General features: G+C 52.8%; 209 protein-coding genes and 2 tRNA genes (1 of these 211 running past the window's edge). 105 read left to right on the plus strand and 106 right to left on the minus strand.

What is annotated here, in order from left to right:
• Positions 1-463, plus strand: a 463-nt coding sequence (locus tag AMM03_RS09105; protein ID WP_194942843.1) for an integrase core domain-containing protein, incomplete at its 5' end; no start/stop codon positions are given.
• 417 nt (positions 464-880) lie between these two features.
• Here AMM03_RS09105 and AMM03_RS09110 read toward each other — a convergent pair.
• From AMM03_RS09110 to ureA, 8 genes are all read right to left on the minus strand, one after another.
• Positions 881-968: transfer RNA gene (locus AMM03_RS09110), tRNA-Ser, on the minus strand.
• Positions 969-1,053: 85 nt separating this feature from the next.
• A complete protein-coding gene (gene ureG, locus AMM03_RS09115; protein ID WP_090131523.1) occupies positions 1,054-1,710 on the minus strand; it encodes an urease accessory protein UreG in 657 nt (218 codons plus the stop codon).
• Complete coding sequence (locus AMM03_RS09120; protein ID WP_090130847.1) at positions 1,704-2,378, minus strand: urease accessory protein UreF; 675 nt, start codon at positions 2,376-2,378, stop codon at positions 1,704-1,706. The genes ureG and AMM03_RS09120 overlap by 7 nt, the downstream gene beginning before the upstream one ends.
• Positions 2,368-2,934, minus strand: coding sequence for an urease accessory protein UreE (gene ureE, locus AMM03_RS09125; RefSeq protein WP_090130849.1), 567 nt, complete (start codon positions 2,932-2,934; stop codon positions 2,368-2,370). Before ureE ends, AMM03_RS09120 begins: the two co-directional genes overlap by 11 nt.
• Before the next feature lie 8 nt (positions 2,935-2,942).
• A complete protein-coding gene (gene ureC, locus AMM03_RS09130) occupies positions 2,943-4,661 on the minus strand; it encodes an urease subunit alpha (RefSeq protein WP_090130851.1) in 1,719 nt (572 codons plus the stop codon).
• Between the two features lies 1 nt (position 4,662).
• A complete protein-coding gene (locus AMM03_RS09135; RefSeq protein ID WP_090130852.1) occupies positions 4,663-4,992 on the minus strand; it encodes an urease subunit beta in 330 nt (109 codons plus the stop codon).
• Positions 4,993-5,002: 10 nt separating this feature from the next.
• Positions 5,003-5,299 carry a HupE/UreJ family protein gene (locus tag AMM03_RS09140; RefSeq protein WP_090130854.1) on the minus strand — a complete coding sequence of 99 codons (297 nt, stop codon included), beginning with the start codon at positions 5,297-5,299 and terminating at the stop codon, positions 5,003-5,005.
• 26 nt (positions 5,300-5,325) lie between these two features.
• The gene (ureA, locus tag AMM03_RS09145; RefSeq protein ID WP_090130856.1) at positions 5,326-5,628 is read right to left on the minus strand and encodes an urease subunit gamma; all 303 of its coding nucleotides are present in this window, start codon (positions 5,626-5,628) and stop codon (positions 5,326-5,328) included.
• Between the two features lie 336 nt (positions 5,629-5,964).
• Here ureA and urtA point away from each other — a divergent pair, with 336 nt between their 5' ends.
• The 5 genes from urtA to urtE all read left to right on the plus strand — a co-directional run bounded on the left by urtA (position 5,965) and on the right by urtE (position 11,635).
• Complete coding sequence (urtA, locus tag AMM03_RS09155) at positions 5,965-7,236, plus strand: urea ABC transporter substrate-binding protein (RefSeq protein WP_090131525.1); 1,272 nt, start codon at positions 5,965-5,967, stop codon at positions 7,234-7,236.
• A gap of 128 nt (positions 7,237-7,364) precedes the next feature.
• Positions 7,365-8,921, plus strand: a complete 1,557-nt coding sequence (gene urtB, locus AMM03_RS09160) for an urea ABC transporter permease subunit UrtB (protein WP_369793689.1) — start codon at positions 7,365-7,367, stop codon at positions 8,919-8,921.
• A 1-nt stretch (position 8,922) separates the two neighbouring features.
• The gene (urtC, locus tag AMM03_RS09165) at positions 8,923-10,041 is read left to right on the plus strand and encodes an urea ABC transporter permease subunit UrtC (protein ID WP_194942844.1); all 1,119 of its coding nucleotides are present in this window, start codon (positions 8,923-8,925) and stop codon (positions 10,039-10,041) included.
• Positions 10,038-10,916, plus strand: coding sequence for an urea ABC transporter ATP-binding protein UrtD (gene urtD / locus AMM03_RS09170; RefSeq protein ID WP_090130862.1), 879 nt, complete (start codon positions 10,038-10,040; stop codon positions 10,914-10,916). The genes urtC and urtD overlap by 4 nt, the downstream gene beginning before the upstream one ends.
• Positions 10,917-10,927: 11 nt before the next feature.
• Positions 10,928-11,635, plus strand: a complete 708-nt coding sequence (urtE, locus tag AMM03_RS09175; RefSeq protein ID WP_090130864.1) for an urea ABC transporter ATP-binding subunit UrtE — start codon at positions 10,928-10,930, stop codon at positions 11,633-11,635.
• Here urtE and AMM03_RS09180 read toward each other — a convergent pair.
• The 10 genes from AMM03_RS09180 to AMM03_RS09225 all read right to left on the minus strand — a co-directional run bounded on the left by AMM03_RS09180 (position 11,632) and on the right by AMM03_RS09225 (position 22,316).
• Complete coding sequence (locus AMM03_RS09180) at positions 11,632-12,462, minus strand: urease accessory protein UreD (RefSeq protein WP_090130866.1); 831 nt, start codon at positions 12,460-12,462, stop codon at positions 11,632-11,634. The genes urtE and AMM03_RS09180 overlap by 4 nt on opposite strands.
• A gap of 5 nt (positions 12,463-12,467) precedes the next feature.
• Positions 12,468-14,099: an ion transporter gene (locus AMM03_RS09185; RefSeq protein WP_090130868.1), complete on the minus strand. Its 1,632-nt coding sequence runs from the start codon at positions 14,097-14,099 to the stop codon at positions 12,468-12,470.
• Positions 14,100-14,111: 12 nt separating this feature from the next.
• On the minus strand, positions 14,112-14,681 hold the full coding sequence (locus AMM03_RS09190) for a hypothetical protein (RefSeq protein ID WP_090130870.1): 570 nt from the start codon (positions 14,679-14,681) through the stop codon (positions 14,112-14,114).
• A gap of 135 nt (positions 14,682-14,816) precedes the next feature.
• Entirely contained in the window at positions 14,817-15,584 is a 768-nt protein-coding gene (locus AMM03_RS09195) for an ABC transporter permease (RefSeq protein ID WP_090130872.1), read from the minus strand.
• Between the two features lie 12 nt (positions 15,585-15,596).
• Positions 15,597-16,415: an ABC transporter ATP-binding protein gene (locus AMM03_RS09200; RefSeq protein ID WP_090130874.1), complete on the minus strand. Its 819-nt coding sequence runs from the start codon at positions 16,413-16,415 to the stop codon at positions 15,597-15,599.
• 26 nt (positions 16,416-16,441) lie between these two features.
• Entirely contained in the window at positions 16,442-17,476 is a 1,035-nt protein-coding gene (locus AMM03_RS09205) for an ABC transporter substrate-binding protein (RefSeq protein WP_090130876.1), read from the minus strand.
• Positions 17,477-17,647: 171 nt separating this feature from the next.
• On the minus strand, positions 17,648-18,916 hold the full coding sequence (locus AMM03_RS09210) for a M20 family metallopeptidase (RefSeq protein WP_090130877.1): 1,269 nt from the start codon (positions 18,914-18,916) through the stop codon (positions 17,648-17,650).
• 9 nt (positions 18,917-18,925) lie between these two features.
• The gene (uraD, locus tag AMM03_RS09215; protein ID WP_090130879.1) at positions 18,926-20,701 is read right to left on the minus strand and encodes a 2-oxo-4-hydroxy-4-carboxy-5-ureidoimidazoline decarboxylase; all 1,776 of its coding nucleotides are present in this window, start codon (positions 20,699-20,701) and stop codon (positions 18,926-18,928) included.
• Positions 20,698-21,654 carry an allantoinase PuuE gene (gene puuE, locus AMM03_RS09220; RefSeq protein ID WP_090130881.1) on the minus strand — a complete coding sequence of 319 codons (957 nt, stop codon included), beginning with the start codon at positions 21,652-21,654 and terminating at the stop codon, positions 20,698-20,700. Before puuE ends, uraD begins: the two co-directional genes overlap by 4 nt.
• The gene (locus AMM03_RS09225; RefSeq protein ID WP_090130882.1) at positions 21,651-22,316 is read right to left on the minus strand and encodes a GntR family transcriptional regulator; all 666 of its coding nucleotides are present in this window, start codon (positions 22,314-22,316) and stop codon (positions 21,651-21,653) included. The genes puuE and AMM03_RS09225 overlap by 4 nt, the downstream gene beginning before the upstream one ends.
• A 71-nt stretch (positions 22,317-22,387) precedes the next feature.
• On the opposite strand from AMM03_RS09225, the gene uraH reads away from it, so the two are divergent.
• From uraH to xdhB, 3 genes are all read left to right on the plus strand, one after another.
• Complete coding sequence (uraH, locus tag AMM03_RS09230; RefSeq protein ID WP_090130884.1) at positions 22,388-22,741, plus strand: hydroxyisourate hydrolase; 354 nt, start codon at positions 22,388-22,390, stop codon at positions 22,739-22,741.
• 94 nt (positions 22,742-22,835) lie between these two features.
• A complete protein-coding gene (xdhA, locus tag AMM03_RS09235; RefSeq protein WP_090130886.1) occupies positions 22,836-24,320 on the plus strand; it encodes a xanthine dehydrogenase small subunit in 1,485 nt (494 codons plus the stop codon).
• Positions 24,321-26,675: a xanthine dehydrogenase molybdopterin binding subunit gene (gene xdhB, locus AMM03_RS09240; RefSeq protein WP_090130888.1), complete on the plus strand. Its 2,355-nt coding sequence runs from the start codon at positions 24,321-24,323 to the stop codon at positions 26,673-26,675.
• Between the two features lie 18 nt (positions 26,676-26,693).
• Here the strand turns inward: xdhB and AMM03_RS09245 are convergent, their stop codons facing one another.
• A complete protein-coding gene (locus AMM03_RS09245; RefSeq protein WP_228764641.1) occupies positions 26,694-27,239 on the minus strand; it encodes a YajG family lipoprotein in 546 nt (181 codons plus the stop codon).
• Between the two features lie 83 nt (positions 27,240-27,322).
• Between AMM03_RS09245 and xdhC the strand changes: the two genes are divergently transcribed.
• Together xdhC and AMM03_RS09255 are read left to right on the plus strand one after the other, a co-directional pair.
• Positions 27,323-28,141, plus strand: a complete 819-nt coding sequence (gene xdhC, locus AMM03_RS09250) for a xanthine dehydrogenase accessory protein XdhC (RefSeq protein WP_090130890.1) — start codon at positions 27,323-27,325, stop codon at positions 28,139-28,141.
• 39 nt (positions 28,142-28,180) lie between these two features.
• A complete protein-coding gene (locus AMM03_RS09255; RefSeq protein ID WP_090130892.1) occupies positions 28,181-29,407 on the plus strand; it encodes a urate hydroxylase PuuD in 1,227 nt (408 codons plus the stop codon).
• A 13-nt stretch (positions 29,408-29,420) separates the two neighbouring features.
• Here the strand turns inward: AMM03_RS09255 and AMM03_RS09260 are convergent, their stop codons facing one another.
• On the minus strand, positions 29,421-30,836 hold the full coding sequence (locus AMM03_RS09260; protein ID WP_090131531.1) for an 8-oxoguanine deaminase: 1,416 nt from the start codon (positions 30,834-30,836) through the stop codon (positions 29,421-29,423).
• Positions 30,837-30,896: 60 nt separating this feature from the next.
• On the opposite strand from AMM03_RS09260, the gene AMM03_RS09265 reads away from it, so the two are divergent.
• From AMM03_RS09265 to AMM03_RS09290, 6 genes are all read left to right on the plus strand, one after another.
• Positions 30,897-32,240 carry a glycerate kinase type-2 family protein gene (locus AMM03_RS09265; RefSeq protein WP_090130895.1) on the plus strand — a complete coding sequence of 448 codons (1,344 nt, stop codon included), beginning with the start codon at positions 30,897-30,899 and terminating at the stop codon, positions 32,238-32,240.
• 56 nt (positions 32,241-32,296) lie between these two features.
• On the plus strand, positions 32,297-32,923 hold the full coding sequence (locus AMM03_RS09270; protein ID WP_090130897.1) for a Crp/Fnr family transcriptional regulator: 627 nt from the start codon (positions 32,297-32,299) through the stop codon (positions 32,921-32,923).
• 71 nt (positions 32,924-32,994) lie between these two features.
• Positions 32,995-34,515 (plus strand): ABC transporter ATP-binding protein, encoded by a 1,521-nt coding sequence (locus AMM03_RS09275; protein WP_090130900.1) that lies wholly within the window; start codon positions 32,995-32,997, stop codon positions 34,513-34,515.
• Entirely contained in the window at positions 34,502-35,566 is a 1,065-nt protein-coding gene (locus AMM03_RS09280; protein ID WP_090130901.1) for an ABC transporter permease, read from the plus strand. The genes AMM03_RS09275 and AMM03_RS09280 overlap by 14 nt, the downstream gene beginning before the upstream one ends.
• A complete protein-coding gene (locus AMM03_RS09285; RefSeq protein WP_090130903.1) occupies positions 35,566-36,486 on the plus strand; it encodes an ABC transporter permease in 921 nt (306 codons plus the stop codon). Before AMM03_RS09280 ends, AMM03_RS09285 begins: the two co-directional genes overlap by 1 nt.
• Positions 36,487-36,529: 43 nt before the next feature.
• Positions 36,530-37,654, plus strand: coding sequence for a BMP family ABC transporter substrate-binding protein (locus AMM03_RS09290; protein WP_090130904.1), 1,125 nt, complete (start codon positions 36,530-36,532; stop codon positions 37,652-37,654).
• A 65-nt stretch (positions 37,655-37,719) separates the two neighbouring features.
• Here the strand turns inward: AMM03_RS09290 and AMM03_RS09295 are convergent, their stop codons facing one another.
• Positions 37,720-40,488, minus strand: coding sequence for a M16 family metallopeptidase (locus AMM03_RS09295; RefSeq protein WP_194942845.1), 2,769 nt, complete (start codon positions 40,486-40,488; stop codon positions 37,720-37,722).
• 118 nt (positions 40,489-40,606) lie between these two features.
• Here AMM03_RS09295 and AMM03_RS09300 point away from each other — a divergent pair, with 118 nt between their 5' ends.
• From AMM03_RS09300 to AMM03_RS09320, 5 genes are all read left to right on the plus strand, one after another.
• On the plus strand, positions 40,607-41,707 hold the full coding sequence (locus AMM03_RS09300; RefSeq protein ID WP_090130908.1) for a BMP family ABC transporter substrate-binding protein: 1,101 nt from the start codon (positions 40,607-40,609) through the stop codon (positions 41,705-41,707).
• Positions 41,708-41,761: 54 nt separating this feature from the next.
• Positions 41,762-42,331 (plus strand): dCTP deaminase, encoded by a 570-nt coding sequence (dcd, locus tag AMM03_RS09305; RefSeq protein WP_090130910.1) that lies wholly within the window; start codon positions 41,762-41,764, stop codon positions 42,329-42,331.
• A gap of 20 nt (positions 42,332-42,351) precedes the next feature.
• Positions 42,352-43,809, plus strand: a complete 1,458-nt coding sequence (locus AMM03_RS09310; protein ID WP_090130912.1) for a DEAD/DEAH box helicase — start codon at positions 42,352-42,354, stop codon at positions 43,807-43,809.
• A 111-nt stretch (positions 43,810-43,920) separates the two neighbouring features.
• On the plus strand, positions 43,921-46,131 hold the full coding sequence (locus AMM03_RS09315; protein ID WP_228764642.1) for a TonB-dependent receptor plug domain-containing protein: 2,211 nt from the start codon (positions 43,921-43,923) through the stop codon (positions 46,129-46,131).
• 12 nt (positions 46,132-46,143) lie between these two features.
• Positions 46,144-47,016: an alpha/beta hydrolase gene (locus AMM03_RS09320; protein ID WP_090130916.1), complete on the plus strand. Its 873-nt coding sequence runs from the start codon at positions 46,144-46,146 to the stop codon at positions 47,014-47,016.
• On the opposite strand, the gene AMM03_RS09325 is transcribed toward AMM03_RS09320, so the two are convergent.
• Positions 46,997-47,968 (minus strand): Bug family tripartite tricarboxylate transporter substrate binding protein, encoded by a 972-nt coding sequence (locus tag AMM03_RS09325; protein ID WP_090130918.1) that lies wholly within the window; start codon positions 47,966-47,968, stop codon positions 46,997-46,999. The genes AMM03_RS09320 and AMM03_RS09325 overlap by 20 nt on opposite strands.
• 52 nt (positions 47,969-48,020) lie before the next feature.
• On the minus strand, positions 48,021-48,998 hold the full coding sequence (locus tag AMM03_RS09330; RefSeq protein WP_090130920.1) for a GMP reductase: 978 nt from the start codon (positions 48,996-48,998) through the stop codon (positions 48,021-48,023).
• A 179-nt stretch (positions 48,999-49,177) separates the two neighbouring features.
• Between AMM03_RS09330 and AMM03_RS09335 the strand changes: the two genes are divergently transcribed.
• Positions 49,178-51,475 carry a UvrD-helicase domain-containing protein gene (locus tag AMM03_RS09335; protein ID WP_090130922.1) on the plus strand — a complete coding sequence of 766 codons (2,298 nt, stop codon included), beginning with the start codon at positions 49,178-49,180 and terminating at the stop codon, positions 51,473-51,475.
• Positions 51,476-51,535: 60 nt separating this feature from the next.
• The gene (locus AMM03_RS09340; RefSeq protein ID WP_090130924.1) at positions 51,536-52,012 is read left to right on the plus strand and encodes an FKBP-type peptidyl-prolyl cis-trans isomerase; all 477 of its coding nucleotides are present in this window, start codon (positions 51,536-51,538) and stop codon (positions 52,010-52,012) included.
• Between the two features lie 42 nt (positions 52,013-52,054).
• On the opposite strand, the gene AMM03_RS09345 is transcribed toward AMM03_RS09340, so the two are convergent.
• Both AMM03_RS09345 and AMM03_RS09350 read right to left on the minus strand, forming a co-directional pair.
• Entirely contained in the window at positions 52,055-52,843 is a 789-nt protein-coding gene (locus AMM03_RS09345) for a BPSS1780 family membrane protein (RefSeq protein WP_090130926.1), read from the minus strand.
• A complete protein-coding gene (locus AMM03_RS09350) occupies positions 52,840-53,796 on the minus strand; it encodes a homoserine kinase (RefSeq protein WP_090130928.1) in 957 nt (318 codons plus the stop codon). Before AMM03_RS09350 ends, AMM03_RS09345 begins: the two co-directional genes overlap by 4 nt.
• Before the next feature lie 139 nt (positions 53,797-53,935).
• Between AMM03_RS09350 and polA the strand changes: the two genes are divergently transcribed.
• The 3 genes from polA (at position 53,936) to AMM03_RS09365 (ending at position 58,389) form a co-directional block, all read left to right on the plus strand.
• Positions 53,936-56,722 carry a DNA polymerase I gene (polA, locus tag AMM03_RS09355; RefSeq protein ID WP_090130930.1) on the plus strand — a complete coding sequence of 929 codons (2,787 nt, stop codon included), beginning with the start codon at positions 53,936-53,938 and terminating at the stop codon, positions 56,720-56,722.
• Positions 56,723-56,751: 29 nt separating this feature from the next.
• Positions 56,752-57,483, plus strand: a complete 732-nt coding sequence (locus AMM03_RS09360) for a sulfite exporter TauE/SafE family protein (RefSeq protein ID WP_090130931.1) — start codon at positions 56,752-56,754, stop codon at positions 57,481-57,483.
• A 90-nt stretch (positions 57,484-57,573) separates the two neighbouring features.
• Positions 57,574-58,389 carry a ZIP family metal transporter gene (locus tag AMM03_RS09365; protein ID WP_090131533.1) on the plus strand — a complete coding sequence of 272 codons (816 nt, stop codon included), beginning with the start codon at positions 57,574-57,576 and terminating at the stop codon, positions 58,387-58,389.
• Between the two features lie 24 nt (positions 58,390-58,413).
• Here AMM03_RS09365 and AMM03_RS09370 read toward each other — a convergent pair whose 3' ends face one another.
• The 3 genes from AMM03_RS09370 to AMM03_RS09380 are packed head-to-tail and all read right to left on the minus strand — an operon-like array spanning position 58,414 to position 61,317.
• Complete coding sequence (locus AMM03_RS09370) at positions 58,414-59,283, minus strand: sulfurtransferase (protein WP_090130933.1); 870 nt, start codon at positions 59,281-59,283, stop codon at positions 58,414-58,416.
• A 19-nt stretch (positions 59,284-59,302) separates the two neighbouring features.
• Complete coding sequence (locus tag AMM03_RS09375; protein ID WP_090130934.1) at positions 59,303-60,190, minus strand: DMT family transporter; 888 nt, start codon at positions 60,188-60,190, stop codon at positions 59,303-59,305.
• A 5-nt stretch (positions 60,191-60,195) separates the two neighbouring features.
• On the minus strand, positions 60,196-61,317 hold the full coding sequence (locus AMM03_RS09380) for an aromatic ring-hydroxylating oxygenase subunit alpha (RefSeq protein WP_090130936.1): 1,122 nt from the start codon (positions 61,315-61,317) through the stop codon (positions 60,196-60,198).
• A gap of 176 nt (positions 61,318-61,493) precedes the next feature.
• Between AMM03_RS09380 and xseB the strand changes: the two genes are divergently transcribed.
• The 5 genes from xseB to AMM03_RS09405 all read left to right on the plus strand — a co-directional run bounded on the left by xseB (position 61,494) and on the right by AMM03_RS09405 (position 66,975).
• Entirely contained in the window at positions 61,494-61,757 is a 264-nt protein-coding gene (xseB, locus tag AMM03_RS09385) for an exodeoxyribonuclease VII small subunit (RefSeq protein WP_090130937.1), read from the plus strand.
• The gene (locus AMM03_RS09390) at positions 61,754-62,701 is read left to right on the plus strand and encodes a polyprenyl synthetase family protein (RefSeq protein ID WP_090130939.1); all 948 of its coding nucleotides are present in this window, start codon (positions 61,754-61,756) and stop codon (positions 62,699-62,701) included. Before xseB ends, AMM03_RS09390 begins: the two co-directional genes overlap by 4 nt.
• Before the next feature lie 2 nt (positions 62,702-62,703).
• A complete protein-coding gene (gene dxs, locus AMM03_RS09395; protein ID WP_090130941.1) occupies positions 62,704-64,557 on the plus strand; it encodes a 1-deoxy-D-xylulose-5-phosphate synthase in 1,854 nt (617 codons plus the stop codon).
• Positions 64,558-64,639: 82 nt separating this feature from the next.
• Positions 64,640-65,257, plus strand: coding sequence for a TRAP transporter small permease subunit (locus AMM03_RS09400; protein ID WP_090130943.1), 618 nt, complete (start codon positions 64,640-64,642; stop codon positions 65,255-65,257).
• A complete protein-coding gene (locus AMM03_RS09405) occupies positions 65,254-66,975 on the plus strand; it encodes a TRAP transporter large permease (protein WP_090130945.1) in 1,722 nt (573 codons plus the stop codon). The genes AMM03_RS09400 and AMM03_RS09405 overlap by 4 nt, the downstream gene beginning before the upstream one ends.
• A gap of 88 nt (positions 66,976-67,063) precedes the next feature.
• Here AMM03_RS09405 and AMM03_RS09410 read toward each other — a convergent pair whose 3' ends face one another.
• Together AMM03_RS09410 and AMM03_RS09415 are read right to left on the minus strand one after the other, a co-directional pair.
• Positions 67,064-68,146, minus strand: a complete 1,083-nt coding sequence (locus AMM03_RS09410) for a TRAP transporter substrate-binding protein (RefSeq protein ID WP_090130947.1) — start codon at positions 68,144-68,146, stop codon at positions 67,064-67,066.
• Positions 68,147-68,275: 129 nt separating this feature from the next.
• Complete coding sequence (locus AMM03_RS09415; protein WP_369793690.1) at positions 68,276-69,427, minus strand: substrate-binding domain-containing protein; 1,152 nt, start codon at positions 69,425-69,427, stop codon at positions 68,276-68,278.
• 134 nt (positions 69,428-69,561) lie between these two features.
• Here AMM03_RS09415 and AMM03_RS09420 point away from each other — a divergent pair, with 134 nt between their 5' ends.
• From AMM03_RS09420 to AMM03_RS09430, 3 genes are read left to right on the plus strand one after another with little or no spacing between them, the layout of a single operon-like run.
• Positions 69,562-70,299 carry an ABC transporter permease gene (locus AMM03_RS09420; protein ID WP_090130949.1) on the plus strand — a complete coding sequence of 246 codons (738 nt, stop codon included), beginning with the start codon at positions 69,562-69,564 and terminating at the stop codon, positions 70,297-70,299.
• Positions 70,296-71,018 carry an ATP-binding cassette domain-containing protein gene (locus tag AMM03_RS09425; protein WP_090131537.1) on the plus strand — a complete coding sequence of 241 codons (723 nt, stop codon included), beginning with the start codon at positions 70,296-70,298 and terminating at the stop codon, positions 71,016-71,018. Before AMM03_RS09420 ends, AMM03_RS09425 begins: the two co-directional genes overlap by 4 nt.
• 23 nt (positions 71,019-71,041) lie before the next feature.
• Positions 71,042-71,848, plus strand: a complete 807-nt coding sequence (locus tag AMM03_RS09430; RefSeq protein ID WP_369793699.1) for an ABC transporter substrate-binding protein — start codon at positions 71,042-71,044, stop codon at positions 71,846-71,848.
• 48 nt (positions 71,849-71,896) lie between these two features.
• On the opposite strand, the gene AMM03_RS09435 is transcribed toward AMM03_RS09430, so the two are convergent.
• The 9 genes from AMM03_RS09435 to AMM03_RS09475 form a co-directional block, all read right to left on the minus strand.
• Positions 71,897-72,937 (minus strand): XdhC family protein, encoded by a 1,041-nt coding sequence (locus AMM03_RS09435; RefSeq protein ID WP_090130953.1) that lies wholly within the window; start codon positions 72,935-72,937, stop codon positions 71,897-71,899.
• Between the two features lie 45 nt (positions 72,938-72,982).
• Positions 72,983-73,558 carry a CoxG family protein gene (locus tag AMM03_RS09440; protein ID WP_090130955.1) on the minus strand — a complete coding sequence of 192 codons (576 nt, stop codon included), beginning with the start codon at positions 73,556-73,558 and terminating at the stop codon, positions 72,983-72,985.
• Positions 73,559-73,580: 22 nt separating this feature from the next.
• Positions 73,581-74,759, minus strand: a complete 1,179-nt coding sequence (locus tag AMM03_RS09445) for a vWA domain-containing protein (RefSeq protein WP_090130957.1) — start codon at positions 74,757-74,759, stop codon at positions 73,581-73,583.
• 12 nt (positions 74,760-74,771) lie between these two features.
• Entirely contained in the window at positions 74,772-75,689 is a 918-nt protein-coding gene (locus AMM03_RS09450) for an AAA family ATPase (protein WP_090130959.1), read from the minus strand.
• Positions 75,686-76,477 carry an FAD binding domain-containing protein gene (locus AMM03_RS09455; protein ID WP_090130961.1) on the minus strand — a complete coding sequence of 264 codons (792 nt, stop codon included), beginning with the start codon at positions 76,475-76,477 and terminating at the stop codon, positions 75,686-75,688. The genes AMM03_RS09450 and AMM03_RS09455 overlap by 4 nt, the downstream gene beginning before the upstream one ends.
• A gap of 22 nt (positions 76,478-76,499) precedes the next feature.
• Entirely contained in the window at positions 76,500-78,875 is a 2,376-nt protein-coding gene (locus AMM03_RS09460) for a xanthine dehydrogenase family protein molybdopterin-binding subunit (protein ID WP_090130963.1), read from the minus strand.
• A gap of 10 nt (positions 78,876-78,885) precedes the next feature.
• Positions 78,886-79,353, minus strand: coding sequence for a (2Fe-2S)-binding protein (locus AMM03_RS09465; RefSeq protein WP_090130965.1), 468 nt, complete (start codon positions 79,351-79,353; stop codon positions 78,886-78,888).
• A 121-nt stretch (positions 79,354-79,474) separates the two neighbouring features.
• The gene (gene crcB / locus AMM03_RS09470) at positions 79,475-79,867 is read right to left on the minus strand and encodes a fluoride efflux transporter CrcB (RefSeq protein ID WP_090130967.1); all 393 of its coding nucleotides are present in this window, start codon (positions 79,865-79,867) and stop codon (positions 79,475-79,477) included.
• A 15-nt stretch (positions 79,868-79,882) separates the two neighbouring features.
• Positions 79,883-80,824 carry a recombination-associated protein RdgC gene (locus AMM03_RS09475; RefSeq protein ID WP_090130969.1) on the minus strand — a complete coding sequence of 314 codons (942 nt, stop codon included), beginning with the start codon at positions 80,822-80,824 and terminating at the stop codon, positions 79,883-79,885.
• A gap of 109 nt (positions 80,825-80,933) precedes the next feature.
• Here AMM03_RS09475 and AMM03_RS09480 point away from each other — a divergent pair, with 109 nt between their 5' ends.
• Positions 80,934-81,638 (plus strand): aspartate/glutamate racemase family protein, encoded by a 705-nt coding sequence (locus AMM03_RS09480; protein WP_228764643.1) that lies wholly within the window; start codon positions 80,934-80,936, stop codon positions 81,636-81,638.
• Here AMM03_RS09480 and AMM03_RS09485 read toward each other — a convergent pair.
• From AMM03_RS09485 to AMM03_RS09495, 3 genes are read right to left on the minus strand one after another with little or no spacing between them, the layout of a single operon-like run.
• A complete protein-coding gene (locus tag AMM03_RS09485) occupies positions 81,607-82,908 on the minus strand; it encodes a TRAP transporter large permease (protein ID WP_090130971.1) in 1,302 nt (433 codons plus the stop codon). The two genes, AMM03_RS09480 and AMM03_RS09485, sit on opposite strands and share 32 nt — an antisense overlap.
• A 2-nt stretch (positions 82,909-82,910) precedes the next feature.
• Positions 82,911-83,420 carry a TRAP transporter small permease gene (locus AMM03_RS09490; RefSeq protein ID WP_090130973.1) on the minus strand — a complete coding sequence of 170 codons (510 nt, stop codon included), beginning with the start codon at positions 83,418-83,420 and terminating at the stop codon, positions 82,911-82,913.
• A gap of 6 nt (positions 83,421-83,426) precedes the next feature.
• Entirely contained in the window at positions 83,427-84,410 is a 984-nt protein-coding gene (locus AMM03_RS09495) for a TRAP transporter substrate-binding protein (protein WP_090130975.1), read from the minus strand.
• Between the two features lie 197 nt (positions 84,411-84,607).
• On the opposite strand from AMM03_RS09495, the gene AMM03_RS09500 reads away from it, so the two are divergent.
• Entirely contained in the window at positions 84,608-88,243 is a 3,636-nt protein-coding gene (locus AMM03_RS09500) for a hydantoinase B/oxoprolinase family protein (RefSeq protein WP_090130977.1), read from the plus strand.
• Positions 88,244-88,253: 10 nt separating this feature from the next.
• Here AMM03_RS09500 and AMM03_RS09505 read toward each other — a convergent pair whose 3' ends face one another.
• The 10 genes from AMM03_RS09505 to gyrA all read right to left on the minus strand — a co-directional run bounded on the left by AMM03_RS09505 (position 88,254) and on the right by gyrA (position 100,445).
• Positions 88,254-88,643, minus strand: a complete 390-nt coding sequence (locus AMM03_RS09505) for a ComEA family DNA-binding protein (RefSeq protein WP_090130979.1) — start codon at positions 88,641-88,643, stop codon at positions 88,254-88,256.
• 119 nt (positions 88,644-88,762) lie between these two features.
• A complete protein-coding gene (lapB, locus tag AMM03_RS09510; protein WP_090130981.1) occupies positions 88,763-89,920 on the minus strand; it encodes a lipopolysaccharide assembly protein LapB in 1,158 nt (385 codons plus the stop codon).
• A complete protein-coding gene (locus AMM03_RS09515; RefSeq protein ID WP_090130983.1) occupies positions 89,910-90,239 on the minus strand; it encodes a LapA family protein in 330 nt (109 codons plus the stop codon). Before AMM03_RS09515 ends, lapB begins: the two co-directional genes overlap by 11 nt.
• A 101-nt stretch (positions 90,240-90,340) precedes the next feature.
• A complete protein-coding gene (locus AMM03_RS09520) occupies positions 90,341-90,652 on the minus strand; it encodes an integration host factor subunit beta (protein ID WP_090130985.1) in 312 nt (103 codons plus the stop codon).
• 83 nt (positions 90,653-90,735) lie between these two features.
• Positions 90,736-92,427: a 30S ribosomal protein S1 gene (rpsA, locus tag AMM03_RS09525; RefSeq protein ID WP_090130986.1), complete on the minus strand. Its 1,692-nt coding sequence runs from the start codon at positions 92,425-92,427 to the stop codon at positions 90,736-90,738.
• A 183-nt stretch (positions 92,428-92,610) separates the two neighbouring features.
• Positions 92,611-94,638: a bifunctional 3-phosphoshikimate 1-carboxyvinyltransferase/cytidylate kinase gene (locus tag AMM03_RS09530; RefSeq protein ID WP_090131542.1), complete on the minus strand. Its 2,028-nt coding sequence runs from the start codon at positions 94,636-94,638 to the stop codon at positions 92,611-92,613.
• A 10-nt stretch (positions 94,639-94,648) separates the two neighbouring features.
• Positions 94,649-95,533: a prephenate dehydrogenase gene (locus tag AMM03_RS09535; RefSeq protein WP_090130988.1), complete on the minus strand. Its 885-nt coding sequence runs from the start codon at positions 95,531-95,533 to the stop codon at positions 94,649-94,651.
• Complete coding sequence (pheA, locus tag AMM03_RS09540; protein ID WP_090130991.1) at positions 95,530-96,627, minus strand: prephenate dehydratase; 1,098 nt, start codon at positions 96,625-96,627, stop codon at positions 95,530-95,532. The genes AMM03_RS09535 and pheA overlap by 4 nt, the downstream gene beginning before the upstream one ends.
• Positions 96,628-96,669: 42 nt before the next feature.
• On the minus strand, positions 96,670-97,776 hold the full coding sequence (serC, locus tag AMM03_RS09545; RefSeq protein ID WP_090130993.1) for a 3-phosphoserine/phosphohydroxythreonine transaminase: 1,107 nt from the start codon (positions 97,774-97,776) through the stop codon (positions 96,670-96,672).
• Positions 97,773-100,445, minus strand: coding sequence for a DNA gyrase subunit A (gene gyrA / locus AMM03_RS09550; protein ID WP_090130996.1), 2,673 nt, complete (start codon positions 100,443-100,445; stop codon positions 97,773-97,775). Before gyrA ends, serC begins: the two co-directional genes overlap by 4 nt.
• Before the next feature lie 228 nt (positions 100,446-100,673).
• Between gyrA and ompA the strand changes: the two genes are divergently transcribed.
• The 4 genes from ompA (at position 100,674) to AMM03_RS09570 (ending at position 104,006) form a co-directional block, all read left to right on the plus strand.
• A complete protein-coding gene (gene ompA, locus AMM03_RS09555; RefSeq protein WP_090131002.1) occupies positions 100,674-101,327 on the plus strand; it encodes an outer membrane protein OmpA in 654 nt (217 codons plus the stop codon).
• An 89-nt stretch (positions 101,328-101,416) separates the two neighbouring features.
• On the plus strand, positions 101,417-102,157 hold the full coding sequence (ubiG, locus tag AMM03_RS09560) for a bifunctional 2-polyprenyl-6-hydroxyphenol methylase/3-demethylubiquinol 3-O-methyltransferase UbiG (RefSeq protein ID WP_090131004.1): 741 nt from the start codon (positions 101,417-101,419) through the stop codon (positions 102,155-102,157).
• Between the two features lie 39 nt (positions 102,158-102,196).
• Positions 102,197-102,862 (plus strand): HAD-IA family hydrolase, encoded by a 666-nt coding sequence (locus AMM03_RS09565; RefSeq protein ID WP_090131007.1) that lies wholly within the window; start codon positions 102,197-102,199, stop codon positions 102,860-102,862.
• 31 nt (positions 102,863-102,893) lie between these two features.
• Positions 102,894-104,006: an RNA methyltransferase gene (locus tag AMM03_RS09570; protein WP_090131009.1), complete on the plus strand. Its 1,113-nt coding sequence runs from the start codon at positions 102,894-102,896 to the stop codon at positions 104,004-104,006.
• On the opposite strand, the gene AMM03_RS09575 is transcribed toward AMM03_RS09570, so the two are convergent.
• Positions 103,898-104,812 carry a DMT family transporter gene (locus AMM03_RS09575; protein WP_090131011.1) on the minus strand — a complete coding sequence of 305 codons (915 nt, stop codon included), beginning with the start codon at positions 104,810-104,812 and terminating at the stop codon, positions 103,898-103,900. The two genes, AMM03_RS09570 and AMM03_RS09575, sit on opposite strands and share 109 nt — an antisense overlap.
• On the minus strand, positions 104,809-105,363 hold the full coding sequence (locus AMM03_RS09580; protein ID WP_090131013.1) for a methylated-DNA--[protein]-cysteine S-methyltransferase: 555 nt from the start codon (positions 105,361-105,363) through the stop codon (positions 104,809-104,811). The genes AMM03_RS09575 and AMM03_RS09580 overlap by 4 nt, the downstream gene beginning before the upstream one ends.
• 114 nt (positions 105,364-105,477) lie before the next feature.
• Here AMM03_RS09580 and AMM03_RS09585 point away from each other — a divergent pair, with 114 nt between their 5' ends.
• On the plus strand, positions 105,478-106,881 hold the full coding sequence (locus AMM03_RS09585) for a phosphomannomutase/phosphoglucomutase (RefSeq protein ID WP_090131015.1): 1,404 nt from the start codon (positions 105,478-105,480) through the stop codon (positions 106,879-106,881).
• Positions 106,882-106,931: 50 nt separating this feature from the next.
• Here AMM03_RS09585 and AMM03_RS09590 read toward each other — a convergent pair whose 3' ends face one another.
• From AMM03_RS09590 to AMM03_RS09620, 7 genes are all read right to left on the minus strand, one after another.
• A complete protein-coding gene (locus AMM03_RS09590) occupies positions 106,932-108,248 on the minus strand; it encodes a TolC family outer membrane protein (RefSeq protein ID WP_194942846.1) in 1,317 nt (438 codons plus the stop codon).
• A gap of 37 nt (positions 108,249-108,285) precedes the next feature.
• The gene (locus tag AMM03_RS09595; protein ID WP_090131019.1) at positions 108,286-108,624 is read right to left on the minus strand and encodes a rhodanese-like domain-containing protein; all 339 of its coding nucleotides are present in this window, start codon (positions 108,622-108,624) and stop codon (positions 108,286-108,288) included.
• A gap of 44 nt (positions 108,625-108,668) precedes the next feature.
• Positions 108,669-109,334 carry a protein-L-isoaspartate O-methyltransferase family protein gene (locus tag AMM03_RS09600; protein ID WP_090131021.1) on the minus strand — a complete coding sequence of 222 codons (666 nt, stop codon included), beginning with the start codon at positions 109,332-109,334 and terminating at the stop codon, positions 108,669-108,671.
• A gap of 56 nt (positions 109,335-109,390) precedes the next feature.
• Positions 109,391-112,579, minus strand: a complete 3,189-nt coding sequence (locus AMM03_RS09605) for an efflux RND transporter permease subunit (RefSeq protein ID WP_090131023.1) — start codon at positions 112,577-112,579, stop codon at positions 109,391-109,393.
• A 17-nt stretch (positions 112,580-112,596) separates the two neighbouring features.
• Positions 112,597-113,724 (minus strand): efflux RND transporter periplasmic adaptor subunit, encoded by a 1,128-nt coding sequence (locus AMM03_RS09610; RefSeq protein ID WP_090131025.1) that lies wholly within the window; start codon positions 113,722-113,724, stop codon positions 112,597-112,599.
• Entirely contained in the window at positions 113,725-114,366 is a 642-nt protein-coding gene (locus AMM03_RS09615) for a TetR/AcrR family transcriptional regulator (protein ID WP_090131027.1), read from the minus strand.
• Between the two features lie 134 nt (positions 114,367-114,500).
• Entirely contained in the window at positions 114,501-115,688 is a 1,188-nt protein-coding gene (locus AMM03_RS09620) for an acyl-CoA dehydrogenase (RefSeq protein WP_090131029.1), read from the minus strand.
• A gap of 159 nt (positions 115,689-115,847) precedes the next feature.
• Between AMM03_RS09620 and msrA the strand changes: the two genes are divergently transcribed.
• The 3 genes from msrA to AMM03_RS09640 all read left to right on the plus strand — a co-directional run bounded on the left by msrA (position 115,848) and on the right by AMM03_RS09640 (position 119,885).
• Positions 115,848-116,399: a peptide-methionine (S)-S-oxide reductase MsrA gene (gene msrA, locus AMM03_RS09625; protein ID WP_090131031.1), complete on the plus strand. Its 552-nt coding sequence runs from the start codon at positions 115,848-115,850 to the stop codon at positions 116,397-116,399.
• Between the two features lie 427 nt (positions 116,400-116,826).
• Entirely contained in the window at positions 116,827-118,878 is a 2,052-nt protein-coding gene (locus AMM03_RS09635; protein WP_090131035.1) for a TonB-dependent receptor, read from the plus strand.
• Between the two features lie 50 nt (positions 118,879-118,928).
• A complete protein-coding gene (locus tag AMM03_RS09640; protein WP_090131037.1) occupies positions 118,929-119,885 on the plus strand; it encodes an AEC family transporter in 957 nt (318 codons plus the stop codon).
• An 11-nt stretch (positions 119,886-119,896) separates the two neighbouring features.
• Here the strand turns inward: AMM03_RS09640 and pdxH are convergent, their stop codons facing one another.
• Together pdxH and AMM03_RS09650 are read right to left on the minus strand one after the other, a co-directional pair.
• Complete coding sequence (gene pdxH, locus AMM03_RS09645) at positions 119,897-120,529, minus strand: pyridoxamine 5'-phosphate oxidase (protein WP_090131039.1); 633 nt, start codon at positions 120,527-120,529, stop codon at positions 119,897-119,899.
• Positions 120,530-120,531: 2 nt separating this feature from the next.
• Positions 120,532-121,110, minus strand: coding sequence for a gamma-glutamylcyclotransferase (locus AMM03_RS09650; RefSeq protein WP_090131041.1), 579 nt, complete (start codon positions 121,108-121,110; stop codon positions 120,532-120,534).
• A gap of 204 nt (positions 121,111-121,314) precedes the next feature.
• Here AMM03_RS09650 and edd point away from each other — a divergent pair, with 204 nt between their 5' ends.
• Entirely contained in the window at positions 121,315-123,162 is a 1,848-nt protein-coding gene (gene edd / locus AMM03_RS09660) for a phosphogluconate dehydratase (RefSeq protein WP_090131045.1), read from the plus strand.
• On the plus strand, positions 123,153-123,809 hold the full coding sequence (gene eda / locus AMM03_RS09665) for a bifunctional 4-hydroxy-2-oxoglutarate aldolase/2-dehydro-3-deoxy-phosphogluconate aldolase (RefSeq protein WP_228764644.1): 657 nt from the start codon (positions 123,153-123,155) through the stop codon (positions 123,807-123,809). The genes edd and eda overlap by 10 nt, the downstream gene beginning before the upstream one ends.
• Here eda and gloA read toward each other — a convergent pair.
• From gloA to AMM03_RS09690, 5 genes are read right to left on the minus strand one after another with little or no spacing between them, the layout of a single operon-like run.
• The gene (gloA, locus tag AMM03_RS09670) at positions 123,791-124,180 is read right to left on the minus strand and encodes a lactoylglutathione lyase (protein WP_090131047.1); all 390 of its coding nucleotides are present in this window, start codon (positions 124,178-124,180) and stop codon (positions 123,791-123,793) included. The two genes, eda and gloA, sit on opposite strands and share 19 nt — an antisense overlap.
• 44 nt (positions 124,181-124,224) lie before the next feature.
• Positions 124,225-124,860, minus strand: a complete 636-nt coding sequence (locus AMM03_RS09675) for a 2-dehydro-3-deoxy-6-phosphogalactonate aldolase (protein ID WP_090131049.1) — start codon at positions 124,858-124,860, stop codon at positions 124,225-124,227.
• 4 nt (positions 124,861-124,864) lie between these two features.
• Complete coding sequence (locus AMM03_RS09680) at positions 124,865-125,776, minus strand: 2-dehydro-3-deoxygalactonokinase (protein ID WP_090131051.1); 912 nt, start codon at positions 125,774-125,776, stop codon at positions 124,865-124,867.
• Between the two features lie 2 nt (positions 125,777-125,778).
• On the minus strand, positions 125,779-126,783 hold the full coding sequence (gene denD, locus AMM03_RS09685) for a D-erythronate dehydrogenase (protein ID WP_090131052.1): 1,005 nt from the start codon (positions 126,781-126,783) through the stop codon (positions 125,779-125,781).
• 25 nt (positions 126,784-126,808) lie between these two features.
• Positions 126,809-128,545 (minus strand): IlvD/Edd family dehydratase, encoded by a 1,737-nt coding sequence (locus tag AMM03_RS09690; protein WP_090131054.1) that lies wholly within the window; start codon positions 128,543-128,545, stop codon positions 126,809-126,811.
• A 164-nt stretch (positions 128,546-128,709) separates the two neighbouring features.
• Between AMM03_RS09690 and AMM03_RS09695 the strand changes: the two genes are divergently transcribed.
• From AMM03_RS09695 to AMM03_RS09705, 3 genes are read left to right on the plus strand one after another with little or no spacing between them, the layout of a single operon-like run.
• Positions 128,710-129,654 carry a 2-hydroxyacid dehydrogenase gene (locus tag AMM03_RS09695; RefSeq protein WP_090131056.1) on the plus strand — a complete coding sequence of 315 codons (945 nt, stop codon included), beginning with the start codon at positions 128,710-128,712 and terminating at the stop codon, positions 129,652-129,654.
• Complete coding sequence (locus AMM03_RS09700) at positions 129,651-130,394, plus strand: FadR/GntR family transcriptional regulator (RefSeq protein ID WP_090131057.1); 744 nt, start codon at positions 129,651-129,653, stop codon at positions 130,392-130,394. Before AMM03_RS09695 ends, AMM03_RS09700 begins: the two co-directional genes overlap by 4 nt.
• A gap of 28 nt (positions 130,395-130,422) precedes the next feature.
• A complete protein-coding gene (locus AMM03_RS09705; protein WP_090131059.1) occupies positions 130,423-130,806 on the plus strand; it encodes a cupin domain-containing protein in 384 nt (127 codons plus the stop codon).
• A gap of 25 nt (positions 130,807-130,831) precedes the next feature.
• On the opposite strand, the gene AMM03_RS09710 is transcribed toward AMM03_RS09705, so the two are convergent.
• Genes AMM03_RS09710 through AMM03_RS09720 form a run of 3 tightly spaced genes read right to left on the minus strand, consistent with a single transcriptional unit; the run spans position 130,832 to position 133,160 of the window.
• The gene (locus tag AMM03_RS09710; RefSeq protein ID WP_090131061.1) at positions 130,832-131,443 is read right to left on the minus strand and encodes a flavin reductase family protein; all 612 of its coding nucleotides are present in this window, start codon (positions 131,441-131,443) and stop codon (positions 130,832-130,834) included.
• A gap of 9 nt (positions 131,444-131,452) precedes the next feature.
• Positions 131,453-132,991: a cryptochrome/photolyase family protein gene (locus tag AMM03_RS09715; protein ID WP_090131063.1), complete on the minus strand. Its 1,539-nt coding sequence runs from the start codon at positions 132,989-132,991 to the stop codon at positions 131,453-131,455.
• The gene (locus AMM03_RS09720) at positions 132,984-133,160 is read right to left on the minus strand and encodes a DUF2256 domain-containing protein (protein WP_194942847.1); all 177 of its coding nucleotides are present in this window, start codon (positions 133,158-133,160) and stop codon (positions 132,984-132,986) included. Before AMM03_RS09720 ends, AMM03_RS09715 begins: the two co-directional genes overlap by 8 nt.
• A 102-nt stretch (positions 133,161-133,262) precedes the next feature.
• On the opposite strand from AMM03_RS09720, the gene AMM03_RS09725 reads away from it, so the two are divergent.
• Positions 133,263-133,547 carry a TIGR03643 family protein gene (locus AMM03_RS09725; RefSeq protein ID WP_090131067.1) on the plus strand — a complete coding sequence of 95 codons (285 nt, stop codon included), beginning with the start codon at positions 133,263-133,265 and terminating at the stop codon, positions 133,545-133,547.
• Positions 133,548-133,569: 22 nt separating this feature from the next.
• Here the strand turns inward: AMM03_RS09725 and AMM03_RS09730 are convergent, their stop codons facing one another.
• Positions 133,570-135,387 carry a DEAD/DEAH box helicase gene (locus AMM03_RS09730; RefSeq protein ID WP_090131546.1) on the minus strand — a complete coding sequence of 606 codons (1,818 nt, stop codon included), beginning with the start codon at positions 135,385-135,387 and terminating at the stop codon, positions 133,570-133,572.
• A 287-nt stretch (positions 135,388-135,674) separates the two neighbouring features.
• Between AMM03_RS09730 and AMM03_RS09735 the strand changes: the two genes are divergently transcribed.
• From AMM03_RS09735 to AMM03_RS09770, 8 genes are all read left to right on the plus strand, one after another.
• Positions 135,675-136,520 (plus strand): ABC transporter substrate-binding protein, encoded by an 846-nt coding sequence (locus tag AMM03_RS09735; RefSeq protein WP_228764645.1) that lies wholly within the window; start codon positions 135,675-135,677, stop codon positions 136,518-136,520.
• A gap of 24 nt (positions 136,521-136,544) precedes the next feature.
• Complete coding sequence (locus tag AMM03_RS09740) at positions 136,545-139,139, plus strand: ATP-binding protein (protein ID WP_090131069.1); 2,595 nt, start codon at positions 136,545-136,547, stop codon at positions 139,137-139,139.
• A gap of 75 nt (positions 139,140-139,214) precedes the next feature.
• Positions 139,215-142,598, plus strand: coding sequence for an exodeoxyribonuclease V subunit gamma (gene recC, locus AMM03_RS09745; protein ID WP_090131071.1), 3,384 nt, complete (start codon positions 139,215-139,217; stop codon positions 142,596-142,598).
• The gene (gene recB, locus AMM03_RS09750) at positions 142,595-146,227 is read left to right on the plus strand and encodes an exodeoxyribonuclease V subunit beta (RefSeq protein WP_090131072.1); all 3,633 of its coding nucleotides are present in this window, start codon (positions 142,595-142,597) and stop codon (positions 146,225-146,227) included. The genes recC and recB overlap by 4 nt, the downstream gene beginning before the upstream one ends.
• Positions 146,224-148,206 carry an exodeoxyribonuclease V subunit alpha gene (gene recD / locus AMM03_RS09755; RefSeq protein WP_090131073.1) on the plus strand — a complete coding sequence of 661 codons (1,983 nt, stop codon included), beginning with the start codon at positions 146,224-146,226 and terminating at the stop codon, positions 148,204-148,206. Before recB ends, recD begins: the two co-directional genes overlap by 4 nt.
• 28 nt (positions 148,207-148,234) lie before the next feature.
• Positions 148,235-149,149 carry a 3'-5' exonuclease gene (locus tag AMM03_RS09760; protein WP_090131075.1) on the plus strand — a complete coding sequence of 305 codons (915 nt, stop codon included), beginning with the start codon at positions 148,235-148,237 and terminating at the stop codon, positions 149,147-149,149.
• A 129-nt stretch (positions 149,150-149,278) separates the two neighbouring features.
• Complete coding sequence (gene ettA / locus AMM03_RS09765; protein WP_090131077.1) at positions 149,279-150,940, plus strand: energy-dependent translational throttle protein EttA; 1,662 nt, start codon at positions 149,279-149,281, stop codon at positions 150,938-150,940.
• A gap of 45 nt (positions 150,941-150,985) precedes the next feature.
• Positions 150,986-151,711, plus strand: coding sequence for a pseudouridine synthase (locus AMM03_RS09770; protein WP_090131549.1), 726 nt, complete (start codon positions 150,986-150,988; stop codon positions 151,709-151,711).
• Here the strand turns inward: AMM03_RS09770 and AMM03_RS09775 are convergent.
• Positions 151,660-152,463: an alpha/beta fold hydrolase gene (locus AMM03_RS09775; protein WP_090131079.1), complete on the minus strand. Its 804-nt coding sequence runs from the start codon at positions 152,461-152,463 to the stop codon at positions 151,660-151,662. The two genes, AMM03_RS09770 and AMM03_RS09775, sit on opposite strands and share 52 nt — an antisense overlap.
• A 150-nt stretch (positions 152,464-152,613) precedes the next feature.
• Here AMM03_RS09775 and AMM03_RS09780 point away from each other — a divergent pair, with 150 nt between their 5' ends.
• From AMM03_RS09780 to AMM03_RS09825, 10 genes are all read left to right on the plus strand, one after another.
• Positions 152,614-153,570 (plus strand): YVTN family beta-propeller repeat protein, encoded by a 957-nt coding sequence (locus tag AMM03_RS09780; protein WP_228764662.1) that lies wholly within the window; start codon positions 152,614-152,616, stop codon positions 153,568-153,570.
• Positions 153,554-154,414 (plus strand): polysaccharide deacetylase family protein, encoded by an 861-nt coding sequence (locus AMM03_RS09785; protein WP_090131084.1) that lies wholly within the window; start codon positions 153,554-153,556, stop codon positions 154,412-154,414. The genes AMM03_RS09780 and AMM03_RS09785 overlap by 17 nt, the downstream gene beginning before the upstream one ends.
• Positions 154,415-154,422: 8 nt before the next feature.
• Positions 154,423-155,403, plus strand: a complete 981-nt coding sequence (locus AMM03_RS09790; protein WP_090131086.1) for a sterol desaturase family protein — start codon at positions 154,423-154,425, stop codon at positions 155,401-155,403.
• Positions 155,400-156,203: an EI24 domain-containing protein gene (locus AMM03_RS09795; protein ID WP_090131088.1), complete on the plus strand. Its 804-nt coding sequence runs from the start codon at positions 155,400-155,402 to the stop codon at positions 156,201-156,203. Before AMM03_RS09790 ends, AMM03_RS09795 begins: the two co-directional genes overlap by 4 nt.
• Positions 156,200-157,036, plus strand: coding sequence for a competence/damage-inducible protein A (locus AMM03_RS09800; protein ID WP_090131090.1), 837 nt, complete (start codon positions 156,200-156,202; stop codon positions 157,034-157,036). Before AMM03_RS09795 ends, AMM03_RS09800 begins: the two co-directional genes overlap by 4 nt.
• Positions 157,037-157,237: 201 nt before the next feature.
• Complete coding sequence (gene glnA, locus AMM03_RS09805) at positions 157,238-158,653, plus strand: type I glutamate--ammonia ligase (protein WP_090131092.1); 1,416 nt, start codon at positions 157,238-157,240, stop codon at positions 158,651-158,653.
• A gap of 104 nt (positions 158,654-158,757) precedes the next feature.
• The gene (locus AMM03_RS09810; RefSeq protein ID WP_194942848.1) at positions 158,758-159,282 is read left to right on the plus strand and encodes a hypothetical protein; all 525 of its coding nucleotides are present in this window, start codon (positions 158,758-158,760) and stop codon (positions 159,280-159,282) included.
• 17 nt (positions 159,283-159,299) lie between these two features.
• Positions 159,300-160,394: a nitrogen regulation protein NR(II) gene (glnL, locus tag AMM03_RS09815; protein WP_090131551.1), complete on the plus strand. Its 1,095-nt coding sequence runs from the start codon at positions 159,300-159,302 to the stop codon at positions 160,392-160,394.
• Positions 160,395-160,438: 44 nt separating this feature from the next.
• The gene (gene ntrC, locus AMM03_RS09820) at positions 160,439-161,938 is read left to right on the plus strand and encodes a nitrogen regulation protein NR(I) (RefSeq protein ID WP_090131096.1); all 1,500 of its coding nucleotides are present in this window, start codon (positions 160,439-160,441) and stop codon (positions 161,936-161,938) included.
• Positions 161,939-161,988: 50 nt separating this feature from the next.
• Entirely contained in the window at positions 161,989-162,369 is a 381-nt protein-coding gene (locus AMM03_RS09825; RefSeq protein WP_090131098.1) for an MAPEG family protein, read from the plus strand.
• Position 162,370: 1 nt separating this feature from the next.
• Here the strand turns inward: AMM03_RS09825 and AMM03_RS09830 are convergent, their stop codons facing one another.
• The gene (locus AMM03_RS09830; protein WP_090131100.1) at positions 162,371-164,206 is read right to left on the minus strand and encodes a glutamine--tRNA ligase/YqeY domain fusion protein; all 1,836 of its coding nucleotides are present in this window, start codon (positions 164,204-164,206) and stop codon (positions 162,371-162,373) included.
• Between the two features lie 56 nt (positions 164,207-164,262).
• Between AMM03_RS09830 and AMM03_RS09835 the strand changes: the two genes are divergently transcribed.
• Positions 164,263-165,087, plus strand: coding sequence for an undecaprenyl-diphosphate phosphatase (locus AMM03_RS09835; RefSeq protein WP_090131102.1), 825 nt, complete (start codon positions 164,263-164,265; stop codon positions 165,085-165,087).
• A 7-nt stretch (positions 165,088-165,094) separates the two neighbouring features.
• Here the strand turns inward: AMM03_RS09835 and AMM03_RS09840 are convergent, their stop codons facing one another.
• The 4 genes from AMM03_RS09840 to AMM03_RS09855 are packed head-to-tail and all read right to left on the minus strand — an operon-like array spanning position 165,095 to position 170,316.
• Positions 165,095-165,907 carry an alpha/beta fold hydrolase gene (locus tag AMM03_RS09840; RefSeq protein ID WP_090131104.1) on the minus strand — a complete coding sequence of 271 codons (813 nt, stop codon included), beginning with the start codon at positions 165,905-165,907 and terminating at the stop codon, positions 165,095-165,097.
• Complete coding sequence (locus AMM03_RS09845) at positions 165,907-166,731, minus strand: proteasome-type protease (RefSeq protein WP_090131106.1); 825 nt, start codon at positions 166,729-166,731, stop codon at positions 165,907-165,909. The genes AMM03_RS09840 and AMM03_RS09845 overlap by 1 nt, the downstream gene beginning before the upstream one ends.
• 21 nt (positions 166,732-166,752) lie before the next feature.
• Positions 166,753-169,413 (minus strand): DNA mismatch repair protein MutS, encoded by a 2,661-nt coding sequence (gene mutS / locus AMM03_RS09850; RefSeq protein ID WP_090131108.1) that lies wholly within the window; start codon positions 169,411-169,413, stop codon positions 166,753-166,755.
• 3 nt (positions 169,414-169,416) lie between these two features.
• The gene (locus AMM03_RS09855) at positions 169,417-170,316 is read right to left on the minus strand and encodes an inositol monophosphatase family protein (RefSeq protein WP_090131110.1); all 900 of its coding nucleotides are present in this window, start codon (positions 170,314-170,316) and stop codon (positions 169,417-169,419) included.
• A gap of 142 nt (positions 170,317-170,458) precedes the next feature.
• Here AMM03_RS09855 and AMM03_RS09860 point away from each other — a divergent pair, with 142 nt between their 5' ends.
• The gene (locus AMM03_RS09860; protein WP_090131553.1) at positions 170,459-171,226 is read left to right on the plus strand and encodes an RNA methyltransferase; all 768 of its coding nucleotides are present in this window, start codon (positions 170,459-170,461) and stop codon (positions 171,224-171,226) included.
• A gap of 23 nt (positions 171,227-171,249) precedes the next feature.
• On the plus strand, positions 171,250-172,029 hold the full coding sequence (gene cysE, locus AMM03_RS09865; protein WP_090131112.1) for a serine O-acetyltransferase: 780 nt from the start codon (positions 171,250-171,252) through the stop codon (positions 172,027-172,029).
• 27 nt (positions 172,030-172,056) lie between these two features.
• Here cysE and mog read toward each other — a convergent pair whose 3' ends face one another.
• Entirely contained in the window at positions 172,057-172,653 is a 597-nt protein-coding gene (mog, locus tag AMM03_RS09870) for a molybdopterin adenylyltransferase (protein WP_090131114.1), read from the minus strand.
• Between the two features lie 30 nt (positions 172,654-172,683).
• Positions 172,684-173,364: a ribosome biogenesis factor YjgA gene (gene yjgA, locus AMM03_RS09875; RefSeq protein ID WP_090131555.1), complete on the minus strand. Its 681-nt coding sequence runs from the start codon at positions 173,362-173,364 to the stop codon at positions 172,684-172,686.
• A 91-nt stretch (positions 173,365-173,455) separates the two neighbouring features.
• Here yjgA and pmbA point away from each other — a divergent pair, with 91 nt between their 5' ends.
• Positions 173,456-174,859, plus strand: a complete 1,404-nt coding sequence (pmbA, locus tag AMM03_RS09880; protein ID WP_090131116.1) for a metalloprotease PmbA — start codon at positions 173,456-173,458, stop codon at positions 174,857-174,859.
• 172 nt (positions 174,860-175,031) lie between these two features.
• Here the strand turns inward: pmbA and AMM03_RS09885 are convergent, their stop codons facing one another.
• From AMM03_RS09885 to ybiB, 5 genes are all read right to left on the minus strand, one after another.
• Positions 175,032-175,478: a GatB/YqeY domain-containing protein gene (locus AMM03_RS09885; protein WP_090131556.1), complete on the minus strand. Its 447-nt coding sequence runs from the start codon at positions 175,476-175,478 to the stop codon at positions 175,032-175,034.
• Positions 175,479-175,631: 153 nt separating this feature from the next.
• Positions 175,632-175,844: a 30S ribosomal protein S21 gene (gene rpsU / locus AMM03_RS09890; RefSeq protein WP_053175654.1), complete on the minus strand. Its 213-nt coding sequence runs from the start codon at positions 175,842-175,844 to the stop codon at positions 175,632-175,634.
• A 164-nt stretch (positions 175,845-176,008) separates the two neighbouring features.
• On the minus strand, positions 176,009-177,232 hold the full coding sequence (locus AMM03_RS09895; RefSeq protein WP_090131118.1) for a BaiN/RdsA family NAD(P)/FAD-dependent oxidoreductase: 1,224 nt from the start codon (positions 177,230-177,232) through the stop codon (positions 176,009-176,011).
• On the minus strand, positions 177,219-178,052 hold the full coding sequence (gene cobA / locus AMM03_RS09900; RefSeq protein ID WP_090131120.1) for a uroporphyrinogen-III C-methyltransferase: 834 nt from the start codon (positions 178,050-178,052) through the stop codon (positions 177,219-177,221). Before cobA ends, AMM03_RS09895 begins: the two co-directional genes overlap by 14 nt.
• Positions 178,049-178,951 (minus strand): DNA-binding protein YbiB, encoded by a 903-nt coding sequence (gene ybiB, locus AMM03_RS09905; RefSeq protein ID WP_090131122.1) that lies wholly within the window; start codon positions 178,949-178,951, stop codon positions 178,049-178,051. The genes cobA and ybiB overlap by 4 nt, the downstream gene beginning before the upstream one ends.
• 72 nt (positions 178,952-179,023) lie before the next feature.
• Here ybiB and tsaD point away from each other — a divergent pair, with 72 nt between their 5' ends.
• The gene (tsaD, locus tag AMM03_RS09910) at positions 179,024-180,079 is read left to right on the plus strand and encodes a tRNA (adenosine(37)-N6)-threonylcarbamoyltransferase complex transferase subunit TsaD (RefSeq protein ID WP_090131124.1); all 1,056 of its coding nucleotides are present in this window, start codon (positions 179,024-179,026) and stop codon (positions 180,077-180,079) included.
• A gap of 44 nt (positions 180,080-180,123) precedes the next feature.
• Positions 180,124-181,371: a branched-chain amino acid ABC transporter substrate-binding protein gene (locus AMM03_RS09915; protein ID WP_090131126.1), complete on the plus strand. Its 1,248-nt coding sequence runs from the start codon at positions 180,124-180,126 to the stop codon at positions 181,369-181,371.
• 58 nt (positions 181,372-181,429) lie between these two features.
• Here the strand turns inward: AMM03_RS09915 and AMM03_RS09920 are convergent, their stop codons facing one another.
• The 3 genes from AMM03_RS09920 to AMM03_RS09930 form a co-directional block, all read right to left on the minus strand.
• Positions 181,430-182,407: a Bug family tripartite tricarboxylate transporter substrate binding protein gene (locus AMM03_RS09920; RefSeq protein WP_090131128.1), complete on the minus strand. Its 978-nt coding sequence runs from the start codon at positions 182,405-182,407 to the stop codon at positions 181,430-181,432.
• Positions 182,408-182,438: 31 nt separating this feature from the next.
• Positions 182,439-183,368 (minus strand): tripartite tricarboxylate transporter substrate binding protein, encoded by a 930-nt coding sequence (locus tag AMM03_RS09925; RefSeq protein WP_090131558.1) that lies wholly within the window; start codon positions 183,366-183,368, stop codon positions 182,439-182,441.
• A gap of 189 nt (positions 183,369-183,557) precedes the next feature.
• A complete protein-coding gene (locus AMM03_RS09930) occupies positions 183,558-183,977 on the minus strand; it encodes an RNA-binding S4 domain-containing protein (protein WP_090131132.1) in 420 nt (139 codons plus the stop codon).
• 264 nt (positions 183,978-184,241) lie between these two features.
• On the opposite strand from AMM03_RS09930, the gene rpsO reads away from it, so the two are divergent.
• The 21 genes from rpsO to AMM03_RS10040 all read left to right on the plus strand — a co-directional run bounded on the left by rpsO (position 184,242) and on the right by AMM03_RS10040 (position 203,924).
• Complete coding sequence (rpsO, locus tag AMM03_RS09940) at positions 184,242-184,508, plus strand: 30S ribosomal protein S15 (RefSeq protein WP_055360330.1); 267 nt, start codon at positions 184,242-184,244, stop codon at positions 184,506-184,508.
• Positions 184,509-184,732: 224 nt separating this feature from the next.
• Complete coding sequence (pnp, locus tag AMM03_RS09945; protein WP_090131136.1) at positions 184,733-186,850, plus strand: polyribonucleotide nucleotidyltransferase; 2,118 nt, start codon at positions 184,733-184,735, stop codon at positions 186,848-186,850.
• A gap of 28 nt (positions 186,851-186,878) precedes the next feature.
• Positions 186,879-187,634, plus strand: a complete 756-nt coding sequence (tpiA, locus tag AMM03_RS09950; protein WP_090131138.1) for a triose-phosphate isomerase — start codon at positions 186,879-186,881, stop codon at positions 187,632-187,634.
• Positions 187,635-187,677: 43 nt separating this feature from the next.
• A complete protein-coding gene (gene secG / locus AMM03_RS09955) occupies positions 187,678-188,049 on the plus strand; it encodes a preprotein translocase subunit SecG (RefSeq protein WP_090131140.1) in 372 nt (123 codons plus the stop codon).
• 146 nt (positions 188,050-188,195) lie between these two features.
• A tRNA-Leu gene (locus AMM03_RS09960) sits at positions 188,196-188,280 on the plus strand.
• A 58-nt stretch (positions 188,281-188,338) separates the two neighbouring features.
• Positions 188,339-188,698: an NADH-quinone oxidoreductase subunit A gene (locus tag AMM03_RS09965; RefSeq protein ID WP_090131560.1), complete on the plus strand. Its 360-nt coding sequence runs from the start codon at positions 188,339-188,341 to the stop codon at positions 188,696-188,698.
• A gap of 47 nt (positions 188,699-188,745) precedes the next feature.
• Positions 188,746-189,225: a NuoB/complex I 20 kDa subunit family protein gene (locus tag AMM03_RS09970; RefSeq protein WP_090131142.1), complete on the plus strand. Its 480-nt coding sequence runs from the start codon at positions 188,746-188,748 to the stop codon at positions 189,223-189,225.
• Positions 189,226-189,235: 10 nt separating this feature from the next.
• On the plus strand, positions 189,236-189,841 hold the full coding sequence (locus AMM03_RS09975; protein WP_090131144.1) for an NADH-quinone oxidoreductase subunit C: 606 nt from the start codon (positions 189,236-189,238) through the stop codon (positions 189,839-189,841).
• Positions 189,842-189,867: 26 nt separating this feature from the next.
• Positions 189,868-191,121 (plus strand): NADH-quinone oxidoreductase subunit D, encoded by a 1,254-nt coding sequence (locus AMM03_RS09980; protein WP_090131146.1) that lies wholly within the window; start codon positions 189,868-189,870, stop codon positions 191,119-191,121.
• Positions 191,118-191,609, plus strand: a complete 492-nt coding sequence (gene nuoE, locus AMM03_RS09985) for an NADH-quinone oxidoreductase subunit NuoE (RefSeq protein ID WP_090131148.1) — start codon at positions 191,118-191,120, stop codon at positions 191,607-191,609. Before AMM03_RS09980 ends, nuoE begins: the two co-directional genes overlap by 4 nt.
• Positions 191,606-192,964 (plus strand): NADH-quinone oxidoreductase subunit NuoF, encoded by a 1,359-nt coding sequence (gene nuoF, locus AMM03_RS09990; protein ID WP_090131150.1) that lies wholly within the window; start codon positions 191,606-191,608, stop codon positions 192,962-192,964. The genes nuoE and nuoF overlap by 4 nt, the downstream gene beginning before the upstream one ends.
• 14 nt (positions 192,965-192,978) lie before the next feature.
• Positions 192,979-195,105, plus strand: coding sequence for an NADH-quinone oxidoreductase subunit NuoG (nuoG, locus tag AMM03_RS09995; protein ID WP_090131152.1), 2,127 nt, complete (start codon positions 192,979-192,981; stop codon positions 195,103-195,105).
• Positions 195,102-196,184, plus strand: coding sequence for an NADH-quinone oxidoreductase subunit NuoH (gene nuoH / locus AMM03_RS10000; RefSeq protein WP_090131154.1), 1,083 nt, complete (start codon positions 195,102-195,104; stop codon positions 196,182-196,184). Before nuoG ends, nuoH begins: the two co-directional genes overlap by 4 nt.
• A gap of 12 nt (positions 196,185-196,196) precedes the next feature.
• Positions 196,197-196,706: an NADH-quinone oxidoreductase subunit NuoI gene (gene nuoI, locus AMM03_RS10005; protein ID WP_090131156.1), complete on the plus strand. Its 510-nt coding sequence runs from the start codon at positions 196,197-196,199 to the stop codon at positions 196,704-196,706.
• Positions 196,707-196,742: 36 nt separating this feature from the next.
• Entirely contained in the window at positions 196,743-197,420 is a 678-nt protein-coding gene (locus AMM03_RS10010; RefSeq protein WP_090131157.1) for an NADH-quinone oxidoreductase subunit J, read from the plus strand.
• Positions 197,420-197,728, plus strand: coding sequence for an NADH-quinone oxidoreductase subunit NuoK (gene nuoK / locus AMM03_RS10015; protein ID WP_090131159.1), 309 nt, complete (start codon positions 197,420-197,422; stop codon positions 197,726-197,728). The genes AMM03_RS10010 and nuoK overlap by 1 nt, the downstream gene beginning before the upstream one ends.
• Before the next feature lie 14 nt (positions 197,729-197,742).
• Positions 197,743-199,770 carry an NADH-quinone oxidoreductase subunit L gene (nuoL, locus tag AMM03_RS10020; protein WP_090131161.1) on the plus strand — a complete coding sequence of 676 codons (2,028 nt, stop codon included), beginning with the start codon at positions 197,743-197,745 and terminating at the stop codon, positions 199,768-199,770.
• Positions 199,771-199,782: 12 nt separating this feature from the next.
• Positions 199,783-201,258 (plus strand): NADH-quinone oxidoreductase subunit M, encoded by a 1,476-nt coding sequence (locus AMM03_RS10025; RefSeq protein ID WP_090131163.1) that lies wholly within the window; start codon positions 199,783-199,785, stop codon positions 201,256-201,258.
• 43 nt (positions 201,259-201,301) lie between these two features.
• Positions 201,302-202,789: an NADH-quinone oxidoreductase subunit NuoN gene (gene nuoN, locus AMM03_RS10030; RefSeq protein WP_090131165.1), complete on the plus strand. Its 1,488-nt coding sequence runs from the start codon at positions 201,302-201,304 to the stop codon at positions 202,787-202,789.
• 2 nt (positions 202,790-202,791) lie between these two features.
• Positions 202,792-203,388: an NUDIX domain-containing protein gene (locus AMM03_RS10035; protein ID WP_090131167.1), complete on the plus strand. Its 597-nt coding sequence runs from the start codon at positions 202,792-202,794 to the stop codon at positions 203,386-203,388.
• Positions 203,385-203,924 (plus strand): DUF1178 family protein, encoded by a 540-nt coding sequence (locus AMM03_RS10040; RefSeq protein WP_090131169.1) that lies wholly within the window; start codon positions 203,385-203,387, stop codon positions 203,922-203,924. Before AMM03_RS10035 ends, AMM03_RS10040 begins: the two co-directional genes overlap by 4 nt.
• 67 nt (positions 203,925-203,991) lie before the next feature.
• Here the strand turns inward: AMM03_RS10040 and AMM03_RS10045 are convergent, their stop codons facing one another.
• Positions 203,992-205,179: a pyridoxal phosphate-dependent aminotransferase gene (locus AMM03_RS10045; RefSeq protein WP_090131171.1), complete on the minus strand. Its 1,188-nt coding sequence runs from the start codon at positions 205,177-205,179 to the stop codon at positions 203,992-203,994.
• A gap of 163 nt (positions 205,180-205,342) precedes the next feature.
• On the opposite strand from AMM03_RS10045, the gene AMM03_RS10050 reads away from it, so the two are divergent.
• On the plus strand, positions 205,343-206,389 hold the full coding sequence (locus AMM03_RS10050) for an Ldh family oxidoreductase (RefSeq protein ID WP_090131173.1): 1,047 nt from the start codon (positions 205,343-205,345) through the stop codon (positions 206,387-206,389).
• Here the strand turns inward: AMM03_RS10050 and AMM03_RS10055 are convergent.
• From AMM03_RS10055 to AMM03_RS10065, 3 genes are read right to left on the minus strand one after another with little or no spacing between them, the layout of a single operon-like run.
• Entirely contained in the window at positions 206,377-207,876 is a 1,500-nt protein-coding gene (locus tag AMM03_RS10055; protein WP_090131175.1) for a tripartite tricarboxylate transporter permease, read from the minus strand. The genes AMM03_RS10050 and AMM03_RS10055 overlap by 13 nt on opposite strands.
• 50 nt (positions 207,877-207,926) lie before the next feature.
• Positions 207,927-208,400 (minus strand): tripartite tricarboxylate transporter TctB family protein, encoded by a 474-nt coding sequence (locus AMM03_RS10060; protein ID WP_090131177.1) that lies wholly within the window; start codon positions 208,398-208,400, stop codon positions 207,927-207,929.
• A gap of 4 nt (positions 208,401-208,404) precedes the next feature.
• On the minus strand, positions 208,405-209,388 hold the full coding sequence (locus AMM03_RS10065; protein WP_090131179.1) for a tripartite tricarboxylate transporter substrate binding protein: 984 nt from the start codon (positions 209,386-209,388) through the stop codon (positions 208,405-208,407).
• A gap of 150 nt (positions 209,389-209,538) precedes the next feature.
• Here AMM03_RS10065 and AMM03_RS10070 point away from each other — a divergent pair, with 150 nt between their 5' ends.
• Positions 209,539-210,180, plus strand: coding sequence for a trimeric intracellular cation channel family protein (locus AMM03_RS10070; RefSeq protein ID WP_090131181.1), 642 nt, complete (start codon positions 209,539-209,541; stop codon positions 210,178-210,180).
• A 57-nt stretch (positions 210,181-210,237) separates the two neighbouring features.
• Here AMM03_RS10070 and AMM03_RS10075 read toward each other — a convergent pair whose 3' ends face one another.
• From AMM03_RS10075 to mutL, 5 genes are all read right to left on the minus strand, one after another.
• Positions 210,238-211,266, minus strand: coding sequence for a DUF6352 family protein (locus AMM03_RS10075; protein WP_228764646.1), 1,029 nt, complete (start codon positions 211,264-211,266; stop codon positions 210,238-210,240).
• Between the two features lie 20 nt (positions 211,267-211,286).
• Positions 211,287-211,430, minus strand: coding sequence for a hypothetical protein (locus tag AMM03_RS14175; RefSeq protein ID WP_194942849.1), 144 nt, complete (start codon positions 211,428-211,430; stop codon positions 211,287-211,289).
• A gap of 153 nt (positions 211,431-211,583) precedes the next feature.
• Positions 211,584-212,558, minus strand: a complete 975-nt coding sequence (gene miaA / locus AMM03_RS10080; RefSeq protein ID WP_090131182.1) for a tRNA (adenosine(37)-N6)-dimethylallyltransferase MiaA — start codon at positions 212,556-212,558, stop codon at positions 211,584-211,586.
• Positions 212,555-213,829, minus strand: coding sequence for a Bcr/CflA family efflux MFS transporter (locus AMM03_RS10085; protein WP_090131184.1), 1,275 nt, complete (start codon positions 213,827-213,829; stop codon positions 212,555-212,557). Before AMM03_RS10085 ends, miaA begins: the two co-directional genes overlap by 4 nt.
• Complete coding sequence (gene mutL, locus AMM03_RS10090) at positions 213,829-215,757, minus strand: DNA mismatch repair endonuclease MutL (protein ID WP_090131186.1); 1,929 nt, start codon at positions 215,755-215,757, stop codon at positions 213,829-213,831. The genes AMM03_RS10085 and mutL overlap by 1 nt, the downstream gene beginning before the upstream one ends.
• A gap of 42 nt (positions 215,758-215,799) precedes the next feature.
• Here mutL and AMM03_RS10095 point away from each other — a divergent pair, with 42 nt between their 5' ends.
• On the plus strand, positions 215,800-216,435 hold the full coding sequence (locus AMM03_RS10095) for a DedA family protein (protein WP_090131187.1): 636 nt from the start codon (positions 215,800-215,802) through the stop codon (positions 216,433-216,435).
• Positions 216,436-216,444: 9 nt separating this feature from the next.
• On the plus strand, positions 216,445-217,479 hold the full coding sequence (locus tag AMM03_RS10100; RefSeq protein WP_090131189.1) for a PfkB family carbohydrate kinase: 1,035 nt from the start codon (positions 216,445-216,447) through the stop codon (positions 217,477-217,479).
• A gap of 33 nt (positions 217,480-217,512) precedes the next feature.
• Here the strand turns inward: AMM03_RS10100 and AMM03_RS10105 are convergent, their stop codons facing one another.
• Together AMM03_RS10105 and tsaE are read right to left on the minus strand one after the other, a co-directional pair.
• A complete protein-coding gene (locus tag AMM03_RS10105) occupies positions 217,513-218,868 on the minus strand; it encodes an N-acetylmuramoyl-L-alanine amidase (protein WP_090131191.1) in 1,356 nt (451 codons plus the stop codon).
• Positions 218,849-219,418: a tRNA (adenosine(37)-N6)-threonylcarbamoyltransferase complex ATPase subunit type 1 TsaE gene (tsaE, locus tag AMM03_RS10110; protein ID WP_090131192.1), complete on the minus strand. Its 570-nt coding sequence runs from the start codon at positions 219,416-219,418 to the stop codon at positions 218,849-218,851. The genes AMM03_RS10105 and tsaE overlap by 20 nt, the downstream gene beginning before the upstream one ends.
• Before the next feature lie 66 nt (positions 219,419-219,484).
• Between tsaE and queG the strand changes: the two genes are divergently transcribed.
• The gene (gene queG, locus AMM03_RS10115; protein WP_228764664.1) at positions 219,485-220,537 is read left to right on the plus strand and encodes a tRNA epoxyqueuosine(34) reductase QueG; all 1,053 of its coding nucleotides are present in this window, start codon (positions 219,485-219,487) and stop codon (positions 220,535-220,537) included.
• On the opposite strand, the gene AMM03_RS10120 is transcribed toward queG, so the two are convergent.
• Complete coding sequence (locus tag AMM03_RS10120; RefSeq protein ID WP_090131197.1) at positions 220,534-221,451, minus strand: AEC family transporter; 918 nt, start codon at positions 221,449-221,451, stop codon at positions 220,534-220,536. The genes queG and AMM03_RS10120 overlap by 4 nt on opposite strands.
• A gap of 92 nt (positions 221,452-221,543) precedes the next feature.
• Between AMM03_RS10120 and AMM03_RS10125 the strand changes: the two genes are divergently transcribed.
• Together AMM03_RS10125 and xerD are read left to right on the plus strand one after the other, a co-directional pair.
• A complete protein-coding gene (locus AMM03_RS10125; RefSeq protein ID WP_090131199.1) occupies positions 221,544-222,518 on the plus strand; it encodes a tripartite tricarboxylate transporter substrate binding protein BugE in 975 nt (324 codons plus the stop codon).
• The gene (gene xerD, locus AMM03_RS10130) at positions 222,518-223,426 is read left to right on the plus strand and encodes a site-specific tyrosine recombinase XerD (RefSeq protein WP_090131201.1); all 909 of its coding nucleotides are present in this window, start codon (positions 222,518-222,520) and stop codon (positions 223,424-223,426) included. Before AMM03_RS10125 ends, xerD begins: the two co-directional genes overlap by 1 nt.
• A 12-nt stretch (positions 223,427-223,438) precedes the next feature.
• Here xerD and AMM03_RS10135 read toward each other — a convergent pair whose 3' ends face one another.
• On the minus strand, positions 223,439-224,707 hold the full coding sequence (locus AMM03_RS10135) for an amino acid deaminase (RefSeq protein ID WP_090131203.1): 1,269 nt from the start codon (positions 224,705-224,707) through the stop codon (positions 223,439-223,441).
• An 8-nt stretch (positions 224,708-224,715) separates the two neighbouring features.
• Complete coding sequence (locus tag AMM03_RS10140) at positions 224,716-225,531, minus strand: ferritin-like domain-containing protein (RefSeq protein ID WP_228764647.1); 816 nt, start codon at positions 225,529-225,531, stop codon at positions 224,716-224,718.
• 58 nt (positions 225,532-225,589) lie between these two features.
• Here AMM03_RS10140 and AMM03_RS10145 point away from each other — a divergent pair, with 58 nt between their 5' ends.
• Positions 225,590-226,114 (plus strand): gamma carbonic anhydrase family protein, encoded by a 525-nt coding sequence (locus tag AMM03_RS10145; RefSeq protein ID WP_090131205.1) that lies wholly within the window; start codon positions 225,590-225,592, stop codon positions 226,112-226,114.
• Positions 226,107-227,096 (plus strand): Hsp33 family molecular chaperone HslO, encoded by a 990-nt coding sequence (locus AMM03_RS10150; protein ID WP_090131207.1) that lies wholly within the window; start codon positions 226,107-226,109, stop codon positions 227,094-227,096. Before AMM03_RS10145 ends, AMM03_RS10150 begins: the two co-directional genes overlap by 8 nt.
• On the opposite strand, the gene AMM03_RS10155 is transcribed toward AMM03_RS10150, so the two are convergent.
• The 4 genes in view from AMM03_RS10155 to eno are tightly spaced (at most 28 nt apart) and all read right to left on the minus strand, a layout consistent with a single transcriptional unit that may run on beyond the window.
• Complete coding sequence (locus tag AMM03_RS10155; protein ID WP_090131209.1) at positions 227,090-227,809, minus strand: AAA family ATPase; 720 nt, start codon at positions 227,807-227,809, stop codon at positions 227,090-227,092. The genes AMM03_RS10150 and AMM03_RS10155 overlap by 7 nt on opposite strands.
• A complete protein-coding gene (gene pnuC / locus AMM03_RS10160; protein ID WP_090131211.1) occupies positions 227,799-228,386 on the minus strand; it encodes a nicotinamide riboside transporter PnuC in 588 nt (195 codons plus the stop codon). The genes AMM03_RS10155 and pnuC overlap by 11 nt, the downstream gene beginning before the upstream one ends.
• Positions 228,383-228,658 carry a septum formation initiator family protein gene (locus AMM03_RS10165; protein ID WP_090131566.1) on the minus strand — a complete coding sequence of 92 codons (276 nt, stop codon included), beginning with the start codon at positions 228,656-228,658 and terminating at the stop codon, positions 228,383-228,385. The genes pnuC and AMM03_RS10165 overlap by 4 nt, the downstream gene beginning before the upstream one ends.
• A 28-nt stretch (positions 228,659-228,686) precedes the next feature.
• Positions 228,687-228,965, minus strand: the final stretch of a protein-coding gene (gene eno / locus AMM03_RS10170) for a phosphopyruvate hydratase (RefSeq protein ID WP_090131213.1). 1,005 nt of this gene lie beyond the right edge of the window; the window shows 279 of its 1,284 coding nt (coding positions 1,006-1,284); its start codon lies off the right edge, out of view — the gene reads right to left on this strand; it ends in the stop codon at positions 228,687-228,689.

The following is a 228,965-nucleotide window of genomic DNA, read 5'->3' on the forward strand; positions in this document are numbered from 1 at the left end:
CAACGGAGAACGAGTTAGGGTGGCATTCGCATTGGACTGCTGCGATAGAGAAGTCATGAGTTGGGTTGCCACTACCAAAGGTATTGATGCCGGACTAGTTGGCGATTTGATGATGCAGGCTGTGGAGAAACGTTTTGGATCAAACGGTAAGCCGCCCAAAACGATTGAGTGGCTGACGGACAACGGCAGTTGCTACACAGCAGCAGAAACAAGAAGCTTTGCCAAAGAACTTGGCTTAAAGCCAGTGACAACACCTGTGACAAGCCCTCAAAGTAACGGCATGGCCGAGAGCTTTGTGAAGACACTGAAACGGGACTACGCCAAGTTGGCTAACCGGCCAGATTCAAAAACAGTAATGGCCCAACTGAAAGGTTGGTTCGATGACTACAATTCGTATCACCCGCACAGTGCACTTGGATACTTGCCACCAACGCTGTTCAGGGAGAAACGATCGGTAACTTAAACATACCGGCGGTACTGGAATACAGGGTCAAGGCCATTCTTCAACAAGCCTGTGTCACGCATCAGTCGTCTAAATGTGCCGTCAAGGCCTGGTGGTTGGTAGCCATCACTGAAGCGTAACAAAATGTCGGTCACACGCTGGGAAACTAGGACAAGAAGTATTTTTGAATACGGCTATGGAGGCAAGTCACACTCTGTGATCCTTTGAAAAGGGTTTGAGATACACCCTGCGCCAGGCGTGTCAACGACATGACGAGATAAGTTGTGTGGAGTTGGAAGCGTTGTGGCCCAGCGACATTGTCCAGATATGTCGCGGTGAGACGGGTGAAGTCCAGCACATTAGTGTGACTTGGAGTGTGACTCAGCGAAAGCGAAAAATAAAAAACCCTAAGTAAATCAATTACTTAGGGTTGTATACTGGCGGAAGCGGTGAGATTCGAACTCACGGACCCTTTCGAGCCGCCGGTTTTCAAGACCGGTGCAATCGACCACTCTGCCACACTTCCTGTGGGTCAAATTGTAACCTCGTTCTAAGGCCAAAAAAGGGCTAGCAGGGGCAGACTTGGAAAATTAATGTTGATCTGACCCCAATTAAACGAGCATGCCTTGGGTTTCGATGTAGGCGATGACGTCGGCCAGGCCGCTTTGGGTTTTGAGGTTGGTCATGACGAAGGGTTTGAGGCCCTTGGCGGTGGTGCGCATGCGGGTGGTGTCGGCGTGCATCACTTCCAGATCGGCGCCGACGTAGGGAGCGAGGTCGGTTTTGTTGATGACGAAGAGGTCACTTTTGGTAATGCCGGGGCCGCCTTTGCGTGGGATTTTTTCGCCGGCGGCCACGTCAATCACGTAGATGGTGAGGTCGGACAGTTCGGGGCTGAAGGTGGCGGCCAGGTTGTCGCCGCCGCTTTCGACAAAGACCACGTCGGCATTGGGAAACTTTTCTAGCATGCGGTCGATGGCTTCTAAGTTGATGGAGGCATCTTCGCGAATGGCGGTGTGAGGGCAACCACCGGTTTCAACGCCCATGATGCGGTCTGCATCGAGTGCGCCACTGACGGTGAGCAAGCGTTGGTCTTCTTTGGTGTAGATGTCGTTGGTGATGGCCACCAAGTCCCATTTTTGTTTCATGCTTTTGCAGAGCATTTCCAAGAGAGTGGTTTTGCCGGAACCCACGGGGCCGCCGATGCCCACGCGAAGGGGGGGCAGTTTTTTGGTGCGATTGGGAATGTGGTGCAAAGCGGTCATGATCTGAACAGTCTGGAGTATTGGATTTCGTGGCGGGCAGATAGCACGGCCAGCATGGGGCAAAAAGCTTGTCGTTCGTCATCGCTCAAGGCAATGGCGTGTTGCACCGCTTCGGGAATTTCTTGGGCCAATCGAGCCAATATTTTTTGACCTGACACTTGGCCTAAGGGCACTGCTTTCAGTGCGGCCTGCGTCATGTTTTCGGCCCAACCAAAGGCGTAGGCTTGAAGGGCCTGGTCCAGCGGAGCATGGGCCAGCGACAAGGCCAAAGACATGGCCATAGGGTAGGTGGGGCGCATGTCGCTGCAGAGCTTTAGAGCGACCTCTGTGGCTTTATTTTGAATGCGCAGCCAGTCCAGTAACGATCGGCCCATTTGTTCTGTTTGTAAACGCATCTCATGCGTTTCGCGGGTGGTATGAGCCCACTGGCTTAAATCTTTCAATCGATCGGTGTTCATGGCTTGCCAAGCGGGAATGGCCTGCGCCATGAGGGCCATGTCGCCTCGGGCCTGCGACAGATGCAGTTGATCGGCCAGCCAGTCTGCGCATGAAGCTTCGTCATGGACGTGCTCGTGATCGATGGCTGCTTCTAGGGCTTCAGAATAGGAAAAGCCACCCACTGGTAAAGCAGGTGAGGCCAACCAAATGAGTTGAAGGAGTTCAGTGGCCATGACCGTGATCGTGGTCGTGGTCGTGGCCTGAATGATCGTGGCCGTGGTGGCCATGTGAATGCCCATGGTCATCCCCATGACTGTGCCCCGAGCCCCCATGATGCGAACCGTATGCCCCACCTTCGGGCTCGAAGGCTTCTTCCACAGTGTTCACGATGAGGTGCATCGACCTCAACATCTCAGCCAACACAGAATCGGGTTCAATTTTGAGGTGATCAGGTTTGAGCTCAATGGGCACATGTCGATTGCCCAAGTGATAAGCCGCACGTGTCAGGTCAAACGGCGAACCATGCGCAGTACATGCCGTAATGCGCAGCAAGGTTTGCGGCGCGGCCTCTACTTTGATCAGGCTGCCATCGTCTGCCACCAACACATCACCGCCGCGCACCACATGGCCGCGCTGCAAAAATACAGACAACACACGACCACTGGAATCTTCGGTTTGGAATCGACTCTTTTGTCGAACATCCCAATCTAAGGATACCGTGGGTGCGCGCTTAATCAGCGCCTGCGCCAGGCCTTGACCGCCTGAAATTAATTTAGAGCAAGTGAGCATTCAATCGATCAGAACAAGAAGTAACGTTGTGTCATGGGCAAACTCACAGCTGGCTCGCACGTCAACAATAAGCCGTCCGCACGCACCGCATAAGTTTGTGCGTCCACTTCCATCTGAGGCGCGTAGTCGTTGTGAATCATGTGGCGTTTGCCCACGCCGCGAATACCTTTAACAGCGGCCAAGGTTTTCTGCAAACCATACTTCTGACCAATGCCAGCCGCCAAACCTGCTTGTGAGGTGAATGTGAGCGAGCCGCGCGCCAAAGCGCCACCGTAGCTGCCAAACATGGGGCGGTAGTGAACAGGCTGTGGAGTGGGAATAGACGCATTGGGGTCGCCCATAGCAGCCATGGCAATGAAGCCACCTTTCATGACGATGGCAGGTTTGACGCCAAAGAACGCGGGCTTCCAAAGCACCAAGTCGGCCCACTTGCCAGCTTCAATGCTGCCCACTTCGTGGCTAATGCCGTGCGCAATGGCTGGGTTGATGCTCAGCTTGGCAATGTAGCGCTTCACGCGGGCGTTGTCGTTGCGTTCTGTGTCGCCAGGCAACTTGCCGCGTTGCACTTTCATTTTGTGTGCGGTTTGCCAGCAGCGCAAAATGACTTCGCCCACACGGCCCATGGCTTGGCTGTCCGAGCTGAACATGCTGATGGCGCCTAGGTCATGCAAGATGTCTTCAGCGGCAATGGTTTCTTTTCGGATGCGGCTTTCGGCAAAGGCCAAGTCTTCTGGAATAGACGGGTCGAGGTGGTGGCAGACCATCAACATGTCGACGTGCTCATCTAGGGTGTTGATGGTGAACGGACGGGTTGGGTTGGTGGAGGAGGGCAGCACGTTGGCTTCGCCCACCACCTTCAAAATGTCGGGGGCATGACCACCGCCCGCCCCTTCGGTATGGAAGGTGTGAATGGTGCGGCCTTTAAAGGCGGCCACAGTGTCTTCTACAAAACCCGATTCATTGAGGGTGTCGGAGTGGATGGCCACTTGCACGTCGGTTTCTTCAGCCACGTTCAAACAGTTGTCGATGGCTGCAGGGGTGGTGCCCCAATCTTCGTGCAGCTTAAGGCCAATAGCACCCGCGTTCACTTGTTCACGCAATGCGTCAGGCAGGGCCGCATTGCCTTTGCCCAAGAAACCTAAGTTCATGGGGAAGGCATCGGCCGCTTGCATCATTCGCTCTATGTTGTGCGGGCCAGGGGTGCAAGTGGTGGCAAAGGTGCCAGTAGCCGGGCCGGTACCGCCACCCAGCATGGTGGTCACACCACTGGCCAAAGCTTCTTCAATTTGCTGAGGTGCAATGAAGTGGATGTGCGTGTCGATGCCGCCCGCTGTGACGATCATGCCTTCGCAGCTGATGATTTCGGTACCAGGGCCAATGATGATGTCGACGCCGGGTTGTGTGTCGGGGTTGCCGGCTTTGCCGATGGCCGCAATGCGATTGCCTTTGAGACCAATGTCGGCCTTGACAATGCCCCAGTGGTCAATGATGAGGGCGTTGGTGAGCACGCAATCCATAGCACCTTCTGCATTGGTGCGTTGCGATTGCGACATGCCGTCGCGAATGGTTTTGCCACCGCCAAATTTAACTTCTTCGCCATAGCCACCGGCTTGTAGTGTGAAGTCTTTTTCAACTTCAATGATGAGCTCGGTGTCGGCCAAGCGAACACGGTCGCCCACGGTGGGGCCAAACATTTCGGCGTAAGCGCGTTTGTTGATGTGGGCCATGTTAGGCAGCTTTCTTGGAAGAGGCGTCAAGCGGGCCGTTGGTCAAAGCTCTGAAGCCAAAGATGATGCGATCACCTGAATAGTCAACCAATTCAATGGTGCGTTGCTGGCCAGGTTCAAACCTAACTGCGGTGCCAGACGCTATGTTCAAGCGCATGCCGTGTGCTGCTGTACGGTCAAAGCTTAAGCCAGCATTGGTCTCGGCAAAGTGATAGTGCGATCCCACTTGAATGGGTCGGTCGCTGGTGTTTTGAACCACCAAGGTGCAGGTTCTGCGGCCAATATTCAGGGCATGTTGGCCCTCGTCTATAAAAAGTTCACCTGGTGTCATGGCTTGGCTTTCAAACTTGAGTGAACCAATAAATAAAGACAAGGACACAGGCCGTGCAGAGTGAACCCAAGATCAGTGCACGCGCTTGGCTCAAATTGCCCTTGATGTATTGGGCAATACCCATCCCGCCAAAATTGACGAATGCCGTGGCAGCGATAAAGCCAATGACGTAGCTCATGAAGTCAGAGGCGTGGGCATCTGTTCCATGTGGCTCGCCATGGCCGGCGTGGGCAAACGCTAAGCGTGTGCCCAAAAATACGAGGCTCAATGCAAGCAATTTGAAGAAGCGGTTTGTTTGGTTCAACATGAGGGTCTCCTAGTTAGGCAAGTGTTTTAAACGATGGGTTGATGCACGGTCACCAGTTTGGTGCCGTCGGGGAAGGTGGCTTCCACTTGAATGTCGGGAATCATTTCTGCAATGCCATCCATGACATCGGCGCGGGTGAGCAGGGTGCGGCCATCACTCATGAGTTGCGCCACTGTCTTGCCATCTCTGGCGCCTTCCATCACGGCGGCACTGATAAAGGCCACAGCTTCGGGGTAATTGAGTTTGAGACCGCGCGCTTTTCTGCGTTCGGCCAAGAGGCCGGCGGTGAAGATTAGCAATTTGTCTTTTTCGCGAGGTGTGAGTTCCATGGTGCACTCTGAAGGAAATGAGATTCAAGCTTACCTCAAGCAACTAGCATGCCCCAAAAAATTTAGGCAATCTAAGGCGCACCGCAACAGTGCAGATCGATTTTGGTGCCAAAAATATTGCCGTGCACAAAAGTGGTTCATGACGAGTTGGGTCTCGTGCATTGAATGTGAAAGCTAGGTGTCAGTTAATTTGCAAAGACGTCCACTGGACATTGATCTTCACTCTGAAACCTAGGGAAAACCAAAAGGTTGGCACAGCCCTTGCAGAGGCTTGTGCAGCGTTGCAGTTCTTCGCTTGTTTACCAACCTTCCTTAATCGATTGGAGTGCTCTTATGTTGAATCGTCGTGGCAATCTCAAAGCCTTGGCCCTTGCATCTGCCTTAGTGGCAGGCGGCTTGTCTTTCTCTGTACAAGCGCAAACCTCAAACACCATCAAAGTGGGTATCTTGCACAGCTTGTCTGGCACCATGGCCATTTCTGAAACTGTGTTGAAAGACACCGTGTTGATGACCATCGATGAAATCAACGCCAAAGGCGGTGTGTTGGGTAAAAAGCTGGAACCCGTGGTGGTTGACCCTGCTTCCAATTGGCCTTTGTTTGCAGAAAAAACAAAGCAACTCTTGGGTCAAGACAAAGTGTCCGTGATCTTCGGTTGCTGGACTTCTGTGTCACGTAAATCTGTGTTGCCCGTGGTTGAAGAAATGAACGGCTTGCTGTTCTACCCCGTGCAGTACGAAGGTGAAGAGCTGTCCAAAAACGTGTTCTACACAGGCGCTGCACCCAACCAACAAGCCATTCCAGCGGTTGACTATTTGATGAGCAAAGACGGTGGTTCTGCCAAGCGTTGGGTCTTGCTGGGTACCGACTATGTGTACCCCCGCACCACCAACAAAATTTTGCGCGCTTACCTCAAGAGCAAAGGCGTGAAAGACACAGACATCGATGAAAAATACACACCGTTTGGTCATTCAGATTATCAAACCATTGTGGCTGATATCAAGAAGTTTTCTGCCGGCGGCAAAACAGCCGTGGTGTCCACCATCAACGGTGACTCCAATGTGCCTTTCTATAAAGAATTGGGCAACGCTGGTTTGAAAGCCAAAGACGTGCCTGTGGTGGCCTTCTCTGTGGGTGAAGAAGAGTTGCGCGGCGTGGACACCAAGCCTTTGGTTGGTCACTTGGCTGCATGGAACTATTTCATGAGCATCAAGAACCCCGCCAATGACGAGTTCACTAAAAAGTGGGCTGCATACGCCAAGGCCAAGAACATTGCAGGTCACAAAGACAAGCCTTTGACCAACGACCCGATGGAAGCCACTTACATTGGTATCAACATGTGGAAGCAAGCGGTTGAAAAAGCCAAAACAACCGATGTGGACAAAGTGATTGCTGCCATGGCCGGCCAAACTTTCACAGCACCGAGTGGCATCACATCCAAAATGGATGAGAAAAACCACCACTTGCACAAGTCTGTGTTCATCGGCGAAATCAAGGCTGACGGCCAATTCAACGTGGTTTGGAAAACACCAGGCCCTGTCAAAGCCAAGCCATGGAGCCCTTACATCCCTGGCAACGACAAGAAGCCTGACGAACCTGCTAAGAAGTAATTTTTTGTAGAGCGTCCTAGAGGAAGGACGGTGTCGTCCTTCCTCTTTTTTATTGAATGTCGCAAAGACGAAACATGATTCGATTTAGAACTTGGCCAGTGGTATTTATCCTGGTTACATCCTTGGCGATGGCATTGATGGCTAGCCCTGCAAAAGCCATGAGCTTGGCAGAGATAAAGGGATTGGTTGACGGCGAGACCGATCAAAGAATTGAGACCCTGAACAAAGTGGTGGCGCAGGGCGATGAAAATACTTTGGTGTTTCTGCAAGCCTTGGCAGACGATGCTGTCAAAGTTGCAGGCGACAAAATTTGGATTGTGCGTGACAGCTTGGGCGCTGGTAAAGCACTCGATCCGCTCACCGGACAAAAGCAAGATTTGCCAGCCGATGCGCAAGATGTGGTGAGCAACAACCGCTTCCGTGGAGAAATTGAAACGGCACTGGCTGCATTGAAATTGTTCAGTGCCGATAGCGGTCTGCGCAAGCAAGCCATCAAGGCTTTGCTGAAAGAACACGATGCCAGCAAGTTGCCTTTATTGAACAAAGCGCTTGCGCAAGAACAAGACGCAAGTCTTAAAAATTTACTTCAATTGGCAAAAGCTGCTGCGCAATTAGGCGATACCGATGCGGGTGTGCGTTTGTCTTCAGCGCAACGTTTGGCAGAAAGCCAAACACCCGAAACACAGCTACTTTTGAATCAACGCTTGTCCGAAGAGACTGACGCACAAGTGAAGGCGCAGCTTCGCAAATCTTTGACGGCCATTGAAGGCGCCTTAAAAACAGGTGAACGTTTAGGCGCCTTGTTCACAGGTGCCAGCTTGGGTTCTATCTTGTTGTTGGTGGCCTTGGGCCTTGCCATTACCTATGGCTTGATGGGTGTGATCAACATGGCGCACGGCGAACTCATGATGATTGGCGCTTACGCCACCTACGTGGTGCAAATGCTCTTCCGTCAATATTTACCAGGTTACTTCGATGCTTACCTTTTGCTGGCTGTGCCGTTGTCCTTCTTAGCTTCTGCACTGGTGGGTGCCTTCATGGAACGCACGGTCTTGCGCCATTTGTACGGCCGACCTTTGGAATCTTTGCTGGCCACATGGGGTATCAGCTTAATCTTGATGCAAGCGGTCCGCTCCTTGTTTGGCGCCCAAAACGTAGGCGTTGAAAACCCTGCTTGGATGAGTGGTGGCATACAAGTTTTGTCCAATTTGACGCTGCCTTACAACCGATTGGTGATCATTGCCTTTGCAGCTGCTGTACTCATTGGTATGTCATTGGTGATTACCAAAACGCGTTTGGGTTTGTTTGTACGCGGCGTCACACAAAATCGACCTATGGCTTCGTGCATGGGGGTGAATACGGCGCGCATTGACACCTATGCTTTTGCCTTGGGTTCCGGCATTGCCGGCTTGGCGGGGTGCGCCTTAAGTCAGGTAGGCAATGTGGGTCCAGACTTAGGTCAGAACTACATCGTCGATGCCTTCATGGTGGTGGTGCTCGGCGGCGTGGGTCAATTGGCTGGCACCGTCTATGCTGCCCTGGGTTTGGGTTTGGCCAACAAACTATTGGAAGGCGTCACTGGCGCTGTCCTCGCCAAGATTTGTGTTTTAGTGTTCATCATCATCTTCATTCAAAAACGACCTCAAGGTATTTTTGCCATGAAGGGTCGGAGCGCGGAGGCTTGAGATGACAAACTTAACGATTCCTAAAATTGAATTGCCAGGCCGCGAGCCTTTGTTTACGCGCAAAGGCTGGACAGCATTTCTGGTTGCCCTAATCTTGGTGTGCCTTTGTGTACCCGTTATGAACTTGGTCGTGCCGCAAGGCCATTGGTTGCACTTTAGCGACTACGCCGTCAGCCTTGTTGGCAAAATCATGTGCTATGCCATTTGCGCCTTGGCCATGGATTTGATTTGGGGCTACACCGGCATCTTGTCCTTGGGGCATGGCTTGTTCTTTGCCATTGGCGGTTATGCCATGGGCATGTACCTTATGCGCCAAATTGGTACCGATGGCAACTACAAAAGCAACTTACCCGACTTCATGGTGTTCCTCGATTGGAAAGAGTTGCCTTGGCACTGGACTTTTTCTGATAGTTTTGTAGCCACCTTGTTTTTGATTGTGTTGGTGCCTGCTGTGGTGTCGGGCGTATTTGGCTACTTTGCCTTTCGCTCACGCATCAAAGGCGTGTACTTCTCCATCATTACCCAAGCGATGACCTTCGCTGCCATGCTCTTGTTCTTTCGCAACGAAACAGGCTTTGGTGGCAACAATGGCTTTACCGATTTCAAACGTATTATGGATTTGCCATTGGCCACGCCCAATATGCGCATGATTTTGTTTGTCTTGACGGGCCTGACTTTGCTCGGATTTTTCTTGATGGCCCGTTGGCTCATTCGCAGCAAATTTGGTCGCGTGTTGCAGGCCATCCGTGATGCAGAGTCTCGCGTCATGTTCTCTGGCTATTCGCCACTGCCTTACAAACTCAGCATCTGGGTCATCTCGGCTGTCATGTGCGGCGTCGCCGGTGCCTTGTATGTGCCGCAAGTGGGCATCATCAATCCGGGCGAAATGAGCCCTGCCAACTCCATTGAAATAGCCGTATGGGCTGCAGTAGGTGGCCGTGGAAGTTTGATTGGCCCAGTGGTGGGAGCCTTCTTAGTGAATGGCGCCAAGAGTTGGCTAACGGTCACAGCGCCAGAATTTTGGTTGTACTTCTTGGGTGCCTTGTTCATTGCGGTCACCTTGTTCTTGCCGCAAGGTGTGGTGGGCTTGGTACAGCGCATCAAAGGAGGCCGATCATGACCCCTGACCTCATGAAACAAGGTGCGCAGCGAGTGGCTGCACATGCACCTGAAAAGTACCAATCTAGTGCAACTGAATCGGGCGGTCGTGATGCCAGCTATGGCCGCATTCACACCCCCGGTGAAGTGGATGTGTCACACGGTCGAATTTTGTATTTGGAAGATGTGAGCGTCAGCTTTGACGGCTTCAAGGCCATCAACAAACTGTCATTGGACATTGCTCCCGGCGAATTGCGTTGCATCATTGGCCCCAATGGCGCAGGCAAAACCACCATGATGGACATCATCACGGGCAAAACACGGCCCGATGAAGGTCAAGTGTTTTTTGGCAGCACCATCGATTTACTGCGTCACAACGAACCCGAAATTGCGCAACTGGGCATTGGGCGTAAATTCCAAAAGCCCACAGTCTTTGAACAACTCACAGTGTTTGAAAATTTGGAACTTGCGCTTAAAACACCTAAGGGTGTGAAGGCATCCATGTTCTTCAAGTTGGACTCTGCGCAGTCCGATCGTTTGGCGGAAGTCCTTCACACCATTCACTTGGCCGACAGCGTGCGGACACAAGCCGGCAATTTAAGCCATGGCCAAAAGCAGTGGCTAGAGATTGGCATGCTGCTCATGCAAGACCCTAAGCTTTTGTTGCTAGACGAACCCGTGGCCGGTATGACCGATCACGAAACCGAAAGAACCGCAGAGTTGTTTTTGACCTTGAAGGGCAAGCATTCATTGATGGTGGTGGAGCACGACATGGGCTTTATCAAAACAATCTCTGACATCGTGACGGTGCTGTGTGATGGATCTGTGCTGGCGCAAGGCACGCTAGATCAAGTGCAGTCTGACGAGCGCGTGATTGAAGTTTATTTGGGCCGCTAAGGCGAAGCGATATGAATTTAACGGTCAAAAACATTCAGCAGTATTACGGCGGCTCTCACATCTTGCGTGACGTGAGTTTGGAAGCCAAGCAGGGCGAAGTGACGGTATTGCTGGGCCGCAATGGTGTGGGCAAAACCACTCTCTTGAAATCTCTGATGGGTGTGGTGCCTATCAAAAGTGGCTCGGTTGTTTTGGGTGAGCACGATCTCACTAAAGCAACGCCCTATGAGCGTGCGCGTGCCGGCGTGGGTTATGTACCGCAAGGCCGCGAAATTTTTGCGCGTCTAACAGTGGAAGAGAACCTGCTGATGGGCTTGGCTACACAGCCCGGCGGTACGCCTATTCCTGCCGAATTGTTTGAGTTGTTTCCAGTGCTTAAACAAATGCTGCACCGCCGCGGTGGCGATCTCTCAGGCGGTCAGCAACAGCAGTTGGCCATTGCCCGGGCCTTGGCGGCCAAACCCAAGCTACTCATTTTGGACGAGCCCACCGAAGGCATTCAGCCCAGCATCATCAAAGACATTGGCCGGGTCATTCGCAAGCTGGCCGATGAGGGCATGCAAGGCCAACGCATGGCGGTTTTGCTCTGTGAGCAGTACTACGACTTTGCCGAAGAGCTGGCCGACGCTTACATGGTGATGGAGCGCGGCGAAGTGATTGCCAAAGGCCCCGGCCACGAAATGCAAGCCAAGGGCATTCGGCAGTTGGTGGCCATTTAAACGCTCCAAATTCTGGGTGGTTCGCTGGGCAATTGCCAGAGGGTGTGTCGCCAACAAGCCCAGACTTGCTTGAGCAAGTCCATGCTGGGCTCTACCAAGGGCGACATGACCCGCATCACAATCACCTGTGGATGCGCGCAAGTGATGCCGGCTTGTAGTTTGAGGGGGTTGGCCTCTATGAGGCTTCTTGCGGCCTCTAGGGCTCTCTCTACGCGTTCAGGCGCGATAGGCGAACCGCAGGCAAACACCAAGCTGGCAAAACACTTTTGGCCCGCCAATCCCAAAGGACTGTTGAGCCAACGTGCGTCATTGCCTTGAATGTTGCCTCGCTCCAGCCAGACACCTGGAATTTCTAGGTGCTGCTGAAAGTGGCCCTGCTTAAAAGATTGGTCCGAGGAGGGGAGGCCCAACGCAGTCACATCCCAAGTGATCAATTCAGCATTCGGTGCCAAATGGAAAACAGCACGGTTGGTGGCTTCGCAGTCGTTGTAGGCAATGGCCTCAAGCGGCAGCCATTCAAGTCGGGCTTGATCGGACACATGGGCAACCACTTGCTGCAAAGCAGGGTGGCCGCCAGATTTGTAAAAGCGCGTGGCGCCTGGCGTACTCACCAAACCATGCGCACCTGTTGCGACAGACACTTGAATGTCAATGGTGTCACCGCCAACCAATCCACCTGGCGGGTGAACTAGGACGTTGTGACAGATTGAATCGCCTTCGGGGTAAAGGCTCTTTAAAATGCGCAGCGGCCCCTGGTGAGAATGCCTGGCAACGGTACGCTGAGACTCCGAGGTGTAATCAAGCTTGAGTTCAGCGTGCCATGCCATGGAGATCAGCGCTCGTTAGAAGCTGATTGCTGAAGGGCAATCAAGGTCCAGAGCTTCTTGTCTGTTTCAGTTAAACGTTCTGAGCTATCAACTGCAGCGTGGAACTTGTCTTGATCGGTCAGCAAGCTGAGCTGTCTGACTTGGCCCAGCAAGTGTTTGAAATGTTCAATGGTGTGGTCTGTATTGCTTGCTATTTTATGCAATGGCAAGACTGACACATCGTCCATCAATTCACGCTCTCGCTTTGCTTTTTCAATGAGGACTCTAACTTCCTCATCACTCAAGTGCAGGCGTTTGGCTTCATGTTTGATGTATTCGGCTTCCGACTCGTCAATGTTGCCATCCGCAAGCATTTCATATAGCTTGTTGACCAAGGCTTCTCGGTCCATTTTGAGTTGATCGCTGAAGGCAGAAGACAAAAGGGCAGCCGGAATTGCAAAAATACCAATTCCGATCAGCGCCAAAACAATGGTCATAGCCCGTCCTGCTGGTGTGACGGGAGATATATCGCCGTAGCCCACGGATGCCAGGGTAATGACAGCCCAGTAAATGGATTGTGGAATGTTTTCAAATTTTTCTGGTTGTGCTTCGTGCTCAAACAGATAGCCCAAACTGGCTGTCATCACTACCAGCAACAACATAATGAAAGCCGAGGCCGCCATGACAGGCCATTCACGGGCAACCACCTTGGACAGCGACTGCGTGGCACCGGTGTATCGAGTTAACTTGAGTAACCGCAGCAAGCGGAAGACTCGCATGAATCGCAAGTCAAACAAGTGATGCAAGAACACTTCAAGGAAGAAGGGTGCAATGGCCAACAAGTCAATGATGGAAGATGTTGACTTGGCCAATTTGAGGCGTCCTGCTACAGCCCTTTGATAACCTGGCTCTTCGACGCAGCAATAGAGCCGCAAGCAATACTCGACGGTAAAAATACTCACCGCAATGGCATCCAGTATGAGGAACTCTAAGTTCAGCAAGTAATGGATGCTGTGAACGGATTCAAAGATCACAGCAAGCACTGAGATGATGACCCAAATCACAATGAATGTGTCGAACATGTGATGGAGCTCACCACCATATTCACTTGGGAATACCAAGGCGTGCATTTTTTGACGGAATGTTCGGCCCTTGTTGGCTTGGACAAATTCTTTGTAAGCAGGAATCAAGACCCTGAACAACTTCAAGATTCGAAGCAATCGCAGGAATCGCAAGAATCGCAAATCAATCGAAATGAAGGCTTGCAGGAAGAAAGGCAAAATGGCCACTAAGTCGATGATTGCAAAGGGACTGGTGGCATAGCGTGCGCGAGCAAAACGATGCTTCTTAAATTCTTCGTCCTCTGGTGCTAGATAAAACCGAACTGCATATTCAATTGTGAAGATGAGGACGGATATCACATCAAAATAGTGAAACCAAACTTGATTGGGCTCAAAGATGGCTGGCACATGTTCAAAGACCAGTGCGAACAAGTTGGCGACAATCAATAATCCAATCCAATGATCGATTGATTTTTGATGATTGCCTTCTATGTGCGGATCTAGCAGCCATGCATACAGCCATTTTCTGAATGGCAAATCGCTGGAAATTTCGACTTCGTGCGAAAGAAGCTGGGATTCAATGCTCTGATTGGACATGGTGACCCCTGTTTAAAATTCGAACTCATCGACTTTGATGGGGTAGCCACCTTTGTTGCAGACAGTTAGTTTGAGGGCAAGCTTGGTATCAATGGCATCCATTTCTACCAATTGTGATGCGACCGCGGGTACCGCTGATCCTGGTGGTGTTGGCACAATTTTCTCTAAAACTATGCTGCCAACTGTGCTTCTGTCTTTGGGGTCGCACTTGGCAATGAACGCAACGGGTTCACCTGTAAAAGCGTTTTTAAGCCCATTGAGTTCTTTGACACTTTCCATGATCTCATTGAAGCAATCTCCCCAGCGCCTTCTTTCCATGGCACTGGCAGCGCAACTTTCGATGGCAAAGTCTTCTTGAATACGTGGCTCGCTATTGTCTTTGAGCCACTTCACCCAAGCTTCACCATTTTGTTTGGTGACTTCGTTTTTATTGCCTTCTTCGTGTGACAAAACGCCAACCCATGCAACGCAAACTAAGGTGCATGCTAAAAAAATCAGGAACAAGATGTCCCAAACGTTCGGATTGCCAGATACCACGGCTGTGGGTTTTGCATCCGCATTGGACTGTGCTGACTCGGTCATGGAACTTGCTCCCTATAGCGATGCAATTTCTCAAAATGCCGAACTGGCATTTCGATTTACTGGTGCATCGTAAGGAATCGGCTCTAAAGGTCAAGCCTTTAGAGCCGGTCTGGAAATAAACCTAGAGGGAATGGTTTATTCGTTGTTGGTGCCGCGGTGGGCCCAAGCTGTGGTGTGCTTTTCGATGTAGCTAAAAAGTTCGTACATCACCATGGCCATGGCACCCACCACCATCAATCCAGAAAAAGCCAGGCCCATTTGCATGGCCGAACCCGCGGAAATCAAGAGGTAACCAATGCCTTCATTGGCCGCTGTCATTTCAGACACTGTGGTGCCCACAAAGGCCAAGGTAATTGCCACCTTGAGGGAGCCATAGAAGTAGGGCATGGAGCGGGGCAAACCCACCTTGACCAACACGTCCCAGCGTTTTGCTCCCAGCACACGCAACACGTCTTCAAGTTCGGGCTCGAGAGTGGCCAAGCCCGTGGCAATGTTCACCATGATGGGGAAGAAGCTGATTAAGAAAGCTGTGAGGATGGCGGGGCCAATGCCGATGCCGAACCACACCACCAAGATCGGCACGAAGGCCGCTTTGGGCAATGCGTTGAAGGCGGTCATGAGGGGGTAAACCGCGGCATAGGCTAAGCGTGAGCTACCAATGACAAAGCCAAGCAAGACGCCCACCACAATGGCAATGCCAAAGCCCGCCATGGTGACCCAGTAGGTGCGCCATGCGTGTGCGGCTATGACGCCACTGAATTCAACCGTTTGCTGTGCAATGCGCAGCGGGCTGGGGAAAATAAATTCAGAAACATTGAAGATGCTGCACACCGCCTGCCAAATGGCAATGGTGATGATGAGCAAAAACCAAGGTGCTGTTTGTTCGAGTGTTTTTTTGTTCACAACATCACCTGCTTATTGATTGATAACGGCGCCGGCTTGGCGAATGGCACCAATGTGGCCACGCAACTCGTGAACGATGTTGGTGAACTCAGGCGTGTAAGTGACTTCCAAGTCGCGGGGACGCGGCAAGTCGATTTCTTTCTTGACCACGAAACGTCCTGGGCTTTTGCTCATGACATAAACCGTGTCGGCCAAGAAAACTGATTCGCGCAAATCGTGCGTGACCAAAATAACGTTGAACTTTTGTTCGGTCCAGAGGTCGCGCAAGATGCACCACAACTCTTCGCGGGTGAATGCATCGAGCGCACCAAAGGGTTCGTCAAGCAGCAGCATTTTGGGCTCGTGAATGAGCGCGCGGCAAATGCTGGCGCGTTGTTGCATGCCGCCAGAGAGTTGCCAAGGGAACTTGTTTTCGTAACCGCCCAAGCCCACTGTCTTTAACAGTTTGATGGCGCGCTCTGCAAACTCGGCTTTGCGTTGTTTGAACTGAGAGCGGAAGGGCTCGACAATTTCAAGCGGGAGCAAGACATTGTCGAGCGTGGTGCGCCAAGGCAACAAAGACGGCGCCTGGAATGCCATGCCACTGATTTTCAAGGGACCTGTCACGGGTTGGCCATCGACAAAAATTTGACCTTTGCTGGGACGCTTTAGTCCCGTGGTCAGCTTCATGAAGGTGGACTTGCCGCAGCCCGAGGGGCCGACAATGGCAATGAACTCGCCCTGTTTGACTTGCAAGTTGATGTCCTCAACTGCGAAGTGATTTTGGGCCAACAACTCATCGTTGTAGGCCAACCAAACATTTTGAAAATCAACGAAATTTGCAGTGGTCAAAACAGGCCGCCTTGTTCAATCAGTCATTACTTCTTTGGTTTTGGCAAGATGTCGAGTTCTTTGGCGCTAGGCAAGAAAGAACCGTTCCAAATGTCATCTGCCTTGACGCGTGTCTTGGTGTTGAACGCATCAGAAACTTGTGAAGCCATCAAAGACAAACGGGGACCTTTGATTTGGCCAAAGCCTTCTTCGCGGGCGGAGGGGCTGTTAATGACCGTGTCGATGGCCAACTGCAAGCGACGTGTTTCGAGTTCAACGTTGATGATGCCGTCACGTGCTTTGACATCGGCAATGGCTGCGGCAGGGTTGGCCATCACGTCTTTAGCGCCTTTGGTGAAGGCAGACAAGAAAGCTTTCAATGCAGCTGGGTTTTCTTTGATGATCTTGGGTGATGCAATGATGGCATTGCCGTACAGCTTCACACCAAAGTCAGGGTACTGCATGACCACCACGTCGTCGGCTTTCACGCCGCGAGCTTCAATGTTCAAGAGGGATGTGAAGGTGAAGCCAGTGATGGCATCGACATCGCCGCGAACCAACATGGTTTCACGCAATGGAGGATCCATGGCCGTCCAAGCTACGTTGCCAATGCTGTTGGCTTTTTGGAAGATGGGGAAAGCGCGGCGACCTGCGTCAAACACAGGCGCACCCAATTTCTTGCCAGCCAAATCGGCAGGCGTTTTGATGCCTGATTTTTTGAGGGCCATGACAGAAGCTGGCGTGTTGTTGTAGACCATCATGATGGCCACAGGCTTGTTGGGGGCGTCGGGGTTGTTGGCGTGGAATTCCATCAGGGCTGCCAGGTCGGCAAAACCAACGTCGTAGCTGCCAGAAGCAACACGCGTAACGGCACCACCAGAACCGTTGCCAGCGTCAACAGTGACGTCCAGCTTGGCGTCTTTGAAATAACCTTTTGCTGCTGGTGTCAGAAAAAATGCTGATAGACCTTCAAAGCGCCAATCCAGTTGGAACTTCAAGGGTGTATTTTGAGCATTGGCCATGCCAAAAGAGCAGGCGGCCAGCAGGGCGGCTGTGGTTTTAAGCAAGAAACGTTTTTTCATAAGAACTCCAAATGGGTGATGGACGGATTTGAGATTAATGGCAGTCAAACAACTAGCAAAATCGATGCCATTATGAATCCCATCAACTGGCCTCTTGTTTTACAAAGTGTATACAGTTTTGGGCCGTTTGGGATCAGTAAAACCCCGAGTAAGCCCTGTTTTGGGTTGAATTTATTTCAGCAGATCCAAAATGGTGCGAGAGATCACTTTGGTGGCCTTCCGCAAATCTTCTAAATTGAGCCGTTCATCCGCCCGTTTGGCATGAGATTCCAACACGGTGCGAGGGCCTGCACCATAAATAACCCCTGGAATGCCTTTTTCAACATAGAGCCTGACGTCCGTGTACAAAGGCGTGCCCATAGCAGGTATGGGTTCGCCAAAGACAGTTTGGCCGTGTTGTTGGATGGCATTGACCAGCGGTGCATTGCCCGCCAGAGGTTTCATGGCGTGGGCCATGAGCATTCGTTTGATGTCAATGTGAATTTGGACATCGGCTGCACGCCCTTGATTAAATTCTGCCGCAGCCTGCGCAATCACTTCCCGAATGTTGGCTTCAACTTGTTCTGGGTTTTCTTCGGGAATCATGCGCCGATCGAGTTTGAAACTGACCGTGCCAGGAACCACGTTGGTATTGGTGCCACCTTCAATGCGGCCCACATTCAGGTAAGGGTGATTGATGCCCTCTACCTTGGATTGAACTTTCTTATAGAGTTTGTTTTGGGCGTAAAGGTGATTCAAAATGTGCACCGCGCCTTGCAAAGCATCCACGCCCGTATCTGGAATGGCAGCGTGGGCCATTTTGCCGTGCACGGTGACTTCCATTTGCAAACAACCGTTGTGGGCAGTCACCACTTGGTAGCTAAAGCCCGCTGCAATCATGAGGTCTGGCTTGGTCAAGCCTTTGTCCAAAAGCCAGCCAGGACCTTTCTCGCCACCAAATTCTTCGTCGTATGTGAAGTGCAATTCGACATTGCCTTTGAGGGCTAATTGCTGTTTGGATTGCAAAGCTTCCACTGCTCGCAATGCAAATGTGAATGTTGAAAAATCACATTTACTCACTGCGGTGGCGCGGCCGTACATGTGGCCATTTTCAATGACGCCACCGTAGGGTGGGTGGGTCCAGCCTTCACCTGGGGGCACCACATCGCCATGGGCATTCAGGGCGATGGTTTTGCCGCCGTCGCCAAAGTGCCTGCGCACAATCAAATTGGTCAGAGAGGTCAGGCCATAGGCTTTGACTTCCTCTTCGGGGACAGGAAACTGTTCGGCCTCATAGCCCATGCTTTTGAGAAGCTCCGTGGTTCTGGCAGCATGAGGCGCATTGTTGCCAGGTGGCGTGTCGGTCGGAACCTGCACCAGGGCTTGAAGAAATTTCACTTGTTCGTCAAAGTGAGCGTCGATCCACTGATCAAGTTGTTCGTAGTTAGGTGTGGAGTTCATGGTGAGTTTTTAAGAATTTTCTTCGGCAAGTTGTTTCAGCACATGGTTGAACGCATCCACGCAAAGTTGAATGTCATCGCTGGTGCTGGATTCCAAGGGGTTGTGGCTGATGCCGCTGTTTTCGCCGCGCACAAACAGCATGGCTTGGGGCATGAGCTCATGCAGTTTCATGGCATCGTGGCCAGCGCCACTGGGCATGATGTAAAGAGGAACGCCCAAGCTGTTCAGGGCATTCTCCCAGCGCTTTTGCCATGCGGGTGCGCTGGGTGCAGCAGGCGCTCTGAGCGTTACTTCGCGCTGGCAGACCAGTCCGCGCCGTTCGCAAATTTCGTCCATGGCTTTCAAGATGTCTTGTTCTAAAGCGTCGCGTTGCCGGTCAGTGGGAGCACGCATGTCCATTGAGAAAAGGCAGCGTCCTGGAACCACATTGATAGAGCCATTGGGCACTTGAAGCTGGCCCATGGTGGCCACAGAATCGCCATCGGCCGCTGCGCGTTTTTCCATGAAGAGGGCCAACTCTGCTACAGCAAGGGCGGCATCGCGCCTGCGATTCATGGGCGTGGTACCAGCGTGACTGGCCACACCTTCCATGGTGCACAAGTAGCGCACGCTGCCATTGATAGAGCTGACCACACCCAGTGGCAAATTCATTTCGTTCAGCACAGGGCCTTGCTCAATGTGGACTTCGATGAAGCCTAAATAATCGGCGGGATTTCTTTGAATTTGAGGAATTTCGTTTTCGTTGAGGCCCGCTTTTTTCATGGCTTCGCGCATTGAAATGCCATCGGCGTCCAGTTGCGTCAGCCACTCAGAATTGAACTGGCCTACCAACGCGCCTGAGCCCAAGAAAGTGGCTTTGTAACGTTGGCCTTCTTCTTCTGCAAACGCCACAACTTCAAGGCCAAAGGGCAGGCGTTGCTTTTGTTGTGACAGTTGCTGAACGCAAGCAATCGGCACATAAATACCTAGCCTGCCATCGTATTTGCCGCCATTTCGCACGGTGTCAAAATGGCTGCCTGTCATGAGATAAGGTGCGCCTGATTTGGAAGGCTGATATCGGCCCACCACGTTGCCCACCGCGTCGACAAACACTTCGTCAAATCCGGCAGATTTCATGGTCTGTTGAATGCTGGCGCTACAAGCCATGTGAGCTTCTGTGAGGTAGGTCACAGTCAGTTGGCCATTTTCTTTGAAGCCCGGATCGCTGAACTGTGCAAGTTCCTCTTGCCAGTCCCAAACCTGGTGGCCCTGTGTGGGTTCACATGCCGCTTTGTCGTTCAACCGAATTTCAACGATGCGATGAATATTGCGCAAACATTCTTGCAATTCAAAATCAGGGTGTCCGTTGAGTCGACGTTCAAAAGTGGCAATGATTTGATGTTTATTGAGACCTTTGCCGCGCGGTCCGCGCACCGCCAAAATAAAGGGCCAGCCAAATTTTTGGTTGTAGGCTGCGTTGAGCGTTTGAATTTTTTCAAATTCTTCGGGTGTGCACTCCGTTAAGCCAGCCTTGCTCTGCTCGTTGGTAGATTCTGCAGTTAATTCTTTGCGCACCATGGCTTTGCCAGCCAACTCGGGGTGGGCCCGAATCAGGCCAATCTGTGCATCGCGACCTGCGTCTTGCAGAACTTGCGTCATGCAATGTTTCAGGTGCGCCCAAGAAGCAAAGGGCCGTTGTGCCAAGGCCCGTTCTGCAATCCAAGGCGAGTGCTCATAAAGGCCATCGAGCAGTTGCGTGGCCTCGGCGACAGTGGCCGTGTTGAGTTGTGTCAGAGTCAGTGTCATGTTGCGTAGGGGTGTGTGGCTTTCCAGTGGCGCGCAACATCTAATCTGCGACAGACCCACACTTGGTCATGGGCTTGGATGTGGTCCAAAAATCTTTGCAAGGCAGTAATGCGACCAGGCCTGCCCAAGAGTCGGCAGTGCATGCCAATGCTCATCATCTTGGGGCGGTTCAAACCTTGCGGATCGCCTTCTTTGTAGAGTGCGTCGAAGGTGTCTTTCATGTACTGGAAAAACGGGTCGGCATGCGAGTAGCCTTGAGGCAGTGCAAAGCGCATGTCGTTGCAATCTAAGGTGTAGGGCACGATGAGTTGGGGGGCCAATTGACCATCGCTCTTTTGTACTTTCATCCAAAAGGGCAGGTCGTCACCGTAGTAGTCGCTGTCGTATTCGAAGCCGCCAAAATCGGCCACCAAGCGGCGTGTGCGAGGGCTGTCGCGGCCTGTGTACCAACCCAAGGGTCGCTCGCCCATGAGGTCTTTCATGATGGCCATGGCTTCTGCCATGTGCGCACGCTCGGTGGCTTCGTCAATGTTTTGATAGTGAATCCACTTCAAACCATGGCATGCAATGTCGTAGCCCAATTCTTGGCATGCGGCCAAGACATCTGTGTGTTTTTGCAGGGCCGTGGCCACCCCAAACACTGTCAAGGGCAATTGGCGTTTTTCAAATTCACGCAAAATGCGCCAGACGCCTGCACGGGAGCCATATTCGTAAATGCCTTCCATGCTGATATGGCGTTCGGGATAGGCGGCAGGGCTGAACATTTCAGACAAGAACTGCTCAGAGCCTGCATCGCCATGCAGCACAGAATTTTCACCACCTTCTTCGTAGTTCAAAACAAACTGAACGGCAACGCGAGCTTGCCCAGGCCATTGGGCGTGGGGCACGTCACGGCCATAGCCTTGGAGGTCGCGTGGGTAGGGGGCTGTGGTGTCGTAGGGGGCGTGGTTCATGACAAGGCCAATGCAATATCGTAGGTCGGGATTTTTTTGTTGAAGCTCAAACTTTGCTCCACAAAATTCAAATGCGACTCCATGAGCTGCGCCGCTAAATCGGCATTCTTCTGCGCCATGGCGTCGACAATTTCATCATGCTCTTCAGCAGAATGCTGTGCGGCATTTTGTGATTGGTACATCAGAGTAATGAGGGCACAGCGCGAAATAAGCTCGCCCAATATTTGCGCCAATACCGGATTGCCCATGAGCTCTGCAATGCGCACATGGAAATCGCCCAACAATTCGGTGCGCCCCCTCACGTCTTCGTGCGAAATGGCTTCTTTTTCTTGTTTGATGTGGGCCTTCAAGGCGCGCACTTTGGCGGGGGTGATGTCTCGAACAAATTCCCGCGTCATTTGCACTTCCAACATGCGCCTGACCGCAAAAACTTGTTTGGCTTCGTCGGCGGAGGGCGCGGCCACAAAAGCGCCGCGCGCGGGCTCCATTCGGATGAGCTTGTTTTGGGAGAGCTGAAAAAGGGCCTGCCTGACCAGAGTTCTGGAAACACCAAAGTGGGTGGCTAACTTTTGCTCAGCCAATTTGGAGCCCGGCATGAGCCGGTGCTCGACAATGGCTTTGGTCAAAGCACTGACAATAGCGTGGGTTGATGAGGTTTCCATGCGAAATCATGATAGCTTCAAAAGCCAAAAGTGTATACACTTTCAGTCGACAAATTTAAGGAAAATTGAAAATGGGTTTGAGTACACACGTTTTGGACACCATGCATGGTTGTCCCGCTGCTGGCATGCAGGTCAGCCTCTACACCACCGAAGGTCAATTTGCCACCTTGGTCAAAACCTTCCAATTGAATACAGATGGCCGCAATCCAGAGGGCCCTTTGTACGACAACGCCAGTTTGCTGAAGGGCACTTACCGGCTTGTTTTTGATGTGGCTGGGTATTTCAAAGCCAAGGGGGTTGCCTTGCCAGAACCCTCCTTTTTGAACCAAGTCGCCCTCGATTTTGGGGTCGCCGACATCACGCAGCACTATCACGTGCCGCTATTGGTCAGCCCTTGGAGTTACTCGACCTACCGAGGCTCCTGAATTTAGATTTATTTCTGCGCCATTTCGCCCCGACATAGGGCGAAATCAATAAAATCGACCTTTGTTCGAATTAAACCCAAAGCAATTCCCCATCATGAGCCAAGTGACCAATACAGTCCGTTTTGTGCTTGACGGCCAAATCGTCGAAGCCCAAGGCGTACGCCGCACCACCACCGTTTTAGATTACCTGCGCGAGAAATTGCACCGTACAGGCACCAAGGAGGGATGTGCGGAAGGTGATTGCGGCGCCTGTGTGGTCATGGTGGGCGATTTGAATGCCAACGGCCAAGGCGTCGATTACAAAGCAGTCAATAGCTGTATTCAATTGTTGCCTTCGCTCGATGGCAAGTCGATCAAGACAGTCGAGAGCTTGAAAAAAGCCGATGGTACTTTGCACCCTGTGCAAAAAGCCATGGTCGATTGCCACGGCTCGCAGTGCGGTTTCTGTACGCCAGGCATTGTCATGAGCTTGGTCAATTTGGTTCAAGTCAACCCTAGCCCCAAGCGCCAAGAAGTGAGTGATGCACTCAGTGGCAACCTTTGCCGTTGCACAGGTTATGCGCCTATTTTGGATGCGGCTTCTCAGGCTTGTGGCAACAAAGCTGCTCTGAAGTTGGACGATTCAGCCGACGTGCCTTTGCTCAAAGAAATTCAACGCGCCTCTACGCCCACGGTCAACTTAGAAGGCGACATCATTGTTCAGCCCGTGGTTCGCACGCGCAAAGGCAACGAGTTTGTATCACCTGCTACCTTGGCCGAAGTGGCCGACTATTTGGTCAAGCACCCTACATCCACTTTGCTGGCGGGTAGCACCGAAGTGGGCTTGCAGGTCAACAAACAATTCTCACGCCCCGATCACATTGTTTATTTGGGCAACGTGACCGAACTCAAACAAGTCAAAGACACACCGCAAGCTTGGCACATTGGTGCCGTGGTGTCGCTCACAGAAGTGGAAGGCTTGGTGGCCAAGGCTTATCCAGACTTTGCCGAAGTGCTTCGCCGTTTTGGCTCCCCCCCCATTCGTTCTACCGCCACTTTGGCCGGCAACATTGCCAATGGTTCCCCCATCGGCGACTCGATGCCTTGCCTCATGGCCCTGGGCACCACACTCACTTTGCGCCGTGGCGACAAAACACGTACGGTGTCTTTGGATCAGTTCTACACAGGTCAAAAACAAACTGTGTTGCAAGCGGGCGAATTCATTGAAGCCGTGGTCTTGCCCAAGCCTCAAGCGGGCCAAGTGTTCCGCGCGCACAAAGTCAGCAAGCGTTTTGAACAAGATATTTCTGCCACGTGTGCGGCTATCACATACACCTTGAAGGGCGGCAAGCTCAGCAACGTCAAGTTGGCCTACAACGGCTTGGCACCATCACCTTGCCGCGCTCCCAAATTGGAAGCGGTGTTGGAAGGCAAAGCGCCAGCAGATGTCAAAGAATCAGACTTGGATGCCGCCATTGCCGCCAGCTTTGTGGCACGCGATGGTTTGCGCGCCACTTGGGCCTACCGCTCTTTGGTGGCTCGCAACTTGGTGATCGATTTCATTGAACAACAAACTCAAACAACTGCGGAGGTGGCTTAAATGAACGCGCCTATTTCTTTGCACAATTTATTGCCTGCAACCGGTTTGCAACAAGGCACCGATGTCATTCATGAATCTGCGCACTTGCATGTCACAGGTGGCGCAACATTTACAGATGACATGCCCGAGTTGGCAGGCACCTTGTATGCCGCCATCATCAAGTCACCGGTGGCCCATGGCGAACTGATTGGCGACGGTATTGACCGCGACGCCATTTTGAATGCACATGGCGTGGTGGCTGTTTACACCGCCAAAGATATTCCTGGCGAAAACAATTGCGGCCCTATCGTTCACGACGATCCTTTCTTGGCCGTTGGCAAAGTTGAGTTTTTGGGTCAAGCCGTGGCCGTGGTGGTGGCGCGCGAAATGTTGTATGCCCGCGAAGCTGCGCACAACGCCAAAGTGTTGGTCAAAGAGCTCAAGCCTATTTTGACCATTGACGAAGCCATGGCAGCGCAAAGTTTTGTCATGCCTGCCAAAGGCATTACACGTGGCAATGCTTCAGAAGCCATTGCCAAAGCGCCTCGCAAAGTGAAGGGCAGCACCGAAACGGGTCAGCAAGAACAGTTTTACATGGAAGGCCAAATTACTTACGCCGTGCCGCGTGAAGATGGCCAACTCACTTTGTATTGTTCTACGCAGCACCCTGATGGCAACCAGCGTGAAGCCGCTTCCGCATTGAACCTCAGCACCAATGACGTGGAAGTGATTTGCCGCCGCATGGGCGGTGGCTTTGGCGGCAAAGAAGGCAACGCCAGCATTTTCAGTCAGAGCGCCGCACTGGCCGCTTTCAAATTACAACGCCCCGTCAAGCTGCGCGTCAACCGCGACGACGACATGATGATCACGGGCAAGCGTCACGACTTCCGCATCGATTACGAAGTGGGTTACGACGACGAAGGCCGTATCTTGGGTGCCGACATCACGCTGATGTCGCGCTGCGGTTACAGCATCGACTATTCAGGTCCGGTGAATGACCGTGCTTGTTTGCACATCGACAACTGCTACTACATTCCTAACCTCAAACTCATCAGCCACCGCTGCAAAACCAATACGCAAAGCGCTACCGCGTTCCGTGGCTTTGGCGGCCCGCAGGGTATGTTTGGCATCGAAACCGTCATTGAAGAAATTGCCAATGACATCGGCAAAGATCCTTTGGATGTGCGCTTGCTCAACATCTACAAAGACCCAGCAGTCTCTGGCAACCCTGCCACCATGGTGACGCAATATGGTCAAACCATTGCCGACTGGGTAGGCGACAAGGTCATTGACCAAGTGGCATCCGAAGCCAAGTACCGTGAACGCCGCGACAGCGTCAATGCGTTCAATAAAGTCAATAAGCGCCGCAAGCGTGGCTTGGCTTTGGTGCCTTTGAAGTTTGGTATCAGCTTTACAGCCACCATGTTGAACCAGGGCGGTGCGTTGCTCAACATTTACATGGACGGCTCAGTCAGTTGTAACCATGGCGGTACCGAAATGGGCCAGGGCCTCAACACCAAGATGGCTCAGGTGTGTGCCGATGGTTTGGGTATTGACATCAAATACGTTCGCGTGACGGGCACTGACACACAGAAGGTGCCTAACGCTTCTGCGACATCAGCTTCTAGCGGTGCCGACATTAACGGTGCAGCCATCATGAATGCCACGGCGCAAATGCGTGCACGCTTGGCGCCTGTTGCGGCCAATATGTTGGGTTGCAAAGACACCGAAGTGAGCTTTGCCAACAACATGGCGCATGGCGGCGGCAAGTCTGTTGAATGGACCGCTGTGGCCAAGCAAGCTTGGATGGACCGCGTGGGTTTGTCTGTCACAGGCTTCTACATGACGCCCGAAATTAAGTACGACTTTGCCACTCTGACGGGTCATGCTTTCTATTACTACTGCTACGGCGCATCCGTGAGTGAAGTTGAAATTGACACGCGCACAGGTGAGTATTGGATCAAGGCCGTCGACATCGTTCACGACGCAGGTAAGAGCATCAACCCCGCCATCGACAAAGGCCAAATTGAAGGCGGCTACGTGCAAGGCATGGGCTGGCTCACCATGGAAGAGTGCATTTGGGACAAGAAGGGCAAGTTCCTGACACATGGCCCCAGCACTTACAAAATTCCAGTGGCGGGCGACATTCCAGAGCACTTCAATGTGACGCTGTTTGATGGCAGCAACTTGAAGCCCACACCCTTTAACTCCAAAGCTGTGGGCGAGCCACCTTTGATGTTGGCCTTGTCAACCTTCTTTGCCTTGCGTGATGCCGTCAGTGCCAGTGCCGACCACAAAACGGTGGTTCACATGAGCGCCCCTGCCACGCCAGAAAAGATTTTGATGACTTGCGAAAAGGCAAAAGCCGCTGTCTAAGCGCGCTTGATGGCGGTTTTAGTCTTGACCTTCTGTGAGGGTATCGAGCTGAAACCTGCCACTGCTGTGCCAGAGCCATACGTCTGAATAAACGACTTTGTTCATGCGAGCAGGAACGGGGTACGGCGCGGCCTTTCGCACGGTATTTTCAATTTCCTTCATCACCTCGGGTGCGTGGCCTGGCGCTCTGACCCAATAAGTCCGAGTGACTTGTCCTTGCCTGTCGACCTCCACATCCAACACGCCCACAGCGTAGAGCATGGGCGGTAAGCGACCTTTGAAAATACGTTCGCCGTTGAGTTTGTAAAGATGCTTGGCTGCATCGACTCTGTATTCTTGGGGTGTCCGTGCGTTGGATGTGGGTAGCTGGGGTTTGGGTGTTTCCACAGGCTTGGCCAAGGGTACGGGGGCTTTAACAGGGGCGGGCTGAACTGGTGGCGAAGCCGGCGGCGTGCTGCAACCTGAGAGCCACAGTGCGGAGAGGCAAGCCACTAAGCTGAAGAGCCTCCCTGTTTGGGCTAGCGCAATGCGATTGACAGGGTGTTGCTTGTCAAAGGGGGTCATTTTTTAAAAACCTTCCAAACCATGGGTGGCATTTTGGCACTGTACAGTGTGGTTTGAACAGATATCGATTGAAAGCTAAATAAGTGCATTGGAAGATTCCATTTGTTGATCAATTAGCCAAAGGCCCTGCCATTTGGATCACGGTTTTGCAAGCTCATGGTTCCGTACCCAGAGGTGCTGGCACAGTCATGGCTGTCTTTGAAGGTACTTTTTTTGGCACCATCGGTGGTGGGCATTTGGAGTTTGAAGCCATCGCCGAGGCTCGCAAGTGTTTGAAATCTGCGCCAGATTTAGCAGGCCTGCCCAAAGAAAAACGATTTGCATTGGGCCCCAGTTTGGGCCAATGTTGTGGCGGGGCTTTGGTTTTGCAATTTGAAGCGGTCTCCTCAGCAGATTCAAATCGCCTCCTTGAAATTCTTGATGCGCAAACGGCTGAGCGGTTCATGCCACTGGCGTTGTTTGGCGGTGGCCATGTGGGCAAGGCCCTCATCAATGTCCTAGCGCCTCTGCCGTTTCAAGTCAGATGGATTGACAGTCGCGATGAGATTTTTCCAACTTCTGTGCCTGCGCAAGTGGTTTGTGAGCACTCCAACCCCGTGCAAGCCGCCGTGGCAGATTTGGCCCCCAACAGCCGGGTGCTCATCATGAGTTTCAGTCACGCAGAAGATTTGGACATCGTGGCGGCTTGTCTATTGCGCAATCGTCAGCGCCAAGATTTACCTTTTGTCGGCTTGATTGGCAGCGCCACCAAATGGGCGACTTTTAAGCGGCGATTGGCAGAGAGAGGCTTCTCGGAGGCCGAATGCCAACAAGTGACTTGCCCCATCGGCGTACCCGGTATTTCGGGCAAAGAGCCTGAAGTGATTGCAGTGGCTGTTGCGGCGCAGCTGTTGCAAGCTTAAAATTGTATACACTTCGGTAAACAATTTTGGAAATGTGACATGGAATCTTATTTGCTGGATTGGGCTAACTTGCTGTTGCGGTGGGTCCATGTGATTACCGTGATTGCTTGGATTGGTTCGTCTTTTTACTTCGTGTTCTTAGACAACAATTTGCTCAAGCCCAACTCGCCTGACTTGCTCGAGAAGGGTGTTGATGGTGCCATGTGGGCGGTCCACGGCGGTGGTTTTTACAACCCGCAAAAGTACATGGTGGCGCCCAAGAAAATTCACACCAAGTTGCATTGGTTTTATTGGGAGAGCTACTCGTCGTGGCTCACAGGCTTTGCGCTTTTCACGGTTTCGTATTTGTGGAACGCCGGCACCTACCTCATCGACAAATCGCTGATGGATTGGTCGCCCGCGGCAGCCATTTCTGCTGCCTTGGGTTTCTTGGTGGCTTTTTGGTTTATTTACGACGCCGTTTGTCGGGTGTTTGGATTCCGCAAAAACGGTGAACTCATCGTGGCCGCACTGATGCTGTGTGTCGTGGCATTTGCCTCTTGGTTGGCATGCCAGTTGTTTGCCGGCAGAGCAGCGTTTCTATTGGTGGGCGCCATGATTGCCACCGCCATGAGTGCCAACGTGTTTATGTGGATCATTCCGGGTCAACGCAAAGTGGTGGCGGCCATGACCTCCGGCGAAAAATACGATGCCATGTCCTTGGCCATTCATGGCAAACGCGGCAAGCAAAGAAGCGTGCACAACACGTACTTCACCTTGCCCGTGATCTTTGCCATGCTGAGCAACCACTACAGCTTTTTGTACACACATCCACAGCGTTGGCTGATCTTGTTTGTCATGATGTTTGCGGGTGCTTTGATTCGTCAGTTCTTTGTGCAACGCCATGGTTATCACTTGGGGCGTGCCGCCAATCCTTGGCCTTTTGCTGCTGTGGGTGTGGTCCTTATTGTGGGAGCCATCTTGGCCATGGCGCCTTGGGGCTCTGGTACAAGCAAGGTGCCCACCAACGTGGCAAGCACTCAGCCTGTTGCGTTTTCAGAAGTGAAGGCTGTCATTGATCAACGCTGCCTAAGTTGCCATGGTGAACAAGTCCAAATGAAAAATGTTCGACTTGATCAAAAAGAAGGCATACAGATACATGCGCAAAACATTTACCAGCAGGTGAGTGTGACCAGGCAGATGCCCATGAACAACGCAACCGGCATTACCGAAGAAGAGCGCAATCTGATTACACGCTGGTACCAAACGGGCGCCAAATTAGATTGAACGCCTGGTCGGTTCAGTGACCCATGGCCAGTTGCAGCGCAAACTGGTTGTGACGTTCAATCACGCGGCCTAAATCGAGTGTGGCCAATTGGCCTTCGCTAACCACCACACGGCCATTCACAACGGTGTAACTGGCCGGCGCGCTAGAACACAACATGAGACTGCCAATGGCGTCATGCACTGCGCCGCCTGCAAAGCTCAAGCTGCGTAAGTCAAACAAGGCCATGTCGGCACAATAGCCCACGCTCAGTTGGCCGATATCTTTTCGGCCCAGTACTTCTGCACCGCCGCGTGTTGCCAAGCGCAAAGCGTCTCGGGCTGTCATCTCCATCGGCGCAGTGTCGCAGCCAAAAACAGTGCGACCCTCCGCCGTGACTTGCGGTCCTTCCAGTGATTTGCGCAGCCGTGCCAACAGCATGGCTTGACGTGCTTCATTGACCATGTGGGCAGCGTCGTTGCTGGCGCTGCCATCGACGCCAAGGCCAACCGGCACACCCGCCTCAATCATTTTTCGAATGGGCGCAATGCCGCTGGCCAAACGCATGTTGCTGCAAGGGCAGTGCGCAATGCCTGTGCGTGTGGCGGCAAACAAGGAGATGCCTTCGTCGTCTAATTTGACGCAGTGCGCGTGCCACACATCGTCACCCAGCCAGCCTAAATCTTCGGCATATTGCGTGGGGGTGCGCTTGAATTTTTCGAGGCTGTAGGCAATGTCATGGTCGTTTTCTGCAAGATGCGTGTGCAATCGCACGCCATAGTGACGCGCCATTTCAGCCGAGAGGCGCATCAAGTCTTGGCTGACACTGAAGGGCGAGCAGGGGGCCACTGCCACTTGCGTCATGGCGCCATGGGATGCATCGTGAAACTGCGTAATCAGACGCTGTGTGTCTTTCAAAATAGCGTCTTCTTGCTCGACCACGCGATCGGGTGGCAAACCGCCTTTGGATTGACCAACGCTCATGCTGCCGCGTGTGGCCACAAAGCGCATGCCAATTTCGCGCGCGGCATGAATGCAATCGTCTAACTTAACGCCATTGGGGTAGATGTACAAATGGTCGCTGCTGGTGGTACACCCGGACAACAACAATTCGGCCATGGCCGTTTGGGTACTGGCATAGACCATGTCGGGCTGTAGGTCCGCCCAGATGGGATACAAGCCTTTGAGCCAGCTAAAAAGTTCGGCGTTTTGAACCCCTGGAATGGCGCGCGTCAAACTTTGCGACATGTGATGGTGGGTGTTGACCATGCCCGGAATGACCACGTGGTGCTGAGCGTTGATGACGCGGTCGGCTGTGCTTGGCAAAGTATGCGCAGGGCCAATGGCCTCTATGCAGTTGTTGCGCACAAAAATGGAGGCGTTTTTGAGTTCATCACCCGCATCGTTCAGTGTGGCAATGGTGTGAGCGTTTTGAATTAACAGGGTCGTCATGGGCATGATTTTGCATGAAGAATTTGATTGTGCGCAGGCCAGACACTACACTCTGACCCCATGACGACCTCTAGCCATTTGCATTCCGATATTCAAAACAACCCGCGCATTTTTTTGAGGCAATTGTTTGATGCTGCCGTCAAGCGGGCCTTGCCCATCGACAACACCGCTGCTTTTTTACCCGCTGTGCCAAAGGGTCGCACTTTGGTTCTGGGCGCTGGCAAGGCCGCTGGTGCCATGGCGCATGCCGTTGAAGCACTCTGGCCCAAGGAAGCGCCTTTGTCTGGCATGGTGGTGACGCGTTATGGACATACCCCCGAACGGCCGGCGGGTGTGCCTGAGCGATTGAAAGTGGTCGAGGCTTCTCATCCTGTGCCCGACGCTGCGGGTCTGGCTGCCGCCGAAGAAATTCTCCATCTCACGCAAGGCTTAAAGGCCGATGATTTGGTCCTGTGCCTGATCTCTGGGGGCGGCTCCGCGCTACTGACCCTGCCAGCAGAAGGCTTGAGCCTGGCTGAAAAACAAGCCATCAACCAAGCCTTGCTCAAAAGCGGCGCCAATATCAGTGAAATGAATTGCGTGCGCAAGCATTTGTCGCGCATCAAAGGAGGCCGTTTGGCAGCGGCTTGCGCACCTGCGCGGGTGGTTACTTTAACCATCAGCGATGTGCCTGGCGACGACCCATCCATCATTGCAAGTGGCCCCACCGTGCCCGATCCCACAACGTGTGCGGACGCTATGGATATTCTGCAACGCTACAAGATCGAGGTTTCTCAGAAGGTTTTAGAAGCTTTACAGCAAGCGACTTTTGAAACCCCCAAGCCGGGCCACGCTCTTTTTAGCAACAACGAAGTGCACTTGATTGCCACGCCCACGCAATCCTTGCAAGCCGCTGCGGCATTGGCAGAGTCCAAAGGTTTGCGTGCTTATATCTTGAGTGATGAGCTAGAGGGCGAGTCCAGAGAGGTCGGTAAAGTTCATGCCGCCTTGGCCCGCGCCAGCGCCAAAGGGATGGGGCCTTTTGTCAAACCTTGCGTCATTTTGAGTGGCGGTGAGACCACCGTCACGGTTCAGTCTAGCAAGTCAAAGTCGGGCGCTCAATCTAGAGAAGGTCGTGGCGGCCGAGCCGGCGAATTCTGCATGGGGTTGGCGCTTGCCTTACAAGGGCAAGACAGCGTCTGGGCTTTGGCGGCTGATACCGATGGCATCGATGGCATGGAAGACAACGCGGGGGCCTTGGTAACGCCCGACACCTTGCAAAGGGGCCGCACGGCCGGGCTCAGCTTGGATGAACACTTGGCATGCAACGATGCCTATGGCTATTTTCAAGCTTTGAATGATTTGGTTTTCTCCGGCCCAACGCATACCAATGTGAACGATTTCCGCGCTATTTTGGTGTTGTGACAAATCATTGATTTGCGTCAACGCCGAACAGGCCAGCCTCTGGCAAATTTGGGGGCATGCTGAATCGTGTCCTTTCAAATGCGTCATCCGCTTCCGAGCAAGTGCCCTATGGCACCGTATTGCTTCGGCGTGGACAAATTGCCAACAAAGCCATCCACCTCCTGAGTGGACGTGTCGCTTTTGGGGTGATTGAGGAGGGCATTTTGGTCCACCAGCTGGGCGTGGTTGAGGGCCCTTTTTGGTTGGAAACAGCGGCCGCCATGTTGGGCTTGCCGCACGCAGTCGATGCCATGGCCGAAACTGAAGTCACTTTGCGGGCCATGCCTTTGGCCCAATTTAAAAGTCAGCTTAAAAACTTGCCAGAGCCAGTTCATACCTTGATGCTGGACTTGGCCAAGGCTCAAAGGCAACAAATTGAAGTGGCGGTCAGCCGCTTGGCCAAAGATGCCGATGCGCGGTTTGCCGAGTGGTTGCTTCGGCACGCCGAGCCCGCCGACGCGCAGGGCAGCCTGGCCGTGATCTTGCGCGATAGAAAAAGGCTGATTGCAGCCCAATTGGGCATTGCCCCAGAAACTTTCTCTAGGGTTCTTAAGCACTTGCGAGATCGCAAACTCATCAGCGGCGGGGGCCGGGTTTTAAACTTGCTCGATTTGACGGGCCTGCAATCCTTGGCAGGAATTTAAGCTGAATTAATTCAAATGGGTGGGGCGAGGGTCTGAAAGCTCGATAGAATTTATCGAACTCAAAAATTTCCATGCACCCCCAAGAGCCTGCCAGACTCCAACTCTCTCAAATCACCAAGCGTTACCCCGGTGTGGTGGCCAATCGCTCGGTGTCGCTGACAGTTCGTCCTGGCGAAGCGCACGCCATTTTGGGCGAGAACGGTGCTGGCAAATCCACCCTGATGAAAATCATTTATGGCGCCGTCAAGCCAGATGAGGGTGATATTCATTTCAACGGACAACCCGTCCAAATTCGAAACCCTCAGCAAGCCCGAGCCCTCGGCATCAGCATGGTGTTTCAGCACTTCAGCTTGTTTGACACCTTAAGCGTTGCCGAAAATGTTTGGCTAGGCTTGGACAAGTCACTGCAGCTCAGTGAAGTGACGAAACGCATTCAACGCAAAGCCACCGAGTACGGTTTGGACATTGATCCTTCTCGGCCAGTCCACACCCTCAGTGTGGGTGAAATGCAGCGCGTCGAAATTATTCGCGCCTTGCTCTCTGAGCCCAAATTGCTCATCTTGGACGAGCCCACCTCTGTGTTGACCCCCCAAGCGGTTGAAAAACTTTTTGTCGTCTTGAAACAGCTGGTCAGTGAAGGTTGCAGTTTGCTGTACATCAGCCACAAACTGCATGAAATCAGAGAGCTTTGCACAGCCTGTACAGTGCTTCGTGGCGGTGAAGTGACGGGTGTATGCGATCCTCGTGAAGAATCCAATGCATCGCTCAGTCGATTGATGATTGGCGCAGAGCCGCCAGCCTTGCGACATCAAGAAAGAACACCTGGCGAAGTTTTGTTTGAGGCTGTGGGTTTAACACTGGCCAAAGAAGATCAATTTGGCGTCGACCTTCAAGACATTCATTTGCAAGTGCGTGCGGGTGAAGTGGTGGGCATTGCGGGTGTTTCTGGCAATGGCCAACGTGAGCTGCTTTATGCGCTGTCGGGTGAAGATATTCGTGCACCTTCAAAAGCCATTCAACTCTTGCAACAAGACGTTGGCCAATGGGATGCCAGAGACAGACGTGATGCAGGTTTGCATTTTGTGCCCGAAGAAAGACTGGGTCGCGGTGCTGTGCCCTCCTTAAGTTTGGCGCAAAACATGTTGTTAACGCGGTCAGAAGCCATTGCAACCAATGGTTGGATTGAGACAAAGGTTTTGCAAGTTCAAGCTCAAAAAGTCATTGATCAATTCAAAGTCAAAGCCAATGGCGTCAATGCCGCAGCCCAATCTTTGTCCGGTGGCAATTTGCAAAAATTCATTGTTGGCCGTGAGATAGACGCTCAACCCAAAGTCTTGTTGGTGTCGCAACCCACTTGGGGTGTTGATGTGGGCGCAGCGGCCCAAATTAGAGGTGAGTTGCTGGCCTTGCGTGATGCGGGTTGTGCGGTGTTGGTCGTCAGCGAAGAGCTCGACGAGTTGTTTGAAATTTGTGATCGCATGTACGTCATGGCCAACGGCAAGTTGTCGCCTTCCATCGATAGAAAAGATGCCACAGTGGCTCAAATTGGCGAGTGGATGAGTGGGCTTTGGGAATCACATGCTCAAGCTTGAACTGCGCCCACAACCCTCTGAAGTTTGGCGATACGCATCGCCTCTCTTGGCTTTGGCCATCACGGTTTTCTTGGGCATTGGACTCTTTGTTTTGCTAGGCAAAGATCCAATGCGTGGCTTGCAAATGTTTTTTTGGGAACCCCTGAAGTCTGCCTATGCGTTGGGCGAACTCATGGTCAAGGCCACGCCATTGTTGATCATCGCGCTGGGTTTGGCTGTGGCCTACCGCTCCAATGTTTGGAACATTGGCGCCGAGGGGCAGTTTGTCATGGGTGCAGTTGCCGCCACGGGGGTGGCTTTGATGGCCGACAAAGACACTGGTCGTTGGATTGTGGTGGCCGTTGTGTTGGCGGGTATCTTGGGTGGCATGTGTTGGGCCGGTTTGGTGGCATGGCTCAAAGACAGATTTCATGCCAACGAAATTTTGGTCAGCTTGATGTTGGTCTATGTGGCTGACATGGTGCTGGGCTATTTGGTTTACGGCCCCTGGAAAGACCCAGCAGGCTACAACTTTCCTCAATCCAAAACATTTGAAGCCGTGGCGCAAATTCCCCGATTGATGAGCGGCTCACGCGTCAGCGCTGGCTTGATATTGGCCTTGTTGGGTGTGGTCGCTGTTTGGATTTTCTTGTTCCGAACCCGCGCGGGTTTTGCACAGCAGGTGGGGGGGCTGGCGCCTGCTGCTGCCAGATACGCTGGTTTCTCATCGCGCAAGGCTTTGTGGACTGCGCTCATGGTGTCTGGCGGCGCTGCTGGACTGGCCGGCGCATTGGAAGTGGCGGGCCCCTTGGGTCAGTTGACGCCTTATGTACCGGCAGGGTATGGTTTTGCCGCCATCATCGTGGCCTATGTTGGCCGATTGCACCCCGTCGGCATGCTGTTCTCTGCCGTGCTAATGAGCATGTTTTACATTGGCGGTGAATTGGCGCAATCGCGCATGGGCTTGCCCAAATCCATCACGGGCGTGTTTCAGGGCTTGCTGCTGTTTTCCTTGTTGGCTTGCGACACCTTGGTGGCCTATCGTTTGCGCTGGCAGGGCAGGAGAGTCTGATGGAATCTTACGCACTACTCATTGCTGCCACCCTCAACGCAGGCACGGTGCTGGCCATTGCGGCCATGGGTTTGCTCATCAATGAAAAGGCCGGCATCGTTAACTTGGGCGCCGAGGGCATGATGCTGTGTGCAGCCATTGCTGGCTTTTCGGCTGTGGTGCATACGGGCAGTGACGCCTTGGGCTTTTTGGCTGGCATGGCAGCGGGCGCCGTATTGGCTGCAATATTTGGCGTTTTGGTCATCTACCTCAGCACCAATCAGTACGCCACCGGTTTGGCCCTGAGTTTGTTTGGCGTTGGATTTTCTGCCTTTGTGGGCATTGGCTATGTCCAAGAAAAGCTCCCCCCTAGACCGTCTTTTGAAATTCCATTTTTCGCTGACATTCCTTTGATGGGCCCCGCCTTGTTCAAACAGCATCCGCTGGTGTACGGCGTGATTGCTTTTGTGTTTGCCTTAATTTGGTTCCTTTACAAAACGCGCAGCGGCTTGGTGCTGAGGTCGGTGGGTGAATCCCCAGAATCGGCGCATGCACTGGGCTACCCTGTCCGCCGAATCCGGCTTTATGCGGTCATTGCTGGTGGCGCTTTGTGTGGCCTTGCCGGTGCCTATATATCTGTGTCCTACACGCCGCTATGGGTTGAAGGCATGGTGGCGGGCAAGGGCTGGATTGCGCTGGCACTGACCACCTTTGCAACTTGGCGGCCAGCGCGCATATTGCTCGGGGCCTATTTGTTTGGTGGGGTCACCATGCTGCAATTCCATTTACAAGGCTTGGGTGTTCAAGTGCCCAGCCAGTTGCTTTCGGCAATGCCTTATATCGCGACCATTGTGGTTTTGGCTTTAATCTCGCGAAATCCTGTTTGGATCAAGGTCAACATGCCTGCGTCGCTTGGCAAACCTTTTCATCCCAGTTCATAATGTTTTTTTTCGTGCAATCCTGTTCATCCATAAAGGAATTTTCATGACAGTTCTGAACAAGCGATCGGTTCTCAAAGTCGCCGCCATTTCATTGGTTGCTGCAGCCGCCCTGGTGGCCTGTGGCAAGAAAGAAGAAGCCAAGCCAGCAGCTGCTGCACCCAAGGCCGAGCCCCTCAAGGTGGCTTTTGCTTATGTGGGCCCCGTCGGTGATGGTGGTTGGACATTTGCACATGACAACGCTCGCAAGGCCGTTGAGCAAGAGTTTGGCGACAAGATCGTCACCAGCTTTGTCGAGAAGGTGCCAGAAAGCGCCGACGCAGAACGCGTGTTTCGTGACTTTGCCAGCCAAGGCAACAAACTTATTTTTGGAACCACCTTTGGCTACATGGACCCCATGTTGAAGGTGGCTGCCGACAACAAAGAAATCAAATTCGAGCATGCAACGGGTTACAAAACAGCCGACAACATGCGCACTTACGACAGCCGCACCTATGAAGGCGCTTACATGGCCGGCGTGATCGCAGGCAAGATGACCAAGTCCAACACATTGGGCGTGGTGGCCTCCATACCAATTCCAGAAGTGATTCGCAACATCAACACCTTCACTTTGGGTGCTCAGTCTGTCAATCCCAAAATCAAAACCAAAGTGGTTTGGGTCAACGAGTGGTTCAATCCACCGAAAGAGACAGAAGCAGCGACAGCTTTGATCAATGGTGGTGCCGACGTCTTGATGCAAAACACAGACTCTTCTGCCGTTTTGCAAACAGCCGAAAAAATGGGCAAGCGCGCTTTTGGTTGGGACTCCGACATGACAGCCTACGGCCCCAAGGCGCACTTGGGTTCTGCCATCATCAACTGGGCACCGTACTACAAAAAAGCAGTGGGTGAAGCGCTCGAAGGCAAGTGGTCAACTGGCCAAAGCTGGTGGGGCGTCAAAGAAGGTGCCATTGACATGGTGTCTGTCGCTGCCGATGTGCCAGAAGACACCAAGAAAAAGGTAGACGAAATCAAAGCCGGCCTGAAAGACGGTAGCTTTGTGATTTGGAAAGGTCCTATCGTTGGACAAGATGGCAAAGAAATCTTGGCCAAAGATGCTGTCGCTGACGACAAGTTCTTGGGTGGTATCAAGTTCTATGTGAAGGGCGTTGAAGGCAAAGTGCCTAACTGATCTTCGAGCATCAGAAAGTCAAAAGCCGGGCTTCGAAAGAAGCCCGGCTTTTTTGTGGCCTTCAATTATTTTTTGGCAGCGGCCACAAAGTCGCCTGCATAGACATACAGAAACTTGGCAGGATCTAATGCTTTGCGAATGGCCGCATTCACTTCTGCAAGGGAAGTGGCCTCAATCTGCGCATCCATTTTTTCGGTGTAGGCCATGGTGCGATTGGTAAGGGCCTGCGCTACAAGGCCTGCAGCCAACTCGTTGTCTTGGGCCCGGCCAATTTTGCGCTCTTCAAGGATTGACTTTTTGGCGTCGGCCAGTTCTTCTGCGCTCAGGCCTTCTTTGACAAATTGAGTCAATTCTTCTTGAATGCTTGCCTTGAGTTTGCCTAGGTTTTGGGGCGCATAGATGGCATACAACACCCACATGCCCGAGGGATCAAACGGGCTGGCGCTGAGTTGGCTACCTGCACCATAGCTGATGCCGTCTTTTTGACGCAAACGATCAAATAAACGTGACTTGACGCCGCCGCCCAAGACCCGATTGGCCAGCATCAAGGGAATGTAGTCAGGCTGCGTGTCTTGCAAGGCCAAGGGCAGTCCAGCCAAGAAGAAGGCATTGGCTTTGTCGGGTGCTTCAAGCTGAACGACTTTGGCATTGATTTTTTTCGTCTCAGCTTTTAGGCGTGTGTAATTTTTTTGACTTTTCCAATCACCAAACAATTGGGTGATTTGCGTCTTGATGGCTTCCCTGTCGAATTCGCCCACCAATGCAAATTCACTGTGGTTGGCGCCGTAGAAGTTGCTGTGGAATTGTTTGACCTGATCGATCTTGGTGGCTTTGAGGGCTGCAATGGACTCATCCAAACTGCGTGCAGCGCGAATGTCGCCTTTTTTGTAAACATCGAGGGCCAAGGACATGGCTTGCGATCCCATGGCATTGGGCTCACTTCTCTGGCTTTCAAGTGCCGCTGTGCTTTCTTGAACCAGCAATTCAAATTCTTTGGCAGCCAAGGCGGGTTTGCGCAAGATGTCGCTGATTAAGTTGAGAACTTCGGGTAAATTTTTTCTCAAGGTGTCGAAACGCACTGTCACGGTTTGTCCACCACCCATGACTTCAATGCGGGTTTTCAGTTCGTCTAACTTGGCCGAAATTTCTGACCGCTGCAAGTTGCCTGCGCCGCGCATCAACAAGCTGGCCGTCAGGTTGGCGGTGGCGGCTTGGTTTAACAAAGATGACTCGTCGCCAAATCGCAAAGTGAAATTGCCACTGACGGTTTCGCCACGTGTTTTCTTGGGCGTCAATATGAGCTTCATGCCGCTGGCAAGGGCCAAACGTTGCGTGCGTTTTTCAATGTTGGCCGGTGAAGTGTCAAATACTTCGCCTTCGCTGGCAGCCGCTTTGCCTTTGTAATCTGCCACCAGTTTGGCAACATCAATGGCTTCGGGTAATTTGCTTCGATCGGGTGTGGGGGTTGGAATAAATTGACCCAAGGTGCGATTGCTTTCCTTGAAATAATTCAAACCCACGTTTTGCAGATCCGACACCTTCAAGTTTTCGATGCGATCGCGGTGCAAGAAAAACAAACGCCAATCGCCATTGGCAATGGACTCTGACAATTGAACCGCCAATTTCTGTGGGTTGTTGATGGTTTTGTCTATCTCGCTCAACAGGCTGGCTTTGGCGCGCTTCAATTCAGCTTCGGTTACTGGGCTCTTTTGCAGACCTTCAATTTCTTCTAGCAATACTTTGCGAGCTTCTGCCAAACTTTGTGTTTTATTCAATTCGGCCATCACGACCAAGTAGCCTCGCTCGGCCAAGTCAAATCCCCAAGGGTTGACGTTGATCGCTAATTTGTTCTCGACCAATTTTTTGTGAAGTCGACCGTTGGGCGTACCAGCCAATACATCGCTCAAGGCGGCCATGGCTGCAGCATCGGGGTGGCTGCCTGCAGCAGTGTGATACAGAACGGCAGTCAGTTGGGTGTCGCCCGATCTTCTGACGGTGACTTCGCGGGTGCCATCCTGAGCAGGGTCCTGGGTGTAGGTGGGCTGCAAGACGCGTGCAGGTTTGGGAATGGCACCAAAAACTTTTTGAATCAAAGCCAAGGTAGTGGCTGGATCAAATTTGCCAGCGACCAACAGCACAGCGTTGTCGGGCTGGTAGTACTTGCGATAGAAGTTTTGAAGGTTTTCAATCTTGACATTCTCAACATCGGTTCTGGCGCCAATGGTGCTCTTGCCGTAGTTGTGCCAATCGAATGCCGTTGAGGCCATGCGTTGCCACAAGGCCATGAAGGGGTTGTTTTCGCCACTCTCCATTTCATTGCGCACCACAGAAAACTCGGTGTCTAAATCATTGCGAGCAATGAAGCTGTTGATCATTCGATCGGCTTCCATTTCCAGGGCCCACTGAAGATTTTCTGGATTGGCTGGAAAAGTTTCGTAGTAATTGGTTCTGTCGTAAAAAGTGGTGCCATTGAAATCCATGCCCCGCTTACCCAACTCCTGCATGATGTTGCCGCGGGCTGGCGTGCCTTTGAAAACCAAGTGTTCAAGCAAATGTGCCATGCCAGTTTCACCATAATTTTCGTGGCGACTGCCGACCAAATAAGTGATGTTGACGGTGGTTGTGGGCTTGGAGGCGTCTGGCGCCAACAAAACACGCAAGCCATTGGGCAAGCGAAACTCTGAAATCCCTTCAACGGTGGTCAGAGCTTGCATGCCTGCAAGTCTGATGGCCGTGTTGTTTGAATTGGCAGTGTTGACCACGGCAGTTTGGGTTTGACCCCAAGTTGGCATCAACAAAGCCAAGCAGATGAACGGAATTCGAATTGGACGCATGACAAACATCTTTGACTGAAAAAATATCTTTATACACCTGCTTTAGAATACAACCCATACATCTGCGTACCGGCGGATGTTTAAATTTCACAATTCCGGTGCCATGTAGAGGACTACCATGTATAAAAACCTCGCTGCTACGCTTGTGGCCGCTTGTTTATTTTCTTCCGTTGTAGCGCAGCCAGTCGAGCCTTCTAAGCCCGCTGCACCTGCCAAAACTCCCACCAAAGCTGCTTTTGTTTATGTCACCCCTGTTTTCGACATGGGATGGACGCATCAGCACGACCAGGGCCGCAAAGCTGTTGAAAAGTCTTTGGGTGCGCAAGTCAAAACCACCGTCGTTGAAAACGTGGCTGAAGGTGCAGACGCTGAGCGTGTGGTACGTGATTTGGCGCAGCAAGGGCACGACATCATTTTCACAACCAGTTTTGGCTACATGGAGCCCACGCTCAAAGTAGCCAAAGAATTTCCCAAGGTGAAGTTCGAATCCATCACGGGCTACAAAACGGATGTCAATGTTTCTGTGGCCAATGCGCGCTATTACGAAGGCCGGTATTTGGCCGGCATTGCCGCTGGCAGAATGACCCAAACCAATGTGGCAGGCTATGTGGCGGGCTTTCCCATTCCCGAAGTTCTGCAAGGTCTGAATGCCTTTACCTTGGGTATGCGTTCCGTCAACCCCAAAGCACAAGTCAAAGTGATTTGGCTGAACGCTTGGTTTGACCCCGCCAAAGAGCGCGATTCAGCCATGACGCTGTTTAACCAAGACGCTGATGTCATTACCTTTCACTCGGCAACCAATGCTGTCATGGTGGCTGCCCAAGAGCGCGGCAAGATGGCCATTGCCTATCACTCCGATATGCGCCAGGTGGCACCGGATGCCCAATTGATGGCCATTACCCACAACTGGGGCGATTACTACACGCAGCGTGTGAGAGCCCTTCAAAAGGGGCAGTGGCAAACCTCTACAGTTTGGGGCGGCTTGAAGGAGGGCATGATCAAGGTGGGTGACTTTGGCCCCAAACTCTTGCCCTCAGTGCGCACAGAAATGATGCAAATTCAAAAAGACATGGTGGCCGGCAAGCGCCATCCATTTCAAGGCCCTATCGAAGATAACGAAGGCAAGCCGGTTTTACCGGCGGGTCAAAGACTGAGCGATGTTCAAATTTTGAACATGAACTTTGCTGCAGCAGGCGTGGTGGGCAAAGTCAAACCCTGAATCCAGCCTCTACAATGAGCGCTTGAATTCAAAGACTGTTGGAGAAACTGAGCGATGAGCATCAAAAGCGACAAATGGATTCGCCGTATGGCTGAAGAGCACGGCATGATTGAGCCTTTCGAGCCAGGCCAAGTGCGTCAAAACGCCGCAGGCGAGAAGATTGTCAGCTATGGCACCAGCAGTTATGGCTATGACATCCGATGTGCGCCCGAGTTCAAAGTCTTTACCAACATCTACAGCACGGTGGTCGACCCCAAGAATTTTGACGAAAAGAGCTTTGTCGATATTCAATCGGATGTTTGCGTCATTCCGCCCAACAGTTTTGCCTTGGCGCGCACAATGGAATACTTTCGTATTCCTCGCAATGTCCTGACCATTTGCTTGGGCAAAAGCACCTATGCCCGGTGCGGCATTATTGTGAACGTCACCCCCTTCGAGCCCGAGTGGGAAGGCTACGTCACCCTTGAATTTAGCAACACCACCCCTCTGCCAGCCAAGATTTATGCAGGGGAGGGCTGTGCCCAGGTTTTGTTCTTTGAAAGCGACGAAGTTTGCGAGACCAGCTACAAAGATCGGGGCGGAAAATACCAAGGTCAAGTGGGTGTCACATTGCCCAAGACTTAAAGTGCGACAATAGCGGGTTAATGACCGCCTCTTTTTCAAATCTATCGCTGGCTGAACCGCTGGCACGAGCCGTAGCCGAAATGGGCTACGAATCCATGACACCCATCCAAGCCCAGGCCATCCCTGTGGTTTTGACGGGCAAAGACGTGATGGGCGCTGCCCAAACAGGCACGGGCAAAACCGCTGCCTTCTCACTCCCTTTGCTGCAGCGCTTGCTCAAGCACGAAAACACCTCCACTTCGCCTGCGCGCCATCCTGTGCGGGCCTTGGTGCTTTTGCCCACCCGCGAGTTGGCCGATCAGGTGGCGCAGCAAATTAAGTTGTACGCCAAGTACACCCAAATGCGCAGCGCTGTGGTGTTTGGCGGCATGGACATGAAGCCGCAAACCATTGAGCTCAAAAAAGGTGTTGAGATTTTGGTGGCCACACCAGGCCGTTTGCTCGATCACATCGAAGCCAAAAATGCGGTGCTGAATCAAGTGGAATATGTGGTGCTGGACGAAGCCGACCGCATGCTCGACATTGGCTTCTTGCCAGACCTGCAGCGCATCTTGAGCTTCTTGCCCAAGCAGCGCACCACCTTGTTGTTCTCGGCCACTTTCTCGCCCGAAATCAAGCGTTTGGCCGGCAGCTACTTGCAAGACCCCATCACCATTGAAGTAGCGCGCCCCAACGAAACAGCGTCTACCGTGGAGCAACGTTTTTACGCTGCCCAAGACGATGACAAGCGCCGTGTGGTCAAAGCCGTCCTCAACCAACGTGGCATCAAGCAGGCCTTCATTTTTGTGAACAGCAAATTGGGCTGTGGCCGTTTGGCCCGATCCCTCGAGCGAGAAGGTCTTAAAACAGCCGCCTTGCACGGTGACAAATCTCAAGACGAGCGCCTGAAAGCACTCGAGGCCTTCAAGCAAGGCGAAGTCGATTTATTGGTTTGTACCGATGTGGCAGCGCGCGGCCTGGACATCAAAGATGTGCCTGCGGTGTTTAACTTTGATGTGCCCTTCAATGCCGAAGACTATGTGCACCGCATTGGCCGCACAGGCCGTGCTGGGGCCTCTGGTTTGGCCGTCACTTTGGTGTCGCCTTCCGACATGCGCTTGGTGGGTGACATTGAGAAGCTCATCAAAAACAAACTCCAAGTGGAAGTTTTCCCCTTGGAAGACGATCGCTCACGCGAGCAAAGCAATGATGGCCGACGCGACGAACGCCGCGAGCCTCGTCGCGAAGAAAGACGGCCCGAGCGTGGTTTTGAGCGTCGCCGTGATGAAGATGATTCACGCGATCGCAGAAGCAGTTTCCGCCCGGCGCAGGTTTCAAGAGATCCGTTCTTTGAAAAGCCTTATGAGGCGCCCACGGCAGAGCAAGCTAACGCGGCTTCGTGGGAGGCCAGCGCCAGAACGGTGTCTTCTAGACCAGGCCTGTCTGCCAATATCAAGCCCAAACGCAAAGTAGCTGCGCTTTTCAAGTCGGGCGAATAAGCCCTGCGCTGAACATTTCGCTGAACCTTTGGCTAAACCCGACCAATTGTTGGGTGAGTTGGCGCAGTTCACCAAAGCTTGACATTCCCCTGTCAAAATGAGGGGATGAACATGAAGCCATCCATTCTTTGGGCATCTGTCTCTCTGATCTCGCCATTGGCATGGTCACAGACTGCGCCCGCTCCAACGGCACCCCCTGCTACAACGGCCCCAGTGCAAGACATGGGGCGCGTCGAAATCAAAAGCAACAGAGACAACGACACTGAGGTACGTCGCCAATCGACAGCGGCCAAAATTGTGATTGGCCGTGAAGAACTCGATAAGCAAGGTGACAGCACTTTGGGAGAGGTTCTCAAACGTTTGCCTGGTGTCACCATTGGGGGCGCGCCAGGCAGAGGGGGCGCCATTCGGATGCGCGGTTTGGGCGGCGGTTACACCCAAATCTTGATGGATGGCCAACGCGTCCCGCCAGGATTTTCCATTGAGTCCATCACGCCCGAGATGGTCGAAAAAGTAGAAATTCTGCGTGCGCCCACGGCAGAAACCGGTGCACGCGCCATCGCCGGCACCATCAACATTGTGCTCAGAGAAGGCATTCGCGCCAACCCAGACGATTTGAAAGTGGGCAGTTCATTTGAGCATGGTCACCGTTCTGATTCAGTCAATTGGGTGCACAACCTCAAGTCAGAACCTTTGAATGGCACACTGACTGTGTCGGCCATGAACGCATGGCGCCCTGAAGACAATACTGCCGAGGTAGATACCGAAGTTGACGCCATGGGGCAAACGCCGGCATGGGTGTCTCATCGCATCAGAAACACGGTCAATTTAGGGCGCCGAGAAGGCCTGAATGCCAACGCCAGATTGATGTGGCGGGGCGAAGAGGGCAGGACCATGATCTTGATGCCTTTCATGGTTTATTCTGAATTCAGCAGTTTGGGTCAGATTGACATGACGGAGTCAAAAACTGTCAATGGCGTGTCTCAAGCTTTGAACTCCGACTCGGCCATCACCAACAACAACAGCCGGTTTGTCATGACGCGCTTGAATGGTCAGTGGAACCAGCGCTTCTCGGCAGATTCACGTTTTGAATTTAAATTTGGATTGGGTCAATCTGAATACAACTACAGATTCTCGCAATTAGCCGCCGCCAACACGGGTTTGCTGAACACCCTTCAAGAGTCTCAGAGTTTCAGAGACTTGTCGCAATCTTGGAATGGCAAGTTGTCGCAAGTTTTAGGCAGTGGCCATCAACTTGTGAGTGGTGTCGAACTGGAAGGTGTGCGCCGGACAGAATTGGCCAACGCCGAAGTGGTGGACGATGTGGGTAACATGAGCGCACGCACACAACGCTGGGCAGCCTATACCCAAGATGAGTGGCGCATCAATCCCAATTGGAGTGCCCATGCGGGCATTCGATACGAAAGTATCTTGACCGAAGGCAACAACGAGGAAGGGCAGAGGAGCAACAAGAGCGCTGTACTCACCCCCTTGCTGCATGCCGTTTGGAAGCCTATTCCAGAAGGCCGTGATCAGGTTCGCATGAGCTTGACCAAAAGTTACAAAACCCCCACCTTGTTCGATTTGGTTGGCAAATCGGCACTGTCGCGAGAGGCCAATAGCCCAACCCGCACAGACCGCATCAGCAATCCTGGCTTGAAGCCTGAATTGGCGGTGGGCATCGATTTGGCTGTCGAAAGATATTTGGCAGGTGGTGGCGTTCTCAGTGCGAATGTGTTTCGCCGCAACATCAGCGACTTGATTCGCTATGTCACTACAGAGCGCTACGATACTTTGTGGGCACCTGGCCAACGGCGTTTTGTTTCAAGTCCAACCAACGTAGGTGATGCCATTACGCAGGGTTTGGAGTTGGAAGCTAAGTTTGCATTGAATCAGGTGTGGTCTGAAGCCTTGCCTGTCGATGTGCGCAGCAATCTCAGTTTTTTCAATTCGAAGGTGCTGGATGTTTTGGGGCCCAATAATCGCTTGGATCAACAACCTAAAATGACGGCCAACTTGGGTGCCGATTACCGCATCAGAGCTGTGCCATTGACAGTCGGTGGCAATATGAACATCAATCCAGACTACACCACCCGACGAAGCTTGCAACAATGGAATTACCAAGGCGCAAAACGCGTGTTGGACGTTTATGGTGTTTGGAAATTTAGCCCTGCCACCTCGTTGCGATTAACAATCAGCAACTTGGTCCCTCGTGATTATTTAACGGGCACGACGTATATTGGCAATGGCATTTCAGAAGCAAGCAATAACACAGCGCGCAATTGGCAGAATGTTCAGTTGCGTTTGGAAATGAAAATCTAAAAAAGGAAAATCATGGCGACAAAAAATTCTGCTTGGTATGACAGCATGTACAACAACCGTGCATTGGTGCCTAATTTTGCCGATCACTTTTCAAATTGGATCGAGGGCTCTAAAGCAGCGCGGGCCCACTTGACCTGTCAGCTAGACATTGCCTATGGCGATGGTCCCAATGAAACCTTGGATATTTTCCCTGCGACCAAAGCCAATGCGCCTGTGGTGGTGTTCATTCATGGCGGCTACTGGCGCAGCCTTGATAAATCAGACCATTCTTTTGTGGCGCCTCCGTTGCATGACATGGGTGCTTGTGTGGTGGTGGTTAACTATGCCTTGTGTCCAGGTACACCCAATGAGCCCGTCAGCATTCCCGACATTGCCATGCAAATGACCCACGCATTGGCTTGGGTTTGGCAAAACATTGCCAAATTTGGCGGCAATCCCAAAGACGTGGTGGTTGCCGGTCATTCAGCCGGTGGCCATTTGGCTGCCATGCTTTTGGCCTGTGATTGGAAGGCCGTCGACAAAACGATACCAGCCCAATGGATTCAAAAAGCATTGTCTATTTCAGGTTTGTATGACCTTACGCCTTTGCGCAAAACACCCTTCCTTCAAGAGTCTTTGAAGCTCACAGCCAACCATGCGCGCATTGCTAGCCCGGCCATGTGGCCACGGCCCAAGAAAGGTGTCTTGTACACCGTGGCGGGTGGTGATGAGAGCGCCGAATTTTTAAGGCACAACCGCTTGATTCATCAAACTTGGGGGCCCAAGACGGTGCCGGTGTGTGAAGCTTTGCCGGGTCTGAATCACTTCAATATCGTGACGGATTTATCACGCAAGGGTACTCGCTTGAATACCCTGATGAAGCAACTCATTCAGGTTCAATCTTAGCGTCTCGAACCACTTTGCCCCAGCGAGGTGCTTCTGCCTTAATCAAAGTGGCAAACAGTTCGGGCGTACCGCCGCCCATCTCGTTTCCTTGGCTCAAGATCTTTTCTTTCACCTCAGGGTCTTGCAAGGCTTTGTTCAAGGCCGCATTCAAGGTCTTCAACAGTTCAGGTGAGATGCCCTTGGGTGCCACCAAGCCTTGCCAGTTTTGAACCTCGACAGCAGGAAAGCCTTGTTCTGCCATGGTGGGCAGATCAGGTAGCAAAGGTGAGCGGGTTTTGCTGGTGATGGCCAAAGCGCGCAAACGGCCGCCTTTGATGGCTGGCATGGCCGAATACATTTGTTCAAACATCATTTGAACTTGTCCCCCCATTAAATCAGTAGCACCTGCGGCGCCGCTTTTGTAGGGCGCATGAATCAAATCAATGCCGGCGGTATTTTCAAGAAGTGCACCGCTCAAATGGTGAGAGCCACCAATGCCACCGGAGGCATAACTTAATTTGCCTGGGGCAGCCTTAGCCGCTGCAACGATGTCTTTGACCGACTTGTAGGGAGAGTCGTTGCGCACCATCAAAATGAGGGGACCTTTTTCAATCAAGCCGATGGGGACAATGTCGTTAGCCGGATCAAAGTTCAGCTTTTTGAACAAGGCATGATTGACAGCCAAAGGGGCAAAGTTACCCATGCCAATGGTGTAGCCATCGGGCTTGGCGCGCGCAATCACTTCGGTGCCGATGTTGCCGCCAGCGCCTGCTTTGTTGTCGATGATGATGGGTTGACCCAAAATGGCACTCATGGCCTTGGCCACCTGGCGAGAGCGTGAGTCTGCGTTGCCGCCAGCAGCATAGGGGCAGACCCACGTAATGGGTTTGCTGGGGTATTTGTCTTGTGCCTGGACAAGGCTAGGCAAAAGTGCAGCGCTGACTGCTGACTGAATGAGTTGGCGACGTTTCATGTGAGGCCCTGCGATAAATATGCAAGGCCTCATTGTGCCAGTGCCTATTGCTTCACATCAACAGGTGTTCACCTGCGTTGTCGCCGCCCAAAATCACGTAGTTCACTTTGCGAATGTCCATGAGCTTGGTGCCGCCTGAGTAGCTGATGGAACTTTGGGTGTCTTGTTCCATTTCAATCAGGGTGTTGGCCAACTTGCCCTTGATGGGCTCCAAAATGCGCTTGCCTTCCACGTGCTTGTACTCGCCCTTGTTGAAGTCGGAAGCCGAGCCGTAGTACTCTTTGTACAGCTTGCCGTCCACTTCCACGGAGGCGCCAGGCGACTCTTCGTGGCCTGCCAACATCGAGCCAATCATGATCATGGTGGCGCCAAAGCGAATGCTCTTGGCAATGTCACCGTGCTCACGAATGCCGCCGTCGGCAATGATGGGCTTGGTGGCCACGCGAGCACACCATTTGAGGGCAGACAACTGCCAACCGCCGGTGCCAAAACCTGTTTTGAGCTTGGTGATGCAAACTTTGCCTGGGCCAATGCCCACTTTGGTGGCATCCGCGCCCCAGTTTTCTAAATCGATGATGGCTTCGGGCGTACCCACGTTACCAGCAATGATGAAAGACTTAGGCAGCTTTTCTTTGAGCGTGTGAATCATTTTTTGCACGCTGTCGGCATGGCCGTGTGCAATGTCGATGGTGATGTACTCGGGCGTGAGGCCCTCGGCCACCAATTGTTTTACGGTGTCGTAGTCGGGTGCTTTCACGCCCAAAGAAATGGACGCATAAAGGCCTTTGGCATGCATGTCTCGGACAAATTTGACATTGTCCAAGTCAAAGCGGTGCATGACATAGAAGTAACCATTTTGTGCCATCCAGACACAGATTTCTTCGTTCACTACCGTCTTCATGTTGGCCGGTACCACCGGCAGACGGAATTTGCGGCCACCCAGCTCTACGCCAGCGTCACACTCTGAACGGCTTTCCACGCGGCATTTGCGGGGAAGCAACAAGATATTGTCGTAATCAAAAATTTCCATTTAACCAAGCTCCAAAAGGATCGTTGAAAGAACGAGTGAGCGCTTGGCTTGGCCGGTTTGGTCTGTCCGATTTTTGGGCAAAAAAAACCGGGCGCAAGAATCTTGGGCCCGGTGGCTGATTCTACCCGTTTTGTTTTGCAAATTGCCAACAAGGGGTCAGGAGTTTCTACAATTGGGGGATGTATGACCAAACGCCCCTGCTAGACAACCTCAACCCCGAGCAATTGCGGGCCGTGACGCTTCCCTCTGAGTCAGCCCTCATTTTGGCGGGGGCAGGGTCGGGTAAAACTCGGGTATTAACCACCCGAATTGCTTGGTTATTGCAGACCTCCCAAGTGGGGTCGGGCGGCATTTTGGCGGTGACCTTTACCAATAAGGCAGCCAAAGAGATGATGCTCAGGCTGCAAGCCATGCTGCCCGTCAATGTGCGGGGCATGTGGATTGGCACATTCCACGGCCTGTGCAACCGGTTTTTGCGGGCCCATTACAAAATGGCCAATCTGCCCCAAACCTTCCAAATTTTGGACACGCAGGACCAGTTGTCGGCCATCAAGCGCTTGTGCAAACAGCACGGCGTGGACGATGAACGCTTTCCGCCTAAGCAATTGCAATGGTTCGTAGCGGGTTGCAAAGAGGATGGTCTGCGGCCCAAAGATGTCGATGTGCGTGACGATGAAACCCGCCGCAAAGTCGATGTGTACCAACTCTACGAAGACCAGTGCCAGCGGGAAGGCGTGGTGGACTTTGGCGAGTTGATGCTGCGATCTTTTGAATTGCTGCGCGACAACGATGCCATTCGTTTGCATTACCGCGCGCGTTTTAAACACGTGCTGATTGACGAGTTTCAAGACACCAATAAATTGCAATATGCCTGGATCAAAATGATTGCAGGCTTGCCCGCCGAGCATGGCAGTGCCGTATTGGCCGTGGGCGATGACGACCAAAGTATTTATGCTTTCCGCGGTGCGCGTGTGGGTAACATGGCCGACTTTGTGCGCGAGTTTGGTGTGCAGCATCAAATTAAGCTGGAACAAAACTACCGCAGCTACAGCAATATTTTGGATTCGGCCAACGCGCTCATTGGCAACAACAAAAATCGCTTGGGCAAAAACCTGCGCACCGATCAAGGTGCCGGTGAGCCTGTGCGTGTGTACGAGTCCACCAGCGACTTTGCCGAGGCGCAGTGGTTGGTCGATGAAATCAGGCAACTGGTCAAAGGCGATGGCTTTACGCGCAAAGAAGTGGCGGTGTTGTATCGCAGCAATGCGCAAAGCCGTGTGATGGAAACCGCACTGTTCAATGCCGGTGTGCCCTACAAAGTGTATGGCGGTCTGCGCTTCTTTGAACGCGCCGAGATCAAGCACGCTTTGGCTTACTTGCGCATTTTGGAAAACCCCAACGACGACACCAGCTTCTTGCGCATTGTCAATTTCCCGCCGCGCGGCATTGGTGCACGCAGTGTGGAGCAATTGCAAGATGCTGCCAAAGGTTTGGGCTGCTCTTTGCACGATGCGGTCAGCACCACCGCGGGTAAAGCGGGCGCCAAGTTGGCGGGCTTTGTGGCCATGATCGACGTGATGCGCGAGCAAACGCCAGGCATGACGCTGCGCGAGATCATCGAATTGGTGCTCGAAAAAACAGGCTTGATCGAACACTACAAAACAGAAAAAGAAGGCGCTGATCGCGTCGAAAACTTGGAAGAATTGGTCAACGCTGCAGAAAGCTTTGTGACTCAAGAAGGCTTTGGTCGCGATGCCGAAGCCACCGCGCAAGAGATGGCCCCCATTGCCGAAGACGGCGAAGTGATGTCACCCCTGGCGGCCTTCCTAACGCATGCCGCGCTAGAGGCCGGTGACAACCAAGCGCAAGCAGGCGAAGACGCCATTCAGCTCATGACGGTGCATGCCAGCAAAGGTTTGGAATTTGATGCCGTGTTCATCAGCGGCTTGGAGGAGGGTTTGTTCCCTCACGAAAATTCCATGAACGATTACGACGGGCTAGAAGAAGAGCGCCGACTGATGTACGTGGCCATTACGCGCGCGCGCAAACGTCTGTACCTCAGTCACTCGCAAACGCGCATGCTGCACGGTCAAACGCGCTACAACCTTAAGAGCCGCTTCTTGGATGAACTGCCCGAAGAGTGTTTGAAGTGGATCACGCCTAAGAACCCTGGCTTTGCCACAGGCTTGGGCGGCGGCTGGACCTCGCCTGCGCAGGCCTTCCAGGCCAAGCCGGCTTGGGGGCACAGCAGTTTGGGTTCAGCGGAGACTTACAAAAGCCCGCCCGTGCCTGTGCAAAAATCGGAGCCTTCGCATGGCATCAAAGCCGGTATGAAGGTGTTTCACACCAAGTTTGGTGAAGGTAAAGTCTTGGCTGTTGAGGGTGCTGGCGCCGATGCGCGAGCACAAGTGAATTTCCCAAGGCATGGCGTGAAGTGGTTGGCCTTGTCAGTGGCCAAGTTGACGCCTGTCGAATGAACCACTGCACAGAGATGAAGTATTTGCAAATTTTTGAGAGAAAGTTTTAGGAAAAGAACTATGAAAATTGAAAAAGACACCGTTGTCACTTTGAAATACAAAGTGTCCGATGCCCAAGGTAAATTGTTGGAGGCCGCTGCAGAACCCATGGCGTATTTGCATGGCGGCTACGAAAACACCTTGCCCAAAATTGAAGAGGCTTTGGATGGCAAAGAGACGGGCTATCAAACCACTTTGGTTTTGTCTGCTGAAGACTCTTTCGGTGAGCGCGACGAAAGCCTGCTGCAAACCATGCCCAAAAAAGACTTTCCACCTGGCGTTAAAGTGGGCGGTCAATTGCGGGGCCGTACCCCGGATGGTCGTGAAGCCATTTTCAATGTAGTCAAAATCAAGGGCGATACCGTCATGTTGGATGGCAACCATCCTTGGGCCGGTCAAACTTTGCGTTTTCAATTGAATGTGATCGACGTGCGCGCGGCCATTCAAGAAGAAATTGAACACCGCCATGTGCACGGTGCGCATGGGCACCATCATTGATTTGCGCAACACCCAGAAAAAAGCCTGCATTCGCAGGCTTTTTTACGCTTGCGTTTCGCTGCCCGGCAAGGGCAATTCAAAGCAGTCTTTCACGGTGAAATAAACAGAAGTGAAAAACATGGCGCTCATGAGCAGTGCGCCAGGCATTAAAACAGCCGCGGTCAATTCACTGCCACCGATGGCGCTGCTGATGGCGAGTATGACGGTTGCGCCCGCTACAAAAACGCCGGCCCATGCCAACAAGTAAACAGCAAAAGCCCCCAGATTGCGCCAACAAGCAACAGCACTGAAGAACATGCTCTTGACGGGGGGAACGCCATACCAGTGGACCAAGGCTGGCGCATGCCAAAACATCATGGACATGGGAATGTAGAGCGCCGTACTAAGCCAAATGGCCATTTGAAAATCGGAGGCCTCTACAAGCTCGGGCGTCATGGGGGCGTTGCCCAAATAAACTTTGGCAAAGCTGCCGCCATCGATCAGGGTTGTGAGGGCCATCACGGCTAAAAAGCTGACCGCGTACAAAGCACCCAAAACCAGCATGGCTTTTAAGCGTTGTTGGCCTGCGCGAAAAGCGACCATCAACACCGTGGGCATGGGGAACTTACCCCCTGAAGCTTGCTCACTGGCCACCATAAGTCCTAAAGTGGCTGCCGGCAAAATAAGCAAGGCCATGACAGCTCCTAAAACTGGCACCATGGACAAGAGGGAGACCCAAGCCATGAACAAGAAAAAAAGCCCGGTGAATGCCAGGGGCTGTCGCCAAAAGGTTTTGATGCCCAATTTGACCCAAACCAGACCTTGTTTGGCGGGAACGATGTTCAGTTTCATGCCCAGAGCTTAAGTTGGCAGGTCTGTCGCATGCGCAATACCCGTTCAAAGTGAGTGGGATCGTGCGGTACCAACATGGCGGCATCGCGCGGCAAATGGAAGTCCCAGAGTCTGGAAATCCAAAAACGCAAAGCGCCCGCGCGCAACATGGCTGGCAACAATTGTCGCTCAGCGGAACGTAATGGCCTGACAGCCTGATAAGCCTCTAGCAGAGCGATAGCCCGCTCTGAGTCGTGTTGTCCGGTTGGTAAGTCGATGCACCAATCGTTCAAACACACGGCCAAATCAAAGAGCCATGTGTCTACGCCCGCAAAATAAAAATCAAAAAAACCTGTGAGCGTTTCGCCCTCAAACATGACATTGTCTCTAAACAAATCGGCATGAACCGGTCCTTTGGGAAGACCTTGGTAAGCAGCGCTTTGAGCAATGTGATTTTGATAAGCCAATTCGGATTGCAACAAAGCCGCTTGGGCTTCATCCAAATACGGCATGACCACGGGCGCTGTCTCATTCCACCAAGGCAGACTGCGCAAGTTGGGCTGGCTGCGGTTGTAGTCTTGTCCCGCCAAATGCATGCGGGCCAGCATGGTGCCCACTTGAGAGCAATGGACGGCCTCAGGGCTTAGCTGGCTTTTGCCATTCAATCGATTGACCACCGCCGCAGGCTTGCCGGCCACGGCGTGCAAAATATCGCCGTCGGGGTTGGCTGCAGGATTGGGAACTGGAATGCCTTTGTCTGCCAAATGTTTCATCAGAAACAAATAGAAGGGCAGTTGTTCGTGATTGAGTCGCTCAAACAAGGTGAGCACGTAGGCGCCTTGATCGGTGGTGGCGAAATAGTTGGTGTTTTCAATGCCGCCTTCAATGCCCTTTAATTCGGTCAATTGACCCAAATTGAGTTCATTCAGGAGGGAAGCCGCAAGCTCCTCGGAAACGGGCGTAAAAACAGCCATGGTTTAGAGGGCGATTAAGGGGTTGTAACAGATGCTTGGAGGCATGGCGGAATTCATGCCTCGATTGTAGTGGGTGTTGATGACACTTTTGCTGAGACAAGTCTGCCCAAAACGCCGTTTGGGGAGGCACAATTGGGGCATGAGCGACAAGAAAACCCTGCTGTTGGTCGATGGCTCCAGCTATCTGTACCGTGCCTTTCATGCCATGCCCGATTTGCGGGCGGTACCCGGCGACCCTGCCAGTCCTGCCACGGGCGCCATCAGAGGCATGATCAACATGATGGAGCGATTGCGCAAAGACATTCCCGCTGAGTATGCGGTGTGTGTGTTTGACGCCAAGGGCCCCACCTTCCGCGACGAAATTTACCCCGAGTACAAACAAAATCGCAGCCCCATGCCCGACGATTTGCGCTCGCAAATTGAACCCATCCATGAGTTGGTGCGTTTGATGGGCTGGAAGGTATTGGATGTGCCTGGTGTTGAAGCCGATGACGTGATTGGCACTTTGGCTGCGGTGGGCTCTTCGCATGGCATTGAAGTGATTGTGTCCAGCGGCGACAAAGACTTGGCCCAGTTGGTGAATGAACACATCACCATCATTGACACCATGAACGGCAAACGCCGCGACCTGGCGGGCGTGCAAGAAGAATTTGGCGTGCCTGCCAGTCTGATGCTGGATTACCAAATTTTGGTGGGTGACACCGTAGACAACGTGCCGGGTGTGCAAAAGGTGGGTCCTAAAACCGCCGCCAAATTGTTGCTGGAATATGGTTCGCTCGACAACTTGATGGCGCATGCCGATGAAGTGAAGGGCGTGGTGGGTGAAAACCTGCGAAAAGCCGTTGATTGGTTGCCCACAGGCAGACAGCTTTTAAAAATTCGCACCGATTGCGATTTGAATGGCTACGTGCCCGAGTTGCCTTCGCTTGAAACCATTCGCTTGGGACAACCGAACGATGCCGATTTGTTGGCCTTCTACGAAAAGTATGGCTTTAAAGGTTTGGTCAGAAGCCGTGGGGCCAGTGGATCAGATGCTTCTGGTTCTGGTAAAGCTGCCAAGCCTGCATTTGTGCCCCAAGACGATTTGTTTGCAGAGCCCGAGCCGGTGGTTACTGTCACGGGCGACAAACACTACGAAACCATTTTGACATGGGATCAATTCGATGCTTGGCTGCCTAAGTTGGAAGCCGCCGAGTGTGTGGCCATCGATACCGAAACCACGTCGCTCGATGCCATGCGTGCCGACTTGGTAGGTATCAGTTGGAGTGTGAAACCTGGCGAGGCAGCTTACTTACCCTTGCGTCATGACGGCCCTGATGCGCCTGTGCAGTTGCCCATGAATGAGGTGTTGGCCAAACTCAAACCATGGCTTGAAAACCCACTCAAACTCAAAGTGGGGCAGCACATCAAATACGACCGCCATGTGTTTGCCAATGTGGGCATTGAAGTCAAGGGCTATGCGCACGACACCATGCTTCAAAGCTATGTGCTCGAAGTGCACAAGCCCCACAGCTTGACCAGCTTGGCTTTGCGCCATGTGGGTCGCACAGGTATCACTTACGAAGATTTGTGCGGCAAAGGTGCGCATCAAATTTCGTTTGCCCAAGTCGATGTAGAAAAAGCTTCTGAGTATTCTTGCGAAGACGCCGATCAATGCCTGGATGTGCATGGTGTGTTGTGGCCTCGCATTCAAGCCGATGCCAAGCTGCGCGCCATCTACGACATTGAAATTGCCACCAGCGAAGCTTTGTTTCGAATTGAACGCAATGGCGTGTTGATTGATGGCCCAACCCTGGCTGCGCAAAGCCAAGCCTTGGGTCAACGCATTTTGCAATTGGAAACCGAAGCCTATGAAATTGCTGGGCAGCCTTTCAACTTGAGCAGCCCCAAGCAACTGGGTGAAATCTTTTTTGACAAGCTGGGTTTGCCGGTCATCAAAAAAACCGCTACGGGTGCGCGCAGTACCGATGAAGAAGTGCTTGAAAAGCTGGCAGAGGACTATCCTTTGCCTGCCCGTATTTTGGAACACCGCAGCTTGTCCAAACTCAAAGGCACTTACACCGACAAGCTGGCGCAAATGGCTTTGCCTAGAACGGGCAGGGTGCACACGCACTACGCGCAAGCGGTAGCCGTCACAGGCCGTTTGTCTAGCAACGACCCTAACTTGCAAAATATTCCGATTCGAACCGCCGAAGGTCGCAAAGTGCGCGAAGCTTTTGTGGCGCCAGCTGGCAGTTTGATTGCCAGTGCCGATTATTCGCAAATTGAATTGCGCATCATGGCACACCTTAGCAACGACGAAGCTTTGTTGCGCGCTTTCCATCAAGGTTTGGATGTGCACAAAGCCACAGCGGCTGAAGTGTTTGGCTTAACGCCAGACCAAGTGTCGAGTGAGCAGCGTCGCTATGCCAAAACCATTAACTTCGGTTTGATTTACGGCATGAGTGCTTTTGGCTTGGCCAAAGCTTTAGGCATTGACAACGGCGCTGCCAAAAATTACATCGAGCGCTACTTCCAGCGTTTTGCCGGCGTGAAACGCTACATGGACGAAACCCGCGAGCAAGCCAAATCGCAAGGCTATGTCGAAACCGTTTTCGGTCGGCGTCTGTATTTGCCAGAAATCAATTCACCCAACGGACCAAGGCGTGCTGGCGCAGAACGTGCCGCCATCAATGCGCCCATGCAAGGCACTGCAGCCGACTTGATCAAGCTGTCGATGATTGCGGTGCAAGCTGGCATTGACCGCGAGCAACGCAAAACCAAAGTGATCATGCAGGTGCATGATGAATTGGTTTTTGAGGTGCCCGAAGACGAGGTGGAATGGCTCAAAGTAGCGGTTCCCAAATGGATGGCCGATGTGGCGGCACTCAAGGTGCCCTTGCTGGCCGAAGTGGGGGTGGGCATCAATTGGGATCAAGCGCATTGATTTGAGACTGAACTAATGAGCGCACATTAATGGATCTTGGCCTTCTTCAGTGTGGCATTGTCTTCTTGGGATTCTTTATTCTGGGAATTGCAGGCTTTGGTTCAGCACTCATCATCGTTCCGCTTTTGGCTTGGAGTTGGCCACTGAGTGTGGTCGTGCCATTGGCTTTGCTCATGGATGTGCCCGCGGCCCTGTTGCATACGGGTTTGAATTTTCGGCAAGTCGTTTGGAAAGAATTGCCGCCCTTGCTACCTTCAATTGTGATCGGATCAATAGCAGGCGTGGCTTTTGCTGCCCTGAGTCCAGGTAATTGGCCGCTGGTTCTGCTGGGTCTGTATGTGCTGTGGGTTGGGGTTCAGGGCCTTCGTGCCAAATCAATTGCCATGCCCAATCCCACCAAGGCGCGGCATTTCTTCGGATTCATGATGGGCTGGGTTGAAACCATGTTTGGTACTGCGGGCCCGGTTGTCTTGGCATGGCTCAGTGTCCGGCTGGCTGACCCCTATTTGGTCAGAGCGACCATGCCGATGGCCTTGGTGGGCATTTCTTCCATTGCGCTGTTCATGTTGCTCATCTCGGGCAATTTGAGCGATTCAGCTTTGTGGCAGTCGCTGCTTTATTTATTGCCAATTGCGCTATCAGGTGTTTGGCTGGGCCATCAATTGGCGATGAAATTGAAAAGTGAAATTTTCAAGCCGGTGATTTATTGTTTTTTGTGCATCAGCGGTCTTGTATTGTGCGCTCGGCCCTTGTTGGCTTAGAAGGTTTGGCTTGGTTTTAACGAGTCTCTATTTAGGATAGGCATAATTGAGTATCTGCCCATTGAATCAATGGGCTGCATTGGACACGGCATGACCCTTCTCGCAATTTTATTAGGCACACTGGCTTCGGGCATCGGCAGTGTTTGGCTGGCCGCTTGGCTTAGCTTTGGACTCTTTAGCCGTTACACACAACACATGCTCAGTCTTGCGGCTGGTGCTTTGTTGGCCACTGCATTTTTACATTTGCTGCCTGAGGCCTTTGAAGGTGGCATCGAGCCACACAACCTGTTTGTGACCCTGTTGGTGGGCTTGTTGTTTTTCTTCTTGCTAGACAAGGCCGAACTTTGGCACCATGGCCATGAGCATCATCATGGTGAACACCACCATCACGATCATCAAGACCACGGCCACAACCACCATGCCCATTCGCACTCTCACCATGAAAAAAACTCGGGTGGCTGGGCCATCTTGGCAGGCGACAGTGTTCACTGTTTTGGCGATGGTGTTCTGATTGCCTCTGCTTTTTTAGTAGATCTGCGATTGGGCATCGTTGCAGCTTTGGCTGTGTTAGCTCATGAGGTGCCGCATCACATGGGTGATTTGGTGGTGCTGCGCGAAAGTTCTGGCAACCGACAAGCTGCTGTTTTGAAAGTGTCTATGGCAGGCGCAGTCACTGCTTTAGGTGGGCTCGCGGGTTACTTGTTGTTAGAACAACTGAGTGGCATCTTGCCCTACATGCTAACCATCGCCAGCAGCAGCTTTATTTATGTGGCGCTGGCCGACCTGATTCCACAACTCCAAAAGCGACTCAGCTCCCGCGAAACAGCTGCGCAAATTGTGTGGCTGGTTTCAGGCATTGCCTTGGTCAGTGCCGTGAGCTATTTGGCGCACGGCGGCTTGCACTGAAAACCGCCACCCACCCAGAAACTATTAGCCCTTGGCGATGGCCATCCCAGGGGTATTGCACCACTCGCTCCAGCTGCCTGGATAAAGCTTGGTAACACCCAACCCAGCCAACTCCATGGCCACAATGTTGGGCACCGTGCTCACACCACTGCCGCAATGATGAACTACGGTTTGTGGATCTCGTCCTGCCAATAGTTTGTCAAATTCTTCGCGCAACAATTCAGGTGATTTGAAAAAACCATCTGCATTCAGATTTTCTGTGAAAGGCCGGTTCAAAGCGCCAGGAATATGGCCGGCCACAGAGTCAATAGGTTCGACTTCGCCGCGATAACGTGCCGCACCCCGTGCATCGATCAAGGTCAGAGATGTGTGGCCAACTTGGGGGGCCAACTGCGCTGTACTGACCCATTCCCTGAGTGCGGGTTTGAGCTGAAACTTCGATTCAACTTGGACAGAGCCACTGGGTGTAGCGGCATTGCCAGATTCAACAGCACCGCCCGAGGCTTCCCAAGCTTGAAGTCCACCGTCCAAAATGGCCACGGCATCATGGCCTAACCACTTCAGCATCCACCACAGCCTGCCGCAATAGTTGGCGCCTTGGCGGTCATACACCACCGCTTGCATGGTGTTGGTGAAGCCGAAAGTTTGAAGCCAAGCAGCCAAACTCTCTCGTGGGGGGAGGGGGTGTCTTCCGCCATTGACGGCCGTGGCATCGTGGGTGCTCAGATGACGGTCAAGGTGCGCTTGCTGTGCGCCTTGCATGTGTTTTTCTGCAAACATCAGATCTGCCATTTCTGGCTTCATGAGGTCATAACTGCAGTCAAACACCATGAGGGCTTGGTTAGAGGCTTGCAATGCCTTCAGTTGGGTAACGGAAATGAGGGTGGTGTACATGGCGATTCCCTTTTTAAATTCAATGTTCTTCGGCGGGTACTTTGTTCAAACTGCGATCTCTGAGGGCTGTTGCTGCAATGCCGCTGAGCACGATCAGACTCATGCCTGCCCATCCGATGAGTGGTATTTGATCGCCAAACAAAAAGAGACCAAACAAGGCAGAGAAAACAATACCAGCATATTGCAAATTGGCAACCACCATGGTGGCGCCATCGGTGTAAGCCTGGGTCATGCACCATTGTCCTAGCGCCGCCAAGATACCAATGGGAAGCAGCCACAAAGCGGATGGCCATTGCCATTCGTTGACGCCAAAGAAAAGCATGCTGATCCCACCTGAAACAGCCGCGCCCAATGAAAAATAAAACACGGTGCGCTCAACGGGCTCACCAACTCTGCCCAAAGCGGCAACTTGCAAATAGGCCATCGCGGCAATCATGCCCGAGGCCACGCCAACCAGACCAGCCAGTATTTGGTTTTGTTCAAAGCTTGGCCGCAAGGTCATCACTACACCTGCAAAGCCAATGATGACCGTCAGTACCACTGGCAATTGACGTGTGGCATTTTTAAATGTGCCGACCCAGAGCGTGCTGCCCACCAAAAACGCAGCCACCCAAACGCCGCTCATGTAGTTGAGCGTCATGGCCGTTGCAAGGGGTAGTTTGGCAATGGCGTAGAACCAAGCTGTCAGCGAAATGACGCCCACAATGGAGCGATAGATGTGCATTTTGGGAACCGGCGTTTTGAGCGAGATGCCTTTTCTGTGGCACAAGGCCGCCATGATGAGCGTGCCGATGGCGCCCCGGTAGGTGACCAGCTCAAACGTGTTGAAGTGGGTGGCTGCAAATTTCACGCACACGCTCATGGATGAAAAAAACAGCGACGCTAAAACCATCCAGAGTGCTTGCATTCAGCTCAGAGGTCCATCTTGCTTCGGTACCACTCGTGAAAGTGTTGCATGCCGTCTTCCATGGGGCTTTGGTAGGGCCCCACTTCGTTGTCGCCGCGTTGCATCAAGGCTTTGCGCCCTGCGTCCATACGCTCGGCAATTTCGTCGTCTTCGATGCAGGTTTCCATGTAGGCAGCTTTTTGCGCCTCTACAAATTCTCGCTCGAAGGCCACGATTTCTTCGGGGTAATAAAACTCCACCATGTTCAGCGTTTTTTCTGGGCTGATGGGATGCAAAGTAGAGACAGTGAGCACATGCGGATACCACTCCACCATGATGTGGGGATAGTAAGTCAGCCAAATGGCGCCGTACTCAGGGACCGCGCCTTGGCGGTATTGCATTAGTTGTTCTTGCCAACGCTTGTAGACAGGGCTGCCGGCTTTGCCCAACTTGTTGGCAATGCCCACGGTTTGAACGGAATACTCTTTTTTGAATTCCCAGTTCAAATCGTCGCAGGTGACAAAGTTGCCAAGGCCCGGGTGGAAGGGCTCAACGTGGTAATCCTCTAGATAAACTTCAATGAAGGTTTTCCAGTTGTAGTTGCACTCGTGCAACTCGACGTGATCGAGTTTGAAGCCCGTAAAGTCAAGCGCTGCTCTGGGGCCCATGCCGGCTAAGTCGGCAGCAATGTCTCGACCATTGTCTTCAAACAGCAAGCCATTCCACTCTTGGAGGGGATAGTTTTTGAGGTTGAGACAGGGGTCTTGGGCAAAGTGCGGGGCGCCCAAAAGCTGGCCTTCGGGTGCGTAAGTCCAGCGGTGCAGGGGGCAGACAATGTTGCCGCCGGCGCTGCCCTTTTGCTGGGTGTTAAGAGACCCCCGACCTTGCAACATGACCGCTTGGCGGTGCCTGCAAATGTTGGAAATAAGCTCAATGCCCTTGCTAGAGCGCACCAAAGCGCGCCCGCCTGCTTCTTGGGGCAGGGCGTGATAGTCCCCGATTTCGGGAACGGACAATTGATGGCCCACATACTTGGGGCCTTGCTGAAAAATGCTTTTCAGCTCACGCTGAAACAGCGCTTCATCAAAGTAGCTTGAAACTGGTAGTTGGCTTGCGGCCTGCTGCAGTTGAAGACTTAAATCAGACATGGGTGACCTGACCTAGAGACTCCCCCTATGAAGGGGCAGGGACAATGCGGGGGCCCGGAGGCTCTCTCGCGAAAAAAGCGAACCTAAGTCCGCCGATGAAGGGGCATTGTAGCCTCAGGTCAGCAATTTTTGGGTGAACTCGACCTAAAATGCCTCTCTTTAGATCCTATTTAGCCATGCCCAAAGCCAATTCCACTCTAGCCCCAGCCACGGCCGAAAAGGCCGGACAGGCCCTCCCTTCGAGCTACGAAGAGGCCGTTCAGGAGCTGGAGCAGTTGCTGGCCAAATTGGAATCAGGGCAGTTGCCCCTTGATCAATTGCTGACACACTACCAAAGAGGCGCTAGCCTCTTGACGTATTGCCGCGAACGTTTGGCAGCCATTGAAAACCAAATCAGTGTGCTTGACGAGGGCGCCTTAAAACCCTGGGATGGCGTATGACAGCGCAGTTTTCAAACGCATTTGATTTCAAAGATTGGTCGGACGAGCGTTTGGCTCAGGTTGAGCAAGCGCTCAAGCACGGTATCGATGCGCATGCGCCCGCTCAATTGGGCGAAGCAATGCGATACGCCGTACTCGATGGCGGCAAACGACTCAGGCCCTTGTTGGTCTTGGCAGCGGCTCAAGCTGTGGGCGTTGATTTGGATGCGGCTACAGTATCGGACCAAGCCAGTTCCTTGGCAGCTCTCAAGGCTGCTTGCGCAGTTGAGTTGATCCATGCTTACTCTTTGGTTCACGACGACATGCCCTGCATGGACAACGATGTCTTGCGCCGTGGCAAGCCAACGGTTCACGTGAAATACGGAGAAGCCCAAGCGCTGTTGGCAGGCGACGCATTGCAGGCCCTGGCCTTCGAATATTTAACGCCGCAAGACGGCAGCACCGAGTTGTCTGTGCAGGCAATTCAGGTGGGTCTACTGGCACGTGCCTCCGGCTATGAAGGCATGGCCGGCGGACAAGCCATCGATTTGGCCAGTGTGGGTTTGCCACTGACGGAAGCGCAGTTGCGTCAGATGCACAAACTCAAAACGGGCGCCTTATTGCTTTGCAGCGTTCAACTGGGTGCGGTCTGCGCTGGCAAACCATCAAGTACGGTTTTTGAGGCCTTCACAAAGTATGCCGAAGCCTTGGGCTTGGCCTTTCAAGTGGTGGATGACATTCTGGATGTCACTTCGGACTCTGCCACTTTGGGCAAAACTGCAGGCAAAGATGCAGCGGCAGACAAGCCCACTTATGTTTCCTTGTTGGGCCTTGAACAAGCGCAACAATTGGCAGAAAAACTCTATGCAGATTCGTTGGCAGCTTTGGATGCCAGCGGCTTGAACACCACAGCCACCGCGGCTTTGCGCGCATTGGCCAGCCTTGTGGTGCAACGGAAAAATTAAACATGCTTGAATCGATTCACTCTCCCGCTGATTTAAGAAAATTGCAGCGCGGCGATCTTCCACGATTGGCCGCCGATGTGCGCCAGTGCGTGCTCGACAATGTGTCGCAAACCGGTGGCCATTTGAGCTCCAATTTGGGAACCGTCGAGCTAACAGTGGCACTTCACTACGTCTTCAACACCCCTGAAGATCGCATTGTTTGGGACGTGGGTCACCAAACTTATCCGCACAAAATTTTGACAGGGCGTCGTGAGCGCATGCCCACGCTTCGTCAACTGGGCGGTTTGTCTGGTTTTCCAAGACGAGACGAAAGTGAATACGACACCTTCGGCACAGCGCACTCTTCCACCAGTATTTCTGCGGCTTTGGGCATGGCCATTGCGGCGCGTCAAAAGGGCGAATCACGTCACGCCATTGCGGTAATTGGTGATGGCGCTATGACTGCGGGTATGGCCTTCGAGGCCATGAACAACGCTGGCATTGAAGACTGCAAATTATTGGTCATCTTGAACGACAACGACATGTCGATCAGCCCGCCGGTGGGCGCGTTGAACCGCTACTTGGCACAACTCATGAGCGGCAGTTTTTACTCCACCGCCAAGAACATGGGCAAAAATGTTTTGAAAGGTGCACCGCCGCTGTTTGAGCTGGCCAAGCGCTTTGAACAACATGCCAAAGGCATGGTGGTGCCCGCCACCATGTTTGAGCAATTTGGCTTCAACTACATTGGCCCCATCGATGGCCATGATTTGGACTCACTGATTCCCACGCTTGAAAACATCAAGCATTTGAAGGGACCGCAGTTTCTGCATGTCATTACCAAGAAAGGGCAGGGTTACAAGCTGGCTGAAGACGATCCAGTCAACTACCACGGCCCTGGCAAGTTTGACCCTAAGGTGGGCTTGGTGCCTGCCGCCACGCCGCCCAAACCTTCGTTCATGCACATCTTTGGTCGCTGGTTGTGCGACATGGCAGCTGCTGACCAACGCCTGGTTGGCATCACGCCCGCCATGCGTGAGGGATCTGGCATGGTGGAGTTTCACAAGCGCTTTCCAGATCGTTATTACGATGTGGGCATTGCTGAGCAACACGCGGTCACTTTTGCAGCGGGCCTGGCTTGTGAAGGTCTCAAACCTGTCGTTGCCATTTATTCCACGTTTTTACAACGTGGCTACGATCAATTGATTCACGATGTGGCTTTGCAAAATTTGCCCGTGGTGTTTGCTTTGGATCGCGCAGGTTTGGTGGGAGCAGATGGTGCCACGCATGCTGGCGCCTACGACATTGCTTATTTGCGATGCATTCCCAATGTGTCTGTGGCTTGCCCCAGCGATGAACGTGAATGTCGTTTGTTGCTCAGCACAGCGTACGCTCAGAACCATCCGGTGGCGGTGCGCTATCCCCGCGGAGCAGGGGTGGGCGTCGATGCGGGCACAGACCTTGAAACGGTGCCGTTTGGCAAGGCTGAAGTTCGCCGCCAAGGTCAAGGCCTGTGCATCTTGGCCTTTGGCACCTTGCTTTACCCGGCATTGACCGTGGCTGAAAAACTCAATGCCACTGTGGTCAATATGCGTTGGGCCAAGCCTTTGGATACCGAAATGCTGCTGCAAATGGCTGCCGGCCACGAGCGCTTTGTCACCTTGGAAGATGCTTGTGTCATGGGAGGGGCTGGCAGTGCCGTAGGGGAGTTCATGCAAAAGGCAGACATCTTGAAGCCCTTGCTATCATTGGGCCTTCCCGATGAGTTTGTCGAACATGGTGATCCTGCCAAATTGATGGCCTTGCATGGCTTGGATGCACCCGGCATTGAGCGGTCAATTCTTCAAAAATGGCCTTCATCGATTTCCAAAGCCTAATCTCCCCAGAAGGGTAAACCCCTTTCAAGGTGATCTTGTTTTTTCCTACAATCAGTGGTTGTAATTTTTTCCTGGAGTCAATATGGATTCTTTGTTAGCGCTGTCCAAAAGGATAGACCAATTCAGTGAATGGGTTGGCAAGTGGGTGGCTTGGCTTGTCCTGTTGTCAGTACTGATCAGTGCTGGCAATGCTGTTTCACGCAAGGCGTTCAACCTTAGTTCCAACGCTTTTCTAGAAGTTCAGTGGTACATGTTTGCAGCCGTTTTCATGCTGGCTGCTGGCTACACCCTGTTGCGTCAAGAGCACGTCAAAATTGACGTCGTATCGGGTCGTTTTTCCAAGCGCACACAAATTTGGATTGACATCGCTGGTATTTGCTTATTTTTAATTCCATTTGCAATTTACATTGCCATGTTGGCCATGCCCTTGGTTACGAATGCTTTTGTCACCAAAGAAATGTCATCCAACGCTGGCGGCTTGATGCGTTGGCCTGTGTTTGCGATGTTGCCGTTGGGCATGTTGTTGTTGGTCATTCAGGGCGTGTCTGAAGTCATCAAGCGTTTTGCATTCTTGCAAGGCATGATCCCAGATCCTTCTAAAAAGCAGGGCGTGAAAACGCCAGAGGAAGAGTTCGCAGAATTCTTGTTGCAAAAAGAAGTGGCTGCCCGTGAAGCAGCCCAAATGGGAGCTCAAAAATGACTGAATTTCTGATCGCCAATATGGCGCCCATCATGTTCGTGTCACTGATCATCTTTTTGATGTTTGGTTATGCGGTTGCATTTTCGTTGGCAGCTTGCGGCTTGTTCTTTGGTTTTGTGGCCATTGAGTTGGGCGTTATTCAAGCGACTTTCCTGCAAAGTTTGCCTTTGCGCATGTTTGGCATCATGCAAAACGACACCTTGTTGGCCATCCCTTTCTTCACCTTCATGGGCTTGATTCTTGAACGCTCAGGCATGGCTGAAGACTTGCTGGATACCATTGGGCAGTTGTTTGGCCCCATTCGAGGCGGTTTGGCTTATGCCGTGATTTTTGTGGGTGCCATGTTGGCGGCTACAACCGGCGTGGTGGCTGCCTCCGTTATTTCTATGGGCCTCATTTCTCTGCCCATCATGTTGCGCTATGGTTATGACCGTCGCATTGCCGGGGGTGTGATTGCGGCTTCAGGTACGCTGGCTCAAATCATCCCACCTTCTTTGGTGTTGATTGTGTTGGCTGACCAACTGGGTAAAAGTGTGGGTGACCTCTACAAGGGTGCCTTCATTCCAGGCTTTGTTCTGACAGGCTTGTATGTTGGCTACATATTGCTTATCAGCTTCATCAGGCCCCAATGGGTGCCCGCACTGCCCTTAGAGGCTCGCACCATCAAGGAGGCCGATGGCACATCGGGCCTTAGGTCGCTGAGCATTTTGTCGATTATTTCTTTGGCAATTGCAATTGCCTTTGCCAAATGGCTCCCTGATACAACGCCTACTGACGAAACCATTGTGGTCTCGATGTGTGTGGGCGTGGGCGTAGCCTTCTTTGCCGCCATCATCAACAAAGTGACCAAGATGGGTTTGTTGTCCAACATGGCCGAGCGCGTCACCTTTGTGCTCATTCCGCCTTTGGCCCTTATTTTCTTGGTACTGGGTACTATTTTCTTGGGTATTGCAACGCCCACTGAAGGTGGTGCGATGGGGGCTGTTGGCGCCTTGGTCATGGCCCTTGCCCGCAATCGCATTGACATGAAACTCATGCGTCAAGCCATGGACTCCACCATGAAGCTTTCTTGCTTTGTGCTGTTCATTCTGATTGGTGCCACAGTTTTTAGCTTGGCATTCCAAGCTGTTGATGGCCATATTTGGGTTGAGCATTTGCTGTCTGGCCTGCCAGGCGGTCAATTGGGCTTCTTGATTGTGGTCAACATCTTGGTGTTCATCTTGGCCTTCTTCTTGGATTTCTTCGAGCTGGCCTTCATCATCGTGCCACTCATTGGGCCAGTGGCTGACAAGTTGGGTATCGACTTGGTGTGGTTTGGTGTGTTGTTGGCTGTCAATATGCAGACTTCGTTCATGCACCCACCCTTCGGCTTTGCACTGTTCTACTTGCGCAGTGTGGCCCCAAGCGAAGACTACATCGACAGAGTCACTAAAAAGCCCATCAAGAAGATCACCATTGAGCAGATCTATTGGGGTGCAGTGCCCTTCGTGATCATTCAATTGATCATGGTTGCAATGATCATTGCATTCCCAGGCTTGGTTTCTACTGGCGGTAGCAAAGAACCTGTGGTGGATGCTGAAGCCGTGATGATGCAAATGCGTCAGGAATCAGACGCTCTAGCAACTGAATCTGAAAAAACAGAGAATCAAGGCGAAGAGGTCGATCCAGTCAAGGCGCTCATGGAGTCGATGAAGGATGACCAAGGCAAAAAGCCTTGATCACCTGAACACAGACAACAAAAAACCCGCCTAGGCGGGTTTTTTGTTGGGCTGATTGAAAGCTGCTTTTGAGAGCAGCTTTATTTAATTACAGCTTCTGGCGTTCCATGAAGTTGTTCATGCTGGACTCAGCCAAGCTGAACCACTGGTTGGCTTCACGACGGAAGTTGGAGTAGTCAGCGTAGATTTTCTTCCACTCTGGGTTGGTGTTGCTCAAGTTTGAGTAGACTTCTTGTGAAGACTTGAATGCAGCGTCCATCACGTCTTTGGGGAAGGCGCGCAATTTGGCACCTTGACCGATGAGGGTCTTCAATGCAGCTGGGTTTTTGTAGTCATACTTGGCTTGCATGTCGGTGTGTGCATACGTAGATGCGCACTCGATGATGGCCTTGTACTCGCTGGACAAACCTTCGTAAGCCTTTTGGTTGACGTACAAAGCCAACTGAGGGCCCACTTCCCAGAAACCAGGGAAGTAGTAGTTAGGTGCCACTTTGTTCAGACCCAATTTTTGGTCGTCATAAGGGCCAACCCACTCGGCTGCGTCGATGGTGCCTTTTTCCAGTGCTTGATAAATCTCACCGCCAGGAATGTTTTGGGGCACTACGCCCAGGGGTTCCAAAACTTTACCGCCGAAACCGCCCACGCGGAATTTCAGGCCCTTCATGTCTTTCAAAGATTTGATTTCTTTGCGATACCAGCCGCCCATTTGAACGCCTGTGTTGCCCATTGGGAAGTTAACGATACCCACTTTGGCGTAGAACTCACGGAACAGCTTCAAGCCATTGCCTTCGTACATCCAAGCAGTCATTTGACGGCTGTTGAGACCGAAAGGAATGGCGCAGTCCAGAGCGTAAGTTGGGTCTTTGCCGAAGAAGTAGTAAGGCGCTGTGTTGGCCATTTCGACGGTGCCATTGGACACGCCGTCGAGCACGCCAAATGCGGGCATCAATTCGCCAGCAGCGTGAGTGGTGATGGTGAACTTGCCGCCAGACAATTCGCCAACTTTCTTGGCAAACACGTCGCAAACACCAAACAATGTGTCGAGTGATTTGGGGAAGCTCGAAGCAATGCGCCAGCGCAATGTAGTTTGAGCATGGATAACCGCTGGGGCTACGCCTGCGGCCAGGACGCCAGCAATACCGGCATTTTTAATAAGGGAACGACGATCCATGGGGTTAACTCCGGAAGTCTAGGTTAATGAATTCAGGACGCTATCGCGACACTGAAGACTGCTTACAGTCATGGTCGCTATTGTAGGAAATTTAAATCGCACTTTTGCGCGGGTTTTCCCTGCGCTAGATCAATGTTTGGCAGAGGTTTTTTGCAGCTTTGTGCGGGGTTTGAGGTTCCACCACGGCAGTTCTTGGCGAAGAGAGTGAACATTGCCAGATTGATTGGCTTCATAGCCAGACATCTCTTCAAGCTTAAGTTGCCAATTGGCCGAGGCCAAGTGCTCTCTGAGCACGAAAACCGGAGGGGAATCCAAAGCACTTTTGAGGCAAGCCAACCAATAGTTTTCAGTCACCAAGGGAATGAAGTCAAGGCCGGCAGCCAATGCGGCACTTTCAATGGCAAGGCCTGCATCGGCTTGACCTGAAGCAATGCATGTGGCCACAGCACTGTGCGACAGCTCTTGTCGGTCGTAGCCCAAAAGTTGCTCTGGCTTGATGCGTTGATTGATCAGCAGTTCATCCAACAAAAGCCGTGTCCCTGTGCCCAGTCCGCGGTTGACATAACGAAACCGCCCATTGACCACATCTTGCAGGGACTGCACATTCAAAGGGTTGCCAGCCTTGACCAGCAAGCCTTGAGTGCGTTTGGCAAAGCCAATCAGTTTGTGCAGTCCTGGCTTGAGTAGGGGTTTGTAAGTTTCTGCAGAGAGACTTTTTTCATTGGGTTGCGACAGGGTGTGAAATCCGGCTATTTCACAGCGACCTTCGTTCAAGGCGCGAATGGCGTCGACGCTGCCGCAAAAACGGATGTCGAGGTGGAGGGACTTTTGTGATGCGGACTCGCGCAGACGCACCAAAGCATCGTCATGGCTTGCGTACAGGGTCAGTAAGTGGGCTTGGGGGTCAAAGGCGACGGCAAAGGTTCGCTCAATTTCTGCCATGAGCGATTCAATGGGGGCCGCCAAACGGGCCTGCGCTTGGCGTTCGGCCCACAGCAACTTGCTGGCAAATTCGGACAGTTCTGCCGGCATGCCTTTTTCCCAAACGATCAGGTTTTGGTTCAACCGAAGCTCCCATTTCTTCAGCTCACCCCAAACGTGTCGATAGGAGAGGCCCAGAGATCTGGCGGCTGCAGCTATCGAGCCATGTTCCCGGACCGCCTGCAAGAGGTCCATGAGTGGGTTGCGCAACAAAGCCTGCGGCCTTTGTTTCAAGCCGTCAGCGGTTGGTGGGGGAGAGTTCTCTGGCCCCCAGTTGTAGGAAAGTTCAATTTTTGGCACGGCCTAAGTGTGCCTCATTTGGAATGGGCTTAGATGCCACCCGCACCAGGGCTTATGCACAAAAATTCATAGCGGAACACCCGCGTAGTTCAGGTTATTCAAAAAGGCTAGCATCGGCGCAAGTTTTAATCCTTATGAATACCTTTTCAGACAGCGCTGCCACAGCGTTTCAACTCATTAGCTCTCTTGATCCTGGCCTTTGGACCATTGCGGGCAGGTCGCTTGGCGTTAGTGCCACGGCATGCTTGATTGGCTGTTTGATTGGGATCTCATTGGGGGCGTATTTGGGAGTGTCGCGCTTTACTGGCAGGGCGATGGTGCTCACAGTCCTCAACACGTTTTTGGCTTTGCCATCCGTGGTGGTGGGCTTGGTCATTTATTTGTTGCTGTCTAGGACAGGGCCGCTTGGATTTTTAGGTTGGTTGTTCAGTTTCAAAGCCATGGTGCTGGCCCAAGTGGTGCTGGTGGTGCCTGTGGCAGCAGCCCTCAGCCGACAAGTGGTTGAAGATGTCGAGGCAGCGCATGGTGAGCAGTGGCGATCTTTAGGGGCCGGCAATTTGGTGCGCTGTGTGTTGCTGGCTTGGAACGAGCGCTTTGCCTTGCTCACCGTCGTGGTGGCTTGTTTTGGACGTGCTATCTCTGAGGTGGGTGCTGTCATGATTGTGGGTGGCAACATCGAAGGCTTTACGCGTGTGATGACCACGGCCATTGCGCTTGAAACCAGCAAAGGCGATTTGCCATTGGCCTTGGCGCTTGGCATTGTGCTGCTGGCCATTGTGGGTTGTTTGAATGTGTTGTTGGCGCTGTTTAGGCATTGGCAAGATCGCCATCAGCAATCTAAGCCCAGCAGCTTGCGGGGATGGGTGACATGACAGCTCTCATTTCACTCCAACATGTGAGCTTGAAGTTGGGTCATGTGCAAGCGCTGAGCGATGTTTCTTTGACGGTTCAGGCCGGCGAGCATGTGGCGCTGATTGGCGCCAATGGCTCTGGCAAAAGTACCTTGCTGCGAGTCTTGAATGGACTTCATCCTGTGTCTGAGGGACGCTTGCAATTGGCAACTTGCAGGCAAGCCATGTTGTTTCAAAGGCCCCACATGTTAAGAAGCAGCAGTTGGAACAACGTGGCACTTGGCTTGTGGCTAGACCGCAGCTTGGGCTTGCGGTGGTACCAAGCCAAAGCACGGGCCTTAGAGGCTTTGTCGGTGGTGGGTTTGTCGGGCGTGAAGCTGCAAAACGCAGCCACCCTGTCGGGCGGTCAGCAGCAGCGCTTGGCCTTGGCCAGAGCTTGGGCCAAAGAACCCGAGTTGCTTTTTTTGGATGAGCCCACAGCCAGTTTGGATCCACCCGCCAAACGAGAGATTGAAACACTGGTGCAAGAAATGATTGCACCCAAAGAGAAGCCTACCCCCATGACTTTGATTTTTGCAAGTCACAACTTGGGCCAAGTCAAGCGCTGGGCCAGCCGGGTCATTTACATCGAGCAAGGGCGCATCTTGGCGGACTTGCCTACAGTAGATTTTTTTAACGCTGAATGTTTGAAACAACATAGCCAGCAAGCTTTTTTATTTCTACAAGGAGAAACCTCATGAACGCAATGAATCAATTCAAACCTATGGTGCGCTTATTGCAGAGCACCGCACTAGGCCTTGTCTTTGCAGGTTTCAGTGCCCATGCCATGGCGCAGTCCATTGTGATGTCTTCCACTACCTCCACTGAGCAATCCGGTCTGTTTGGCCATCTGTTGCCAGCGTTTAAACAGGCCTCTGGCATTGACATCAAGGTGGTGGCCTTGGGCACAGGTCAAGCTTTGGACATGGCGCGTCGCGGTGATACCGATGTGGTGTTTGTGCACGACCAAGTGGCCGAAGAAAAGTTTGTAGCGGACGGCTTTGGCGTAAAGCGTTTTCCAGTGATGTACAACGACTTTGTGGTGGTGGGGCCTCAAGCCGATCCAGCCAATGCCAAAGGCAATGACATTGTGGCCGCACTAAAAAAAATCGCAGCCAGCAACGCCGCATTTGTTTCTCGGGGTGACAAGAGTGGCACGCACGCTGCTGAATTGCGCTTCTGGAATCAAGCCGCATTGGCCTCACAAAAAGGAACGGGCTACAAAGAATGTGGTTGCGGCATGGGGCCTGCACTGAACATCGGTGCCTCTACCGGCGCCTATGTCTTAACCGATCGCGGTACTTGGTTGAACTTTAAAAATCGCGCTGACTTAAAAGTGCTGGTAGAAGGCGATGCCAAGTTGTTCAATCAATATGGTGTGATGGTGGTCAACCCCGCCAAGCATGCGCACGTGAAACAAGCCGATGCACAAAAGTTTGTGGACTGGGTTATTTCAGCCAACGGCCAAGCTGCTATTGCTGCCTACAAAATTGGTGGTGAATCTGTGTTCTTCCCCAACGCCAACAAATAAGTTGGGCTTGCTAATGCTTAGATCGGCTTAGATCAGCGTTGATCAAAATTAGCGGCTTGTGAAGCAAACAGGCGCCGAAGGATCGATGGCGGGTCCTTCGTGTGTGTTCTTGGCGTGTGCCACATCCATGTCGCGCGGCAAGGGCACACCATTTTTAACCGCCAACACTTCGGCCATGATGCTCACCGCTATTTCTGCAGGTGTTTTGCTACCGATGTAGATGCCGATGGGCCCACGCAGCCGGGCCAGTGATTCTTCGGTTTGATCGAAGTGCTCCATCATGCGTTGCTGGCGCAGTAAGTTGTTGCGACGTGAACCAATGGCACCGATGTAAAACGCATCGGTTTCTAACGCAGCCAACAAAGCCAAATCGTCTAGCTTGGGGTCGTGGGTGAGCGCAATTACACAGCTGCGTCTGTCTGGGTGAAAACTGACCACCAGATCGTCCGGCATGTCGTGCTTCACGGTCACGCCCGCCACCGACCACGCACCGCGATATTCTTCACGCGGATCGCACACCGTGACGGCAAAGCCATTGAACAAAGCCATGGTGGCCAAGTACTCGGTCATTTGACCGGCACCAATCAGCAGCATTCGATATTCAGGCCCAAAGGTGTTGATGAGTTGTTGCTCATCGATGTGCAAATCGCTAGGGGCATCGCTGGCAGTCAGGGTCACAGCCCCAGTGCTGAGGAGGGTGCAGCGCTGAGTGAGTTGACCTTTTTCGAGCATGGCAATCAACTCGGCCAAGCTGGCTGCATCGGGGTTGAATTCCAGAAGCAGCTCTAATGTGCCGCCACAGGGGAGGCCAAAGCGATGCGCCTCGTCGGCACTGATGCCGTATTTCAAACGCACGGGCGCGCTGTCTGTGATGGCATTGGCTTTGCTGTACTGCGCAATCAGATCGTCTTCAATGCAACCGCCCGATACGGAGCCCACAACAGCCCCTGTTTCGCACAAAGCCATGATGGAGCCTACTGGGCGAGGGGAAGATCCCCAGGTTCTGACCACCGTGGTGAGCAGGGCTCGCTGGCCAGCTTCACGCCAAGCTTTGAGCGTGCGCAACACCACAATGTCTAAGTTTTCCATGATGTCGTGAATGGCTATGAAGCTAATTTAACGGACTTAAAAGACTTAACGGACCATGGCCCAAACAGCGCCGGCACCCACCACCAAAGCAAGCCAAACCCATGAGGGCACACCGCCAGAACTGGCTGCAGGCTGTTCAGCAACGGCAGCGACTGGCGCTGCGCCTTCAGCGGCTGGGTACTTGGCTTGCAGGGCTTCATCAAAGCGTTTGAAAAAGTCTTCGGCCAAAGATTTGGCGGCACCGTCAATCAGGCGTTGTCCGAGTTGGGCCAACTTGCCACCCACAGTGGAGTGAACGGTGTATTGCAATTCGCAACCTTCAGCATGCGGGTGCAAAGAAACTTTGGATTCACCTTTGCCAAAACCTGCCACGCCGCCTTGTGCTTCAAAATTCAATGAATAGGAGTTAGGCACTTGAATGTCAGACAGCGTCACTTTGCCCGTGAACTTGGCAGACACAGGGCCAATTTTGATGGCCACACCGACGTTGTAAACATTGGCTTCTGTCAGCTCAAACTTGTCGCAGCCTGGAATACATGATTTCAAAATGCTGGGGTCATTCAATGCGTCCCAAGCTTGGGCTTGTGTCACGTGAAGTACGCGTTGTCCTTGCATGTCCATGAGGTGTCTCTCCTAAAGTTTCTTAATGCGATTTCAAGAGCTTAGACAAGGCACTGGCCAATTCTTCTAAGCGCGATAAATTGTGGATGGCCAACATGCCGTTGACATGCTTGTTCAAGACGCTCGCACCCATTGCGATAGGAGCATAGCCCTCAAAACGCAGCAAAGGATTGAGCCAAAGCAAAGAACGAGTATGCCGTTTAAGCCAAACAAGTTCCGAGTCTAGCGTCTCTGCAGTGCCTGTATCCAAGCCATCGCTGATTAACAACACCACGGTGCGTCGGCCTGTGAGTTTTTTGGCATGTTGCGCGCGAAATTGCGCCAACGATTGGCCCAACTGGGTGCCGCCCGCAAAGTCTTGAATTTGTCGACTGGACAAGGCCAGCATGTCATCGGTGTCTCTCAGCTTGAAGGCCGGATTGAGGTTGGTCAAGCCTGTGCCAAATGCAAACACTTGTCGCGGTGTGCCACGGGTGGCTTGGTGCAAAAAAGCCAAGAGCAAGCGGGCATAACGCTCCATGGAGCCACTGATGTCAACCAAGATGAGTAGGGGCAGGGCTTGAGGCTTGCGTTGCATGCGCGGCAAGCGCAACACATCGCCATCTTGGCGGGCTGCTTGCTGCATGGTTTTGGCCCAGTGCATGCGTTCACCGCGGCCACCTGCGCGGGTTCTACGGCCTTGTATTTGGGGTAGGGGCAACTTGACGCGACGGGCTAATTTTTCGACCAAATTGAACTCGCTGGCACTCAGGCTTTGAAAGTCTGCTTGCTGCAAGCGCTCGCGGTCGCTGGCGCTCATGGCCGCGTCAAACTTCAGTTCAACCTCTTTGGGTTTGACAGGGTCATTGTTTTTGTTTTTAGCGGCCAATGCTTCTTGGACGCGTGATTTGCGCGGCACGCCTGGCGTGGCTGTGGGCGCTTTGGGAAGCAATTGCGACAGTAGCTGACGTGTCAGTTCAGGGTCTCTGAAGAAGGCCGAAAACATTTGGTCAAACACCACCAAGTCTTCTTGTCGGCTGACCAAGCAGGCTTGAAGGGCGGCAGACAAATCGCCTTTGCGTTCAATGCCAACCAGCTGCGTCGATTCAATGGCCAAGCTAATTCGCGACGCATCGATGGGCAAGCCCGCTCTGCGCAAGGCTCTTGCAAACCCCGTGATATTGTCACTGAGTTTGCCAGTGCGTGCGTCGCCCAACAGCATGTTGAAAAACTCTTAAATAACGGTAGGGGCAGGGGCCAACAAATCGTCAAGCAAAGGCGTGATGGCTGCGATGTCTTCGCGCTGCTTGAACAAGATACCCACGGTGTCTTGCACCACTTCAGGGTCGAGTGTGAGGGTGTTCAAGGCCACCAAGGCTTTGGCCCATTCCACGCTTTCTGCAATGCCGGGTGCGCGCTGAAAGGCGCTGGCAAACGGTTGGCTGCGCAGACGGCCTACAAATTCGGCCACTTGCTCGGTAAGTTGGGCGCTGGCTTGCGGTACCTGTGAGCGCACCACGGCCAATTCGCGCTCGCGATCGGGGTAGTCCATCCATTGGTACAAGCAGCGACGTTTCACGGCATCGTTCAAATCGCGCGTGCGGTTGCTGGTGAGAATGGTGACGGGGGCTACTTCGGCTTTGATGGTGCCCAGTTCTGGAATGCTGACTTGGTACTCGCCCAAATACTCCAGCAAGAAGGCTTCGAAGGGTTCGTCAGTGCGGTCGACTTCATCGATCAGCAGCAGCGCACCTGGGGCTTTGGTTTGAAGCGCTTCTAGCAACGGACGTTTGACCAAGAAGCGTTTTTGATAGACCTCGCGCTCAATCTCTTGAGGCGATGCGCCAGTGCCAGATTGAGAGGCTGCTCGCATGTGCAACAGTTGCGCTGCGTGGTTCCATTCGTAAAGCGCTTCACGCTGTTCCATGCCGTCATAGCACTGAAGCCGAATGAGAGGGCGCCCCAAAACCTTGGCCAAAGCTTTGGCCAGTTCTGTTTTGCCCACGCCAGGCTCTCCCTCCAACAGAAGAGGTCGCTCCAATTTGAGGCTCAAAAAAACGGCGGTGATGAGCCGCCGTTCCGCGAAATAGCCCACGCCTTGAAGGGCCTGGGCAAGTTCGTCGATGCTTTTGAAAGTGTCTTTTGCGGTCATCCGTTCGCCTGTTTCACCGCCCTTTGAGTTTGCACGGTGATCAGGTGAGCGCGATAGGCCTTTGAAGCGTGCAGGTCGGCATTGAGATCCGTAGAGTCTACCGCGACTCCGGCTACGGCTTCAGGGGTAAAGCTCTTTGTCAAAGCGGCTTCCATGCCAGCATGACGGAATACGCCATTGCCTGCGCCTGTAATGGCCACGCGAGCGCCGCCAGCCGTTTGGGCCACAAACACACCAACCAACGCAAAGCGTGAGGCGGGTTGGTTGAACTTGGCGTAAGCCGCTTTGGTAGGAATAGGGAAGCTCACAGAAGTGATGATTTCGCCCGCTTCCAACGCGGTGGTGTACAGACCTTGGAAAAAGTCGTCGGCTTTGATGGAGCGCTTGTCGGTATTCACCGTGGCGCCCAAAGCCAGCAACGCGCTGGGGTAGCAAGCGGCAGGGTCGTTGTTGGCCACAGAGCCACCAATGGTGCCCATGGAACGAACTTGCTTGTCGCCAATGTTGTTGGCCAAAGCGGCCAAGCCTGGAATGTTCTTTTGAACATCGGCGTTGTCGGCCACATCTTGATGGCGCGTCATGGCGCCAATGACGATGTTGTTGCCGTCTTTTTTGACGCCAGCCAAACCGCTGATGGCGGCCAAATCAACCAAGGTTTCGGGTTGTTGCAGGCGCTGTTTCATGGCAGCGATCATGGTTTGACCACCTGCCAATACTTGACCACCAGCTTGTGCCAGTTTTTGGGCGTCTGCCAAAGCGGTGGGGCGTTCGTAGTTGAATGCGTACATGGTAAATACTCCGAATTTTGAATTAGGCCTTGGCGGCTTGAATGGCTTCCCACACGCGGTGCGGTGTGGCAGGCATGTCAAAGTCTTTGACGCCCAAAGGAGCCAAAGCGTCCAGTACAGCGTTGATCACTGCAGGTGGTGAGCCAATGGCGCCAGCCTCACCGCAACCTTTGGTGCCCAAAGGATTGGTGGTGCAGGGGGTGCACTCGTGGCCGATGGCGAAATCGGGGAAGTCGTCGGCACGGGGCATGGTGTAGTCCATGAAAGAGCCGGTCAAGAGTTGACCTGTTTCTTTGTCATACACACAGTTTTCCATGAGCGCTTGACCAATGCCTTGAACCAAACCGCCGTGCACTTGGCCTTCCACAATCATGGGGTTGATGATGGTGCCGAAGTCGTCCACTGCCGTGAACTTGTCGATTTTGGTCACGCCTGTTTGCGGGTCAATTTCCACTTCGCAGATGTAAGTACCTGCGGGGAACGTGAAGTTGGTGGGGTCGTAGAACGCAGTTTCGTTCAGGCCTGGCTCCAACTTGTCGAGGGGGTAGTTGTGCGGCACATAAGCCGTGAGTGCCACCGTGCCAAATGGAATCTTTTTGTCGGTGCCCTTGACACTGAATTCGCCATTGGCAAAGTCAATGTCGGCATCGCCGGCTTCCATGAGGTGGGCTGCAATTTTCTTGGCCTTGGCTTCAATTTTGTCGAGGGCGCGCATCAGAGCGGCACCGCCCACAGAAATGGAGCGTGAGCCGTAAGTGCCCATGCCGAAAGGCACGCGGCCGGTATCGCCGTGAACAATGTCGACGTTTTCAACTGGGATGCCCAAGCGCGCTGCCACCACCTGTGCAAAGGTGGTTTCGTGACCTTGGCCATGGCTGTGTGAGCCGGTGAACACCGTGACGCTTCCTGTGGGGTGCACGCGCACTTCGCCGCACTCAAACAAACCAGCGCGCGCGCCCAGAGCGCCAGCCACGTTACTTGGGGCCAAGCCGCAAGCTTCGATGTAGCTGGAGTAACCAATGCCGCGCAACATGCCTTTGGCAGCACTGGCGGCTTTGCGGGCTGGGAAGCCTGCCAAGTCGCCCAGTTTGTTGGCGTGGTTCATAAGGGCGTGGAAATCGCCGGTGTCGTACTGCAAAGCCACTGGCGTTTGGTACGGGAACTGTGTGATGAAGTTCTTGCTGCGAATGGCGTCTTGGGTCATGCCCAATTCGAAGGCGGCGCGCGACACAATACGCTCGAGCAAGTAAGTGGCTTCTGGGCGTCCCGCGCCGCGATATGCGTCAACTGGTGCGGTGTTAGTGAACCAAGCGTCTACCTCCACATACACCTGAGGTGTAGCGTATTGGCCGGCCAACAAAGTGGCGTACAAAATGGTGGGAACCGCTGTGGAAAACGTAGACAGGTACGCACCCAAGTTGGCATCGGTGTGCACGCGCAAAGCCAAGAATTTGCCGTCTTTGTCGATGGCCAATTCGGCGTGGCTGGAATGGTCACGTCCGTGGGCATCACTTAAGAAAGCTTCTGAACGGTCGCAATTCCATTTGATGTTGCGGTTGAGCTTTTTGGAAGCCCAAGTGAGGCACACATCTTCAGCGTACAAATAAATTTTGGCGCCAAAACCACCACCCACATCGGGAGCAATGACGCGCACTTTGTGCTCGGGCAAGCCCAGCACAAACGCCGTCATGAGCAAGCGCTCGACGTGCGGATTTTGGTTGGACACATACAGCGTGTACTCGTCGCTGGCGCGGTTGTAGCTGCCGATGGCGGCGCGAGGCTCCATGGGGTTAGGGGCCAAGCGGTTGTTGATGAGGTCGAGCTTGGTGACGTGAGCAGCACCTGCAAATGCAGCGTCTACAGCGGCTTTGTCGCCAATGGCCCAGTTGTAGCAATGGTTGTTAGGGGCTTCGGCGTGCAATGCTGTGGCAGATTTGGCTTGACGCACATCGACCACGGCGGGCAAGACGTCGTATTCCACTTCGACCAATTCGGCTGCGTTTTTGGCTTGTTCCAAAGTTTCGGCCACCACCATGGCCACGTGGTCGCCCACGTAACGTACCTTGCCATTGGCAAGGATGGGGTGAGGCGGCTCATTCATGGGCTTGCCGCTGGTATCGGTAATGAGCCAGCCGCAAGGCAAGCCATTGATCTTGGCATCGACCACATCGGGGCCGTCGAGCACTGCAACCACACCAGGCGCTGCCAAAGCTGCAGCTTTGTTGATGCTCTTGATGTTGGCATGTGCGTGAGGTGAACGCACGAACACCGCGTGCGTCATGTTATCTAGGCGGATGTCGTCGGTGTAGTTGCCAGCGCCTGTGAGAAAGCGATAGTCTTCCTTGCGACGCAAGGCTTCACCAATGTGAGGAAGTTTGGAAAAATCTGATGCACCCATGATGAACTCCTTAAGCTTTCATGGCAGCAGAACCTTGCTGCACGGCCTTGACGATATTTTGGTAACCGGTGCAACGGCACAAATTGCCTTCGAGCAATTCGCGAATTTCGAGTTCGCTGGCGTTGGGGTGGCGCTTGGCGATGTCGACGGCGCTCATAACCATGCCAGGTGTGCAGAAACCGCACTGCAAGCCGTGACATTCTTTGAACGCAGCTTGCATGGGGTGCATGGTGCCATCGGGCTGGGCCATGCCTTCAATGGTGGTGACTTCGGCGCCTTGGGCTTGTGCGGTGAGCATGTTGCAAGACTTGACGGCGCGGCCGTTGACGTGAACCGTGCACGCGCCACATTGGGCGGTGTCGCAACCCACGTGGGTGCCAGTCAGTTTGAGGTGCTCGCGCAAAGCGTTAACGAGCAATGTGTTGGGGGCTGCGTCGACGGACACTGATTTGCCGTTGACCTTCATTTGAACCTGCATGCGGGACTCCTCGGGTTGAATTCGCCCTCCAGTAGATCACGGTCATACAGCTAGGCTTTTAAGGACTTTCCCTTATGAAAAAATGCACTTGACTTGGGTCAAGCCAGTTGTCACCAAAGTTTCAAAAATTGCTGCCAGTTAATCGGACAGTCATTAACCCCAGATAGGTCAGCAGCAATGAGCCCAACAGGTGCAAGGAAGCCGTTGCAAGTGCCAAGAAAAGGCGGCCTTGTTGGAGCATGCCGACGACTTCGACCGAAAAGGTCGAAAAAGTAGTTAGCGCGCCTAAAAAACCTGTGACCAGCAACAAACGCCATGCGGGGTCAATTTGGGGAAAGTTTTGAAACAGACCCACGCAAACACCAATGAGGTAGCCGCCAATGAGGTTGGCGGCCAAGGTGCCCCAAGGGAAAATGTTCTCGGAATGGGGGGGTGGGTTGAGCCAAAGCCCCAATTGCCAGCGGCTTAAGGCGCCGACACATGCACCGATGCAAATGGCAATGACTGAGGACATGCGGCGGACTCCCGATTAAAAAGGTGGCCCTTCGGCTTCAGTGGCTGGCTCGGCAAAGATGTTTTCGCCACCCAAAGCTTCCAAGATGTCTTTGATCAAGGGGCTGAGCATGCCCGTGCTCAAAACCACATTGGCGTCAAATTTGTCATCGCCCTGAGTATTGAGGCTGTCGGGTTCGGTGCCGTCTAGGAAGCTCAATTTTTTGAACTGAAGGTTGTCGGTTAAAACAAAACTGGCTTTGCCTTCCCAGCTGAGGGCCAATTGGGTGGGTAGCTTGCCCTCGCGCACATGCTTTCTGACTTCTTCGGTGCTCAAAATATGGCGGGTGTACTTCACCATGGGCTGATCTTCGGCACCAGACTTTAAGACGCATTCTTTTTCAATGCTGATAGAGGCTGGCAATTCGTCTGAGTCCGTTGCTAGCAACCACGATGCCATGGCTGTCTGAGGGGATGTGGCGGTTTGCAGTAAATTTAAATCAAGGCTGGGAAGGGCACGCACCAATTGGGTGATCACCTCATCGGCTTTGCCTGAGCTGGCTGCATCGATGGCCAAGAGTCGATCTTGGGGATTGATCCAAACGGTGACAGCGCCTTGTTTGGCAAAGGCTTGGGGCAAGAGGCTGTGCAAGATGTCTTCGCACATTTCACGTTTTTCTTTTTTGCCCGGCTTGCGGCCTGTTTTTGATTCAATTTCTTGAATTTGTATCTCTGCCTTGCGTTTGACGACAGAGGAGGGCACCGCTTTGGTTTCGATCATCAGTTTGGCAATCCATTGGCCACCGATGTTTTCAAGCAATGGGCCGTGGGCAATGCCGCGAGGTTCTATCCATCCAACTGATTTGTCTTGGCCAGGCGAGCACTCGGTAAATCTGGCCGTTGCCAGCGCTGTTTCAATTTCGGAAGCAGTCGCTACCCAATTTGGCCCAATGCGGTAGGCCGTCACATTTTTAAACACTAAATTCCTTTGGGTATTCTTTGACCTGATGTCAAATGGGTCGACATGAGCGAGGGTCAATTTTGAATCAAAATCAGTCCCAGTTTGCAGTGGATGGACGAATTCTTTAATGTCTACAAAAAATGATTTGAATCCTTGGGGCGTTCTGATGCTGGACACCCAGTTTCCTCGATACCCAGGAGATATCGGCTGTCCTTTGGGTTGGCCCGTAGCGTTGATGTATCAAAAAGTGTCTGGTATGTTTCCGCAAGAAATTGTGAGAACGCCAGAAAGTTTGAAACAACACCAAGTGTTGCCAGCGTTCGTTAAGGCAGGACGCCAACTGGTTGACCAAGGTGCCAAGGCCCTGACCACCAGCTGTGGATTTTTGGTTTTGCAGCAGCGAGAGTTGCAGGATGCTCTGCCAGTTCCAGTACGGACTTCCAGTTTATTGTTGCTCCCTAAATTGTTAGCCATGTACCAAACTGTTGGTGTTTTGACGATGGATGAATCTGCTTTAAGTGAAGCACACTTTTGGGCGGCCGGCGTGATGCCTCAAGACATGTCTCGGCTGAGGGTGCAAGGGGTCGATCGACAAAGCGTATTTGCCCATGCCATCATGGGAAATTGTGCTCAAATGGATTTTGAAGCTGCCCAACAAAGCGTGCTGTCCGCAGCCATGCGCTTAAAACAAAAAGCCCCCGATCTGAAACATGTGGTTTTGGAATGCACCAACATGCCGCCGTATGCGGGGGCCATTGAACTAGAAACAGGCTGGCAATTGCACAGCCTGCACCAACTGCTTACAACTTCATCTGCTGAGGCATCCAAGTAACGATGGCCGGAAAGAAGTAAATCAACAAGACCGCCACGACCATCAAGAAAAACATCGGCAAGGTGGCTTTGGCGATCCAGAGCAAATCTTTGCCTGTCATGCCTTGAAGCACAAACAAATTGAAACCTACGGGTGGGGTAATTTGGGCCATCTCAACCACCAGCACAATGAAGATGCCAAACCACAAGGGGTCAATGCCAGCTTTTTGAACTGTAGGCATGATGACGCCCATCGTTAGTACCACCATGGAGATGCCGTCTAAGAAGCAACCCAAGATCACGTAAAAGACTGTCAGTGCCAAGATCAGTTCAAACTGACTCAGGCCTAAAGTGGCAATCCATTCTGCCAAGTGACGTGGCAAACCGATGTAACCCATGGACAGCGTCAAGAAAGAAGCGCCGGCCAAAATCAGGGCAATCATGCAGTACAGCCTGGTTGCGCCCATCAGGGCTTCTTTGAAGCTAGACCAGTTCAATGAACCTTGTACGCCCGACAAAACCATTGCGCCTACAACGCCAACCGCAGCTGCCTCTGTGGCTGTGGCAATGCCAGCGTAGATAGAACCGAGCACAGACGCAATTAGCAAGACGACAGGAATGAGACTGCCTGACTCACGGATTTTTTCCATGAAGGTGTAATGGCGATCATTGACTGGCACTTGTTCCGGATGCCGCAAGGCCCAGTAAATGATGTAACCCGAAAACAAACATGCCAGCATGAGTCCGGGCAAGATGCCGGCAATGAACAACTTGGCGATAGAAACGTCTGCTGTCACGCCATAGACGATCATGATGATAGACGGTGGAATGAGCAAGCCCAAGGTGCCCGCGCCTGCAAGTGTCCCAACGACCATGTTATCTGGGTAGCCTCGCTTTGCCAGTTCAGGTAAGGTCATTTTGCCAATGGTGGCGCAAGTGGCTGCAGAGGATCCGGAGACTGCTGCAAAGATGGTGCAACCCGCAACATTGGTGTGAAGCAAACGGCCAGGCAAAGCTTGCAGCCAAGGCGCCAAGCCTTTGAACATGTCTTGACTAAGGCGCGTTCTGAACAGAATTTCACCCATCCAGATGAACAGAGGCAAAGCGGTGAGGGTCCAACTGGAAGAGGACCCCCAAATGGTGACGGCCATGGCGTCGCCAGCAGGACGGCTGCTGAACAATTGCATGCCCACCCAGGCCACGCCTGACAAAGACAAGCCAATCCAGACGCCACTGCCCAAAATGAGAAACAGCGTTGCAACCAGTAGCGCTGTGATCAGTAAATCATTCATAGTTACTCGTTGTGTAACGCTTCATCTGAATTCAAGGCCACTCGTTTGCCCAGAATTTCTAAAATCAATTCGTCGATGAAAGCGATCGCCAAAACCACGGTGCCAAGCGCCATGGAAATTTGAGGAATCCACAAGGGTGTTGCATCGTTGCTGGTGGAAATGTCGTGGAAGGTGTAAGACTGCCAAGACAAACGTATGCTGTAGTACGCCAAGAGGCATGCCAGAAAAGAGGCCATGCCCAATGCCCACAATTCGAGGCCTTTGAGCCAACGGCCTTTGAATCGGCTGATGAGAACTGTGACACGAATGTGCTCACCTTTTTTCAAGGTGTGTGCCAAAGCCAGGAAGCCGCTGGCGGCCATGCAATAACCTGCATAGGCGTCTGTCCCTCTGATGTGAAAGTTGAATTCACGGCCAATGATGGACATCAAAACCATCAAAAGCATGGCACACATGAAAAGCGCCGCCAAAGCGGCGGCGCTGTCATAAATGCGATTTAACAAACTGCGCATTGCTGATCAAGGCTTTTTGTAGGCGTCAACCAATGCTTTTCCTTCAGGGCCCGCTTTTTCAAGCCATTCCTTCAACATCACATCGCCCACTTTTTTCATATCGGCTTTGAGTTGGGCTGATGGTGTGACGATGTTCATGCCATTCTTTTTGAGCAAGTCAATGTACTCGCCATTTTTGGCTTGAGACACTTTCCAGCCGCGTGCGTCGGCATCAGCGCCTGCTTTTAAGACGGCTTGTTTGGTGCCTGCATCGAGGGCATCAAACGCGGCTTTGTTCATGATGACCGCGTTTTTGGGCAACCAAGCTTGGGTGTCGTACCAGTACTTGATGTGCTCGTAGGTTTTGGTGTCGTAGCCGGTGGAGCCAGATGACATGTAGCTTTCAACCACGCCAGTGGCCATGGCTTGAGAGAGTTCTGCGGCTTGAACCGTGACAGGCTGTGCGCCCACCAATTCAGCAATACGTGCGGTAGAGGGGCTGTAGGCGCGCCATTTCACACCCTTCAAATCTGCGGCAGAGTTGATGGGCTTTTTCACATAGATGCCTTGTGGAGGCCATGCCACTGCGTATAGCAACATCATGCCTTGCTCGCCCAATTTCTTCTCTAGGAAGGGGCGCTGTACTTTGTAAAGTTTGAAGGATTCGTCGTAGCTATCTGCCAAGAACGGCAGGCCATCGGCACCAAAAAGTTGCCATTCATTTTGAAAGTTAGCCAATAAGATTTCACCAATTTGTGCTTGGCCACCTTGGACGGCACGCTTGATTTCGGGTGCTTTGAACAAAGAGGCATTGGCATGAACCGTGATTTTCAACTTGCCGCCAGAGGCTTTTTCAACATCGTTGGCAAATTGCACCAAGTTTTCGGTGTGGAAATTGTTGGCGGGGTAGGCCGCGGGCAAGTCCCACTTGGTTTGGGCTTGAGCTGAGGCGATGCCACCCAAAGCGAACAAGGTGGTGATCAGGGCTTGAGAAAGAAGACGTCTTTTCATGTGAACTCCGTTGAATGAAAAAAATCGGAAAGCCTTGCAAGAATAGCACCGACTGCAAATGCAAAATACAGGCCCGTCTTGGTAGAAACGCGAAGTTCGCCTTAAAGATTAGTCTGAAAGGTTTAACATCGCTTTCGATAAGCGTTGAAATCAGACCGCCTATAAGTCGAGTCGCGCTGTAGTTTTAAGGAAATTCAATGACGAGCTTACCGTCCAGTCCGCTGTGGCAATTCTGGATTGACAGAGGGGGTACTTTCACCGACATCGTTGGCAAAAGGCCTGATGGCCAGTTGGTCACCCACAAACTGTTGTCTGAAAACCCCGATCAGTACAAAGACGCGGCGGTGGCAGGTATTCGTCATTTGCTGGGATTGAAATCCAATGAGACCGTCAGCCCCAAATTGGTGAGTTGCGTCAAGATGGGCACCACGGTGGCCACCAATGCACTGTTAGAGCGAAAAGGTGAGCGCACCTTGTTGGTCACCACGCAAGGTTTTCGAGACGCTTTGCGCATTGCCTATCAAAACAGACCGCGTTTGTTTGACCGCAACATCGTATTGCCTGAACTGCTTTACAGCGAAGTCATTGAAGCCCAAGAGCGAATGTCGGCACAAGGCGATTTCATTGAAGCCTTGAACACAGGGGCATTGCGCGTTCAACTACAGGTGCAGTTTGATGCCGGTATTCGCAGCGTGGCCATTGTGTTCATGCACGCTTATCGCTACCAACAACATGAAGCCATGGCTGCACAATTAGCGCGTGAGATTGGCTTCACACAAATCAGCACCTCGCATCAAACCAGCCCCTTGATGAAGTTTGTCAGCCGTGGCGACACCACGGTGGTGGACGCTTATCTGTCGCCCATTTTGCGTCGCTATGTTGACCAAGTGGCCAGTGAAATGCCAGGCGTTAAGCTGATGTTCATGCAGTCCTCGGGCGGCCTGACCGACGCCCATGCCTTTGCGGGTAAAGACGCTATCTTGAGTGGCCCTGCGGGCGGTATTGTGGGCATGGCGCGAACAGCCGAAGGAGCTGGTCACGACAAAGTGATTGGCTTTGACATGGGCGGTACGTCTACCGATGTGTCGCATTACGCAGGTCAATTTGAGCGTGAGTTTGAAACGCAAGTGGCCGGCATTCGCATGCGTGCGCCCATGATGAGCATTCACACGGTGGCTGCAGGTGGCGGTTCTTTGCTGCAGTTTGATGGGGCACGTTTGCGTGTGGGGCCTCAAAGCGCGGGCGCCAATCCTGGGCCTGCCAGTTACAGGCGTGGTGGCCCTTTGGCGGTGACCGATGCCAACGTGTTGGTGGGCAAAGTGCAGCCCGATTTTTTCCCCGCTGTGTTTGGCCCTGAAGGCAATCAGCGTTTGGACAAGCAGGCCGTGGCTGAACGCTTTGCTGCGTTGTCATCTCAAATGAACCGAACTGCAGAAGCCATTGCAGATGGTTTCTTGCGCATCGCTGTGCAGCAGATGGCCAACGCCATCAAGAAAATTTCTGTGGCACGCGGCTATGACGTGACACGCTACACCTTGCAATGTTTTGGTGGCGCCGGAGGCCAGCACGCGTGCTTGGTGGCCGATGCGCTGGGCATGCAGCAAGTTTATGTTCACCCCCTGGCTGGTGTACTGTCAGCCTATGGCATGGGCTTGGCCGATCAAAGTTTGATTCGCGAGCAAGCCGTTGAGTTGCGCCTCACACCCGAGGCCATGCCGTCTTTGGCAGCGCCGCTTCAAAGCTTGGGCGATACTGCGCGTGCTGCGTTGGCCAAGCAAGCTTTGGGCGATGCCATTGAATTGCACGAGCGCGTGCATGTTCGCTATGAAGGTAGCGATTCTGCGCTGGTGGTCAGCATGGGCAGCTTGGCAGAAATCACCGCGCGTTTTGAACAGGCTTACCGTCAACGATTTGCATTTTTGATGATAGGCAAAGCACTCATGGTAGAGGCTGTTTCTGTTGAAGCGATTATCAAAGGTGATGCGTCTGTTGAAGTGCCTCATGCGCTAAATGCGTTACGCGATGTGCCCAAACGAGCTACGGTCAAAATGTATTCTGCTGGTTCTGATGGCGAGTCACGTTGGTGGGATGCAGGTTTGTTTGTACGTGAAGATTTGCGCATTGGCGATGTGATTGCTGGCCCGGCCATCATTGCCGAGAAGAACGCCACCACGGTGGTAGAGCCTGGGTGGCAAGCACAAGTAACCGCCCTAGACCACTTGTTGCTGAATCGCCTTGAAGTTCGTCAAGCCAAACATGCTGCCGGTACTACAGTCGACCCAGTGCTGCTTGAAGTGTTCAACAACCTCTTCATGAACATTGCCGAGCAAATGGGTTTGCAATTGCAAAACACCGCTTACTCCGTCAACATCAAAGAGCGCCTTGATTTTTCTTGTGCTTTGTTCAGCGCAGAAGGCCACCTCATTGCCAACGCGCCGCACATGCCTGTGCATCTTGGCAGCATGGGGGAGAGCATCAAAACAGTGATACGCGAAAACGCTGGCAAGATGCAGCGCGGTGATGTGTTTGTTTTGAATGACCCTTATCACGGTGGGACGCACTTGCCCGATGTCACCGTCATCACGCCTGTGTTTTTAGAAGGTGCAAGTCAACCTGAGTTTTATGTGGGCTCGCGTGGTCATCATGCTGATATTGGCGGCACCACGCCAGGCTCTATGCCACCTTTTTCCACCACCATTCAAGAAGAAGGTGTGCAAATCAACAACGTCAAGTTGGTGTCTGCAGGTGTGTTGCAAGAGCAAAACATGCTTGCTTTGTTGGCCAGTGGCCAATTCCCCAGTCGCAATCCACAACAAAACATGGCCGACTTGCGAGCGCAGTTGGCAGCCAACGAAAAGGGCGTGCAAGAGCTTCGAAAAATGGTGGCCGAGTTTGGGTTGGATGTGGTTCAAGCCTACATGCGTCACGTTCAAGACAATGCCGAAGAGTCAGTACGCCGTGTCATCACTCGATTGAGGGATGGTGCATTCACATTGCCTTTAGACAATGGCGCTCAAATTCAGGTGGCTGTGCGCGTAGATGCCAAAAACCGAAGTGCAGAAATTGATTTCACGGGTACCAGTCCTCAGCAGACCAACAATTTCAACGCACCTACGGCAGTTTGTATGGCTGCTGTGTTGTATGTGTTCAGAAGTTTAGTGAATGATGACATTCCTTTGAATGCTGGTTGCTTGAAGCCTTTGAATGTAATCATTCCAGAAGGCTGCATGCTTAATCCCAATTTCCCGGCCTCAGTGGTGGCGGGCAATGTGGAAACTTCCAGCTGCATCACCAACGCTTTGTTCGGCGCTCTGGGTGTGATGGCGGGCAGTCAGCCCACCATGAACAACTTCACGTTTGGCAACGCCAAGTACCAGTATTACGAGACCATTTCGGGTGGCAGTGGTGCAGGTGTTGAATTGAACGATTCAGGAGCGGTGCTTTCTGGCTTCAATGGCACCTCTGTGGTTCAAACCAACATGACCAATTCGCGTTTGACCGATCCTGAAATATTGGAGTTCAGATTTCCTGTTCGTTTGGAAAGTTATTCGCTTCGACAGGGCTCTGGCGGTTTGGGAAAGTGGCAAGGCGGTATGGGCGGTGTTCGGTGCATCCGTTTTTTAGAGCCCATGACGGCCGGCATTTTGTCCAATGGCCGCGTCTTTCCGGCGTTTGGTGCAGCAGGCGGTCAGCCCGGTGCGCTGGGTCTCAACCGGGTGAGGCGCTTGAATGGGGAGGTAGAAGACTTGCAACACATTGCTCAAGTTGAAATGGCCCCAGGCGATGTGTTTGAGATACATACACCTGGGGGTGGCGGGTTTGGTGTGGGTTAAGGGCTGCGCTTTAAGACTTGGCTGATTTGGATTTGTCGCTGTTTTTGTCGGCAGTCTTGTCAGCAGACTTATCTGATGATTTATCTGAAGACTTTTCATTGGGTTTGACATTGGCCGTTTGGCCAGCACCACTTCCTTTGTAGTCTGCTCCGTTGACAGTCAGTCCCTGGGCAGACAGTTTGGCTGAATTTTTTTCGCCCATGCCACTGACGCGGTGCATCAAGTCGGGCCAATCTTTGAATTGACCTTTGTTGCGCTCTTTCAAAATTTTGCCTGACAACGAGGGGCCAATGCCTTTGATGCCATCGAGATCGGCGGCATTGGCTTTGTTGACATCGACTGCAGCAAAACTGGACAGAGAGAACAGCAAGGCTGAGACGGCTAAGATTTTTTTCAACATGTTGAATTCCTAAAATTGGCACCAACCCCATTGGTGGTGCAAATTCAATTCAACCGCGATTGGGTTGTGTTGTGTGCAGTTTGCAACCCAAGGACAGGGCTTGCAAATGACTGAAAGATTTAGAGCTCTTCCACACGTCTTGGCGGATAGCTGTCCCAAGCTTGGCAACCAGGGCAGTGCCAAAAATGTTCTTTGGCTTCAAAACCACAGGCTGCGCATCGGTACCTGGCCAAAGGCCTTGAGGCTTGTTCGAGGGCTTTTTGCACAGGTGCACGGGTGGTCTCGTTGCCAAGATCTGCACCTGCTAGCCAGCGTGAAGCGGCCAACAAAGAGGGCTGTTTTTGGAGGTGTTCGATGTAGCGTTGCCGTGCTTGTTCGTCGCTGGCATGGTTGGCTTTTTCTAGGGCCACGATGGCATCCATCACATCAATGCAGGGCGATTGCGCATAGTGTGTTTGAAGCAGTTGAAGCGTTTGTGGCACCCGCTGTGCAGACAGCGCTGCTCTAACCAAGCTGCTGCTGGCCAGGGGGGCCGCAACAGAGCCTTTATCAAACAATTGCCCCAAGGTTTCGCAAGCTTGAACCGCCAGACCCATGTTCAGCTGAAGCTGGCCCAGCAGCAGACGAGGCCGCGGTGCATCGGGTGCCTCAGTCATGGCGGTCTCTAACAATTTGGCCGCGCCTGCAGCATCGCCTTGTGCATTCAACTCCCTTGCTTGCTCGCAAAGGTAATGGGCTTTCCGAACCGAGAAGCTCACTTCGCCCGACAGTTCGAGTTGCTCAGCCACTTCTCTGGCTTGAGGCCATTCACGAGAGCGTTCATAAATGGCCAAACGTGCCAAGCGAGCTTGGCCTTCAAACGATGTGCCTTCTAGTTTTTTGAGAGCATCTTCAGCGCGGTCAAGCAGACCTGCTTTGACGTAATCTTTGGCCAATGCATTTTGCGCACGCTGACGATCGGCGGTGCTTAAGTCGCCCCTTGAAAGTAGATGTTCGTGAACTCGAACAGCGCGCTCATATTCACCGCGTCTTCTGAAGAGGTTGCCTAAGGCAAAGTGCAACTCAGATGTGTCGGGGTCGTTTTGAACCGCTTCAATGAAGGCGTCAATGGCTTTGTCTTGCTGCTCGTTGAGCAAGAAGTTGAGGCCTTTGAAATAAGCCCTTGGGGCTTGCCGGTTGTCGATGCGCAATTGACGCAAGTCTAGGCGCGAAGCCAGCCAGCCCAAGCCAAATGCCAGGGGCAATCCAATCAGGATCCAAATGAGGTCAAGTTCCATGACTTGCCTCGGATGCGTTGGGCGCTGCGCCGAGATTTTGCGGTTGATTTTGTGTGTTGGGGGTTTGCGACGCTTGTGCCGCTTGTGCCGTATTGGCAGCTTGCTTTTGACGCCACCAACGGGGCACCATGCCCAAGACGCCCACAATCATGCCCATTGCAAAGGCGATTAAAACAATCAGGACCATGGGCGAACGCCATTGCGTTCCAAAGAAAAAGTAAACCTTGGCTTCGTGCTGGTTGTTCAGCGCGAAAGCAAATAAGGTAAAAAAGACAGCGGCATTCAGTGTCCACTGAAGCAGCTTGAGAAATTGTTTCATGAATGGCCTCAGACAGCCCTGCCATTCTAAAGCGATGACAAGCACAGATGCAAAAAAGGCCCTTCTAGGGCCCAATTTATTCTTCAGCGCAAGAATGCAGCTTATTCAGATTTGCCGTGCAAAACGTCTAAAGAGCCTTGATCGACGGCTTCGCGCAGTGCTTTGCCAGGCTTAAAGTGAGGAACGCGCTTCTCAGGTATTTGAACGCTTTCGCCAGACCGTGGATTGCGTCCCACGCGAGGAGGGCGACGGTTGATGGTGAAGCTGCCAAAGCCGCGAATTTCAATGCGGTGGCCTTTGACCAAAGCTTCGCTCATGGCATCTAACACCGTTTTGACGGCGAATTCGGCGTCACGGTGAGTCAGTTGCTCAAAGCGCGCGGCCAAGGCTTCAACGAGGTCGGAGCGGGTCATAGGGAGAAATGTGCGAGAGGCATAGAAAAAGCCTCTGCCCAACCCCTAGAGGGGCCAGGCAAGAGGCTTTAGTCTTCAGCAGATCATTCAGCTGAATCGTTGTTGTCCAACTTGGCACGCAACAAAGCGCCCAAGCTGGTGGTGCCAGCGTTTTCACGTGAAGACTGTTGGCTTAATGAAGCCATGGCTTCATTTTGGTCAGCAGCATCTTTGGCCTTGATGGACAACTGGATGTTGCGTGTCTTGCGATCGACGTTGACGACCACTGCTGTGACTTCGTCGCCTTCTTTCAACAAGCTGCGAGCGTCTTCCACGCGATCGCGTGAAATTTCGCTGGCGCGCAAGTAACCAATGATGTCGTCGCCCAAGTCGATTTCAGCGCCGCGAGCGTCAACAGTTTTGACTTTACCAGTCACTGTTTGGCCCTTGTCGTTCACTGTCACGAATGTGGTGAAGGGGTCGCCGTCGAGTTGTTTGATGCCCAAGCTGATGCGCTCGCGCTCAACGTCGACTGCCAACACGATGGCTTCAACGTCTTGACCCTTCTTGTAGTTACGAACAGCGGCTTCGCCAGTTTCGTTCCATGACAAGTCGGACAAGTGAACCAAACCGTCGATGCCAGCAGCCAAGCCCACGAACACACCGAAGTCGGTGATGGACTTGATCGGGCCTTTGACGCGGTCGCCACGCTTGGTGTTTTGAGCAAACTCTTGCCATGGGTTAGCACGGCACTGTTTCATACCCAAGCTGATGCGGCGCTTGTCTTCGTCGATTTCCAAAACCATGACTTCGACTTCGTCGCCCAATGACACGATCTTGGAAGGTGCCACGTTCTTGTTGGTCCAGTCCATTTCAGAGACGTGCACCAAGCCTTCGATGCCTGGCTCGAGTTCCACAAATGCGCCGTAGTCGGCGATGTTGGTGATCTTGCCGAACATGCGGGTGCTTTGTGGGTAGCGGCGGTTGACGCCCATCCAAGGATCGTCGCCCATTTGCTTGAGACCCAAGGACACGCGGTTTTTCTCGGTGTCGAACTTGAGGATCTTGGCGGTAATTTCTTGACCGGCTTGCACCACTTCGGAAGGGTGACGAACACGGCGCCATGCCATGTCGGTGATGTGCAGCAAACCATCGATGCCGCCCAAGTCAACGAATGCACCGTATTCGGTGATGTTCTTGACCACACCATGAACGACGGAACCTTCGCGGAGGTTTTCCATCAGTTTGGCGCGCTCTTCGCCCATCGAAGCTTCGACCACAGCACGGCGTGACAACACAACGTTGTTGCGCTTGCGGTCCAACTTGATGACCTTGAATTCCATGGTCTTGTTTTCGTACGGTGACAGGTCTTTGGTAGGACGTGTGTCAACCAATGAACCTGGCAAGAAAGCACGAATGCCGTTGACCAAAACGGTGAGGCCGCCTTTGACTTTGCCGCTGGTGGTGCCGGTGACGAATTCGCCGGATTCCAAGGCTTTTTCCAAGGACAACCATGATGCCAAACGCTTGGCAGTGTCACGGCTCAAAATGGTGTCGCCGTAGCCGTTCTCGATGGAACCGATGGCCACAGACACGAAGTCGCCCACTTGGACTTCGATTTCGCCCAGATCTGATTTGAATTCTTCCAGGGGCACGTAGGCTTCAGATTTGAGGCCGGCGTTAACAACCACGAAGTTGTGTTCGATGCGAACAACTTCAGCGGTGATCACTTCGCCTGGGCGCATTTCCGTGCGCTTCAGTGATTCTTCAAATAGGGCTGCAAAAGATTCTGACATTCAAGTTCCTAATCCGCAAAAAGGTCTGACGACTGCAGGATTGCGTCGTTAACAAGGCTAGATGCGGCGGTTGTTTGCGTTTTCACGCGGGTTAAGTTGATGAACCACAAGACAAATGCGCAAGCAGCGCGGAGGGTGCCTTGTGGACCTCTTCAAAACTTCTTTGTTTTTAAAATAACGTTTTTAAACTGGGAAGTTTTGTTTGCTCTGCCACCAGTCAAGGACCTGGGTCACCGATTGATCGATGCTCAAATCTGAGTTGTCTAGCAGCATTGCGTCTCGCGCTGGCTTTAAGGGTGCCACGCTGCGAGATGTGTCTCGTGCGTCGCGAGCCTCTAAGTCAGCCCGAAGATCGGCGATTTTAGCCTGAAAACCTTTAGAAATCAATTGCTTATAGCGACGATCGGCTCTTTTTGCGGCGCTGGCGGTCAAAAACACCTTCAAAGGCGCGCCAGGAAAGATGACGGTGCCCATGTCGCGGCCATCGGCAAGGAGGCCCGGCAGGCGCTGGAAACTGTGCTGAAGGGCCACCAAAGCCACTCGAACGGCGGGCAAGGTCGACACCTTGGACGCGTTCATTCCACCTTCTTCGCTGCGGATCGCGTCGGTCACGTCTTGGTCATTGAGCAAGACTCGGTCGCCTTCAAAACGCACGGGAAGCTTTTCGGCCATGGCGGCAATGGCGGACTCGTTGGCCGTCTCTAGACTCAAACCGGCCTGCAAAGCAGCATAGGCGGTCACCCGGTAAAGGGCGCCGGAGTCTAAGTAGTGATAGCCCAAACGCTCGGCCACCAAACTAGACAAAGTGCCTTTGCCTGAGGCGGTGGGTCCATCGATGCAAATCACGGGAATGCGGTCTGCCGGTGTTTGCGTCAAAGAGAACAGCGCCTCAAAATAATCGGGGAAGGTTTTGGCCACACACTTGGGATCTTCAATGCGCACAGCTTGTTGGTCGGCGTTGAAGGCTGCCAAAGAGAAACACATGGCCACGCGGTGATCGTCGTAGGTGTGAATGCTGGCGGCTTGCCACTGGCCTGCGGGTAAGGGATGAATGCGCAACCAATCTGGGCCTTCTTCCACTTGTGCACCCAACTTGCGCGATTCTTTGGCCATGGCCGCAATGCGATCGGTTTCCTTCACTCGCCAGCTGGCAATGTTGCGCAGGGTGGTGGGGCCGTCGGCATAAAGGGCCATGACGGCCAAGGTCATGGCGGCATCAGGAATGTGATTGCAGTCCAAGTCGATGGCTTTGAGGGGCCATGCACCGCGTTTGATTTCTAGCCAATTGGGACCACTCTCAATGTGAGCACCCATTTGGGCTGCGGCTTCCATGAAGCGAATGTCACCTTGAATGGAGGATGCGCCCACGCCTTGAATGCGAACCGCTTGGTCGGTGGCGGCCAATGCACCTAAAGCGATGAAGTAGCTGGCCGATGACGCATCGGCTTCAACGTGAATTTCGCCTGGTGAGGTGTAGTGGCTACCAGCGGGGATGGTGAAACGTTGCCAAGCATCGCGCTTCACGTTGATGCCGTAACGCGCCAACAAGTTCAAGGTTATTTCGATGTACGGCTTGGAAATGAGTTCGCCCACCACTTCGATCACAATGTCTTTTTGTGCGGCCAATGGCAGCGACATTAAGAGTGCCGTGAGGAACTGGCTGGACACATCGCCGCGAACTTGAATGGGCTTGTCGAGTTGCAGTTGAGGCGACAAAACGCGCAAGGGTGGGTAGCCCTCGTTGCCCAAATAATCAATGTGGCAACCCAAGAGAAGAAGGGCATCGACCAAATCGCCAATGGGGCGTTCGTGCATGCGCGGCACACCTTTGAGGGTGAAGTCGCCGCCCATCACAGCCAAGGCTGCTGTCAGAGGTCGCATGGCCGTGCCGGCGTTGCCCATGAAAAATTCGATGGCTTCGGTGGGTTTTTTCAATCCAGCTGAGAGGCCATTCGAAGTGCTTTGTCCTAAGCCCGTAATGCAAACACTGTTGGTGCCCGCCTTGGGTTCAACGCCGCATCCGAGTTGGCGCAATGCGGCCAACATCACGCGGGTGTCGTCTGAATCTAAAAGGTCGTGCACCCAAGTGCTACCAGTGCAAAGTGCGGACAACAACAAGACGCGATTAGAAATACTTTTGGAGCCTGGCAGCGTGACAGTGCCGCCTGCTTGTTGCAGGGAAGGAAGATCGAGAAACGCTGTTGCAAACATGTTGGCTGATTTATTTTTCTGAATTTTGGCTGGCACCCATGCGCCAATTGAAACGCAAATCACTGGCTTGGCGAATCATGTCTTCAAGCGCTTGAGGCTCGTTGTCTTGAATGGCTTTTTCAAAGTCGCTCAGGGCGTCTTTGAAGTGTCTGATTTGCAACAAGACTTGGTCCCGATTGGTGGTCAAGATGTCGCGCCATACCACCGGATCGCTGGCAGCAATGCGCGAGAAATCTCTGAAACCAGGGCCGCCCAGGGCAATCAAGTCAGGGCCGTTGTGCTGTTGAAAGATGCCTCGAATGATGGCGTAGGACAACACATGCGGCAGGTGGCTCACCGCAGCAAAAGCCGCATCGTGGGCGGCTGGCGTGAGTTCTGTGATGTAGCTGCCTAAGCTTTTCCAGACTTGCTTGGCCAACTGAACTTGTGTGGCACCTGAGCTGGCCATGGGCGTGACGATCAATGCACGATCTTTGTACAGATCAGCATCTGAATGCTCTACACCTGCCACCTCTTTGCCTGCAATGGGATGCACTGGGACAAAGCACCCAAGTTTGTCGCCCAAAGTGTTGAGCGCTGCTGCAACGATGTCTGACTTGGTGGAGCCAACGTCCATCAAAAGCGCTTCTGATTTCAAGGCGGGTGCAATGACTTTAAAGCAAGCTTCTGTCGCCTTCACCGGCACGGCCAATAAAACCAAGTCAGCACCTTGTACGGCTTGTTCAATGTTGTTCACCGCCAAGTCAATCACGCCCATGCCGAGCGCTTTTTGACGCGATGATTCAGAGGCGCTGTAGCCCACGATGAAAGGTGCCCAGCCAGCTCTTTTTGCAGCCAAGGCAAACGAGCCGCCCATCAGACCGCAGCCAATGAGAGCGACTTTTTCGAACTTCATTCCGGAATGGGGTAAGAACCCAAAACCTTGTAAAAGGCGCACAGGCCTTGCAGTTCTTGCAAGGCAGCCGCCACATGCGGTTGTGAAATGTGGCCTTGAATGTCGATGTAGAAATAGTATTCCCACTGGCCCGATTTGGCAGGTCGAGATTCAAAGCGCGTCATCGACACGCCATTGTTCTTGAGCGGCATGAGCAAGTCATGCACAGCGCCTGGCTTGTTGGGCACGGAGACCACCAAGCTGGTGCAGTCTTTGCCAGACACGGGCGGTGTGGCCAAAGTTTGGGGCAAGCAAATCACAGCAAAACGCGTGCGGTTGGTGGCTTCGTCTTGAATGGCGTGTGCCACGATGTGCAAACCAAATTGGGACGCTGCGCGTTCGCTGGCCAAACCAGCCCAAGCTGGGTTGGTAGCAGCCAATCTGGCACCTTCAGCGTTGCTAGATACCGCACGACGCTCGGCGTTTGGCAAATTTTGTGTGAGCCACGTCTGGCACTGGGCCAATGCTTGTGGGTGGGCTAACACCACTTCAATGTCTTTGAGGTTGTCAGTTTGACGCAGCAAATTGTGTCGAACCAACAAGCTTACTTCGCCAATCACATGAACGGGTGAGCGCAAGAACAAATCAAGTGACCGTGCGACGACGCCTTCTGTGGAGTTCTCCATGCCAACCACGCCAAACTGTGCGGTGCCTGCGGCCGTGGCATGAAACACTTCGTCGAAGTTGTTGCAGTAAATTAGGTTGGCTGCACTGCCAAAAAATTCAATGGCTGCTTGTTCGCAGAAAGTTCCTTGTGGGCCCAGAACTGCAACGCGCTGTGGCGCTTCAAGGGCCAAACAGGCCGACATGATTTCGCGCCAAATGGAAGCCACGTGCGCGTTCAGCAAGGGGCCTTGATTGGCCTTTTCAATTTTGGCAATGACTTGCGCCACGCGATCAGGGCGGAAGAAGGGCGAGCCTTCTGCGCGTTTGATCTCTCCTACTTTTTCAGCCACCATGGCGCGCTGGTTCAGCAGGCTCAAGAGCTGCTGATCGAGCGAGTCGATTTGAATGCGCAGTTCGCCCAAGGCGTCTGATTGAATAGGTTGCGTCATAGTGAGTTCGGTGGTGAAAGTCAAACGGTTGAACGGTTCCGCTCAAGCCTGCTTTGTTTCGAAATCTTTAAGGTAAGACACCAGCGCCTGCACGCCTTCCAGCGGCATGGCGTTGTAAATGCTGGCGCGCATACCGCCGACAGATTTGTGACCTTTGAGTTGCAGCAAGCCACGTGCTTTGGCACCTGCCAAGAAGGCGTCGTTGCGAGACTCGTCGCGCAGATAGAAGGGAATGTTCATGCGCGAGCGGCATGATGTGTCTACGCGGTTTTCGTACAACTGAGATTGGTCGAGGTAGTCATACAGCAACTTGGCCTTGGCCATGTTGCGTTGTTCCATGGCGGCCACACCCGTCATGCCATTTTCAGTTTGAGCTTTCAACCACTTGAAAACCAAACCGGCAATGTAAATTGAGTAAGTGGGTGGCGTGTTGAACATCGAGCCGTTGTCGGCCACCAGTTTGTAATTGAACGCGCTAGGGCAATGCTTCATGGCATTGCCCAAGAGGTCTTCCCGAACGACCACCAAGGTCAGCCCTGCAGGACCTAAGTTCTTTTGTGCGCCGCCAAATGCCAAGCCCACTTTGGACCAGTCAATGCTGCGTGACGCGACATGCGAAGAAAAATCAATGACCAATGGCGCGTTGCTGCCCAAAGCCTTCAGATCGGGCAAAGCATGGTATTCAACGCCATCGATGGTTTCGTTGGTGCAAATATGGACATAGCTTGCGTTACCACTCAACTGCCATGCGGCAGGCGAGGGGACGGTGGTGAACTTGGTGCTTTGTGCGCTGGCTGCCAAATGAGGTGAGCAAAACTGCGCAGCCTCTTTGAAAGATTTTTGGCTCCAGCTTCCGGTCACCACAAAGTCAACAGTGCCTTCTTGCGACAAGTTCAAAGGCACGATGGCATTCTCTGCAATGCCGCCACCTTGCATGAACAAGATTTTGAAATGGGCGGGAACGGCCAACAATTCACGAAGGTCAGCTTCTGCTTCTTCGTAAATCGACATGAACTCTTTGCCGCGATGGCTCATTTCCATCACGCCCATGCCGCTTCCATGCCAATCCAGCATTTCGCTGGCGGCTTGAATCAAGACGGCATCGGGAATGGCGGCAGGGCCGGCAGAGAAGTTAAAGGGTCGTGTCATTCAGCAGAACCACCTTCGTCGGTGCCAGCGGCGGTATCACCGCCTTCAGCATCAGCAGCACCGTCTGCCGAATCATCTTGCACGTTGGCATCGTTTTCCACAATGCGTTGCAAGCCAGACAATTTGGCGCCATCGTCCAAGCCAATCAAAGTCACGCCTTGTGTGGCACGACCCAGTTCGCGAATTTCAGCAACGCGCGTACGAACCAACACACCCGTGTCAGTGATCAACATGATTTCGTCGTCGGCGTGCACCAAGGTGGCCGCGACCACTTTGCCATTGCGCTCAGATTGCTGGATGGCAATCATGCCTTTGGTGCCACGGCCGTGGCGTGTGTATTCCGTAATGGAAGTGCGTTTGCCGAAACCATTTTCGGTGGCCGTCAAAACACTTTGCTGCTCGTCTTCGGCCACCAACATGGCAATCACGCTTTGCGTGTCGTCCAGCATCATGCCGCGCACACCGCGTGCATTGCGTCCCATGGGGCGCACATCGTTTTCGTCAAAGCGAACGGCTTTGCCGCCATCGCTGAACAACATCACATCGTGCTTGCCGTCTGTGAGTGCGGCGCCAATTAAGAAGTCGCCTTCGTCCAAGTCCACGGCAATGATGCCGGCCTTGCGTGGGTTGCTGAATTCATCCAGAGATGTTTTCTTCACGGTGCCCATGGAGGTGCCCATGAACACGTAATGGTCGGCAGGGAAGCTGCGCATGTCGCCTGTTAAAGGCAAGACCACATTGATCTTTTCGCCTTCTTGCAAGGGGAACATGTTGACGATGGGGCGGCCACGCGAACCGCGTGAACCCGCAGGCACTTCCCACACTTTGAGCCAGTACAAACGGCCGCGGTTGGAGAAGCACAAGATGTAATCGTGTGTGTTGGCAATGAAAAGTTGATCAATCCAATCGTCTTCTTTGGTGGCCGTGGCTTGCTTGCCGCGACCGCCGCGTTTTTGGGCGCGGTATTCAGACAAAGGCTGGCTCTTGATGTAACCGCTGTGCGACAAAGTCACCACCATGTCGGTGGGGGTGATCAGGTCTTCGGTGGCCAAATCTTGGGCATTGTTTTCAATGAAGCTGCGACGAGCGCCAATTTTGGTTTGCCCAAACTCTTGGCGCAATTCGCCCAGCTCGGTGCCGATGATGGTGGACACGCGCTCGGGCTTGGCCAAGATGTCGAGCAAGTCTTCAATCTCGGACATCACTTCTTTGTACTCAACCACAATCTTGTCTTGTTCCAGACCGGTCAAGCGTTGCAGACGCATCTGCAAAATTTCTTGGGCTTGGGTGTCGCTCAGGCGGTACAAGCCGTCGTTGCCCATGCCGAAGTCTTTTTCCAAACCATCGGGACGGTAATCGTCTGCATTCACAGCGCCGCCATCGGCGCGGGTGCGTGTGAGCATCTCGCGAACCAACTTGCTGTCCCAACGGCGGGTCATCAATTCGGCTTTGGCCACAGGGGGCGTAGGCGCATTGCGAATGATGGCAATGAACTCGTCGATGTTTGCCAAGGCAACGGCCAAACCTTCCAGCACATGACCGCGTTCGCGGGCTTTGCGCAAGGTAAACACCGTGCGGCGTGTGACCACTTCGCGGCGGTGTTGCAAGAACACGCTGATCAGGTCTTTGAGGTTGCATAACTTGGGCTGACCATCAATGAGAGCCACCATGTTGATACCAAAGGTGTCTTGCAACTGGGTCTGTTTGTACAGATTGTTCAACACCACTTCTGGCACTTCACCGCGCTTCAGTTCAATGACCAGACGCATGCCCGATTTGTCGGACTCGTCTTGAATGTGGCTGATGCCTTCAATCTTTTTCTCGTGAACCAATTCGGCCATGCGTTCTTGCAAGGTTTTCTTGTTCACTTGGTAAGGCAACTCGTCTACCACGATGCATTGGCGCTGGCCTTTGTCGATGTCTTCAAAGTGACACTTGGCGCGCATCACCACACGGCCGCGGCCTGTGCGGTAACCTTCTTTAACACCACTGATGCCATAAATAATGCCGGCGGTGGGGAAGTCGGGCGCGGGAATGATTTCCATCAACTCGTCGATGGTGGCTTCGGGGTTGCGCAGCATGTGCAAGCAAGCGTCAACCACTTCGTTCAAATTGTGCGGTGGAATGTTGGTGGCCATACCCACCGCAATACCGCCAGAGCCATTGACCAACAAATTAGGAATGCGGCTAGGCAAGACCAAAGGTTCTTTTTCAGAGCCGTCGTAGTTGGGCCCAAAGTCGACGGTTTCTTTGTCGATGTCGGCCAACATTTCGTGGGCAATTTTGGCCAAACGGATTTCGGTGTATCGCATGGCGGCAGCGTTGTCGCCGTCCACGGAACCAAAGTTGCCTTGACCGTCTACCAACATGTGGCGCATGGAGAAATCTTGCGCCATGCGAACAATGGTGTCATAGACCGATTGGTCGCCGTGAGGATGGTATTTACCAATCACGTCACCCACAATACGCGCCGATTTTTTGTAGGCGCGGTTCCAGTCGTTGTTCAGCTCGTGCATGGCGAACAACACGCGTCGGTGCACCGGTTTGAGGCCGTCTCGGGCATCGGGCAGGGCGCGTCCCACAATCACGCTCATGGCGTAGTCGAGGTAACTGCGGCGCATCTCCTCTTCTAGGCTGATGGGGAGGGTTTCTTTAGCAAACTGGGTCATGAGGGGTCAGGCGCACTGGGTGAAAGACTGCCATTTTAGGTCCAAAGAGTGTCGTTGATTTGCAACAGATGCTTCTGTTTGAAATGACCCACATCAAGGTGATTCCATCAATTTGGGGAATTAGGCTCTGACCTATGGCACAATGAATTCAACGTAATGAGTGATGGTCATTCATTTCGTATCTTTTCTCGCAGAATGTCTGCGCTTTTATTCCCCATGAGGAGAACCATGAAAAAATTCAATCAAGTGGCAATGGTGTTGGCAACAGCCGCCTTGGCAACCGCCGCAGGTGCTCAAACTGTCGACAACTGGCGTAATGGCACAGGCGAACTCGCCTGGAAAAACGGTACAGCTGAACTTTGCTGGCGTAATGCCAACTGGACGCCTGCCACAGCCGCTGCTGGTTGCGATGGCGCTATTGTTGCCCCTAAAGCTGCCCCAGCTCCTGCTCCAGCTCCTAAAGCTGCTCCAGCGCCTGCTCCAAAAGCAGCTGCTCCTGCTCCAAGACCAGCCCCAGCTGCTGCCACCAAAGTGACTTACGCCGCTGACACATTCTTTGATTTCAACAAATCAGCCTTGAAAGCTGACGGCAAAGCCAAGTTGGACGATTTGGCTGGTAAGGTCAAAGCCATCAACTTGGAAGTCATCATTGCTGTGGGTCACACCGACTCTGTTGGCTCTGACGCTTACAACCAAAAGTTGTCTGTCAAGCGCGCTGATGCTGTCAAGGCTTACTTGGTCACCAAAGGCATCGAGAAAAACCGCGTTTACACTGAAGGCAAGGGCGAGAAGCAACCCGTTGCTGACAACAAGACAGCGGCTGGCCGTTCTAAGAACCGCCGCGTTGAAATCGAAGTTGTGGGTACACGCCCCAACAAGTAATCTTCTGAGCGGTTGATTCACTCAATTGCTTTAGATTGCTAAAAGCCTCCCTCGGGAGGCTTTTTTACTTTCGGAGACAATAGTCGGCTATGAGCACACCTACAAATTCCGCCCAATTTTCCTCATCCAACGTCGACCCCGCTGAGTTGGCCAAGTTTTCGGAGCTGGCCCACCGTTGGTGGGACACCGAAAGCGAATTCAAGCCCTTGCACCAAATCAATCCTTTGCGATTGGCTTGGATTCAGACATTGGCCCCACTCGCTGGCAAAAAAGTGGTTGATATTGGCTGCGGCGGTGGCATTTTGTCCGACGCCATGGCCCGACAAGGCGCGGAGGTGTTGGGTGCCGATTTGGCTGTGAAGTCACTCAAAGTGGCCCAGTTGCATGCCCTGGAAGCTGGCACGCAAGGTGTGCAATATCGAGAAATCAGCGCCGAAGATTTGGCGCAGGAGCAGGCCGGTCAATACGATGTGGTGACCTGCATGGAAATGTTGGAGCATGTGCCTGATCCTTCATCTGTGGTGAAGGCTTGCTCGGCTTTGGTGAAGCCGGGTGGTTGGGTGTTCTTTTCTACCCTGAACCGCAACCCGAAATCTTTTCTGTTTGCTGTGGTGGGCGCTGAATACATCTTGAACTTATTGCCCAAAGGTACACACGAATATGCCCGAATGATCAAGCCCAGTGAGCTGGCAGATTGGGTTCGCGCCAACGGCTTGAATGTGATGCACATGAAGGGCATGACATACAACCCCTTCACACGTCATTACGCCCTGGGCACTGACACCGATGTGAATTACTTGATGGCTACCCAAAAGCCACTGAACAATTGATAGCAACTGATAGCAACTTATTCGGCTTGGATTGTGATGATGAAATTTGAGAATGTTCAGGCAGTCTTGTTTGACCTCGATGGCACGCTCATCGACAGTGCCCCTGATCTGGGTGCCGCGGTAGACAAAATGCGTGTTGCAAGAGGCATGTCCTCATTGCCGCTATCGCACTACCGGCCCATGGCGGGCGCGGGCGCAAGGGGCATGATTGCTTTGGCATTTGGTTGGACACCCGATCACCCCGACTACGAACAACTCAAAGAAGAGTTCTTTGTGAACTATGAGTCTTGTATGACGGAGCGCACTTTTGCATTTGAGGGTGTGGCCCAACTCATTCAAGAACTGGTCGACTTGAAAATGCCCTGGGGTGTGGTGACCAACAAGTCCAAACGATTTGCAGAACCGCTGACCCAAGCCATGCCCCTTTTTGCAAGCGCAGCAGTGGTCATCAGTGGCGACACCACGCCGCATGCCAAACCGCACCCTGCACCTTTGCTGGAGGCCGCCAAGCGATTGGGCGTTGATCCTGCTGCCTGCGTGTATGTGGGGGACGATGAGCGCGACATTGTGGCGGGTCATGCCGCCCAAATGAAAACGGTAGCTGCCACTTATGGTTATTTGGGTGCTCAGGCTGATGTGCAGCGTTGGCAGGCCCATGCCCAAATTGATTGCCCAGAACAATTGCTCAAGCTACTGCATGTGTGATTGACTTGCCTCAGGGCACTCAACGCAAGTCATGAACGATCTGCCACTGACCCAAATTAGCACCATCCGCGAGCGCTTGCGGCGATTGGGTGCGCAGTCATTGCATGAACAGCGCATTTTGAGGTTGTGGGCGCAAGCAAAACCACAAGACAGCGGTCGACGCCCGTTGGAGAGCTTTATGCCAACAGCGCTGCGCAATGCATTGCCTGAACTCTCGCAATCGCTGGCCAATTTGCTGCAACTTCAATCTGCACATCCCGCACAAGATGGATCCATTCGTTGGTTGTTGGCGATGAGCGATGGTCAAACTGTTGAAACTGTGGGCTTGCCTCGCGATGGTGTATGTGTCTCATCGCAAGTGGGGTGTGCCGTGGGCTGTGTTTTTTGCATGACTGGCCGTGACGGTTTGATCAAGCAAGTTGGCAGCGCCGAGATGGTGGCGCAAGTTGTATTTGCACGCCAACATCGACCTGTTAAAAAAGTTGTCTTTATGGGCATGGGTGAGCCTGCCCACAATCTGGACAACGTCATGGAGGCCATTGATGTGCTGGGCACAGTGGGCAACATTGCCCACAAATCATTGGTGTTTTCTACAGTGGGTGACCCACGTGTTTTTGAGCGACTGCCCAAGGGCTTGGTGAAGCCTGCCTTGGCTTTATCTTTGCATACCACCCGAGCAGATCTGCGCGCACAGTTGCTGCCACGTGCGCCGCAAATGAGTCCCGAAGAATTGGTGCAGGCTGCAGAAATTTATGCACAGCAAACGGGCTATCCCATTCAGTACCAATGGACCCTGCTCAAAGGCATCAACGATACGCCAGAGGAAATAGAAGGCATTGTGAAACTGCTAACGGGCAAGTACGCATTGCTCAACATGATTCCCTACAACAGCGTGGACGATCTGCCGTACCAAAGACCTTCTTGGGAACGCGCTGCAGAAATTGCACGCACCTTACACCAACGCGGCATTTTGACCAAGCTCAGAAATTCAGCAGGACAAGATGTAGAAGGCGGCTGCGGTCAATTGCGTGCGCGTCATTTTTTGGGAAACAAGCCGCTGGACAGTGCGGTCCCTAAAATGACCAGCATGCCCAATAGCACCATGATCAAGGTGACAGTTTCACCCAAGAAAATCACGCCATAAACAAGCGCAAATACAGGAATCAAAAAAGTCACCGTTAGGGCTTTTGAGGGACCGGCTTGATGGACCAGTCTAAAGAACAAGAAATAGGCAATGCCAGTGCAGGCTACGCCCAACATCAAAATGCCAAGCCAAGCTTTCGCGCTTGGCATCGTTTCTGGCAAGGTCAAAAGGGCAGGCAATGTCAGGGCAATGCTGGCGCCAATTTGACTGCCAGTGGCAGAGACCAATGGTGGCATATCGGTCATGTACTTTTTGTTGAAACTGCCTGCCAAAGCGTAGCAAATGACTGCCAACAGGCATGCTGCAATGGCCATGTGTTGTCCCAGCGGACTGGCATCTGGATTGGCCGTGTTGTGAAAACTGGTTTGGTTGTTTGCTAACAACGAAACACCGACAAAGCCGATGATCAAACCTGCAAAGCGCCATCGGTTCAAGCGATCACCTAGCCAAATCCAAGCGACCAAAGCCGCAAATAGGGGGACAGAGGCGTTCAAAATAGCTGATAAACCCGTAGAAATATGCATCACGGCATAGGCATACAGCGCAAAGGGTAGGGCGGAATTGATGATGCCAAATCCAAGCACCAGTTTCCAGTGGGCTTTAAAGACACATAATTGACCCTGCCACATCATCAAGGGCAGTAACATCAAGGCAGCAATCAGAACTCTGAGCCAAGCTGTGGCCAAAGGACCAAATTCTGCGGCGCCCATTCGCATTAATAAAAAAGATGCGCCCCACAATGCACCTAGCAACACATAGTCAGTTCGCCAATCAGTTGTTGGTTGCCTGGTTGCTTGGGCACTCACGATGGATTGACCATTTTTTTAGATGGCCTGCTGAAATTGTTGAGTTCCAATTGGAGAAGGGCTTCTTTGCGCTCTAAACCGCCAGCGTAACCTGTCATTTGGCCTTGACTACCGATGACCCTGTGACAAGGGATTAAGACGCTGATAGGGTTGCGTCCTACCGCCGAGCCTACCGCACGTGAAGCGCTCGGCTTGCCAATCAGTTGAGCCAATTGACCGTAGGTCCAAGTTTGTCCAAGCGGTATGCGCATTAAGGCAATCCAGACGGCTTGTTGAAAAGGGGTGCCTGCTGAGATATCGATCGGTAAGTCTTGCAACAAATCTAGCGAAGTAGTGCCTGAAGGAATCAAACCCTCGCCAAAATTGGTAAGGTACTTTTGAGCACGCACTAGAAAGGGGTTATTCGCCTCAACAGGCCAAGTTCTAGTTTGGGGGAAATGTTGTTGCTGTTCGAACCAAGCGCCGCACAAACCCTCGGGGCTTGCTGCAAGGGTCATGCGTCCCCAGGCGGTGTCAGTGGTTATTTGACAAATTTCAGTATGAAACTTCATAGGCGGATCGTACCTGATTTGATACTTTAATCAGCGGAGGACACCTACAATGTAAAACTTGATCTTGAGTCCAAACATAATGCTCAAGGCCCTGTCAATTGCCCCCTTCTATTTATGCAAGTCACAGCTTCCATTTTTAAAGCCTACGATATCCGCGGTACCTATCCGCGCACCCTCAGCGAGGAATTGGCAGAAGCCTTAGGTCGCGCTTTTGGCACTCTGGCCAAGAAAGAAAATTGTCTGATTGTTGCAGTAGGCCGTGACGGTCGGTTGAGTGGTCCTGTCTTGTCCGCTGCACTGGTTCGAGGACTGGTATCTGTCGGTATTCGGGTTCTGGACGTCGGCTTCACCACCACGCCTCAACTTTATTTTGCAGCCAATACCCTTTGCAACAGCGGTATCCAAGTGACCGGCAGTCACAACCCTAAAGATGACAACGGCTTTAAGATGGTTTTGGGTGGCCGTGCCATTTATGGTGACGAGATTCAAGCACTCAAGCACATCATTGAACAAGAGTCTTGGTCCTTGTCATCAGGTGGTTCTGTTCAAAATGTAGAAATTTTGGCTTCGTACATTGATCGCATTGTGTCGGGCATTCACTTAAGTCGTCCTATGAAAATCGTGGTCGACTCTGGTAACGGTATTGCGGGCGCCAGTGCGCCAGGCATTTTTAGAGCCATCGGTTGTGAAGTCATTGAGCTCTTCAGTGAAGTTGATGGCAACTTTCCCAACCACCACCCAGACCCCAGCAAGCCAGACAACTTGAAAGATTTGATTGCAACTCTGAAAGCAACGGGCGCCGAATTAGGTCTTGCATTTGATGGTGATGGCGATCGTTTGGGTATCGTGACCCAAGATGGCGAAACCATTTATCCCGATCGACAAATGCAATTGTTTGCGGAGGATGTGTTAAGCCGAGTTCCTGGCGGCACCATTATTTTTGATGTGAAGTGTTCACAGCGATTGGCCCCTGCCATTCGCGCTGCGGGTGGCCAAGCTTTGATGTACAAAACGGGTCACTCTCTTATCAAAGCCAAGATGAAGCAAATTGAAGCAGAGGGTGGCCAAGCCCCTTTGGGGGGCGAGATGAGCGGTCACATCTTCTTTAAAGAACGCTGGTATGGTTTTGACGACGGCACTTATGCAGGATGTCGTTTGTTAGAAATTGTCAGCCGCAGTGCCGATGCCAATGCGGTTTTGAAGGCGCTGCCTACCAGTTTCAGTACACCCGAATTGAATGTGGCTTGCAAAGAAGGCGAGCCGCATACGCTCACAGCAGCCCTGCTAAAAGTCGCGTCGCAATATTTTTCTGCACCCGCAGAAATTTCGGACATCGATGGTTTGCGTGTTGACTGGCCCGATGGCTTTGGCTTAATTCGCGCATCCAACACCACACCTGTATTGGTGTTGCGCTTTGAAGGTCATACCGCAGACGCATTGCACCGCATTGAAAATGAAATGCTCACGCTGCTAAAGACGGTCAAGCCTGATGCAAGCCTACAGGCCTCATCACACTGATTTAATTCTGATTTAAGGCCCCGTTTGAATTAATCACGGGGCCTTTCAACTCAAGGATTGAGCAACGCGTTGATGTTGGCTAAATCGGCCTCTGTCAAAGTACCAGTCGCTTGACGCAGGCGAAGTTGACCCAACAAAACATCGTACCGTGCTTTGGCCAAATCGCGTTTGGTTTGGAACAGCTGGCTTTGGCTGTTCAGGACATCGATGTTGATGCGAACACCGACCTGGTAGCCCAATTTGTTGGCATCCAATGCGCTTTGGCTGGAAGTCTCTGCCGCTTGAAGTGCATTGACTTGACCAATGCCAGATTGCAGGCCAAAGAATGCGGTGCGAGTGGCTTGAGCGACAGATCGCTCGGCAGCTTCTAAATCGGAGCGTGCTTTGTCTTCTAAGGCCAGCGTTTCCTTGATGCGGTTTTGTGTGGCAAAACCTGCAAACAGGGGCATGTTGAAATTCAAACTGACGGAACTGGTGTTGGCGTCAGCTTGTGTGCCAATTCCTCTGCCGTTGTTGTAGCGGGTGGGTGTGTAGCCTGCGACCAAATCCAAAGTTGGCTTATGACCCGCTTCGGCTTTGCTTGTTTCCAATTTGGCAATGTCCAAGGCCACACGACTTTGAATGATGGATGGGTTGGAGGCAGAAGATTGCTGAACCCATTGATCCAAACTTTGCAAATCAGGCGCAGACAGTTTGGCTTTGGTAGACAAAGACTTGGGCTCAATGTTGTTCAATCCGACCAGTTGATTCAAAGCCAGACGCTTAATTCGCAGGTCGTTGTCGGCGGCAATCTCTTGGGCCACCACCAAATCGAAGCGCGCCTGGGCTTCGCGTGAATCGGTGATGGTGGAGGTGCCTACTTCAAAATTGCGTTTGGCAGCAGCCAGTTGTTCACCCACAGCCACCTTTTGCGCTTTGACAAAATCAAGGCTTTCGCGTGAAACGAGAACATCGAAATAGGCTTGGCTTAAACGCACCATCAAGTCTTGCTCAGCAGCCTTGAGTTGCACAGCGGCCAATTCAAGTTGACGTTGTCCTTGTTGGTAAGTCGCTGAGTTGGCAGGTCGGTACAAGGGCTGAGAAGCGCTGAGCGTGGCTGATCGGCTTTGGGCTGAGGCTGTTGCTGATAAAGCAAGTGCTTCTACTTCGGTTCTGTTGATGTTGGCAGAGAGGCCAACGGTGGGCAACAACAATGCCTTGGATTGATCCGCTTTTGCCAGGTTGGCCGTGTATTGCGATTGAGCCGATTTGTAGGTTGCATCGTAGCTGCGTGCTGTTGTAAATAAAGACAACAGGCTTTGTGCTTGGGCCGATACTGAGAATGCAGCCGTAAGGGCCAGCGTGAGTGGAAGAATGCGCAAGTTCATGGAGTTCTTTCGAGGAAAAAGCCGCTTTAAAAATTGTTTAATAAACAGGCACACTGGCATCGACTTGGTTAGACCAAGCATGAATGCCACCGCTGATGTTGGTGATGTTGCTGAAACCTTGCTGCTCTAAAAACAAAGCGACTTGCATGCTCCGTCCACCGTGGTGACACAAGCACGCAATGGGTCTCGATTTGTCGAGTTCCATCAAACGAGCGGGAATGGTTTGCATGGGCATGATCAAAACTTCACAGCCAGCTGGTGCAATGCTGGCCAATTGGCATTCCCAAGTTTCACGAACGTCCAAAACCAAGGGCTGGCCTATAGAGGCGGCTTGTTGAAGCCAATCATTGAATTGGGAAGGGCTGACTTGTTGCATGGCAGTGTATGGTGAAGGCCGAAGAATTAAAGGGCGACAGGGTCTTAAAAACTGAAGCGGTTGTGCTCAGGAAAACCTTGCAGGCGAGGCGCCATGGTGTCCCAAGGCTCAGAGGTTTGCCACTGTGTTTCACCATTGCGCGTGATGACGCTGGCACGCATGACGGGGTCTTCACCGACGATGGCCAACAAGCGGCCACCCATTTTGAGTTGGTTAAGCAAATGTTGGGGAACTTCTGGCACAGAGCCACTCAAAACAATGACATCAAACGGACCATCGGCTGGCGCGCCTTGGCTGCCATCTGCTTGGCGAACTTCGACATTGGCGATGCCAGCATTTTGCAAATTGGTGCGAGCTGATTGGGCAAGGGCAGGGTCAATTTCAAGGCTAAGCACAGAGGCGGCTTGCTGAGCCAAAAGCGCTGCCATGTAACCTGAACCGGTGCCAATCTCTAAAACTTTGTCGGTGGCCTGGATGTTGGCATCTTGCAAAAGACGGGCTTCTACCTTGGGGGCCAACATGCACTGACCCTTAGCCCCAGAAGACTGAAGGGGGATTTCCATGTCGGCGAAGGCCAAAGCTTTGTGGGCCAAAGGAACAAAGTTTTCGCGTTTGACTACCGACAACAAGGACAGAACTTGGCCATCCAAAACTTCCCAAGGACGGATTTGTTGTTCGATCATGTTGAAGCGAGCGGTTTCGATGTTCATTTTTACTCCAGGGGGTATCTAATTCTAACTGTCTTTATTTTAACTTCTCGCGGCCATCAATGGCTCGATTTTGGCTTGCCATGCCAGAGGCGTTTCAAATATTCACCCAAATCGTCCATGTAGCAATACACCACAGGCACCACCACCAGGGTCAACAGAGAGGACGTAATGACACCGCCAATAACGGCTTGGCCCATTGGCGCGCGTTGTTCGGAGCCTTCCGTGATGGCAAATGCAAGGGGCATCATGCCAAAAATCATGGCCAAAGTGGTCATCAAAATGGGGCGCAGCCTGACCTTGGCCGCCATCAGCAGGGCCTCATTTCGGCTCAAACCTGGCACTGTCTCGCCCGTGTCGGAGACACTGCCTTCACGGGCTCGGATGGTGAAATCGACCAACAAAATGGCGTTTTTGGTGACCAAACCCATGAGCATGACCACGCCAATGACCGAGAACATCGACAAAGCCGACCGGAAAGTCATCAAGGCCAACACCACACCGATCAAGGTCAAGGGCAGCGATGTCATAAGGGCCAAAGGTTGCAAAAAGCTTTTGAATTGGCTGCCCAAAATCATGTAAATAAAAATAACGGCCATCATGAGCGCGGTCAAGGCGTACTGAAATGATTCGTTCATGCTCTTGGTAGAGCCACCAAACTGGTAGCGATAGCCGGGTGGCCATGCACTGGCTTCTAAAATTTTCCGGATGTCGTTGGATATTTCACCGGCCGATCGGCGCGAGGCGTTGGCGTTGATCGAGACCTCGCGCATGAGGTCTCGGCGGTTAATTTGGTTGGAGCCAGAAGTTTCTTCAACGGATGCAATTTGACCTAGCCGAACCGTCTTGGTCGAGCCATCGGCTGAAGGCAGGCTGAATGGGATGCGTTCTAAGTCTTGAGGGCTATTGCGAAACTCTGGCGCCAAGCGCACGTTGACATCGTAAGTTTGGTCGTCGGGGGCACGCCAGTTGCCTACCGTTTGGCCCGCAACCAAGGTGCGCAGAGAGCCTGACACGGGTGCCACACTGAGGCCCATCTCAGACGCCGATTCACGCTTCAGCTGAATGGCGATGGAGGGTTTGTTGGGCTTGACGCTGGAGTCAAGATCGACCAAGCCTGGGATGGTTCTGACTTGTTCCAATATTTTGAGGGTGAGGCGTTCTAGTTCGCGTTGGTCTGGGCCTTGGAGTGAAAACTCAATCTGTTTGTTGCCGCCCACTGAGTCCAAGGTGCCCACGTGCGTGACCGTGATGCCGGCCACTTGTGACAATCGCTGCCGTAACAAAACAGAAATGTCTTCAACACTTCGTTGGCGTAATTTGCGGTCTACCAAACGAATGTAAATGCTGGCGTTGTTTTTACCTTGTGCGTTGGGTGTGTTCATGCCCGTCAGGGTGTATTTGACCTCTGGAAACTCACGCACAATTTGTTCGACTTGTTTGGCTTTAAGTGCCGTTGCTTCCAGTGATGTCCCAACAGGTGTTTGAAAATTCAAGGTAGTTTCGGAGTAGTCGCCTTTGGGGACAAACTCGGTCCCCAAAAGTGGCACCATCAAAACACTGGTGATAAAAATACCTACGGCCAAAGACAGCGTGGATTTTTTGTGATCAAGTGCCCAAGCCAGCATGCTTTGGTATTTCTCGGCCATGCGATCAGTTTGAAGGTTGAACCAATGCGTCACACGGCCAATGGTTCGGTCATACAGATGGGTTGAAGTTTTGGGGTCCTTCAGTTGATCGCCCGTCATGTGGATGCTGGGGTCGTGCCACACACTGGAGAGCATGGGGTCGAGGGTAAAACTCACAAACATCGAGATTAGAACAGCCGCCACAATGGTGATGCCAAACTCGTGGAAAAACTTGCCAATGATGCCTTCCATAAAACCGATGGGCAGAAACACGGCCACGATGGACAAGGTGGTGGCCAAAACAGCCAAGCCAATTTCTTCGGTACCGATCATGGCCGCGTCGTAGGGTTTTTTGCCCATTTGAACGTGGCGCACAATGTTTTCACGAACCACAATGGCATCGTCAATGAGCAGTCCTACACACAAGGACAAGGCCATTAAGGTGATCATGTTGACAGTAAAGCCAAACATGCTCATGAACCAGAAGGTGCCAATCAAAGAAATTGGCAAGGTGAGACCTGTAATGACTGTAGAGCGCCATGAATTTAAAAACAAAAACACAATGAGCACGGTGAGCAAGGCACCTTCAATCAAGGTTCTCCGAACATTGTCGACCGCCACTCTAATTTGACGGGAGCTATCAGAGACGGGCTCTAGCCGAATGCCAGCAGGTATTTGTTTGCGGAGTTCTGTCAGGGTGGCATACAAGCCATCGACCACTTCAATGGTGTTGGCATCTTGCGCCTTTTGCACGGTGAGCATCAAGGTTCGCTCGCCGTTGTAAAGAGCCATGTTTTCTAATTCTTGCGCGCCGTCTTTGATGGTGGCTACTTGCGCCAAACGGATGGGCGTTGTTCCTTTGCGCGCGACGATGATGTTGGCAAAGTCTTCGGGCCTTTTGACGCGCGATTGAACTTGAATGACACGTTCTTGTGAAATAGATCGCAGTGAACCAACAGGCAAATCTTGATTTTCATTGCGCACTGCAGCCGCAATTTGATCGGCGCTGACACCCAGAGATTCCATGGCATCTGGGCGCAGGTAAATGTTGATTTCGCGTCTGCTACCCCCCAATACATTGACTGCGCCGACACCCCTGACGTTCTCGAGTCGTTTTTTGATAATTTGTTCTGAGTAATTGGTCAGCTCAACCAGGCTGGTGCCCTTGGCGCCTTGTTGTGAATCTGGAAAAACGGCCAAGGACCACACAGCGCGGCTGGTCGGATCAAATCGAATGACGCGGGGCTCTTTGACTTCATCACGCAAAGTGGCGCGAATGCCTGCTACTTTTTCTCTGACATCGTCGGCGGCCTTGCGACCATCCATGTTGAGCTGAAACTCAATGACGACCACCGATTGATTTTCATAACTGCGAGAAGTGAGGGCGCTGATACCGGCAATGGCATTGACGCCTTCTTCAATCTTTTTAGAGACTTCGCTTTCTACAATTTCGGGTGATGCCCCTGGGTATTCTGTAAGGACCACCACCACCGGAAAATCAATGTTTGGAAATTGATCGACTTTGAGCTTTTGAAAGGCAAACAATCCCATGACCACAAAGGCCAGCATGACCATGGTGGCAAAGACGGGATTTTTAAGGCTGACTCGTGTGAACCACATATTGAAATCTCGGTGGTTTATTTTGGCAGTGTTTGCAACTTAACCAAGGTGCCTTCACGCAGGGCTCCTGCACTGGGTGTCAGAACCAGCGTGCCTTCTACAATTTCGGGTACTGCCATCAGGGCTTTGCCACTGACTTCGCCCTTGGCGCCCACACTTACTTTCACGTGAGCCACTTTGCCGTCTTGCACCACTTGCACATAGGGCGTTGATTTGTCAGTGCGAACGCTTTCAAGCGGAATGGCCACAGTTTGAATTTTTTGCGTGCCCAGCGTGCCTTGCACAAAAACACCGTGGCGAAGCGCAGGGTGGCCCTGAATACCCAAGTAAACCAAGATGCTGCGGCTACCGACTTGCGTACTGGGATTGATTCGCAAAACCTTGGCGGCGACTTCTTGTGTGGAACCTTCAATGTTGAGTTTGGCAGCTTGCCCTACTTTGACGCTCAAAGCATCTGTCGGTGTGAGCGTGGCTTCCAGTTCAAATTGCGACAGGTCGACCACTTCCACAATGCGCGCTTCAGGCGCCACACGTTCACCCACTTGTGCCAAGCGCTGGCTCACAAAACCATTGAGGGGTGATTTGAGCATGCAATCTTCGACCGCTTTGCTGGTGACGTCCAAAGCGGAGAGGGCGGCTTGATGCGTTGCCTTGGCCGCATTGAGGCTGGCTATCGAAGTGTCTAGGGCAGTTTTAGAGATAAAACCTTGGTTGACCAAGGCGCTGTTGTTGTCAAATTGACGCTGTGCAATTTCAACTTGCGCGCGTGCGGCTTCTGCTTGTTGTTGCGCCTGTCGCTGCCTGGCCAAGTATTCAGTAGGGTCTACCTTGGCAATGATTTGACCCGCTTTGACTGCATCGCCTTCACGCACTTCCAATGTCATCAATTCACCAGCCACACGCGCCTTGATCATGGCGCTTCTGCTTGCCTTCAAGGTGCCAGAGACAGGCAAACCTTGCGTCATGGTGATAGTTTGCGCATTGAAGACATCACTGATAGTGAGTTCAATTGGCAGGTTGGCTTGTGGTTTGGTGCTGAGGGCTTCAGCGGTTTTATTTTTGTTGGACGCAAACTTGTAGGCGCCGAAGGCAGCGATTGCGATCAGCAAAACGATGAGCAGAATATTTCTTTTGGAGAGCTTCATTTAATTTTCAATCGACAATCCGCGCACAATCAGATCGGCATGTTGCGCAATAAATTCTTCGGGGTTGGGTTGTTGTGAACCCTGATGGCACAGGGCGCTGGAATGTTTGGACATGATTAAAAACAGCAGCGGCGCAATGACCGCCATGGCGGTGTGCTCGGTGTTGAAGTTTTTAAATTCACCTTGTTGGCGTCCCCGTTCCAAGACATCTTTGAGTAATTTGGTGGAGGGGTAAATCACTTCTTCCTGATAGAAGCTTGCCAAATCTGGAAAAGAGTGAGCTTCACTGATGATCAATTTGGTAATGCCAGAGGCCTTGGTGGAGCCATACCTGCGCCACCATTCCAGCATCATGCTTTTGAGGAGTTGTTGGCTTGTACCCTTGAAATTGGCGGCTTCTAAAGCCCCTTCGGTGACAGGTTTGACCACGTTTTCACGGACTACCTCCTTGAACAACTCTTCTTTGCTAGGGAAATACAAAAACAGTGTGCCTTTCGATACGCCTGCGCGCGCAGCCACTTCCTCTGCGCGAGTGGCAGCAAAGCCTTTTTCGACGAACAAATCCAAGGCAGCCTCCAGCAATTCACCAGGCCGGTGCTGCTTTCTGCGTTCGCGTTTGGGGGGGGAGAGGGCTTCTGACACTTTTAATGACTCGTTGGTTAGTAATGTAAGGTTTTAGATTTTGAGCGTCAAGCATCCATGTCAAAGAAAGTCAAAAAAAAGACCGCAATTGCGGTCTTTTTAGGGGTGACCCAAAGGGGTCCAGTGAGCAATGATCAATAGAAAGCCTGCAGACCCGTCTGTGCACGACCCAAAATAAGCGCGTGCACATCGTGTGTGCCTTCGTAGGTGTTGACGGTTTCCAAGTTGATCATGTGGCGAATGACGTGGTATTCGTCGTGAATGCCATTGCCGCCGTGCATGTCGCGCGCCATTCGGGCCACGTCCAAGGCTTTGCCGCAGCTGTTGCGCTTGATCAGGCTGATCATCTCGGGCACTGATTTGCCTTCGTCCATCAATCGGCCCACGCGCAAGCAGCCCTGCAAGCCTAATGTGATTTCGGTTTGCATGTCGGCCAATTTCTTTTGGATCAATTGGTTTTGGGCCAAGGGGCGGCCAAACTGAACGCGGTCCATGGTGTATTGGCGCGCACGGTGCCAGCAGTCTTCTGCGGCACCCAAAGCGCCCCAGGCAATGCCGTAACGGGCTTTGTTCAAGCAGCCAAAGGGGCCCTTCAAACCAGACACGTTGGGCAACATGTTTTCTTCGGGCACAAACACATCGTCCATGACAATTTCGCCAGTGATGCTGGCGCGCAAGCTCATCTTGCCTTCAATTTTGGGGGCGGTGAGGCCCTTCATGCCTTTTTCCAAAATGAAACCACGAATGGCAGACTGGCCGTCGCCTTCGCCTTCCAACTTGGCCCAGACCACAAACACATCGGCGATGGGAGCGTTGGTAATCCACATCTTGGCGCCCTTCATGATGAAGCCGCCGTCGACAGGCTTGGCGCGTGTCAGCATGCTGGCGGGATCGGAGCCGTGGTTGGGTTCTGTGAGGCCGAAGCAACCAACCCATTCGCCAGTGGCCAATTTGGGCAAGTACTTTTGACGCTGGGCTTCAGAGCCGTATTCATTGATGGGGTGCATGACCAAAGAGCTTTGCACACTCATGGCGCTGCGGTAGCCGCTGTCGACGCGTTCTACTTCGCGCGCCACCAAGCCGTAGCTAACGTAGTTCAAACCCGCGCAACCGTAGCCTTCAATGGTGGAACCCAAGAAACCCATGTTGCCAAACTCGTTCATGATTTCGCGGTCGAATTTTTCATGACGTGCGGCCATCAAGACGCGAGTTTGTAATTTCTCTTGGCAGAAGTTGTGCGCGGCATCAACGATAGCTCGTTCATCTTCGCTCAGTTGTTCGTTTAGCAAAAAGGCGTCGTCCCATTGAAAGCTAGGCTTCATGATGTAAATCCATCTAAGATTAAAGATGTGCACATTTTATCGTCATGCGAAATGTTCTATGGGCTTGTTCTATCAAGTACCCTGTCTGACAGGTGACATGTGCATACATCAAGCGAGGTCATTGGCAAGGTGATCTTGAATTTAGGTCAAAATAGACACATGCAATTTCCACTTCATGCTGAAACTTTGGTCCTTGGCGGCGGCTGCTTCTGGTGCACAGAAGCCGTCTTTGTACAAGTCAAAGGAGTCCTAGATGTTGAGTCTGGCTATTGCAATGGCCAAGCACTCAACCCAACTTACGAACAAGTCTGCTCAGGCATGACAGGGCACAACGAAGTAGTGAAACTGGTCTACGACCCTCAAGTCATTAGCACCAGAGTTTTGCTGGAAATCTTTTTCGTCATTCACGATCCCACCACCTTGAACCGTCAAGGCAATGATCGCGGTACGCAATATCGAAGCGGTATCTATTTCACCACCCAGGCGCAAGCTGAAGCTGCAAAAACCATCATTGCCGAAATAGATGCCGATGACGTCTTTGACTCGTCAGTGGTCACCGAAGTCTTGCCTTTGCAAAATTACAGCGCGGCAGAGGACTATCACCAAGACTTTTTTGAGCGCAATCCAACACAAGGCTATTGCTTGGCTGTGGCCGCTCCCAAAGTTTGGAAGTTCAAGAAAACTTTTTCTGAGTGGGTCCGCGCTAAGTGATTTCGCACGCTAAGTTCAAATGGTTTTTTCAAGCACTGCTCATCAGTGCAGTGATGCTTGCGCCCGTTTGGGGGCAAATTCACAAAATCGTTCACGGACCTGCGCTTCTTCACAATCTTTCGAACGATCACGCACATGATTCTGCGGATCATCATCAAGCCGAAAATGGCTTTTTCAGTGATCACGAAGAGGGGTCTTTACTTTGTTTGGCATTGGACCACCTCGCATCTGGCGAAGGCCTTCAAACGCAAGATACATCGGTTGGCATCCTTGAATTCACGCCTTTGTATTTGGCGGTCGAGTCTGAGCCATTATTTTCTGAGCGCCTGCTCGCATTCTCTGCGCGCGCACCGCCTGCTTTCCTTTGATTCTTGTTTTATTTGCTCAAACTTTTGTTTGAGTGCTTATCCATTTTCAAAGGTTTTTCATGTCTACATTTTCTTCCCTGCAGGGCGGCTTGCGGTTGCCTTGCGCGTCTAATTTTTCTTTCGTTACAACCAGCCTGATAGCTTTCAGTAGCGGCTTGTTTGTTCCTACCGTGATGGCACAAGCCATTCAAGAAGTGGTGATCACTGGCAACCCTCTTTCTAAGTCGTCTACAAACAGTGCTGTTAGCAGTTTGTCTGGACAATCCTTGCTGGAACAAGGTCAGAGCACCTTGGGAGAAACGTTAAACCAGTTGCCTGGTGTAAGCAGTACTTATTTCGGTCCCAATGCCAGTCGTCCCATCATTCGCGGTTTGGATGGTGACCGCATTCGCGTGCTCAACAACAGTGGTGCCAGTATGGATGCATCTTCACTCAGCTATGATCATGCAGTCCCCATGGATGTGTTAAGCACAGAACGCATCGAAGTACTGCGTGGTCCCTCTGCATTGCAGTATGGCGGAAGCGCCATTGGAGGCGTGGTTAACGTCATTGACAACCGCATTCCACGCCAAAAAATGCAAGGCTTGACTGGTAAAGCGCAATCTCAGTTGGCTTCTGGTAATCGCGAGCGTTCAAACGGTGCTATGTTGGAAGTTGGGCAAGGCGATTGGGTGTTTCATGCCGATGCGTTTGATCGTCGCACCAGCGACGTCAAAGTGCCACAAAATTTGGCTTGCAACAAGCCAGGATCGCCTGAGTTGGCCCCCCGCATTTGTAACTCTGCCAGCGAGGGACAGGGAGGGGCAGTTGGCGCCAGTGTGTTCTTTGACCGTGGCTATCTGGGCTTGTCTGTCAACAGTTACCAAAGCAATTACGGCACAGTCGCTGAAGACGAGGTGACCATTGGTATGAAGTCTAAACGCGCGGCACTCGAAGGAGAATGGCGCGCAGAAACTGGCGTCGTTCAAAGTTTGAATTTTCAAGCGAGTCAGACCGATTACAAGCACACTGAATTTGATGCAGGCGAAGCCGGTACCTTGTTTGCCAACAAAGGTCATGATGTTCGCGTTCAATTGCGACACAAGCCTTGGCGTTCAGCAACAGGTGTTTGGGAAGGCGTTTGGGGATGGCAATCTGAACTCGGCAAATTTTCTGCCGATGGCGCAGAAGCATTTGCACCCTTCAGCAACACCCGTACTCAGGCATTGTTCCTGATTGAAGAGTACGCCGTCGGTTCAACTCGTTTTAACCTAGGAATTCGCCGAGAGAATGTGTCGGTTGAATCGCTTGGTAATCCCGACCCCACCGTAGACCGATTTGAGTTGGGTGTTCGCAAGTTTTCCCCTCAAAGCTTGGCTTCTTCTGTTTCTTGGCAAGTTTTACCGCAATGGCGCCTCAGTGCCAATGCATCACGTGTAGAGCGTGCACCCAAAGATTACGAACTCTTTGCCAATGGCCCTCACATTGCCACGGCAGCTTGGGAGCGAGGCGATTCAAATCTAGGTCTTGAAAAAGCCAACAGCTTTGATGTCTCGGCAGATTGGCAACAGGGTCCGAATCAATTCAAAGTGACAGCCTTTCAAAGTCAATTTTCAAATTTCATCGGCTTGCTAGGAAGCTCTGAGATTGAAGAAGACTTGCCTGTTCAGGTTTACCAAGGCGTGCGAGCCCAGTTTTCTGGTGTGGAAGCCTCTGCCCAAACGCGATTGCTGCAAACAGCGGGTACGCTTGATTTGGTTCTTAAAGCCGATGCCGTTCGGGCTAGCAATCTGACTTCAGGCGAACCTTTGCCGCGTATTTCACCAGTTCGCCTGGGCGCGAGTTTGCTGCATGCATCCGGTCCATGGACAGCTCGTTTGGGTTTTGATTGGCATGCAGCCCAAGACCGTGTGCCAACAGGAAGTATGGCCACGGAGTCTTACACCTTATGGCACGGCTTTGTGAGCTACAAACAAAAGTTGTCAGGCACCACACTGAGTTGGTTTGGCAAGCTTGATAACTTGAGCAACCAATGGGCCTACAGCGCCACTTCTATCCTGACGTCAACTGCTCCCGGCAAGTCGCCACTGCCAGGTAGAAGCTTGAAGCTGGGTGTGATGGCAACTTTCTAACAACCCAGCGGACGATGATGACATCATGATGCCCTGATAATCAGGGTGTCATGAATTTTGATCACCCCGTTTTATCCTCGCTGCTGCCTGTCGTCTTGTTGATCTTGGTTGGCTTTGTGGCGGGGCGCGCCAAATTGGTTCGCCCTGATGCTGTTCGAGATTTGTCCAATTTGGTTTTTCTGGTTCTCACGCAGGCCTTGTTGTTTAGAACCATGAGTTCTGTGCACCTTGAAAAACTCGACATGCAACCTGTTTTTCAATACTTTTTGGTGGCGGGTGGATTGTTTTTTGTCATGCTCATGTTGTACGGGCGAGATTCACGCGCATCTGTACTTGCCTTGGCCAGTATCTTCAGCAACACCCTCATGATTGGCGTGCCTCTCATTGGTTTGGCCTATGGTGAGTCCGGCCAGGTGTTGTTGTTCACGCTCATTTCTTTGCATGCTTTGGTGCTCCTTACCATGGCCACGGTGGTGCTAGAACTGCAAATGGCGCATGAACAAGCTAGTGAAACCGGTGAGTCTAGGCACATGCTTAAAACAGTGGGCATGGCCATTAAAAATGCGGTGTTACATCCTGTACCACTGCCTATTTTGGCGGGCTTGATTTATGCGCAAACTGGATGGGGTTTGCATCCCATCCTTGACAAACCGCTTCAATTGTTGGGTGCTTCTTTTGGGCCGGTTGCTTTGGTGTTGGTGGGCATTACTTTGGCCCAAACACCCATCGGCCACCATGTCAAAGGTGCGCTGAAATTGTCTATTGTCAAAACTTTTGTGCACCCGTTTTTGATGGCGGCGGCAGGCTATGCCATGGGCATGCGAGGCTTGCACTTAACCGTGATGGTGGTGGCGGCTGCCTTGCCCATCGGTGCCAATGTGTTTTTGTTTTCTCAGCGCTACCAAAAAGAAGAGGACGTTGTGACTGCTGCCGTGGCAGTATCAACTGCTTTCGCCATCGTGAGTGTTAGCTTGGTGATGGCTTTGCTGCCTTTGTTGCCCGACTAATTCACCCGCACTCAAGGCGCCAAGCGTTCTCGCAGCCATTCGCCTTCATTCAAACGATAACGGAGTCGGTCGTGCAGTCGGCTCTTGCGGCCTTGCCAAAATTGCCATTGATCGGGCACCAAGCGATAGCCGCCCCAATGAGGGGGGCGGGGTGGGTTCAACATAAATTGAGCTGCGTATTTGGCAGCGTTGGTGACCAACACTGTGCGGCCATCAATGACTTGACTCTGCGGTGAAGCCCATGCCCCAATGCGCGAGTCCAGCGGTCGGCTTTGAAAGTAAGCATCGCTTTCTTCGTCGCTGACTTTTTCCATACGGCCTTCAATGCGCACCACACGTTCTAACTCCACCCAATGAAATTGCAGTGCGGCAAAAGGGTTGCCAGCTAACTCTTGGCCTTTGCGGCTGTCGTAGTTGGTGTACCAAACAATGCCGCGTTCGTCGTAGCCTTTGATCAGCACCACGCGCGTGCTTGGGCGCATGTTGCTGGCCACCGTGGCCACAGTCATGGCGTTGGGCTCAGGCACTTCAGATTGAATGGCTTCATTCAACCAACGCTCAAACTGTTTGAGGGGGTTGGCGTCAGACGCATCTTCACTCAGCTCTGCTTTTTCATAACTCTTGCGTAAATCGGCGATGTTCATGGTCAGTCCTTGGCATGTTCTAACAAAGCCGCAAGTGCTTTGTCGTGGATGCCGTGTTGTTTAAGGCTCTTCAATGTTTCTTGCGCGTAGTCTAAGGTGCTGCCGTAGCGGCCTTTGGCACTTTGAAAGATGTGCTTGTATTGCAAAGGGGATAGATCACCTGTGTAGCTGGGGCTGTTGCGAGGCAAGGTAAAGGCCAAGGCATTGACGGGGCCCTTGGGGGTCGGGCATTGCAACCAACGCGTGGTGTAAACGTTGTTGGGCATTTCTCTAAACCACAACTTTTCGATGGTTTGCTTGACGTCCGCGGCGGGCGTTCTAAACACCATGCCTTGACAGCTGCCGCCGGAAAGAAGTGCAAAGACCAATCCCGGGCATTCTGGCGAGCCGCGGTTTAACCGGCTCCACATTTTGAGGGCACGGTGCCAGCCTTGAACTTTTGTCAGGTGTTGCTCCAATACATCGAATTCTGGCCGCCAAATCAGAGAGGCATACGCAAACACCCACAAATCTTGTGTCGCAGGCCACTCCGACAGCAAGGCTTCTTTGCTGGGTTCGCAGATGGCTTGACCGGCTCTCATGCTGAGGGAGGGCGTTGAAAATTTCAAAGTAATTGCATCGATGTGTTGCATCTATTTTGAGGGTAAACCAGAAGGTGTGAAGTCGTTAACGATAAATATTCGTAACCTGTTTGTAACTCTGAGTGCACCAAAGAGGGAGATGGCGAGTTACCATTCGCTATGTAACAAAGTTACAAGGCCAATTTCAAATCAATTCGACCTCCTATGACCCTGAACGCCATTGTTGCCCAAGTCACCGCCCGAATTGCACAGCGCAGCCAAGCGACACGCTCGGCCTATCTGCAGCAAATCGATGAAGCCGCGGCCAGAAAGCCAGGCGCAGACCGTTTAGGTTGCGCCAATGTGGCGCACGCCTTTGCGGCCATGCCACCGGCAGACAAATCACGTGCCTCAGGCCTAGCGGCCATTCCGGTGGTGAGTGCCGCCGAGCGGGGCCCCAATATCGGTGTGGTCACCGCCTACAACGACTTGTTGTCTGCGCATGCCCCTTTGCAGCACTATCCCGATTTGGTCAAAGACGAAGCGCGCAAGTGGGGCGCAACTGCTCAAGTGGCGGGTGGTGTGCCAGCCATGTGCGATGGTGTGACGCAAGGTACGCCTGGCATGGAGCTGAGTTTGTTCAGCCGCGATGTCATTGCCATGTCGACGGCCGTGTCTTTGAGTCACGATGTATTTGATGCGGCACTGATGCTAGGCGTGTGCGACAAAATTGTGCCGGGCTTATTGATTGGCGCTTTGCAGTTCGGCCATTTGCCTACTGTGTTTGTTCCCGCTGGCCCCATGGGCAGTGGTTTGTCGAACAACGAAAAATCCAAAGTGCGCGAACAAGCCGCACAAGGTTTGGTGGGCCGCGCAGAATTGCTCAAAGCAGAATCTGCGGCTTATCACGGCGAAGGCACTTGCACGTTTTATGGCACCGCCAACAGCAACCAGATGTTGTTGGAAGCCATGGGCCTGCATGTGCCCGGTACGGCGTTTGTCAATCCAGGTGATGGCCTTCGCCAAGAACTGACGCGTGAATCAGTACGTACAGTTTTGCAATTGGTCAAAGCTAAAAACTTTACACCCATTGGTCATTTGGTAGATGAGCGTTGCATCGTCAATGCCATGGTGGCTTTGTTGGCCACCGGTGGCTCTACCAATCACTTGATTCACTGGGTGGCCGTGGCGCGCGCGGCAGGCTTGATCATTGATTGGGATGATTTTTCTGCGCTGTCGGATGTGGTGCCTTTGCTCACACGCGTTTACCCCAATGGCAGTGCCGATGTGAACCAATTCCAAGCGGCGGGTGGCCCAGGCTATGTCATTCGTGAGCTGTTGGATGAGGGCTTCATGCATGCCGATGTACTGACAGTGCGCGCGGGTGGCCTTCGTGAATTTACGCAAAAGCCAGTGGGTGTGAATGGCCAGTTGAGTTGGGAAGACATCGGTGCCTCCAAAGATGAAACGGTTGTTCGTCCTGCATCTGCACCTTTCAGTGCCACAGGTGGTTTGCGTTTGCTCCAAGGCAACTTGGGCCGGAGTGTGATCAAGGTGTCGGCTGTGCCTGAAGAGCGCCACGTCATTGAAGCGCCTGCTCAGGTGTTCAGTTCACAAGAAGAATTGATGGCCGCATTTGACGCCGGCCAGATGAACAAAGATGTGGTGTGTGTGGTGCGCTGGCAGGGCCCACAAGCCAATGGCATGCCCGAGTTGCACAAGCTCACACCGCCCCTGGCCGTGTTGCAAGGGCAGGGCTTTAAAGTGGCCTTGGTCACCGATGGCCGCATGAGTGGCGCTTCTGGCAAAGTGCCTGCCGCCATTCATGTGTCGCCAGAAGCTGCTTCCGGCGGACCCTTGGCACGCGTATTAGATGGCGACATGATTCGCATGGATGCTGTAGCAGGCACCTTGCAAGTATTGGTCGATCCAGAAACTTGGAATGCCCGAATTCCCGCTACCATGCCCCCAGAACTGCAAGCGGCCAACAGCCGTGGCATGGGAAGAGAGCTGTTTACCAATTTGCGCAAGCATGCTTTGAGAGCTGAAGAAGGAGCCTGCACATGGCTATGAACGATATGAACAAACCACATTTCACGGCCTTGCAAGTCATGCAAGACGCCCCCGTCATTCCCGTCATTGTTTTGAACGATGTGGCCCATGCCGTGCCCATGGCGCGTGCCTTGGTGGCCGGTGGCATTCGCATGTTGGAAGTGACCTTGCGCACGCCTCAAGCCCTAGCCTGCATGGAAGCCATTGCCAAGGAAGTGCCAGATGCCGTGGTGGGCGCGGGTACCGTGCGCAGTGCAGCGGATGCCAAAGCAGCAGCCAACGCAGGGGCCAAATTTGCGGTCAGTCCAGGTTACACCTCGGCGGTGGGCCAAGCGTGTCGCGATCAAGGTTTGTCTTTGTTGCCCGGCGTGGCCACAGGCAGCGAAATCATGATGGCGCAAGAAGACGGCTACACCGAACTGAAATTCTTCCCGGCCATGCAAGCGGGTGGACCCGCCATGCTAAAAGCCTGGGGTGGCCCCTTCTTTGATGTGCGCTTTTGCCCCACCGGTGGCGTGACACCTCAGAACGCTTCAGAGTTCTTGAGCTTGTCCAACGTGGCTTGCGTTGGAGGCTCTTGGTTGGTGCCCGCCGATGCTTTGGCCAAAGGCGATTGGGCGCGCATTGAGCAACTTGCGCGTGAAGCTTGTCAGCTTAAGCTGCGCTGAATTAGCTCTACTTTGTAGCCATCAGGGTCGGTGACGAAGGCAATCACGGTGGTGCCGCCTTTGACGGGGCCAGCTTCGCGGGTGACTTTGCCACCTGCGTTGCGAATCTTCTCGCAAGCTTCGTAGGCATCGGCCACGGCAATGGCCAAGTGGCCGTAGGCTGTGCCCATTTCGTAAGTTTCAACGCCCCAGTTGTAGGTCAGCTCTAACTCTGCATGGTCTGGGTTGTTGCCATAACCTACAAATGCCAATGAGTATTTGTACTCTGGATTTTCAGAAGTTCTGAGCAATTTCATGCCCATCACGTTGGTGTAGAAGTCGATCGAGCGTTGAAGGTTGCCAACGCGAAGCATGGTGTGAAGTAATCTCATAAAACGTATTCTGTCTGATTGAAAAAAACCGCGGGGGCTAGGTGTTAAGTGATCGCCTTCCAAGCCTGAACAAATGCATCTGCAGATTCGCCCACAGCTTGGGCTGATTTACCTGGCGCAAACAGTGCCGAACCAATGCCAAAGCCAGAGGCGCCGCTTTTGCGGTAATCGGCCATGTTGTGAATGCCAATGCCGCCAACAGGAATGAGTTTCATGTGAGTGGGCAAAACAGCCCGCATTGATTTGACAACAGCAGGGCTGATCATTTCGGCTGGAAACAATTTGAGTCCGTGAGCCCCCAGTGCAAAGGCCCGAAAGGCTTCTGAAGGTGTGGCGACACCTGGCATTGAAACCAAGCCTTGGTTGACGGCTTCGCACACCACGTTGTCATCCAGATGCGGCGAAATAATGAGTTGTCCGCCTGCGGCTTTGATGTCGCGAACTTGTTGCGCAGTGGTCACTGTGCCTGCACCCACCAAGGCAAGGGGAAATGCTTCCGCCAAAATTTGAATGCTGCGCAGTGGATCAGGCGAATTGAGAGGCACTTCCAGAATATGAAAGCCCGCATTCACGATGGCTTGGCCCACGCTTAAGGCTTCTTCGGGTTTCAAGCCGCGCAAGATGGCCACCAATGGCAGGCTGTCCATGTGCGCATTAAATTGAGAAAGCAGAGGTGTCATGCGCTTAGCTTAAATTGAAATCATTTGGATACAAATGGTGCGCCAATGCCCAGAGGCCTGACCAAGTCACTTCATCGGCAACGGTTGTTGCAGACAGACCCAAGGCTTCCATGGCAAACCCATAGCGTTGGTTGAGTTGGCCATTGCCTAAGATTAACAATGGCGTGCTGTCATCTGTATTGTCCGACTTGGCGGCTCTAATCTCTTCACCAATCAGCAAGCCCGAAATGTAACTGCTCGATTGTGCTGGGCTCAGTTTTTCAAACAAGGCCAAGCTTCGTGCGGTGAATGCATGGTGCAGCAGACCACCAGATTTTTGACTTTGCATCACACCGTCAATGAAAACTTCTTTTTTAAGGGGTGCATCGGGCAAACAGGTTTTGGCCAAGATGGAGTGCTGGCTGAGCAAGGCGTAAAACTCGCCCGTCATGAAAGTTTTGAAGGCAGAAATTTTGCCGTCTATAACCTGTGCCCATTTGCTGTGCGTACCCGGCAATACAAACTGCGCAGTTTGAATATTCTGCGCTGCCAATGCGCCAAAGATTTGAATTTCTTCACCCCGCATCACATCGGGTGTGTCGTCGTTCCAAGTCGACAAGCCCGGCACAATGCCAATGCGGTCTTTCTCAATCCACTGAAGGTGTTGGGCAATGTCTTCAAAGCCACTGGGGCACGGGCAGTAGGGGGCTTCACGCCAGCCTTGTCGGCTACCGGCCATGCCTGAGATGAGGCACAAGCTGTCTGCGCCCATCCAATCGCCAAACCGCTGCTCAAAGACATGTTGAAACTGGCCATGGGCCACTTGCAAAATGCCTTGAGGAAAGGCGCGCTTCTCAAGTACCACGCCATCGCTGTTGATGAGTGTCCCTCTTAAAGAAGAGGTGCCCCAATCGACAGCGACCAGCTTGCGTTGCATGCTTACTTCTTCAAACCATCCAGCGCATGCGATGGGTAGTAAGGCAGTTTGCAGTCGTCAATGTACTGTTGAATGATGTCTTTGAAAGAGTCATCGGGTTTCAAGCCCAAGGCAGCCGCACGTTGTGCAGAACCGCCCTTGGCCCAGTTGGCCACAATGCCAGCAATCTGTTCGTTGCGCACAAACTTCACGTGCTTGCGAACTTCAGGACCCGCCACATCTTCCAAGGCTTTGAGCATTTCTTTGACGGTCACATTGAGGCCGGGCAAATTCAAAGCCAGACGGCCTTGCATGGCTTCGCGGCTGGCCTCAAAGATGGTGATCAAACACTTGATGGTGTTGTTGGGTGAAGACACCGAGTGCGAGACGTTTTCGTCCACGGGGCAGACAGATTCCATGCCAGCGAGAGGCTCGCGAATGATGCCACTGAAGAAAGAAGAAGCCGCGCCATTGGGCTTGCCAGGGCGCACGGTGACCGTCATCAAACGAGCCGCACGGCCATCCACATAACCCTTGCGTGTGAAGTCTGCCAACAAATATTCCAGCATCAACTTGTGGGTGCCGTAAGAGGTTTGGGGGGAGGGCAGGGTGTTGTCGGTCACGATATCGGGCATGGGGTTGCTGGGGTCGGGACCAAACACCGCCACCGAGCTGGCAAACACCATGCGCGGTACGTTACCCGCTTTGCGCAAACCTTCCAAGAGCAAACGAGTGCTGTCTAAGTTGGAGCGCATGCCCAAGTCAAAGTCTTGTTCGCATTCGCCAGACACAGCCGATGCCAAATGGAACACGCCATCAAAGCCGCTTTCAAACAGAGGACCTTGTTCCAGCATGGGGCCAGCATGGCCTTTGACGCGGGGGTCCGCCAACAAGTCGGCGGGTGCAGGGAACAAATCGGCAATGTGCAACTCTGTGACTTTTTTGCCATTGAGTTCACCTTTTTTAAGGATCTCACGGGCCAAGCGTGCGCCTAAGAAGCCTGCGCCTCCGGTAACGAGAATTTTCATAATGAATGCTTTCAAAAAATGGAGATCAGTGGTTGTCTTTGGGCACAAAGGCGCCGCGCTTGCCCACCAAGAAGTCGAGGTCACAACCTTCGTCGGCTTGCAGCACAGTATCAACATACAGCTTCCAGTAGCCTGACTTGAGGGGTGGCTCTGGACGAACCCATTTGGCCAAGCGCGCTTTGAGTTCTTCATCGCTAATCAGCAATTGCATTCTGCGCTCGGGCACATTGAGTTCAATCATGTCACCATTTTGAACCACAGCCAAAGGACCGCCATCAGCGGCTTCAGGAGTGGTGTGCAAGACCACGGTACCGTAGGCGGTGCCACTCATGCGGGCATCGCTGATGCGAACCATGTCGGTAATGCCTTTACGCAGCACCTTGGGTGGCAAGGGCATGTTGCCCACTTCGGCCATACCAGGGTAACCCTTGGGGCCGCAGTTCTTCAAAACCAAGATGCAGTTTTCATCGACATCCAAAGATTCGTCGTCAATGCGTTTGTGGAAATCGTCGCTGTCTTCAAACACCACCGCACGGCCGGTATGAACTAACAAAGCGGGTGTGGCAGCGCTGGGTTTGATCACGGCGCCACGGGGCGCCAAGTTGCCACGCAAGATGGCAATGCCGGCTTTTTCTTTGAAGGGTGCCGCCAGTGTTTTGATGACGCGCGGATCGTAGTTTTCTGCGCTGGCCACGTTTTCGGCCACAGTCTTGCCGCTGACTGTCAAGATGTCTTTGTGCAAAAACTGTTGAATCTCTTTCATCACAACTGGCAGGCCGCCTGCGTAGCAGAAGTCTTCCATCAAGTGTTCGCCAGAGGGTTGCAAATTCAAAATGTTGGACATGTCGCTGCCCAATTTTTCGAAGTCGTCAATGGTGAGGTTGATGTTCAAGCGGCGAGCAATGGCAATCAAGTGAATCACCGCATTGGTAGAGCCACCAATGGCGGCCAAGGTGCGGATGGCGTTTTCAAACGCTTCGCGCGTCAAAATTTGAGAAATTTTCACGTCTTGGTGAACCATGTCCACAATGCGGCGACCGGCTTCACGCGCCAACACATTGCGACGACCATCCACTGCGGGGTAGGCTGCATTGCCTGGCAAGCCAATGCCCAAGGCCTCTACCATGCTGGCCATGGTGCTGGCAGTACCCATGGTCATGCAGTGGCCGTGGCTGCGGTGCATGCAGCTCTCAGCTTCAAAGAAGTCTTGCAGTTTGAGTGTGCCGGCGCGCACTTGCTCGCTCATGCTCCACAAGCCCGTGCCAGAACCCAATTCTTGACCGCGCCATTTGCCGTTCAACATAGGGCCACCCGAAACACCGATGGTGGGCAAGTCGACACTGGAGGCACCCATCAACAGTGAAGGGGTGGTTTTGTCGCAACCCATCAACAACACCACGCCGTCAACGGGATTGCCGCGAATGCTTTCTTCCACGTCCATGGAGGCCAAGTTGCGATACAGCATGGCGGTGGGGCGTAGCAAAGTTTCGCCCAAAGACATGACTGGGAATTCAAGGGGGAAGCCGCCGGCCTCGTACACACCAATCTTCACTTGCTCGGCCAAGGTGCGGAAGTGGGAGTTGCAAGGAGTGAGTTCACTGAAGGTGTTGCAAATGCCAATGACGGGGCGGCCATCAAATTGGTCGTGCGGTACACCTTTGCCTTTGACCCAGCTGCGGTAGGCAAAGCCGTCGCGGTCTTGGCGGCCAAACCACTGTTGGCTGCGCAGGTCTTCGGGTTTTTTCTTGGGGCTTTGTGTCATGGTGAGTTTCTTTGAACAGTAAGAAGGGTTTGAATTCAGAAATACTATCGTATGATGATAAGGTAATTGCAGCGATTTGTGCAAACATCGGCACTCGTGCAAACCCTCAAACTTGTCCCCTGATGGCAAGTGCTTGTTTACTTTGTGTTTTGGAGATACCGACCATGAGCATTCACCATCCAGAAATTGTTGTCACCTCGCGCATTCCGCCTTTCCTCACAACAGGTCTCCAAGAAAAATTCATCGTTCATGAGCGCGATCACATTCGCGACCGTCAAGTGTTTGGCAGAGTTCGCGCTTTGGTGGGGGGCGGTGAAGCCAAAATTGACGCCGCCTACATGGCCTTGTTTCCAGCACTCGAAATGATTTCTGTGTGCGGCGTAGGTTACGACGGCATTGATGTGGCTGCCGCCAAAAAGCGCGGCATCATGGTGACGCACACCCCAGATGTATTGAATGACGACGTGGCCGATTTGGCCTTGGGTTTGTTGTTGTCAGTGGCCCGCAAAATTCCTGCTGCAGATCGCTTTACACGCAATGCCGACTGGCTGGATGGTCCTTTCCAACTCACACGCAAATTGACGGGTGCCAAGTTGGGCATTGTTGGCATGGGCCGCATTGGACAAGCCATAGCCAAGCGTGCCGCCGCGTTTGACATGGACATCAGCTACACCTCGCGCAATCCACGCACCGATGTGTCCTACAAATACATCGCTACGCCTACTGCCCTGGCTGCAGAGGTTGACTTTATGGTGGTCATTACGCCTGGCGGCGCTGCTACTAAAAACTTGATCAATGCTGAGGTTTTGAAAGCACTGGGCCCCCAAGGTTTCCTGATCAATGTAGCCCGTGGTTCAGTGGTGGATCAAGCCGCTTTGATTGAAGCTTTGCAAAAGAAAGCCATCGCCGGTGCAGGACTCGATGTGTATGTGGATGAGCCCAATGTGCCTGCCGAATTACGCAAGCTCGACAACGTGGTGCTCACGCCTCACATGGCCAGTGGCACCGTCGAAACCCGCAAGGCCATGTCGGCCTTGGCCTTGCTTAATTTGGAATTGCACATGGCTGGCCAGCCCGTTAAAACGCCCGTTCCTGAGTGCCGCACTTGATCAAAAACGTTCACGGCAACACGGTCGATTTTTTAGGCGAGGCCATCATCGCAGGGCGCTACCCTGTGGGTGGCAGTTTGCCGCCCGAGCCTGTCTTGTGTGAGCAATTGGGCGTTAGCCGAACGGTGATTCGGGAGTCCGTCAAATCCTTGGTGGCCAAAGGCTTGATCTTTACGGGTCCCAAGGTGGGGACGCGGGTCTTGTCTGAAGAGCACTGGAATTGGTTTGATACCGATGTAATTGCTTGGCAAGCCAAAGCGGGTTTGACTGCAGAGTTTTTGCGCGATCTGCAAGAACTGCGCCGTGTGGTTGAACCGGCTGCCGTTAGGTTGGCGGCAGAACGCGCCACCTCAGCAGACATCGAGGGCGTCTCAGCTGCTTACGAAGGTATGAAAAAAGCCATTGAAGAGGGCGGCGATTATGTGACGCACGACATGCACTTTCACACGGGTATGTTGGTGGCTTCGCACAATCGCATGATTGTTCAAATGAGCAAAGCCTTGGGTGCTTTACTGCGAACCAGTTTTGAAATTTCCACCACACGCAAAGGTGCACCTAAAGACTCTTTGCCTTTGCACAAAGCGGTGTTGGATGCCGTGGTGGCCAAAAACCCCGACAAGGCCGAAAAAGCCATTCGTGTATTGATAGAGGGCGCACACGAAGACATGGAGCATGTTTTAAATTCACGCCGCAAGCTACCTAGCTTGTCGGGGCCAGCCAAGTTCATCAAAGCACCTTGAACGCAACAACCTTGATTGCACATCCAATATGACTGAATTTACCAAAGTGGTGTTGTTCACCGATACCGATGGCAAAGCCAAATTTAAAGAAGAAAGCATGCCCATGGGCGAGGGCAATCCGCAAAGCCAACTGACTGAAATATTTTCAGCGGAAGGCTATCAACTACGCTTTAGCCCTGTGGGTTTTAGAAGTCAATTTCATGTGACTGGCAAGCCGCAGTGGGTCTTTATCTTGTCAGGCCAAATGGAAATTGGCTTGCAAGATGGTACGTCGCGTGTGTTCTCTGCAGGTGAGCATTTTTATTCTGCGGACACCTTGCCTGAAGGCGCTACATTTGACCCTGCTGTGCATGGTCATTGGAGCAGGCAAGTGGGTGCCGAGCCCTTAAGAACTTTGTTTTTAAAAGACTGATGTCTCAAGCAAGTTCTGGTGTGATTCACTTTGGGCGATAAATTTTGAACAATTGGTCTGGCCCAATGCTGAAATAATCGGCCGGCCCGCCGCCCCGCATCACGTGTTGTGCGTTGGCCGTGTCGTAAATGCCATCGCTGATCAAGCGTTCTTCAATGTGAACGCCAATCACTTCGCCAAACACCATCCAAGTTTCAATCGACTCGCCTTGCAGATTTTTCATCTGCAAAATTTGAGTGCACTTGCATTCAAAGCTGACAGGGCTTTGCGCCACACGCGGCACCTTGATCAAACGAGATGGCGCTGTGGAAAGACCCGCAATGTCAAATTCATTGACCTCTGGAGCCACTGCCATGCATGTTTGGTTCATGGCTTCTACTTGAGGCTGAGTCACTAAGTTCCAAACAAATTCACCAGTGGCTTCGATGTTGTTGAGCGAGTCTTTGCGGCCAATGCTGGAAAAACCAATCAGTGGCGGCACGTAGTTGAAGGCGTTGAAAAAGCTGTAGGGCGCCAAATTCAAAATGCCATCGGCACTTTGTGAAGAGATCCAGCCAATAGGGCGAGGACCCACAATGGCGTTGAAGGGATCGTGCTTGAAGGGATGGCCTAGGCGGGGTTCGTAAAAATGTGTCATGTTTGTATTTTAAGAAGCGTTCTTGATCAAGTTAGCTTGGCTGGCAATCTCTGCGCGAGCGTCATCGGACAAACGATTTAAGTTTTTCAATTGCATCAGCATCCGTGGATTTTTGGCCAAGGTATCAACATGTCGGTTCAGGTAATCCCAATACAAGGTGGTGAAGGGGCAGGCCGCATCACCTGTGGCCAATGCTGGATTGAATTTGCAGCCCTTGCAGTGGTTGCTCATGCGGTCGATGTATTTGCCACTGGCGACATAAGGCTTGCTGGCCATCACGCCGCCATCGGCAAACTGGCTCATGCCCAAGGTGTTGGGCAACTCTACCCATTCCACGGCATCCACGTAAACGCTCAAATACCATTCGTGGACTTCTTTTGGCGCTACGCCCAGCAGCAGTGCGTAAAGGCCTGTGACCATCAGGCGCTGGATGTGGTGGGCATAGCCGTGTTCTAGTGTTTGGTGAATGGCATCGCGCATGCAAGCCATGTCTGTTTGACCCGTCCAATAAAACGCAGGCAGTTTGGCGGTCGACTGCATTTCGTTGCGCTCTAAATACTCCGGCATCTGCGTCCAGTAAATGCCGCGCACATATTCACGCCAACCTAAAACTTGCCTGATGAAGCCCTCTGCAGCGGGCAGAGGCACAATGCCTTGTTGGTAAGCCTTCTCGGCTGCTGCAGTCACTTCTCTAGGGTTAAGTAGCTTCAAGTTAAGTGAGCTTGAAATGTGAGAGTGGTACAACCACACTTCGCCTTCCCACATGGCGTCTTGGTACAAGCCAAAGTAGGGCAGACGGTTCTGGATGAAACTGTCTAGCGCTTGAAGCGCTTGTTCCCTTGTGACGGGCCATCCAAAGCTGTTCAACGCACCTGGATTTTTTGACAATTTGGTATTGACCAGACCCATCACTTCTTGAGTGATGGCGTCTGGCGCAAAACGCAAAGGTGCAGGCAACAGGCCGGGCCCTTTTTTTCCAAAACTGCCGCGATTTTCTTCGTCAAAATTCCACTGTCCGCCTACAGGTTTTTTATCTGCCATGAGAATGCCAGTCTTTTGACGCAGTTCTCTGTAGAAGAATTCTTGTCGCAATTGTTTGCGACCTTTGGCGTGTTCCGCAAAATCTCGCACAGTGCTAAAGAAATGCGTGTCATCGCGAATCTCTAGTGGCAATTCATGATGTTTGGCAACGGCGCGCAAACTTTGCAACACACGCCAATCGCCAGGTGCTGTCATGACCAGTTGCTGGGGTTTGCAATCTTGAATGGCTTTTTGAAGTTCGCCCGCCAAGGTGCCTGAGTTGTCAGCATCTTCTAAACGCGTGTATCGAACGGGCCAGTTCTTTGCCTCCAGCAATTGCGCAAAGTGACGCATGGCACTCAAAAACAAAGTGCTGCGTTGTTTGGAGGAGGGCACATGCGTAGACTCTTCCATCACCTCTGCCATCCAAATGACGTCTTGATTGGGATCGAAGTCTGTCAGCGCAGAGGCATCCAAGTTCAATTGATCGCCAAGGATCAACACCAAGTGTCGGTAAGACTTAGCCATGCTTTGCCACTTGTGTGCTGTTTGATTTGTTTTTGCGACAAGCCTCTGAGCAATACAAAACCTGATCCCAGTTTTTGGCCCAAGCTTTGCGCCAGGTCTTGTCACGCCCGCACACCGTGCAAGGCTTGCTGGGAAGGCTTTGTTTGTTGCCCTTGAAAGTGGTCTTCATAGGGATATTTTGACTGCAAGCTGCAAGCCTGCGCAGGTCGACTTGATAATGTCCCTAGTCCCTCCGACATTGAGACATCAACCGCAATTAGCCGCAATCAACATGCCCAAATCGATTGAATCTTCCACACCCTTGAGCCCCGGCGATATTTCGGCGGTCATTCAAATGGCTTGGGAAGATCGAACCACGTTTGAAACCATCTTCGAAAGAACGGGTGTGACCGAACCCGGCGTGATCAAAATCATGCGGGCCGAACTCACGGCCAGTTCATTCAAAATGTGGCGCACCAGAATGCGGGGCAGGGTGACCAAGCACCGCGAATTACGGAGCGCCGAGATGAAATTCGATGATCGGGCCATTGCCGACCATCGAAGGGCTAATTGCTAATGAAGCGTTGAGCTGCTGCTGATCAACGGCCGAACGAACGGCCACCGCCGCCGCCGCCGTAACCGCCGCCGTAACCGCCGCCGCCGCCAGAGCGACCACCACGGCCACCGCCACCACCGCCGCCACCATGGCGGCGAGGACCACCACGGCCACCGCCTGCCAAGCTGTCAATGCTGGTGCGTGTTGGATCGGGTTGACCACCTCCACCACCGCTGTTGCGACGGGGTGCACCTTGACGGGCAAATTGGTTGGTCATGAGCGGATCAATGTGACGTGGCAATTCGTCGCCTCGAGGGCCACGGTCATTGCGTCTGTCGTTGTTGCGGTCATTGCGATCGTTGAAACGATCGGAAGGCGCGCCATCAAAACTTCTCTCGGGACGATCTTGACGATCACCGCGTGGGCCTTGAGCAGGACCGCCGCGACGTGAGGGGGGAGGACCATTGCGTGAACGACCTGCCGCACCTTCGGGGCGAGCCTGACCACCGCCACCGCCACCGCCACCGCCTTGGCCACCAGAGCGACCCCCACGGCCACCCCCTTCACCAGCAGCACCCTTAGATTCACGAATGCGTTGCATCATGTCGGAGCGCGCTGCTTTGGCCGCAGCTTGCATCACGTCACGGCTTGGGGGACGGCCTGCACCGCCCCACAAAGTTTGACGACCCATGGCAATGGGTTCGGCTTTTTCGCCGGCCTCAGGGCCAAAGCCTTCCAAAATTTGGACTGGAATTTCTTGCTTGGTGAAGCGTTCGATTTCCATCATGAAACCTTCTTCGTCCAAGCACACCAAGCTCACGGCTTCGCCACTGGCGCCTGCACGGCCGGTACGGCCAATGCGGTGCACGTAGTCTTCAGAGACGTTTGGAATTTCGTAATTGACCACGTGGGGCAAGTCTTCAATGTCAATGCCGCGAGCGGCAATGTCGGTGGCCACCAAGGCGCGAATGTCGCCGCTCTTGAAACCCGCCAAGGCTTGTGTGCGAGCGGTTTGGCTTTTGTTGCCGTGCAAGGCCATGGCCTTGATGCCATTCTTGGTGAGGTAATCGGCCACATTGTTGGCGCCAAACTTGGTGCGCGTGAACACCAGCACTTGGCTCCAATTGTGTTGGTTGATGATGTGCACCAGCACTTCTTTTTTCTTGCCGCGGCCCACGGGGTGGATCACTTGAGAAATGCGTTGTACGGTGGTGTTGCTGGGCGTGACTTGAATGCTTTGTGGGTTCTTCAAGAGCGTTGCAGCCAAGTCGCGAATTTCATCGCTGAAGGTGGCAGAGAACAACAAGCTTTGTTTGTCTTTGGGCACCAAGGCCAAGACTTTCTTCACGTCATGGATGAAGCCCATGTCAAGCATGCGGTCGGCTTCGTCCAAGACCAAAATTTCAATGCTGGACAAGTCAAGCAGGCCTTGGCCTTGCAAGTCCAGCAAGCGGCCGGGGGTGGCCACCAAAACGTCAACGCCGCGCTTGACGCGATCAACTTGGGGCTTCATGCCCACGCCACCAAACACCACGGTGGATTGGAGGCTGAGGTATTTGCCGTAATCTTTGACCGACTCTTCAACTTGAGCAGCCAGTTCACGGGTGGGGGTCAGGACCAAAGCGCGGATGGCTTTGCCGCCAAATTTGTTGCGGCCCGCTTCAGACAAGCTGAGCTTGTGCAGGATGGGCAGGGTGAAGGCGGCCGTTTTGCCTGTACCGGTTTGGGCGCCAGCCAACAGGTCGTGCCCTGCCAAGACGATAGGGATCGCTTGAGCCTGGATGGGCGTGGGTGTGTCGTAGCCTTGCTCTTGCACGGCTTGCAGAATGGCCGGAGCCAAATTCAATTCTTCAAATGTCATGATGGCGCGCCAAAAAAGGCGCATGGCATCGGTTTGTCAGGCTGTTGGGTAACAGCCGCCAGTCAAAGACCGATGGGATTCACAGGTGGGCATGGAAACCACAGGCGAAAGCCTGGGTCAAACCCCAGCAGAAGTGCTGATGTTGCGGCAACTGGAGGCGGCAACAGGCAGATTGTCGCATGAAACTGTAAACTCGCAAATTAATCCAAAAGGATGAATAAATGCCATGGATAGAATTTTTTGGTGTTTAATTTAAAGTAGATACCTAAACCATTGAATTCATCTACATGAACACACCTCTCTACAAAGTCAAATGGACGTCTGTCCGTTGTGCAGGTTTTCAAAGCTTGATGCAGGTCATGCTTTGCATGGGATTTGTGTTCGGGGGCTTTAACGCAATGGCTCAGACCAATCGCCTGGACAAGGTCGTGCAAAGCAAAGAGTTGCGCGCTTGCATTTGGCCCGAGTACTACAGCATCACCTATCGCAACCCCAAAACACGAGAGCTCTCTGGTATTGATATTGCCTTGACCCAAGAGTTGGCCAAAGAATTGGGAGTCAAAGTGCGTTACGTCGACAGCAGTTTTGCCCAGCTGTTCGAGGCGCTAGAACAAGACCGGTGCGACATTGCGACCCATGCCATCGGCATTACTGCAGAGCGTCTGACTCGTCTGCAGTTTTCACAAGCCTACCTCAAGAGTGGTCTGTTTGCCGTCGCGCAAAAAAACAGAGAAACCGTGCAGACCTGGGACAGCTTGGACCAACCAGGCCGTGTGATTGCAGTGGCCGCTGGGACCCTCATGGAGGGCATCATGGTCAAGTCTTTGAAGAAAGCCAAGTTGATCAGAGTGCAAGCACCTGGCACACGCGAACAAGAAGTTTTGTCGGGCAGGGCAGATGCGTTCATGACAGACTACCCCTACAGTTTGCGCATGATTGAACTCACCGATTGGGCTGCCGTCATTCCCGCCCCTAGCACTATGCCTGCAACTGAATATGCGTATGCCTTTGCTAAGGGGGACAACAGTTTGTTGCTGCGTGTTGACGCATTCTTGACTGAGGTGAAAAAAGATGGTCGCTTGTTGCAATATGCCAAGCAACACAATCTAGACCCCATTGTTGTTTTGAAATAAAGCACAGCGCCAAACAAATTGTCCATGGGATCTGAGAACCAAACTACAAACGCATCGGCTGCTGCGGGCGTCTATCGCTTTGGTGCTTCTGTCGCCTTGTTTATCCTTTTGGTGACCTCAGTTTATTTGTGGCAAGACAGAGCCACTGCGTTTGAAAGAGAACAAGCTAGGGGTGAATTGCTGACGCGCATCTTGTTTAACCATGTCAGCCGAACCTTGGAGTCCACAACAACCCTGATGGCTTTGGCCAATCAATGGTCTGATGCTGACTTTCAAGACCAGACCAAACTGCAAACTGCCATTGAGAAATCAAGTTTCATTCGTTCTCTGTCCATGTTGTCTGAAGACGGCAAAGTAATGGCCAGTTCTGAATCCGGCGTTCTAAAACAATCATTGAAGTGGGCGTCGATCGGACTCGATCGAGAAGTTGGCAATGATCTGACAGCCGGTCGTTGGCAACCTTCCCGAAACCTCTCAGACTTGATCATGGCGCAGAACAGTTTGCGCCATATTTCTGTGTTGCCTTTGTCTATGCGAATGCAAAGGGGCGATGGACAAGGGGTGCGATGGTTGGCCTTGATCAATCCAAACGACTTGATTGATGGCTTTGCACAATCGGTGGATGCCAATTGCGACGCTGTTTACGTATTTGATTATGCTGGGCGAATTTTGGCCAGTAGCTCTCAACGTTGGTATCCCACCGACCAAGTTTTTAAAAATATGCCAGCGGTACAGAGCGTGGCCAAAAATCAAGATTTTGGCCGCTATTTTCAATCCCAAACAGACGAATTCAATAAGACCGAACATTTAGAAGTTCATTTCCGAACCTCTGCCAATTTGCCTGTTACCGTGGCTGTCGCCCTCTCACGCAATCGCCTGGAAGCGCAGTGGTGGTTGGATGCCAAAGGCATCATTGCCCTGGCTGTTTTCATGCTGACGGCGACATTTTGGTTAACACGCCAAATTGCAGGCATTTGGATTCGTCGCGAGAAAGATCGCTTGGCCATGTCGAGTGCTTTGAACGCAGCTGAAGCTGCCAACCAAGCCAAGTCCTCTTTCTTGGCGCAAATGAGCCACGAAATTAGAACGCCTATCAATAGCATGGTGGGTATGACCGAATTGGCCCTGGGAACGCCGTTGAATCCAGAGCAAAAAGGCTATTTGGAAATGTCGCGAACCGCGTCCAAAAGTTTGCTTCGACTCATTGATGATATTTTGGATTTCACCCGCTTAGGTGCCAATCGATTGATCTTGGAGCGAACGGCGTTTGACTTGCACACCGCTTGTCAGCAAGCCATGAAAGGCTTTGCATTTCAAGCGGAGCAAAAAAACATTGGTTTGTATTTGGACATTGAGTCCGGTGTACCCCAAAGGGTGGTGGGTGACCCCTTGCGTCTGGGGCAAGTCATGCAAAATTTGTTGGGCAATGCGCTCAAATTCAGTGAGACCGGATGGGTCAAGTTGCGAGTTCAAAATCTCACGCCAAACGACTCTAAAGTTAGATGCTCATTTGAAGTCAGTGACACAGGTGTTGGCATTCCTGAAGAAAAAATGGGCATGATTTTTTCACCCTTTAGTCAAGCCGATGCCACTGTGAATCGCAAATTTGGCGGCAGTGGCTTGGGCCTTTCGATTGCCAAAAACTTGGTCAATTTGATGGCGGGTCACATCAAAGTCAAGGCCAGAGAGGGGGGTGGAAGTGTTTTTACTTTCACGGCCGAATTTGAAATGGCCATTGAACAAGCACCCGCCGTCGATGCTTCAGGTCATTCAACGGCAACCCATACTTTGGATGATTTATCGCATGCTGTGGATGTGGTGTTGGTGGAGTCCAATCCGTTTGCCCGTGAAATTCTGAGAGATTTGTTGGCGGGGCAGCAAATTACGGCCCAAGAAGTTGTCACACCAAACGCCTTGCAAACGCATGTCGATGAATGGCTCAAGCAGGGTATCGTCCGTCAAACTTTATGGGTCATTGACCACAGCATGCTGGCTTTTATTGAACCCGCGTTCATGCTGGCCCAAGCACCCGGTAAGTGGCGACTCCTGTCTTGGGTGGTACTGTCCGATTTTGGTTTGAATCACGATGTTCAAAACTTAAGTGCACTGGCCAGAACACTGGGCGTCAAAGTGACCAGCTTGCACAAACCGGTCACGGCACTTGAGTTGCGCACAGCCTTGGTCAACTTAACGCGGCGTGATGAGGTAGGTGAGCAAATCGAAGCAGTGCAAGTGGCCAAGGTGCCACATGCGGGGCATGTCTTGGTGGTAGAGGACACGCCCATGAATCAACAGTTGGCCAAGTGGACTTTGGAGAAACTAGGTTGCACGGTCGACATTGCCGAAAATGGTGATATTGCGTTGCAGAAAATTCGTGCAAAAACCTACGATTTAATCCTCATGGACCTGCAAATGCCAGGCATGGATGGTCTGACAGCCACTTATGAAATCAGGCGCATTGAAATTACCGAAGCCTTGAAGATGACACCCATCGTGGCCATGACGGCCCACGTCTTGGACGAAGACCGCGTGTTGACACAAAAAGCGGGCATGCAAGACTTTTTGATCAAACCAGTTTCTGCCGATGAATTCCAGCGGGTTTTAAAGCGTTTTTTATAAACTGGCTCAGCCTATGAGCCTGCGATCGGTCAATAATTAAGACCTGATTCACATTCAACCCTTCCAGACGCTTTGATGGCCCACGCATTTCAACCAGGATTCATGGTGTTCCATGGCAACCGCCTGGAAGACTTGCGCGATCTCACGGTTGGTTTGCTGCAAAACAACCCCTTGCCACCCTTGGTGCCAGAAACCCTGCTGGTCCAAAGCAATGGCATGAAGCACTGGCTCGAGATGGCATTGGCGGATGACGCCGCCATGGGCATCTGTGCTGCTACGCATACAGAGTTGCCATCCAGTTTTATTTGGCGCATGTACCGTTTGGTTTTAGGCGCCAACGTGGTGCCTGCTTCGATGCCTTTCGACAAGCAAGCCCTGGTCTGGCGACTTTGGCGCTTATTGCCCGAGTTTGCAAAGTTGCATCAGGTTGAACCCCTGCTGTCCTATGTCAAAAATGATCCATTGGGCAGGCAGCGCTATCAGCTGGCGCAGCAAGTAGCCGATGTCTTCGACGGCTATCAAAGCTACCGTGCCGATTGGTTGAGCGATTGGGCCAATGGTCGTTTTGTACTGCACCACCAAGGGGTGCGAAAAGCCTTGGCGGCAGACCAAGTGTGGCAAGCCCAACTGTGGCAATTGTTACAACAAGATGTGCGGCAAACACAAGCGCCCGTATTGGCCACGCAGTGTCAATCACGGGCCGATGTGCATGATCTATTCATGCGCAAGGTTCAGCAAACTGGTGCCATTCAACCCGATGGCTTGCCGCCGCGCATTGTGGTGTTTGGTATTTCCAATTTGCCCATGCAAGTGGTCGAGGCCTTGGCCGCATTAGGTCGTTGGTCGCAAGTCATCATGATGGTGCAAAACCCTTGCCAAGAATATTGGGGCCATGACATGGACTTGGTGGCACAACAGCATTCATTGCTGGCGTCGTGGGGTCAGCAAGGCCGAGATTATTTGCACGCCCTCGAGCGCTTTGACCAGCCCGAAAATGCCTTGAGCTTGATGAGCAAACAAAGCTTCTTTGTAGATCCCGCAGATTTGTCAAGCAACGCGCAGCCCACAAGACTTCAGATCATTCAGTCTGACATCCTCACTTTGAATCCCATGCCAGATGAGCCGCTTCAAGTGGCGGACGATGGCAGCATTCAGATGGTGCAAGCACATTCGGCGCAGCGCGAAGTAGAGATATTGCACGACCAGCTTTGGGACTGGTTCGACCACAACCCCACTTGGAAGCCTACCGATGTGATGGTCATGGTGCCCGACATGGCCACCTTTGCCTCGCACATTCAAGCGGTGTTTGGCCGCTTTCCGCCCAAGCATCCCCGGCACATTCCATTTTCTGTGGCCGACACCACGCCCAGGCAAGTGCCCTTGGTTCAAGCGCTTGAGTTTTTGCTGAATTTGCCCGAGGCGCGCGTCACTTTGTCGGAGTGGCTCAGTTTGTTTGAAGTGTCGGCGGTGCGCACCAAGTTTCAAATGGACGAGGCCGATGTGCAAACCCTCAAAAGCTGGTTGCAGTCTGCGGCTGTGCGTTGGGGCCTAGACCCAGCACACCGACAAAAGTGGGGCGTACCAATCGACATGCCCCATGCACAACAAAATACCTGGGCATATGGCCTGCAGCGATTGCTGTTGGGGTATGCGGCTGGGCAAGCCGAGGGCAATGCGCCCTGGCAGGGCGTTATGCCTTTGCCGCAAGTGGCGGGTTTGAGTGCCCTCAAGGTGGGCCATTTGGCAACTTGGATTGATGCTGTCGCCATCACTCTTGCAAAGCTGAATGCGCCTCACACGCCTGCTGAATGGTCAGCGGTCATGCATGATTTGATCGCTAGATTTTTTGAAGCCGACAATGAAGCCGACGAGCGCATGCTGTTGCGCTTGAAGCAAGAACTCACGCAGTGGCAGTCGCTTTGCGAACAAGCCGGACTGAATGAGCCTTTGCCTCTTACAGTGGTTCGGGAGCACTGGCTTTCTGGCCTAGAGTCTGCCGGCCTGCAGCAACGCTTCTTTGGTGGCGGCGTGCAGTTTTCCACCCTCATGCCCATGCGTGCCATTCCCTTCAAGGGCCTTTGCTTGTTGGGAATGAATGACGGTGCTTATCCACGGCAAAGCACGCCACGCGATTTTGATTTAATGACTGAGCATTGGCGCGCTGGCGATCGCTCGCGACGTGAAGACGATCGTTATTTGTTTTTAGAAGCTTTTCTGTCGGCGCGTGAAAAGCTCTACATCAGCTGGCAAGGGCGCAGGTCAACCGACAATCAGGCCATGCCGCCCTCGGTGTTGGTTTCTCAATTGCTTGACACCCTCAAGGCAAAATTCACACCAGAAATCGAAGCCAAGTTACAACCTTTGCAAGCGTTTTCTGCCAAATACTTTCATGCCGACGCTGAATTTTTTACCTACGCAGACGATTGGGAAAAAGCACAGCGTGGTCCTTCAATGGATCTTGAGTCAGACGCAACCGCTTCACAGAACGAAGTAAGCGTGCCCACCATGTCTGAGTGGCCCCTGAAGGAGTGCATGCGCCTGCTCAAGCAACCCGTCGAGGTTTATTGGCGAAGCCGCTTGGGCGTGCAATTGAGCGGCCCAGAAGACGCATTGCAAGACGATGAAAATTTTGCACTTTCAGGTCTCGATCGATATGCCTTAGGCCGCGCCTTGTTGGAGGCCCCTGACATAGACCAACAAAGAGACGCAGAGATCTTGATGGGCCAGTTGCCCATGGGCGCGGCAGGGCAAGGCGTATTGAATCAGCAATACGCTGCAGCGCAGCGTGTCAAAGACCGTGCCGCAGATTATTTGGAACGCTACGACACAGCCTTGCCAACGCAAACCATCGAAACCACCTTGTCCATGCCTTGGGGTGATGTGCGCGTCAGTGCCGAAATTGCCAACTTGCGGCAAAGCGATTCAGGATGTTTGCAAATGACCACTCGCCCTGGCGCTGTGGCCACGGGGCAAAAAGACCAGCAGACGGCGCGCGCCGATGTGTTGGTCAACTTGTGGCCTAACCATGTGTTGTTGTGTGCTGCAGGTTGGCAAACGCATTCGGTGGCCGTGGGCCTTGATGGCGTTGCAGTGTTGCCAACACTGCCAGCAAAAACTGCCAAGCAATTGCTTGCAAAATGGTTGAATGTTTACACGCAGGCTTGGTCAAGCCCTTTGCCTGTTACCTTCAAGGCCGGTTTGGCATTTGTCACAGAGCAAGCAAAGTTGGATCAGTCGGACAAGAAGTTGGATCCCGATCAAATCACAGAGCTAGCTTTGGACAAAGCCAGCAAGGCTTTCAGTGACAGCTTTTCAGAAGACACCGACCATGCACGTTCTTTGTATGTGCAGCGATCCTTCGATAACTTTGAACCCTTGCGCACGGGCCTACCTGAATGGGCCAAGCTCATGTATGAAGATTTGCTCAATGCAGCCACCATGGAAGGGGGGGCAGTATGAGCGCATTGACCACGCACAAGCTCAATGTTTTGACATTGCCATTGAATGGTATTCAACTGATTGAAGCCAGCGCAGGCACTGGCAAAACTTGGACCTTGGCTGCACTTTATGTGAGGTTGGTGTTGGGGCATGGCTGGCAAGGTGAGGGGCTCATGCCGCCACAAATTTTGGTCATGACCTTTACGGAGGCTGCTACTGCGGAGCTCAGAGATCGCATCCGTGCACGCTTAACCCAAGCCGCCCAATTCTTCAGCGGCAAGGTGCAAGACACCGATGATTTTCTGTTGCACCTTCAAGCATCGCTTGGTACCGACAACAACAAGCAACATGCAGCCCGCCTAGAAGAGGCTGCGCAGTGGATGGACGAAGCGGCCATTTACACCATTCACAGCTGGTCCAGCCGCATGCTCCGGCAGCATGCCTTTGACAGTCAAAGCTTGTTTGACCAAAAACGCTTAGACGATGCACCCGCTTTAAAACTGAAGCTGGTCAAAGATTACTGGCGTGAATTTGTCTATCCCCTTCAAGGCAAACAACTGGGCGCAATGAAAGACTTAGGCGCTACGCCCGAAGCCTTGCTGAAAAACATCCAGCCTCTGTGGCAGAAGTTTGAAAAATCGCCAGGTGGTTTTCCAGATGTATCGCAAGACCCAAATCCCAAGGCTTCTTTCGATGCTTGGGCGCACTGGCAAGAAACCTGTGAGCAGTTCGAGATAAGCGCTCGGCAATTATTGGCATCGAACATGCAAGTTGCATTGCACCAAATGGTTCATGCGCTGGCCAATGATTTGCGAGGCAACATCTACCTTGCCAGAAGACATGGCTATTTCATTTCGCATCTGTCGGAGTGGGCCTCTGGCGAAGAAGCCGACATCGATACCCTGAAAAAATTCACGTTCGAAAAACTCAATGGCAGTTTGAAAAAAGAGGCCGATCCTATTGAAGATCCGCACGGCATTTGGAGCGCTATTGGTCAATGGATGAGTTGCATAGACGCAGAGCCCAAAGTGGGCGTTGAGTTGCTTCAGCATGCAGCCGTCAAAGTAGGGCGCGCCTATTTGCATCAAAAGAAAAATTTGGCCAGTTTCGATTTTTCTGATTTGCTACAGCGCTTGCATGCAGCACTTCATGTGCCGGGCAGTCGTTTGCCCGAGATCATTCGTGCGCAGTTTCCAGTTGCATTGGTGGATGAGTTTCAAGATACCGACCCTTGGCAATATGAATCTTTGTCTCGAATTTATGGCGATCAGTCATCGGCCGCCCAAGCCCAAGATGTACCTTCCAGTGCTTTCTTGATGATTGGCGACCCCAAGCAAGCCATCTACAGTTTTCGCGGTGCCGACCTGCAAACTTATTTGAATGCACGCCATGCCGCGCAAGCCATTTGGACCTTGACAGAAAATTTCCGTTCTAGCCAAGAGGTGGTCAATGCGGTCAATCATTTGTTTGGTTCAGCAAAGGCCCCGTTTGGTGAAGTACCGTTTGAACAGGTTCAGACCCCAACACCCGCCAAGTCCCAAAGTCTAAGTTTTGCCAACGGCCAAAAAGTGCCCGCCCTCACTGTGTGGCACCTGAATGCTGAAAAGCCCCTCAGTGGCACGCACTACGGCGACGAAATGGCGCATATTTGCGCCACACAAATGGTTGACCTGCTCAATCAGCAACTTTCAAAGCCAGGCGATATGGCTGTCTTGGTTCGTGATGGCAATGAGGCCAAAAAGATTCGGCAAGCCTTGGCGGCGCGTGGTGTGCGCAGTGTGTATTTGTCAGACCGCGACAGTGTTTATGCCACCCGCGAAGCGCTCGATTTGGCTTGTATCTTGGAAGCGGTCTTGCAAGCACGCAATGCCAAGTTGCTGCGTGCAGCGCTCACCACCCGTACGTTGTGTCTCAGCCTTGCCGAGATAGAGCAAGTCTTCAATTCTGAAGATGCGTGGGACATGTGGGTGGAACGCTTCAATGCATGGCGCACCACTTGGCAGCGCCAAGGCTTTTTGCCCATGCTCTACAGAATGGTCCACGAGCAAGACATTGGCCGGCGCATGCAGGTGCAAGGCGATTCGGCCGAAAGGCGTTTAACCAATCTCTTGCATTTGGGAGAGTTGTTGCAATCTGCCAGCCTCAGTTTGCAAGGCGAGACAAGCTTGCTTCGATTTTTGACTGATCAATTGGCCAATCCGCAAGCCCAAGGCGAGGCGGCACAAATGCGACTTGAAACCGATGCCCAATTGGTGCAGGTCATCACCTTTCACAAGGCCAAAGGTTTGCAATACCCCTTGGTGTTTTTGCCTTTTGTGTCCAACTTCAGGGAAGACAAAGACGAGTCACTCAGAACCCCTGAAGAGCGTCTTCAAGAAGACATCCGTTTGTTGTATGTGGCGCTTACTCGCGCGCAGCAAGCCATGTGGATGGGCGTTGCCAAACGCAAAGACGACTTTAAAGCCAAAGAGTCCTCGCCCCAAAGCGCTATCAGTGTTTTGCTGGGTCGATCATCTGCCGAAGACTTGCAAGAAAAGTTGCAGCAGTGGGCAACATGCAGTGACATCGCGGTAGTGTCTGCACCAGATGCCAATGACATCCTGTATGTGCCGCCTCAGGTGCCACATCAAAATGCGCCAACGACCGCAAGACAACCCACACGCACACTGCCGCGCGCAGGCTGGACCGCCAGCTTCAGTGCACTGACACGCAATTTGTCAGACACCCAACTACCTTCCTCAGATTCTGGTTTGGCCCGAGAAGATCGCTGGTTAGATTCTCAAATCGACAACCCAGTTGCAAAGCCAGACGACTTGCTAGACGTTGACGCGAATACAAATGCAGACGCTGCGCAACCTGTCTTCAACGCTTTTCCCGCTGGCAGTGCTTACGGAACCTTATTGCACGACATCTTTGAGTGGCAACTCAAAGAAGGCTGGCCTTTGTTGCAAGACGACCTGTCGGTCTCTGCCGAAACGCAACTCCGCTGGCAGCGCTGGTGGCAAACCCAAGCCGACAGCTTGCAGCTCAACCCCGAGCACCAAGCCCTCTGCCTGCAACTCATCCGCCACTGCGCCACCGAGCCATTGAATCCATTGGGGTTAAGTCAATTGGGGTCAGATCAACATTGTTTGAGTCTCTCCAAACTCAATGCACAAAATGCATGGCCTGAAATGGGCTTCACGTTCAAAACGCATGGTGTGCCGACGCATGAAATTGATCGCCTCATCAGCCAATCGCTTCACCCAGATCAAACACGCCCAAGCCTGCAAGCGCAGCAGTTGAATGGTTTGCTCACGGGTTTCATGGACATCGTGTTGGAACATCAAGGGCGGTATTACGTGCTCGATTACAAATCGAACAAGTTGCCCGAGTACACCCCCGACAGCATTATGGGCAGCCTACTCAGCCACCGCTACGACGTGCAATACACCTTGTACATCTTGGCTGTGCATCGACTCTTAAAGTCGCGATTGAAACATTACGATTACGAACAGCACATGGGCGGCGCCATTTACCTTTACCTGCGCGGTATCGATCAGGTGGGGCAGGGCGTGTATTTCAACAAGCCGCCCTTTGAACTGATTCAAGCACTAGACGATGCCTTCAAAGCCCATCATTCAACCGCTTTGCCAGGGGTGATGACATGACCCAGCAAGCCCAAACTAGGCCTGTGCCGAACGCACCCCAGCCCTTATCGGGCACTGCTGCATGGCCGTGGACTGCATTGGATGTGGCGTGGTTGCAATTTTTAAAATTGCATCAAGCCAGTACCGAGCCCTTGCATGATTTGTTGGCCTTGTTGGTCAGCCATCAGATGGGACGTGGCCATGCGTGCTTAGACCTTGACGTCTTGTGGCAAGACGCAAAGCAGTTGCTAGACTGGTCCGATGCGCAAGTGAGTGCGCTGAAGCAATTTGCAGCGCCATCAAATCAAGCGCCTGTCGATTTGTTTTCAGAGGCAGCCAATCCTTGGATTGAGGCTGCCAAAACATTGCCTTGGGCCATGGGTGAACATTCGCCCATTGTGTTGTCTACACAAGCGAATGGCCAAGCTCATGGCAAAGCGCATCGCGTTTACCTAAGGCGCGCGTGGCAAGCTGAGCAATCTATTCAAGCCGCCATTCAATTGCGTTTGGCAACGTCATTTGACGTGCCACAAGACGCTGATCACAAGTTGGATGCATTGTTTGGTCCTTTGACAAAAGAAACTGATTGGCAGCGCATCGCTTGCGCCAAAGCCTTGCGAGCGGGCCTCACGCTCATTACGGGGGGGCCAGGCACAGGCAAAACCACCACGGTAGTTCGCTTGCTTTCTTTGCTTCAACGTGCCGCCAACGACCGTGAGCAAGTGCTTCGAATTCATTTGGCCGCACCCACAGGCAAGGCGGCCAGCCGCTTAAGCGCATCCATTCAATCGGCCTTGGCCGGTTTGCCAGATGGCTGGGCCGAAGGCATTCCTTCGCATGCCGTCACCTTGCACCAACTGTTGCAATACAACCCAGACGCCGCAGCTAGGCCTGCGCCCATCTTGGCAACCGACTTGGTGGTGGTGGACGAAGCCTCCATGATTGACCTCGAACTGATGGCCCGTTTGATGAAATGTGTGCCGCCTCATGCGCGCTTGGTTTTATTGGGCGACAAGGATCAATTGGCTTCTGTGGAGGCAGGGGCCGTATGGGCGCAATTGTGTGAGGGTGCTGCGCAGTCAGATGACAGCACCCAAGCGCACAACGCCCAGCCCTATGCCTTGCCGGAGCAAACAGCGGTATTGCATGTGAGCCGTCGTTTTGATGCCAACAGCGCCATCGGCCAATGGGCCAAACTGATCAATGAGGGCCAGCAGCAAGCACTCAAGGCGCAGTGGCAAGCATTGTCCACGGCAGATGCCTTGCCGTCCCATGCTCGTCCTGAAATGCAGCGCTGGCCGGATGCCTGGCGAGGGAGATCGCAAGGTCAGTTGCAATCTGAAGTGGTCAAGGCGCTTCAACAAGGCTGGTCACCTTGGCTGACTTTGTTGCGTCCTCTGCAGCAAGTTGATGCGGTTTGCGACAACGCACAAGCACTTCAGTTGCTGAGTAGCTTCAGTCAATTTCAAGTGCTGTGTGCACTTCGCCAAGGGGCTTGGGGTGTGCAAGCGCTCAACGAGCGCATTGCTGTGGCACTGGGTTTAACCCCCAACCATGACAAAAATTTTCATCAGGCTTCAGCGCAAGAAGCTTGGTATGTGGGGCGCCCCATCATGGTGACGCGCAACGACTATCACTTGAACCTGATGAATGGCGATGTAGGCCAATGCTTGCCAACACCCAATGGTTTGCGTGTGGCTTTTCCAGATGGCAAGGGCGGCGTGAGATGGGTCTTGCCCTCCAGGCTAGATGCTGTTGAAACTGTGTGGGCCATGACCGTTCACAAATCACAAGGTTCTGAATACGACCATGTGCTGATGGTACTCCCCGATCGGGAGGCACCTGTACTAACGCGCGAGTTGCTCTACACCGGTGTCACCCGTGCAAAATCTCGGCTGACTTGGTGGGTGCCCAATCCCGCTGTTTTGTTTTCTGCGGTGACGCAACGCGTCACCCGAAGCGGCGGTTTGTCGGATGGCCTGTTTCATCGGTCAAAATAGGCGCATTAACAGATCAAGCGAGTGAGAGATGAATTTTGACGACATGGCCGACCAACTTTCGGCGCACCCCGACTACAAAGTCAAACGACGCTTGGTACCTATCCTGAATTTTGGGCAGGGCTCATGTGGGCCCACAAAGCGCGTCTTGATTTTGGACACCGAAACTACAGGCCTTGATTGGCGCGCCGAACGCATTATTGAGTTGGCCATGCTGGCTGTCGATGTCGACATGCAAACTGGCATGCCTGTAGGTGAAGTCGAGGTCTACGAAGACTTTGAAGATCCAGGTTGTGCCATCCCACCCGAAATTGTCAAACTCACCGGCATTACCGATCAAGACGTCAAAGGTCAGTCACTGAACGAAGCCAAAATCAAAGACATGGTGTCGCGCGCAGACCTTATCGTGGCACACAACGCAGGCTTTGATCGCCCCTTTGTAGAAAACCGACTGGACGTGTTTGAACACAAAGCGTGGGCTTGTTCTTTTCAAGGCATCAATTGGAAAGCACAAGGCTTAGGCTCTGCCAAGCTCGAGTTTTTGTGCAGTGAGTTCGGTTGGTTTTACGACGCTCACCGCGCCCAAGTCGACTGCCATGCCTTGCTGCGCGTTTTGTCATCACCCTTGCAGTCTGACAAGCCCGATGGCAGCAACACCGGCCTTCTGCAGCTTTTCAAAGCAGCAGAAAATGCGCGTACGGTGGTCAAAGCCTTTGGCTCGCCATTTGAAACCAAGGACAAACTCAAAGCGCGGGGCTACCGTTGGGATGCCGAGAACAGGGTTTGGTACACCGCCGTGAAATCCGATGAAGCTCTGAATGCCGAGGCAGAGTGGCTCAAATCTGAGGTTTACAGCGGCCGGTCAGCCCGAATTGGCCTCGAAACTCAGGATGCTTGGGTCCAATTTTCCAACCGAAGCGGCAAATCAGGCGATCGAGTCCTGTAATTTGAAAGATTTCGGGGCTCAAAAGGGTAGATAGGGCCTCCAAAGACTGGGATAATCATGGGTTCGGGAAATTGTCTTTTCCATTCCGGAAAAAGCACATTTCTCTCCCTTTTGAAGAGCATCCCAGCCATGGCCCAATACGTTTTTTCCATGAACCGCGTCGGCAAGATCGTGCCGCCGAAGCGTCAAATTCTCAAAGACATCTCTCTGAGCTTCTTCCCCGGCGCCAAAATTGGCGTGCTCGGCTTGAACGGTTCTGGCAAGTCAACCTTGCTGAAAATCATGGCCGGCATCGACAAGGAAATTGAAGGCGAAGCCATTCCCATGGCCGGTCTCAAAATTGGGTATCTGCCCCAAGAGCCCCAAATGGACCCCAACGAAACCGTGCGCGAAGCGGTTGAAGGTGGCATGGGCGAAGTGAAGGCTGCGCAAGCCCGACTCGAAGAAGTCTATGCAGCCTACGCTGAAGAAGACGCCGACTTTGACGCACTCGCTGCTGAGCAAGCCAAATTGGAAGCCATCATTTCCACAGCAGGCGATGCGTCTGATCACCAACTCGAAATTGCTGCAGACGCCTTGCGTTTGCCCCCATGGGATGCTGTCATTGGCAAACTCTCAGGTGGTGAAAAACGCCGCGTGGCCTTGTGCCGTTTGTTGCTTAGCCGCCCCGACATGTTGTTGCTAGACGAACCCACCAACCACTTGGACGCAGAAAGTGTCGACTGGCTTGAGTTGTTCTTGCAGCGCTTCCCTGGCACCGTGGTGGCCATCACCCACGACCGCTACTTCCTAGACAACGCGGCCGAATGGATTTTGGAACTTGACCGGGGACACGGCATTCCCTACAAAGGCAACTACTCCACTTGGTTGGAGCAAAAAGAAGCCCGCTTGGAGCAAGAGCAGCGCACCGAAGACGCTCGTACCAAGGCCATGAAAAAGGAATTGGAATGGGCACGTTCCAACCCCAAAGGCCGCCAAGCCAAAAGCAAGGCCCGTTTGGCACGCTTCGAAGAATTGAGCGATTACGACTACCAAAAGCGCAACGAAACCCAGGAAATTTTCATTCCTGTGGCCGAGCGTTTGGGCAATGAAGTATTTGAGTTCACCAACGTCAGCAAGTCCTTCGGCGACCGTTTGCTGATTGACAACCTCAGCTTCAAAGTACCCGCTGGCGCCATCGTCGGCATCATTGGCCCCAACGGTGCCGGTAAATCGACTTTGTTCAAACTGATTGCAGGCAAAGAGCAACCTGACAGCGGCACGGTCAAAATTGGTCAAACCGTGAAGATGGCCTTTGTCGACCAAAACCGCGACGACTTGTCCAACGAAAAAACCGTTTGGGAAGATGTGTCCGGTGGCCTCGACATCATGACCGTGGGCAAATTCCAAATGCCAAGCCGTGCGTATTGCGGCCGCTTCAATTTCAATGGTGGCGACCAACAAAAGAAAGTCGGCATGTTGTCCGGCGGTGAGCGCGGCCGTTTGCACTTGGCCAAAACACTGATCGAAGGCGGCAACGTGTTGCTGCTGGACGAACCCTCCAACGACTTGGACGTGGAAACATTGCGCGCCTTGGAAGATGCCTTGCTGGAGTTTGCAGGCTCGGTCATGGTGATTAGCCACGATCGTTGGTTCCTCGATCGCATTGCCACGCACATCTTGGCCGCCGAAGGCGATAGCCAGTGGGTGTTCTTTGACGGCAACTACCAAGAGTACGAAGCCGACAAGAAGAAACGTTTGGGCGAAGAGGGTGCCAAGCCCAAGCGCGTGCGTTTCAAGGCCTTGAAGTAATTCCTTGTTTTTAGAAGTTTTGCGCGGACCTGTGCCATGAAACCCATGCGCTTAGAAGACATCCTCTTCAGCCAAGGTTTCGGCACCCGCCGCGTTTGCGCCGGCTTGGTGCAGCAGGGCTACGTCAGCGTCAACGGCGAGGTGCAAGAAGACCCCGGCGTTTTCTTCGACCCCGAAAACCTCAAGTTCAAAGTACAGGGCACCGAGTGGCCTTACTTTGACCGCGCTTACCTCATGTTGCACAAACCCACTGGCACCGAGTGTTCGCAAAAGCCGTCTACTTGGCCCAGCATTTACACACTGTTGCCTTCACCCTTAAGGTTGCGCCCCCAAAAGGCCGCAGTGCAGGGCGTTCAAGCCGTGGGCCGTTTAGATCAAGACACCACCGGTTTGTTGTTGCTCACCGATGATGGCAAATTCATCCACCGCATGAGCTCGCCCAAGCACCACATGCCCAAGGTGTATGAAGTCACCACAAAGCATGAGATTACCGACAGCCAGGTGGAAAAATTATTGGCGGGTGTGGTGTTGGACGACAGCCCCAAACCGGTCAAAGCGGCCGCCTGTGAAAGGGTGTCAGAAACGCATTTGAAGCTGACCCTCACCGAAGGCAAATACCACCAAGTCAAGCGCATGTTGGCCGCAGTGGGCAATCGGGTTGAAGGTTTGCACCGCAGTGCCATTGGCAATTTGCAATTGCCCGAAGATTTGGCACCAGGTCAGTGGCGTTGGATTTTGCCCAGCGAACTCGAAAAATACTTCAAAGCCTGAAGCACTTCTTCAGGTTTGTCTTTGTGCGGGCTGTGGCCACAATTTGCTAGTTTGACCAAGTGGGTGTGTGGCGCATTCAAAGCAATCTCATCAATTTGTGCCATGGTGCCATAGGGATCGTCCGATCCCTGAATGGCCATCAAAGGCGATTGAATGCTGTGCAGCAAGGGGCGGATGTCAAAGCTTCTAAATGCATCGCTTAACCAGACATCGTTCCACTGCCAAAAGGCCACATCAACATCTTGGTGAAAAGCTGCCAATCGAGGGCGCAGTTTGTCAAAGTTGTCGCGAGCCTGAGTAATGGCTTCAATGGAGATATCTTCCACCTTCACATGAGGCGCCATGACCGCACAGCCAGCCACTGCAAATTGGCTTGCATGGATAAGGGCAATGGTGCCCCCATCAGAATGGCCAATCAAAAGCGGCTTGGCAATTTTTAAAGTTCTGAGCAATTCAGGCAACACCACCAGGGCCTCATGGTGCATGTAATCGGCTTGGCGCCTTCCCGCTCCTCGCACGTCCGCAATGCCGTCCGATAGACCATAGCCTTGTCGTGAATAAACCCAGCCTTCGCAAGCCAATGCTTGGCAGACTTGTTCGGGCCAATCTTTCCAGAGCGCCACGCTGCCCAAACCTTCGTGCAGAAAGACGCAGGCGGGCGGAGCGGCAGCGGCCAAAGGGCTGTCAGGCCCTGGGATGTGCTTGACTTCCAGTTGAACGCCCCTGACGGAGATCAAATTTGCCTTAATCATTGGGTTATTTTGACATCAGAAACTCAGAAAAGGCGCAAAGTGTCTGGGGTTCTGAAGCAATGGCTTGCATTCCGCCATTACACTTCAGGGATGATTTTTCGCGCACTGACTCTTTCTCTGGGCTTGGCAGCATGCACGGCCGTTTTGGCCATGTCTGGCAAGCCTCAACCAACCCCGCCAGAGCCCGCTGCACCCGCACCTGCCCCCATTTTTGTTCTCAACTCTTTAGAGGGCAATGTCAGTGTGATTGACCCCGTCACGTGGACGGAAACCAAGCGCATTCCAACAGGCAAAGAGCCGCACCACTTGTACCTGACGCCTGACGAAAAGTCAGTCATTGTGGCCAATGCCTTGTCTGATTCTCTGACTTTCATTGACCCCCGTACCGCCGAAATTCAACGCACCATTCCTGGTATTTTGGATCCTTACCATTTGCGGTTTTCACCTGACATGAAGTGGTTCGTCACGGTGGCCAATCGATTGAATCACATTGACATTTACAAGTGGGATGGCCAAACACCCACCTTGGTTAAACGTATTCCGACTGCAAAAACGCCCAGTCACATGTGGATCGACTCTAAGAGCACCACCGTGTGGGCCACCATGCAAGACAGCAACGAATTGGTCGCGGTGGACTTGGCCACCCAAGTTATCAAGTGGCGCGTCAAAACAGGTCAAATGCCCGCAGACGTATTTGCCACACCCGATGACAAATTTGTTTTAGTGGGTTTAACGGGCGGAGATGGCGTAGAGGTCTTCGATGTGTCCAATGGGCCTGCCAAGAAAATTAAAAAAATCAGCACTGGCAAAGGCGCACACGCGTTCCGCGCTGTGGGCGACAAGCAGCATGTTCTGGTCAGCAACCGAGTTGCCAACACCCTGAGCAAAATTGACTACACCACATTCACCGTGGTGGATCAATATCCTGGCCCCACAGGTCCCGATTGCATGGACATTTCAGCGGATGGCAAAACCATTTTTCTGGCCTCGCGCTGGGCGCAAAAGCTAACGGTCATCGATGTGGCCACACGCAAGGTTGTGAGACAGATCAAAGTGGGCAAATCACCCCATGGGGTTTGGACCTTGGATCATGCGCCGCGCCAATAAGCTTGTTGCAAAGTCCTCGGCAGCGCTGCTGGCTGCTGCTTTCTATTTTCTCACCCCCTTGCAGGCCGCACCGGCTTTGGCCAACCCGTTGCCTGCCTGTCCAAAACCGGTTTACCTGACCTTTGATACAGGGCACATGGGTGTCGCCCCTCTGATTGCCCAAGTTTTGCGTCAGCATCAAGTGCCAGTGACTTTTTTTGGTGCCAATGAAAAAACCCAAGAAGGGGACGGCAGCTTAGGCAGTCATTGGGCCTCTTGGTGGAAAGAGCGGGGCGCAGAAAACCATGACTTTGCCAGCCACACTTTCGATCATGCCTACTGGCGCGCCGATCTTGATGGCAAGCGTTTCAAAATTCGGCCGAGCGCTGGTGACAATGCCGGCAAAGATTTGAACTGGGGTGTTGCAGACTACTGTGACAACTTGAAAAAAGCCTCACAAAGACTTGAGGCGCTGACAGGCCGGGCAAGTCTGCCTTTGTTCAGAGCACCTGGCGGCAAAATATCACCCGCATTGATTCAAGCGGCTGCATCTTGCGGTTATGCCCATGTGGGTTGGTCGCCTGCAGGTTTTTTGGGGGATGAACTGTCCAGCCAAACGCACAGCAACGCCAGCTTATTAAAAAATGCGTTGAAGAACATTCGCAGTGGTGACATCTTGGTGGCGCATCTTGGCATTTGGTCTCGGCAAGATCCCTGGGCGCCAGCAGTGCTAGAGCCCCTGATTGTGGGCTTGCAAGAAAAGGGTTTTTGTTTCGCCAGTTTGCGCCAACACCCGCAATATTCGAAACTCTTGTCTGAAGTATCCAAAACGCCCAAGACGCCCAAGACGGGCCAGACGCCCTGAACGAAGTCATGCTTTCTTCCTTCTTTGATTTGTTGACTGACACCTTTGCATTTTTGCAATTGGTTTTGTTTGAAAACGTGGTTCAACCCATCGCCTTTCATTTGGGTGCGGGTAACTTGCTAGAAATCGCCTATGAAGGTACAGGCTGGCTTCTGGTTGGTGTGATTCAAATTGTGGTCATGCTGCTGCTGATAGCGCCTCTAGAAAAATGGCGGCCCGTTGAGCCTGTGATGTCGCCCAGTGCCGTCAAAGTCGATGTGATTTACACCCTGATTCATCGGCTGGGCTTGTTTAAATTGCTCATGTTTTTCACATTTGAAAACTTGATCGAGACAGGTTTTGGTGAACTGCGTGTTCATGGCTTTCCCACTTTCAATTTGGATGCTATTTGGCCCGGTGTCACTGACACAGCGGTGGTCAGTTTTGTGATTTATTTGGTGGTGTTTGATGCCGTCAACTATTTCATTCACCGCGGCCAACATCAATTCAACGCCTGGTGGGCGTTGCACGCTTTGCATCATTCACAGCGACAAATGACCATGTGGACGGACAACCGAAATCACTTGATAGACGACATTGCTACTGCCCTTGTTTTGTCTGTCGTTGCCAAACTGATTGGTGTTGGCCCTGGCCAATTTGTGGCGCTGGTAGCCATCAGTCAATTGACTGAAAATTTTCAACACGCCAACTTCAAATGCAGCTTTGGTTGGCTGGGCGACAGACTCTGGGTCAGTCCAAGGTTTCACCGTTTGCACCACGGCGTGGGCATCGGTCATGAATCAGCGGGCAGGCAAACGCTGGGCGGCCACAATTTTGGTGTGCTCTTTCCGTGGTGGGACATGCTGTTTGGAACGGCTAATTTTTCCAATCGCTATGAACCTACAGGCGTTAGAGACCAAGTGGAAAATGGACGCGACTATGGCCAAGGTTTTTGGGCCCAACAAAAATTGGGACTGACCCGTTTGTTTTCAAAATATCCTCACTCATGAAAATCATGCTGGATTCGTTTTGGCGAGCAATCGCGTATTGCATTCACCCCAAAGTGATCTTGTTGTCCTTGCTGCCATTGATTTTGATGGCGGTCATCGTGATGGGTTTGGGCGCCATGTATTGGGAGCTTGCGGTCAACCAAGTTCGGATGTGGATGGATGCCACCAGCGTCATGGGTTGGGCGTCTACCTGGCTGGAGCGCATGGGCTTGTTGAACTTGAAGGCGGTGTTGGCACCCTTGTTCATTATTTTTGCCGTGACACCGTTGGTCATGATCATGGCCTTGGTGGCAGTCTCTTTCATGATCACACCTGCATTGGTTGGTTTGGTTTCAGATCGCAGATTTCCAAACCTAGCTCGCAAACAGGGCGGCTCTTTGTTGCAAAGTATGGGTTGGACTTTGTTGTCAGTTTTCATCTCATTGCTTGCGTTTGTGGTGACACTCCCTTTGTGGTGGATTCCCTTCATGGCATTTCTGTTACCACCGCTTATTTGGGGATGGCTTACCTACCGGGTGATGGCCTATGACGTTTTGGCCGATCACGCCACCAAGTTGGAGCGCATCGAATTGATGACGCGCTATCGATTTCAACTCTTGGGCATTGGCGTCGTCACGGGCATGATGGGCGCGGCACCAAGCGTCATTTGGGCCTCTGGTGCATTGTTCGCTGCAGCCTTTGTCATCCTCATTCCCATTGCAGTTTGGATCTACACCTTGGTCTTTATTTTTTCATCTTTGTGGTTTGCACATTTGCTCCTGCAAGCATTGGATGAACTCAGACAAGAAATAACTTTATGAACATATCATCAACTTCCCGTGCCCCAGAGATTGGACTCATCATCATTGGTGATGAAATTTTGTCGGGCAAACGTGCAGACAAACATCTCCCAAAGTTCATTGAACTGCTGACCGAACGTGGCTTGCAATTGGCATGGGCAGAATATGTCGGTGATTCACCAGAAAGAATCACTGCCGTTTTGAGCCGCGCATTTGCTTCTGGCGATGTTGTGTTTTCATGCGGCGGCATTGGCGCTACGCCAGATGACCATACGCGCCAATGCGCTGCAAAGGCTTTGGGTCTTGAGTTGGCGTTGCAGCCACAGGCCAAAGAATTGATCTTGGAGCGCATGCGAGATGTAGCGCTTGAACAAGGCTTGCCCTATGAGCCAGAACGTGAAGATAACTTGCATCGATTGAACATGGGCACGTTTCCGCAAGGCGCTGAAATCATTCACAACCCCTACAACAAGATCCCTGGCTTTACGTGTCAGGGGCAGGGCGGCGGGCTTGTTCATTTTGTGCCTGGTTTTCCCGTCATGGCTTGGCCCATGATGCAAGATAAGTTGGATGCTTATTGCCAAGTCTGGGGTGTGGCTCCCAGGCGCGTTGAAATGTCGGTCATTGTGTTTGGCGCTATGGAGGCCACCTTGACACCCCTGATGGAACTGATTGAGAAAGAACACCAAGGCGTTAAGGTGTTCAGTTTGCCAAGTGTGGACCATCCAAAATGGGGGAAACACATCGAACTGGGCGTCAAAGGTACCGAATTAAGTGCGCAAAATGCCTTTTCAGCGCTGAAGGAGGGGCTAAAAGCCTACAACACCGAGCTTGGCCCCGAAATGGTGCGTTAATGCGTGTTGCACTATAATGGTGCAAAATTGCTTTCGTCTGGTGCATTGGTTTTGTCAAAAAAATCATGCGTTTCTACTGAGAGCCAGTCCTTCCTCGGGGCACAATAGCGGTCTTGGGTAAATGTCGCAAAGCGCTTTAGTTGGCACAGAAACTGCATTCCCGAAGAACCAATTATCAACACCCATCCTTAGGAGAATCTGATGGCAAAGACCGTCGCAGACGTGATGAAGATGGTGAAAGACAACGAAGTCAAATTTGTTGACTTCCGCTTCACCGATACCCGTGGCAAAGAGCAGCACGTTTCCGTGCCAATTTCCCACTTTGACGAAGATAAGTTCACTGACGGCCACGCGTTCGACGGTTCTTCTATCGCTGGTTGGAAAGGCATCGAAGCCTCCGACATGTTGTTGATGCCCGATCCCATCACAGCCAACATCGACCCCTTCTTCGAAGAAACAACTTTGATCTTGGGTTGCGATGTGTTGGAACCCGGTGATGGCAAAGCCTACGACCGTGACCCACGTTCTATCGCCAAGCGCGCTGAAGCCTATTTGAAGGCTTCCGGTTTGGGTGATACCGCTTACTTCGGACCCGAGCCAGAATTCTTCTTGTTCGACGACGTTCGTTTCGGCAGCGACATGTCCGGTACGTTCTTCAAGATCGACGATTACGAAGCACCTTGGAACACAGGTACCAAGATGGAAGGCGGCAACCGCGGTCACCGTCCTACCGTCAAAGGTGGTTACTTCCCAGTGCCTCCCGTCGACAGCACACAAGACATGCGTGCAGAAATGTCCCTGATTCTCGAATCCATGGGCATCCCTGTTGAAGTGTTCCACCACGAAGTGGCTGGCGCAGGTCAAAACGAAATCGGCACACGCTTCAGCACCTTGGTTGAGCGCGCTGACTGGACTCAAACATTGAAGTATGTGGTTTGGAACGTGGCCAATGCCTACGGCAAAACCGCTACTTTCATGCCCAAGCCCTTGGTCGGTGACAACGGTTCCGGCATGCACGTTCACCAGTCCATCTGGAAAGACGGCAAAAACTTGTTCGCTGGCAACGGCTACGCAGGTTTGTCAGACTACGCGCTGTACTACATCGGCGGCATCATCAAGCACGCTCGCGCTTTGAACGCCATCACAAACCCAACCACCAACAGCTACAAGCGTTTGGTGCCAGGTTTTGAAGCTCCCGTGAAGTTGGCTTACTCTAGCCGCAATCGTTCTGCTTCGATTCGTATTCCTCACGTTGCATCTGACAAAGGTCGCCGCATTGAAGCGCGCTTCCCAGATCCAATGGCCAACCCTTACCTCTGCTTTGCTGCATTGATGATGGCTGGTTTGGACGGCGTGGAAAACAAGATCCATCCAGGCGAAGCTGCTACCAAAGATTTGTACCATTTGCCTCCCGAAGAAGATGCATTGGTGCCAACCGTTTGCCACAGCTTGGACCAAGCCCTCGAGTATTTGGACAAAGACCGTGCCTTCTTGACCAAAGGTGGCGTGTTCACAGACTCCATGCTCGACGCTTACATTGAATTGAAAATGGGTGAAGTCACACGCTTCCGTCAAGCCGTGCACCCCATCGAATACGAGATGTACTACTCACTGTAATTTGCAGCGAGTTTGGGCACCTGAGCCCTACCCGAAAAGGACGGCTCAGGCCGTCCTTTTTTATTTTGAAGAGACAATGAATGCCATTTGATAGGTCGCAAATCATGAGGTTCACTTTGCAAAGCATCTTGAGCTTGATGTGTGCTTTGTTTGTTGGGCTTGTGATGGCAGACCAGGCGGTTTACAAATGCGGACAGGAGTTAACCAACCTGCCCAAAAATCCAGAGTTGTGCCAAAAGTTGGAGATCTCAAACTCGACTCAAATTGAAGGCACCAAGGTTCAAAATTCTCCCAGTTTCAATTCATCGTCTAAGCCGAAAGAGGCACAAGTTGAAAGCACGCCAGGGGCTCAATCAAGTCATCAAGCAAGCCACCAAACAAGTCCGCAAACTAGTCCCCAAGAAGTGCACCAACGGAATACAAAGGCACGCACCATCTTGGAGGATGAGCGTCAAAAACTTCTGAAGCAGCAAGCCGAATTGGTGCAAAGCCACAAACAAAGTCAGCCTGACCGGCAGCGCGAATCGGCCTTTAATACAAACCTACAAAGAATAGAGCGCGACTTGCAAGCCTTGAGTCGAGAACTGGCCCGGTATGCAGCGCCTGTTCCTAGCGCTCACGTGAAATAAATTCAAACGAGATGCAAATGGCCGAAACCGAAAAGACTTCAAAGTTGAATGAAAGGCAGACCTCGCGCTTTAGTGCGTTCGATTGGTTGCCTACACCCATTGCTGTGTTGACCAGCGACGGGGTGGTGGTGTTTGTCAATGCAGAACTTGAAGATGTGATTGGTCAATCTCGCAGGAGCTTGGAAGGGCAGTCTTTCCTCAATTTTTTCAGCGACGCCAAACCCCTGAAGCATGCGCTGGCGGGGGCCAAAGCCAACGAATTCGCTGCCTTGCGCTACGACTCTGAGTTGTTGAGAATCAAGCCAGAAGAAAGCTTGCCGGTACATGTCATTGTGGCGCAGTCTGATTTGCCAGGCGAAATCATCATCGAATTGTTGCCCATCCAACAACAAACCAAACAAGACCGAGAAGAGCGGCTGCTCGATCAAGCGCAAGCCAACAAAGAGTTGATTCGGAATTTGGCGCATGAAATTAAAAACCCCTTAGGCGGTATTAGGGGGGCGGCGCAGCTCCTTGAGATGGAGATGGACTCCAAGGAGTTGACCGAGTACACACAAGTCATCATTCGAGAAGCTGATCGACTTCAGATTTTGGTGGATCGCCTTTTGGCGCCGCACAAACGACCGCACGTGGTGGGCGATGTCAACATTCACGAAGTGTGTGAGCGTGTGCGGTCTCTGATCGTTTCAGAGTTTCCCAAGGGCCTGAGGGTGATACGTGACTACGACACTTCCATCCCGGAGTTCAGGGGCGACCTGGAACAACTCATTCAAGCGGTACTGAACATTGCCCACAATGCCTCTTTGGCCTTGGCCGACAAGATCAATGAAGGTCACGCCGAGCTGACTTTTAGAACCCGCATTGCCAGACAAAGCACTTTTGGCAAGCAGCGCTACCGTCTGGCATTGGAATTGCATGTGATTGACAACGGGCCTGGTGTTCCAGACTCGATCAAAGACCGAATTTTCTTCCCTCTCATCTCTGGAAGAGAAGGTGGCTCTGGCTTGGGTCTGACTTTGGCGCAGACATTTGTTCAGCAGCACCACGGATCGATCGAGTGTGAGAGCGTGCCAGGTCGCACAGATTTTAAGATTTTGATTCCGTTGCCTTGATCTGATTTCAGACCTTGGCATCTTTAAATAGAAAGTTGTGACCCATGAAGCCTATCTGGATCGTAGACGATGACCAATCTATCCGATTCGTCTTAGAGAAAGCGCTTCTGCGTGAAGGCTTGAGCACTCGAAGCTTTACCAATCCTCGCGAAGTTTTGGCAGCCTTGAATTCTGAAGAAGGCCGAGAGGGCCCTCAAGTCTTGGTCAGTGACATTCGCATGCCCGGTGGTTCTGGCTTGGATCTGTTGACCGAGGTCAAGCAAAAACTGCCAGGGCTTCCCGTCATCATCATGACGGCCTTCTCCGATTTGGACAGTGCTGTTTCTGCCTTCCAAAATGGTGCTTTCGAATACCTGCCCAAACCTTTCGATTTACCCAAAGCCATCGAACTCATTCGCCGTGCCTTGGAAGAAAGTCAGCGCGAAGAAGTGGCTGAAGAGTTGATGGCCAGCACCCCAGAAATGCTGGGGCAAGCACCCGCCATGCAGGACGTGTTCAGAGCCATTGGCCGTTTGTCGCAGAGCAATGTCACGGTCATGATCACAGGCGAATCTGGTTCTGGCAAAGAGTTGGTAGCCAGAGCGTTGCACAAACATTCCCCGCGTGCCAATGGACCCTTTGTGGCCATCAATACCGCGGCCATTCCCAAAGACTTGTTAGAGAGCGAACTTTTTGGACACGAACGGGGTGCATTTACTGGCGCCCAAACTTCAAGACGCGGTCGCTTTGAACAGGCTGACGGCGGCACTTTGTTTTTGGATGAAATTGGCGACATGCCTTTTGACCTTCAAACACGTCTGCTGCGCGTGTTGTCGGATGGCCATTTTTACAGGGTGGGCGGGCACACAGCGGTTAAAGCCAATGTTCGCGTCATTGCTGCCACACACCAGGATCTAGAACAGCGCGTCAAAGAAGGCGTGTTCCGTGAAGATTTGTTTCACCGTCTGAACGTCATTCGTTTGCGCTTGCCTGCCCTGCGCGAGAGAAGAGAAGACGTGCATGTGTTGACCAAACATTTCTTGGTGCAAAGTGCGCAGCAGTTGGGTGTGGAAGCCAAGCGAATCTCTGATCAGGCCCTCGATATCCTGAGCCACTTTAACTTTCCAGGCAATGTCCGTCAGCTTGAAAACATTTGCCATTGGTTAACGGTCATGGCGCCAGCGCAAATGATCGAAGCCAAAGACTTGCCGCCAGAAGTTTTGTCGCCTGTTGCTGAGTCATCTGTTGCTGAAAATCTAACAGGCACCGAGCCTGCTCACTTCAAAGAGCCAACCCAAACTACTGCCTCGTCCAATGCCCCCGCCAGCCTGATCAATTTGGGCGCACACGCGGGTTGGGAAAGTGCCCTAGAAGTGGAGGCCTTGCAATTGCTAGGAACAGACCGACAGGATGTATGGGATGTCTTGACCCGTCGCTTTGAGTCTTTGCTCATTCAGGCAGCTTTGGCCACTACCCGTGGCCGAAGAATTGAGGCCGCTGTCAAATTAGGCATTGGCCGCAACACCATCACTCGAAAAATTCAAGAATTGCACATTGAGGGTTAACATAGACTCTGTCTTGTGTCTCAATACAATTTATAGAATCGGACTTGATGATGGATTTACCAATTGCTTCTCTCTTGTTTGCTGGCGCAATGCCTTGGATTTGTGCCGGCATTGCCAAAGGCGGCCAGAAAAATTACGACAACCACAATCCAAGGGAATGGCTGGCTAAACAAACAGGCTATCGCGCTAGGGCCAACGCAGCGCAAGCCAATTGCTTTGAAGCTTTCCCCATGTATGCGGTGGGTGTTTTGTTGGCCATGTTGTCAGACATAGAAGCTGACCAGCTTGAAATGTGGGCTGGTTTATTCATTGCAGCCAGAGTGGCCTACGTAGCTTGCTATGTGATGGACAAAGACAAGCTGCGATCCTTGGCTTGGCTGGTGGGCGTTGTCAGCACAGTTGCTTTGTACGTCCTCAGCGCAAGCCAATAAATCACTTGCTCCAAGTGTCTTTCAAGCCCGTGCTTCGGTTGAACACGGGCTTGGTGCCAGTGTGGTCGATGCGGTCGGCCACAAAGTAGCCATGGCGCTCAAATTGAAACTTGTCATCGGGCTTGCTGTTGGCCAATGAGGGCTCAACATAAGCTTCGATCACTTTGAGGCTGCTAGGGTTTAGGCTGGCCAAAAAGTCTTTACCGCCTGCGTCTGGGTTGGCCTCAGAAAACAAGCGATCGTACAAACGCACTTCGGCTTTGATGGCGTCAGCTTGCGAGACCCAAGTGATCACGCCTTTCACCTTGACGCTGTCAGAGCCAGGTGTGCCGCTTTTGGTATCTGGAATGAGCTGCGCCAATACCTCGGTTATCTGACCATTGGCATCTTTGTTGGCACCCGTGCATTCAATCACGTGTCCGTATTTCAAGCGAACCTTGTTGCCAGGGAATAAGCGGAAGAAGCCTTTGCTGGGTACTTCTTCGTAATCGGTGCGTTCAATCCAAAGCTGTTTGCCAAATTTGAAATGGCGTTGGCCCCATTCGGCATGGTGCGGATGAACCGGTGCATGGCAGTTGTCCAATGCGCCTTCTCCCATGAGTTCGTCCCAGTTGGTGATGGTGAGTTGGATGGGGTCCAGCACAGCCATGGCACGCGCTGCTTTGGGGTCGAGATCGTCGCGCAAGCAACCCTCTAGGGTGCTGTAGTCAATCCAAGAATCGCTTTTGGTCACGCCAATGCGCTCTGCAAATAATTGCAAGCTTTCGGGTGTGTAGCCACGCCTGCGCAAACCCACGATGGTGGGCATGCGGGGATCGTCCCAGCCATTGACCTTGCCTTCATTGACCAGCTGTGCCAACTTGCGTTTGCTGGTAATGACATAGGTGAGGTTGAGCCTGGCAAATTCATATTGCTTGGGGCTAGGCGCTGCCAGCAGGGCGCTGAGTTGTGTGCCATCTGCCAAGGTGTGTGATTCACTCAAGCGCGCCATCAACCAATCGTAAAACGGACGCTGGTCTTCAAATTCCAAGGTGCAAATACTGTGCGTAATTTGCTCGAGCGCGTCTTCGATGGGGTGTGCAAAGGTGTACATCGGATAGATGCACCAAGTGTCGCCCGTGTTGTGATGCGTCGCGCGGCGAATGCGGTAGATGGCCGGATCGCGCATGTTGATGTTGGGCGAGGCCATGTCAATTTTGGCGCGAAGCACGGCAGCGCCGTCTGCCAATTGGCCATCGCGCATTTCCCGAAAACGGCTTAAGTTTTCTGCGGGAGTTCGGGCTCTGAAGGGGCTGTCTTTGCCTGGGGTGTTGAAGTCGCCGCGGTTGAGGCGCATGTCTTCGGGACTCTGCTCGTCAACATAAGCCAGGCCGGCTTGAATCAAGTGCTCAGCAGCACGGTACATGAAATCAAAATAGTCGCTGGCCTGGTAAAGGTGCGATGTGCCGTTGGCATCCCAATTGAAGCCAAGCCACTGAACGGCATCCAAAATGGAATTGACGTATTCGGTGTCTTCTTTTTCAGGATTGGTATCGTCAAAGCGCATGTGGCAGACACCGCCATAATCGCGGGCCAGACCAAAATTGAGGCAAATGCTCTTGGCATGTCCTACATGCAAGTAGCCATTGGGTTCGGGCGGAAAGCGGGTGCGAATTTTGGCGGGATCGGGGTTGCCGCTGGCATGGTGCGCTGCATCGCCTGGTGAGCCAGCCCATTGGCGTTGAGCGTAGGTGCCGTGGGCCAAATCAGATTCAATGATTTGGCGCAAAAAATTACTGACCTTGGGTGCATCCTCAGGGGTGCCCGATGAATTGGCTTTGACGTTGGCTGTGCTCATGACATGATTTTAGGCCCTTTCAAGAGCGATAATTGGCAGATCTTCAAGGAGTCTCGGTGGATTTAATGTTGTTGGCCAAAGCCGCTGTGATGGGTGTGGTTGAGGGCCTGACCGAATTTTTACCCATCTCATCAACGGGCCATCTCATTTTGGCCGGTGCGCTTTTGGGCTTTGACGACGACAAAGCCAAGGTCTTTGACATCGCCATCCAAACTGGCGCGATCTTTGCCGTCATTTTGGTCTACTGGCAAAAAATTTCAGACACCGTCAAAGCCTTGCCTTATCAAGCAGAGGCGCAGCGTTTTGTTCTCAATGTCTTCATTGGGTTTTTGCCTGCAGTGGTCCTGGGTTTGTTGTTTGGCAAGCTCATCAAAGAGCACCTGTTCACGCCATGGGTGGTGGCCACCACATTCATTGTGGGCGGGTTCATTATTTTGTGGGCCGAAAGACGGCCCCCTTCTAGCGTTCGAATTCGGGCCGTTGAAGACATGCGCGGTCGCGATGCCCTCATGGTGGGTTTGGTCCAGTGCTTTGCCATGGTGCCCGGTACCAGCCGAAGCGGTGCCACCATCATTGGCGGTATGTTGCTGGGCTTGTCGCGCAAGGCTGCCACAGACTTTTCTTTTTTCTTGGCCATACCGACGCTCATTGGGGCAGGGGTTTACAGCCTCTACAAAGAGAGAGCGCTATTGTCGGTGGAAGACATTCCCATGTTTGCCACGGGCTTGGTGGTCTCATTTATCAGCGCCTGGATTTGCGTTCGCTGGTTGCTGAAGTACATCGCCAGCCACAGCTTTGAAGTTTTTGCGTGGTATCGAATTGTGTTTGGCTTGGTGGTTTTGGCAACAGCCTGGACTGGCGTGGTCAACTGGTCCGCATAAGCCGCCCTTAAACGGGCATCGCACCCAAATTACGCAGCGCCGCTTCTACAGCGGCCGCTGTGGTCTGAGGCTTTTCCATGGGGAACAAATGCGAGCCATCTAGCCATGTCACGCGGCCCTTTGACACTTTGTCGGTTAAGTCCGAGCCAACCAAACGCATTTCTCTAGAGCGTGTGCCGCCTACAAAAGCCACACTGCATTTCAAAGGATGACGCTTCAGGAGTGATGGCAAATTGTGCGGCAAAGTGTTGTAGATGGCCGTCTCGATGGCTCTGTTAAAACTCAAGATGCGTTGCCCATTTTCTTCTACCGTCCCATGCTCGGCATAGTCTCTAAGGGCATCGGGATGCCAATGTGAGAAAGCACGCTTGTGCTGAAAATGGGCGATGACGGCGTCCACATCGGGCCAATGTTGTCTGCGTGATTGGCTAATTCGACCCGGGCTCATCGACCCAATCCAATTGGTTTTCTTGGCCAATTGCAGGGCACTGGCCTTCCAGCCACCTACCACAGGTGAATCGAGCAACACCACGCCAGCACTTAATTTGGGGTGCTTAGATGCACACATCAAACTCAACAAGCCGCCCAGCGAGTGCCCCACCAAGTAAGGCGTCTCACCTGTTTCATTCATGCTTTGTTGGGCAAAGTCTGCCAACTCCTGCACCAAATGGGGCCAGTTGCTGGTGACTGGAAATTGGGCTTGATGGCCCAATTTCTCGATGGACTTGACCTTGAAGCCGCGCCGTACCAAATCATTGGTGAAACTGCGATAGGTGCTGGCAGGAAATCCGTTGCCATGGGAGAAGATGACGCTGGCCATCAGATCAGTTTTTCTTCAGGCGTCGAAATTTTCTTGAGGGGCGAATGTTTACCAATCTTTTTCAATGGAATGTCGGTGGCATCGCCGTTCCAAACGGGATCTTCCAGACTGTCAAACATCTCCCGGAGTTTTTTACCCCAGTTGTCGCGCAGCATGTTGAAGTAGGGGTTTTGTTCGTCAATGCAAACAATGCGATCGCTCTCCAACTTGTCGGCTTCATAAACCACCATGTCTAAAGGCAGCCCGACAGAGAGGTTGGACTTGAGTGTGGAGTCCATGGACACCAAGGCACATTTGGCGGCTTCATCCAGTGGCGTCAGGGGTGTAATGACGCGATCTAAAACAGGCTTGCCGTACTTGGATTCACCAATTTGGAAGTAGGGCGTTTCTGCGGTGGCTTCAATGAAATTGCCTGGCGAGTAAATTTGGTAAAGACGCATGCCTTCGCCCGCAATTTGGCCCCCAAAAATCATGGACACATTGAAGTCAACGCCACCGGCTTTGAGGGCGGCCGCATCTCGCTCATGCACATGTCGAACGGCCGCGCCCAAAACACGGGCAGCATCAAACATGCTTTTGGCATTCCAGATGGTGATCGGTTCGGCATCAGGGTGATCGATGATTTTTTCAACTTGGAGCATTTCGCGCACAGACTGCGAAATACTGAGATTGCCGGCAGAAAGCAAGACCATGAAACGGTCGCCTTTCTTTTCATAAATGATCATCTTGCGGTAAGTGCTGATCATGTCTAGCCCGGCATTGGTGCGAGAGTCGGATAAGAAAACCAAACCGGCTCGTGTTTTGATGGCAACGCAATAAGTCATCAGATTTCCTAGGTCAAGGATTTAATTTTCAGATCGCTTCATGACGCGCTTAAGACTGTACAAAGCCTCTAAAGCTTCGCGGGGGCTGAGCGCGTCTGGGTCAATTTGGTTTAAAGCAGATTCGAGTGGCGAGGGGCCGGTGTGTTCTGTTTCTGGGGGTGGTGCAAACAAATCCACTTGAACGCGGTTTTCGTTGGCGTCTGCTTCAAGCGCGCTGAGTGTGTGTCTTGCATGATTCAGTACGCCAGTCGGCATGCCCGCCAACCTAGCAACTTGAACGCCATAACTTTTGCTGGCAGGGCCAGCTTGAAGCTCGTGCAGGAACACAATGTCGTTGCCCGATTCTGTCGCGCCTACGTGCATGTTCAGTGCGGCGTGGTGGGTCGCAGGAAACTCGGTCAACTCGAAGTAGTGCGTGGCAAACAGCGCGAAGGCTTGTGTTTTGTCGTGCAGGTGCGTGGCAATGCCACTGGCCAAGGCCAAGCCATCAAAGGTGGAAGTGCCACGGCCAATTTCGTCCATCAGCACCAAGGACAAAGGTGTGGCACTGTGCAAAATTTGAGCGGCTTCAGTCATCTCCAACATGAAAGTTGATTGGGCATTGGCCAAGTCATCGGCCGCGCCGATGCGGGTGTGGATGGCATCTATGGGCCCCAGCCTGCAACTGCTGGCGGGCACATGACTGCCAATGCTGGCTAAAAGCACAATCAATGCCACCTGGCGCATGTACGTCGACTTACCGCCCATATTGGGGCCGGTGATGATTTGCAAACGCTGCTTGCTGTGCATCAGACAATCGTTGGCAATGAAGCTGCCGCCTGAGGTTTCGGCCAAGCGAGCTTCCACCACGGGGTGACGGCCTTGCCTGATTTCTATGCAGGGTTCTTTGGCAAATTGTGGGGCGCACCAATTGAGCGTGTTGGCTCGCTCGGTGAGGGTGCACAGCGCGTCAAGCTGCGCCATGGCTTGCGCCAATTTGGTGAGCGCTTGAATGTGGATTTGCAATTGGTCGAGCAAAAGCTCGTACAAATATTTTTCGCGGGCCAGTGCGCGTTCTTGCGCAGACAAGGCTTTGTCTTCAAAGGCTTTGAGCTCGGGCGTGATGAAGCGCTCGGCATTTTTCAAGGTTTGACGGCGACGGTAGTCGTCGGGCACTTTGTCAATTTGGCCTTGGGTTACCTCAATGTAGAAACCGTGGACCTTGTTGAATTGCACCCGCAAATTGGCAATGCCCGTGCGCGCTTTTTCGCGGGTTTCCAATTCCAACAGGAAGTCATCGCAATTGGTTTGAATGGCGCGAAGTTCATCTAACTCTGCATCTAAGCCATGGGCCATGACGCCGCCATCGCGTATCAAATTGGCCGGCTCTTCCAAGAGCGCTTGTTGCAATATTTCTGTGAGACCAGCTGGCGGTTGCAAATCGAAATGGATGTCATGCAACAACTTGGTGGGCGACAAGTGGCCCAGCGTTTGTTGCAAATGAAGCGCCAAGTTGGCCGAGCGGATGAGGGCGTTTTTAAGCGCGACCAATTCACGCGGACGAACTTGCCTGAGCGCAATGCGCGCTGTGATGCGCTCTACATCGCTGGCGCCTTTGAGTTGCTCTCTTAAGCGCGACCAAATTGCAATACCGCTTTGTGCCGAAGCACTGTTGTCATTCAACTGGTCAATGGCGGCCAGTCTGTCAACGGCAATTTGACGATCTCGGGGTGGGTTCAGCAGCCACTGCTTGAGTTGACGGCTGCCCATGCCTGTCATGCAGGTATCGAGCAAAGAAAAAAGAGTCGGTGAATCTTCACCGCGCAATGTTTGCGTGAGTTCTAGATTACGGCGCGTGCTGGTAGGGAGGTCAATGAGATCATTGGCCTTTTGCACTTTGAGTTGCGACACGTGCGGCAGCGTTCTGCCTTGGGTGTGTTCTGCGTACGTGAGCAGTGCGCCCGCCGCTGCATGCGCTTGGGCAAGCTTGTCGGCATCCCATGCGGCCAAGCTGGCCACATTGAGTTGTTTGATGAGCTTGCCATGACCCAAGCCAGCGTCGTATTGAAAGTCGGGGCGCAAAGTGAGCGACAGAGACAGGCCACGTTGACCCAAGCGCATCGATTGAAGTTGCTGTTCCCATTTGGGCGTGATGCTGGCGCTGACCAACAATTCGCTGGGTGCAATACGTTCCAACCAATCGGCCAATTCGTCGTGCGTGCATTCAGCCAAATGCAACACACCTTGGGTCACGCTGAGCCAAGCCAAGCCACACGCATTGCGCGGTGCAATGTGCAGTGACAACAAAATGGCTTCGCTTTTGTCAGACAACAATTCGGTGTCGGTGAGCGTGCCGGGGGTGACGACCCTCACCACTTTGCGTTCGACGGGGCCCTTGCTGGTGGCGACATCGCCTACTTGTTCGCAGATGGCGACGGATTCGCCCAGCTTAATAAGCTTGGCCAAGTAGTTTTCGACAGAGTGAAACGGCACACCCGCCATGGCAATGGGTTTGCCGGCGGTTTGACCGCGATGCGTCAGGGTGATGTCCATGAGGCCGGCCGCACGCTCGGCGTCTTCAAAGAACATTTCGTAAAAGTCACCCATCCGGTAAAAAACCAGGGTGTCAGGAAACTCCGCCTTGATGCGCAGATACTGCTGCATCATGGGGGTGTGGGCACTCAGGTCGAGCGCGTCTGTCATGGCTTAAAAAGGGCTGTCCGTTGAGTCTGAGTCGGCTTGTTTGGCCTCTGCATCTTTGGCATCGGCAGCGCGCACAGACGCCTTCTCGCCAGCACTGGCAAACTTGCTGTACTTGCTCAGAATAGGCACCAGCTGTCCGTAAATTTTGGGTGTGCCAGCCAAGCATTCCTTTTGATCCAAGAAATCGGCTTCACCTGTGAAGTTGCCCACCAAGCCGCCAGCTTCGGTCACCAACAAGGAGCCCGCTGCCACATCCCAAATCTGCAGGCCGGTTTCAAAGAAAGCATCTGTAAAGCCAGCGGCCACATAGGCCAAGTCCAAAGCGGCAGCGCCTGGACGGCGCAGACCCGCTGTGCGTTGCATCACGTCGCCCATCATGCGCAGGTACTGGTTGAAGTTGTCACCGGGGCGGAAAGGGAAGCCTGTGGAAATCAGACATTCGTGCATTTGCGTGCGCTTGCTGGTGCGCAGACGTCGGTCGTTCATGTACGCGCCGCGGCCTTTGGTGGCTGTGAACAAATCGTTGCGTGAGGGGTCATACACCACAGCTTGTTCGACTTTGCCATTGACGGCCAGCGCAATGCTGACGCAATAAACAGGGAAGCCATGGATGAAGTTGGTGGTGCCATCGAGAGGGTCGATGATCCAAACGTGGTCGGCGTCGGGGTTGCCGTGTGTTTTGCCAGACTCTTCGGCCAAGATGCCGTGATGCGGGTAGGCCGTCAGCAAGGTTTCGATGATGGCGTTTTCGCTGGCCAAGTCGACTTCGGTCACGAAATCGTTCACTTGTTTTTGCGAAATTCGAACTGCCTCCACGTCCAGGGCGGCACGGTTGATGATGGCGCCTGCGGCGCGTGCAGCCTTGACGGCTACGTTGAGCATGGGGTGGAGATTGGTCGACATGAATTTTTAAGAGCAAAAACGGAGGTCCACAGTGCGATGACCGAGGCGAATGACGCATTTTCCCATGAAATTACAGGGCTACGAACCAGTTCCTCAGGTTTTTGGCCATTTTGAGGCGACAGGGTCTGGGACAATGTCGCCTATGCGTACCCGATTTATCTTGATTGAAACCAGCCACCCCGGCAATGTGGGGGCGGCCGCCCGTGCTTTGAAAGTCATGGGTTTTGATGAAATGGTGCTGGTGGCACCGCGTTATGCCAATGTGCTGCGCAAGGAAGAGACCATTCAAAGGGCCAGTGGCGCCAACGATGTGCTCGACAAAACGCGCATTGTGGACAACTTGGAAGAGGCGCTAGATGGCATTTCACATTTGTGCGCCACGGCCATGACGCCTCGCGATTTTGGACCGCCGACGCGCTCGCCTAGGGAACATTTTGAGCTTGTGTTGGGTCGACCCCTGGTTCAGGCTGCACCAGATTCTGCAAAACCCGCCGAACCCATTTCTTCCATCGGTTTCTTGTTTGGTTCTGAACGTTTTGGCATGAAAAACGAGGATGTCTACAAATGCCATGTGGCGCTGTCGATTCCGACCAATCCGCAGTTTGGTTCTTTGAATTTAGCGGCTGCGCTACAGCTTGTGGCGTATGAATGGCGCTTGGCTTTGGGTGGATTTCCGGTGGCGTCGCCGGTGGCCGAATCTTCATTGGCCGATGCCGAGCAGGTTTCCGGCATGTTGGTGCACTTGCAACGAGCCTTGGTCGAGATTGGTTTTCTAGATCCTGCAGCGCCTAAAAAACTCATGCCGCGCCTGAACCAGCTATTTAATCGCGCCAACTTGACCCCCGAAGAAATCCATATTTTGAGAGGTGTTGCTAAGGCCATGATCGAAACCGCCCAAGCAAAAAGGTAGACTAGGCAAAAATACACCAGCTTATGTTTTCACGCCTTCATTCCGACATTCAATGCATTCTTGACCGAGACCCCGCTGCGCGCACAGCTTGGGAGGTTTTGACTTGTTATCCCGGATTGCACGCGGTCGTCATGCACCGTTGGGCCCACGCTTGCTGGCGCTCGGGCTTCAAGTGGTTGGCGCGATTCATTTCTAATTTTTCCCGCTGGGTCACAGGCATCGAAATTCATCCCGGTGCCAAGCTGGGTGAGCGGGTGTTTTTTGATCACGGCATGGGCATCGTGATTGGTGAGACAGCCGAAATTGGCGATGGTTGCACTGTTTATCACGGCGTTACCTTGGGCGGTACATCGCTCTACAAAGGTGAGAAGCGGCACCCTACATTGGGAAAAAATGTGGTGATTGGCGCTGGCGCCAAAGTATTGGGCGGGTTTACAGTGGGCGATGGCGCCAAAGTAGGCTCCAACGCTGTGGTGACCAAGCCGGTGCCCGCGGGTGCTACTGCGGTTGGTAATCCAGCGCGAATCATTCAAGAAGAAGCCGATGTTCAGCGGGAGGCTACGGCTTCCAAGATGGGTTTTTCAGCTTATGGTGTGACGCAAAACGACGATCCATTGTCGCAAGCCATGCGCGGCTTGATTGACAACGCATCCAGCCAAGAACACCAAATTGCCATGCTGTGGCAAGCCTTGGAAAAAATGAATGCCAACCAGGGCAATGCTCAGGGCATTCAAATGCCAGGCGATGCGGCCAAACGTGAAACTTTTGAGGCTGAAAAGCTCAATCAGTTGGTGGGCAAGTAAGGCGCCTGAGCCTGTACGTTGTTTGTTTTAGGCTTTGGGTGGACGAATGGCCGTCTTGGGCCTGAACGCCTTGCAAACCTCGTCGTTGGTTTCAAGGTAAGGGCCGCCAATCAAATCTATGCAATAAGGCACGGCTGCAAAAATACCGTGCACCACACTTTGACCTTGGCTGTCTTTCAAACCTTCCAGTGTTTCGGCAATCGACTTGGGCTGGCCCGGCAAATTGATGATCAAACTTTGACCGCGAATGACCGCTACTTGGCGCGACAAAATAGCCGTGGGTACAAACTTCAAACTGATCTGACGCATCTGCTCACCAAAGCCTGGCATTTCTTTGTCGGCAATGGCCAAGGTAGCCTCGGGGGTAACGTCGCGAATGGCGGGGCCTGTGCCGCCCGTGGTTAGCACCAAGCTGCAACCTGCATCGACCAACTCAACCAGTGTGGCACTGATGCGCTCTTTTTCGTCAGGGATCAGCCGTGCTTCAAATTGCAAAGGGTTCTTCAAGGCTTGTGTGAGCCAAGTCTGCAGGGCAGGTAAGCCTTTGTCTTCGTATACGCCTGTGCTGGCGCGGTCACTGATAGAGACGATGCCTATTTTGACGGGGTCGTGAAGCGATGACATGTTTGCAGAAGTTAAAAATTAGGTTTGAAGTTAGTTGTCTTCGTCGAGATCGTCAGTGTCTGAGTTCTCTGCGTTTTCTGTGTTGCCGCCTTGGGCGTTGCCCATTTCAGCGCGCACCAATTGAAAAATTTCACGGTAGGCGCGACTCTGGCGGGGCGCTATGCCTTGCGACACGGTGGCGGCAGACACGGCCGGTGCGTCTTTGCGAGCTTGTCGAATGAGCGCGCGCAATTGTTGACAGTCGGTGCCAGGAAAACTTTTCAACCATTCACCACAAGCATCGTCGTCTTTGATCAGTCGGTCGCGCCATTGCTCAGCCAAATGCAGTTGCAATGTTTCTTGCGCAGAGCCTTGGCTTTGTTCTAGCAGGGCAGCGCGCACACCTTCAACGGCATCTTCATCCAATTTGCGCATCAGCTTGCCAATGAATTGCATTTGCCGGCGTTTGCCTTCAAAGTTGGTGATGCGTTTGGCTTCGGCCACGGCTTCCACCAGTTTTTCTGGCAAATCCACTTTGGCCATCAGGTCGGCACGCAGAGTCAGCAAACTTTCGCCCAGCTTTTGCAGTTCGTCGCTTTCGCGCTTTAACTCGGTGCGACTAGGCTCATCGGTACCGCCCTTGAGTTCGCGTTTGAGCTCAAGGTCTAACTCGCTGCCTTCGGCAACAAATTGACCTTGAACAAAATAACCTTTTTTGAATTTACGGGACATGTGCGCGCTGAAACCTTTGTACGGGACGGCAAGTATCATAGCCGTCACTTAGAATTTTAAATAATTGACCGTTTTGAAGAATCCGACCCCCATGACAAAAAAAACCAAGGCATCCACCCAGGCATTGAACGCACAGGCCAACGACGGTTTCAGCTATAGCCGCAACTATTTCGAGGGATTGGTTGATTCTGCCCTGAAACACGCCAAAAAGATCGGCGCCACCGATGCGGGTGCAGAAGCTTCTGAAGGTTGCGGCCTCAGTGTCAGTGTGCGCAAGGGTGAATTGGAGACTGTGGAGCGCAATCGCGACAAGTCTTTGGGCGTCACGGTGTATGTGGGTCATCGCCGCGGCAATGCAAGCACCTCCGACTTTTCCGAGGCGGCCATTCAGCAAACAGTGCAAGCTGCTTACGACATCGCGCGTTTTACAGCCGAAGATCCAACCGCAGGTTTGCCTGATGAGGAAGACATTGCCAAGGATCAACCCGAGTTGGATTTATTCCATCCTTGGACCATCAACAGCGAGGAAGCTGCCAAGCTGGCATTGGCTTGTGAAGAAGCCGCCTTGAAAACCAGTCGCCGAATCACCAACAGCGAAGGTGCTGGCATATCCGCGCAGCAAAGTCATTTCTTCAGTGCCCACACCCACGGTTTTAGGGGGGGCTATGCCAGTTCAAGGCACAGCATGTCGGTGGCGCCCATCGCTGCATTGCCCGGCAAAAATGCAGAAATGCAGCGCGATGCCTGGTTCACATCCATGCGCTCGGCCGATCAAATGGCATCGCCTGAGGCGGTGGGTCGGTATGCCGCTGAGCGTGCTTTAAGCCGATTGGGCAGCCGCAAAATTCCCACAATTGAATGCCCTGTGTTGTTCGAGTCCCCCGTGGCAGCAGGCCTTTTAGGCGGTTTCGTTCAGGCCGTCAGCGGTGGTTCTTTGTATCGCAAAACCAGTTTCTTGGTGGACTCGATGGGCAAACCTGTATTTCCAAAACACATTGATATTTTGGAAGACCCGCATGTGTTGCGCGGTAAAGGCAGCTCACCTTTTGATGATGAGGGTGTGCGAAGCGCCAAGCGCAAAGTGGTGTCAGGCGGACGCGTTGAGGGCTACTTCTTGAGTACCTATTCCGCGCGCAAGCTGGGCATGAAAACTACGGGCAATGCTGGCGGTTCACACAACTTGGTGATGTCATCCAAACTCACGCGCTCAAGCGACGATTTGAAAGCCATGCTCCAAAAACTGGGTACAGGTTTGTTTGTGATTGAGTTGATGGGGCAGGGCGTGAATTACGTCACAGGCGACTATTCACGCGGCGCATCAGGCTTCTGGGTAGAGAACGGTGAGATTGCTTTCCCAGTTCACGAAATTACCATTGCCGGCAATTTGAAAACCATGTTCAAAGGCATCGACGCCATTGGCGCTGACACCTACAACTACGGCGCCAAAACTTTGGGATCTGTACTGATCAACCGTATGAAGGTTGCCGGTAGCTGAAATTTAATTGGGGTCAGATCAACATTAATTTCCAATCAAAGGGGCTAAAGCCTAAGGGGGGCTTCCTCATACTGGAGTACCAGAAATCGTTCAGCCCCCCTTAGGCTTTAGCCCCTTTGATTGACCAAATTTATGTTGATCTGACCCCAATTAAATCCCCCCAATTAAGAAGTTATCCGGCGAGGGCGGCTTTGACGGCGGCGGAGACTTGGCCCATGTCGGCTTTGCCGGCCAGTTGGGTTTTGACGGCGCCCATGACTTTGCCCATGTCGCCAGGGCCTTTTGCGCCCAATGAGGCCACGATGGCTTGAACGGCAGCAGTCACTTCTTCTGCAGACATGCGGGCTGGCAAATAGGCTTGCAACACCACCATCTCAGCTTGTTCAATGTCGACCAAGTCTTGGCGAGCGGCTTGCTCGAAGGCGGCAATAGAGTCTTTGCGCTGCTTGACCAACTTGTCTACGATGGCCACCACAGCAGCATCGTCCAACACCACGCGCTCATCCACCTCTTTTTGCTTCATGGCTGAAAGCAACAAGCGAATGGTGCCCAAGCGCGCCGTGTCTTTGGCACGCATGGCGGTTTTCATGTCTTCGGTGATTTGGTCTTTGAGGCTCATGGTGACTCCTGAAGGGTAGGCTGCTGGTAGCGCCAACGATACTTAAAAAAAAACCCGCTTGAGCGTCCTCCAGCGGGCTTGCTTGGTCCCCATGATGCATGAGGACTTCGCGATTTCAAAGCCTGGTAAGAAGCTTTGAATGAAGCGATGTACTTAGTACAGCTTCTTGGGCAATTGCATGCTGCGCACGCGCTTGTAGTGGCGCTTGACGGCGGCCGCTTTTTTGCGCTTACGTTCTGTGGTGGGTTTTTCATAAAACTCACGGGCACGCAAGTCGGTCAACAGACCGAGTTTTTCAATGGTGCGCTTGAAGCGGCGAAGTGCTACGTCAAACGGCTCGTTTTCTTTCACGCGAATGGTGGTCATGGATTTCAGTGTTTCCAAATTATGCCGACTGACATTGAAAGGGAAGATCGAGCCCTTACAAGCAGTTTCGGCGGGGTCCCCGTCACGAACTAGTATTTGGCAGACGGAGGATTGCCAGCAAAGCCTGAGATTATAGCCCTAAGTTTTGGGCCCAAAAAGGCCATTTAGGGGGCAATTTCGTGTTTTTGCTTCAGGGCTTGGGCGCAGGCAAAGGCGCTGGCCCAAGCCCATTGGAAGTTGTACCCGCCTAGCCAGCCCGTCACATCGACCACTTCGCCAATGAAATACAGGCCTGGTTGCTTCGATTCCATGGTTTGGGACGATAAATCTCGGGTGTCCACCCCTCCCAGAGTGACCTCGGCTTTTTTATAGCCTTCGCTGCCATTGGGCGTGAGGGGCCAATGGCTGAGTTTTTGGGCCAACTGCGTCAGAGCTTTGTCGCTGGCCTCGGCGACGGGGCGCTGCCATTGGCTGTCTTGGGCCACCCAGGCATCGGCCAATCGGTTGGGCACCCACGCACCGAGTTCGTTGGCAATGAGTTTTTTGGACCGGACCTTGGCTTGCATCAGTGAACCTTCGATGTCAGCTTGGGGGGCCAAGTTCAAATGGAGGGGTTGTCCCTCGTGCCAATAGCTGGAAATTTGCAAAACAGCCGGGCCCGACAAACCCCGGTGCGTGAACAGCAGGTCTTCGTCAAAGCTCATGCGGGTTTTTTTAGCGCCAGTTTCAATGCTGACGGGCAAGGACAGGCCTGCCAAACTTGCATAAGGTGCCCACTCTTTGTCATCAAAGGTGAGGGGGACCAATCCTGGCCTTCTTGTGACCAACCGCAAGCCAAATTGTTGGGCGATGCGGTAGCCAAAATCGGTGGCGCCAATTTTGGGAATGGACAAGCCGCCTGTGGCAATCACCACCGCGCCGGCTTGAACATGCCCTTGGTCGGTTTGGAGTTGATAGCCATTCTCGGTTTGCGAGATGGTCTTAACGCCGCAACCCTGCCAACGCAAGACGCCGCCTTTGTCGCATTCTTTCAAAAGCATTTGAATCAAGTCTTCGGCGGACCGATCGCAAAACAATTGCCCTTTGTGCTTTTCATGAAATGGGATGTCGTAAGACTGCATCAAGTCAATGAAGTCTTGGGCGGTGTAACGAGACAGGGCACTGCGGCAAAAGTGCGGGTTCTCGCTCAAGAAATGTTTGTGAGGCGCGCTGGCATCGATGAGTCGGTTGGTGAAATTGCAACGACCACCGCCAGAGATACGGATTTTTTCAGCCACTTTGTTGCTGTGATCAATGAGCAGAACAGACAAGCCCAACTGCCCGGCCACACCGGCACAAAAAAGGCCGGCAGCCCCGGCACCCACAATCACCACATCACATGTTTGCATGCAGTGGGAGTGTAGGGGCAGTTTGCTGGTTTTGATCTGCTTGGAAAATTTGAGCGCAAGCTTTCACCACATCGCCCACGATCAAGATGCTGGGACTTTTGAGGCCTGTTTCTTGAAGGGTGAGAGTCAGGCTTCCCAATTGCGTCAAGGCTTGACGTTGGTGTGGCAAAGAAGCGTTCTCGATGATGGCCACAGGTGTGCTTTCAGGTAATCCTGTGAGTAACTCGTTTTGAATATGTTCTGCACCACTCACGCCCATGTAAATGACCAGTGTCAGTTTGGCATCGCGCGCCGTGGCTGCCAGTTGTCGCCAGTCGGTGCCGTTGTCACCGGGCTTGGCATGGCCAGTGACAAACACAACGCCATGCGCGTGTTCACGGTGAGTGAGGGGCGCGCCTAGGCTGGTGATGGCCGCTAATCCAGACGTGATGCCGTTGATGATGTTGGCCTCGATGCCAACTTCGCGCAGGTGCTCGACTTCTTCGCCACCTCGGCCAAATATGAAAGGATCGCCGCCTTTTAAACGCACCACGGTTTCACCTTCGTGAACCGCGTTGATCATGAGTTTTTCAATGAAGGCTTGCGGTGTGCTTTTGCAGCCGCCGCGTTTGCCCACAAAGACAATGCGCGCAGATGAGGATGCGTGTGTTAAAACTGCTTCATTGACCAAATCGTCTACCAACAAAACGGTAGCTGCTCGAATGGCCTTCACGGCTTTGACTGTGAGCAACTCGGGATCACCAGGGCCTGCCCCAACCAAGGTGCAAGTGCCTTGCGTTTTGCCAGAAGAGTTTGTGAATGAAGAATCCTTGTGGCTCATAGTGATTTCAAGGCCTGCAAAATGTGTTGAACTTGAAGCGCAATGGGCGAGGGAACTGCGCGCTGCTGATTCAAAATTTCTTGAATGTATTCTGCGGTGGATTCTGCATTGGCTGCAGGCAAGTCGGGAATGCTTTGCAATGCTCCAGCTTGTGCTGCTTGAACAGTCTGGGTGCTGCCATTGTGGAAAAAATCCATTTGAGGCGCGCGGCGCGCATCTGCCACAGGTTCTCCCTCTGTGCCTCTCAGCAAGAAGGCATTGGCCTGGGTCAGCTGAAAGGTTTGCGCCATCGAATGCGCGTATTCGGGATGGGTGTAACTGCTGACGATCAAAGCGGAGCCTTGGCAAGGGTTCATGAGTTTGACCAAGCTGTGGGCAGGGTTGCGCAAATTCACCACGCGTCGCACATCGAGAAGATTTTTAAGGGCCGGGCTTAAAACTTCTGTGGCAATCAAATTCAATCCGTCATGCGCATCTGATACCTGGGTCATGGGCTTGTGACCCATGGCTTCAAAGACTTCAAATGAGGTGGTGCGGCTGCTTTCAGTGGGCGTACCGTGAACGCACACGCGAACACCTTGTTGTACCAGTAGCAAAGCTAACAAGGGTGCTAAAGCCGGTAATTTGCGTGCACCGTTGTAGCAGGGGATGACCACGGTTGTTTTTGATGGATCGTTGGACAGTTTGTTTAAACGTGCGTGAGCCGCATCCAAAAAACCCGCCATTTCTTCGGGCGTTTCGCCTTTGATGCGCATGGCCAAGCAGAAGGCGCCGATTTCTAAGTCGGAGACCTGTTGGTCCAGCACTTGGCCCAGTAAATCTGCCGCTTGTTCGCGCGTGAGCGAACGCGCGCCATCTTTGCCGCGGCCTATTTCTTTGATGTAGTGTCCAATGCCCATTCCCATATTGTCTCAAAGCTTAGATAACTTGGCGTTATATGGCCAATGAATCGATCGCATAAACTCCCTCCTATGCTTTTTCTAGGAATTGAGTCTTCTTGCGATGAAACCGGCGTGGCTTTGGTGCAAACCCAAGCCACAGGCGCCCCTCGTTTGCTCTCACATGCGCTGTTCAGTCAAATTGACATGCACCAAGCCTATGGTGGTGTGGTGCCTGAATTGGCCAGTCGCGATCACATCAAACGCGTTATCCCTTTAACGCGTGAAGTCTTGAAAAATGCCCAAATTGATTTGAACCAAGTAGATGTGGTGGCCTATACGCGCGGCCCAGGCTTGGCGGGCGCTTTGCTAGTAGGGGCTGGCGTGGGATGTGCCTTGGGGGCAGCTTTGAAAAAACCCGTGTTGGGTGTTCACCATTTGGAAGGCCACTTGCTCTCGCCATTTTTAAGTGACGACCCACCCGAGTTTCCGTTTGTGGCTTTGCTGGTTTCGGGCGGGCACACCCAACTGATGCGTGTCGAGGCTGTTGGCGCTTACGAAATTTTGGGTGAGACAGTCGATGATGCCGCTGGCGAGGCCTTTGACAAATCGGCCAAGCTGATGGGGCTGGGCTACCCTGGCGGGCCTGCTTTGTCCAAGTGCGCTGAAGCAGGTAATCCTCTGGCGTTCAAATTGCCACGACCCTTATTGCACAGTGGTGACCTGGACTTTTCGTTTGCGGGTTTGAAAACTTCGGTGCTGACACAAGCCAACAAGCTGGGAAACAGTTTGCATGACGTCAACACCACGCACAAAGCAGACTTGGCAGCTTCAACCGAAGCAGCCATTGTTGAGGTGTTGTTGAAGAAGTCGATGGCGGCGCTCAAATTAACAGGCATGCGCCGCTTGGTGGTAGCGGGGGGCGTTGGCGCCAATCGCTTGCTGCGAAAGCAGCTCAATGAAGCCTGTGCAAAAGCAGGTGTGCGCGTGCATTATCCAGAGCTTCACTTATGCACCGACAATGGCGCGATGATTGCCATGGCCGCAGCCATGCGCGTTCAAGCGGGGCAACAAGCCCCGCTATTCGACTACAGCTTTGACGTGAAGCCACGCTGGCCACTTTCACACATTCTGACGGCCAGTCATTAAATTTTCTTAAGGATATTGTTTTGATCAATACGGTTCGATTCGTGATGCGAAGCTTTGTGTGCTTGGCACTCAGTGCGTGTTTGTTGGCGCATGCCCAGAAGCCGCCTATTCAGTTGGCCATGATTGAAGGTATGAGCGGTCCTTTTGCCAACACAGGGGAGGCGGTGCTGCGCAATTTGGTGTGGGCTGTCGAGCGAGTCAATGCGCGGGGTGGTGTAGCTACTGCGGACGGAAAAAGGCTGCTGGTACTGAATCGCTATGACAGCAAGGGACAAAACGAAGAGGCCCTGACGTCGCTGCGTGCAGCCATTGATGCAGGTGCTCAATATGTTTTTCAGGGTAACTCTTCGGCCAACGCGGCTGTGCTGATAGATGCTATTCAAAAGCACAACGAGCGTGAGCCCAATAAACGAGTTTTGTTTCTCAATTACTCCGCTGTTGACCCTGCACTGACAGAAGAAAAATGCAACTTCTGGCATTTCAGATTTGATGCGCATGCCGACATGCGCATGACCGCTTTGATGCAAGTCCTGAAGCAAGACACCAAATTAAAGTCGGTCTATTTGATCGGCCAAGACTACAGTTTTGGTCAGGCTGTTTTGCGTGAAGCCAAACAGCAATTGAACAGCTTGCGTCCCGACATCCAAGTGACGGGTGAAGAGTTGCACCCGATGGGACGTGTCAAAGATTTCTTGCCTTATGCCTCCAAAATTAAAGCCTCGGGTGCACAGGCTGTGATCACGGGCAATTGGGGTAATGATCTGACTTTGTTGGTGAAAGCCGCCAAAGAAGTGGGCTTTGATGGCAAGTTTTATACTTTTTATGGCAATGCTCTAGGAGCGCCTGCTGCCATGGGCGATGCGGGTGTGGGCAAAGTCTTGGCCGTGGCGGAGTGGATGCCCAATGTGGCCGGTTCAGAAAGCGTGAAATTTTATCAAACGTTCAAGCAACGCTTTGACAAACCTTCAGAAGACTATGTACATCTCAGAATGCAATTGATGATGGAGGCATTGGTTCAATCCATCGAAAGAGCAGGAAGTTCAGAGCCCTTGGTCGTTGCTTTGCAACTTGAAAAATCCGAGGTCAGCATGGGTGGGCAGCGCGGCAAAATGCGCGCGCAAGACCATCAGTTCCAACAACCCTTGGTGGTGGGCATCATGGCCAAGCAGGGCGGGGTAGAGGTGCCCTTTGATGTGGAAGGTTCTGGCTATGGTTTCAAAACGGTGAAGCAATTTAAAGCCAATGAAGTCGAGATGCCGAGCAGCTGCAAGATGGTTCGGCCTGCTTCGTAATTGGATGCCGTCGCCCATGAAAAAAGCCCAGAGCATCTGGGCTTTTTTTGTAAGTGCGTTAAGCGGGTTTGGCCAAGCCTAGTTTGTCGATGATGGTTTTTTCTTTTTGGTAATTGTCGCGCGCAAACTTGGTGTACTCCTCGGTGTTCATGTAGATCACCGACTGGTCAAATTTTTCGAAAGTGGCCAAAACTTGTGGATCTTCCAAAGTTTTCTTGAAGGCGTCATGCAACTTTTTAGTCACTGCGGGGTCCATGCCCTTGGGGCCACCAATGCCAAATGGTGAATCTGATACGGTGTCGTAACCCAACTCTGTCAAGGTGGGTACATTGGGCCAACGCTTGGTGCGTTTGCTACCGTAAGTTGCCAACAACCGGCAGGTGCCAGCGTCCACATGCGGCGCCCAACCTGTGGCGTCGCTGTGCGACATCACGTGGCCACCTAAGACGGAGGCCATGCCATCTGCACTGCCTTTGAAGGGAACGTGCTGCAACTGGATGCCGGCTTTCATTGCAAATTCTTCCACGGCCAAATGAGGCGTGGTGCCATTACCGGTTGAGCCAAATGTGAATTTACCAGGGTTGGCTTTGGCATAGTCCACCAAGTCTTTGATGGATTTAATGGGTGAGTCAGAGCGCACCACAATGCCAAAGGTGTAGCCCGTAAGGCACGCAATGAATGTGAAGTCTTGCAGAGGGTTGAATTGCATCTTCTGCATGTGTGGCAAACGCAAAATGCCAATGGTCAATTGCGACAAGGTATAGCCATCTGGTTTGGCATTGACCAATTCATTGGGGCCTAACATGCCGCTGGCGCCGGCTTTGTTTTCAATGACCACGGGGCTGCCCAAAATGCGAGTGGCACTTTCGGCCAAAGCACGCATCACACCATCGGTGGAGCCACCCGCTGGCCAAGGGCAAATGAGCTTGATCGGTTTGGAGGGAAATGCGCCTTGTGCCATGGCTGGCATGGCAATGCTGACTGCGCCTGCCAGGCCTGCTTGCAGGACGTCGCGTCGGTTGAGTTCAATTGTCATAAATAAATCCAATGAAGGCAGGTTGAAAAAATTATTCGGCTTTGGCGCCAGAATCTTTGACCACTTTGGCCCATTTCACAATTTCGCTGGCTTGGTATTTGCCCAGTTCTTCTGAGGAAGACAAAACGGGATCCAAACCCAATGTCTTCAAACGCTCGGCCACTTCTGGCAATTTGAAAACGCGCAAGGCTTCTGCATTGAGTCTGTCGATGACCGCTTTGGGCGTGTTGGCAGGTGCAAACATGGCAAACCAAGTGGTGGCCTCAAAGCCAGGCAAAGATTCAGCCACTGTTGGGATATCGGGTGCTGCAGGTGAACGCTTGGCGGTCGTTTGCGCAATGGCTCTGATCTTGCCTTCTTTGGCCATGGGCAGTGCAGAGGGCATGTTGTCAAAGACCAATTGAATGCTGCCGCCAATCAGGTCGGGAATGAAAAACTGTCGACCTTTGTAGGGGACGTGCGTCATGCTGGTGCCTGTCATCGACTTGAACAATTCACCAGACATGTGGACAGAGGTGCCAATGCCAGGAGAGCCAAATGACAATTTGTTGGGGTTGGCTTTCATGTAGGCAATGAGTTCTGGCACCGTTTTGACGGGCAAGTCATTGTTAACTACGAGTAAATTGGGTGCAGATGCAATCAACGAGATAGGCGTGAAGTTCTTCACCATGTCATAGGGCATTTTTTCGTAAAGTGCGCCATTGATGGAGTGCGTCCCTACCGTGCCCATGACCAAGGTGTAGCCGTCGCCAGCAGATTTGGCCACGATGTCACTGCCAATGTTGCCACCAGCGCCTGGTTTGTTGTCAATCACAATCGGTTGACCCAACTGGGCTTTTTCGCTGAACAAGCGAGCCAAGATGTCTGGGGCTCCGCCTGTGGGAAATGTCACGACCAAGCGGATGGGTTTGTTGGGATAAGCGGCCTGCGCCATGGCAGCGTTGCTGGCCATCAAGCCCATGCCAAGGCTGCTCACCAAGCCGAGGGTGCCAAGAATGCTTAAACCAAAGCGACGATTGGCATTGGCTGAGTGTTTCGTGAACTTCAAAATAGTCTCCTCTGTGTTGCGATCAAGGCAGACTTTAGAGGGGAGCTTTGGGAAAGGGGAGGGTGAAAACCCCCGATTTAGCGCATAACTGGCGCTTAGGTGTCAGGGCGTGTCCAAAGATGCGCTCCAGCGATCGTTCCAACCCGTTTGTTTGGCTTTTTCTAATTCGCGTCGATTCCTTTTTGTAGGTCTGCCTTGTTCAATGCTGAGCGCTGGCTCTCTGGCCAATCGCCGCTGAATGGTCACTTTTTCGCGCAGAGCCAGACTTTCTGAGGTTTCTTCATAGAGTTGTTGCGCCACCGGTGCAGGGCCGCGCTGATCGCTCAAAGCCAAGATGTTGATGGTCCGAGTCACATCGCCTTGTCGAAGCTTGACCGTATCGCCCACTTTGACCTCGCGTGAGGCTTTTGCTGTTTGATCGTTGACCTCGACCCGACCTTTGCCAATGTCATCGGTGGCCAAGGATCTGGTTTTGTAAAAACGCGCAGCCCAAAGCCATTTGTCGATTCTGATTTTGTCCATAAGGCCTGATTTTGGGTGAATTTCTTCAAATTGGGTTCGAATTAGGGCCAGGTTGGGCTGTATTTTTACCCAGTTTCCGTGCTTTGGGGCTTCATTTTGGCCTCGTCTATGGTTATAATCCCGAGGCTTTGTCAGGCGGTTCGCCCTCTGTCAAGGATCGCACGCAGCAGTTGATTCCAAACCGCTTGCGCAAGTTATAAACCTCGACTTATCTTTTTTGGCGGTTTTCTGCCATCAGCGAGTGTCGAAAAACAAGGAAGAAAAATGATTGCATCTTCAATCAAAGCAGAAGTCGTTAAGGCCAATGCCCGCGCTGCCAATGACACTGGTAGCCCCGAAGTCCAAGTGGCTTTGCTCACAGCTCGTATCAACGAGTTGACACCTCACTTCAAAACACACGCCAAAGACCACCATGGTCGCCGCGGTTTGTTGCGCATGGTGAGCCGCCGTCGTAAATTGTTGGACTACTTGAAGTCCAAAGACGCTGACCGCTACGTTGCTCTGATCGCCAAACTTGGCCTGCGCAAATAAGCGTATCGAAAGATGACAAGCGCCTGAGTTAGCCCGCTAGCTCAGGCGCTTTCTACTTTAAGTTTTCTAAAAAGACGTTTTCAGACCGAACCCGCGCTGTGTCATTCCATCAATCATCTGTGTTTTAAGGCAGATCATTCATGGAATGGCATCGAGTTCAGACTGCAAATATCTAGGCTTTTCAGTGCAGCCGTTTGCACTGTGATTTTCTGGAGTTATTGAACATGTCCATTTTTAACAAAGTGACAAAAACTTTCCAATGGGGCCAACACAAGGTCATCATGGAAACCGGCGAAATTGCACGCCAAGCTTCCGGCGCTGTGCTGGTCAACATCGAAGACACCGTGGTTCTGGCCACAGTGGTTGCTTCTAAAAATTCCAAAGCTGGTCAAGACTTTTTCCCCTTGACCGTGGACTACATTGAGAAAGCTTACGCAGCAGGCAAGATTCCTGGCAGCTTCTTCAAGCGTGAAGCCAAGCCTAGCGAGTTGGAAACCCTCACCAGCCGTTTGATCGACCGTCCTATTCGCCCTCTGTTCCCAGAAGGCTTCTACAACGATGTGCACGTTGTGGTGCACACCGTTTCTTTGAACCCTGAAGTCGATGCCGACATCGCAGCTTTGATCGCGGTGAGCGCTGCATTGTCTATTTCTGGCGTGCCTTTCAATGGCCCTATCGGCGCTGCGCGCGTGGGTTATATCAACGGCGAATACGTGTTGAACCCTGGTCAAACACAACGCAAAGACAGCCAGATGGACTTGGTCGTTGCCGGTACAGAAGCTGCTGTGTTGATGGTGGAATCTGAAGCACAACAATTGTCTGAAGAGATCATGTTGGGCGCTGTGGTGTTTGGCCACGAGCAAGGCAATATTGCGATCAACGCCATTCACGAATTGGTGCGCGACGCTGGCAAACCCGCTTGGGATTGGACTGCGCCCGCCAAGGACGAAGACCTGATTGCCAAGGTGAAAGCACAAGCCGAAGAAAAACTCCGCGCTGCTTACCAAATCCGTAACAAACAAAGCCGCACACAAGCTTGCCGCGAAACATACGCTGCCACCATGGCAGGCCTCAAGGCTGACGGCGTTGAATTTGACAGCGTCAAAGTTGAAGGCATGTTGTTTGACATCGAAGCCAACATTGTTCGCAGCCAAATCTTGGCAGGCGAGCCACGCATCGACGGTCGCGACACACGCACAGTTCGCCCTATCGAAATTCGCAACTCTGTGTTGCCACGCACACACGGTTCTACCTTGTTCACACGCGGCGAAACACAAGCTTTGGTGATTGCCACTTTGGGTACAGAGCGCGATGCACAACGCATTGACGCCTTGGCCGGTGAGTACGAAGACCGCTTCATGTTGCACTACAACATGCCTCCCTTTGCCACTGGCGAAGTGGGCCGCATGGGCTCTACAAAGCGTCGTGAAATTGGTCACGGCCGTTTGGCCAAGCGTGCTTTGGCCGCTGTGTTGCCTTCCAAAGAAGAATTCCCTTACACCATGCGTGTGGTCTCTGAAATTACAGAGTCCAATGGTTCTTCTTCCATGGCTTCTGTGTGCGGTGGCTGCTTGTCCTTGATGGACGCTGGCGTGCCCATGAAAGCACACGTGGCAGGTATTGCCATGGGCCTCATCAAAGATGCCAACCGCTTTGCCGTGTTGACCGACATCTTGGGCGATGAAGATCATTTGGGTGACATGGACTTTAAAGTGGCCGGCACCACCAATGGTGTGACTGCCTTGCAGATGGACATCAAAATCCAAGGCATTACCAAAGAGATCATGCAAGTGGCATTGGCGCAAGCCAAAGAAGCGCGCATGCACATCTTGGGCAAAATGCAAGACGCCATGAGCGAAGCCAAAACCGAAGTGTCCAACTTCGCACCGAAGCTGTTCACCATGAAGATCAATCCCGAGAAAATTCGCGATGTGATCGGTAAAGGCGGCGCCACCATCCGCGCGTTGACCGAAGAAACAGGCACTCAGATCAACATCAATGAAGATGGCACGATCACCATCGCTGCGGCCGATGGCGCCAAGGCTGACGAAGCCAAGCGTCGCATCGAGCAGATCACTGCCGAAGTTGAAATTGGCAAAGTCTACGAAGGCCCTGTCACCAAGTTGTTGGACTTCGGTGCGTTGATCAACTTGTTGCCAGGCAAAGATGGCTTGTTGCACATCAGCCAAATTGCCCACGAGCGCGTTGAAAAAGTGTCTGACTATTTGCAAGAAGGTCAGATCGTCAAAGTCAAAGTGCTCGAGACCGACGAAAAAGGTCGCGTGAAATTGTCGATGAAGGCTTTGATCGAGCGCCCAGCTGCGCCTTCACAGTCTGAGTAATTGATGGCCTGAGTTTGAAGGATTGACCATGAAACAAAAGCTCATTGCAGGTAACTGGAAGATGAATGGCAGTTTGGCTGCCAACGCTTCTTTGTTGCAAGCAGTGCTCGACGGCAGCAAAGGCATGAACTGCCAAGCTGCTGTGTGCGTCCCTGCGGCCTACTTGGCACAGGTGCAGGCTATTCTTTCGGGTCAATCACTCATCGCCTTGGGTTCTCAAGATGTGTCGGCGCAAGAGGTGGGTGCCTATACCGGCGAAATCTCTGCCGGCATGCTCAAAGATTTCGCGGTGCGGTATGCCATCGTGGGACATTCAGAGCGTCGCCAATACCATGCAGAAACCGATGCCACGGTAGCTCTCAAGGCGCAACGCGCTTTGTCGGCTGGCATCACGCCTATCGTGTGTGTAGGCGAAACTTTGGCCGATCGCGAAGCGGGCAAGACCGAAGAAGTGGTGAAGCGCCAGTTGGCCGCTGTCATTCACACCAACGGCCATTGCATCAGCGAAATTGTGGTGGCGTACGAGCCCGTGTGGGCCATCGGTACAGGCCGAACTGCATCGCCCGAACAGGCGCAAGAAGTTCACGCGGTTTTGCGTGCACAACTGAAAGCGGCTACCTCGCATTCAGACCGTATTTCTATTTTGTATGGTGGCAGCATGAATGCCGCCAATGCCGCTCAGTTGCTGGCACAACCCGACATTGATGGTGGCTTGATTGGCGGCGCAGCCCTCAAGGCACCCGACTTTTTGGCCATCATGGCCGCTGGTTCTGCAGCCGCATAAAACGGCAGAACTTTAGACATTAGATATTGAACAGGAGCGAAACATGAACGCAATGATCACCGTAATTTTGGCTGTCCAGATGTTGTCAGCTTTGGCCATGATTGGTTTGATTTTGGTGCAACAAGGCAAGGGCGCCGACATGGGCGCCGCGTTTGGTAGTGGCGGTTCTGGCAGCTTGTTTGGTGCCACTGGTGGCGCTAATTTCTTGTCTCGCACCACAGCCGTATTGGCCACCATATTTTTTGTGACAACTTTGATGTTGGCTTACTTTGGTAACCTGCGTCCTGCATCTTCTGGTAGCGTTTTGGAAGGCGCAGCCGTGGTTGCTCCAAGCGCTGCACCTGCACCCGTGGACAACAGCACAGCTTCACAAATTCCTGGCAATGCACCTGCTGCGCCTGCAAGTTCTAAGTAAGAATTCTGTCGGGTCAAAAGATCTGGCATTGCTTCATAAATTTCGATGTTTACCCCTCATATCGGGGTGGTTTGAGGGTAAACTACGAGTTGTTCTGAGAGCTAAAACTCACCCGTGAGTGCCTCACGCCATCAGAGCAAATAACCGCCGTCGTGGTGAAATTGGTAGACACGCTATCTTGAGGGGGTAGTGGCGAAAGCTGTGCGAGTTCGAGTCTCGCCGACGGCACCAACACATCGAAACGCTGAGTGTTCCCACTCAGCGTTTCAACAGTGATTAGAAGTCCATGATCAACCTCGACCAATACCTTCCTATCTTGTTGTTTATCTTGGTAGGCGTTGCCATCGGCATCATCCCTCAGGTCTTGGGCTACATCCTCGGCCCCAATCGCCCAGACGCAGCCAAAAACTCCCCCTACGAATGCGGCTTTGAAGCCTTCGAAGACGCACGCATGAAGTTTGACGTTCGCTACTACTTGGTCGCGATTTTGTTCATTTTGTTTGACCTCGAAATTGCTTTCCTTTTCCCATGGGCCGTTGCGCTCAAAGAAGTAGGTTTGGCTGGTTTCGCGGCGGTTGTTATTTTTCTGGCCATTCTGGTTGTGGGCTTTGTCTACGAGTGGAAAAAAGGCGCCCTCGATTGGGAATGATTTCCCTTTCAACGAATTGAATGTGTGCTTCAACAAGGATCTGAACAATGATTGAAGGCGTAATGAAAGAAGGCTTTGTCACCACGAGTTACGACTCTGTGGTGAACTGGGCCAAAACGGGCTCCCTGTGGCCCATGACCTTCGGCTTGGCTTGCTGCGCTGTCGAAATGATGCACGCTGCAACGGCCCGTTACGACTTGGCTCGTTTTGGTGCTGAGGTGTTTCGCGCCAGTCCTCGTCAGAGTGACTTGATGATTGTGGCCGGTACCCTCACCAACAAAATGGCGCCTGCGCTGCGCAAGGTTTATGACCAAATGTCAGAGCCACGTTGGGTGATTTCCATGGGCTCATGTGCCAACGGTGGTGGCTACTATCACTACAGTTACTCTGTGGTGCGTGGCTGCGATCGCGTCGTGCCTGTCGATGTCTATGTGCCTGGCTGCCCCCCAACTGCCGAAGCACTCATTTACGGCATCATTCAGTTGCAGCAAAAAATTCGCCGCACCAACACCATTGCGCGGGTTTGAAAGAATCAACATGACTTTTTCAATTCACCCCGAACAACTCCAACAAAACCTCACAGCGGTTTTGGGCAATCAAGTTAGCAAAGTAGAACTTGCCTTGGGCGAAGTCACTGTCACAGTGCCTGCAGCCAATTATTTCAGCGTCATGCAAACACTGCGCGATGCAGACGCCTGCAAATTTGAGCAACTCATGGACCTGTGTGGCGTTGACTATTCCACCTACGCAGACAAAGGTACTGAGGGCCCGCGCTTTTGCGTAGTGGTTCACTTGCTGTCCCTCAGCCTCAACCAACGAGTGCGCGTCATGGTGCTTTGCCCCGATGACGACTTGCCTTTGGTCGACTCTGTCAACGTGTTGTGGAATTCAGCCAACTGGTACGAGCGCGAAGCCTTCGATTTGTACGGCATCGTGTTTGAAGGTCACCAAGATTTGCGCCGCATCCTCACCGATTACGGTTTCATTGGTCATCCTTTCCGCAAAGATTTTCCCATCTCTGGTCATGTCGAAATGCGCTACGACGCCGAACGCGCGCGCGTCATTTACGAACCTGTGTCCATCGAGCCTCGCGAAATTACACCTCGGATCATCCGCGAAGAAAAATACGGAGGTCTGCACTAAGCGCATCAACGCTTGTGTGAATCAACATGGCAGAAATTAAAAACTACACCCTGAACTTTGGACCGCAGCACCCTGCGGCTCACGGCGTTCTTCGATTGGTGCTCGAGCTTGACGGTGAGGTGGTGCAGCGCGCCGACCCGCACATTGGTCTCTTGCACCGCGCCACCGAAAAGTTGGCCGAAACCAAAACCTACATTCAGTCCTTGCCCTACATGGACCGCCTGGACTATGTGTCCATGATGTCCAATGAGCATGCTTACTGCTTGGCCATTGAAAAGCTCTTGGGCATTGAGGTGCCCGAGCGTGCGCAGTACATCCGCGTCATGTTCTCCGAAATCACGCGATTGCTCAATCACCTCATGTGGTTGGGCTCACACGCCAACGATTGCGGTAGCTCCACGGTCTTGATCTACACCTTCCGCGAGCGCGAAGATTTGTTCGACATGTACGAGGCCGTCTCTGGTGCCCGTATGCACGCCGCTTATTTCCGACCCGGTGGTGTGTACCGTGATTTGCCAGACACCATGGCGCAGCACCAAGCCAACAAAATTCGCAACGCCAAAGCCATTGCCGAATTGAACGTCAACCGTCAAGGTTCCTTGCTGGACTTCATTGAAGACTTCACGCAGCGTTTTCCCAAGTGCATCGACGAGTACGAAACATTGCTCACCGACAACCGCATTTGGAAGCAGCGTACCGTGGGCGTGGGCGTCGTTTCCCCAGAGCGTGCCATCAATTTGGGTATGTCGGGTCCGATGCTCCGCGGTTCGGGCATCGCCTGGGATTTGCGCAAAACACAGCCCTACGATGTCTATGACAAAGTCGAGTTCGATGTGCCCGTGGGCAAAACAGGCGACAGCTACGACCGTTACTTGGTTCGCATGCAAGAGATGCGCGAATCGAACGGCATCATTCAGCAATGTATCAAGTGGTTGCGCGCCAATCCGGGCCCTGTCATTACCGACAACCACAAAGTGGCGCCGCCATCACGCGAGTCCATGAAGTCCAACATGGAAGGTTTGATTCACCACTTCAAACTTTTCACAGAAGGTTTCCACGTGCCCGAAGGCCAAGCGTATGCGGCCGTAGAGCACCCCAAAGGTGAGTTTGGTATTTACCTCGTCAGCGATGGCGCCAACAAACCTTACCGCCTCAAAATCCGTGCCCCGGGCTATGCCCATCTGGCGACCCTTGATGAAATGGCCCGTGGCCACATGTTGGCCGACGCAGTGGCCATCATTGGAACCATGGACATTGTGTTTGGAGAGATTGACCGATGATCTCTGATGCGACCAAAGCCCGCTTCGCACGCGAAGTGGCCAAATTTCCTGCCGATCAAAAGCAATCCGCCGTCATGGCTTGCTTGTCCATCGTGCAACAAGAGCTCGGCTGGGTCAGCCCCGAGAGCGAAAAAGTGGTGGCCGACTACTTGGGCATGGCGCCCATGGCAGTGCATGAAGTCACTACCTTTTACAACATGTACAACCAGCAAAAGCTGGGCAAGTTCAAACTGAACGTTTGCACCAATTTGCCTTGCCAATTGCGCGGCGGTCAACAAGCTTTGGCCCACTTGCAAAAGCGTTTGGGCATTCAGTCGGGCGAAACAACGGTCGATGGCCTGATCACATTGCAGCCTAGCGAGTGCCAGGGTGCTTGTGCCGATGCACCCGTGTTGTTGGTCAACGACCGCACCATGTGCAGCTTCATGAGCAACGAAAAGCTCGATGAGTTGGTCGATACATTGCAAAAATCTGGAGGCGCAGCATGAGCGCTGATTTGAATCAGTTGTTGTCGCGTTTTGCGGCCACTGGCCAAGAAACCTCGTTCCACGAGCGCCACATCAATCCCCAAATTTTGGCGGGATTGAATGGCAAAAACTGGAGCCTCAAAGACTACGAAGCACGTGGTGGCTACCAAGCCCTGCGCAAAATTTTGGGCAAAGATGGCGGTGAAGGTCTGACGCAAGATCAGGTCATTGCCACCGTCAAAGAGTCCGCATTGCGCGGCCGAGGCGGTGCGGGTTTCCCCACCGGCTTGAAGTGGAGCTTCATGCCCCGCCAGTTCCCAGGCCAAAAGTATTTGGTTTGCAACTCAGACGAAGGTGAGCCTGGCACTTGCAAAGACCGCGACATCATGCAATTCAATCCGCACGTCGTGATTGAAGGCATGGCCATTGCGGCGTATGCCATGGGCATCAACGTGGGTTACAACTACATCCACGGCGAAATTTTCCAAACCTACGAACGCTTCGAAGCCGCGCTAGAAGAAGCCCGCGCTGCAGGCTATCTGGGCGACAAGATCATGGGCAGCAGTTTCAACTTCCAGTTGCATGCATCTCATGGTTTCGGTGCTTACATCTGCGGCGAAGAAACCGCTTTGCTCGAATCCTTGGAAGGCAAAAAAGGCCAACCTCGCTTCAAGCCACCATTTCCTGCAAGCTTCGGTTTGTACGGCAAGCCCACCACCATCAACAACACCGAAACTTTTGCAGCGGTTCCTTGGATCATTCGCAATGGCGGTCAGGCGTATTTGGAATGTGGCAAGCCCAACAACGGTGGCACCAAGATCTTCTCTATTAGCGGTGACGTAGAGCGCCCTGGCAATTACGAAATTCCGCTGGGCACTTCATTTGCCAAGCTCTTGGAGTTGGCCGGTGGTATGCGGGGTGGTCGCAATTTGAAAGCGGTTATTCCTGGCGGTTCATCGGCCCCCGTGTTGCCTGCCAACATCATGATGGACATCACCATGGACTACGACGCCATTGCCAAGGCTGGCTCTATGCTGGGTTCTGGCGCGGTCATCGTCATGGACGACACACGTTGCATGGTCAAGTCCTTGCAACGCTTGTCTTATTTCTACTCCCACGAATCATGTGGCCAATGCACACCTTGCCGTGAAGGTACTGGTTGGTTGTGGCGCATGGTCGATCGCATCGAAAATGGCCAAGGCCGCGCAAGCGACCTCGACCTCTTGAACTCGGTGGCAGACAACATCCAAGGCCGCACCATTTGCGCTTTGGGTGATGCCGCCGCCATGCCTGTGCGCGGAATGATCAAACATTTCCGCCACGAATTTGAGTACCACGTTGAGCACAAGACCTGCATGGTCCCCGCTTACGTTTGAGACGGCAGATCACCATGGTTGAAATTGAACTAGACGGTAAAAAAGTTGAGGTCTTAGAAGGCAGCATGGTCATGCATGCCGCAGAAAAGGCCGGTACTTACATTCCTCACTTCTGCTATCACAAGAAATTGAGCATTGCGGCCAACTGTCGCATGTGCTTGGTCGATGTCGAAAAAGCACCCAAGCCAATGCCTGCCTGTGCGACGCCCGTCACACAAGGCATGGTGGTGCGCACCAAGTCAGACAAAGCCATCAAGGCCCAAGAGTCTGTGATGGAATTTTTGCTCATCAACCACCCCCTCGATTGCCCCATTTGCGACCAAGGCGGTGAATGCCAGTTGCAAGATTTGGCTGTCGGTTATGGCGGCAGCAAGTCACGCTACGAAGAAGAAAAGCGTGTGGTGTTCCACAAAGATGTGGGCCCGCTCATCAGCATGCAAGAGATGAGCCGTTGCATTCACTGCACACGTTGCGTTCGCTTCGGTCAAGAAGTGGCCGGCGTCATGGAATTGGGCATGTCTCACCGCGGTGAGCATGCAGAAATCGAAACCTTCGTGGGCCAATCGGTTGACTCTGAGCTCTCAGGCAACATGATCGACATTTGCCCCGTGGGCGCTCTCACCAGCAAGCCATTCCGTTACAGCGCCCGCACATGGGAACTGTCACGTCGCAAATCTGTGGCACCTCACGATTCATCAGGTGCCAACCTGGTGGTTCAAGTCAAGAACAACGAAGTGCTGCGTGTGGTGCCTTTGGAAAACGAAGACGTCAACGAGTGCTGGATTGCCGACCGCGATCGCTTCTCTTACGAAGCACTCAACAGTGCCGATCGTCTGCGCGCTCCCATGATCAAACAGGGGGGCGAGTGGAAAGAAGTCGACTGGCAAACCGCCTTGGAATATGTGGCCAACGGTTTGAACCAAATCAGCAAAGACTATGGTGCCAGCAGCATCGGTGCTTTGGTCAGCCCACACAGCACGCTCGAAGAGTTGCATTTGGCCAGCACCTTGGTTCGCTCTTTGGGCTCTGACAACATCGATTACCGTCTGCGCAATGCCGAGTTTGCCAAAGCAGAAGGCGTGCGCTACTTAGGTACTTCCATTGCCAGCTTGTCTCAGCTCCAACGTGTGTTGGTGGTGGGCAGCAACTTGCGCAAAGACCATCCGCTGTTTGCACAGCGCATTCGTCAAGCACAACGCCATGGTGGTCAAGTCAATGTCATTACCTCCAAAGCCTTGTTCAATGGCGCTGATGCATGGGCCATGCCTATCAAGCAAGCCGATGTACAAGAAGCCAGTGCTTGGGCGCAAAGCTTGGCCAATGTGGCCGCAGCCATTGCAGCAGAGAAGGGCGTCACAGCCCCTGCCAATGGACAAGCCACACCAGAAGCACAAGCCATTGCCAAGTCCTTGATGGGCGGCGATCGCAAAGCCATTCTCTTGGGCAACTCGGCAGCTCACCACGCCAACGCCTCTAGCTTGCTCAGCTTGGCCAAATGGATTGCCGACAACACAGGTGCTACTTACGGCTACCTCACAGAAGCCGCCAACACAGTGGGTGCCCAGTGGGCCAAAGCTCAGCCACAGTCAGGCGGCTTGAATGCTGCCCAAATGTTGGCCGGTGGTTTGAAAGCTGCTTTGCTTCTCAACACAGAACCTGTTGAAGATTCAGCAGCGGGTGCCAAAGCCGTGGCAGCCTTGGCTGCCATGCAAATGGTCGTCACACTCAGCCCCTTCAAAACCAACATGGCTTTCTCAGACGTGTTGCTGCCCATTGCACCGTTCACAGAGACATCCGGTAGCTTTGTCAATGCAGAAGGTCGCTTGCAAAGTTTCCACGCGGTAGTCAAGCCTTTGGCCGAAACCCGTCCGGCTTGGAAAGTGTTGCGCGTGTTGGCCAACATGCTCGGTTTGCCGCAGTTGGCTTTTGAAACATCACAAGATGTGTTGAAGCAAATCAGTGCCACACCTTTGAACCTCAGCAATGCTTGTGGTTCTGAAGTTCGTTTGGCGGGTGACGTGGACACGCCTTGTGTGGCCTCTATTTATCAACTCGACAGTTTGGTGCGCCGCGCACCTTCACTGCAATTGACGGCCGATGCTAGAAATGCACAGGCTGTTGCAGAAGGAGTGCACGCATGATTGACGCGCTGTACAACAGCGGCTTGAATGCCGTTTCTGCCACTTGGTGGGCCACCATGGCTTGGCCTGTCTTGTGGATTTTGATCAAAATTGTTTGTATCTTGGCACCCCTCATGGGCGCTGTGGCTTACCTCACGCTGTGGGAGCGCAAGCTCCTGGGCTTCATGCAAGTTCGCATGGGCCCTAACCGTGTAGGCCCCTTTGGTTTGCTGCAACCCATTGCCGACGCCATCAAGTTGCTCACCAAAGAAATCATCACGCCCTCTGCTGTGGCCCCTGGTTTGTTCCGTTTGGGCCCCATCATGGCCATCATGCCCGCCTTGGCGGCGTGGGTGGCTATTCCGTTTGGCCCTGAAGTGGCACTGACCAACATCAATGCAGGTTTGTTGTTGGTCATGGCCATCACCTCTATTGAGGTCTACGGCGTCATCATTGCGGGTTGGGCCTCCAACTCCAAGTACGCTTTCTTGGGTGCTTTGCGTGCATCTGCGCAAATGGTCAGCTATGAAATTGCCATGGGCTTCTGCTTCTTGGTGGTCATCATGGTCACTGGCAGCATGAACCTCACCGAAATTGTGTTGGGTCAAGGCAAAGGCGAGATGGCCACGATGGGCCTCAACTTCCTGTCTTGGAACTGGTTGCCCTTGTTCCCCATTTTCATGGTCTACCTGATTTCTGGCGTGGCCGAAACCAACCGTCACCCGTTTGACGTGGTGGAAGGCGAAGCCGAGATTGTGGCGGGCCACATGGTCGAGTACTCCGGCATGGGCTTTGCCATCTTCTTCTTGGCCGAATACGCCAGCATGTGGTTGGTGTCCATTTTGGCCGTCATCATGTTCTTGGGTGGCTGGATGTCCCCCATCGACAGCGCCCTGTTCAACATGATCCCTGGTTGGATTTGGCTTGGCATCAAGACCTTCCTCGTGGTCTCGATGTTCATTTGGATTCGCGCTACTTTCCCGCGCTTCCGCTATGACCAGATCATGCGTTTGGGTTGGAAGATTTTTATTCCAGTCACCTTGGTGTGGCTGTTGATTGTGGGCGCGTGGTTGCATTCGCCTTTGAATATTTGGAAATAACCGGGTTAAGACATGTCTACAGTGGCTGTATCCAATTTTTCGCTCAAAGACTTCCTCAAAAGCTTCATGCTGTTTGAGTTGGTCAAGGGCATGGCCTTGACGGGTCGTTATGCATTCCGTCGCAAAGTAACTTTGCAATTTCCCGAAGAGAAGACGCCTTTGTCACCTCGCTTCAGGGGCTTGCATGCACTGCGCCGCTACGAAAATGGCGAAGAGCGATGCATCGCTTGCAAGTTGTGCGAGGCAGTCTGCCCCGCCATGGCCATCACCATTGAATCTGATGTGCGCGCCGATGGTTCACGCCGCACCACACGCTATGACATCGATTTGACCAAGTGCATCTTCTGTGGGTTCTGCGAAGAAAGCTGTCCCGTCGATTCCATCGTCGAAACGTCCATCTTGGAATACCACGGCGAGAAACGCGGCGACCTGCACTACACCAAAGAGATGCTTTTGGCTGTGGGCGATCGTTACGAAAAAGACATTGCTGCTGCCAAAGCGGCAGATGCTAAGTACCGTTGATCGGCTGAATTTACAAAAACTAACAAGCGACAACCCATGGACGTCAAAACTGGTTTCTTTTATCTCTTCTCGGTGGTGCTCTTGTTTGCATCTTTCCGAGTCGTGACGGCGCGCAACCCCGTGCATGCTGTCCTGTTCCTCATGTTGGCATTTTCACAAGCATCTGGTTTGTGGTTGCTCTTGCAAGCCGAGTTCTTGGCCATGACTTTGGTCTTGGTTTACTTGGGCGCTGTGATGGTGCTGTTCTTGTTCGTGGTCATGATGTTAGACATCAACTTAGACACCCTGCGTGCGGGTTTTTGGAAGCACTTTCCACTGGCGGCCACATTAGGTGCTTTGGTGGCACTCGAAATGGCTGCCGTGTTGATGAGCGGTTTCAGAATTTCTGATGCGCCCAAAGTCGCGCTTGCTGTGGGCCAAGTGGTCCCTGAAATTTCAAACAGCAAGGCGCTCGGTATTTTGCTTTACACCGAATACCTCATGCCCATTCAAGTGGCTGCGGCCATTTTGTTGGTGGCCATGATTGCCGCCATTGCCCTGACATTGCGCGAGCGCAAGGACAGCAAAGCCATCAACGCATCAGAGCAGGTTCATGTCCGTGCTGCCGACCGCTTGGTAGTGGTCAAGATGGATGCCGTAAAAGTAGGGGAGGCGCCCAAAGCGCCTGAAGCGCCAGCCGAAGCCGAAGCTGTCGCTCCGAAGGAGACTAAATAATGACTTTAACGCTTGGACACTATTTGTCATTGGGTGCCATGCTGTTTGCATTGGCCGTCATCGGTATTTTCTTAAACCGCAAGAACCTCATCGTGTTGTTGATGGCCATTGAGTTGATGCTCTTGGCTGTGAACATGAATTTTGTGGCCTTCTCCCACTACTTGGGTGACATGCACGGACAAGTCTTCGTGTTTTTCATCCTTACAGTGGCAGCGGCCGAGTCCGCCATTGGTTTGGCCATCTTGGTGCTTTTGTTCCGCAACTTGAACAGCATCAACGTGGACGAACTCGATTCGCTCAAGGGTTAAGAGGTTAAAAAATCATGAGCCAAACCCTCTACGCTTCTACGCTGCTGGCAGTGCCACTGGCCCCCTTGGTGGGGGCTGCACTGGCCGGTATCTTTGGTACCAAGTTCGGTGGCAACTGGATCGGTCGCCGCCTGACACACACGCTCACTATTTTGGGTGTGCTGATTGCTTTCATATTGTCAGCCTCTACGCTCAAGAGCGTGGTGGTCGATGGCGCCCGCTTTAACGAAACCCTCTACACCTGGATGGTGGTGGGTGGTCTCAAAATGGAAGTGGGCTTCTTGGTCGATGGCCTGACCGCCATGATGATGTGCGTCGTCACCTTTGTGTCGCTCATGGTGCACTTGTACACCATCGGTTATATGGACGAAGACGAAGGCTACAACCGTTTCTTTGCCTACATCTCTTTGTTCACCTTCTCCATGTTGATGCTGGTTATGAGCAACAACATGCTCCAACTGTTCTTCGGTTGGGAGGCGGTGGGCTTGGTGTCTTACTTGCTCATTGGTTTCTGGTACAACAAACCCACAGCCATTTTTGCCAACATGAAAGCCTTCTTGGTCAACCGTGTGGGTGACTTTGGTTTCATCTTAGGCATTGGCCTGATTGCCGCTTTTGCAGGCACCCTGAATTACACAGAAGCATTTGCCAAAGCCGCCGACCTTAGCGCACTGACATTGCCTGGTACCTCTTGGATGTTGGTCACGGTCATTTGTATTTGTTTGTTCATTGGCGCCATGGGCAAATCAGCCCAGTTCCCCCTGCACGTCTGGTTGCCAGACTCCATGGAAGGCCCAACACCGATCTCTGCCTTGATTCACGCAGCGACCATGGTGACTGCTGGCATTTTCATGGTGGCCCGCATGTCGCCCTTGTTCGAGTTGTCTGATACCGCTCTGAACTTCATCATGATCATCGGTTCTATTACCGCCTTGTTCATGGGTTTCTTGGGCATCATTCAAAACGACATCAAGCGCGTGGTGGCCTATTCCACGCTGTCTCAGTTGGGTTACATGACTGTGGCTTTGGGTGCTTCTGCTTATTCTGTGGCGGTGTTCCACCTCATGACGCACGCATTCTTCAAGGCCTTGTTGTTCTTGGGCGCGGGTTCGGTCATTATGGGCATGCACCACAACCAAGACATCCGCTACATGGGCGGCGTGCGCAAGTACATGCCCATCACTTGGATCACATCCTTGCTCGGTTCATTGGCTCTGATTGGCACGCCTTTCTTCTCAGGCTTCTACTCCAAAGACAGCATCATTGAAGCTGTCCACGAGAGCCACTTGGCGGCCGCTGGCTTTGCCAACTTTGCGGTGCTGGCAGGTGTGTTCGTTACTGCCTTCTACTCATTCCGCATGTACTTCTTGGTGTTCCATGGCAAAGAGCGCTATGACCAGAACCCTGATGCACACCATGGACATGACGACCATCACGACGACCACGGTCACGACAGCCATGCACCGCATGAGTCGCCCTGGGTGGTTACAGTGCCCCTCATTTTGTTGGCCATCCCCTCAGTGGTGATTGGTTACATGACCATCGACCCCATGTTGTTTGGCGAGTTCTTCAAAGACGCCATCTTTGTCGATGCCGACAAACATCACGCCATGAAAGATTTGGCTGAGGCCTTCCACGGTCCTGTGGCCATGGCCTTGCATGCTGTTTCGACAGCGCCGTTCTGGCTGGCTTTGGCCGGTGTGGTGGTTTCTTGGTACATGTACCTCATTAATCCAGCCGTGCCTGCTGCCATTGGCCGTGCGCTGTGCCCCTTGGTGGTCATCTTGGAAAACAAGTACTACATGGATTGGATCAACGAAAACATCTTGGCCCGCGGTGCGCGCGCCTTGGGTACAGGCCTCTGGAAAGTTGGCGATCGCACCTTGATCGACGGCTTGTTTGTGAATGGCTCTTGGAAGCTCGTGGGGATGGTTTCAAACTGGACTCGCAAGTTGCAAACGGGCTTTTTGTACCACTACGCCTTGGTGATGATCTTGGGTATCTTTTTGCTCATGACGTATTTCGTCTGGCTCAACAAATAAGGAAGTAACAAAATGGGATTGTTGAGCCTTGCCATTTGGACGCCTATCGCGTTCGGCATTGTTTTATTAGCTTTGGGCCGCGACGAGCAAGCTGGCACTGTGCGCTGGGTTGCACTTGTTGGTTCTATCGTCAGCTTCTTGGTCACGCTGCCTTTGTACAGCGGTTTTAAGTTAGACACAGCTGCCATGCAGTTTGTCGAAAAAGCCTCTTGGATTGAGCGCTTTAACGTCAACTACCACCTGGGTGTCGATGGCATCTCCATGTGGTTTGTCATTCTGACAGCATTCATCAACGTGATTGTGGTCATTGCGGGTTGGGAAGTCATCACGCGCAAAGTCAACCAGTACATGGCCGCTTTCTTAATCCTCTCCGGATTGATGATTGGTGTGTTCTCTGCGTTGGACGGATTGCTGTTCTACGTGTTCTTTGAAGCGACGCTTATTCCAATGTACTTGATCATTGGTATTTGGGGCGGTCCTAACAAGATCTATGCGGCTTTCAAGTTCTTCTTGTACACCTTGTTGGGTTCACTGCTGACATTGATTGCCTTGATCTACTTGTACATCCAGTCGGGTGGCAGCTTTGACATTGCGGCATGGCACAAATTGCCTTTGTCTGCTACGGCACAAAACTACTTGTTCTTTGCCTTCTTTGCAGCCTTCGCGGTCAAGGTGCCAATGTGGCCAGTCCACACTTGGTTGCCCGATGTACACGTTGAAGCGCCTACCGGTGGCTCGGCTGTGCTGGCCGCCATCATGTTGAAACTGGGTGCCTATGGCTTCCTGCGTTTCTCTATGCCAATTGCCCCTGATGCAGCGCGAGAGTGGGCTACCTTCATGATCGTCTTGTCTTTGGTGGCGGTGGTCTATGTGGGCTTGGTGGCCATGGTTCAGCAAGACATGAAGAAGCTGGTGGCTTACTCATCAGTGGCACACATGGGCTTTGTCACCTTGGGCTTCTTCATCTTCAATCCGCTGGGTGTTTCTGGCGGTTTGGTGCAAATGATTGCGCATGGCTTTGTGTCCGCTGCCATGTTCTTGTCCATTGGTGTGTTGTACGACCGCGTGCACTCCCGGGAAATTTCAAGTTATGGCGGGGTGGTTAACACCATGCCAAAGTTTGCAGCCTTCGCTTTGTTCTTTGCCATGGCCAATTGCGGCCTGCCAGGTACAGCTGGTTTTGTCGGCGAGTGGATGGTCATCTTGGGTGCTGTGAAGTTTGACTTTGTGGTGGGTCTGTTGGCAGCTTCTGCCTTGATCTTTGGTGCTGCTTACACCTTGTGGATGTTCAAGCGCGTGTACTTGGGTCCCGTCACCAACGATGACGTCAAGGAACTCACCGACATCAATGCCCGTGAATTTGTGGTCATGGCTTTGTTGGCCATCGCAGTTTTGTACATGGGCTTGTACCCCAAACCTTTCACCGATGTGATGGAAGTCTCAGTGGCCAATTTGTTGCAGCACGTGGCTGCTTCTAAATTGCCTTGATCCCCATTGCTCCGCTGAAACTTAAAGAATAGAGAGAATTGACATGATTGACTCAACCAGCTGGATGACGGTGTATCCGGAAATCGTGTTGTTGGTCATGGCCTGCGTGATTGCGCTGGTCGACCTGCTGGTCACAAGCCCTAAACGAACTGTGACCTATGTACTGACTTTGGTGTCGCTGGGTGGCGTGGCATTGCTGCATGCTTTTTATGCGGACGCTGGACACACTTTGTATGGCTTTGGCCGATTGGTCGTGTCAGACCCAATGGGACATTGGCTCAAGTGTTTTGCCACCATTGCCGTGATGGTGACCTTGGTCTATGCACGTCCCTACGCAGCCGATCGTGACATGTTGCGCGGTGGTGAAATTTTCAGCTTGTCCGTGTTTGCTTTGCTCGGTATGAGCGTCATGATCTCAGGTCAAAACTTCTTGATCTTGTATTTGGGCCTCGAGTTGCTCACGCTGTCTAGCTACGCGTTGGTGGCTTTGCGCCGCGACAACACCCAAGCCACGGAAGCGGCCATGAAATATTTTGTGCTGGGTGCCATGGCCTCTGGCTTCTTGTTGTACGGCATGTCCATGTTGTACGGCGCCACAGGTTCATTGGACTTGGCCACGGTATTCAAAGTGATTGCCAGCGGTCAAGTGAAGCACCAAGTCTTGGTCTTTGGTTTGGTCTTTGTGGTGTCTGGTTTGGCTTTCAAACTGGGTGTGGTGCCATTCCATATGTGGGTCCCTGACGTTTACCAAGGCGCCCCCACAGCGGCCACCCTCATGATTGCAGGCGCCCCCAAATTGGCAGCCTTTGCCATTGTCATTCGCATGTTGGTGGAAGGCTTGCTGCCGTTGGCCATCGACTGGCAACAAATGTTGGCGCTGCTGGCCATTGCTTCTTTGCTGGTCGGTAACTTGGCAGCCATTGCCCAAACCAACCTCAAGCGCATGTTGGCTTACTCCACCATTGCGCAAATGGGTTTCGTCCTCATTGGCTTGATGTCCGGTGTGGTCAGTGGCAATGCGGCCATGGGCGCCAATGCCTACAGCTCTGCCATGTTCTACGTCGTGGGTTATGTCCTGACCACTTTGGCCACCTTCGGCATCATTCTTCTGTTGGCCCGTCAAGGCTTTGAAAGCGAAGAGATTACCGACTTGGCTGGTTTGAACAATCGCAGCCCTTTGTATGCTGGCGTGATGGCCATCAGCATGTTCTCTTTGGCAGGCATCCCGCCTATGGTGGGTTTCTATGCCAAGCTGTCGGTGTTGCAAGCTTTGGTGGCTTCAGGTCATACGGCTGACATTGCATTGGCTGTTTTTGCTGTGGCCATGTCTTTGGTTGGCGCGTTCTATTACTTGCGTGTTGTCAAGGTCATGTACTTTGATGAGGCTGTAACAGCCACCACGGTGTCTGCCGATACCGATGTTCGCGTGGTGTTGTCCCTGAATGGTTTGTTGGTCCTTGTTTTGGGCATTGTGCCCGGTGCGTTGATGTCATTGTGCGCTCGCTCAGTGACCCAGATGCTGGCCAACTGAACATGAACAATCAGGTGGATGCACATCTGATTGAAACCAAGCTAAAGAGCCAAGAGCTCTTTAGCGGGCATTTTCTTCACGCGTTTCGTGACACGGTTGCCTTGCCCGATGGCTCGGAGGCAACGCGTGAATACTTTGTTCACCCCGGTGCGGTCATGATCATTGCCATGCTGGAAGAGCCTGGCCAACCGCTGCGCTTGGTGATGGAAAGACAATACCGTTACCCCGTGCAACAGGTCATGATTGAATTTCCTGCGGGCAAGTTAGATCCCAATGAATTGACCCTTCAGTGTGCTCAGCGTGAACTGTTTGAAGAAACGGGATACCGTGCAAAGCAATGGGCCAAAGCTGGCGTGATGCACCCTGTCATTGCTTACTCCACAGAGTTCATTGAAGTCTGGTTTGCCAAAGACTTGAGTTTGAGCGAACGTCAGTTAGACGAGGGTGAGTTTTTGGAAGTGTTTTTACAAACACCTGAAGGTCTGCAACAAGATTGTCTCAATGGCAAAGTAACAGATGCCAAAACATTAACTGGCATGTTCTGGTTACAAAACGTCTTGCAAGGCAAACACGCGCTGGAATGGGTCAGTGCTTCATGAAAGTATTGAACCTTCAATGTGGCGGTATGCACACCTTCGAGGGCTGGTTTGGCTCTGAGGAAGATTACCAATCGCAGCGCGAAAGAGGCTTGGTTGCCTGTCCCATGTGTGCCGATACCGAAGTGCGCAAATTGCCATCGGCCCCTCGTTTGAATTTAGGCGCCGCAGAGCCTCGTCAGTCCAAACCAGTGCCTCAAGAATCGTCTTCTGTAACCACGGGTGCTGTGACACCTTCGACCAATTTAGCCGCTAAGCCCGCAGCAGAAACCGTTGCCTCCAGCTTGGCTCAAGTTCATCCTGAAGCGGCAGAGATGGTACAAGAAGCTTGGATGAAGATGGTCAAGCACGTCATTGCCAATACGGAAGATGTCGGACAAAACTTTGCAGATGAAGCACGCAAGATTCATTACGGTGAATCTGAAGAGCGCAACATCCGGGGGCAAGCCTCGGTGGAAGAAACAAAAGACTTGATAGAGGAGGGCATTGACGTGTTGCCCTTGCCCATGCCTGATGCGCTCAAGGGTGGACTGCAGTAGTTGCTTAACTTAGCAATTCATTCAGTGCTTCATTTGGCGTTGAATTAGCGCTCCTTGAATCTAATCATCAAGCGCCATACCAATCTTTAACTGCCGCCACATAACGCTGCACCCCTTCCGCCACACTGGCGGCTTCCAGAGCCCCATACGACAGGCGCTGGTAATTGGCTTCATGGGTTTGCGTCAGTCCAAAAGCAAAGCCAGGAATGGACGCTACTTTGAACTTTTCTGTCATGGCCCGATTGAAGGCGATGGGCTCGATGCCTGGCGCCAAACCTGGCAGTTTCATTAGCACATAAAACGCACCTTGCGTTTTGGGAAACTGTACCAAGTCGCCCAAACCTTCTAGGGCTTGGTAAACCGTTTGACGTACTTGACTCAGTGCTTGTACCTTGGGTTCAACCCATGGTCTGCCTTTTTTGAGCGCCTGCAATGCCAACAATTGGGAGGGCATGGGCGCACAGATCAGATTGGTGTCTTGCACCTTGTTCATGGCATCAAACAATTTGGCTGGAAACACCACATAGCCCACACGCCAACTGGCCATGCCATAGTTTTTGGACATGGAATAAAAAGACAAGGTGTGCTTCATGGCACCTGGAATGCTGGCGGGTGAGAAATGCTTGACGCCCTCATAGGTGAAATATTCATAAGCCTCGTCACTGAAGTGGTAGAGGCCATGCTGAGCGCACAAAGCGTTGATGGCGCGCAGAGAAGCTTCTGAGTAAACAGCCCCAGTGGGGTTGTTGGGCGACACCGTGATGATGGCCCGCGTGCGGGGTGTGATGGCTGCGGCCATGGCTTCAACGTTCAGGCTCCAGTCTTCGTTGGCAGGAACCGGCACGGGCACACAGCCACACATGCGGATGGCCATCTCTTGATTGAAATAAAACGGCATGGGCAAGATGAATTCGTCACCGGGGTCGGCTACTGCCAACACCGAATTCAAAAAGGCCATGTTGCTGCCAGCTGTGACCATCAACATGGCGTCTGTGCCCAGTTGCACTTGGTTTTCTTGTGCCAGTTTGGTTTGAATGGCTTCAACCAATCCTGGGTGGCCACTGACGCCTAAGTATTTGTGCAAACTGCCATCGCCCATCATGCCAGGCAGGGCTGCAATGGCTTCAGCGGGTGGGCCGTAATTGACCACGCCTTGTCCTAAGGAAATGGTGCCAGGATTGTTTCTGACCAGGGCCGCGATGGTGGGGATGATGGGGGTGTCGACCCCGTCCATGCGTAGGGAATTGATTTGCATTTTGAAACGATATTGCGTTAAGCCAAGACTGTGCGTGATCAGTCGCGTTACATCAGATTATGGCTTGCCAAGAGCAGTCTTGCTGAGGCAGCGGGAAACGTTAATATGCGGCCTAGGGACATGCATTGAAATGCTAATCGTTTGAATTGAATGGGAGACTGGTTTGAAATACAAAGTTGAAGAATTGAAATTGTTTGCAAGGTCGTTGCTTGAAGCCATTGGTTTGGATTCTGACAAATCAAAAGCGGTCGGCGACATCTTGGTAGAAGGTGATTTGTTGGGGCACACCACCCACGGATTGGGTTTGTTGGGTCCGTACTTGGCCGAATTGGAATCGGGAAAAATGAACAAAGAGGGCTTGCCCGAAGTGGTGTCAGACTTTCCTGCTGCCATGACCTGGGATGGCAGGCGTCTGCCGGGTCCTTGGCTTGTCTTGCGTGCCATGGACATTGCAATCGAAAGAGCTAAAAAGCAAGGCACCGGCACGGTAGTGATCAAGCGGAGTCACCACATTGCCTGCTTGGCCGCTTACCACCAGCGGGCCACAGACCAAGGCATGCTCTTGTCTTTGCATTGCTCAGACCCCAACAGCAGCAGCGTGGCGCCGTTTGGCGGGCTGGATCCAGTCTTCACGCCCAACCCCGTTTCATTTGGCATTCCAAGTTCCAAGCAGCCCATCCTGGTGGACGTTTCAACATCTGCCACCACCAACGGCATGACCAACCGATTGTTCAATGAGAAAAAAATGTTGCCGGCTGCATGGGTCATGGATGGGCATGGCAAAGCCAGTGTTGATCCTGGCGTATTGTTTGCCGAACCCAAAGGCACCATCTTGCCATTGGGTGGCATGGACTCAGGTCACAAGGGCTACGGCTTGAGTTTGATGGTGGAAGCCATGACGGGCGGCTTGGCAGGCCATGGCCGCGCAGATCCTGCAGAGGGTTGGGGTGCCACGGTCTTTTTGCAAATCATCGACCCACAAGCTTTTGCAGGCTTGGAAGCATTTGAGCGGCAACTTGATCACGTGATTGAACGCTGCCAAAACTCAAAGCCTGCAAAGCAGGAAGAGAAGGTTCGCTTGCCTGGTGAGCGGGGTCTTCAGCACCAAGCCACAAGTGAGTTGCAGGGCTTGCAACTCTACCCCAGCATCATGCCAAGCTTGACCCCTTGGGCTGAGAAACTTCGGGTAGAAGTTCCTCAAGCAGTTTGAGTTTTGGATGGTTTGAACAACAACTTGGCCAGCAACGGCCAAGTCCAAACCAGAAGGCACACCACTGCCAAGCCCAGCGCAATGGGGCGTGCCAAGAACGCGCCCAAATCGCCGTTGGACTTGATCATGGAGGTGATGAAGTTCTCTTCCAGCATGCCGCCCAACACCACACCCAATATAGCGGGGGCAATAGGGAATTTGTTGGCTTCCAAAATGTAGGCCAAGATGCCGGCCACCAACATGATGCCCACTTCAAACATGGAATTGTTGATGGCAAAAGTGCCCACCACACAGAACAGCAAAATCAGTGGCATGAGCACTTCGCGAGGCACCAACAAAATTCGCTTGGCCACCTTGATGCACAAGATGCCCAATGGAATCATGATGATGTTGGCAATGATGAACAGCAAAAATACCGCATAGATATTTTGCGGGTTGGTGGTGAACAGGGCAGGCCCAGGGTTCATGTTCTTCATGTACAAGACGCCAATCACAATGGCAGTGATGGAGTCGCCTGGAATGCCAAACACCAAGGCGGGAATCCAGGCGCCGGCCAATGCACTGTTGTTGGCAGAGCCAGATTCGACAATGCCCTCAACGTGACCTGTGCCAAACTTTTCAGGCTCTTTGGAAAACTTTTTGCTCATGGCGTAGGACATCCACGCGGCAATGTCTGCGCCTGCCCCTGGCAATGCGCCCACGGCGGTGCCCAAAACGCTACCCCGCATAATTTGCTTTGGATATTTTTTAGCCAGTGCCCATTGACCTGACAGCACACTGCCTACTTTTTCGACCACCAACTCGGCGGGGGGACTGGTATCGACCACAAAGCGAATGATTTCTGAAATGGCAAACATGCCAATCATCATGGCGATCATGCCGATACCGCCGGTCATTTCGGCATTGCCAAATGTAAAGCGCGGGAAGCCAGCAGGATTGCCTAACCCTACGCATGCCACCAACAAGCCAAGCAACAAGGTGACGATGCCTTTGAGGGGGTGATCTGAGGTGATGAAAACGGCGCAAGTTAAACCCAGCAAGACCAACCAGAAATATTCGAAGGAGCTGAAATTCAGCGCAAAGTCGGCCAACACCGGCGCAGCAAGGATCAAAACGACAGTTCCAAACAAGCCGCCTACCGCCGAAAACACCAAACCTGCGCCAAGCGCAACTTCTGCTTGCCCTTTTTTGGTCATGGCAAACGCTTCGTCGGTGTATGCGGCTGAGGCCGGTGTGCCTGGAATTCTCAGAAGACAGCCAGGAATGTCACCAGAAAAAATGGCCATGGCCGTGGCTGTGACCATGGCTGCAATGGCCGGAATAGGCGGCATGAAAAAAGTAACGGGAACCAACAAAGCCGTGGCCATGGTGGCAGTCAGCCCAGGCACTGCACCCACAAACAGTCCGTAAAAAGCGGCGGCCACCATCACCATCAGGGTGTAGGGCTCGAAGACCATCGAAAAGGCTTGACCAATGGCTGTCCACATAGGGAGGCTCCTAATTCATGCGACTGACTGAATAAGCGATGTGAACGATGTCACCAAGCCCAAGGTGTGAGAACTCCCCAAGGAAGGGGAACTCGAAGTAGTTTGTAGAAGGCAAAGTGCACGACAAAAGTTGCCACAAAGGCCACAATTAAATTGCGACGCCAGCTGACGCCCAAGGCCTTGAACAAAGCCAGCAACATGAGAAAACTGGTGGGTAAGAAGCCGAGCGAATTTGCAAATGCAATGTAGAAAATGACCGCGCCCAACAAGACCGAGAGGGCAATGACATGTCGGGGTGAATGGACCCAATCTTCCCAGGCAAACCATGCAGTTGAGGCCTGCTGCCTGATACCTTTGATGACAAGCATGACGCCGGTGATGCAAAGACCGACTGCAATGAGTCCTGGAAAGAGGGCCGGCCCAACAGGCTGCCCCGGAATATTGGGAAACCCTCTCACGGCAAAGAGCACCGAAGTGCCCAATGCCAGAAAGATCAGTCCAAATATCGTGTCATGTATCTTCATGAGCTTATTTGACCAAGCCGACAGCTTTCATGGTCGCGCCCAATTCGGTGTTGGACTTGACCATGAACTTGGCGAAGTCATCGGGACCCGCATAGATGACGCCAAAGCCACGGCTGGCCATGAATTCGTTGTACTCTTTGCTGGCAGCCACTTTGCGCACAGCTTCTGCCAACTTGTCGCGGACAGGTGCTGGCAATCCTTTGGGGGCCACAATGCCGCGCCATGCGGCCATGGTCCAGTCGCTGCCAGTAGCAGCCTTCAGGGTTGGCACGTTGGGGTACAAAGCGGAGGGCTTGTCGTTCATGATGGCCAAGCTTTTGACTTTGCCAGCGTCAATCAATGAGCGCGCTTCGGGCAAAGAAACAGGGGCCACTTCAATGCCGCCTGCCACCATGTCTTGCAGGCCGGGTGCAGCGCCATTGCTTGGAACCCAAGGCAATGCGGCAGGGTCAATTTTTTGATCACGCAAGAGGCCCGCGATGGCTAAGTGCCAAATGCCGCCTTGACCGGTACCAGAGGCTTTGAATTTGCCGGGGTTGGCCTTGATGGCCGCCAACAGTTCGTTCACAGACTTGTAGGGCGAATCGGCGCGCACTTGAACACCCGCTGGGTCGGCATTGACCAAGCCAATGGGGGTGTAAGAAGCGCTAGTGAGGTCGGTTAAACCTTGCCAATGCATCATGCCAATTTCGACAGTGGCCAAGCCAATGGTGTAGCCGTCGGGTTGTGCGGAGGCAATGGCTGCATGGCCGACCACGCCGCTGCCGCCTGTGCGGTTCACCACAGTCACGGGTTGACCCAAGTCTTTTTCAAGCAGGCTGCCAATGATGCGGGCTGTAGCATCGGTGCCGCCGCCAGCGCCCCATGGGACGATGAGGGTAATAGGCCGTGCGGGATAGTTTTGGGCGACTGATTGCAGGGCACTCAAGACACCCAGCATGCCCAAAAGAGCGCTAGCCAATAAACGACGGCGGGGTAATGCAAACATAACTCACTCCTAAACAAGTTGATTGGAACAAAAATTTGCTAACCAACGCAACTTACGCTCTTTTTTTTAATTAGGCATTAGGGTCAACCCAAAGATCTCAAGATCTTTCATTTCAAAAATAGGACAGCCGTGTATTAAAGTCCGACCTCTATGAACAGTTTTGAAACTTGGGGCTCAACCCTGTTACCCAGCATCGAATTGCTGGCCACTTTGGCTTTTGCACTGTCCGGCATCATGGAGGCGGCACGCAAACGGATGGACGTTGTGGGCGTTTGTGTCGTGGGCTTTTTGGCCGCTTTTGGCGGTGGTACTTTGCGCGACATCTTGCTCGATCAACGGCCTTTTTTCTGGGTCGAAAACGAGCTTGTTTTATGGGCAGTTTTGGGATTGTGTATTTTGGCCATTAGCTTCATGCGTCAAAGGCACTTTCAGTTAACCGAGAAGACCATCCAGTGGCCAGATACCTTGGGCTTGGGTTTGTTTACGGCATCTGGCGTGGCGCAATCTTTGGCTCTGGGTTTGTCGCCAACTGTGGCCATTTTGATGGGCACCATCACAGGAATTTTTGGCGGTGTGCTGCGCGATATTGTGTGCAACGAAATACCCGTGTCTTTCAAAGACCACAGGCCATACGCACTGTGTTCTGTGGCGGGTGGTGTGGTCTATATTGTGTTGGATGCGCTGGAGTCAGAGGCCTGGTTTTGCATGACGGTTTGCGCTTTGGTGACTGTCGTGTTTAGATTGTTGGCCATCTGGAACAACTGGGTATTACCAGCTTGGCGCAAAGATTGATTTGAATTTGGGTTGCTTGCAAGACCTTGATCAATCTGATCTGCTGAGTATTCATGTTCAAGACCTTCGTGCAAGCGGTAAATTCAAAAGCAAATTTTGCGGTTTGATTTTGAGTAAGTTTTGCGGGTCCATGGCCATGGCCAGGTACACCGGTTTGCCGCTTACTTCCTGCAACATGTCACTGGCGTTGTCAAAGTTCAGGACAAACAAACACAGCATGCGACGCTGGCGGTCTTCATCAATGCTTTGACCGTTGTACAAATCATTCAGCATGCTGCTGGCCTGGGCATCGAGGCCCACGTGCCAAACCCAATGCACATCTTCAATTTCGCGAGCCGTGACAATGCGCACAGTGGCACTGGTGAAGTGGGCGATCCAGCGTTCGAGCACGCGGCAAAAAGCATCGATGAGGGGCTGTCCTAAATTGAGGCAGGCCACCATATCAAAGCGTTCGCTGCGCTCCCAATAGGTGTCTTCGTTGCTGTCTTGAATGACGTCCAGGTCGACGCTGCGCAGGGGAATGCCGCCTTGCTTGAGCAATTCACCTAAGCTGCCAAAGCCGCTTTCAAGCGCATGGCGTTCGACCGTCTCGTGATCGGCCGCCATCACGGAGCCATCTTCTAAAACCGAAATTTTCTGCGTTCTAAACAGCAATTCAGCAGCGCGCGCTTCTAAGGGGGCGCAGTCGTCGCCCAAAATGTGTTGCACCAAGACTTGGGTAATTTGATTGACCAAGATGGGCGGCACATCAACGCCTTGGCCCTCAAACAAAGCCCAGTAACTGGCTTCTAGGGTGGCGTGGGCCAGAATTCGATTGCGAAAACGCAGCCAGACGGCCATGTTGTCGGCGGCATCGCGATCTTCAACCTGGGCCAAGTCGGCGGTTTGCAAATCAAGACGCGGATTCTCTAGCAAGCGCTCATGAATTTGAATTTCATGTTTGCAAGAGCTTTCAATGGGCGCCAATTCGGGACGCAGCAACAACACCCGAAGAAAATCGTCGGTGACGATGAGATGACCCCGCGGGTCTTTCTTCAGTTGTGCATAACCCGCTTGTGGCCAAAGACTTTGCGAAGAATCACTCATCGTTCAGAAGCTATTGATGATCAAACAGGTTTTTTGCCACGAGGAATCACAGCCGTGATTTTTTGAACCGGACGCTCTGTGTCAACCACGATGGTTTTAGGTGGTGAGGTGTCCTTCTTGGGTTTCTTGGACTCTTTGTTTGATTTTTGTTGACCTTTGGCCATAGGAACACCTTGAGCTAATAAAACACACAGTTTAAGCGAGGCACCCTCAATGCCCACGGTGCAAGGCCATTTGAAGCGGCATATTCAGGGTTTGTCATGACAATATGTCACATTCCTGCCAATGAGGTCGAAGTCTCAAGCTCAGGCTCAGGCTCAGGCCAGTTGGGCATCAACCCACTTCAGCGCTTGGGGCAAGACTTCGGCGCCATCTGCCTGCAAAACACTTCGGTCCGGCATGCTTCTTAACCAGGTAAGTTGCCGTTTGGCCAATTGCCGGGTCGCAAAGACACCTCGATCCCGCAGTTCGGCCATGGGCATGCTGCCATCCAAAGCTTCCCAGGCTTGGCGATACCCAACGCAGCGCATGGCGGGCAAATCAATTTGCAAATCGCCGCGGGCGCGCAAGCGTTTGACTTCGTCTAAAAAACCGTGTGCCAGCATGTCGTCAAAGCGTTGTTCTATGCGTTTGTGCAACCAAGCGCGATCGAGCGGCTCAAGGCTGAGCATGGACACGTTGTGAAAATTAAGTTCGTTCGATAGATCTGTATCGATCCTGTCCGTGTTTATGTTTGTATTGCGTTGAAAACTCGACAGAGGCTTGCCAGAGATTTTGAAAACTTCCAGCGCTCTTGAAATGCGTTGGCTGTCGGCTGGTGCCAGCCGAGCGGCAGTGACAGGATCGACGGCTTGAAGTTGGGTGTGCATGGCCGGCCAACCCACAACTTCTGCCTCTGCCTGGATGTGGGCTCTGATGGCGGGGTCTGCCGCGGGCATGTCGTTCAAGCCTTCAAGCAAAGCTTTGAAGTAAAGCATGGTGCCCCCCACCAGCAGAGGAACTTTTCCCCGACTGGCAATGTCTTTGATACAGACCAAAGCATCGCGCGCAAATTCTGCGGCACTGTAGGCGTTGAGGGGATCGCGAATGTCAATCAAGTGATGCGGTACGGCGGCCAATTCTGCGGCTGTGGGCTTGGCTGTGCCAATGTCCATGCTTTTGTAAACCAAAGCTGAATCGACACTGATAATTTCTGCACCACCTCTTGGCTTGAGGTGCGCGGCAATGGCCAATGCCAAGCCCGTTTTACCGCTGGCTGTTGGACCGGCAATGGCGATGGCACGCACTTTCATAGGGACTGTGGGGCCGCTTCAGTTTGAGCGACTGGCGTCACGGGTACTTTTTGAAGCAATGGAATTTTGCGGACGGCAAAAAAAGCAATCGAAGCTAAGCAAGCTGACCAAAGCATGATGCCGTTTGCCATGGCCAAGAGGGGATCTGTCATGTGTGTGCCGATCCAAGTCCCCATACCAAAAGCCACTAACATCATGGATGTGCCATTGAGGGCGGAGGCTGTACCGGCCATCTCTGGAAAGGGCGCAACGCAGCCGCTTTGACCGCAAGGCTGATGCACGCCATGGGCCAATAAAAAGAGGTTGACAGGCAGCATCACAACCCATGCGCCAAACCATGGCTGACCCGGTCCAACATAAGCCACAAGCATCAAAAGAACACCTGCAAATAAACTGACAAAGCTGGCCATGAACACACATTGTTGGACGCTGAAACGCAGTAGCAGCCAGCGACAAAAAAAGGTGCCCAGGATATAAGAAAGTGACATGGAGAACATCAGCAAGCCATAGACCGTCTTGCTCAGCGCCATGCTTTGGGTGAACACAAATGCAGAGGTGGCTAAAAATGTGAAAAGACCTGCAAAGGAAGCGGTCGATAAAGCGCTATAGGCTTGAAAGGTGGGATTGCGAACAATGTGCTTAACTGAGGTCCACAAAGTTTTGATTTGAAATACCTTCGGATTTTTTTGCAGCAAACTTTCTTCGAAAAAAAAGTAAATCAAAACACCGGTGACGACTGCAAACAAGACCAAACTGCTAAGTGCCCAACGCCAGCCCAGCAGGTCTGTCAGAAACCCACCCACCGGCACGCAGGTGCAAGCAATAACACCCAATCCAGAAAGCGCCTGCGACATGATCTTGGCGCCTTGCACAGGTTCGTACAAATCACGAACGATAGCGCGCGCGGCCATGACGCATGCACCCATGGCAATACCTTGTAGCGTTCGTCCTACGATCAAAGTTTCGATGTCAGGCGCCAGGATGCAAGCAATGGCAGCTGCGGCGTACACACCAATACCGCCCAACAACACGGGTCGACGCCCCCATTTGTCAGACAGTGGACCCCAAACCAGCTGCGAAGTGCCAAAGGCCAGCAGCAAGGCCGTGAGGGTGAGTTGTGCTTGGACCATGCTGGCGCCAAAGCCTTGGGTTAACACCGGCAATGCTGGGAGATACAAGTCGGTGGTCACCGGCTGAAGGCCGAGTAACAAGGCCAGTAGCAGCACCGTCATGCCTTGGCTGCGAGTGCTAGGTTGAAGGGCGTAGGACATCAACGACCTCGCAAAAACAAGGCGTCTAATTCACGCATGCTGACTTGTCGCCAAGTAGGGCGGCCGTGGTTGCATTGGTCCGAACGCTCAGTGGCTTCCATCTGACGCAGCAGCGCATTCATTTCGTCTAGGGTCAATTTGCGATTGGCACGCACGGCACCATGGCACGCCATGGTGGCCAAAATTTCGTTTTGAGCGCGTTGCACTACAGTGGCTGCATCGTGTTGGGCCAGCTCTGCCAACACGCTTCTGGCTAGCTCCACGGCATCGCCTTGTGCCAAGGTGGTGGGCACAGCGCGCACCGCCAAAGTTTTGGCGGACAAAGTGGAGACTTCAAGCCCCAGTTGCAACAACACATCTGTGCAATTTTCAGCCGTGGTTATTTCTTGCGGCGTCGCTGCAAAGGAGGCCGGAATCAAAAGCGGTTGACTGGTGATGTGGGTGGTGTCGAGTTGATTTTTTAAACGCTCATACACAATGCGCTCGTGGGCTGCGTGCATGTCCACCACCACCAAACCTTGGCTGTTTTCTGCCAAGATGTAGACGCCTTGAAGTTGCGCAACGGCGCGGCCGAGGGGCCAATCTTGTGAGGCGTCCAACGTCTGAGAGGCAGGCGCTGAATTCGCTCCAGCTTGCTGCGTGAATGCAGGCTTGCTTTCTTCTACTTGATTGCCATTCAGATTGCCATTCAGGTTGCCGTTCAAGTTATCGTTGAGGTGACTGTTTCCCCACAATGCTTTGAGCTCTGCCATGGCTTTGGCCGAATCTGCCGACGTGTTGCTGGCGCCAAATGCCATACCACGTTGCGTCCACGCGCTTTGCGTGGGCGCTGAGTTGGGCGAGGGGCTCAAGAAAGAACGGTTGATGTCTTCGGCTGTGCTTGAAGGCAATGCAGCAGAACCACCTGGCAACATTTGGGCACGAGGCACCGCCAGAGCACGCTCAATGGCATGGCGCATGGCTTGATGGACTTCTCGGCTGTCGCGAAAGCGCACTTCAATTTTGGTGGGATGCACGTTGACGTCCACACGGGTGGGGTCCATTTGCAGGTAAAGCACATAAACAGGTTGGCGCTGGCCATGCAATACATCCTCGTAGGCGCTGCGAGCGCCATGGGTGATGACTTTGTCGCGAACAAAGCGGCCGTTGACATATGCAAATTGTTGGTCGGCACGCGCACGGGCTGCATCGGGCGTGCCCGCACGACCACGAACATGAACAGGACCCGATCTGAAATCAATGTTGACAGACGAGGCGACAAAATCTTCGCCTAAGACATCGGCCAAGCGTTGGTTCCATCCGGCTTCACCAGGGTGGCTGCGCCACTGTTCCACAATTTTGCCTTCGTGCCAGATGGCAAAGCTGACTTCCGAGCGAACCAAAGCATGGCGTCTAACGGCTTCAATGCAATGCGCCAGTTCGGTGTTTTCAGACTTCAGAAAATGACGGCGAGCAGGCGTTGAAAAAAACAACTCTTTCACTTCCACTGTGGTGCCAATGGCGCGAGCGGCAGGCCGCACTTCACCGGTTTGGCCATCAAGGAAGAAAGCGCTTGCAGCGCCTTCTGTGCGCGACAACAGACTCATTTCTGAAACTGAATTGACCGCCGCCAAAGCCTCGCCTCGAAAGCCCATGGTGGCCACAGATTCCAAATCTTCTAGGCTGTCTATTTTGCTGGTGGCGTGGCGTTTGAGAGCCACTGGCAATTCTTCAACGGGAATGCCGCAGCCATCGTCTTCAACCGAGATCAGGCGGACGCCACCCCCCAAAAGGCGCAGGGTAATGTGACGCGCACCTGCATCCAAGGCATTGTCGACCAGCTCTCGCACAACAGACGCTGGACGCTCAATCACCTCGCCGGCGGCGATCTGGCTAATCAGCACATCGGGAAGTTCTCGGATGGTTCTGCGGGCTTGGGGCTGTGTCATCCTCAAATTGTAGGTGTTCCAGAAGACTGGGATAATCGCGGGATGGACACTTTGCTGCAACTCATCGACTTTGTACTTCACGTCGACCGCTATTTACAAGCGTTTGTGGAAAATTACGGCATGTGGGTTTACGCCTTGCTGTTTTTGATCATCTTTGTCGAAACAGGGCTGGTCGTCATGCCTTTTTTGCCTGGCGATTCTTTGTTGTTTGTGGTCGGCGCCTTGTGTGGCACCGGCGTGTTGGATCTGCCGCTGGTCATGAGTTTGCTGCTGGTGGCCGCGATCTCAGGCGATCAGGTCAATTACCGAATCGGTCGATATTTTGGACCCAAGGTTTTTCAGTGGGAAAACTCGCGGTTTTTTAACCGCGCTGCCTTTGACAAGGCCCATCATTTCTATGAAACCTATGGCGGTATCACCATCGTGTTGGCCCGATTCATGCCCTTTATTCGCACTTTTGTGCCATTTGTTGCCGGTGTGGCGGCCATGACCCCCTCACGTTTTGTGGCTTACAACGTATTGGGCGCCTTCATTTGGGTTTGCGGTCTTACCACGGCCGGCTATTTGTTTGGTGAGACTGAGTTTGTCAAAGCCCATTTGAGCCAAATCATTTGGGCCATGATTTTCGTACCCGGTTTGTTCGCCTTGTTTGGCATTTGGCGGGCTCGCAAAACGTAAAATTGGGGTATGACACACCCCATGCAACAAACAACCCTTTCTGGCCGTGCCCCCCGGGTGGTCACAGCGGGCGAGGCCCTGATCGATTTGGTCTCACAAGCCGATGGCAATTTTCAGCCTTGTTTGGGTGGTGCGGTGTTCAATTTGTCTCGAGCGTTGGCCAGACAAAATGTGCCCATCCTGTATCAAAACCCTTTGTCCAGCGACCGGTTTGGCAGGCAACTGGCCCAAGCCTTGCAAGACGATGGCGTCCAGTTGGCTAGACTGCTGGCCATTCCTCAAACGACCTCCTTGGCTGTAGTGGCCTTGAATGCAGAGGGTCACCCCGACTATGCTTTTTATCGAGAGGGCGTGGCAGATCGTCAAATTACCGCAGCTTCCTTGAACGCCGTGTGCCAAGCACAGCCTCAGTTGGAAATTGCATGCACCGGTTGTTTGGCCCTTGATCCTGCTGATGCACATCACTACTTGCCGTGGTTACAAACTCAAAAGGATGCGGGCAAATGGATTGTGGTCGATGTGAATTTGCGCCCCTCCGTCATGCCCGATCTACCAAAGTACCGTGCGCATGTGTTGGAAATGGCCAAGTTGGCAGACGTCCTCAAAGCCAGCGACGAAGACCTGGCCCATTTGCAATTGCCAGGCGCAAGTCCGATGGACCAAGCCATGCATCTGATGCAATTGGGATCAGCTCAGTGGATGGCCTTGACCTTGGGTGCTGAGGGCGCGAGGCTTTTGGTTCGCAATGGTGCAGACATCCAAGTCTTGACTGCGCGCGAGCCAGCCCCCGTCAAAGTACTAGACACCGTGGGCGCTGGCGATAGTTTTTTGGCGGGGTTGTTGGCATGTTCGCTGCATCATGCAGATGCCCAAGCCAGTCCCTCCCAATTAAAGGCTTGGGCCAGTCAGGCCTCTAAAACAGCACTTCAAGATGTGCTGTGCCATGCCTTGGCCAGTGCCACTTTAGTGGTGATGCGTCGGGGGTGCGATCCTGCTAGGTGGGACGAGGTTCGCGCCAGGATGCGGGCGTTTCCTTCAGCTTGAGGGCTGTAACTTTGCAGCTTTGCTGTATTAAGTTTAAGTTGATCGCTTGCGAGCCAAAGGCGGATTGCGTTCAAAGTATTTTTGTAAACCCTTGACCAAGGCGTCTGCCATGCTGTCTTGGTAGTTGGGGTCTGACAGTTTGGCTTCCTCATTGGGGTTGCTAATGAAGGCTGTTTCAACCAACACACTGGGAATGTCGGGGGCTTTCAATACCGCAAACCCAGCTTGTTCTACCTTGGGTTTGTGCAGTCGGCCCACGCCGCCAATTTCTCTCAGAATGGCGCTGCCTAAATTCAAACTGTCCTTGATTTGCGCAGAGGTGCTCATGTCTAGCAAGGCCTGCTGAACTTGCGAATCTTTTACGCCTAAGTTCATGCCCCCAATTTGATCGGCTTTGTTTTCTTGTTGTGCCATCCAGCGTGCCGCACTGCTAGACGCTGCGCCGTGGCTGAGCGCAAACACGCTGGCACCTTGCGCGTTAGGTGTGAAGAAAGCATCCGCATGCACGCTGACAAACAAATCGGCCTGCACTTTGCGAGCCTTTTGAACGCGCACATGCAAGGGGACAAAGTAGTCAGCATCGCGTGTCAGGTAAGCTCGCATGGGGCTGCCCTTGACTGTGGTGGCATTGATGCGATCGCGCAGTTTCAAAGCAATCTGCAAGACCACGTCTTTTTCTTTGGTGCCGTTGGGGCCAATGGCGCCAGGGTCTTCACCGCCGTGGCCTGCGTCAATGGCCACCACGATCAATCTGTCTGTGATGGGCGCAGGCAATCCTGCGGGTGGACTAGGCGATGGGGCAGGTGTTTGGCCAGTCGTTGCAGCGGGCGTTGACGGGCTTGGCGCGATGCTTTGGTTGCTCAGGGTCTTGGTGTTAGTTTGGCCCGCAGAAGCCTGTTTGTTAAGCCAGTCACTCAAGGGGTCATTGGATTGCGTTCGCTCAGCAATCCAACTTTCAAGCGGATCAACTGGTGCTGTTGGATAAAGATCGAGTACCAGCCGGTGCTTGTAGTCACCCACTGGCGTGAGCGCAAAAACTTGAGGTTGAACAGCTTGTTTCAAATCAAACACCATGCGAACCACACCAGGGCTGTTTTGTGCCACGCGCACGCCTGTGATGTTGGGGTCGTCGGGTTTGATTTTGCCCACCCATTCTTTGACCGCTGGGTTCAGTTCCAAGCCTTCAATGTCGATGGCCAAACGTGGCGGGGATGGCACGAAGGTGTATTTGGTTTTCAGGGCAACGTCGGACTCTAATGTGACGCGTGTGTAATCTCTGGCGGGCCAGACGCGTACCGCCACCAAACTGGCGCCTTTGCTAATGTCGGCCCAACCTAGCAACAATGCCAAGCCAGAAGCCTTGAGCCAATCACGTCGCTGAATTTGCATGGTCTGAACTAACAGCAGGAAGTGCCTTAAGGAGGCTTTGAAGTATCAATTGACCATGCGCTGTGCAGGCTATGACTTGAACCTTGCGCGCCTCGCGCTCGTCCACTTTGAGCGTCAATTGAAGATCGGGTAAGGGCAACATCCCTTGTGCTTGGTTGGGCCACTCGGCAATTTTTAGACCCGTGCTGGCAAACAAATCTCGAAACCCAGCTTCTTCAAATTCTTGGGGGTCATTAAAACGGTAAAAGTCAAAATGCCAGATGGCCAAGGCTTGTTGGCTATCTGGGTGATGGCCTTCGTGCGGTTCGACCACGGCGTAGGTTGGACTTTTGATGCGACCTTCTACCCCCAAGGCCTGCAACAAATGACGCACAAAAGTGGTCTTGCCAGCCCCCAAATCGCCCACCAATTCGATGTAGGCGTTTTGCAGTGGGGCTAGCTGCGCCAAAGCTTGCGCAAATGTGCGCGTGGCAGATTCATCCGCCCACAGCCAGTGCGCCGTGCCATGAGGCTCGGGAGTTCCTACAATCACTGGGTGAACACCGCTCATCAATCTCTTTCTAAGGCATCGCCTTTGAGTCCTTTGGACTCGGAGGCGTTGTGGTCTGAGCTGCAAATGGCAGCCCAAGAACTGGGATTTTCTCAAATTGGCGTGACAGGTGTGAATTTGACCGAAGCCGAGCCGGGATTAGAGGCTTGGCTGGCGGCAGGTTTTCACGGCAGCATGAACTATATGGCAAGCCACGGCTTAAAGCGCGCCCGACCTGCAGAATTGGTGCCTGGCACAGTTAGCGTCATTAACGTACGGATGGACTATTTGCCCGGCAACGTGCAGAACTTGTCCGCAGAAACAGCTTGGCAAGCGCTAGAAGAGGCGCAACAGGGCGTGGTCTCAGTCTATGCCCGCGGCCGCGACTATCACAAAGTATTGCGCAGTCGACTGCAGAAACTGCAAGAGCGAATGGCTGCCTTGCTTGGGCCTTTTGGACACCGCGTATTCACCGACTCCGCGCCCGTCATGGAAGCTGAGTTGGCAGTGCGCAGCGGGCAGGGCTGGCGCGGCAAAAACACACTGGTCTTGCAAAAAGACGCGGGCTCTTTTTTCTTTTTGGGCGAGCTGTTTGTCGACATGGCTTTGCCATTCTCAGAGCCCGTGACCGACCACTGCGGGACTTGCACCGCTTGCCTTGATGTCTGCCCCACGCAAGCCATCGTGGCGCCCTACAAATTGGACGCCAGGCGCTGCATTTCCTACCTCACCATCGAACACGCAGGACCGATCCCTGAAGAGTTCAGAGCCCCTATAGGCAACCGCATTTATGGCTGCGACGATTGCCAATGGGCATGCCCCTGGAACAAGTTTGCAAAGCGCAGTCCCTTGCCAGACTTTGAGGCCAGAGCGCCTTTGGTCGAGCCCGAACTGGCTGGCTTATTGGCATGGGATGAGCCCACCTTTTTGCGCATGACCGAGGGCAGTGCCATCCGCCGAATTGGCCATTCACGTTGGCTCCGAAATGTGGCTTTGGCGGCAGGCAACGCGCTGGCTGAGCGCTCAAAACTTTCGACGGCTCAGACGGAATCTTTGATTGATGCGCTTCGGCGTTGGCAAGATCATGCAGATCCCGTCGTTCAAGAGCAGGTGGCTTGGTCTTTGAAGCAAGGCGCTTAAAAACGCAAATCGCGCAGGACGCCCAGAGCGAAGGGTAAACTGACTATGCCCAGTAGGGTGGAGAGGGTGACCAAACCCGCAACATAAGGGCCGTTGTAGCCCATTCTGGAAGCCAAGACATAGCAAGTAGAGGCCGTTGGCAAAGCAGAGAAAATAAGCAAGACCGTGGTTTGAACCGAGTTGAGCTCAAAGAATTGCGCCAAGCCCCAAGCCAAGCAAGGCAGAACCAAGTGCTTCAGTGTCAGTACCAAGGCCCCCAATAATTTGCCTTGATTCAAGGCTTTGAATTCCATGCCTGCACCGGCCGCCATCAAACCCAAGGCCAAGGATGCCGCACCAATTCGATTCAAGGTGGGGTCCATGAAGGCCGGAATTCGAAGGCCGACTAAATTGAAGACCAGACCCCCAGAGGTGGCCAAGATGAGGGGGTTGCGAACGAGTTCTTTCCAAAAGCCGTTTTCGCCATGACGTGCCATGGGCCAAATGGCGCCCACGTTGAACATCGGTACGCAAAAGCCAATCAAAACCGAGATCAGTAAAAGCCCTTCGGCGCCCGACAAGCGTTCTACCAAAGCCAAGGCGATGAAAGAATTAAAGCGAAAGCTGATCTGCGCACTGGCTGCGTGGTCGCGTTTGTCAATGTGACGTCCAAGCCAAGGCCAGTAGGGAAGGCTGTAGGACAACGCAATGCCCAGCAAACCCATGCTGAGTCCTGCCATCAAAAAACTGGAGGTAGCCTGAATATCCAGGGGGCTTTTCACAATGGAGTGAAACAGCAAGACCGGGAATAAAAAATAATAGACCAACGACTCGGCCTGTTGCCAAACGGTGCGGTTCAAAGCTGTATATCGGCATAAAAAATAGCCGCACAGAATGAGGGAAAAGTCGGGAAATAAAAGTTGGGCAAAATTCACCCCATAAGCATAACGTCAGTCTTTGCGCTTTTGGGCTTCTAAGTTGCCAACTTATTGCTTATGATGTTGAGTCATTTATTTGAGGAGTTGAAATGAAACGTCGTACGAGTTGGGTGGCTGCCGCTGCCTTGTTGGCCCTTGGCGCCAGTGCTTCAGTCTTGGCACAAACTTACCCCAACAAAGTGGTCCGCTTGCAAGTGCCTTTTGCACCCGGCGGCACCACTGACATTGTGGCGCGCGTTATTTCCGAACCCTTGGGCAAAGCCTTGGGCCAGTCAGTCATTGTTGAAAACAAGGCGGGCGGCGGCGGTGTCGTGGGCGCCACCGAAACTGTGCGTGCAACACCCGATGGCTATTCATTGGGCATGGCCACGGTCTCAACCACAGCAGCCAATCCTGCCATCAACCCTAAAAATCCCTACAACCCTGTGACGGATTTCACCCCCATCATCAACATTGCGGCCACGCCTAATGTGATTGCGGTGCACCCCAGTTTTCCCGCTCGCAATTACAAAGATTTCGTTGCTGAACTCAAGAAAAATCCTGGCAAATATTCCTACGCGTCTTCCGGCACTGGCGGCATTGGCCACTTGCAAACTGAATTGTGGAAAAGCTTGGCTGGTGTGTTTATCACGCACATCCCTTACCGCGGTGCGGGCCCTGCTTTGAATGACACGGTTGCGGGTCAAGTGCCGATCATTTTTGACAACATGCCATCTGCTTTGCCATTCATCCAAACTGGCAAATTGATTCCCATTGTGGTTGCTGCACCCCAGCGCCTCACACAGTTGCCCAACGTGCCTACCTTCAAAGAAGTGGGCTTGGAGCCTGTCAATCGCATGGCCTATTACGGCATTTTGGGCCCTAAGAATTTGCCCAAAGAAGTGGTCGATAAGGTCAGCAATGGCGTCAAGAAAGCCCTGGAAGACCCAGCCGTTCGCAAGCGCATTGAAGACACAGGTTCTTTGATTGTTGCCAATACCCCCGATCAGTTTGCCGCTCAAATCAAGGCCGAATTTGAGGTCTACAAAAAAGTGGTTGACGCTCAAGGCCTCAAGCTGGATTGATGACCGACCACAACCAAACCGCCATCGACCGCTTTGTTGATGCGGTTTGGTTAGAGGACGGTTTGTCGGCCAACACCCTGGCCGCCTACCGCAGAGATCTCACTGCTCTGGCGCAGTGGTTGCAGGTTCATGCCGCCACTGCACTTGATGCCGCGCAAGAGTCTCACTTGCAAGCTTATTTTGCAGCTCGGCACAGCCTCTCCAAAGCCACCTCCGCCAATCGCCGCCTGACGGTCTTCAAGCGTTACTTTCGTTGGGCATTGCGAGAGCGCATTGTTGGGGTCGATCCCACCTTAAGGATGCTGGCCGCCAAGCAAGCCTTGCGTGTGCCCAAAACATTGTCCGAAGACCAAGTTGATGCGCTTTTGTCTGCGCCCGACGCCAACACCTCCCTGGGATTGAGAGACAAGGCCATGCTGGAGTTGTTGTACGCCAGTGGCTTGCGGGTGTCCGAATTGGTTAAGCTTAAAACGCTGCATGTATCTCTGAACGAAGGCGTCTTGCGAATCATGGGCAAAGGCAGCAAAGAGCGCTTGGTGCCTTTTGGCGACATGGCCAGAGACAGTTTGCTCAGTTACATGCAAAACGCACGTGGCGCGTTGCTGGGTGCCAAACAAACCGACGATTTGTTTGTGACGGCCAGTGGTCCCAAGGCAGGTACGGCCATGTCACGCATCATGTTTTGGAGCTTGATTAAAAAGTATGCGGTATTGGCTGGTATCACTGCGCCTTTGTCGCCGCATACCCTGCGACATGCATTTGCAACGCACTTGCTCAATCACGGGGCAGATCTGAGGTCAGTGCAAGTGCTGTTGGGGCATGCCGATATTTCAACCACCACCATCTACACCCATGTGGCCAGAGAGCGCTTGAAGAACTTGCACGCGCAGCACCATCCGCGCGGGTGAATGTTGGCCGATTTAGAAATGAATTGAAATGGCATCGATCACTTTGTAGTGATCGTCGACCACTGGCATCCAGCGCCATTTGTCGAAGGTGGTGCAGGGGTGTGAAATGCCACTGCCAATGATTTGCCCCACAAAGGGCTGTTCATCATGGGGCGCCTGCGAATGAAAGTGCAGATACGCATGTTGATCGTTCAAGGCTTTAATTTCCCAATGGGCAGGCACTGAGCGTGCGGTGCTGTCGCCTACTTGGGCGCGCCAAATTGGAATGGGTAAATCCATGTCAAATGAAACGTCTCGTTTGCCCATCGACAAAATAGCCAAACCAGGTTCGGGGCATGACTGCACGCGGCTGAGTACTTCCAATGCGGGCTTGAGTGTTTCGCGCAATTGCAATCGCTCACCCACACACTGCAACATTTTTTTGTAATGCACATGATCGTGGGTCAGGTAGCAACCGGAACGTAAAACACCGCGGGTAGGGTGCTTTAGGACAGGCTTCAAATTCTTTGCCACCAAGTCAAAGATGGCTGAGCCACCAGCCGTCAGTAAGACTTCTTCACACTCGAACAAATCGGCTGCTTCACACGCTTGAGCCAAATCTTGAACGCGCGCCATGAGCTCGGCCACAGACGATGTGTCTTGATCATGGTTGCAGGTGGCCAGTGCGCCTTCATAGCACTCAATGCCGCACAAAGACAAGCCAGGCATGGCCTTGATTCTTTGGGCTAAAGCCATTGCTTGTGAATGATTGCGGCAGCCGGTTCGTTTGCCATCCATGCCCAGTTCGATCAGCACTGTGAATATCACTTTGACTGCTTGCTTAGCCTGCCATGCCTCAATGGCATCCAGTTGGGGCATGGAATCGACCAAAAAGTAAATTCTGGCTGAGGGGTGATCAAGTAGCAGCTTGGCAAGCGTGTCTAGGTCGGCAGCCTGAAAAACTTGGTTGGCAATGATGACCCGCTGAACGCCATGCCGAATGCACAGCCCCGCTTGAAATACATTGGCAAAACTGATGCCCCATGCGCCTGCTTTCAGTTGCATGCTGTAGAGCTCTGGCGACATGGTGGTTTTGCCATGAGGCGCGATGTCCAAACCGCGATGGCGACAAAAGTCATGCATCCACCCTAAGTTGTGCGCGAGGGCGTTTTGCTTGAGAACCGCCAAGGGCAGCGACAAGTGGCCTTCCAATAACGCCCAGCCTTGCTCACCGACTTGCGTCAAGTCAACTGGCTTTAAATGGCGAGGAAATCCTTTGTACGAAGCATCGATGTGTGTCATCAAGTTATTTACAAACCATTGGCCGCTAAGTAATTTAGTTCTTCATCATCGAAGCCTGCCAAACGTCTGGCTTCAAGGTTGTAGGGCGACTTGAGTTTGGGTGCATCGTATTGTTGAATCAATTCGCGGTAAGTGGCAATCGGGTCGAGCCCGCGTTCTTGACAGACAAAGCGATACCAACGATTGCCTGCAGCCACATGGCCAATTTCATCTTCCAGAATGATGTCCAGAATTCGCCCTGCAGCCAAGTCACCTGCGCTGATCAATTTGTTCTTCACGCCAGGTGACGCATCTAAACCTCGCGCCTCCATGGTTCTGGGGACCAAGCCGATGCGGGCCAAAATGTCACCCTTGGTGCGCTCGGCCATGTCCCACAAAGAGTTATGCGCAGGGAAGGGGCCGTAGTCAAAGCCCATGCCGACCAAATGCCGTTGCAGCAGCAAAAAGTGCTTGGCTTCTTCTTTGGCGATGCGCACCCAGTCGCGGTAGAAGTCTTCGGGCATGCTGCTGAAACGCCATACCACATCGAGCGCCAAATCGATGGCGTTAAGTTCAATGTGGGCAATGGCGTGCAGCAATAAAGCACGGCCTTCGGGTGTGTTGAGCGGTTTGGCTTTGAGGCTGGTATGCGATACCAGCACGGGTTGGGCGGGGCGCCCCGGAATGCTGCCAGGATCGGCTATTGCGGCTTGGGTGTCCAACTTCAAATCTTCCGGCAGGGCCAAAGTAAGCTCTGCCTTCAAGACGGCATTTTTCTCAAGCAAGGGCGTCAGGACGGCCAGTCGAAGGTCTGTGGCAACGGGGGGCATTTCGGCGCGTGGCATGCCCTATTTTAGGGGTGCCTACAATGGAGGTTTTGTGTCAAGGCTAAAGAGGTCTGAAATGGCAATTTATTCGTTAGATGACAAGCACCCCAAAGTCGCGGAGGGCGCTTGGGTCGCCGATAGCGCGCAGGTGATGGGCGCTGTCGAATTGGGCGTGAACGCCAGTGTTTGGTTTGGCACCATCATTCGCGGCGACACCGAAACCATTGTCATTGGCGAAGGCTCAAACATTCAGGACTGCTCTGTTTTGCATGCAGACATTGACAAGCCCCTGACGGTGGGCAAAAACGTCACGGTGGGTCATCAGGTCATGTTGCACGGGTGCACCATCGGCGATGAGTCCTTGATTGGCATTGGCGCTGTGGTTTTGAATGGCGCCAAGATTGGTAAGAATTGTTTGGTGGGTGCAGGGTCCTTGGTCACCGAGGGCAAAGAATTTCCGGATGGCTCCATGATCATGGGCTCACCAGCCAAAGTGGTTCGCGAGTTGTCCCCAGAGCAAATTCAAGGCTTGCGAATGTCTGCCAAGCACTACATCGAGAATGCACATCGCTTTCAATCGGGTTTGAAAAAAATTGTCTGAACTTCATAAATTTCTTTTTGATGGTTTGCCCGTTAGGGGCGCCATCGTTCGCTTAACCGATGCATGGCAAGAGATTCTCAAGCGCCGCGCGGCCAACAACGAAACCGGTGCATATCCTGCGCCAGTGACTGAGCTATTGGGTCAGATGTCGGCTGCTGCGGTGTTGATGCAAGCCAACATCAAATTCAATGGCGCCTTGGTCTTGCAAATCTTTGGCGATGGCCCCGCCAAGTTGGCCGTGGTTGAAGTACAGCCCGACTTTGGTGTGCGCGCAACGGCAACACTCCAAGGCGAAGTGGCGCCAGATGCCAGCCTGAGTCAAATGGTGAACCAAAACAACGAAGGTCGCTGTGCCATTACTTTGGACCCCCTAGACCGCATGCCAGGACAGCAACCCTATCAGGGGGTGGTGCCTTTGTTTGGCGATCAAAAGGAAAAGCTTGAGAAATTGAGCGAAGTCCTAGAGCACTACATGTTGCAATCAGAGCAACTGGATACCACCTTGGTTTTGGCCGCCAACATGGACGTGGCTGCGGGTATATTGATTCAAAGACTGCCCCTGGAAGGTTCTGGCAACTTGGCTGGCAAGTACGACTCGGTGGAGCGAGAAGCCGCCTTGGGTCAGAGTGAAGACTACAACCGCATTTCTATTTTGGCCAAAAGCTTGAAAGCTGAAGAGCTATTAGGCTTAGACATTGAGACGGTATTGCACCGTTTGTTCTGGGAAGAACCCTTGCTGCGCTTTGAGCCGCTGGTCGGAGAAACCGGCCCCAAATTTCACTGCAGCTGCAGCCGCGAGCGCGTGGGTCGCATGATCAAAGGCTTGGGTGTGGCAGAGGTGGAGAGTATTTTGTCGGAGCGTGAAAACATCGAAGTGGGTTGCGAGTTTTGCGGCAAGCAATACCATTTTGACCCTGTCGATGCAGCCAGCCTCTTCACACAACCAGAAGCCATACCGCCAACAGGTCCTTCAGTTCACTGATTTGTCTGAGTTTGATCTGACTTCAGCAAGTCGCTGAACAATTTGTGCTCGCATTCCGCATCGCTGCACAAATCGCAGCGCCAGGCCATCTTGCCTTTGTTCAAACCATATTGACTCTCGTCTCTTTGTGTTTGGATGGCTTTGTAGCTGCTGAGGTGCTGACCCAAGTCGCCACTTAATTCACCGACGCCTTCGCGGATGGCCATTAGCGCGGCATACAAGCGCGCATCGGATTTACCGTAAATCACTTTAAAGGGCAGTTGTGCACTTTGCAAGGCCTGACGAAGCAAATTGTCGACGGGCTCGCGCACATGAGCGCCATCGCGTTGCAAACCATCCGGAACCCAAGCCACGTCCAGACCCATCACCAGCGTTAAATCAAATTGCGCTTGTTGCTGAAGCGCTTGGGCATAAAGTGATTTGTCTTGAAAAATGTAGTCGCTGTAAATGGCAGTCATGAGAGGACTGGTGTCCGCAATCACCCAGCCCTTGCTGATTGAGAAAATACGTTCAGCGTGTTGTTGTGCAATGGCGGCCTGTTCGTGCGCTTGGGGCGTTCTGCCATGGGCGTCGCACCATTCTCTGAGAGTTTCAGGCACTGCAGTGACCTCCAAGCCCTGAGCCCTAAGCGCCTGAGAGATGCCCTCGCAGATGCTGGTTTTGCCAGTACTCTCTGCGCCAAGTAAAGCGATGCGAATAGGCTCAGTGCGCATGTTGTTTTCGCCAGGCTTTCAAGCCCACCACGCTGAGCACGGCAAAGACAAAGTAGAGGAGAGCAGTTAGCCAAAGGTTTTGCGTAACCATCAGTGCAACGGTCAGGATGTTGACTGCCAGCCATACCCACCAAGTCTCTATTTTTTTTTGGCCTAATAAATATTGCCCTAACAATGCCAAGGCGGTAATCAAGGCGTCTAAACCGACGACCTTGCTGTCGGAAAAGTGTTGGAGAACCACCGTGCAAAAAGACCAGGCCAGAAGTGTTGCCACCCCTGCTCGTTGCCATTCATGGCGTTGAAGTGAGCTGATTGGGAGTAGGTCAGTGACGGTCATGTCTGCAGAAGCCGCACTCTGGGATCGGCCTTGAAGCCACTTTTGCCAGCCCCAGACCGCCATCACGATGAACATCACCTGCAATGCCGCTTGTCCATAAAGCGCTGTTTTCCAAAAAACATAGCCATAAAGAACAGAGCTGAGGATGGTCAATAACCATCCCCAATGAATTTGTCGAATATTGCAATAAACCATTGCCAACGACAGAACAAAACCGGCCAGTTCGACCGAGTCCATCATTTTTCGATCTGTACAAAAATTTCGTTGGCTTTGACCATGCCCAGTTCGTGGCGGGCACGTTCTTCGACGGTGTTCAGACCTTCTTTGAGGTCGTTCACTTCAGAGTTGAGTTGGCTGTTGATGCGCTTGGCTTTGGCATTCAACTCGTTTTGCTCTTTGATTTTATTTTCAAGCTCAATGACAGTAGGAACGCCGCCTTTGCCCAGCCAAATTTGTCCTTGCAAGATCAGCAGCAAGGCGATCAGGACGGCTGGCCAAAAACGGTTTTCCATGAGCATTGAATATGTCGATGCGGATTAATTAACGAAGATTGTAAAACGCTGAACGGCCAGGGTACTCGGCCACATCGCCCAAATCTTCTTCGATGCGAAGCAGTTGGTTGTATTTGGCCATGCGATCGCTTCGGCTCATAGAGCCGGTTTTGATTTGACCTGCGTTCAAGCCTACGGCAATGTCGGCAATGGTGGCGTCTTCGGTCTCACCAGAACGGTGGCTAATGACGGCGGTATAACCGGCGCGCTTGGCCATTTCAATGGCGGCAAAAGTTTCGGTCAGGGTGCCAATTTGGTTGATCTTGAT

Origin of the sequence: Limnohabitans sp. Rim11 (assembly GCF_001269365.1) — a bacterium.
Classification (GTDB): Bacteria; Pseudomonadota; Gammaproteobacteria; order Burkholderiales; family Burkholderiaceae_C; genus Limnohabitans_A.

Bases quoted from the DNA above. Each gene is read 5' to 3' on its own strand.
- AMM03_RS09425 (WP_090131537.1), top strand. From the start codon at position 70,296: ATGACAGCTCTCATTTCACTCCAACATGTGAGCTTGAAGTTGGGTCAT.
- AMM03_RS09860 (WP_090131553.1), top strand. From the start codon at position 170,459: ATGCGTACCCGATTTATCTTGATTGAAACCAGCCACCCCGGCAATGTG.
- AMM03_RS09915 (WP_090131126.1), top strand. From the start codon at position 180,124: ATGCGAAGCTTTGTGTGCTTGGCACTCAGTGCGTGTTTGTTGGCGCAT.
- AMM03_RS09380 (WP_090130936.1), bottom strand. From the start codon at position 61,317: ATGTCTGATTTAAGTCTTCAACTGCAGCAGGCCGCAAGCCAACTACCA.
- edd (WP_090131045.1), top strand. From the start codon at position 121,315: ATGACCCTGAACGCCATTGTTGCCCAAGTCACCGCCCGAATTGCACAG.
- AMM03_RS09715 (WP_090131063.1), bottom strand. From the start codon at position 132,991: ATGGCTAAGTCTTACCGACACTTGGTGTTGATCCTTGGCGATCAATTG.
- AMM03_RS09410 (WP_090130947.1), bottom strand. From the start codon at position 68,146: ATGGATCGTCGTTCCCTTATTAAAAATGCCGGTATTGCTGGCGTCCTG.
- ybiB (WP_090131122.1), bottom strand. From the start codon at position 178,951: ATGGGCATTGGACACTACATCAAAGAAATAGGCCGCGGCAAAGATGGC.
- nuoE (WP_090131148.1), top strand. From the start codon at position 191,118: ATGATCTCTGATGCGACCAAAGCCCGCTTCGCACGCGAAGTGGCCAAA.
- AMM03_RS09725 (WP_090131067.1), top strand. From the start codon at position 133,263: ATGCCCAAATCGATTGAATCTTCCACACCCTTGAGCCCCGGCGATATT.
- AMM03_RS10070 (WP_090131181.1), top strand. From the start codon at position 209,539: ATGAACAGTTTTGAAACTTGGGGCTCAACCCTGTTACCCAGCATCGAA.
- AMM03_RS09285 (WP_090130903.1), top strand. From the start codon at position 35,566: ATGGAATCTTACGCACTACTCATTGCTGCCACCCTCAACGCAGGCACG.
- AMM03_RS09535 (WP_090130988.1), bottom strand. From the start codon at position 95,533: ATGAAGTTCGAAAAAGTCGCTCTCATTGGCTGCGGTCTGATGGGCGGC.
- glnL (WP_090131551.1), top strand. From the start codon at position 159,300: ATGGCCGAAACCGAAAAGACTTCAAAGTTGAATGAAAGGCAGACCTCG.
- AMM03_RS10060 (WP_090131177.1), bottom strand. From the start codon at position 208,400: ATGAAGATACATGACACGATATTTGGACTGATCTTTCTGGCATTGGGC.
- urtD (WP_090130862.1), top strand. From the start codon at position 10,038: ATGACCCCTGACCTCATGAAACAAGGTGCGCAGCGAGTGGCTGCACAT.
- xseB (WP_090130937.1), top strand. From the start codon at position 61,494: ATGCCCAAAGCCAATTCCACTCTAGCCCCAGCCACGGCCGAAAAGGCC.
- urtC (WP_194942844.1), top strand. From the start codon at position 8,923: ATGACAAACTTAACGATTCCTAAAATTGAATTGCCAGGCCGCGAGCCT.
- eda (WP_228764644.1), top strand. From the start codon at position 123,153: ATGGCTATGAACGATATGAACAAACCACATTTCACGGCCTTGCAAGTC.
- AMM03_RS09810 (WP_194942848.1), top strand. From the start codon at position 158,758: ATGAGGTTCACTTTGCAAAGCATCTTGAGCTTGATGTGTGCTTTGTTT.
- AMM03_RS09225 (WP_090130882.1), bottom strand. From the start codon at position 22,316: ATGGAAACCTCATCAACCCACGCTATTGTCAGTGCTTTGACCAAAGCC.
- AMM03_RS09675 (WP_090131049.1), bottom strand. From the start codon at position 124,860: ATGACACCTCTGCTTTCTCAATTTAATGCGCACATGGACAGCCTGCCA.
- AMM03_RS09515 (WP_090130983.1), bottom strand. From the start codon at position 90,239: ATGAAACAATTTCTCAAGCTGCTTCAGTGGACACTGAATGCCGCTGTC.
- AMM03_RS09445 (WP_090130957.1), bottom strand. From the start codon at position 74,759: ATGCTGTTGGGCGACGCACGCACTGGCAAACTCAGTGACAATATCACG.
- AMM03_RS09720 (WP_194942847.1), bottom strand. From the start codon at position 133,160: ATGAAGACCACTTTCAAGGGCAACAAACAAAGCCTTCCCAGCAAGCCT.
- AMM03_RS09440 (WP_090130955.1), bottom strand. From the start codon at position 73,558: ATGGACATGCAAGGACAACGCGTACTTCACGTGACACAAGCCCAAGCT.
- uraD (WP_090130879.1), bottom strand. From the start codon at position 20,701: ATGACACTGACTCTGACACAACTCAACACGGCCACTGTCGCCGAGGCC.
- AMM03_RS09650 (WP_090131041.1), bottom strand. From the start codon at position 121,110: ATGAGAGCCGGTCAAGCCATCTGCGAACCCAGCAAAGAAGCCTTGCTG.
- mog (WP_090131114.1), bottom strand. From the start codon at position 172,653: ATGTCATCGCTTCACGACCCCGTCAAAATAGGCATCGTCTCTATCAGT.
- AMM03_RS09290 (WP_090130904.1), top strand. From the start codon at position 36,530: ATGACAGTTCTGAACAAGCGATCGGTTCTCAAAGTCGCCGCCATTTCA.
- AMM03_RS09265 (WP_090130895.1), top strand. From the start codon at position 30,897: ATGACGACCTCTAGCCATTTGCATTCCGATATTCAAAACAACCCGCGC.
- AMM03_RS10075 (WP_228764646.1), bottom strand. From the start codon at position 211,266: ATGAGTGATTCTTCGCAAAGTCTTTGGCCACAAGCGGGTTATGCACAA.
- nuoG (WP_090131152.1), top strand. From the start codon at position 192,979: ATGGTTGAAATTGAACTAGACGGTAAAAAAGTTGAGGTCTTAGAAGGC.
- ompA (WP_090131002.1), top strand. From the start codon at position 100,674: ATGAAAAAATTCAATCAAGTGGCAATGGTGTTGGCAACAGCCGCCTTG.
- polA (WP_090130930.1), top strand. From the start codon at position 53,936: ATGAGCGACAAGAAAACCCTGCTGTTGGTCGATGGCTCCAGCTATCTG.
- AMM03_RS09735 (WP_228764645.1), top strand. From the start codon at position 135,675: ATGAACACACCTCTCTACAAAGTCAAATGGACGTCTGTCCGTTGTGCA.
- AMM03_RS09610 (WP_090131025.1), bottom strand. From the start codon at position 113,724: ATGAAGCTCTCCAAAAGAAATATTCTGCTCATCGTTTTGCTGATCGCA.
- rpsO (WP_055360330.1), top strand. From the start codon at position 184,242: ATGATTGCATCTTCAATCAAAGCAGAAGTCGTTAAGGCCAATGCCCGC.
- gyrA (WP_090130996.1), bottom strand. From the start codon at position 100,445: ATGACCCAGTTTGCTAAAGAAACCCTCCCCATCAGCCTAGAAGAGGAG.
- AMM03_RS09830 (WP_090131100.1), bottom strand. From the start codon at position 164,206: ATGAGCACAGCCAACGTCAAAGCCAATTCATCGGGCACCCCTGAGGAT.
- AMM03_RS09690 (WP_090131054.1), bottom strand. From the start codon at position 128,545: ATGACACAAAGCCCCAAGAAAAAACCCGAAGACCTGCGCAGCCAACAG.
- nuoL (WP_090131161.1), top strand. From the start codon at position 197,743: ATGAGCCAAACCCTCTACGCTTCTACGCTGCTGGCAGTGCCACTGGCC.
- AMM03_RS09795 (WP_090131088.1), top strand. From the start codon at position 155,400: ATGAAAATCATGCTGGATTCGTTTTGGCGAGCAATCGCGTATTGCATT.
- AMM03_RS09320 (WP_090130916.1), top strand. From the start codon at position 46,144: ATGGCGACAAAAAATTCTGCTTGGTATGACAGCATGTACAACAACCGT.
- ureA (WP_090130856.1), bottom strand. From the start codon at position 5,628: ATGGAACTCACACCTCGCGAAAAAGACAAATTGCTAATCTTCACCGCC.
- AMM03_RS09350 (WP_090130928.1), bottom strand. From the start codon at position 53,796: ATGGCTGTTTTTACGCCCGTTTCCGAGGAGCTTGCGGCTTCCCTCCTG.
- AMM03_RS09505 (WP_090130979.1), bottom strand. From the start codon at position 88,643: ATGTTGAAAAAAATCTTAGCCGTCTCAGCCTTGCTGTTCTCTCTGTCC.
- AMM03_RS10165 (WP_090131566.1), bottom strand. From the start codon at position 228,658: ATGGAAAACCGTTTTTGGCCAGCCGTCCTGATCGCCTTGCTGCTGATC.
- AMM03_RS09520 (WP_090130985.1), bottom strand. From the start codon at position 90,652: ATGACCCGCTCCGACCTCGTTGAAGCCTTGGCCGCGCGCTTTGAGCAA.
- AMM03_RS09360 (WP_090130931.1), top strand. From the start codon at position 56,752: ATGGATCTTGGCCTTCTTCAGTGTGGCATTGTCTTCTTGGGATTCTTT.
- AMM03_RS09400 (WP_090130943.1), top strand. From the start codon at position 64,640: ATGGATTCTTTGTTAGCGCTGTCCAAAAGGATAGACCAATTCAGTGAA.
- AMM03_RS10010 (WP_090131157.1), top strand. From the start codon at position 196,743: ATGGACGTCAAAACTGGTTTCTTTTATCTCTTCTCGGTGGTGCTCTTG.
- AMM03_RS09310 (WP_090130912.1), top strand. From the start codon at position 42,352: ATGACCGCCTCTTTTTCAAATCTATCGCTGGCTGAACCGCTGGCACGA.
- miaA (WP_090131182.1), bottom strand. From the start codon at position 212,558: ATGAAAGTGCGTGCCATCGCCATTGCCGGTCCAACAGCCAGCGGTAAA.
- AMM03_RS09680 (WP_090131051.1), bottom strand. From the start codon at position 125,776: ATGCAACGCAAGCTGGTCGCTGTCGATTGGGGCACCTCTTCTTTAAGA.
- AMM03_RS09325 (WP_090130918.1), bottom strand. From the start codon at position 47,968: ATGAAACGTCGCCAACTCATTCAGTCAGCAGTCAGCGCTGCACTTTTG.
- cysE (WP_090131112.1), top strand. From the start codon at position 171,250: ATGTTTTCACGCCTTCATTCCGACATTCAATGCATTCTTGACCGAGAC.
- mutS (WP_090131108.1), bottom strand. From the start codon at position 169,413: ATGACAGACGCGCTCGACCTGAGTGCCCACACCCCCATGATGCAGCAG.
- AMM03_RS10145 (WP_090131205.1), top strand. From the start codon at position 225,590: ATGGCAATTTATTCGTTAGATGACAAGCACCCCAAAGTCGCGGAGGGC.
- AMM03_RS10055 (WP_090131175.1), bottom strand. From the start codon at position 207,876: ATGTGGACAGCCATTGGTCAAGCCTTTTCGATGGTCTTCGAGCCCTAC.
- ubiG (WP_090131004.1), top strand. From the start codon at position 101,417: ATGAGCACACCTACAAATTCCGCCCAATTTTCCTCATCCAACGTCGAC.
- AMM03_RS09280 (WP_090130901.1), top strand. From the start codon at position 34,502: ATGCTCAAGCTTGAACTGCGCCCACAACCCTCTGAAGTTTGGCGATAC.
- AMM03_RS09600 (WP_090131021.1), bottom strand. From the start codon at position 109,334: ATGAACATCGAAACCGCTCGCTTCAACATGATCGAACAACAAATCCGT.
- AMM03_RS10085 (WP_090131184.1), bottom strand. From the start codon at position 213,829: ATGTCCTACGCCCTTCAACCTAGCACTCGCAGCCAAGGCATGACGGTG.
- AMM03_RS09295 (WP_194942845.1), bottom strand. From the start codon at position 40,488: ATGCGTCCAATTCGAATTCCGTTCATCTGCTTGGCTTTGTTGATGCCA.
- lapB (WP_090130981.1), bottom strand. From the start codon at position 89,920: ATGGAACTTGACCTCATTTGGATCCTGATTGGATTGCCCCTGGCATTT.
- AMM03_RS09980 (WP_090131146.1), top strand. From the start codon at position 189,868: ATGGCAGAAATTAAAAACTACACCCTGAACTTTGGACCGCAGCACCCT.
- AMM03_RS09485 (WP_090130971.1), bottom strand. From the start codon at position 82,908: ATGAATGATTTACTGATCACAGCGCTACTGGTTGCAACGCTGTTTCTC.
- AMM03_RS09330 (WP_090130920.1), bottom strand. From the start codon at position 48,998: ATGGAAATTTTTGATTACGACAATATCTTGTTGCTTCCCCGCAAATGC.
- AMM03_RS09565 (WP_090131007.1), top strand. From the start codon at position 102,197: ATGAAATTTGAGAATGTTCAGGCAGTCTTGTTTGACCTCGATGGCACG.
- pheA (WP_090130991.1), bottom strand. From the start codon at position 96,627: ATGACGCAACCTATTCAATCAGACGCCTTGGGCGAACTGCGCATTCAA.
- AMM03_RS09530 (WP_090131542.1), bottom strand. From the start codon at position 94,638: ATGTTTGCAACAGCGTTTCTCGATCTTCCTTCCCTGCAACAAGCAGGC.
- AMM03_RS14175 (WP_194942849.1), bottom strand. From the start codon at position 211,430: ATGGCCAAAGGTCAACAAAAATCAAACAAAGAGTCCAAGAAACCCAAG.
- ettA (WP_090131077.1), top strand. From the start codon at position 149,279: ATGGCCCAATACGTTTTTTCCATGAACCGCGTCGGCAAGATCGTGCCG.
- AMM03_RS09140 (WP_090130854.1), bottom strand. From the start codon at position 5,299: ATGTTGAACCAAACAAACCGCTTCTTCAAATTGCTTGCATTGAGCCTC.
- AMM03_RS10035 (WP_090131167.1), top strand. From the start codon at position 202,792: ATGAACAATCAGGTGGATGCACATCTGATTGAAACCAAGCTAAAGAGC.
- yjgA (WP_090131555.1), bottom strand. From the start codon at position 173,364: ATGTCCCGTAAATTCAAAAAAGGTTATTTTGTTCAAGGTCAATTTGTT.
- AMM03_RS10125 (WP_090131199.1), top strand. From the start codon at position 221,544: ATGAAACGTCGTACGAGTTGGGTGGCTGCCGCTGCCTTGTTGGCCCTT.
- rpsU (WP_053175654.1), bottom strand. From the start codon at position 175,844: ATGACCACCATTCGCGTGAAAGAAAACGAGCCGTTTGACGTAGCACTT.
- AMM03_RS09710 (WP_090131061.1), bottom strand. From the start codon at position 131,443: ATGACACATTTTTACGAACCCCGCCTAGGCCATCCCTTCAAGCACGAT.
- tsaD (WP_090131124.1), top strand. From the start codon at position 179,024: ATGCTTTTTCTAGGAATTGAGTCTTCTTGCGATGAAACCGGCGTGGCT.
- recB (WP_090131072.1), top strand. From the start codon at position 142,595: ATGAGCGCATTGACCACGCACAAGCTCAATGTTTTGACATTGCCATTG.
- ntrC (WP_090131096.1), top strand. From the start codon at position 160,439: ATGAAGCCTATCTGGATCGTAGACGATGACCAATCTATCCGATTCGTC.
- AMM03_RS09895 (WP_090131118.1), bottom strand. From the start codon at position 177,232: ATGCAAACATGTGATGTGGTGATTGTGGGTGCCGGGGCTGCCGGCCTT.
- urtE (WP_090130864.1), top strand. From the start codon at position 10,928: ATGAATTTAACGGTCAAAAACATTCAGCAGTATTACGGCGGCTCTCAC.
- queG (WP_228764664.1), top strand. From the start codon at position 219,485: ATGGCAGCCCAAGAACTGGGATTTTCTCAAATTGGCGTGACAGGTGTG.
- nuoH (WP_090131154.1), top strand. From the start codon at position 195,102: ATGATTGACGCGCTGTACAACAGCGGCTTGAATGCCGTTTCTGCCACT.
- AMM03_RS09930 (WP_090131132.1), bottom strand. From the start codon at position 183,977: ATGGACAAAATCAGAATCGACAAATGGCTTTGGGCTGCGCGTTTTTAC.
- AMM03_RS10140 (WP_228764647.1), bottom strand. From the start codon at position 225,531: ATGCCACGCGCCGAAATGCCCCCCGTTGCCACAGACCTTCGACTGGCC.
- dxs (WP_090130941.1), top strand. From the start codon at position 62,704: ATGCTTGAATCGATTCACTCTCCCGCTGATTTAAGAAAATTGCAGCGC.
- AMM03_RS09315 (WP_228764642.1), top strand. From the start codon at position 43,921: ATGAAGCCATCCATTCTTTGGGCATCTGTCTCTCTGATCTCGCCATTG.
- AMM03_RS09825 (WP_090131098.1), top strand. From the start codon at position 161,989: ATGGATTTACCAATTGCTTCTCTCTTGTTTGCTGGCGCAATGCCTTGG.
- AMM03_RS09730 (WP_090131546.1), bottom strand. From the start codon at position 135,387: ATGACATTTGAAGAATTGAATTTGGCTCCGGCCATTCTGCAAGCCGTG.
- pnp (WP_090131136.1), top strand. From the start codon at position 184,733: ATGTCCATTTTTAACAAAGTGACAAAAACTTTCCAATGGGGCCAACAC.
- AMM03_RS09460 (WP_090130963.1), bottom strand. From the start codon at position 78,875: ATGGGTGCATCAGATTTTTCCAAACTTCCTCACATTGGTGAAGCCTTG.
- AMM03_RS10100 (WP_090131189.1), top strand. From the start codon at position 216,445: ATGACACACCCCATGCAACAAACAACCCTTTCTGGCCGTGCCCCCCGG.
- recC (WP_090131071.1), top strand. From the start codon at position 139,215: ATGGCCCACGCATTTCAACCAGGATTCATGGTGTTCCATGGCAACCGC.
- AMM03_RS09455 (WP_090130961.1), bottom strand. From the start codon at position 76,477: ATGTACGCATTCAACTACGAACGCCCCACCGCTTTGGCAGACGCCCAA.
- AMM03_RS09780 (WP_228764662.1), top strand. From the start codon at position 152,614: ATGTCTGGCAAGCCTCAACCAACCCCGCCAGAGCCCGCTGCACCCGCA.
- AMM03_RS09570 (WP_090131009.1), top strand. From the start codon at position 102,894: ATGAACGATCTGCCACTGACCCAAATTAGCACCATCCGCGAGCGCTTG.
- AMM03_RS09740 (WP_090131069.1), top strand. From the start codon at position 136,545: ATGGGATCTGAGAACCAAACTACAAACGCATCGGCTGCTGCGGGCGTC.
- AMM03_RS10040 (WP_090131169.1), top strand. From the start codon at position 203,385: ATGAAAGTATTGAACCTTCAATGTGGCGGTATGCACACCTTCGAGGGC.
- AMM03_RS09345 (WP_090130926.1), bottom strand. From the start codon at position 52,843: ATGAAACTGAACATCGTTCCCGCCAAACAAGGTCTGGTTTGGGTCAAA.
- AMM03_RS09975 (WP_090131144.1), top strand. From the start codon at position 189,236: ATGACTTTTTCAATTCACCCCGAACAACTCCAACAAAACCTCACAGCG.
- gloA (WP_090131047.1), bottom strand. From the start codon at position 124,180: ATGAGATTACTTCACACCATGCTTCGCGTTGGCAACCTTCAACGCTCG.
- AMM03_RS09270 (WP_090130897.1), top strand. From the start codon at position 32,297: ATGCTGAATCGTGTCCTTTCAAATGCGTCATCCGCTTCCGAGCAAGTG.
- AMM03_RS09855 (WP_090131110.1), bottom strand. From the start codon at position 170,316: ATGTCGACCAATCTCCACCCCATGCTCAACGTAGCCGTCAAGGCTGCA.
- AMM03_RS09275 (WP_090130900.1), top strand. From the start codon at position 32,995: ATGCACCCCCAAGAGCCTGCCAGACTCCAACTCTCTCAAATCACCAAG.
- AMM03_RS09620 (WP_090131029.1), bottom strand. From the start codon at position 115,688: ATGAAGCCTAGCTTTCAATGGGACGACGCCTTTTTGCTAAACGAACAA.
- AMM03_RS10065 (WP_090131179.1), bottom strand. From the start codon at position 209,388: ATGTTTGCATTACCCCGCCGTCGTTTATTGGCTAGCGCTCTTTTGGGC.
- AMM03_RS09605 (WP_090131023.1), bottom strand. From the start codon at position 112,579: ATGTGGTTCACACGAGTCAGCCTTAAAAATCCCGTCTTTGCCACCATG.
- AMM03_RS09135 (WP_090130852.1), bottom strand. From the start codon at position 4,992: ATGACACCAGGTGAACTTTTTATAGACGAGGGCCAACATGCCCTGAAT.
- nuoN (WP_090131165.1), top strand. From the start codon at position 201,302: ATGATTGACTCAACCAGCTGGATGACGGTGTATCCGGAAATCGTGTTG.
- AMM03_RS09920 (WP_090131128.1), bottom strand. From the start codon at position 182,407: ATGACAATTGAACTCAACCGACGCGACGTCCTGCAAGCAGGCCTGGCA.
- AMM03_RS09760 (WP_090131075.1), top strand. From the start codon at position 148,235: ATGAATTTTGACGACATGGCCGACCAACTTTCGGCGCACCCCGACTAC.
- AMM03_RS09800 (WP_090131090.1), top strand. From the start codon at position 156,200: ATGAACATATCATCAACTTCCCGTGCCCCAGAGATTGGACTCATCATC.
- AMM03_RS09580 (WP_090131013.1), bottom strand. From the start codon at position 105,363: ATGAAGTTTCATACTGAAATTTGTCAAATAACCACTGACACCGCCTGG.
- AMM03_RS10025 (WP_090131163.1), top strand. From the start codon at position 199,783: ATGGGATTGTTGAGCCTTGCCATTTGGACGCCTATCGCGTTCGGCATT.
- AMM03_RS09495 (WP_090130975.1), bottom strand. From the start codon at position 84,410: ATGAAAAGACGTCTTCTTTCTCAAGCCCTGATCACCACCTTGTTCGCT.
- AMM03_RS09370 (WP_090130933.1), bottom strand. From the start codon at position 59,283: ATGTACACCACCCTCATTTCCGTTACCCAACTGAAGGCATTGCAAGCC.
- puuE (WP_090130881.1), bottom strand. From the start codon at position 21,654: ATGAACCACGCCCCCTACGACACCACAGCCCCCTACCCACGCGACCTC.
- urtB (WP_369793689.1), top strand. From the start codon at position 7,365: ATGGCATTGATGGCTAGCCCTGCAAAAGCCATGAGCTTGGCAGAGATA.
- AMM03_RS09340 (WP_090130924.1), top strand. From the start codon at position 51,536: ATGAAAATTGAAAAAGACACCGTTGTCACTTTGAAATACAAAGTGTCC.
- AMM03_RS10045 (WP_090131171.1), bottom strand. From the start codon at position 205,179: ATGCAAATCAATTCCCTACGCATGGACGGGGTCGACACCCCCATCATC.
- AMM03_RS09405 (WP_090130945.1), top strand. From the start codon at position 65,254: ATGACTGAATTTCTGATCGCCAATATGGCGCCCATCATGTTCGTGTCA.
- pdxH (WP_090131039.1), bottom strand. From the start codon at position 120,529: ATGAACATCGCCGATTTACGCAAGAGTTATGAAAAAGCAGAGCTGAGT.
- serC (WP_090130993.1), bottom strand. From the start codon at position 97,776: ATGACACGACCCTTTAACTTCTCTGCCGGCCCTGCCGCCATTCCCGAT.
- AMM03_RS09300 (WP_090130908.1), top strand. From the start codon at position 40,607: ATGTATAAAAACCTCGCTGCTACGCTTGTGGCCGCTTGTTTATTTTCT.
- AMM03_RS09695 (WP_090131056.1), top strand. From the start codon at position 128,710: ATGAGCATTCACCATCCAGAAATTGTTGTCACCTCGCGCATTCCGCCT.
- xdhA (WP_090130886.1), top strand. From the start codon at position 22,836: ATGAGCCAAGTGACCAATACAGTCCGTTTTGTGCTTGACGGCCAAATC.
- AMM03_RS09595 (WP_090131019.1), bottom strand. From the start codon at position 108,624: ATGCAACAAGTCAGCCCTTCCCAATTCAATGATTGGCTTCAACAAGCC.
- recD (WP_090131073.1), top strand. From the start codon at position 146,224: ATGACCCAGCAAGCCCAAACTAGGCCTGTGCCGAACGCACCCCAGCCC.
- glnA (WP_090131092.1), top strand. From the start codon at position 157,238: ATGGCAAAGACCGTCGCAGACGTGATGAAGATGGTGAAAGACAACGAA.
- AMM03_RS09205 (WP_090130876.1), bottom strand. From the start codon at position 17,476: ATGAAAAAACGTTTCTTGCTTAAAACCACAGCCGCCCTGCTGGCCGCC.
- AMM03_RS09585 (WP_090131015.1), top strand. From the start codon at position 105,478: ATGCAAGTCACAGCTTCCATTTTTAAAGCCTACGATATCCGCGGTACC.
- AMM03_RS09635 (WP_090131035.1), top strand. From the start codon at position 116,827: ATGTCTACATTTTCTTCCCTGCAGGGCGGCTTGCGGTTGCCTTGCGCG.
- AMM03_RS09255 (WP_090130892.1), top strand. From the start codon at position 28,181: ATGGAATCTTATTTGCTGGATTGGGCTAACTTGCTGTTGCGGTGGGTC.
- uraH (WP_090130884.1), top strand. From the start codon at position 22,388: ATGGGTTTGAGTACACACGTTTTGGACACCATGCATGGTTGTCCCGCT.
- AMM03_RS09245 (WP_228764641.1), bottom strand. From the start codon at position 27,239: ATGACCCCCTTTGACAAGCAACACCCTGTCAATCGCATTGCGCTAGCC.
- AMM03_RS09500 (WP_090130977.1), top strand. From the start codon at position 84,608: ATGACGAGCTTACCGTCCAGTCCGCTGTGGCAATTCTGGATTGACAGA.
- AMM03_RS09640 (WP_090131037.1), top strand. From the start codon at position 118,929: ATGAATTTTGATCACCCCGTTTTATCCTCGCTGCTGCCTGTCGTCTTG.
- AMM03_RS09770 (WP_090131549.1), top strand. From the start codon at position 150,986: ATGCGCTTAGAAGACATCCTCTTCAGCCAAGGTTTCGGCACCCGCCGC.
- tpiA (WP_090131138.1), top strand. From the start codon at position 186,879: ATGAAACAAAAGCTCATTGCAGGTAACTGGAAGATGAATGGCAGTTTG.
- xdhB (WP_090130888.1), top strand. From the start codon at position 24,321: ATGAACGCGCCTATTTCTTTGCACAATTTATTGCCTGCAACCGGTTTG.
- AMM03_RS09840 (WP_090131104.1), bottom strand. From the start codon at position 165,907: ATGGCCAGCGTCATCTTCTCCCATGGCAACGGATTTCCTGCCAGCACC.
- secG (WP_090131140.1), top strand. From the start codon at position 187,678: ATGAACGCAATGATCACCGTAATTTTGGCTGTCCAGATGTTGTCAGCT.
- crcB (WP_090130967.1), bottom strand. From the start codon at position 79,867: ATGTCCTCAGTCATTGCCATTTGCATCGGTGCATGTGTCGGCGCCTTA.
- dcd (WP_090130910.1), top strand. From the start codon at position 41,762: ATGAGCATCAAAAGCGACAAATGGATTCGCCGTATGGCTGAAGAGCAC.
- AMM03_RS10095 (WP_090131187.1), top strand. From the start codon at position 215,800: ATGGACACTTTGCTGCAACTCATCGACTTTGTACTTCACGTCGACCGC.
- AMM03_RS09775 (WP_090131079.1), bottom strand. From the start codon at position 152,463: ATGATTAAGGCAAATTTGATCTCCGTCAGGGGCGTTCAACTGGAAGTC.
- AMM03_RS09480 (WP_228764643.1), top strand. From the start codon at position 80,934: ATGTCTACAAAAAATGATTTGAATCCTTGGGGCGTTCTGATGCTGGAC.
- cobA (WP_090131120.1), bottom strand. From the start codon at position 178,052: ATGAGCCACAAGGATTCTTCATTCACAAACTCTTCTGGCAAAACGCAA.
- nuoF (WP_090131150.1), top strand. From the start codon at position 191,606: ATGAGCGCTGATTTGAATCAGTTGTTGTCGCGTTTTGCGGCCACTGGC.
- pnuC (WP_090131211.1), bottom strand. From the start codon at position 228,386: ATGATGGACTCGGTCGAACTGGCCGGTTTTGTTCTGTCGTTGGCAATG.
- AMM03_RS09970 (WP_090131142.1), top strand. From the start codon at position 188,746: ATGATTGAAGGCGTAATGAAAGAAGGCTTTGTCACCACGAGTTACGAC.
- AMM03_RS09190 (WP_090130870.1), bottom strand. From the start codon at position 14,681: ATGACCGAGTCAGCACAGTCCAATGCGGATGCAAAACCCACAGCCGTG.
- AMM03_RS09180 (WP_090130866.1), bottom strand. From the start codon at position 12,462: ATGGCATGGCACGCTGAACTCAAGCTTGATTACACCTCGGAGTCTCAG.
- AMM03_RS09260 (WP_090131531.1), bottom strand. From the start codon at position 30,836: ATGACGACCCTGTTAATTCAAAACGCTCACACCATTGCCACACTGAAC.
- AMM03_RS10105 (WP_090131191.1), bottom strand. From the start codon at position 218,868: ATGCAAATTCAGCGACGTGATTGGCTCAAGGCTTCTGGCTTGGCATTG.
- AMM03_RS09435 (WP_090130953.1), bottom strand. From the start codon at position 72,937: ATGGAAAACTTAGACATTGTGGTGTTGCGCACGCTCAAAGCTTGGCGT.
- AMM03_RS09420 (WP_090130949.1), top strand. From the start codon at position 69,562: ATGAATACCTTTTCAGACAGCGCTGCCACAGCGTTTCAACTCATTAGC.
- tsaE (WP_090131192.1), bottom strand. From the start codon at position 219,418: ATGAGCGGTGTTCACCCAGTGATTGTAGGAACTCCCGAGCCTCATGGC.
- AMM03_RS09705 (WP_090131059.1), top strand. From the start codon at position 130,423: ATGACTGAATTTACCAAAGTGGTGTTGTTCACCGATACCGATGGCAAA.
- ureC (WP_090130851.1), bottom strand. From the start codon at position 4,661: ATGGCCCACATCAACAAACGCGCTTACGCCGAAATGTTTGGCCCCACC.
- AMM03_RS09845 (WP_090131106.1), bottom strand. From the start codon at position 166,731: ATGACTTATTGCGTTGCCATCAAAACACGAGCCGGTTTGGTTTTCTTA.
- AMM03_RS09365 (WP_090131533.1), top strand. From the start codon at position 57,574: ATGACCCTTCTCGCAATTTTATTAGGCACACTGGCTTCGGGCATCGGC.
- pmbA (WP_090131116.1), top strand. From the start codon at position 173,456: ATGACAAAAAAAACCAAGGCATCCACCCAGGCATTGAACGCACAGGCC.
- AMM03_RS09925 (WP_090131558.1), bottom strand. From the start codon at position 183,368: ATGGGCTTGATGGCCAGCAACGCTGCCATGGCGCAGGCCGCTTATCCC.
- AMM03_RS09375 (WP_090130934.1), bottom strand. From the start codon at position 60,190: ATGCAAGCACTCTGGATGGTTTTAGCGTCGCTGTTTTTTTCATCCATG.
- AMM03_RS09210 (WP_090130877.1), bottom strand. From the start codon at position 18,916: ATGAACTCCACACCTAACTACGAACAACTTGATCAGTGGATCGACGCT.
- msrA (WP_090131031.1), top strand. From the start codon at position 115,848: ATGCAATTTCCACTTCATGCTGAAACTTTGGTCCTTGGCGGCGGCTGC.
- nuoK (WP_090131159.1), top strand. From the start codon at position 197,420: ATGACTTTAACGCTTGGACACTATTTGTCATTGGGTGCCATGCTGTTT.
- AMM03_RS09390 (WP_090130939.1), top strand. From the start codon at position 61,754: ATGACAGCGCAGTTTTCAAACGCATTTGATTTCAAAGATTGGTCGGAC.
- AMM03_RS09590 (WP_194942846.1), bottom strand. From the start codon at position 108,248: ATGAACTTGCGCATTCTTCCACTCACGCTGGCCCTTACGGCTGCATTC.
- AMM03_RS09885 (WP_090131556.1), bottom strand. From the start codon at position 175,478: ATGAGCCTCAAAGACCAAATCACCGAAGACATGAAAACCGCCATGCGT.
- AMM03_RS09785 (WP_090131084.1), top strand. From the start codon at position 153,554: ATGCGCCGCGCCAATAAGCTTGTTGCAAAGTCCTCGGCAGCGCTGCTG.
- AMM03_RS09450 (WP_090130959.1), bottom strand. From the start codon at position 75,689: ATGACCGCAAAAGACACTTTCAAAAGCATCGACGAACTTGCCCAGGCC.
- AMM03_RS09120 (WP_090130847.1), bottom strand. From the start codon at position 2,378: ATGGCCACTGAACTCCTTCAACTCATTTGGTTGGCCTCACCTGCTTTA.
- AMM03_RS09790 (WP_090131086.1), top strand. From the start codon at position 154,423: ATGCTTTCTTCCTTCTTTGATTTGTTGACTGACACCTTTGCATTTTTG.
- rpsA (WP_090130986.1), bottom strand. From the start codon at position 92,427: ATGTCAGAATCTTTTGCAGCCCTATTTGAAGAATCACTGAAGCGCACG.
- AMM03_RS09335 (WP_090130922.1), top strand. From the start codon at position 49,178: ATGTATGACCAAACGCCCCTGCTAGACAACCTCAACCCCGAGCAATTG.
- AMM03_RS10135 (WP_090131203.1), bottom strand. From the start codon at position 224,707: ATGACACACATCGATGCTTCGTACAAAGGATTTCCTCGCCATTTAAAG.
- denD (WP_090131052.1), bottom strand. From the start codon at position 126,783: ATGAAAATTCTCGTTACCGGAGGCGCAGGCTTCTTAGGCGCACGCTTG.
- ureE (WP_090130849.1), bottom strand. From the start codon at position 2,934: ATGCTCACTTGCTCTAAATTAATTTCAGGCGGTCAAGGCCTGGCGCAG.
- AMM03_RS09490 (WP_090130973.1), bottom strand. From the start codon at position 83,420: ATGCGCAGTTTGTTAAATCGCATTTATGACAGCGCCGCCGCTTTGGCG.
- xerD (WP_090131201.1), top strand. From the start codon at position 222,518: ATGACCGACCACAACCAAACCGCCATCGACCGCTTTGTTGATGCGGTT.
- AMM03_RS09430 (WP_369793699.1), top strand. From the start codon at position 71,042: ATGGTGCGCTTATTGCAGAGCACCGCACTAGGCCTTGTCTTTGCAGGT.
- AMM03_RS10155 (WP_090131209.1), bottom strand. From the start codon at position 227,809: ATGCGCACTGAGCCTATTCGCATCGCTTTACTTGGCGCAGAGAGTACT.
- mutL (WP_090131186.1), bottom strand. From the start codon at position 215,757: ATGACACAGCCCCAAGCCCGCAGAACCATCCGAGAACTTCCCGATGTG.
- AMM03_RS09185 (WP_090130868.1), bottom strand. From the start codon at position 14,099: ATGTCCAATCAGAGCATTGAATCCCAGCTTCTTTCGCACGAAGTCGAA.
- nuoI (WP_090131156.1), top strand. From the start codon at position 196,197: ATGTCTACAGTGGCTGTATCCAATTTTTCGCTCAAAGACTTCCTCAAA.
- AMM03_RS09465 (WP_090130965.1), bottom strand. From the start codon at position 79,353: ATGCAGGTTCAAATGAAGGTCAACGGCAAATCAGTGTCCGTCGACGCA.